Origin of the sequence: Streptococcus sp. 2022WUSS083, assembly GCF_044427155.1 — a bacterium.
GTDB lineage: Bacteria > Bacillota > Bacilli > Lactobacillales > Streptococcaceae > Streptococcus > Streptococcus hashimotonensis.
Map to the genome: position 1 here is coordinate 115,344 of NZ_JAOTGK010000004.1, position 202,715 is coordinate 318,058.

At 41.2% G+C, this 202,715-nt stretch carries 173 protein-coding genes, 1 tRNA gene and 4 pseudogenes (1 of these 178 only partly in view); 37 read left to right on the top strand and 141 right to left on the bottom strand.

Annotated elements, in window-relative coordinates; translation table 11 throughout:
- From ODU41_RS06415 to ligA, 6 genes are all read right to left on the bottom strand, one after another.
- Positions 1–97 carry the 5' end (the start) of a F0F1 ATP synthase subunit delta gene (locus ODU41_RS06415; RefSeq protein WP_002936016.1) on the bottom strand. 437 nt of this gene lie to the left of the window's left edge, so only the first 97 of its 534 coding nucleotides appear in the window; the start codon lies at positions 95–97; its stop codon lies off the left edge, out of view.
- A complete protein-coding gene (gene atpF / locus ODU41_RS06420; protein ID WP_002936017.1) occupies positions 98–604 on the bottom strand; it encodes a F0F1 ATP synthase subunit B in 507 nt (168 codons plus the stop codon).
- Between the two features lie 17 nt (positions 605–621).
- Positions 622–1,338 (bottom strand): F0F1 ATP synthase subunit A, encoded by a 717-nt coding sequence (atpB, locus tag ODU41_RS06425; RefSeq protein ID WP_002936020.1) that lies wholly within the window; start codon positions 1,336–1,338, stop codon positions 622–624.
- Between the two features lie 36 nt (positions 1,339–1,374).
- Positions 1,375–1,575: a F0F1 ATP synthase subunit C gene (locus ODU41_RS06430; RefSeq protein WP_002936021.1), complete on the bottom strand. Its 201-nt coding sequence runs from the start codon at positions 1,573–1,575 to the stop codon at positions 1,375–1,377.
- Between the two features lie 136 nt (positions 1,576–1,711).
- Positions 1,712–2,755, bottom strand: coding sequence for a diacylglycerol kinase family lipid kinase (locus tag ODU41_RS06435; protein WP_398578788.1), 1,044 nt, complete (start codon positions 2,753–2,755; stop codon positions 1,712–1,714).
- 10 nt (positions 2,756–2,765) lie between these two features.
- The gene (ligA, locus tag ODU41_RS06440) at positions 2,766–4,724 is read right to left on the bottom strand and encodes an NAD-dependent DNA ligase LigA (protein WP_398578789.1); all 1,959 of its coding nucleotides are present in this window, start codon (positions 4,722–4,724) and stop codon (positions 2,766–2,768) included.
- Positions 4,725–4,846: 122 nt separating this feature from the next.
- Here ligA and ODU41_RS06445 point away from each other — a divergent pair, with 122 nt between their 5' ends.
- The 5 genes from ODU41_RS06445 (at position 4,847) to ODU41_RS06465 (ending at position 9,122) form a co-directional block, all read left to right on the top strand.
- Positions 4,847–4,993 (top strand): SPJ_0845 family protein, encoded by a 147-nt coding sequence (locus tag ODU41_RS06445; protein ID WP_012027144.1) that lies wholly within the window; start codon positions 4,847–4,849, stop codon positions 4,991–4,993.
- A gap of 1 nt (position 4,994) precedes the next feature.
- Positions 4,995–5,900: a permease gene (locus ODU41_RS06450; protein WP_044769189.1), complete on the top strand. Its 906-nt coding sequence runs from the start codon at positions 4,995–4,997 to the stop codon at positions 5,898–5,900.
- Positions 5,897–6,712 carry a TIGR03943 family putative permease subunit gene (locus ODU41_RS06455; protein WP_398578790.1) on the top strand — a complete coding sequence of 272 codons (816 nt, stop codon included), beginning with the start codon at positions 5,897–5,899 and terminating at the stop codon, positions 6,710–6,712. Before ODU41_RS06450 ends, ODU41_RS06455 begins: the two co-directional genes overlap by 4 nt.
- A gap of 78 nt (positions 6,713–6,790) precedes the next feature.
- On the top strand, positions 6,791–8,278 hold the full coding sequence (zwf, locus tag ODU41_RS06460; RefSeq protein WP_398578791.1) for a glucose-6-phosphate dehydrogenase: 1,488 nt from the start codon (positions 6,791–6,793) through the stop codon (positions 8,276–8,278).
- Positions 8,279–8,447: 169 nt separating this feature from the next.
- Positions 8,448–9,122, top strand: coding sequence for a DNA alkylation repair protein (locus ODU41_RS06465; protein ID WP_398578792.1), 675 nt, complete (start codon positions 8,448–8,450; stop codon positions 9,120–9,122).
- Between the two features lie 45 nt (positions 9,123–9,167).
- On the opposite strand, the gene ftsY is transcribed toward ODU41_RS06465, so the two are convergent.
- The 5 genes from ftsY to rnc are packed head-to-tail and all read right to left on the bottom strand — an operon-like array spanning position 9,168 to position 16,274.
- On the bottom strand, positions 9,168–10,442 hold the full coding sequence (gene ftsY / locus ODU41_RS06470; RefSeq protein ID WP_398578793.1) for a signal recognition particle-docking protein FtsY: 1,275 nt from the start codon (positions 10,440–10,442) through the stop codon (positions 9,168–9,170).
- A 1-nt stretch (position 10,443) separates the two neighbouring features.
- Positions 10,444–11,256: a Cof-type HAD-IIB family hydrolase gene (locus tag ODU41_RS06475; protein ID WP_398578794.1), complete on the bottom strand. Its 813-nt coding sequence runs from the start codon at positions 11,254–11,256 to the stop codon at positions 10,444–10,446.
- Positions 11,246–12,055 carry a Cof-type HAD-IIB family hydrolase gene (locus ODU41_RS06480; protein WP_398578795.1) on the bottom strand — a complete coding sequence of 270 codons (810 nt, stop codon included), beginning with the start codon at positions 12,053–12,055 and terminating at the stop codon, positions 11,246–11,248. Before ODU41_RS06480 ends, ODU41_RS06475 begins: the two co-directional genes overlap by 11 nt.
- Positions 12,052–15,585 (bottom strand): chromosome segregation protein SMC, encoded by a 3,534-nt coding sequence (gene smc / locus ODU41_RS06485; protein WP_398578796.1) that lies wholly within the window; start codon positions 15,583–15,585, stop codon positions 12,052–12,054. Before smc ends, ODU41_RS06480 begins: the two co-directional genes overlap by 4 nt.
- Positions 15,586–15,587: 2 nt before the next feature.
- Positions 15,588–16,274, bottom strand: coding sequence for a ribonuclease III (gene rnc / locus ODU41_RS06490; protein WP_012028264.1), 687 nt, complete (start codon positions 16,272–16,274; stop codon positions 15,588–15,590).
- A gap of 188 nt (positions 16,275–16,462) precedes the next feature.
- Here rnc and ODU41_RS06495 point away from each other — a divergent pair, with 188 nt between their 5' ends.
- A complete protein-coding gene (locus ODU41_RS06495) occupies positions 16,463–17,452 on the top strand; it encodes an acyltransferase family protein (protein ID WP_398578797.1) in 990 nt (329 codons plus the stop codon).
- 245 nt (positions 17,453–17,697) lie between these two features.
- Here the strand turns inward: ODU41_RS06495 and ODU41_RS06500 are convergent, their stop codons facing one another.
- From ODU41_RS06500 to ODU41_RS06510, 3 genes are read right to left on the bottom strand one after another with little or no spacing between them, the layout of a single operon-like run.
- Positions 17,698–18,738 (bottom strand): helix-turn-helix transcriptional regulator, encoded by a 1,041-nt coding sequence (locus tag ODU41_RS06500; RefSeq protein WP_141596943.1) that lies wholly within the window; start codon positions 18,736–18,738, stop codon positions 17,698–17,700.
- An 11-nt stretch (positions 18,739–18,749) separates the two neighbouring features.
- Positions 18,750–20,018, bottom strand: coding sequence for an MFS transporter (locus ODU41_RS06505; protein ID WP_074391836.1), 1,269 nt, complete (start codon positions 20,016–20,018; stop codon positions 18,750–18,752).
- 35 nt (positions 20,019–20,053) lie between these two features.
- On the bottom strand, positions 20,054–21,322 hold the full coding sequence (locus ODU41_RS06510; RefSeq protein WP_398578798.1) for an MFS transporter: 1,269 nt from the start codon (positions 21,320–21,322) through the stop codon (positions 20,054–20,056).
- Positions 21,323–21,593: 271 nt separating this feature from the next.
- Between ODU41_RS06510 and ODU41_RS06515 the strand changes: the two genes are divergently transcribed.
- Positions 21,594–23,081 (top strand): DUF1846 domain-containing protein, encoded by a 1,488-nt coding sequence (locus ODU41_RS06515; protein ID WP_141596944.1) that lies wholly within the window; start codon positions 21,594–21,596, stop codon positions 23,079–23,081.
- Between the two features lie 202 nt (positions 23,082–23,283).
- Here ODU41_RS06515 and ODU41_RS06520 read toward each other — a convergent pair.
- The 6 genes and pseudogenes from ODU41_RS06520 to acnA all read right to left on the bottom strand — a co-directional run bounded on the left by ODU41_RS06520 (position 23,284) and on the right by acnA (position 32,043).
- A pseudogene (locus ODU41_RS06520) lies at positions 23,284–24,708 on the bottom strand (NADP-dependent glyceraldehyde-3-phosphate dehydrogenase).
- A 209-nt stretch (positions 24,709–24,917) separates the two neighbouring features.
- On the bottom strand, positions 24,918–26,651 hold the full coding sequence (ptsP, locus tag ODU41_RS06525; protein WP_014637790.1) for a phosphoenolpyruvate--protein phosphotransferase: 1,734 nt from the start codon (positions 26,649–26,651) through the stop codon (positions 24,918–24,920).
- Positions 26,652–26,655: 4 nt separating this feature from the next.
- Positions 26,656–26,919: a phosphocarrier protein HPr gene (locus tag ODU41_RS06530; protein ID WP_002936050.1), complete on the bottom strand. Its 264-nt coding sequence runs from the start codon at positions 26,917–26,919 to the stop codon at positions 26,656–26,658.
- 155 nt (positions 26,920–27,074) lie between these two features.
- A complete protein-coding gene (gene icd, locus ODU41_RS06535; protein WP_398578799.1) occupies positions 27,075–28,256 on the bottom strand; it encodes an NADP-dependent isocitrate dehydrogenase in 1,182 nt (393 codons plus the stop codon).
- Between the two features lie 2 nt (positions 28,257–28,258).
- Complete coding sequence (locus tag ODU41_RS06540) at positions 28,259–29,377, bottom strand: citrate synthase (RefSeq protein ID WP_004299076.1); 1,119 nt, start codon at positions 29,375–29,377, stop codon at positions 28,259–28,261.
- Positions 29,374–32,043 carry an aconitate hydratase AcnA gene (gene acnA, locus ODU41_RS06545; RefSeq protein WP_398578800.1) on the bottom strand — a complete coding sequence of 890 codons (2,670 nt, stop codon included), beginning with the start codon at positions 32,041–32,043 and terminating at the stop codon, positions 29,374–29,376. The genes ODU41_RS06540 and acnA overlap by 4 nt, the downstream gene beginning before the upstream one ends.
- A gap of 386 nt (positions 32,044–32,429) precedes the next feature.
- Here acnA and nrdH point away from each other — a divergent pair, with 386 nt between their 5' ends.
- The 3 genes from nrdH to nrdF all read left to right on the top strand — a co-directional run bounded on the left by nrdH (position 32,430) and on the right by nrdF (position 36,092).
- On the top strand, positions 32,430–32,648 hold the full coding sequence (gene nrdH, locus ODU41_RS06550; RefSeq protein ID WP_004299071.1) for a glutaredoxin-like protein NrdH: 219 nt from the start codon (positions 32,430–32,432) through the stop codon (positions 32,646–32,648).
- Positions 32,649–32,680: 32 nt separating this feature from the next.
- The gene (gene nrdE, locus ODU41_RS06555) at positions 32,681–34,840 is read left to right on the top strand and encodes a class 1b ribonucleoside-diphosphate reductase subunit alpha (protein WP_172069570.1); all 2,160 of its coding nucleotides are present in this window, start codon (positions 32,681–32,683) and stop codon (positions 34,838–34,840) included.
- Positions 34,841–35,132: 292 nt separating this feature from the next.
- Complete coding sequence (nrdF, locus tag ODU41_RS06560) at positions 35,133–36,092, top strand: class 1b ribonucleoside-diphosphate reductase subunit beta (protein WP_004299066.1); 960 nt, start codon at positions 35,133–35,135, stop codon at positions 36,090–36,092.
- Positions 36,093–36,127: 35 nt separating this feature from the next.
- On the opposite strand, the gene ODU41_RS06565 is transcribed toward nrdF, so the two are convergent.
- From ODU41_RS06565 to ODU41_RS06665, 21 genes are all read right to left on the bottom strand, one after another.
- The gene (locus ODU41_RS06565; protein WP_398578801.1) at positions 36,128–36,802 is read right to left on the bottom strand and encodes a lysostaphin resistance A-like protein; all 675 of its coding nucleotides are present in this window, start codon (positions 36,800–36,802) and stop codon (positions 36,128–36,130) included.
- A gap of 9 nt (positions 36,803–36,811) precedes the next feature.
- Positions 36,812–37,129: a hypothetical protein gene (locus tag ODU41_RS06570; RefSeq protein ID WP_024395885.1), complete on the bottom strand. Its 318-nt coding sequence runs from the start codon at positions 37,127–37,129 to the stop codon at positions 36,812–36,814.
- 9 nt (positions 37,130–37,138) lie between these two features.
- On the bottom strand, positions 37,139–37,828 hold the full coding sequence (locus tag ODU41_RS06575) for a lysostaphin resistance A-like protein (RefSeq protein ID WP_398578802.1): 690 nt from the start codon (positions 37,826–37,828) through the stop codon (positions 37,139–37,141).
- A 25-nt stretch (positions 37,829–37,853) separates the two neighbouring features.
- The gene (locus ODU41_RS06580; RefSeq protein ID WP_024386874.1) at positions 37,854–38,039 is read right to left on the bottom strand and encodes a hypothetical protein; all 186 of its coding nucleotides are present in this window, start codon (positions 38,037–38,039) and stop codon (positions 37,854–37,856) included.
- A 19-nt stretch (positions 38,040–38,058) separates the two neighbouring features.
- Positions 38,059–38,568, bottom strand: a complete 510-nt coding sequence (locus ODU41_RS06585; protein WP_105183944.1) for a DUF3278 domain-containing protein — start codon at positions 38,566–38,568, stop codon at positions 38,059–38,061.
- A gap of 30 nt (positions 38,569–38,598) precedes the next feature.
- Positions 38,599–39,357: a DUF3169 family protein gene (locus tag ODU41_RS06590; protein WP_024410970.1), complete on the bottom strand. Its 759-nt coding sequence runs from the start codon at positions 39,355–39,357 to the stop codon at positions 38,599–38,601.
- Positions 39,354–39,569, bottom strand: coding sequence for a helix-turn-helix transcriptional regulator (locus ODU41_RS06595; RefSeq protein WP_014637779.1), 216 nt, complete (start codon positions 39,567–39,569; stop codon positions 39,354–39,356). Before ODU41_RS06595 ends, ODU41_RS06590 begins: the two co-directional genes overlap by 4 nt.
- A 12-nt stretch (positions 39,570–39,581) precedes the next feature.
- Positions 39,582–40,148 (bottom strand): DUF3267 domain-containing protein, encoded by a 567-nt coding sequence (locus tag ODU41_RS06600; protein ID WP_105183945.1) that lies wholly within the window; start codon positions 40,146–40,148, stop codon positions 39,582–39,584.
- 152 nt (positions 40,149–40,300) lie between these two features.
- Positions 40,301–40,504 (bottom strand): hypothetical protein, encoded by a 204-nt coding sequence (locus ODU41_RS06605; protein WP_044763776.1) that lies wholly within the window; start codon positions 40,502–40,504, stop codon positions 40,301–40,303.
- Positions 40,488–40,712 (bottom strand): hypothetical protein, encoded by a 225-nt coding sequence (locus tag ODU41_RS06610; protein WP_044763774.1) that lies wholly within the window; start codon positions 40,710–40,712, stop codon positions 40,488–40,490. The genes ODU41_RS06605 and ODU41_RS06610 overlap by 17 nt, the downstream gene beginning before the upstream one ends.
- Positions 40,713–41,148: 436 nt before the next feature.
- Positions 41,149–43,767 (bottom strand): alanine--tRNA ligase, encoded by a 2,619-nt coding sequence (alaS, locus tag ODU41_RS06615; protein ID WP_398578803.1) that lies wholly within the window; start codon positions 43,765–43,767, stop codon positions 41,149–41,151.
- A 208-nt stretch (positions 43,768–43,975) separates the two neighbouring features.
- Positions 43,976–44,461, bottom strand: a complete 486-nt coding sequence (locus ODU41_RS06620; RefSeq protein ID WP_074391826.1) for an LURP-one-related/scramblase family protein — start codon at positions 44,459–44,461, stop codon at positions 43,976–43,978.
- Positions 44,462–44,669: 208 nt separating this feature from the next.
- A complete protein-coding gene (prsA, locus tag ODU41_RS06625; RefSeq protein ID WP_398578804.1) occupies positions 44,670–45,671 on the bottom strand; it encodes a peptidylprolyl isomerase PrsA in 1,002 nt (333 codons plus the stop codon).
- Between the two features lie 62 nt (positions 45,672–45,733).
- The gene (locus ODU41_RS06630; RefSeq protein ID WP_043034995.1) at positions 45,734–46,453 is read right to left on the bottom strand and encodes an O-methyltransferase; all 720 of its coding nucleotides are present in this window, start codon (positions 46,451–46,453) and stop codon (positions 45,734–45,736) included.
- 74 nt (positions 46,454–46,527) lie between these two features.
- Positions 46,528–47,076, bottom strand: a complete 549-nt coding sequence (locus ODU41_RS06635; protein ID WP_029176930.1) for a DUF6630 family protein — start codon at positions 47,074–47,076, stop codon at positions 46,528–46,530.
- A gap of 10 nt (positions 47,077–47,086) precedes the next feature.
- Positions 47,087–47,533: a membrane protein gene (locus ODU41_RS06640; protein WP_044761306.1), complete on the bottom strand. Its 447-nt coding sequence runs from the start codon at positions 47,531–47,533 to the stop codon at positions 47,087–47,089.
- Between the two features lies 1 nt (position 47,534).
- Entirely contained in the window at positions 47,535–49,337 is a 1,803-nt protein-coding gene (gene pepF / locus ODU41_RS06645; protein ID WP_044668708.1) for an oligoendopeptidase F, read from the bottom strand.
- 228 nt (positions 49,338–49,565) lie between these two features.
- Entirely contained in the window at positions 49,566–50,507 is a 942-nt protein-coding gene (locus tag ODU41_RS06650; protein ID WP_398578805.1) for a competence protein CoiA, read from the bottom strand.
- A gap of 61 nt (positions 50,508–50,568) precedes the next feature.
- On the bottom strand, positions 50,569–52,572 hold the full coding sequence (gene metG / locus ODU41_RS06655; RefSeq protein ID WP_398578806.1) for a methionine--tRNA ligase: 2,004 nt from the start codon (positions 52,570–52,572) through the stop codon (positions 50,569–50,571).
- Positions 52,573–52,812: 240 nt separating this feature from the next.
- Entirely contained in the window at positions 52,813–53,562 is a 750-nt protein-coding gene (locus ODU41_RS06660) for a hypothetical protein (RefSeq protein WP_044683186.1), read from the bottom strand.
- An 81-nt stretch (positions 53,563–53,643) separates the two neighbouring features.
- Positions 53,644–54,255, bottom strand: coding sequence for a DUF3885 domain-containing protein (locus ODU41_RS06665; RefSeq protein ID WP_105120436.1), 612 nt, complete (start codon positions 54,253–54,255; stop codon positions 53,644–53,646).
- Between the two features lie 122 nt (positions 54,256–54,377).
- Between ODU41_RS06665 and ODU41_RS06670 the strand changes: the two genes are divergently transcribed.
- Positions 54,378–55,253 (top strand): CPBP family intramembrane glutamic endopeptidase, encoded by an 876-nt coding sequence (locus ODU41_RS06670; protein WP_105159899.1) that lies wholly within the window; start codon positions 54,378–54,380, stop codon positions 55,251–55,253.
- A 17-nt stretch (positions 55,254–55,270) separates the two neighbouring features.
- On the opposite strand, the gene ODU41_RS06675 is transcribed toward ODU41_RS06670, so the two are convergent.
- From ODU41_RS06675 to ODU41_RS06690, 4 genes are all read right to left on the bottom strand, one after another.
- On the bottom strand, positions 55,271–56,107 hold the full coding sequence (locus tag ODU41_RS06675; RefSeq protein WP_141598796.1) for a DUF975 family protein: 837 nt from the start codon (positions 56,105–56,107) through the stop codon (positions 55,271–55,273).
- A 192-nt stretch (positions 56,108–56,299) separates the two neighbouring features.
- Positions 56,300–57,181 (bottom strand): DUF975 family protein, encoded by an 882-nt coding sequence (locus ODU41_RS06680; RefSeq protein WP_105141015.1) that lies wholly within the window; start codon positions 57,179–57,181, stop codon positions 56,300–56,302.
- Between the two features lie 122 nt (positions 57,182–57,303).
- Entirely contained in the window at positions 57,304–58,692 is a 1,389-nt protein-coding gene (locus ODU41_RS06685; RefSeq protein WP_105123798.1) for an amino acid permease, read from the bottom strand.
- A gap of 159 nt (positions 58,693–58,851) precedes the next feature.
- Complete coding sequence (locus ODU41_RS06690; protein WP_024388673.1) at positions 58,852–60,513, bottom strand: hypothetical protein; 1,662 nt, start codon at positions 60,511–60,513, stop codon at positions 58,852–58,854.
- 155 nt (positions 60,514–60,668) lie between these two features.
- Here ODU41_RS06690 and ODU41_RS06695 point away from each other — a divergent pair, with 155 nt between their 5' ends.
- Together ODU41_RS06695 and ODU41_RS06700 are read left to right on the top strand one after the other, a co-directional pair.
- Positions 60,669–61,496, top strand: a complete 828-nt coding sequence (locus tag ODU41_RS06695) for an exodeoxyribonuclease III (RefSeq protein ID WP_012775042.1) — start codon at positions 60,669–60,671, stop codon at positions 61,494–61,496.
- 291 nt (positions 61,497–61,787) lie between these two features.
- Positions 61,788–62,687 carry a cation transporter gene (locus ODU41_RS06700; RefSeq protein ID WP_044673772.1) on the top strand — a complete coding sequence of 300 codons (900 nt, stop codon included), beginning with the start codon at positions 61,788–61,790 and terminating at the stop codon, positions 62,685–62,687.
- Positions 62,688–62,703: 16 nt separating this feature from the next.
- On the opposite strand, the gene ODU41_RS06705 is transcribed toward ODU41_RS06700, so the two are convergent.
- From ODU41_RS06705 to tmk, 9 genes are all read right to left on the bottom strand, one after another.
- Complete coding sequence (locus ODU41_RS06705) at positions 62,704–63,057, bottom strand: arsenate reductase family protein (protein WP_002935368.1); 354 nt, start codon at positions 63,055–63,057, stop codon at positions 62,704–62,706.
- A complete protein-coding gene (locus ODU41_RS06710; protein ID WP_024381555.1) occupies positions 63,041–63,547 on the bottom strand; it encodes a methylated-DNA--[protein]-cysteine S-methyltransferase in 507 nt (168 codons plus the stop codon). The genes ODU41_RS06705 and ODU41_RS06710 overlap by 17 nt, the downstream gene beginning before the upstream one ends.
- Before the next feature lie 2 nt (positions 63,548–63,549).
- A complete protein-coding gene (locus ODU41_RS06715; protein ID WP_398578807.1) occupies positions 63,550–64,731 on the bottom strand; it encodes a phosphoglycerate dehydrogenase in 1,182 nt (393 codons plus the stop codon).
- A gap of 53 nt (positions 64,732–64,784) precedes the next feature.
- A complete protein-coding gene (locus ODU41_RS06720) occupies positions 64,785–65,342 on the bottom strand; it encodes a GNAT family N-acetyltransferase (RefSeq protein ID WP_044668689.1) in 558 nt (185 codons plus the stop codon).
- Positions 65,342–66,433, bottom strand: coding sequence for a 3-phosphoserine/phosphohydroxythreonine transaminase (serC, locus tag ODU41_RS06725; RefSeq protein ID WP_015646952.1), 1,092 nt, complete (start codon positions 66,431–66,433; stop codon positions 65,342–65,344). Before serC ends, ODU41_RS06720 begins: the two co-directional genes overlap by 1 nt.
- Before the next feature lie 469 nt (positions 66,434–66,902).
- Positions 66,903–67,766, bottom strand: coding sequence for a 16S rRNA (cytidine(1402)-2'-O)-methyltransferase (rsmI, locus tag ODU41_RS06730; protein WP_015646954.1), 864 nt, complete (start codon positions 67,764–67,766; stop codon positions 66,903–66,905).
- Position 67,767: 1 nt separating this feature from the next.
- Positions 67,768–68,085: a DNA replication initiation control protein YabA gene (gene yabA, locus ODU41_RS06735; RefSeq protein WP_002935361.1), complete on the bottom strand. Its 318-nt coding sequence runs from the start codon at positions 68,083–68,085 to the stop codon at positions 67,768–67,770.
- 19 nt (positions 68,086–68,104) lie between these two features.
- Positions 68,105–68,989 (bottom strand): DNA polymerase III subunit delta', encoded by an 885-nt coding sequence (locus ODU41_RS06740; RefSeq protein ID WP_024381557.1) that lies wholly within the window; start codon positions 68,987–68,989, stop codon positions 68,105–68,107.
- A complete protein-coding gene (gene tmk, locus ODU41_RS06745) occupies positions 68,986–69,624 on the bottom strand; it encodes a dTMP kinase (RefSeq protein ID WP_024379691.1) in 639 nt (212 codons plus the stop codon). The genes ODU41_RS06740 and tmk overlap by 4 nt, the downstream gene beginning before the upstream one ends.
- Before the next feature lie 174 nt (positions 69,625–69,798).
- On the opposite strand from tmk, the gene ODU41_RS06750 reads away from it, so the two are divergent.
- Positions 69,799–70,665, top strand: coding sequence for a YitT family protein (locus tag ODU41_RS06750; RefSeq protein ID WP_024401799.1), 867 nt, complete (start codon positions 69,799–69,801; stop codon positions 70,663–70,665).
- 37 nt (positions 70,666–70,702) lie between these two features.
- Here ODU41_RS06750 and ODU41_RS06755 read toward each other — a convergent pair whose 3' ends face one another.
- The 18 genes and pseudogenes from ODU41_RS06755 to ODU41_RS06840 form a co-directional block, all read right to left on the bottom strand.
- The gene (locus tag ODU41_RS06755) at positions 70,703–71,974 is read right to left on the bottom strand and encodes a toxic anion resistance protein (RefSeq protein ID WP_398578808.1); all 1,272 of its coding nucleotides are present in this window, start codon (positions 71,972–71,974) and stop codon (positions 70,703–70,705) included.
- Positions 71,975–71,979: 5 nt separating this feature from the next.
- On the bottom strand, positions 71,980–72,807 hold the full coding sequence (locus ODU41_RS06760) for a hypothetical protein (protein WP_398578809.1): 828 nt from the start codon (positions 72,805–72,807) through the stop codon (positions 71,980–71,982).
- A 93-nt stretch (positions 72,808–72,900) separates the two neighbouring features.
- Complete coding sequence (locus ODU41_RS06765) at positions 72,901–73,557, bottom strand: CBS domain-containing protein (protein ID WP_002935353.1); 657 nt, start codon at positions 73,555–73,557, stop codon at positions 72,901–72,903.
- Between the two features lie 83 nt (positions 73,558–73,640).
- Positions 73,641–74,396, bottom strand: a complete 756-nt coding sequence (locus ODU41_RS06770) for an epoxyqueuosine reductase QueH (protein ID WP_398578810.1) — start codon at positions 74,394–74,396, stop codon at positions 73,641–73,643.
- 361 nt (positions 74,397–74,757) lie between these two features.
- Positions 74,758–75,468, bottom strand: a complete 711-nt coding sequence (locus tag ODU41_RS06775; protein ID WP_002937288.1) for an ABC transporter ATP-binding protein — start codon at positions 75,466–75,468, stop codon at positions 74,758–74,760.
- Entirely contained in the window at positions 75,468–76,232 is a 765-nt protein-coding gene (locus ODU41_RS06780; protein WP_002937291.1) for an ABC transporter ATP-binding protein, read from the bottom strand. The genes ODU41_RS06775 and ODU41_RS06780 overlap by 1 nt, the downstream gene beginning before the upstream one ends.
- Positions 76,232–77,179, bottom strand: a complete 948-nt coding sequence (locus tag ODU41_RS06785) for a branched-chain amino acid ABC transporter permease (RefSeq protein ID WP_002937293.1) — start codon at positions 77,177–77,179, stop codon at positions 76,232–76,234. Before ODU41_RS06785 ends, ODU41_RS06780 begins: the two co-directional genes overlap by 1 nt.
- A 2-nt stretch (positions 77,180–77,181) precedes the next feature.
- The gene (locus ODU41_RS06790) at positions 77,182–78,069 is read right to left on the bottom strand and encodes a branched-chain amino acid ABC transporter permease (RefSeq protein ID WP_044671020.1); all 888 of its coding nucleotides are present in this window, start codon (positions 78,067–78,069) and stop codon (positions 77,182–77,184) included.
- Positions 78,070–78,269: 200 nt separating this feature from the next.
- Positions 78,270–79,439: an ABC transporter substrate-binding protein gene (locus ODU41_RS06795; RefSeq protein ID WP_044678640.1), complete on the bottom strand. Its 1,170-nt coding sequence runs from the start codon at positions 79,437–79,439 to the stop codon at positions 78,270–78,272.
- A 131-nt stretch (positions 79,440–79,570) separates the two neighbouring features.
- Positions 79,571–79,843 (bottom strand): YlbG family protein, encoded by a 273-nt coding sequence (locus ODU41_RS06800; protein ID WP_002937299.1) that lies wholly within the window; start codon positions 79,841–79,843, stop codon positions 79,571–79,573.
- 126 nt (positions 79,844–79,969) lie between these two features.
- Positions 79,970–80,569, bottom strand: a pseudogene (locus ODU41_RS06805) (ATP-dependent Clp protease proteolytic subunit); the annotation flags it as partial.
- Positions 80,570–80,676: 107 nt separating this feature from the next.
- On the bottom strand, positions 80,677–81,306 hold the full coding sequence (gene upp / locus ODU41_RS06810) for a uracil phosphoribosyltransferase (RefSeq protein WP_012027487.1): 630 nt from the start codon (positions 81,304–81,306) through the stop codon (positions 80,677–80,679).
- Between the two features lie 79 nt (positions 81,307–81,385).
- Positions 81,386–83,002, bottom strand: coding sequence for an alpha-glucosidase (locus ODU41_RS06815; protein WP_398578811.1), 1,617 nt, complete (start codon positions 83,000–83,002; stop codon positions 81,386–81,388).
- 72 nt (positions 83,003–83,074) lie between these two features.
- Positions 83,075–84,523 carry a sucrose phosphorylase gene (gtfA, locus tag ODU41_RS06820; RefSeq protein WP_044673887.1) on the bottom strand — a complete coding sequence of 483 codons (1,449 nt, stop codon included), beginning with the start codon at positions 84,521–84,523 and terminating at the stop codon, positions 83,075–83,077.
- Between the two features lie 69 nt (positions 84,524–84,592).
- Positions 84,593–85,423, bottom strand: a complete 831-nt coding sequence (locus tag ODU41_RS06825) for a carbohydrate ABC transporter permease (protein ID WP_002937312.1) — start codon at positions 85,421–85,423, stop codon at positions 84,593–84,595.
- Positions 85,424–85,433: 10 nt separating this feature from the next.
- The gene (locus ODU41_RS06830) at positions 85,434–86,306 is read right to left on the bottom strand and encodes a carbohydrate ABC transporter permease (RefSeq protein WP_013730463.1); all 873 of its coding nucleotides are present in this window, start codon (positions 86,304–86,306) and stop codon (positions 85,434–85,436) included.
- Positions 86,307–86,440: 134 nt separating this feature from the next.
- Positions 86,441–87,676 (bottom strand): extracellular solute-binding protein, encoded by a 1,236-nt coding sequence (locus ODU41_RS06835; RefSeq protein WP_398578812.1) that lies wholly within the window; start codon positions 87,674–87,676, stop codon positions 86,441–86,443.
- 12 nt (positions 87,677–87,688) lie between these two features.
- Positions 87,689–89,863, bottom strand: coding sequence for an alpha-galactosidase (locus ODU41_RS06840; RefSeq protein ID WP_398578813.1), 2,175 nt, complete (start codon positions 89,861–89,863; stop codon positions 87,689–87,691).
- Between the two features lie 104 nt (positions 89,864–89,967).
- On the opposite strand from ODU41_RS06840, the gene ODU41_RS06845 reads away from it, so the two are divergent.
- On the top strand, positions 89,968–90,807 hold the full coding sequence (locus tag ODU41_RS06845) for an AraC family transcriptional regulator (protein WP_015647146.1): 840 nt from the start codon (positions 89,968–89,970) through the stop codon (positions 90,805–90,807).
- Between the two features lie 31 nt (positions 90,808–90,838).
- Here the strand turns inward: ODU41_RS06845 and ODU41_RS06850 are convergent, their stop codons facing one another.
- Both ODU41_RS06850 and ODU41_RS06855 read right to left on the bottom strand, forming a co-directional pair.
- Positions 90,839–91,999: a MalY/PatB family protein gene (locus tag ODU41_RS06850; RefSeq protein WP_398578814.1), complete on the bottom strand. Its 1,161-nt coding sequence runs from the start codon at positions 91,997–91,999 to the stop codon at positions 90,839–90,841.
- A gap of 3 nt (positions 92,000–92,002) precedes the next feature.
- On the bottom strand, positions 92,003–93,094 hold the full coding sequence (locus ODU41_RS06855; protein ID WP_398578815.1) for a cystathionine gamma-synthase: 1,092 nt from the start codon (positions 93,092–93,094) through the stop codon (positions 92,003–92,005).
- A 200-nt stretch (positions 93,095–93,294) separates the two neighbouring features.
- Here ODU41_RS06855 and ODU41_RS06860 point away from each other — a divergent pair, with 200 nt between their 5' ends.
- From ODU41_RS06860 to ODU41_RS06880, 5 genes are all read left to right on the top strand, one after another.
- Positions 93,295–93,561, top strand: a complete 267-nt coding sequence (locus ODU41_RS06860; protein WP_024390238.1) for a hypothetical protein — start codon at positions 93,295–93,297, stop codon at positions 93,559–93,561.
- Positions 93,562–93,574: 13 nt separating this feature from the next.
- Entirely contained in the window at positions 93,575–93,829 is a 255-nt protein-coding gene (locus ODU41_RS06865; protein WP_105123629.1) for a hypothetical protein, read from the top strand.
- Positions 93,830–93,838: 9 nt separating this feature from the next.
- Entirely contained in the window at positions 93,839–94,090 is a 252-nt protein-coding gene (locus ODU41_RS06870) for a hypothetical protein (RefSeq protein WP_105123630.1), read from the top strand.
- A 454-nt stretch (positions 94,091–94,544) separates the two neighbouring features.
- Positions 94,545–95,294, top strand: coding sequence for a tRNA1(Val) (adenine(37)-N6)-methyltransferase (locus ODU41_RS06875; RefSeq protein WP_105123631.1), 750 nt, complete (start codon positions 94,545–94,547; stop codon positions 95,292–95,294).
- A complete protein-coding gene (locus ODU41_RS06880; RefSeq protein WP_024384890.1) occupies positions 95,284–95,556 on the top strand; it encodes a GIY-YIG nuclease family protein in 273 nt (90 codons plus the stop codon). The genes ODU41_RS06875 and ODU41_RS06880 overlap by 11 nt, the downstream gene beginning before the upstream one ends.
- A gap of 18 nt (positions 95,557–95,574) precedes the next feature.
- Here ODU41_RS06880 and ODU41_RS06885 read toward each other — a convergent pair whose 3' ends face one another.
- The 5 genes from ODU41_RS06885 to ODU41_RS06905 all read right to left on the bottom strand — a co-directional run bounded on the left by ODU41_RS06885 (position 95,575) and on the right by ODU41_RS06905 (position 99,913).
- Positions 95,575–96,186: an FMN-dependent NADH-azoreductase gene (locus ODU41_RS06885; protein ID WP_105123632.1), complete on the bottom strand. Its 612-nt coding sequence runs from the start codon at positions 96,184–96,186 to the stop codon at positions 95,575–95,577.
- 121 nt (positions 96,187–96,307) lie between these two features.
- Positions 96,308–96,715, bottom strand: a complete 408-nt coding sequence (locus tag ODU41_RS06890; RefSeq protein ID WP_105123633.1) for a GNAT family N-acetyltransferase — start codon at positions 96,713–96,715, stop codon at positions 96,308–96,310.
- A 130-nt stretch (positions 96,716–96,845) separates the two neighbouring features.
- Positions 96,846–98,426, bottom strand: coding sequence for a DEAD/DEAH box helicase (locus ODU41_RS06895; RefSeq protein ID WP_044675413.1), 1,581 nt, complete (start codon positions 98,424–98,426; stop codon positions 96,846–96,848).
- A gap of 432 nt (positions 98,427–98,858) precedes the next feature.
- The gene (locus ODU41_RS06900; protein ID WP_024408673.1) at positions 98,859–99,452 is read right to left on the bottom strand and encodes a YitT family protein; all 594 of its coding nucleotides are present in this window, start codon (positions 99,450–99,452) and stop codon (positions 98,859–98,861) included.
- Positions 99,453–99,529: 77 nt separating this feature from the next.
- Positions 99,530–99,913, bottom strand: coding sequence for a PH domain-containing protein (locus tag ODU41_RS06905; RefSeq protein WP_002936200.1), 384 nt, complete (start codon positions 99,911–99,913; stop codon positions 99,530–99,532).
- Positions 99,914–100,139: 226 nt separating this feature from the next.
- Between ODU41_RS06905 and ODU41_RS06910 the strand changes: the two genes are divergently transcribed.
- The gene (locus tag ODU41_RS06910) at positions 100,140–100,892 is read left to right on the top strand and encodes a hypothetical protein (RefSeq protein ID WP_044768922.1); all 753 of its coding nucleotides are present in this window, start codon (positions 100,140–100,142) and stop codon (positions 100,890–100,892) included.
- A gap of 110 nt (positions 100,893–101,002) precedes the next feature.
- Here ODU41_RS06910 and ODU41_RS06915 read toward each other — a convergent pair whose 3' ends face one another.
- Together ODU41_RS06915 and ODU41_RS06920 are read right to left on the bottom strand one after the other, a co-directional pair.
- Positions 101,003–102,598, bottom strand: a complete 1,596-nt coding sequence (locus ODU41_RS06915; RefSeq protein ID WP_398578816.1) for an ATP-binding cassette domain-containing protein — start codon at positions 102,596–102,598, stop codon at positions 101,003–101,005.
- Positions 102,599–103,056: 458 nt separating this feature from the next.
- Positions 103,057–104,601 carry a peptide chain release factor 3 gene (locus ODU41_RS06920; RefSeq protein ID WP_398578817.1) on the bottom strand — a complete coding sequence of 515 codons (1,545 nt, stop codon included), beginning with the start codon at positions 104,599–104,601 and terminating at the stop codon, positions 103,057–103,059.
- A gap of 237 nt (positions 104,602–104,838) precedes the next feature.
- Between ODU41_RS06920 and ODU41_RS06925 the strand changes: the two genes are divergently transcribed.
- Positions 104,839–107,175, top strand: a complete 2,337-nt coding sequence (locus tag ODU41_RS06925; RefSeq protein WP_398578818.1) for a cation-translocating P-type ATPase — start codon at positions 104,839–104,841, stop codon at positions 107,173–107,175.
- A 30-nt stretch (positions 107,176–107,205) separates the two neighbouring features.
- Here the strand turns inward: ODU41_RS06925 and ODU41_RS06930 are convergent, their stop codons facing one another.
- The 10 genes from ODU41_RS06930 to yycF form a co-directional block, all read right to left on the bottom strand.
- On the bottom strand, positions 107,206–107,904 hold the full coding sequence (locus tag ODU41_RS06930) for a TIGR02206 family membrane protein (protein ID WP_044670978.1): 699 nt from the start codon (positions 107,902–107,904) through the stop codon (positions 107,206–107,208).
- Between the two features lie 90 nt (positions 107,905–107,994).
- Complete coding sequence (gene murF / locus ODU41_RS06935; protein ID WP_044670908.1) at positions 107,995–109,356, bottom strand: UDP-N-acetylmuramoyl-tripeptide--D-alanyl-D-alanine ligase; 1,362 nt, start codon at positions 109,354–109,356, stop codon at positions 107,995–107,997.
- Positions 109,357–109,484: 128 nt separating this feature from the next.
- Positions 109,485–109,865, bottom strand: coding sequence for an OsmC family protein (locus tag ODU41_RS06940; RefSeq protein ID WP_398578819.1), 381 nt, complete (start codon positions 109,863–109,865; stop codon positions 109,485–109,487).
- A 103-nt stretch (positions 109,866–109,968) separates the two neighbouring features.
- Positions 109,969–111,015, bottom strand: coding sequence for a D-alanine--D-alanine ligase (locus ODU41_RS06945; protein ID WP_240207471.1), 1,047 nt, complete (start codon positions 111,013–111,015; stop codon positions 109,969–109,971).
- A 104-nt stretch (positions 111,016–111,119) separates the two neighbouring features.
- Positions 111,120–111,716 (bottom strand): recombination mediator RecR, encoded by a 597-nt coding sequence (gene recR, locus ODU41_RS06950; protein WP_024399909.1) that lies wholly within the window; start codon positions 111,714–111,716, stop codon positions 111,120–111,122.
- Between the two features lie 8 nt (positions 111,717–111,724).
- Positions 111,725–113,794, bottom strand: coding sequence for a penicillin-binding protein PBP2B (gene pbp2b, locus ODU41_RS06955; protein ID WP_014637681.1), 2,070 nt, complete (start codon positions 113,792–113,794; stop codon positions 111,725–111,727).
- A gap of 91 nt (positions 113,795–113,885) precedes the next feature.
- Positions 113,886–115,271, bottom strand: a complete 1,386-nt coding sequence (gene vga(F), locus ODU41_RS06960; RefSeq protein ID WP_014637680.1) for an ABC-F type ribosomal protection protein Vga(F) — start codon at positions 115,269–115,271, stop codon at positions 113,886–113,888.
- A 257-nt stretch (positions 115,272–115,528) separates the two neighbouring features.
- The gene (locus ODU41_RS06965) at positions 115,529–116,332 is read right to left on the bottom strand and encodes an MBL fold metallo-hydrolase (RefSeq protein WP_014637679.1); all 804 of its coding nucleotides are present in this window, start codon (positions 116,330–116,332) and stop codon (positions 115,529–115,531) included.
- Between the two features lie 6 nt (positions 116,333–116,338).
- Positions 116,339–117,688: a cell wall metabolism sensor histidine kinase VicK gene (gene vicK / locus ODU41_RS06970; RefSeq protein WP_002935841.1), complete on the bottom strand. Its 1,350-nt coding sequence runs from the start codon at positions 117,686–117,688 to the stop codon at positions 116,339–116,341.
- Entirely contained in the window at positions 117,681–118,385 is a 705-nt protein-coding gene (gene yycF / locus ODU41_RS06975) for a response regulator YycF (protein WP_002935840.1), read from the bottom strand. The genes vicK and yycF overlap by 8 nt, the downstream gene beginning before the upstream one ends.
- A 193-nt stretch (positions 118,386–118,578) precedes the next feature.
- Between yycF and ODU41_RS06980 the strand changes: the two genes are divergently transcribed.
- From ODU41_RS06980 to ODU41_RS06995, 4 genes are read left to right on the top strand one after another with little or no spacing between them, the layout of a single operon-like run.
- A complete protein-coding gene (locus ODU41_RS06980; protein WP_002935839.1) occupies positions 118,579–119,340 on the top strand; it encodes an amino acid ABC transporter ATP-binding protein in 762 nt (253 codons plus the stop codon).
- A 10-nt stretch (positions 119,341–119,350) separates the two neighbouring features.
- Positions 119,351–120,190, top strand: coding sequence for a transporter substrate-binding domain-containing protein (locus ODU41_RS06985; protein WP_014637678.1), 840 nt, complete (start codon positions 119,351–119,353; stop codon positions 120,188–120,190).
- Positions 120,191–120,204: 14 nt separating this feature from the next.
- Positions 120,205–120,903 carry an amino acid ABC transporter permease gene (locus ODU41_RS06990; RefSeq protein WP_014637677.1) on the top strand — a complete coding sequence of 233 codons (699 nt, stop codon included), beginning with the start codon at positions 120,205–120,207 and terminating at the stop codon, positions 120,901–120,903.
- A 14-nt stretch (positions 120,904–120,917) separates the two neighbouring features.
- On the top strand, positions 120,918–121,577 hold the full coding sequence (locus ODU41_RS06995; RefSeq protein WP_024384909.1) for an amino acid ABC transporter permease: 660 nt from the start codon (positions 120,918–120,920) through the stop codon (positions 121,575–121,577).
- Positions 121,578–121,651: 74 nt separating this feature from the next.
- On the opposite strand, the gene thrS is transcribed toward ODU41_RS06995, so the two are convergent.
- The 9 genes and pseudogenes from thrS to ccpA all read right to left on the bottom strand — a co-directional run bounded on the left by thrS (position 121,652) and on the right by ccpA (position 137,668).
- Positions 121,652–123,601: a threonine--tRNA ligase gene (gene thrS, locus ODU41_RS07000; protein WP_024399904.1), complete on the bottom strand. Its 1,950-nt coding sequence runs from the start codon at positions 123,599–123,601 to the stop codon at positions 121,652–121,654.
- Positions 123,602–123,751: 150 nt separating this feature from the next.
- Positions 123,752–124,123: pseudogene (locus ODU41_RS07005) on the bottom strand (MazG-like protein).
- A gap of 262 nt (positions 124,124–124,385) precedes the next feature.
- Complete coding sequence (locus tag ODU41_RS07010) at positions 124,386–124,760, bottom strand: hypothetical protein (RefSeq protein ID WP_013730246.1); 375 nt, start codon at positions 124,758–124,760, stop codon at positions 124,386–124,388.
- 14 nt (positions 124,761–124,774) lie between these two features.
- Complete coding sequence (locus tag ODU41_RS07015) at positions 124,775–126,088, bottom strand: glycosyltransferase family 4 protein (protein WP_002935817.1); 1,314 nt, start codon at positions 126,086–126,088, stop codon at positions 124,775–124,777.
- Positions 126,089–127,087, bottom strand: a complete 999-nt coding sequence (locus tag ODU41_RS07020; RefSeq protein WP_014637671.1) for a glycosyltransferase family 4 protein — start codon at positions 127,085–127,087, stop codon at positions 126,089–126,091.
- A 104-nt stretch (positions 127,088–127,191) separates the two neighbouring features.
- Positions 127,192–133,170, bottom strand: a complete 5,979-nt coding sequence (locus ODU41_RS07025) for a DUF445 family protein (RefSeq protein WP_398578839.1) — start codon at positions 133,168–133,170, stop codon at positions 127,192–127,194.
- A gap of 413 nt (positions 133,171–133,583) precedes the next feature.
- On the bottom strand, positions 133,584–134,945 hold the full coding sequence (locus ODU41_RS07030) for an ATP-binding protein (RefSeq protein WP_395380280.1): 1,362 nt from the start codon (positions 134,943–134,945) through the stop codon (positions 133,584–133,586).
- On the bottom strand, positions 134,946–135,596 hold the full coding sequence (locus tag ODU41_RS07035; protein WP_024384330.1) for a response regulator transcription factor: 651 nt from the start codon (positions 135,594–135,596) through the stop codon (positions 134,946–134,948). It abuts the gene before it with no gap.
- A gap of 1,067 nt (positions 135,597–136,663) precedes the next feature.
- Positions 136,664–137,668: a catabolite control protein A gene (ccpA, locus tag ODU41_RS07040; protein WP_004298830.1), complete on the bottom strand. Its 1,005-nt coding sequence runs from the start codon at positions 137,666–137,668 to the stop codon at positions 136,664–136,666.
- Positions 137,669–137,877: 209 nt separating this feature from the next.
- Here ccpA and ODU41_RS07045 point away from each other — a divergent pair, with 209 nt between their 5' ends.
- The gene (locus ODU41_RS07045) at positions 137,878–138,963 is read left to right on the top strand and encodes a Xaa-Pro peptidase family protein (protein WP_336375762.1); all 1,086 of its coding nucleotides are present in this window, start codon (positions 137,878–137,880) and stop codon (positions 138,961–138,963) included.
- A 171-nt stretch (positions 138,964–139,134) separates the two neighbouring features.
- On the opposite strand, the gene ODU41_RS07050 is transcribed toward ODU41_RS07045, so the two are convergent.
- The 4 genes and pseudogenes from ODU41_RS07050 to tgt form a co-directional block, all read right to left on the bottom strand.
- Entirely contained in the window at positions 139,135–139,335 is a 201-nt protein-coding gene (locus ODU41_RS07050; RefSeq protein ID WP_269472430.1) for an LPXTG cell wall anchor domain-containing protein, read from the bottom strand.
- Between the two features lie 2,184 nt (positions 139,336–141,519).
- A pseudogene (locus ODU41_RS07055) lies at positions 141,520–144,498 on the bottom strand (Ig-like domain-containing protein); the annotation flags it as partial.
- Between the two features lie 243 nt (positions 144,499–144,741).
- Positions 144,742–149,691 carry a MucBP domain-containing protein gene (locus ODU41_RS07060; RefSeq protein ID WP_395416220.1) on the bottom strand — a complete coding sequence of 1,650 codons (4,950 nt, stop codon included), beginning with the start codon at positions 149,689–149,691 and terminating at the stop codon, positions 144,742–144,744.
- 514 nt (positions 149,692–150,205) lie between these two features.
- Positions 150,206–151,348: a tRNA guanosine(34) transglycosylase Tgt gene (tgt, locus tag ODU41_RS07065; RefSeq protein ID WP_395380277.1), complete on the bottom strand. Its 1,143-nt coding sequence runs from the start codon at positions 151,346–151,348 to the stop codon at positions 150,206–150,208.
- A 319-nt stretch (positions 151,349–151,667) separates the two neighbouring features.
- Here tgt and ODU41_RS07070 point away from each other — a divergent pair, with 319 nt between their 5' ends.
- On the top strand, positions 151,668–152,510 hold the full coding sequence (locus ODU41_RS07070) for a DUF975 family protein (RefSeq protein WP_398578820.1): 843 nt from the start codon (positions 151,668–151,670) through the stop codon (positions 152,508–152,510).
- A 293-nt stretch (positions 152,511–152,803) separates the two neighbouring features.
- Here the strand turns inward: ODU41_RS07070 and ODU41_RS07075 are convergent, their stop codons facing one another.
- The 7 genes from ODU41_RS07075 to ODU41_RS07105 form a co-directional block, all read right to left on the bottom strand.
- Positions 152,804–153,244: a CoA-binding protein gene (locus ODU41_RS07075; RefSeq protein WP_029172547.1), complete on the bottom strand. Its 441-nt coding sequence runs from the start codon at positions 153,242–153,244 to the stop codon at positions 152,804–152,806.
- Between the two features lie 223 nt (positions 153,245–153,467).
- Positions 153,468–154,223: a glucose-6-phosphate isomerase gene (locus ODU41_RS07080; protein ID WP_398578821.1), complete on the bottom strand. Its 756-nt coding sequence runs from the start codon at positions 154,221–154,223 to the stop codon at positions 153,468–153,470.
- A gap of 12 nt (positions 154,224–154,235) precedes the next feature.
- Positions 154,236–156,872 (bottom strand): DNA polymerase I, encoded by a 2,637-nt coding sequence (gene polA / locus ODU41_RS07085; RefSeq protein ID WP_398578822.1) that lies wholly within the window; start codon positions 156,870–156,872, stop codon positions 154,236–154,238.
- A 75-nt stretch (positions 156,873–156,947) separates the two neighbouring features.
- Entirely contained in the window at positions 156,948–158,255 is a 1,308-nt protein-coding gene (locus ODU41_RS07090) for a hypothetical protein (RefSeq protein WP_398578823.1), read from the bottom strand.
- 322 nt (positions 158,256–158,577) lie between these two features.
- Positions 158,578–161,943 (bottom strand): FtsX-like permease family protein, encoded by a 3,366-nt coding sequence (locus ODU41_RS07095; RefSeq protein ID WP_398578824.1) that lies wholly within the window; start codon positions 161,941–161,943, stop codon positions 158,578–158,580.
- 11 nt (positions 161,944–161,954) lie between these two features.
- Positions 161,955–162,656: an ABC transporter ATP-binding protein gene (locus ODU41_RS07100; protein ID WP_015646609.1), complete on the bottom strand. Its 702-nt coding sequence runs from the start codon at positions 162,654–162,656 to the stop codon at positions 161,955–161,957.
- 88 nt (positions 162,657–162,744) lie between these two features.
- Positions 162,745–163,080, bottom strand: coding sequence for a helicase BlpT (locus ODU41_RS07105; protein ID WP_398578825.1), 336 nt, complete (start codon positions 163,078–163,080; stop codon positions 162,745–162,747).
- A 163-nt stretch (positions 163,081–163,243) separates the two neighbouring features.
- Here ODU41_RS07105 and ODU41_RS07110 point away from each other — a divergent pair, with 163 nt between their 5' ends.
- From ODU41_RS07110 to ODU41_RS07120, 3 genes are read left to right on the top strand one after another with little or no spacing between them, the layout of a single operon-like run.
- A complete protein-coding gene (locus tag ODU41_RS07110; RefSeq protein WP_398578826.1) occupies positions 163,244–164,461 on the top strand; it encodes a hypothetical protein in 1,218 nt (405 codons plus the stop codon).
- Positions 164,462–164,463: 2 nt separating this feature from the next.
- Complete coding sequence (locus tag ODU41_RS07115) at positions 164,464–165,324, top strand: ABC transporter ATP-binding protein (RefSeq protein ID WP_398578827.1); 861 nt, start codon at positions 164,464–164,466, stop codon at positions 165,322–165,324.
- 12 nt (positions 165,325–165,336) lie between these two features.
- Entirely contained in the window at positions 165,337–166,218 is an 882-nt protein-coding gene (locus tag ODU41_RS07120; RefSeq protein WP_398578828.1) for a hypothetical protein, read from the top strand.
- Between the two features lie 70 nt (positions 166,219–166,288).
- On the opposite strand, the gene tpx is transcribed toward ODU41_RS07120, so the two are convergent.
- From tpx to tehB, 4 genes are all read right to left on the bottom strand, one after another.
- On the bottom strand, positions 166,289–166,774 hold the full coding sequence (gene tpx / locus ODU41_RS07125) for a thiol peroxidase (RefSeq protein ID WP_398578829.1): 486 nt from the start codon (positions 166,772–166,774) through the stop codon (positions 166,289–166,291).
- Positions 166,775–166,957: 183 nt separating this feature from the next.
- The gene (locus ODU41_RS07130; RefSeq protein ID WP_398578830.1) at positions 166,958–169,408 is read right to left on the bottom strand and encodes a heavy metal translocating P-type ATPase; all 2,451 of its coding nucleotides are present in this window, start codon (positions 169,406–169,408) and stop codon (positions 166,958–166,960) included.
- Positions 169,409–169,528: 120 nt separating this feature from the next.
- Complete coding sequence (locus ODU41_RS07135; RefSeq protein ID WP_398578831.1) at positions 169,529–171,382, bottom strand: C69 family dipeptidase; 1,854 nt, start codon at positions 171,380–171,382, stop codon at positions 169,529–169,531.
- A gap of 192 nt (positions 171,383–171,574) precedes the next feature.
- Positions 171,575–172,435 carry an SAM-dependent methyltransferase TehB gene (gene tehB, locus ODU41_RS07140; RefSeq protein WP_044773431.1) on the bottom strand — a complete coding sequence of 287 codons (861 nt, stop codon included), beginning with the start codon at positions 172,433–172,435 and terminating at the stop codon, positions 171,575–171,577.
- 153 nt (positions 172,436–172,588) lie between these two features.
- Here tehB and ODU41_RS07145 point away from each other — a divergent pair, with 153 nt between their 5' ends.
- On the top strand, positions 172,589–173,632 hold the full coding sequence (locus ODU41_RS07145; protein WP_029186286.1) for a zinc-binding dehydrogenase: 1,044 nt from the start codon (positions 172,589–172,591) through the stop codon (positions 173,630–173,632).
- A gap of 272 nt (positions 173,633–173,904) precedes the next feature.
- Here the strand turns inward: ODU41_RS07145 and ODU41_RS07150 are convergent, their stop codons facing one another.
- The 13 genes from ODU41_RS07150 to ybeY all read right to left on the bottom strand — a co-directional run bounded on the left by ODU41_RS07150 (position 173,905) and on the right by ybeY (position 184,618).
- Complete coding sequence (locus ODU41_RS07150) at positions 173,905–174,123, bottom strand: hypothetical protein (protein WP_105133781.1); 219 nt, start codon at positions 174,121–174,123, stop codon at positions 173,905–173,907.
- A gap of 297 nt (positions 174,124–174,420) precedes the next feature.
- A complete protein-coding gene (locus ODU41_RS07155; RefSeq protein WP_398578832.1) occupies positions 174,421–175,278 on the bottom strand; it encodes an ABC transporter ATP-binding protein in 858 nt (285 codons plus the stop codon).
- A 1-nt stretch (position 175,279) separates the two neighbouring features.
- Entirely contained in the window at positions 175,280–175,963 is a 684-nt protein-coding gene (locus ODU41_RS07160) for a hypothetical protein (RefSeq protein ID WP_398578833.1), read from the bottom strand.
- 265 nt (positions 175,964–176,228) lie between these two features.
- A complete protein-coding gene (gene smpB / locus ODU41_RS07165; protein ID WP_277696668.1) occupies positions 176,229–176,696 on the bottom strand; it encodes an SsrA-binding protein SmpB in 468 nt (155 codons plus the stop codon).
- A gap of 2 nt (positions 176,697–176,698) precedes the next feature.
- Entirely contained in the window at positions 176,699–179,068 is a 2,370-nt protein-coding gene (gene rnr / locus ODU41_RS07170) for a ribonuclease R (RefSeq protein ID WP_398578834.1), read from the bottom strand.
- A 50-nt stretch (positions 179,069–179,118) separates the two neighbouring features.
- Complete coding sequence (gene secG / locus ODU41_RS07175; protein ID WP_002935768.1) at positions 179,119–179,352, bottom strand: preprotein translocase subunit SecG; 234 nt, start codon at positions 179,350–179,352, stop codon at positions 179,119–179,121.
- A gap of 46 nt (positions 179,353–179,398) precedes the next feature.
- On the bottom strand, positions 179,399–179,548 hold the full coding sequence (rpmG, locus tag ODU41_RS07180) for a 50S ribosomal protein L33 (protein WP_012775228.1): 150 nt from the start codon (positions 179,546–179,548) through the stop codon (positions 179,399–179,401).
- Positions 179,548–180,753: a multidrug efflux MFS transporter gene (locus ODU41_RS07185; protein ID WP_029172559.1), complete on the bottom strand. Its 1,206-nt coding sequence runs from the start codon at positions 180,751–180,753 to the stop codon at positions 179,548–179,550. The genes rpmG and ODU41_RS07185 overlap by 1 nt, the downstream gene beginning before the upstream one ends.
- Positions 180,740–181,342 (bottom strand): dephospho-CoA kinase, encoded by a 603-nt coding sequence (coaE, locus tag ODU41_RS07190; protein ID WP_398578835.1) that lies wholly within the window; start codon positions 181,340–181,342, stop codon positions 180,740–180,742. The genes ODU41_RS07185 and coaE overlap by 14 nt, the downstream gene beginning before the upstream one ends.
- The gene (gene mutM, locus ODU41_RS07195; protein ID WP_074391771.1) at positions 181,335–182,162 is read right to left on the bottom strand and encodes a DNA-formamidopyrimidine glycosylase; all 828 of its coding nucleotides are present in this window, start codon (positions 182,160–182,162) and stop codon (positions 181,335–181,337) included. The genes coaE and mutM overlap by 8 nt, the downstream gene beginning before the upstream one ends.
- A 395-nt stretch (positions 182,163–182,557) precedes the next feature.
- Positions 182,558–183,457, bottom strand: a complete 900-nt coding sequence (gene era / locus ODU41_RS07200) for a GTPase Era (RefSeq protein WP_024389976.1) — start codon at positions 183,455–183,457, stop codon at positions 182,558–182,560.
- 281 nt (positions 183,458–183,738) lie between these two features.
- The gene (locus tag ODU41_RS07205) at positions 183,739–184,140 is read right to left on the bottom strand and encodes a diacylglycerol kinase family protein (protein ID WP_012027339.1); all 402 of its coding nucleotides are present in this window, start codon (positions 184,138–184,140) and stop codon (positions 183,739–183,741) included.
- A complete protein-coding gene (gene ybeY / locus ODU41_RS07210; protein WP_002935749.1) occupies positions 184,121–184,618 on the bottom strand; it encodes an rRNA maturation RNase YbeY in 498 nt (165 codons plus the stop codon). Before ybeY ends, ODU41_RS07205 begins: the two co-directional genes overlap by 20 nt.
- A gap of 99 nt (positions 184,619–184,717) precedes the next feature.
- On the opposite strand from ybeY, the gene ODU41_RS07215 reads away from it, so the two are divergent.
- A complete protein-coding gene (locus ODU41_RS07215) occupies positions 184,718–185,530 on the top strand; it encodes a MurR/RpiR family transcriptional regulator (protein WP_248030580.1) in 813 nt (270 codons plus the stop codon).
- A 103-nt stretch (positions 185,531–185,633) separates the two neighbouring features.
- Here ODU41_RS07215 and ODU41_RS07220 read toward each other — a convergent pair whose 3' ends face one another.
- From ODU41_RS07220 to ODU41_RS07250, 7 genes are all read right to left on the bottom strand, one after another.
- Positions 185,634–187,142, bottom strand: coding sequence for a PTS transporter subunit EIIC (locus tag ODU41_RS07220; RefSeq protein ID WP_044673958.1), 1,509 nt, complete (start codon positions 187,140–187,142; stop codon positions 185,634–185,636).
- 27 nt (positions 187,143–187,169) lie between these two features.
- Positions 187,170–187,871 (bottom strand): N-acetylmannosamine-6-phosphate 2-epimerase, encoded by a 702-nt coding sequence (locus ODU41_RS07225; RefSeq protein ID WP_024406720.1) that lies wholly within the window; start codon positions 187,869–187,871, stop codon positions 187,170–187,172.
- Positions 187,872–188,164: 293 nt separating this feature from the next.
- The gene (locus tag ODU41_RS07230) at positions 188,165–188,722 is read right to left on the bottom strand and encodes a carboxymuconolactone decarboxylase family protein (protein WP_141668704.1); all 558 of its coding nucleotides are present in this window, start codon (positions 188,720–188,722) and stop codon (positions 188,165–188,167) included.
- Between the two features lie 165 nt (positions 188,723–188,887).
- A complete protein-coding gene (locus ODU41_RS07235; protein ID WP_024389981.1) occupies positions 188,888–189,583 on the bottom strand; it encodes an HAD family hydrolase in 696 nt (231 codons plus the stop codon).
- A 53-nt stretch (positions 189,584–189,636) separates the two neighbouring features.
- Positions 189,637–191,376 (bottom strand): ABC transporter ATP-binding protein, encoded by a 1,740-nt coding sequence (locus ODU41_RS07240; RefSeq protein WP_105136406.1) that lies wholly within the window; start codon positions 191,374–191,376, stop codon positions 189,637–189,639.
- The gene (locus ODU41_RS07245) at positions 191,376–193,103 is read right to left on the bottom strand and encodes an ABC transporter ATP-binding protein (RefSeq protein WP_029186307.1); all 1,728 of its coding nucleotides are present in this window, start codon (positions 193,101–193,103) and stop codon (positions 191,376–191,378) included. Before ODU41_RS07245 ends, ODU41_RS07240 begins: the two co-directional genes overlap by 1 nt.
- Positions 193,104–193,672: 569 nt before the next feature.
- Positions 193,673–193,745: transfer RNA gene (locus ODU41_RS07250), tRNA-Thr, on the bottom strand.
- A gap of 168 nt (positions 193,746–193,913) precedes the next feature.
- On the opposite strand from ODU41_RS07250, the gene ODU41_RS07255 reads away from it, so the two are divergent.
- The 3 genes from ODU41_RS07255 to ODU41_RS07265 are packed head-to-tail and all read left to right on the top strand — an operon-like array spanning position 193,914 to position 196,677.
- A complete protein-coding gene (locus tag ODU41_RS07255; protein ID WP_014637631.1) occupies positions 193,914–194,384 on the top strand; it encodes a ferrous iron transport protein A in 471 nt (156 codons plus the stop codon).
- Positions 194,381–196,525, top strand: a complete 2,145-nt coding sequence (gene feoB / locus ODU41_RS07260) for a ferrous iron transport protein B (RefSeq protein WP_074391766.1) — start codon at positions 194,381–194,383, stop codon at positions 196,523–196,525. The genes ODU41_RS07255 and feoB overlap by 4 nt, the downstream gene beginning before the upstream one ends.
- Positions 196,525–196,677 (top strand): FeoB-associated Cys-rich membrane protein, encoded by a 153-nt coding sequence (locus ODU41_RS07265; protein WP_395383216.1) that lies wholly within the window; start codon positions 196,525–196,527, stop codon positions 196,675–196,677. Before feoB ends, ODU41_RS07265 begins: the two co-directional genes overlap by 1 nt.
- Before the next feature lie 52 nt (positions 196,678–196,729).
- On the opposite strand, the gene ftsX is transcribed toward ODU41_RS07265, so the two are convergent.
- The 6 genes from ftsX to ODU41_RS07295 form a co-directional block, all read right to left on the bottom strand.
- The gene (gene ftsX, locus ODU41_RS07270; RefSeq protein ID WP_023369636.1) at positions 196,730–197,659 is read right to left on the bottom strand and encodes a permease-like cell division protein FtsX; all 930 of its coding nucleotides are present in this window, start codon (positions 197,657–197,659) and stop codon (positions 196,730–196,732) included.
- On the bottom strand, positions 197,652–198,344 hold the full coding sequence (ftsE, locus tag ODU41_RS07275) for a cell division ATP-binding protein FtsE (RefSeq protein WP_023369634.1): 693 nt from the start codon (positions 198,342–198,344) through the stop codon (positions 197,652–197,654). The genes ftsX and ftsE overlap by 8 nt, the downstream gene beginning before the upstream one ends.
- 142 nt (positions 198,345–198,486) lie before the next feature.
- A protein-coding gene (gene prfB, locus ODU41_RS07280; RefSeq protein ID WP_398578840.1) for a peptide chain release factor 2 occupies positions 198,487–199,582 on the bottom strand; the annotation gives its coding sequence in 2 pieces (ribosomal slippage) (positions 198,487–199,509 and positions 199,511–199,582; 1,095 coding nt in all).
- Positions 199,583–199,616: 34 nt separating this feature from the next.
- A complete protein-coding gene (queG, locus tag ODU41_RS07285) occupies positions 199,617–200,744 on the bottom strand; it encodes a tRNA epoxyqueuosine(34) reductase QueG (RefSeq protein ID WP_398578836.1) in 1,128 nt (375 codons plus the stop codon).
- Positions 200,745–200,784: 40 nt separating this feature from the next.
- Positions 200,785–201,273 (bottom strand): VanZ family protein, encoded by a 489-nt coding sequence (locus tag ODU41_RS07290; RefSeq protein ID WP_014637625.1) that lies wholly within the window; start codon positions 201,271–201,273, stop codon positions 200,785–200,787.
- Between the two features lie 168 nt (positions 201,274–201,441).
- Positions 201,442–201,858 carry a TM2 domain-containing protein gene (locus ODU41_RS07295; RefSeq protein ID WP_398578837.1) on the bottom strand — a complete coding sequence of 139 codons (417 nt, stop codon included), beginning with the start codon at positions 201,856–201,858 and terminating at the stop codon, positions 201,442–201,444.
- Positions 201,859–201,991: 133 nt separating this feature from the next.
- Here ODU41_RS07295 and ODU41_RS07300 point away from each other — a divergent pair, with 133 nt between their 5' ends.
- Positions 201,992–202,381, top strand: coding sequence for a hypothetical protein (locus ODU41_RS07300; RefSeq protein WP_238708521.1), 390 nt, complete (start codon positions 201,992–201,994; stop codon positions 202,379–202,381).
- Positions 202,382–202,715: the final 334 nt, after the last annotated feature.

Sequence of the window (202,715 nt, forward strand, 5' to 3'; positions counted from 1 at the left end):
TCTGGTCATACATATCCCAAATATCTGCATGATCACTGACTTTTTCAACAAATGATAGAGCATATTTTTGCACGATGGCATTTTCTCTAGCGTTCATCTACTTGTCTCCTAGTTTGTCCAAATAACGGTCAATCAAGTTACTATGAGCTTGTTGGTCCAAATCTTCCAAAATAATTTTGCTTGCAAGATCAACTGCCAATTCAGCAACTTGAACACGCAAGTTTTCTTGTGCTTCACGTTTTTCAGCTTCAATTTCCAATTGAGCTTTTTGCTTCAATCCTTGAATTTCAACATCTGCTTGCTCAAGAATACGTTTTTTCTCTAGTTTTGCGCGTTCAACCGCGTCTTGAATAATCTTTTGACTTTCAATACGTCCCTGTACCAACTCATCTTCACGTTGTTGAACAAGGTTTGCTGCTGCTGTTAATTTTTCTTCTGCAGCATCAATATCGTTCGCAATCTTATTGGCACGTTCTTCAAAAATACCTGTAATTTTATCCCATGCAAAAACACGAATAAGAATAATAAGTACTGCAAATGAGGCTGTTACCAAGATAAAGTTTCCAAGAATGGTACTAGATTGCATTGTAATAGTTGTTGCCATAGTTGTCTTTCCCTTTCCTATTCACTCTCACTACTGATTTTTTTATTTAAGTACATAGATACCAACATGATAAATACATATCCCTGCAAGCATGAAATGAATACAGAAAATGCTGTCCAAACAACGTTCAGAGCAAAGGCAATTGGATATGCAAGTGCACTTTGTTGAGATAATTGTAGAAGAAGAGAGACAAGCACTTCACCAGCATAAATGTTACCGTACAGACGAAGAGCAAGCGACACAAGGTTGGTCACTTCTTCCAAAATGTTCATTGGAGCCATAGCCCAGGGTGTCACAAAAGATTTGAGGTATGCCTTAAAACCGCGACGACGAATACCCTCAACATGACAAAATACTGTTGCAATTGTTGCCAAACCGAAATCGTAAGCCATATTGGCCGTTGGAGAAGTCCACAAATTATGTCCTTCCGCTGTTTCCAATTTGGTCATCAAACCTAGATTATTGGCAACCAAAAGAAAAGTAAAGACTGTAAAGAAGAACAAGGAATACCGCTTTGCTTCCGCATCGCCAAGATTCCCTTTTGTAAAATTGATGGTCAATTCGTAAACGTACTCCAAAACATTCTGTTTTCCTTTTGGCTTGAGCTCCATCCGACGACTAGCCCAAAAAACAAGTAAGAAAATAATGGAAATGGTAATGACAGAAACCAATACCATGGTCAGGTCAAAGGTTACGGGACCAAGGGTAAGGGTTGGACTTAAATGTTCTTCCAATGGAGGTTCCCCCCTTTTCTATTTCTCTATTTTCTACTATTTCAAGACAAATGTCATAGCCAAGGTTACGAAGAAAGTTCCCTCGATAAAGGCAACACCCAAAAATACACCAGCCATCAATTTACTTTGCATTTCTGGTTGACGTGCAGTCGAACTAAGGTATGAAGCCACCAACAGTCCCTCACCGATACTTACACCAAGACAGGCCAATCCAAGGGCCAATGCGCCTAAACTCATAACGAATTCTCCTTTTAAAATTTAATACCATGTAAGGATACTCCTAAAACATCTATTTGTCAAGAAAATACCGCCATTGTAAGCGTTTAATTCGTTTTTGTAAAATAAAAAGAAAAGAGTATTTCATCTTTTCTTCCTATTTAATAGCTTCATCAATATGGTCTGTTTCTTCAATGAATCGTTTGGCCATATCTTCTCGATTCATCTGATCAGTATCAAGAGTGATTGCATGGTCAGAAACCAGATCTGTATCTGCGAAAAACTCTATATGGTTTGATAGGTTGTACAGACGTACAGGGGCTTCCCCACCAAACTCTCCATCTAGATTGAGCAGTAGACGGTTATCTGGGTTCAGATTTTCGATGGATAGGCTCTTGGTTTTTATGTATTCAACTAAATCACTCTCAATGTGTTTGCCACCGTCTAAGACTTGACGAATCAGATGCAGAATTTCAAATAAATTCCCTGTTTTAACCATCAATAAGGTAAAATTACCATCATCTAACTTAGCATCTGGAACGATCTGTTCAAAACCTCCAATTGAATTGGTTAAGGCAACAAAAATCATTGAAACCGAGCCTTCAAATACTCCCTCGTCATGCTCTACATGAACAGGTGTAAATTGTACTTGTGGTAGGAGTTCTGCTCCTTTTACTACATAGGCCAAATAGCCAAACATGGTCTTAAGTTGACTGGGAACACTGTAGGTCAACTCCGTAAGTGTACCTGCCGCAGCAATATTGATAAAATAATGTTCTTGATGAAAACCATTTTTTTGATTTTTGGCTAAACCAATATCCATTAAAATGGTCTGCTGCTTACCGATAACCTTAGCTGCTTCTACAGGATTTCCCCTAGGCACTTTTAAGGCACGCGCATAGTCATTGGTGGTGCCAGTCGGTATGATGGCCATCTGCGGACGTTTTTCAAGCGGAGCAATTCCATTGACGACTTCGTTGATTGTTCCATCTCCACCAGCCGCGATAATCAAGTCAAAGCCTGCAAGCGCCGCACGTGTAGCTTCATTCTTTGCAGAGTCTTTCTCAGCAGTTGTTTGGAAAGCTGAAGTCTCATAACCGTAGCCTTCCAAAATTTCCAATACTTCGGCCACATTTTTCTTCATGATTTCTTGACCTGAGGTCGGATTATATATTAGTCTAGCACGTTTTCTTTCTACCATCGTTTTACCTTTACAAGCTCTCTAACCAAGCCTCATCTTTAATTTCGATACCTAGCTCCTGTGCTTTGGTCAATTTACTACCTGCATCTGTTCCGGCAACCACAAGATTAGTTTTTTTAGAAACAGATCCCGCTACATTTGCCCCTAAAGCTTCTAATTTGGCTTTGGCTTCGTTTCGTTTCATTCGCTCCAATTTACCAGTCAGTACAACTGTCATACCCGATAGCGCAGCATTTTCATCTACTACTTGTCCGAGATAGGTTAAGTTTACCTTAGCTTCCTTAAGTTCGGCTAAAAGTTGTTGCGCACCCTCACTAGCAAAAAAAGTTGTCAAAGACTTAGCAATAACCTGACCAAGACCTTCTAGCGAAGCAATTGCTTCTTGATCAGCAAATGCTAAAGTTTCTAAATCACCAAATTTTTCTACTAAAATCTTACTTGCCTTACTACCTACATGGCGAATACCTAGTCCAAATAGGAGGCGTTCTGCTGAGTTGCTCTTAGAAATTTGAATGGCTTGATAGAGCTTGTCAGCTGATTTTTCTTTGAAACCTTCCAAGGTCAATAGGTCATCAACAGTTAATTCATAAATATCAGCAACATCGTGTACCAAGCCTGCTCCAAAGAGTTTTTCAACGATTGAAGACCCTAGCCCTGCGATGTTCATAGCATCTCGACTTGCAAAATGTTCCAACTTACTCATCAGCTGGCTAGGACAAATAGGGTTGATACAGCGGAGGGCAACTTCGTCCTCATAGTGTTGTAGGTCGCTCTGACAAGACGGACAATGACTAGGAATGGGCATGATTTCTTGCTCTTTTCGATACTTGTCCACCACTTTCAGAACTGCTGGGATAATGTCCCCCGCCTTGTAGACAATGACCGTATCGCCAATACGAATATCTTTTTCGGCGATATAATCTACGTTGTGCAAGGTCGCTCGACTGACAGTCGTTCCTGCCAGTTGAACAGGACTAAGATTGGCAGTTGGTGTCACAACACCTGTTCGGCCAACAGTCCAATCAACCGACAAGATTTCTGCTTCTTTTTCCTCAGCTGGAAACTTGTAAGCTACTGCCCATCGAGGCGCTTTAACTGTAAATCCTAGTTCTTCTTGTATAGCTAAATCATTTACCTTGATGACAACACCATCTATCTCATAGGGTAAATCATCTCTACGCTCTGCTATTTTTTCAATAAAATCCCACGTGTCATCAATCGACTCCGCCAAGCAATATTCGTGGTTGGTCACAAATCCCAGAGCATCCAGTTTCTCCAGTACTTGTGACTGGCTAGTCACTTCAGATGGACTAGCCTCTTGGTAGAGGAAGGTAGCGAGACCACGCTGGGCCACCACTCCCATATCAAGCTGGCGGAGGGTCCCTGCTGCTGCATTACGTGGATTAGCAAATTCAGCTTCACCAGCCTCCTGACGCTGGTTGTTAACACGGTCAAAGGAAGCCTTTGGCATATAACACTCACCTCGGACAGTGATGTCCACAGCTTCGGGTAAGGTCAAAGGAATATCAGCCACTCGTTTGAGATTTTCTGTGATATTTTCACCGACACTACCGTCACCACGTGTAGCACCCACGACTAGATTACCCGCTTCATAGGTCAGGGAAATAGATAGACCATCAATCTTCAATTCACAGATATAAGTTGCTTGAGGAAATTCCTTGCGAACTCGCTGGTCAAAAGCTTCTAACTCTTCACGAGAAAAGGCATCTTGCAAACTAAAAAGAGGATAAACATGACTATATTTTTCAAATCCGTCTAGCACCTTTCCTCCGACCCGATGGGTAGGACTATCTGGTAAAATCAGTTCTGGATGAGCCGTTTCTAGCTCTACTAATTCACGATAAAGCGTATCATATTCTGCATCTGATACGCTAGGTTGGTCCAATTGATAATACTCTTTAGCGTATTGATTGAGCACGCTAACTAATTCTGATATTCTTGTTTTCATAAGAATATTATATCATGATTTGAGGGTGCGAACTATATTTGCGCTTCAATAAAAACAGATTCCTTTAGATAATTTTTAGTAAAAAATGTATAATGTTTATATAAAATTTTTGGAGGTGCCCTATGGCTGTAACCTATAAACGACAAGATGATTTAGAAAAGATGCTGGAAGAATTTGCTTCATTTGAAAAATTGGAAGAAATTGAGTATCCAGATCCAAAATCAAAAGAACATTCCGAGAAAAACAACTTGAATCAGGATAAAAAATAATATGTTTGGTCTTGATCAATTACCTACCTCCGTCCTACAGGCGGGGGCTATTTTCCTGTCTATCATGATTGAAGCCTTGCCCTTTGTCTTGATTGGAGCTATTATTTCAGGTTTTATCGATGTGTTTATAACACCAGATAAGGTTCGTAAATTCTTACCCAAAAACAAGTTTCTTGCCATTCTATTTGGAACCTTTATCGGCTTCATTTTTCCGTCTTGCGAATGTGGTATTGTCCCTATTGTCAATCGACTATTAGAGAAAAAAGTACCGAGTTACACTGCTGTTCCCTTTTTAGTAACGGCTCCTGTCATTAATCCCATCGTCCTTTTTGCAACCTTTACCGCTTTTGGCAATTCCCTACTTTTCGCCCTCTATAGAGCCCTAGGAGCCATCATTGTATCCCTAGTATTGGGAATCATTCTTGGTTTTTTCGTAAAAGGACCAATTCTTAAAGGAAGCAAGTTTGACCATCACCAGCATGATTATTCAGATAAAACCAGCTGGCAAAAAGTTGGCTTCGCACTTATTCATGCCATTGATGAATTTTTTGATACGGGACGTTACCTAGTCTTTGGTTGTCTCTTTGCCAGTCTCGTACAAGTCTATATTCCAACCGCTGTCCTGACTACCATCGGTCATAGTCCATTAACAGCTATTTTACTGATGATGTTGCTGGCCTTTCTTCTTTCCCTATGTTCCGAAGCCGATGCCTTTATTGGTGCATCCCTACTATCCAGCTTCGGATTCGCCCCAGTAATGGCTTTCTTAGTTATCGGACCCATGGTGGATGTTAAAAACTTGCTCATGATGAAACATTATTTCAAGGGAAAATTTATATCCGGTTTTATCATTACTATCACTCTCGTTATTTTGGGATATAGTCTGATACTTGGAGGTGTAGTATGATTCGTTTTTTAATTCTTGCTGGCTATTTTGAGATGACCATGTATCTTTATATCTCTGGAAAATTAGACCAATACATTAATCTGCACTATAGCTATCTAGCCTATCTATCCATGGTTTTATCTTTCATACTTGCCATCGTACAATTGTATGTCTGGGTAAAAGAAATTCGAGTACATAGCCATTTAAAAAGCAAAATTGCCAAACTATCAAGCGTTGGACTACTGCTCATTCCTCTTGCTATAGCCTGGCTCTTTCCTACGGTAAGCCTGGATTCAACAACTGTTGCTGCCAAGGGCTATCATTTCCCACTAGCAGCAGAAAACGATACTAATACACAAAACCAAGAAGGGACGACTGTTCAGTATCTCAAGCCTGATACTTCTATTTATTTTACAAAATCTGCCTATCAAAACCAGATGCGTGAAATTGCTGATAGATACTTGGCTGAAGAAACCATTGTCGTTACTAATGAAAACTATATGGAAGTGATGGAAGCAATCTACGACTATCCTACGGAATTTTCAGGAAAAACGATTGAAATGATTGGATTTGTCTACAATGACCCTGACAATAGCCAGCAATTTTTCCTTTTCCGCTTTGGTATTATTCACTGCATTGCTGATTCTGGGGTATATGGCTTACTCTCTACGGGGGCTACCACAGAATTTCCTAACAATACTTGGGTAAAAGCCAGAGGAACAATCAAGGTTTCCTACCATACATCGTTGAAACAAAATCTCCCAACACTTGAATTACAATCGATGGTTCAGATTGAACAGCCAGATTCCCCGTACGTCTACCGTATTTTCTAATAATCCTAACTCAAAAAGTGAATTTTCTGACAATTTATGGTATACTATTAATGATATTCAACAGATAGGAATGAAATTATGTCATCACATGTATTGTTTACAATTTTTGGTGCTAGTGGCGACCTTGCCAAACGCAAACTCTATCCATCCCTCTTTCGTCTTTATAAGGCAGGCCATATCCGAGAAAATTTTGCAGTAATTGGTACAGCTCGCAGACCTTGGACCAAGGAATTTTTTGAGCAGACTGTCATCGAATCACTAGGTGATTTGCCTGACACACCACGCCAAGCTCATGAGTTTGCAAGTCATTTCTACTACCAAAGCCATGATGTCAATGACACCGAGCATTATGTTGCTCTTCGTAAATTGCAGGACGACTTATGTGAAAAATACGATACCCAACACAACAAGGTCTTCTTCTTATCCATGGCTCCAGAATTTTTCGGAACCATTGCCAAACACCTCAAATCTGAACAAATCGTTGACGGCCAAGGTTTTGAACGCTTGATTATTGAAAAACCATTCGGAACCAGCCTTGCAACCGCAAGCAAACTCAATGATGAATTGGCAGCCGCCTTCAATGAAGACCAAATCTACCGCATCGACCATTACCTAGGCAAGGAAATGGTACAAAATATCTTTGCGGTTCGCTTTGCCAATATTATTTTTGAGCATATTTGGAACCGCGATTACATCGATAACGTCCAAATTACATTTGCTGAAGCGATTGGTGTTGAGGATCGTGGGGGCTACTACGATCATTCTGGCGCCTTAAAAGACATGGTGCAAAACCATGCCCTTCAAGTTCTTTCCCTTCTAGCAATGGATAAGCCTGCCAGCTTCAAGGAGGAAGATGTCCGCGCTGAAAAGATCAAGGTCTTCCAACACCTTCGTCAGCCTTCTGATGAGGACCTCAAACGCAACTTCATCCGTGGTCAATATGCAGCAGGTTCCATCGACGGAAAAGACTACGTTAGCTACTTGGATGAACCAAATATTGCCGAAGGTTCTCAGACAGAAACCTTTGCAGGAGGTGTCTTCTTCGTTGATACTGACCGTTTCCGTGATGTACCTTTCTTCTTCCGTACAGGTAAACGTCTGACAGAAAAGGGCACGCGCGTGACCATCACCTTCAAGCATGCGGAAGATATTTTTGGTCAGCCTTCTGAGGCCAATGTATTGACCATCTTCATCCAACCAACTGAAGGCTTTATGCTCTCTATCAACGGTAAGGAAGTTGGTTCCCATTTTGCTCTTACACCTGCCAAACTCAACTTCCGCCACAATGCAACTGCTCTTGGAAATTCACCCGAAGCCTACGAAAAACTATTTTTCGATGTCCTAAATGGTGATTCTACTAACTTTAGCCATTGGGAAGAAGTGAAAGCAAGCTGGAGCTTGATTGACCGCATTGTTGATTTGTGGGCAAGCAACCAAGTCCCACTCCACACCTATCCAGCTGGAACTATGGGACCTCAAGCAGCCTTTGATTTGCTAGAAAGCTACAGTTGCAAGTGGGTTTGGACGCCTGATGTATGGTATCGTGAACGTGGCTTATTGAAATAGTCATTTAGTTTATCTTTGATTACTTCGTTAACTCGCTTTGCCGTACTCCACGAAAGTGACTTGCTTCGCATGTCTTATTTCCAACCTACAGCTCGTTGCCTTGTACTAAAAGCAAACTAAACGACTACATATAAAAACTGGAGCAATCCAGTTTTTTTGGGAGATATTTATGACTGAAATAAACACCACTCTCACCCAACTTGAAGCAGCCAGCCATGCTGGCACCCTAAAGCGTTATGAAAAAATTGGCGAAACTAAGCCCTACTACGGCGTTCCAATGGGAGCTATTTCTGGTATCGCCAAGGCCTATAAAAATCGACTGGACTTGTTTGCCCCACTCTGGCAAACAGGTGTCCTTGAAGCACAATATTTAGCTATTCAAATTGCAAAAAATAAGCCTGACCAGCTTCCCCAAGCTGACCTAGAGAATTGCCTCAATGAACAAATTTCGGTCAATGTGCTCGATAAGCTGGCTTCCATCATTCTCAGCAAACGAAAAGACAGTAGGGATTGGGAAGAAACCTTGCTTGCTAAAGACGAGGCCATCTTTAACAGACTTGGCTGGTTCCTCCGCGCTAAATATTTTGCTGGAAAAACAGCAACAAACCAAGAAATTGAAGAAACTCTAGACCATATTCGCCAGCATTTGCAAACCGCTGACCCGCTTGTCCAATGGACCATGAACCAATGCTTGGTGGAGATTGCTGTTGCCTATCCTGACTATCTGGAACAGGGACTTGTAATCGGTCAGGAACTCGCTGTCTATTCCGATATGAAAGTACCAAAAGGCTGTACTTCAGCCTATGCACCTGACTGGATTGAGGCATTATTGCAGAAAAAATGAAAACAAAAAAGTAGCTAACTGTCACAGTTAACTACTTTTTTTATTCTATACCAATCCTTCCAAAAGCCCACGCATGAACTCTTCGGATTTGAATTCTCCGATGTCATCAATTTTCTCACCGAAACCAATCAGCTTAACTGGTATATCCAGTTCCTGACGGATGGCAAGGACAACACCACCTTTTGCTGTACCGTCTAGCTTGGTCAAGACAAGACCTGTCAATGGGGTAATTTTTGCAAATTCCTTGGCTTGACTAAGGGCGTTTTGACCTGTGGAAGCATCCAATGCTAAGAGGGTTTCATGCGGTGCATCAGGTAAGGTCCGTTTGATGATGCGACCGATTTTTTCCAGCTCTGCCATGAGGTTTTCTTTATTTTGCAAGCGACCTGCTGTATCAATCATGAGAATATCCACGCCTTCTGCCACGGCACGTTTTACCCCATCAAAAACCACGCTAGCTGGGTCTGACTTTTCAGGTCCTGTGACTACTGGCACATCGACACGGCGACCCCACTCGACCAGCTGGGCTACCGCACCCGCACGGAAGGTGTCCGCTGCGACCAACATGACCTTCTTGCCATCTTGCTTGTACTTGTAGGCTAACTTACCGATAGACGTCGTCTTCCCAACACCGTTGACACCGACAAAGAGCATGACTGTCAAATCATCTTGGAAATTGATTTGCTCGCTGAATTGACCGTCTTTTTCGTAAATATCCACCAATTTTTCGATGATAACCCGACGGAGTTCGTCTGTCTTCTTAGCCTTCTGTAGCTTGGCCTCATAGCGGAGCTCCTCTGTCAGCGTAGAAGCAACTTGCACACCTACGTCTGACAAAATCAGCATTTCTTCCAACTCTTCGAAAAATTCTTCATCAACCGAACGGAAATTGGCAAAGAATTCATTGAGCCTTGCTCCAAATCCTGTACGGGTTTTTTTCAAGGTCCGCTGGTACTTGTCTTGCTCACTTTCTTGCTCTACTGGAGCTACTTCCTCAACAGGCTCTGCTTTGACCTTGGTTTGAATGGCAGGGTCAAAGCCTTGTTCCTGCGCTTCCTTCACTCGAGCCGCAGCAGCTTCTTTGGCTGCATAATACTGGGCCATCATGTCCAAGGTCCGTTGTTTCTGAGCTTCTTGCTCGGCAGTCAGCTCTGGCTCTGCTACTTCAGACTGGAACTCTTCCATTTCTTGAGTAGCTGACTCAACTTCAGTAGTTACTGTATCTTCGCTAGAAGCCGACTGCTCCCTTTCCACTTCTTCAACAAGAGCGACTTGCTCCTCTTGTTTTTCTTGTCCAAATAATCGATCAAATAATCCCATACTAGTCCTCATTCAATACATAGTGCTCGATGACCCAAGCAATGCCATCTTCATCATTGGTTTTTGGCAGGACAAGGTTGGCCGCAGACTTGATTTCATCAGTCGCATTAGCCATGGCAACACCCAGACCAGCCCATTCAATCATCGAAAGATCATTTCCTTCATCGCCACAAGCCATAACTTCTGACTGCTCAATCCCCAGATATCCAATCAATTTGGCCAAACCATTTGCCTTATGAACACCTTTTGGACTCCATTCGAGCAGAATATCACGCGACTTGAAAATCTCGAAGCGCTCGTGAAGTTCCGCAGGAATTTTTGGAATTTGTCCATCCAAAAAGTCTGCTGCCACAGCTGAAACTGCCTTATTATAAACAAAATCTTCTGGCATTTCCTCATCGCTTGCCACAATTTTATTAAGCAATGGATTACAAGTTAGATAAAGTGATTCATGGGCTGATGGTAGAGAATAGACATCGCCACCATAGAGAACATCCAGAGGCAGTTCCAAGTCATTTGTCACACGACGGATGGTGCGCACATCTTCAATGGTGAAGCCAACCTTATCCAAAACCCGACCTGTATTTTCCTGGACTAGACCACCGTTAAATGTAATCGAATATTGATTCTCCCCTAGCAGATCTAGTTCTTCTAGAAAAGTACCGATAGCTTGTAAAGGACGCCCTGTTGTCAGAACTACATAAACTCCACGCTCACGCGCTGCCTGCAAGGCCTTTTTATTAGCTTCTGAAATCCGTTTGTCCGATGTCAGAAGTGTTCCATCTAAATCCAATGCAATCAACTTAATTGCCATTTACTTCCTCCTCTAAATAGGCTAATACTGCTCCATCATTGCAATGACCAATAATAGAATCTGCCCGAGCTTTCACGTCCTCTCTTGCATTTTCTGTCGCAAGAGCCAGACCTGCAAAGTCAAACATATCTAAATCATTTTGATTATCACCAAATGCCACTACATCCTGACGGGTAATTCCAAAATGAGCACAGAGATGGCTCAATCCAACTGATTTATTTGAACCATTTGGAATTATATCAATATTGTCAAAACCAGTTGTCATGGCCGTTACACCTTCAAATGTATCATTTAACCATCGTCTGGCATCGTCCATTTCCTCAGGAGAAAATTTGGCATTGATTTTTATAATCTCTTCTCGAACTTCTTTAAATGTGTCTACCAATCGAAAATGTGCGTAATAATTCGTCATCGTCTCTAAAAACTGAGGCTCAGCATTTTTTAATAAATAAAAGTTTTCGAGTCCAGACAGCACCATGGAACGACTGCTACCAAAGGGACCTGCATCAATACCCGCGATAATCGGCAGATATATTTCAGGACTAATTGGATCATCCATAAAGATAGTCTGCCCCTGATATTCAACGATTGAACCATTTTCAGCTACAAACCCGATTTCATCTACAAAATCTTCAAAAACAAGTTTCAGGCTTTGCATAGATCGCCCACTTGCTGCCACAAATAAATAACCTTTTTCCTTAAACTGATTCAGTATACGACGAAACCGTTCCTTATCAAAACTATGGTCTTCTCGTAAAAAGGTACCATCCATATCACTGGCGTAAATTTTGTTAATCATAATTTCTCCACATCTTTCAGCTTAACGGAAACAATCTTGGACACGCCAGATTCCTGCATGGTCACCCCATACATGGCATCCGCTGCCGCCATGGTCCCTTTACGGTGGGTCACGACGATAAACTGACTCTCCTTATCAAATCGGTTGAGGTAGTCACCAAAACGTTTGACATTGGCCTCATCCAAGGCTGCCTCCACCTCATCGAGAATTACAAAAGGAATGGTCTTAACACGGATAATGGAAAATAGCAGAGCGAGGGCCGAAAGGGCTTTTTCGCCACCTGACATAAGATTGAGAGATTGAATTTTCTTACCCGGAGGTTGAACTGAAATCTCCACACCCGCAGTCAATAGGTCACCTTCTGTCAAAATCAAATCCGCTGAACCACCGCCAAACATTTGTTTGAATGTCTGCTTAAAGCTTTCACGAATAGCTTCAAAAGTAACCTTGAAGCGCTCTTTGACTTCATCATTCATCTCGTGGATAGTATCTAGTAGTAAATCACGCGCCGACAAAATATCTGTCCGTTGCTCATTGAGGAAGGTAAGGCGATTATTAACCTCGTCATACTGCTCAATAGCATCCAAATTGACTGGACCCAAAGCACGAATAGCTCTTTCTAGGTCTTTGAGGCTTTGTTCAGCAACTGCAAGATTCTCAACTTCCTTGGCCTGAGACTGAGCAGCTTCAAAACTCAATTTGAAATGCTCGGTCAAATTACCAAGTAAAGTCCGTAATTTATCGCCCGCTTGCTCACAATCCGCCTCTAACTTAGCCTGCTTACGAATCAAATCATCATTCTTAGTCCGAGCTTGTTGCAATCTTTCTTCCAAGTCTTCAAACTGCCCATCAATATCTTCCAATTCAAACTTTAAGCGAATTAGAATCTGATTGGTCTGGTTTTGCTTATCAGATGCGGCCTGCAATTGTTCTTCAAGAATCTCAATACTAGTATCTTCAAGAGCCTCTAACTTCTGGTCAATCATATCCTCTAAAAGAGAAATTTCCTTATCTGCAACCACTTTTTCTTCTTGCAAGCGTCTCAGATCTGTCTGTTCAAAACGAAGTTGGCTAGTGAGTTCAGCCTGTTCCAAAGTTAGTTGACTCTTCTGAGTCTGTAGTTTCTGCAAGCTTTCTTGAATACTGTCGCGATTATCACGGACTTGATTGATTTGTTGATCCAAGGCTAGTTTTTTCTCATTCAAGGCTTGGACATTTACTTCTTCCTTAGCAGCAGCCTCTTCTAGCTCAGTCAAAATGGTCGGACTAACCTGACTCATTTGCAGGTCATACTGGGCTGATAGCTGAGCCAGTCTATTTTCTGCCTGTTCCTGATGAATCCTTGCGCTCTGCTGGTTCAATCTAGCTTCTTCCCCCTCCGCCTTAATCGTTTCCAAGGCTTCTCTGGTCTGGTCTAAGCTAGTTTTCTTAGCTGCAACCAAGCTTTCTTGCTCCTGCAACTGGCTAGACAGCTCTGCTATTTCTCCTAAAAGAGCATCCAGTTCTGGTTTGATAAAGGTCGTGCTGTTATTTCGATTACTACCACCAGCAAAGGCTCCACCAGGACGGATTTCCGCTCCATCCATGGTCACCATACGCACTTGAAACTTGGTTGCCCGCGCTGCCTGATTGGCATGGTCAATGGTATCAAAAATCGCGATAGTACCTAGCAAATTTTGGAAAATCGCATCTAAATTTGGCTGATAAGTCACCACATCACTTGCAAGCCCCAAGAATCCTTCTGAAGATTCTAGTAAAGAGACTTGCTGTCCAGAAAGCTGACGTGGCTTGATAGTTGTTAGAGGTAAGAAGGTTGCCCGTCCTTGCCGTTTTTCTTTCAAAAATGCGATAGCTCGTTTAGCAGTCGCTTCATCTTCAACGATGACGTTTTGACTAGCACCGCCAAGAGCAATTTCCAAAGCCGTTTGGTAACGAGTATCAAAGGTCAATTGTTCACTGACTGCTCCAATAATTCCTCCTAAGCTTGGTGCCGCCTGTAAGACAGCCTTAACTCCCGCGTAGAAATTGGAATGATTTTTTAAAATAGCTTCTAAACTAGACTGGCGAGCCTGCTTGCCTTTCAACTGATCCAGCAAATCAAACAAGCGACCTTGCTCAGCCTGATAAGCAGTCTGGGTTTGATCCAATTCTGTTTTTTTGGTCTGATAGCTCTCAAGTAACTGGCGTAAAACGTGATCAGCTTCTTCTAAACTTTTCCGACTCTTATCAAGTACTTCTTGAGCTGTTTGTTTTTCCGTCTGTAAGCGTGCCAAGTCTTCAGATTTACTCTCAGAAAGACTGATTTGATTGGCAATATCCTGCTGAATCTTGGTCAGACGGTTTGAAGCTTCTGCCTCTTCCTGCATCAGAGCAACATACTGTTCACGCAGATGATCTAAAACCTGATCAGGATCTTCTGAAAAGTAGGAAATTTCTTTGTCTACCGCAGCAATATCGTCTTTCAAGCTAGACAAGGAACTATCTAATTGCGCAAGCGTTTCTTTCTTTTGCTCAATCTGTTCTGCCAACTGCTCTCGTCTAGTCAACAAGTTTTCCAAGCGCGCCTGCGCTTCTTGACGACTTGATTCGTTTTGACTAGATTCCAGTTTATGGACCTCAATTTTTCGCTCCAAATCACTGATTAACTTGGTCAAATCCAACAGAACTGCCTGTTCACGCTCCAATTGTTCTGAAAGGCGGTGGCGCTTCTCTTTCAAGTTCTGATTTTCTTGCTCCAGCTCAGAACGCTGTTTGTAGTAGCTTGCTAATTCTGACTTGACTGTTTCAAGTTCGCTTTCCTTGCCAGTCAAAGTTTCCTTGCCCTTTGTCAACTGAGCCACCAAAACATCTAAGTATAATTCCTTACGTTGACCATCTAATTCTAGAAATTTCTTAGCAGTTTGTGCCTGTTTCTCTAATGGTTTGACCTGATTATCCAGTTCATAGATAATATCGTCCAAGCGGTCCAAGTTGCCCTGGGCCTGTGCCAACTTACTTTCTGTTTCTTTTTTACGCGTCTTGTATTTTAAGACCCCTGCCGCCTCTTCAAAAATAGCACGGCGTTCCTCAGGCTTGGAATTGAAAATTGCTTCAACCCGCCCTTGTGAAATGATAGAGAAAGAATCACGTCCCAAGCCCGTATCCATGAAAAGATCATGAATATCCCGTAGACGAACCTTTTGCCCATCAATCAAGTACTCACTATCACCAGATCGATAAATGTGGCGTTCTACCTTGATTTCTTTCTGTTTATTGGCGATAAAACCTGTGCTATTATCCAAGGTCACGACAACCGAGGCATAGTTAAGAGCCTTGCGGCTTTCTGTTCCCGAAAAGATGACGTCTGGCATCTTGCCTCCACGTAGGCTTTTAGCAGACGACTCTCCCAAGGCCCAACGTAGACTTTCTGTAATATTGGACTTGCCAGAACCATTCGGCCCTACAACAGCAGTCACTCCACGATCAAAGACTACCTTAGTCTTATCCGCAAAGGACTTAAAGCCCTGCATTTCAATTGATTTTAGATACATACCTATCCTCTAGCCTCCACAGCATTTTTGGCGGCGGCTTGTTCAGCTAATTTCTTAGAGCGACCACGACCACGACCAATCACACGCTGATCAGCAGATACCTCCACTTCAAAGGTCTTATCATGGGCAGGTCCAGACTCAGCTATTACTTGATACGAAATAGCAATCTCACCATTGACCTGCAAAATTTCCTGCAAAGCAGTCTTATAGTCGGTCACGCGCTCAAAATTCCCTTTTTCTAAACGAGGAATCATGACCTTATGGATAAATTCCTCCACGGTCTTTTCCCCCTTGTCCAATAGCAGAGCTCCTAAGAACGCCTCGAAAGCATCTCCTAAAATAGTATCGCGATTTCGCCCTCCAGACTTCTCTTCCCCCTTACCAAGACGAAGAAACCGATCAAAACCACAAGCACGTGAAAAACCAGCCAAAGACTCCTCACGTACAAAGGTCGAACGCAACTTGGACATCTCACCTTCGGGTCTATCAGGATATTTTTGATAGAGATATTTGGAAATCATCAACTGGAGAACAGCGTCTCCTAAAAATTCCAAGCGCTCATTATGTGAAATTTTTAGAAGGCGATGCTCATTGGCATAAGAAGTATGGGTAAAAGCCGTTTCTAATAAATTCAAATCCGAAAAATCAATCCCAAAATCAGCCAATAATTTTGCATGTAAATCTTTCATCTATATGCTCCTTTCTAACTTAAACGAAATAGATGGTTTACATTTACTCCGTCCTAACATTATACCATATTTTCCACTGGACTTCTCTTGTCAACTAAGTTTCAGCCAGCACCTCTCCACATCTTTTTGCAAACATTTACATATTCATCAGATTTCGATAAAATGGAAGAAAAAAGAAAAACGTTAGCATGCAAAATAAGACAAAACCACTCAATACATCACTACTCTCCCTCATCCAGTTCATCGGAGCCATTCTCGTTATCGCCCTCCATTGTCGAAGACTATTTGAAGCAGACCAGCTCCACTTCATCCAAAAATCAATCTTTAGCCGCATGGTCGTTCCCTACTTTATGGTCACAGCCAGCTTCTTCCTCCGACGCAACTACCCCAGCCTCTCCAAACAATACCTCATCCGTTACAGCAAACAATACTTGACCTGGTCCGCCCTCTACCTGCCCTTCTACCTCATCTACCTAACACTCCAAGAAATCCCCTTCCCCTACTATCCCCTCGCACTCCTGGTCGGACTGACCTACACCGGCACCAGCTATCAACTCTGGTACATGCCCGCTTTCTTTCTAGGTCTTATCCTCGTCCATCTTTACTTGGAGAAATGGGGCTGGCGCATCACAGCTTGTCTAGCCTGCCTTCTCTATCTTCTAGGCTCAGTCGAAACCTACTCCGCCTACCTGGCAGAATCGATTTTCCTGACCGCATTTGACAGCTACAAAACCTTCTTTTTCACCAGCCGCAACGGCCTCTTCTACGCACCGATTTTTGTCCTGACAGGCTTTTATCTAGCCGACAAACTCAATCACCCCATTTTCCAATACCGACAAAAAAACAAACTACTTGTCTGCTCAGCCCTTTTAGCTTTTGAAGCCACTGTCATCTATCTCAAACAGGGCTACGACAAGAACTTTCTATTTAGCCTGATTCCATTCACAGCCTATCTAGTCGCCTGGACCCTAACCACAGATCTATTCCGCCAGAAAAAATTCCAATTTCTAAAAGAATACGCCAGCTATTATTATTTTATCCATGTTATCCCAGTCGAAATCAGCTTTTTCTTCCTAGAAACTAGTTCCCTGACCAAAATACAGCAAGGTTGGTTAGTCTTCCTTGTCACCATCATCACTTGCCAACTGCTCAGCTGGTTAATCATTAATACTCAATGAAAATCAAAAACAGACTAGCTCCAACAGTCTGGGAATAGACTGTTGGAGGTCGGAAATTAGACGAACTTGGTTCGTGACCGTAAGATGCAGATAGAACACTGTTCCTTATTATATTTCAAGGGAACAGGCTGAAAAGATCCACTGGACCTTTTCACTCATCAAATCAAGTCAACAACGTCTGATTTTGATTTTCGAAGAGTATAAGCACAAAAGAACCTTGTAAGACTAAACTTACAAGGCTTTTTTTACAAATCAAAATCCTCTTTCAACTTGTCAATCACCTGTTGAAGAAGATCACGATTGACACTGTATTTGACGTCACTGTCCTTGGTATTAAAGAGGAGGAGGTCGCCGTTAATCAGTTTCTGGGTGTGAAAGGACACTGCTGCTCCTGTAATAGCTAGTCGTTCTGCGATATCCTTGCTCTTGGCATGGGGCTTGGTCAACTCCACCAAGACCTGATAACGCGTGCTATCACTGATGACTTTAAGAGCCGTTGTCAAATCATCCAGATCCAGCTCGTCATTTGAGAGCATAATCTGGTCAATTCGACAGGATGCCAGCAAAGCAACCTTCATATTGTCAAACTGTTCGTTTCCATAATAAGCAAACCAAAAGCACCATGGACTGAGCACGAAGAATGGGGCGTTTTCCACACCCAGAGTATCTAAGCTGGTCATGGCTAATTGCTTGGATTCTCGATAGAGTTTTTCAATATCAAATTCCTGAGCAAATTTTTCACGCTCCGCTCTTGCCTCTTCAAAGTAAGGCTGATAGATTGGAAGCATCTTGTCCAAGAGAGCGACAGACCGCTCAACAGTTTCCAAAGGATTGCGGATAGCCAGTGACCAATACCATTTATCAGCTGGTTTTTTGCCCGTATTCTCCAAGAGCTCCATGAGACTGAGTTCCTTCTCACGATGTCCGTCATTTTCAGACGCCAACATGGTCCGCATGGCATCTTCGACTTCATCTTGGGACAGCTTTAAAATCAGCTGACAGGCTTCCTCAACCGTCTTAGGATCCTGTCCTTGATCCAAGAGGTAGAAATACAAGGTGTGCAAGATTGTAAAGATATGGCCCCAAACAAAGACCTCATTGACTTCCTGACGATAATCCGCCAGCTTTTCCTCTATTTCATCTCGAATGTCCAAAGCATCTTTGAGAATGTCTCTTTCTTTCTGTGACAAATCCGCCTCAAACGGCTCTTCACGTTCTGTGATGATTAAAGGAATAAAGAACTTTTCGACAATCTCGCTTCTATAATCTCGGTAATCTAATTTCATACGCATACTTTCTAAACTTGAGCTACTTCATTTTTAGGTTTATGACCCACAAGAATAGTATAGCCTACTAGCCCCACAGAAAGCAAGAGGAAGATAAGGGAGATGCTTGTGACAGACAAAAGTGTCACCATCAGAGCTACCAAGGCTTGACCTGCAAGCATGCCAATATTAAATATAGTCCCCATTCCTGCATTGATTGTCGCCAATTTATCCTCTGGCAATTCATTCATTATCAGGGCATACAATTTTGGATTGATAATACCAGCCGTCATGGTATTGAGTAAGATAACTACCATTACAATATAGATATTATGAAAGTAAAATCCGACAAACAGCATGACCGACAAACCTGTACAAAATTTGAGCAGGTTGGATAAGCTGACATGTTTGAAGAAAGCCATGCCTAAACTAGAACCAAGGATGTAGCCGACAGAAAAGAGATTAAAGACCAAGGCAAGAGTTATTCCAGAATTGACGATCACGAAGTCTGGAAATTCCTTCATAGCCAGGATAACCAAGGGAGATACGGCACTAATAACCGTATTGATACCCGCAATGGTCAGAATAGAAGTCTTTAGTACAGGGATGTTTTGAATGGCTTGATAAGATTCTTTTAGGCTCTGACCGACTCCTTTGATAAGGCCTGCTTCTGTTTCAGTTTGTTCAACTTCTTGGATAGGATTTTCTTTCAACAACTTGGCAAAAGCTGGACGAAGACCTGACATAATCGCAAGACTGACCAAGAAGGTCCCTGCATTGAAAAAGGCGAGATTCTGGTAAGACATGAAGCCGATGAGAATAGCACCGCTAGATCGAAAGACAATCATCAAGATGCCGCCCACGGTATTCTTAAAAGCCATGGCTGTTTCACGGTCTTCTGCTGCAACAACCCGCAGGCTAAGTGGCATATAAAGACCGTTTTCATATTGGCCAGCCAAGTCAGACAGGAAATTCACCATACAAACGACTGCTACAATCCAGAGAGCTGGTGTAAATCCCATTAGGAAGCCAACAAGTGCATATAAACCGAAACGTACAACTAAGGTAGCTAGAATGGTATCCAATTTGTTTTTTGTCCGATCAGCCCAGATTCCCATAAAAAGTCCCGACAAGATTGGCAGAGTTTCAGAAACCGTAATCATAGCCAGAGCAAACTTGGTATCTGGTAGAAACAGGACATAGTTCATCAGAGCTAGATAGTAAAGCGTATCTCCAAAGTTGGAAATCACATCTGCTAGGTAACTGAACAAGAATATTTTATTACAGATAATTTTTTTCACAAGCGATTTTCCTTCTAGTAGTCAAATTTTTCTATCTATGCACTAGCTACAATCTTTTCAGGATTTTTTCCTGTAAAAATGCTATATCCCAACAATCCCACAGAAAGCAAGAGGAAGATAAGGGAAATACTGGTCGGAGACAAGAACATTACCATCAATGACACCAAGGCTTGACCTGCTACCATACCAATCTGACAGAAGGCATCAATCCCTCCACCAACTGTCGCCAATTTATCCTCTGGCAATTCATTCATAACCAGAGCACCCATTTTCGGATTGAAAATTCCCAAAGTCATTGCCGTTACGAAGAGAACAGCTAGCACCATATAGATATTGTGAAGAAAAATCCCTGAAAAAAGTAAGACTGGCATAAGAGTAGAGAACTTGAGCAGGTTGATTAGACTGACATTTTTAAAGGCTGCCATCCCCACGCTTGAACCCAAAATACTACCAACTGAGAAGAGAATGGAAATCAAAGCCACCGTTGTCCCCGCATTGACAATTACAAAATCTGAAAACTCCTTCATATTTAAAACCACCAAGGGAGAGAGAGCTGTAAAGATGGCATTCAAGCTAGCAATGGTGATGATTGACGCTTTAAGTACGGGAATATTCTGCACAGCTTGGTAGGATTCTTTGAGGCTCTGACCAATTCCTTTGACAATCCCAGCTTCAGTTTCTACTTGCTCGGCCTGCTGGATAGGATTTTCCTTCAGTAGCTTGGCAAGAGCTGGACGAAGGGTTGCCATGATGGCAAGACTGACCAAGAAGGTCCCTGCATTGAAGAAGGCGAGATTCTGGTAAGACATGAATCCGATGAGGATAGCACCGCTAGCTTGGAAGGCAATTTGCAAAAGACTTTTCACCGTCATCTTAAAAGCCATAGCTGTTTCACGGTCTTCAGCAGCCACAACCCGCAAGCTGACTGGCATATAGAGACCGTTTTCGTATTGACCAGCAAGGTCAGACAGGAAGTTGATGACGCAGACCACCGCCACAACCCAGAGGGCTGGTGCAAATCCCATCAAGAAGCCAACAAAGGCATAGAGACCGACACGTACGACCAAGGTAGCCAGAATGGTATCCAATTTATTTTTGGTCTTGTCTGCCCAAATCCCGATAAAGAGGCCTGCTAAAATCGGCAAGGTTTCAGATGCGGTAATCATAGCCAGGGCAAACTTGGTATCTGGTAAGAGTAAAACATAGTTCATCAAAGCCAGATAGTAAAGCGTATCTCCAAAGTTAGAAATCAAGTCCGCTACAAAGCTAGATAGAAATAATTTATTGTGAATCAACTTTTTCATAAACATCTCCTTAAACATCAATTAAATATTTATTTAATGTTATTTTACACTTTATTTTAATAAAGTCAATACTTAATTTTATAAAAATTAAATATTTTTTAAACGCTTGTTTAATTTTCCTTCTATCTGACTTTTTCTTGACAAGATTAGCACAGTTTGTTATAGTATTGTTCGGGCACCTCTTTTGAGAGGTCGGAGAAAAGGCTCCCTAGTTTTAGGGAGCTATTTTTGTTTTTCCCAGAGAAAATTACACATTTGGAGGACTTATTTGATGAAGAAAATCGCATTTGATTCAACTAAATACTTGAATTTGCAACGTGACCATATTTTAGAACGAATTGCTCAGTTTGAAGGCAAGCTCTATATGGAATTTGGCGGAAAAATGCTGGAAGATTTCCACGCAGCCCGTGTTTTACCTGGCTATGAACCAGATAACAAAATCAAACTCCTCCAAGAGTTAAAAGACCAAGTAGAAATCGTCATCGCCATCAATGCAAGCAACATCGAACATTCTAAGGCACGCGGCGACCTAGGCATTTCTTACGACCAAGAAGTCTTCCGCTTGATTGACACCTTCAATGATATTGATATTTATGTTGGTTCTGTGGTCATTACCCAATACCGCAACCAACCAGCCGCAGACGCCTTCCGCAAACAGTTGGAAAAACATGGCATCAAATCCTATCTCCACTACCCAATCAAGGGCTATCCTTCTGATATTGACCACATCATCTCACCAGAAGGTATGGGCAAAAATGACTACATTGAAACTAGTCGCAATCTCGTCGTTGTCACCGCACCTGGACCTGGTTCAGGTAAATTGGCGACTTGTATCTCCCAACTTTACCACGACCAACTGCATGGCGTAACATCAGGCTATGCCAAGTTTGAAACCTTCCCAGTGTGGAACTTACCGCTCCACCATCCCGTTAACTTGGCCTATGAAGCAGCAACTGCCGACCTGGACGACCTCAACATGATCGACCCCTTCCACCTGCAAACTTACAGCAAAACTGCGGTCAACTACAACCGTGACATCGAGGTCTTCCCTGTCCTCAACCGTACCTTTGAACGTATTTTGAACAAATCACCATACGCCTCACCGACAGACATGGGCGTTAACATGGTGGGCTATTCCATCGTGGACGAAGAGGCTGCAATCGAAGCATCCAAGCAAGAAATCATCCGCCGCTACTACCAGACCTTGGTTGATTTCAAAGCAGAGCGGGTGAGCGAGCAAGCAGTTAAAAAGATTGAACTCCTCATGAATGAAGTCGGTGTGACACCAGCAGATCGTAAGGTTGTTATCGCTGCGCGCGAAAAAGCAGAGCTGACAACTAGCCCTGCCCTTGCTATTCAGTTGCCAACTGGAGAGATTGTAACAGGTAAGACATCCGACCTCCTCAAGCCAACTGCAACCGTCCTTCTCAACGCCATCAAGCAAATTGCTAAAATCGATGATGAAATACTTCTCATCGAACCAAACTACATCCGTCCAATTCAAGAATTGAAGGCAGATTATCTGGATAAGACCAATACACGTTTGGACGCCAGCGAAATCCTTAACGCCCTTGCCATCACTGCACAAGATAGCCCTCTTGCTGCATGTGCCATGAAAGAATTAGGCCAATTAAATGGTAGCGAAGCCCACTCGACTGTTATCCTATCTGATGAAGACAAGAGTGTCCTTCGTAAATTAGGCATCAATCTTACCTTTGACCCTATATACCAACACAATAAGTTTTATCAAGCTAAATAACCCAATCCTGTTCTAATCTCATTTTGAGGTTAGAACTTTTTTCGTGAATGAATGGTTGCCTGTATGTAAGAAAAAGAGGCTGGGACAAAAGTCCTGGCCTCCTTAGTTTTTTTCAATAGTTAAACTTGACGCAGTGGTTGAGTGGGCTAACGACTCATCGAACCCTGCGGGTTACCGATTTTTGTCCCACTCCCTTATTATTTTATTGAACGTCAAATACCACTGACTTCACTTTCGTCATCGCTTCGATACTATAACGGATACCTTGAACACCTGCTCCTGAACCCTTGACACCCAAGAACGGGAAGTTATCTGGACCGCGTTGGGTCTTGGCATTGATATGAACCGTACCAACTTCTAATTTAGAAGCAAAATCAAAAGCAAATGGATAGTTGCTTGTAAAGATAGAAGATTGAAGACCATACTAAGATTGGTTACACAATTCCAACATTTCATCCAATGATGAAACACGAATAATTGGAAGAACTGGTCCAAATGGTTCTTCCCAAGCAATTTCCATATCTGGTGTAACATGGTCAAGAAGGGTTGGCCAAATCAAGTTTTTCTCACGTTTGTATGGTGTCAATTCAGTTGCACCTTTAGCCTGTGCATCTCTAACCAGACCTTCAATAAATTCCGCAGACTGTTCATCAATAACTGGCGTGATGTCCTTGTTCTCAAATGGATCACCGACAGTCAATTTCTCAACTTCTGCTTTCAACTTCGCAGCCAATTCATCAGCTACAGAATCCATAACAAGAACACGCTTAATAGCCGTACAACGTTGACCTGAATAGCTGTAGGCACCACTTACAATTTCTTTTGCAGTGTGGTCCAAATCCGCATCTTCCATAACAACTGCTGCATCCTTACCACCCAATTCAAGCATGATTGGACGAATACCTGCTAATTTACCAACTTTTTGTCCAATTGGCGTTGAACCCGTAAAGTTAATGAAGTTTACTTCTGGATGTTCAATGATGTAGTCACCAATTTCTGAACCGCGACCAGTAATGGTATTAAAGACACCCGCTGGGATACCAGCATCTGCAAAAGCTTCCGCCAACAATAGACCTGAAATTGAACCCTGTGTAGGTGGTTTAAACATAACTACGTTGCCACCAATTAAAGCAGGTGCAATTTTTGATGCCGATAAGTTAACAGGGTAGTTATACGGTGCAATCGCCAATACGATACCTACCGGTTCACGACGAACCAAAGAAACCTTTGACTTAGCAGTTGGCTCGTAGGTTCCACCCTCTAATGATGAACCCTAAACACGCAAACCTTCTTCAGCAGCAAAACGAATGAGGTGGGCAGAACGATCCACTTCTCCGATGGAAACCTTGATCCCTTTCGAAACTTCTTTAGCTAAAATTTCACCGATTGCATCTTTACGTTCTTCCAAAATATTTGCGGCCTTGTGCAAATATTGAGCACGTTCAAATGCAGACAAAGCTCGCCAAGCAGGTAATGCCTTTCTAGCAGCTTCCATCGCTTTATCAACTTCTTCTTTTGACATAGCTGGAACTGTACCGAGTTTTTCTTGATTAATCGGTGAGTGAATCGCGATTGATTTTTCTGATCCAACCCAAGAACCGTTAATATAATTATTATACGCCTTCATTTTTTCCTCCTTTGAGTATAATGTGATTATTGTAACATATTGAACCTGGTTTAGCAATAATTTTTTGAAAATTTCAAATTTTCTTTCAAATTAATTTCAATCTTCAAAGTATTTTAAGCCGTATATCTCAAAAAATATATAGTACTCAATGCTGGAGCATACAAAAAAAGTTTGAAGTAGTTTATCTACTCCAAACTTTAAATTTCTTATTAATCGAAATCAACATACTCTTTTTGAAGTTCAAGAACTTCTTCTGCCGTTGCACATTCTGTCAAGGCACGGTGAGCATATTCTTCCATCTTAGCTGTATCAAGTTTCTTCATAAGGCTACGTGTACGAAGTACAGATGTTGCACTCATAGAGAACTCATCCAAACCCATACCTACAAGAAGTGGAACAGCTTGTTGATCACCAGCCATCTCACCACACATACCAGCCCATTTACCTTCTGCGTGTGCAGCCTTGATAACATTGTTGATCAAGCGAAGGATTGATGGGTTATATGGTTGGTAGAGGTATGAAACTTGTTCATTCATACGGTCTGCAGCCATTGTGTACTGGATAAGGTCGTTTGTACCGATTGAGAAGAAGTCAACTTCTTTGGCAAATTGGTCTGCAAGCATTGCTGCTGCAGGGATTTCAATCATGATACCAACTTGGATATCATCCGCAACTGCTACACCTTCAGCCAACAAGTTTGCTTTTTCTTCATCAAGGATTGCTTTTGCTGCACGGAATTCAGTCAACAAGGCAACCATTGGGAACATGATACGAAGTTTACCATGTACTGATGAACGAAGAAGGGCACGCAACTGAGTACGGAACATTTGGTTACCAGTCTCAGAGATAGAGATACGAAGGGCACGGAAACCAAGGAATGGGTTCATTTCGTGTGGAAGATCGAAGTAAGGAAGTTCCTTATCACCACCAATATCCATTGTACGAACCACAACAGGCTTGCCGTTCATACCTTCAAGAACAGCCTTGTAAGCTTCGTATTGCTCGTCTTCTGTTGGGAAGTCTTGTGAGTCCATATACAAGAACTCTGTACGGTAAAGACCAACTGCTTCTGCACCGTTATCATTTACACCTTCAACGTCTTTTGGTGTACCGATATTTGCTGCCAATTCAAAGTGTTTGCCGTCAGCTGTAACTGTTTGAGCATCTTTCAAAAGAGCCCATTCAGCTTTTTGTTTAGCATAAGCTTCACCAGCTGCTTTAAATTCTGCAATCACTTCTTCAGAAGGGTTAATCACTACGTCACCTGTGATACCGTTAACAGCCAATACATCGCCGTCTTTAACGATTTCAGTAATGTTATTTGTCCCCAAAACAGCAGCAATTTCAAGTGTACGAGCCATGATAGCTGAGTGACTTGTACGACCACCAATGTTCGTTACGAAAGCTTTTACAAACTGTTTGTTTAATTGCGCTGTATCTGAAGGTGTCAAGTCATGTGCGATAACGATTGACTCTTCGTCGATAGTTGCTGGGTTTGGCAAGCGAACACCAAGCAAGTGTGCCAATACACGTTTGGCTACGTCACGAATATCTGCGGCACGCTCTTGCATGTATGGGTTATCTTCCATACCTTCAAAGATAGCGATAAACATATCCGTAACTTCTTTCAAACCAGTCTCAGCGTTTGTTTTCTTCGCACGAATTGTTTCCTTAATCTGACCAATCATTTCTGGGTCAGCAAGAACCATCAAGTGTGCATCAAATACGGCTGCGGCCTCTTCACCTAGGCTAGCTACTGCGTTCTCACGAATAACAGAAAGCTCGTTTTGAGATGCTTCTAGAGCAGCATCCAAACGAGCTTCCTCTGCATTTGTATCTTCAACTGTAACAGTTTCGAAGGACAAATCTGGCTGAACGAGTAGATATGCCTTAGCAACAGCAACACCATCTGATGCTGCGATTCCTTTAAGCATTTCTGTCATATTCTTATGCCAATCCTTCTTTTTCCATTGTTTCAGTGATAGCTGCGATTGCGTCGTCAGCATCAGCACCTTCAGCAGAGATTGTTACGTCAGCGCCTTGACCAACACCAAGACTCATAACACCCATGATAGATTTAAGGTTAACAGACTTTTCTTTGTAGTTCAAAGTGATGTCTGAAGCAAATTTACTAGCTGTTTGCACAAGCAAAGTTGCTGGACGTGCGTGGATACCTGTTTCTGCCACAATGTGGAAGTCTTTTGAAGCCATATTTGGATTCTCCTTTATTTTTACAAAATTGCGAGTTATTTGTGATAACCCTTACAAAGGACATTATACCACTTTTTGAAATCATTTTCAAGATTTTTTTACCTTTCTTTCATGTTTCCGTCATAAAAAGAGAGGTTCATTTTACTTTTTCTTCATTAAATAGAATCTATTAGAACTTCTGAAAATTGACTAGTAGATTGATGAGCAACGTCCAAAATTTTAGCAAAATCAAGCGTAACATTTTTATTTATAAAAGCGTCCTCCAAGGCCTGAATAATTAAAACAGCCGCTTCTTTCCAGCCAATATATTCCAACATCATACAAGCCGAAAGCAAGAGGGAACATGGATTAGCCAAGTCCTTTCCTGCAATATCAGGAGCAGTTCCATGTGTCGCTTCAAAGATAGCGTGACCTGTCTGATAATTAATGTTAGCACCCGGTGAGATGCCTATTCCTCCGACCTGAGCCGCAAGAGCATCTGATGCATAATCTCCATTTAGATTTGTAAGAGCAACCACCTGGAAGTTTTCCGGCGCCAATAAAATCTGCTGCAGAAAGTTATCCGCAATAATGTCATTTACTACCAAAGTCCCCTCTGCAAGTTCTGTAGCAAATTCTTCTTTCGCCAATTCATAACCCCACTTGCGGAAGCCGCCTTCTGTAAACTTTTGAATATTTCCCTTATGAACTAAGGTCACCATCTTCAATTGATGTTCTAGGGCATATTCTATTGCAGAGCGAATGAGGCGTTTACTCCCTTCTTCCGAAATCGGTTTGATACCAATACTTGAAGATTCTGGAAAACGGATATTTACCACTCCCATTTCTTCTTGCAGAAAGGAAATGACTTTGGCAACTTCATCTGAACCAGCCTCCCATTCAATACCTGCATAAATATCTTCTGTATTTTCACGAAAAATAGTAATATCCGTCTTTTCAGGCTCTTTCAGCGGACTTGGCACTCCCTTAAAATAGCGAATCGGACGCACACAGGCATACAAATCTAATTCTTGACGAAGTGCAACATTAAGAGAACGATGACCTTTCCCAATCGGTGTCCCTAAGGGACCTTTGATTGCAACTAAATGCTCACGAATTATTTCCAGTGTCTCATTCGGCAAAGAAGTTCCTGTTAATTCATAAGCCTTTTCTCCTGCAAAAACCTCCCTCCACTGAATAGAACGTTGACCTGCATAGGCTTTTTTCACTGCAGCATCAATAACTTTTTGACTGACTGGCCAAATATCCCTGCCAATACCATCTCCTTCAATATAGGGAATAACGGGACGATCTGGGACAATTAACCATCCCTCTCTCATCAGGATTTTTTCTGCCATATTTACCTCTTTCCAATCGGGATGTAAACCAAATTCCTACCACCTAAGTAGGAAGAGCGCGGACGAATCAATTTATTATTTTTCCGTTGTTCCTGGACATGTGCAATCCACCCCGCCATACGGCTCATTGCAAAAATCAATGTAAAAATATCACTATCAATACCTAGCACATGGTAAACTGTCGCCGAATAAAAATCTACGTTTGGAATTAAACCTTTTTTGTTTTTAATAAAGCTCTCTACTTCCTCTGACAATCTATAAAACGCTTCATCGTCTGTTCCGAATGTCAAATCACGCGCCATCTCCTTCAAATACTCTTGGCGAGGATCAACCGTTTTATAGACTCGATGGCCAAATCCCATAATTTTTTCCTTCGAATCCAGCTTCTTCTGCAAATATCTCTCGGTATCACCACTCTCGCGAATAGCCAGCAACATGTCAAACACTCGTTCATTTGCACCACCATGCAATGAGCCTTTCAGAGTCCCAATTGCCGTGGTAACACAAGAATATAAATCCGTTAACGTTGATGCCGTGACACGCGCAGCAAAAGTAGACGCATTCAATTCATGATCAGCATGAAGCACCAAAGCTTTGTTAAACGCTTTGATTTGTAAATCACTCGGCTCCTCACCATTCAGCATATAAAGAAAATTCGCCGCAAAACCCAGATCAGACCGCGGTTCAATTGGAACCAATCCACGTCTCAAACGAGCAAATGTTGCAATAATCGTCGGAACCTTGGCCATAATCTGAATAGATTGCTCATACAAAGCTTCCAACGAATTCTCTTCAGCGTGTACATTATATACTCCAAGGAGAGATACTGTCGAACGCAACACGCTCATAGGATGCAAATGTCGCCGTGATTGAATCAGAATACATTGCTCTACCGCATCTGAAATCGCATATTCTTTTCGTAGGCTTTTCTCAAAATAATTTAATTCAATCTGAGTTGGCAAATGCAGGTTCCACAGAAGATAGATGACTTCCTCAAAAGAAGCGTTATTCTCCATCAATTCAGCAATGTCATACCCTGCATAGGACAAGCGGTCATTTTCAATTGCACTGATTCGCGTATCACAGGCAATCGCATCTTTTAACCCATTCGTTTCTGTCATACCTTTCCTCCTAGTTTCTTTCTTACTACCATAGGTAAAATACCTCCGTGGCGATAATAACGAATATCCGCCTCTGCATCAAACCGCACCAGTGCTTGAAACTCCTTTTTAACATTGTCTGTTTGCGCATGGACTGTTACAATTTGACCAACACCGACATCTTCTGGCAAATCAATTGTATAGCTTTCATGTCCAGTCAAGCCAAGACTTTCTGCCGACTGACCTTCTAAAAATTGTAAAGGAAGAACACCCATCATCACTAAATTTGAACGGTGAATCCGCTCAAATGACTCAGCAAGAACAGCCTTCACACCAAGTAAACTTGAACCTTTGGCTGCCCAATCACGGCTTGACCCCATCCCATAGTCTTTACCAGCAATAACAATACTACCGACACCAGCGGCCTTATATTTCATGGCTGCATCATAGATAGGAAGAATCTCATCGCCAACTCTTGTCCAACCACCAATTTTTCCATCTGCCAGCTCATTCTTTATACGAATATTTGCAAAAGTCCCACGCATCATGACTTCGTGATTTCCACGACGACTTCCATAAGAATTAAAATCCTTATAAACAATGCCATTCTCTTCGAGATAACGAGCGGCTGAACTCAATCGTGCAATATTCCCTGCCGGGGAAATATGATCTGTCGTTACGGAATCGCCAAATTTAGCCAAAACAGATAAATTTTCCAGTGGTTTTATGGATAAATCTGCCTGCATGTTGTCAAAATAGGGCGGATTTTGAATATAGGTAGAAGATGAATTCCAATTGTAATTCTTCTCTGTCTTTGTTTCAATCGCATTCCATGCTTGACTATCTGTAAAAACTTGCTGGTATTCTTGTTTAAAGAGATCGCGCGTAACGTATTGGTCAATGTATGCGTCAACTTCTTCACGACTTGGCATAATATCCGCAAGATAGACTGGCTGATCATCCTTATCATATCCCAGTGGGTCTCTTGTCAAATCAACATTCATATTTCCCGCAATAGCATAGGCAACAACTAGTGGTGGACTCGCTAAGAAATTGGCTTTCACAAGTGGGTTGATCCGTCCTTCAAAGTTACGGTTCCCAGATAATACCGCAGAAACCAATAAATCTTCTTCCTTGATCGCCTCCGCTACTTCAGGACGCAGATCACCTGAGTTACCGATACAAGTTGTACAACCATAACCAACCAAATTGAACCCTAAGGCATCCAAATAGGTCTGTAAACCTGAATTTTTCAAATAGCCTGTTACAACTTTCGAACCTGGCGCCAAGGACGTTTTGACAGTCTTCGCAACAGTCAAACCTTTTTCGACTGCATTTTTTGCTAATAAACCAGCCGTCAATAAAACATAGGGGTTCGAAGTATTGGTACATGAGGTAATCGCTGCAATCGCAACATGTCCTGTTTGAATCAGTTCATCGCCGTCTGCATATTTAACCGTGGCTGTTTTATCTAATTCTTCTTTTTCCAAACCAAATCCACGAACACCAACTTCACGTGTTACACTTGCTTGAAACTCATTTTTAGCATTAGACAATTCAATCAAATCTTGTGGTCTTTTCGGACCAGAAATGGATGGGACTACTGTCGATAAATCCAATTCTAAAACCTTGCTATAAGACGGAAAACGTTCAGCATCATAGAATAAATAATTAGCCTTAGCATAGGCTTCTGTCAACTCCACGTGCTCCTCCGAACGGTTGGTCAATCTCATATAATGTAAAGTTTCTCCATCAATCGGGAAATAGCCACAAGTCGCACCGTATTCTGGAGCCATATTGGAAACAGTTGCTCGATCTGCTAAGGTAAGAGAAGATAAACCTGGTCCAAAAAATTCGACAAACTTCCCAACTACTTTTTCCTGACGTAGAAGTTGAGTGACCTTAAGCGCCAAATCCGTTGCAGTGGCAACCTTAGGCAATTGCCCAGCTAGGCGAACACCAATCACCTCAGGAACGGGAAAATAAGATGCCTCACCCAACATTGCAGCTTCCGCCTCAATACCACCTACACCCCAACCAAGTACACCAATACCGTTAATCATGGTCGTATGACTGTCTGTACCAAACATAGAATCTGGATAAAGCAAACCATCCTTGTTGATAATAACATCGCTTAGAAATTCAATGTTTACCTGATGGATAATTCCTGTCGCTGGAGGCACAGCGCGATAATTTTCAAAGGAATTCTCTGCCCATTTCAGAAATTCATAGCGTTCATTATTTCTTTCGAACTCTAAGGCAATATTTTTCTCCAGAGCATCTTCAGTCCCAAAAAAATCAACTTGAACAGAGTGGTCGATGACTAAATCCACTGGAATTTCTGGGTTAATCAATTCAGGGTTTCCACCTGCTGTCACCACCGCATCACGCATAGAGGCTAAATCTACCACAACAGGAACACCTGTAAAATCTTGCAAAATAACACGACTAGGTTTAAAAGGGATTTCCCCTTTAGGAGATGCAGCCTGATAATGAAGTAACTCCATTATGTGATTTTTTGCAACATCCACACCATCTTCTTTTCTTAAAAGACTCTCTAATAAAATACGAATAGTATAGGGAAGTGAATGAATATCCACTTTTTCTTCCATCGAAACCGAATCCAATGCATAATATGAATATTCTTCCCCTTTATGAAACAAGCGCTTTCTATGTGTTTTTTCCATATTTTATAACCTCTTTCGACATTATTGAATAGTATAGTACAAAAGCTAATATATATTCAACACATGTATAACTATAAATGTCATATTTTGTAACATCGCGTATTTCCTTCAAAATATTATGACATTTGTAAAAAAGATGATTTATACTTTACCGAGAGATTGTTAGGGTTATCAAACTAAATAGAAACAGCTATGTAAACGCTATTTTTCGACTTGGTAGCATTGGACGGATGTACAATATATGGTGTCTTATGAAAATATCATGCACTATATTTTGTGATTTTAAATAAACTTCCTTCTTGACTTTAACCTTAAAATCTTGTATCCTAGATTGGTAACAAAATTGGGATTTTTTATTAATCCCTCATGGACAAAGGAGAAATTGAATGGTAACGATCTATTCAAAAAATGATTGTGTACAGTGTAAAATGACCAAGAAATTCTTGGATCAACATAGTGTAGATTATAAAGAAATCAATCTAGATGAACAGCCAGAATTTATCGATCACGTAAAAGGTCTCGGTTTCTCAGCTGCACCTGTTATCGAAACTGAAAATGATGTTTTCTCAGGTTTTCAACCAGGAAAACTAAAAGCCTTGGTTTAACTCCCTACTGTTTATAGAAAGAGATTGCGACTATGAGTTTAAAAGAGCTAGGCGATGTGTCCTACTTCCGTTTAAATAATGAAATCAACCGTCCTGTCAATGGACAAATTCCTCTCCACAAGGACCAAGAGGCTGTCAAGGCTTTCTTCAAGGAAAACGTCCTTCCAAATACCAAGCAATTTGATAGTATTTTAGATAAGATTGCCTATTTATTAGAAGAGAACTATCTTGAAAAAGAGTTTTTGGACCAATACAGTCCAGAATTTATCATCAAAATTGATCAATTCTTGAAAGACCAAAATTTCCGCTTCAAGTCTTTCATGGCTGCCTACAAGTTTTACAACCAGTATGCCCTCAAAACAAATGATGGCGCCTACTACTTGGAAAGTATGGAAGATCGCGTTCTCTTCAACGCCTTGTATTTTGCTGAAGGCGACGAAGAATTAGCACTAAACCTGGCCAACGAAATGATTCATCTTCGTTACCAGCCTGCAACACCGTCTTTCCTCAACGCAGGCCGTGCCCGTCGTGGTGAGTTGGTGTCTTGTTTCCTCATCCAGGTCACTGACGATATGAACTCGATCGGACGTTCTATCAACTCTGCTCTGCAATTGTCCCGTATCGGTGGTGGTGTTGGTATTTCCCTTAGCAACTTGCGTGAGGCAGGTGCTCCAATCAAGGGCTATGAGGGGGCGGCTTCTGGGGTTGTTCCTGTTATGAAACTCTTCGAAGACAGCTTCTCCTATTCTAACCAGCTTGGGCAACGCCAAGGGGCTGGTGTCGTTTATCTTGATGTTTTCCACCCAGATATTATTTCCTTCCTTTCGACTAAGAAAGAAAATGCCGATGAGAAAGTTCGCGTGAAGACCTTATCACTCGGTATCACCGTTCCTGATAAATTCTACGAACTGGCACGTAAAAACGAAGATATGTACCTCTTCAGCCCATACTCAGTTGAGTTGGAATACGGTGTCCCTTATAGCTACCTTGATATTACAGAGAAATACGACGAGTTGGTGGCAAACCCACGCATTCGTAAGACAAAAATCAAGGCACGTGACTTGGAAACAGAAATTTCCAAACTTCAACAGGAATCTGGCTATCCATACGTTATCAACATCGATACAGCTAACCGTAGCAACCCTGTTGACGGCAAGATTATCATGTCTAACCTCTGTTCAGAAATTCTTCAAGTACAAACGCCAAGCGTCATCAATGATTCTCAGGAATACTTGACCATGGGGACAGATGTGTCATGTAACCTTGGTTCAACCAACATTGTCAACTTGATGAAATCGCCTGATTTTGGACGCTCTGTCCGTACTATGACTCGTGCTTTGACCTACGTGACTGACCATTCGCACATTTCTGCGGTACCGTCTATCGAAGCTGGAAATGAACGTGCTCATTCTATCGGGCTTGGTGCAATGGGACTTCACTCATACTTGGCACAGAACTTGATTGACTACGGTTCAAAAACTGCGGTAGAATTTACCAACATCTACTTCATGCTCCTCAACTACTGGACCTTGGTAGAATCAAATAACATTGCCCGCGAACGCAAGGCTACTTTCCATAACTTTGAAAAATCAAAATACGCAGACGGTAGCTATTTCGACAAGTATGTGACGGGTGACTACCAACCACAATCTAGCCGTGTTAAAGAACTTTTTGAAGGCATTTTCATTCCAAGTGGACAAGACTGGGCTGACCTCCGTGAGAAAGTCATGGCAGATGGTCTTTACCACCAAAACCGCCTAGCTGTTGCACCAAACGGTTCTATCAGCTACATCAACGACGTTTCTGCTTCTATCCACCCGATTACCCAACGGATTGAAGAACGCCAAGAGAAGAAAATCGGTAAAATCTACTATCCAGCAGCTGGCTTGGCAACAGAAACTATTCCATTCTACAAATCTGCCTACGATATGGATATGCGGAAGGTTATCGATGTCTATGCTGCCGCAACAGAACACGTCGACCAAGGTTTGTCACTCACTCTTTTCCTTCGCAGCGAGCTCCCAAAAGAACTCTATGAATGGAAAAAAGAGAACAAACAAACTACACGTGACCTCTCTATCCTTCGTAACTACGCCTTCAACAAGGGTGTCAAGTCTATATACTACGTCCGCACCTTCACGGACGACGGCGAAGAAGTCGGAGCAAACCAATGTGAAAGTTGTGTAATCTAAGATGTGAGGGCGTCAAAAGGACACAGCAAAAATAGGAAATACCGCAGAGATGTCTTGCATCTCAAAGGGATTTATCTTTTTTGCCAAGTCCTTAGCCCGAACTCGATTTCGACGTAGCAAGATTAGCTGTTGGCAAGCCAACTAGCTAATCTTGCTACCTTACGACACTGTCGTTCATGATGTGAAGCAACTAATAAGCGATCGATTAAAATCCCTTTTAGGGGATTTTTTTACAGGCTACTATCTATTTGTGATATAATATTTGAAGTATAAGAAAAAGAAAGAGAATATGATGGAAACCTACTACAAAGCCATAAACTGGAACGCCATTGAGGATGTTATCGACAAGTCTACTTGGGAAAAGTTGACCGAGCAATTCTGGCTCGATACACGTATTCCTTTATCAAACGACTTGGATGACTGGCGTAAACTTACTGCTGAAGAAAAAGACCTGGTTGGTAAGGTCTTCGGTGGATTGACCCTCTTGGATACACTTCAATCTGAAACAGGTGTCCAAGCTCTTCGCAATGATATTCGCACACCCCATGAAGAAGCTGTTTACAACAATATTCAATTCATGGAGTCAGTCCATGCTAAGTCTTACTCTTCTATCTTCTCAACCTTGAATACCAAGTCTGAGATTGAAGACATCTTTGAATGGACCAACAGCAACGAATATTTGCAACGCAAGGCAAAGATTATCAACGAAATCTACGAAACAGGTACACCTCTTGAGAAGAAAGTTGCCAGCGTATTCCTAGAAACCTTCCTCTTCTACTCTGGTTTCTTCACGCCACTCTACTACCTTGGTAACAACAAACTGGCCAACGTTGCGGAAATCATCAAGCTGATCATCCGTGACGAGTCTGTGCACGGTACCTACATCGGTTACAAGTTCCAACTTGGTTTCAATGAATTGTCCGAGGAAGAACAAGATAAACTCCGCGACTGGATGTACGACCTTCTCTACCAACTTTACGAAAATGAAGAAGGTTACACACGCTCCCTCTATGACGCAGTTGGCTGGACTGAGGAAGTCTTGACCTTCCTCCGTTACAATGCCAACAAGGCTCTCATGAACTTGGGTCAGGATCCACTCTTCCCTGACTCAGCAGATGATGTCAACCCAATCATCATGAACGGTATTTCAACCGGTACATCTAACCACGACTTCTTCTCACAAGTTGGTAACGGCTATCTTCTCGGTGAAGTTGAAGCCATGCAGGACGATGACTATCTTTACGGTTTATAATCAAAAAAAGCAGTTCAATCCGAGCTGCTTATTTTTTATACTAAAAATACAATCATCAAATAAGAAATACCGTTGTTGAGCATATGTAACGCAATCGGATAACGAATATCACGTTTAATCAGATAGAGCCATCCTAGATTGAGTCCCATAGTGAAATAAATCAAAAATTGGGGAAGAGTTGCTGGCATATGGACCAGACTAAATAAAGACCCCGTTACAAGTAGATAGATTCCAACAGCCTTCATATCTGCCATTTTAGGGAAGAAATAGGTCGCAAAAAATCCACGGAAAATCAATTCTTCTAAAATTGGAGCAAAAACCACTACTGAGCTAAATGCAATCAAGGGATAAGCTGATACGAATTCGATCACAAGCTTTTGATTTTCACTTTCTGGGACTGGTACAATAAATTGGAAGATAAAAAATGCAATATAGAGTAATATCGGCCATTGAATCTTATGGAACCATGAAGCTGTCACACGATAGTCAACAGAATGACGTGGATAGATATACTTCCATAACAGAATAATGAGCGCAATGGAGAGAACAAGACCAATTATTGCACAAATCCAAATTGTACTGTCAATCAACTGGGCAGGTATGTCAGGAATGGTTTGTAAGGTTGGTCCTACCATCAGAAAACCCGAAGCAATTTGATAGGCAACAAAGTATAGAAATAGTAATGCGATGTGTTTGATAAATTTCAACATATTCCCTCCCTAAAAGCTCAAGTCAATAATATTATCGACTCGTACTAACTTGGTTTCAATCTCCCCATTCGCTAATTCACGAGAAATTTTAACCCATTCCTCATCAACTGCCAAAATGGTGTATTCATAAGCAATAGAAAATTCCTCATCAAAGCGGATTTTAGCCTTACTTCCGACCAATTCTTTCAATAAAACGGACATCTGATTTTCTCCTTTTGTAGTTTTCTGCAACTTTTTTACCCTAGTTTGCAACTGCTTCACTTTTTTCCTATCTGATAGAGAATTGAAAAATAGAAATCCTACTAGAATCCATAAAAATAGTTCCATCCTATCCTCCTATATCAAGCCCAGACTTTGCATCAGTAGCATCAACAAAAATCCGAGAAGATTATTCAGACTGTGTAGGATAAGTGCATTGGTATATTTGCCAGAAATACGATAGGCGAGTCCCAGGACCAGGCCCATACCTCCGTAGACAACCCAAGATCCGATATTGGTCGGATTGTGAATAAGTCCAAACAGAAAACTCGATAGCAATAATCCCACAATCGAATCCTTACCAAAGACTTTCCCCATAAGAATCCCTCTGAAAACCAGTTCCTCCAAAACTGGAGCAAAGAAAACTGTAAAGAGAAACAAAACTAAGGTTGGCAAGCCTGAATTATTGATGATTTCCTGATTGGCAGTCGTTTGACCATATCCCTCTTCCAGCATAATCAATTGCCCACCAATTATTTTCAAACCAAACATAACGATAAAGGCGAGGGCTACAAAACCAACATTCGCCCCCATCCCCCACTTCTGCTCACCTTTCCACAGACCTAATTTACCAGTCAAGATAAGACCAAGCAATACAGCAAGCAATATGAGCGCTGCGGCAATCAGTAGGTTATTCCCATCAAAATTTGGTAGGGCAAACATGGCCAACTGGGTCAATACATTCAGTGCAACGACAACCAATCCCACTAAGAGAAACTTCCAATTTTTAACCACATTCCAATCTTTGACATTTCCAAGTCTATTCATAGCAATCTCCTTCACATACACTAAGTCAGTTTTCATTACTTTCTTTTTCAATCAATAGCAGAGCAGGCAAGCCCAAAACCATCGGCAAGAGAATATTCAGGGTTGACAAATCAATCTGCCCCGTAGCCAGCCACTCTCCGAAAATATAGCCAACTGCGTACAGACCAAGGCCGATTAATAGGACAAGATAAATTTTCTTAAAGAATTTCATGAGTTGACCTCCATTTAAACTAAATAAGTTTGATTTTCTTACGGTTAACAATATAGAAACTAAGGAATCCAACCAGTGTCAGAAAGACAATTGTCATGGGAGTGACAAATTGGAAATACTCCGCTGCAGATGTTCCACTTTCTTGTGGAATTTGTAAATGCCAGAGGCCGATACTGACTAGCAGACTGTAGACAGCAATCTGTATGGTTTGAAACAGAGTTCGTTTCATCATTTTCTTCCGAGCCAATTTCACATCAGCCTTTGCAACAAACAATTTATCCAGACCCAACTGTTTGATAATGGCGTCCTGTTTGAATTGAGAATAAACCAACGTCAAGAAGAGGCTGATTCCCATGACATCTTCTCCCAGCGCAAAGCTAACTAGGAAGCTCAGCAGTGTCACTGTCATAAAGAGCATATACATATTGTTGCCGAAATTGGTCAAGGTCGCATAAGACACCTCGTCTAACTCACCAACAATATCATAGAAATAACGAATTGCTCGAATGTGTAGATTTTCCTTTTTCATAGCTATCACCTAAAACTCTTTCAAAAATCCTTATTTAAAATAACGACGAACCATGCGAACCTGCATGACATTGATGTAAATGTGAAGAAAGGCAACAACTAGAAAGGCTGTAATTTGTCGCTCCTGCAATAGCATACTGAGTACAAATAGGAATAGATACAAACCTGGTAACACGATTTGATTCAAAGTGAAGACGATTTGGAAACACATTTCGTAGTTTGCTTGTTTCTCACCTTCGTCCATCGCCTCAGCAAAGTCCTTCATTTCTTTTACCGTAGCAAAAGCAGAAAGCTTATATTCACGAATTTTCTGAGTTAATTTCATGATAAAAATCTGAGAAATGAGAAGAATGACATAGAAAACTACATCAAAAATTGACCCGTACATGATCGCGCCGTCTTCTAAGAAGGTAACACCAAATCCTAGAACCAAATTTAACAGAGTCAATGATACGGCGACATTAAATGATATGGTCGCGTATTCTAGGTTACGATACATTGTCTTATATAGTTCATCAACACGTTCTTCATCCTCATCTGAAATGGAATGATAAAGTTTATACGATTGATTAGCCTTAAGCCCAAGATATACAGTTCCAGCGAAAATTACAAATGTAACGATACGCAAACAAATTAGAAAGTTATCTAAATTGAGATAAGAAGGTGGGTTGAATTTAAAGATTAATACTCCAAAGAAACCGATAAAACCACCCAAAATTGCTGAAATCAGCATATACGCTGAATATCTCATCCATCTTTGTTTCGTTGAAATTTGTTTCCCCTGTTTCATTCTCCTACCTCCACTAATTGAAAGACATTCTCCACATTTTCATTAAAAATTTGTGCTATGCGCATGGCAATGACCACCGAGGGCGTATATTCGCCCCGCTCAATCAAGCTAATGGTCTGCCGTGATACTTCTGCTAACTTTGCTAGCTCTGTCTGATTGAGACCATCTCTGGCTCGCAATTCCTTGAGCCGATTTTTTAAGACATATTCCATGAGTTTTCCTTTCTAGGCTTGGTAGATAATCAAGCCTGTTTCTGTGTCTTCGACAGCTATATTTTCCTTGGCAAACTTGACCAATAAGAGATAGGCATAGTAGAAATCGCCTACACAAGCCGCTGCATGCATAGTCGCCAATATCAGATAAAGAGATACATCCATCCCCCAAAAAACTGCTACCATGGTCAAGCCCAAACTAATCACAACAAAGGGAGCCAGGCTAATCACTAGCATTTGCATCCTATTGTAGAGTGAACCTGGACTGGTCGCATAGGCCATGCCCGATTTCCATTTAAAACCAAACTTGACAGGATTTTCAGGACAAAAAATCTTGAAAAATAATCCATGAATAGCTTCATGTACAACTATCAAAATAGGAAATAGAACTGTTGCTATCCATAACTCTGGTAAGGTAAGCGGCAAATTTTGATCTACATTAGCCAGCAAGGAAAACGCTAACTTACCAAATAGCAGAGCAAATGGGAAGACCAGAACAATCGCAAGAATATTCAATCTCCAGACAAATTTCTTATTTTCCATGATATTAACTTCAAATAATTTCATTTTCGCTTCCATGCTTCTTCTCCTTTATTTTCCTACAAGCTAGACTAAACTATATAGTCCTAGAGCAACTCCAATCAGTAAGCCAATAATACTTGCGCCTGCAATCACAATCGCTGCCATATCAGCTGAAATGTGTCGTTTCATAAGGTTTCTCCTATCTTTCCTTAGCTTTTTTCACTATTTTTCTTTTTGTTAAATTGTAGAGCTAACACTAGTGTCGCCAACAAAGGAGGAAAGAGATAACTCATTTCCGTCAAACTAAGATCAAATCCTAGCAAGGCTAAAATTTTAAACACCAAAATATTTATCAAGAAGAGTGCAAAAAACAGTAGGACTACTTTCATTCCATTTTTAACTATCTTGTTCATTTTTCTTCTCCTTTTCTCTGCTGAGAGTAACTTCTAAAAGAAGGAGAGAACTCGTCATCATCAAGAGTGGCATTGTATCTATCTCCTGACCAAATACAAATATTTGAACGAAACTATACATCAAGTATAGTGCAACTAGAATCTGCACTCCACGAACAACAGCTGTTCCTGAGATTAAAATTCCTTTTTTATTGTTATTGTTTTTCATAACTTTCCCCACTTACTTTCGACTAATTTTTCCTTTTACTCTTTTCTGATACCTAGTTTCCTCAAGCGCTCATCTGTCACTGCGATGGTGCAAATAGCAAGAACGACATGGGTTTTATCCAACTGCTACCACTTCATAATGTCAGCCAGCAGGACAAAAACAAGATAGATGATAGCGATAAGTTGTACAAAACGTTTGATGTCAATTTGATTTACCTTTTTCATAATTGTTTCCTGCTTTCTGTTTATTTACCTGATAAATTCGTTTTCATCTCTTTATCTTGATATCATTGTAACACTTCCTTTTCTTTTTGACAACTATCTTTGTCAAAAAAACAACAATTTTTGTCAAAAAGTTTATGAAGTTTGTCAAAATGACTAGAATAACGCGCAAAAAACTCTTCTATCCATTGGATAGAAGAGTTTTTCAGTATAGATTACAAGTTTTCTGCTACGCTGTTCAAGAGGGTTGGGATAGCAGAGGCATCGCTACCACCTGCCATAGCCATATCTGGCTTACCACCACCACGACCTGCTACGATTGGAGCAAGGACTTTGATGAGGTTACCTGCATGAACATCGCTTGATTTGCTAGCTACAAGGACATTGACCTTGTCACCGATTGCAGCAACCAGCACCAAGACATCTGAGTAATCTTTTTGTTTCCAGTTGTCAGCGAAGGTACGGAGGGCACCTGCATCTGATACTTGGACTTGGCTGGCAATGTAGCGAATGCCGTTAGCATCTTTGACATCTTTGAAGACATCACCAGCAGCGGCTGCCGCTGCTTTTTCTTTCAGAGCTGCATTTTCTTTTTGCAGATCACGAACTTGCCGAGCAAGACTTTCAACCTTGTTTGGTACTTCCTTGATCTGCGGTGACTTGATGGTTGCCGCTACTTCTTTGAGGGCATCTTCTTGGTCACGATAGGCAAGGAAGGCTTCACGGCCTGTTACCGCAATGATACGGCGAGTACCTGAACCGATACCTTCTTCTTTCAAAATCTTGAAGATACCGATTTCAGCGGTGTTGCCAACGTGGGTACCACCACAGAGTTCAACAGAATAATCACCAATTGTCACCACACGGACTTCTTTACCGTATTTTTCACCGAAGAGAGCCATGGCACCCATTTCCTTAGCTGTGTCAATATCAGTTTCAACTGTCACAACTGGAATAGCATTCCAAATTTGCTCATTGACTTCTTCTTCGATACGACGAAGTTCTTCCGCAGTAACTGCCTCAAAGTGCGTAAAGTCAAAGCGGAGGAAGTCTTGCTCATTCAAGGAACCAGCCTGCGTTGCATGCTCACCGATAATATTGTGAAGAGCTGCATGGAGCAAGTGAGTTGCTGTGTGGTTCTTCTCAACACCCTTACGTCGTTTTGTTTCGATTTCAAGTGTGTAGGTTTGACCAACTGAAATGCTTGCGGACAGTTCAACTGTGTGCAATGGTTGACCATTTGGTGCTTTCTGCACATCGATGACAGTCGCAACAATGTCTCCAGCAGCATTTTTCACAAAACCATGGTCTGCAACCTGACCACCCATTTCTGCATAGAATGGTGTTTGGTCAAAGACAAGGAGGGCTTGACCTTCTGAAACTGCTTCTGTACGCGCATTATCAGCCACAATGACAGATAAGCTTGCCTCAAGAGCTGTTTGACCATAAACAAAGGTAGACTCTTCTGTGATAGCAGCCAGGGTTTCATTTTGCATACCCATTGAACCACCTTTGACAACTGAAGCACGGGCACGGTCTTGTTGCTCTTTCATAGCCGCTTCAAATCCCGCAATGTCAAGGGTCATACCACGGTGCTCAGCCAATTCTTCTGTCAATTCTACTTGGAAACCATAGGTATCATAGAGTTTGAAAATATCACGACCATCAATCTCAGACTTGCCTTCTGCCGCCAATTTGTCCATCAATTGTTCAGCAAATTGTGAACCTGTATGGATAGTACGAGCAAATGACTCTTCTTCACTCTTAACAATCTTCTCGATGAAGGCACGTTTTTCAAGTACTTCTGGATAGTAGCTTTCCATGATATTACCAACTGTCTCCACCAGTTTGTACAAGAATGGCTCTGTAATACCCAAACGTTGACCATGCATAGAAGCACGACGAAGCAAACGACGAAGGACATAACCACGGCCTTCATTTCCAGGAAGGGCACCGTCACCGATAGCAAATGACAAAGCACGGATGTGGTCTGCGATAACCTTGAAGCTCATGTTGTCGCCATCTTGGTCATAGGTCTTACCAGAAATCTTTTCAACTTCACGAATGATTGGCAAGAAGAGGTCCGTTTCAAAGTTGGTCTTAGCCTCTTGGAAAATAGCTGCCAAACGCTCCAAACCTGCGCCCGTATCGATGTTTTTATTTGGCAATTCCTTGTATTCAGAGCGCGGAACCGCTGGATCAGCATTGAATTGTGACAGAACGATATTCCAAATCTCGATGTAACGGTCATTTTCAATATCTTCTTCCAAGAGACGGATACCAATGTTTTCAGGGTCAAAGTCAGTACCACGGTCAAAGAAAATCTCCGTATCTGGACCAGAAGGACCTGCACCGATTTCCCAGAAGTTATCTTCAAGCGGAATCAAGTGGCTTGGCTCAACACCAAGAGCAATCCATCGATTGTATGAATCCACATCATCTGGATAGTAAGTCATATAGAGCTTGTCTTTTGGAAAGGCAAACCATTCTGGGCTTGTCAAGAGCTCAAAGCCCCACTCAATCGCTTCATCACGGAAATAATCACCAATAGAGAAGTTACCAAGCATTTCAAACATGGTGTGGTGGCGGGCTGTCTTACCAACGTTTTCAATATCGTTGGTACGGATGGATTTTTGGGCGTTTGTAATCCGTGGGTTATCAGGGATGACTGAGCCATCGAAATATTTTTTAAGAGTTGCCACACCAGAGTTGATCCACAAAAGAGTTGGATCATTTACTGGGACAAGATTTGCTGAAGGCTCAACAGAGTGCCCCTTTGATTTCCAGAAATCCAACCACATTTGACGAATTTGAGCAGAAGATAAATTTTTCATAAACTAAGATACCAAGAGCGTTAAGAAAGCGAGAAGAAAATAGGAGACCAACGCTGTGCGCCAGCGCACTAGGCGGTCTATCTTTTTCTCGACGCTTTTAGCTCGGGTTCAATTCAGAAAATTATCTAAATTGAACCTTTCCTTTCATAAGTGATAGTTAGGCGGATTCAATTTAACGAAACAGTTAAACTGAATGATTATTTCACGATTAATTCGATGCATCTTCCATCATTTCGACGTAGTCAATTGCGACCACCAAGGAAATGACCAAATCTGCATAGGAGTCCTCCAATACAGTAACGGAGTAATGAGAAGTTAAATGAAAGAGTTCTTTGGAGATTTCGGCTACGAGCACACCATCTGGCCTTTTCAAGCGAAAATCCAAATCCCAGATATTTCCGTCTAGGATTAAACCTAGATTTTCCACAGTATAGCGATCCTTGAAAAAAGTAAATTCCTTTTGCAAGTAGAAAGATTGACCATCTGCCATATCAATGGTAAACTGGGGCAGGAAGGTCAAAAACTTCTTAGTAATCTGACAAACTTCCCCACCTCTGGAATTGGTCACAATAAATCGTTTTGGAATTTCGAGAAAAGATCCCTCCACTTGATAAGCAAGATCCCCAAAACTATCACAAATATCAAATTTTTCACCACCAAAAGTAAAGCGTTGTTTCACTTGAAATTGCTTCATGATAACCTCCAAAAAAAATAACAAGAAACCAAACGAAGGGCGAAAAACCGCGGTACCACCTTCATTCAATGACTTGTCATTCTCATTTCATAACCTATATTCAATTGTTCCATTAAGTAGCAAGATACTTGGCTTAGATGGCTCGCAACAACCGCCAATTTTCTGAACTAAGTAATCAAGTATCTATTCTTAATAAGTAAAGCGTCAATTATTGACCTGAAGAACTAGAAGATTCTGTTGTTGAAGAAGAGCTTTCAGTCGACGAAGAGCTACTTTCCGTTGATGAAGAACTGCTTTCTTCTGTTGTCACATATTGTGAAAGAAGATTTTGGAAGGCACTGTCTTTAACCTTAACGTTTGCTTTTTGGAGCGCTTCTTTCAGCACAGTAGCAACAAACGATGAATCACTTTGCTTTTGCGCCAAAATAATTTCTTTCAACTTATCCTTGTAGTCTTCCCATTTGGCAGATTTTTCTGACTTCGCTTCCAGTTTTACAACATAGTAGCTAGTAGTATAAGTTTTTAAGTCAACTGCAGAAACAATTGAAGTTCCTACTTGACTTGCATCCAAGGCAAAGACCGCTTTTTGAACTTCTGTAGGAACAGTTGTTGAAGTTGAATCGAATTTAACTTCGCCTCCATTGTCTTTTGTAGCAGTATCCGTAGAATTGTCTTTTGCCAATTGAGCAAAATCTGCACCTTCAGCTTGTGCTGCAGCTAAAACTTCTTTTGCTTTTGCTTCGTCTGTCAATTTAATGATACGTGCAGTCACTTCTGGTGTATAAGCGTCATAAGCCGCCTTGTAGTTCTCATCGGTCAATTCCTTCTCAGCAGCCTGTTTTACAGCATACTCAACTAATTTATTAGTACGGATTTGTTCTTTGTAAGTTTCTTGAGTCAAGCCAGCTGAAGAAAGAGCTGTTGCAAATGAATCACCATATTGCTCTGCCATTTTGTTATAAGCCTCGTCGACTTCTTTCGCAGTCACTTTGTCACCATACTGCTCTTCAAATACATTACTAATAATCATTGACAATAGAACTTGTTGAGCTTGAGAGTTTGTTTTTACCTTCTCATAAAACTCAGACACAGTAATCGTGTTGCCTTTCATCGTAATGATATCTTTATCAGCTGCATTGGAACAAGCAGCGAGTGTTACCGCAGCAAAGAGTGTTACTGCTCCCGCGAGAATTTTTTTAGTTTGCTTCATTTAAAGACTCTCTCCTTTTTTTCGTTAACCCTTTCATTATAACACAAAAGCTTAAAAACTTCTTAAATTTCTGTATGTTTTAAGTCAACATTTTCCCTATTTTTTCTCAACATAAGGAGACCGTCACTCATGGAAACAAGACTAGCAGTCACATCTGGATTATCCAAAGTCGCATCGAATAAACGTTGCAATCCTTTGTAAATAGTGCGCTGCCCTCTTCTGACATCCTTGATGTCCTTGGCAACATCTCCTCCTTGGAAGATGTCATCCAAAATGATTAAACCGCCTACTTTGACCTTTTTCAAGACTTCTGGTAAAAATACAATATATTTTGATTTAGCAGAATCCATGAAAACAAAATCATATGTGTTATCTGGTAAAGTCGGAAGAATATCCATGGCTTCCCCTTCCAGCAATTCAATCTGCTGGCGCTGATCATATTTGGCAAAGTTTTCCTTTGCAAAGCCAATCATTTCTTCATTTCGATCAATCGTTGTAATCTTCGAATGCGGGCTATTATCAGCCATCAGTAACGCAGAGAAGCCAATAGCAGTTCCAATTTCTAAAATACGTTTAGGTTGGAGTGTCTGCATTAGTAAGCGGAAATAGGCTACCGTTTCATGAGGGATGACTGGAATATTTTCTTGACGAGCAAACTCTTCCAGTTCTTTCAAAAAACCTGTATTTTGCGCCTGACGTGTTCGCATAAAATCCACAATTTCTTCCTTGACAACTGGACGGCGCATATTGTGATTTGCGTTTTTACTATATGATTCGACCATAGAATCCATTATATCATAAGCCGACAAGATTTTCTTCCTCAACACACTAAAAGGTAGGTTTCCCCACCTTTTCTTTACATATTTTTGGCGTAATCAATTCGATACCCTAAATTTCCAGCTAGTTCTTGAAGTCGAACAAAAGTCGCTTGCTTACTGAAAAAGAGATAGTAACTATCCGTGTCCATATCCACTGCCCCTAGACAAAAGTTTTCATCAAGATATTTGCTATCAACGACTCTTGCCCATTCTGAAATAGAGGCAGCTGGATTTAATCCATCTGAATCCAATTTGAGAGAAATCCCTGCATTGCGGACTTGATGAAGACGGTCAAAAAAGTAGATAAAATCTTCAAGATTATCCTTATAATCACGCACACAAATATAATTAAAATGCTCTAGTAATTTTATCAAGATTAACCAAAGATTTTCCTTTTCAGACTCCCCAACACGGTCCAAGAAATCATCGAATGAATCTGGTTCTAGGATGCGTTCGATAGAGTCTAGAATCTGATTCGGATCACTAGCAAAAACCACATCTCTAAGTTGGAGAAATAGCTCCCTGTCACCATTTGACATGAGGTCCGCCAGTTCAAAAATGTCCTGTAGCTGTTCTTCCGTTAACATAATACCTCCATTATGAATTTGAAAAATCCCATCTTATATGCGGTGCTACTTGCTCTAAAAAATGGTAAATATCATTAAAATCTGCACCATCAAGCTTATTCAAATTGACGACTGCAAGTAGTGCTCCCTTATTTCCTACGATTCGCAAACGTTTCGACTGATAGCCACGATAGACAGGAGAAACGATGTATCGAATCTCCGCAATCTCTTCTAACGAATGGCGCTGATAGTCTCCTCCTGCTCTGCTTTGATATTCTAAATACTCCTCATTCAAGACAAAGACAGCTCCCTGTTTGCGCAAGAAATAAGCATATAATGCTGACGGAATATTCAGCAATAAATAACACAATCCTGAAACCACTGCTGGTTCCGGCTTTGTCATTAAGCCAATTCCAATCAAGACCAAACCAATACTGACTGCAACTGGTACCACAATCGAACGTTTATAGGAAATCATATTAGAGGTGCACACCTTTCTCAACGAGAGCTTCTAATTCTTCCAAACGAGCTTCAAATACCTTGAAAGCATCGTTGAGGTAATCTTCCTTGGTCATGTCTACACCAGCTTTTGCAATGACATTGAGTGAGTAGTCTGAGCTACCAGCCTTCAAGTAGTTAAGATAGTTTTCTTTGTCTTCTGGACTACCATTGACAATTTTGTTTGCAAGAGCTGATGCTGCCGCAAAACCTGTCGCATATTGATAGACATAGAAATTGTAATAGAAGTGTGGAATGCGAGCCCACTCAAACTGGATTTCTGGATTTTCTTCTGCAGAAAGTCCGTAGTATTTCTCGTTTGTCTGACCGTACAATTCATTGAGGAAATCAGCCGTCAAGACTTGACCTTCCTGGTCTGCCTTATAGATAGCCTGTTCAAACTCGGCAAATTGGGTCTGGCGGAAGACTGTACCACGGAAACCATCTAGATAGTGATTGAGAATAGCAAAGCGTTCCTTGTCATCTTCTACTTCTGCCAAGAGTTTTTCTGTCAAAAGATTTTCATTGGTCGTTGAAGCAATTTCAGCCAAGAATAGGGAATAATGTCCATAGACATAGGGTTGAGTCTTACGAGTCAACATAGAATGGAGAGAATGCCCTGTTTCATGGATAAGAGTGTACATGTTATCCAAGTTATCCTGCCAGTTGAGAAGCATGAAGGCGTTGGTGTCGTAAGCACCTCCTGAGTATGCTCCTGAGCGTTTTCCTTCATTAACGTGGACATCAATCCAGCGGTTTTCGAAGGCTTCTTTTACAATAGCCGAATAATCCTCACCGAAAATTTCCAAGGTTTCTTGGCATTTCTTGAGTGCATCTTCATAAGAAATCTTGGTACTGAAATCTGACAATGGCGTGTACATATCATACATCTTCAAGTCATCAATACCCAAGAGTTTCTTACGCAAATTGATATAACGGTGCAAGAGCGGAAGGTGCTTGTTGACTGCCGCTACCAATGTATCGTAAACGGATTCTGGAATGAAATTAGCTGCAAGTGATGCGTGACGGGCTGAATCGTACTTCCGCAAACGAGCTTTCAGGTTATTGACCTTGACATTAGACTGCAAAGTCTTAGCATAGGTATGCTGGAACTGCTCGTAGGTACCGTACATAGCCTCATATGCTTCTTGGCGGACGTCACGGTTTTTAGACTCCATAAAGTGAATGTAGTTACCGTGTGAAAGGGGCACCAAGTGACCGTCCTCATCTGCGATTTCTGGGAAACGCAGGCTGGCATTGTCCAAGACTGAGAAGGTTTCAGCAGGTGATTCGAAAATCTCGCTGGTCGCTGCCAATACTTCTTCCACCTCTTGTGACAGGACATGGTCCTTAGCCGCTAAAAGTTTTTCAAATTGGTGGCTGTACTGAACAAGAGCTGGCTCCTCTGCCTTAAAGGCCTCCAACTGCTCTTCAGTAATGGCCATAAACTCAGGCTCATAGAAGGCAAAAGCCTGTGAAAAGACCGAATACAAGCCCATGGCTTTAGCTTGAAATTCCTGGTATTTGCCTTCACGAGTATCTTGGTCGTTCTTCATAGACGCATAGACATAGAGTTTTTCAATGCGACGCATAAGACCAAGTTGCGTTTCGCTGATTGTCAAAAGGCTCTTCGCTGAGTCGAGCAAGTGACCTGCAAATTCTTTTGTTTTTTCAGTTTCAGCTTGTAAATCTGCAAGTTCTGCTTCCCAGGCTTCATCTGTTGGGAAAATAGTGGTCAAGTCCCACTGGTATTTTTCTTCAATTTCGTAACGTTGTTTAGACATAATTAATCCTCCGTATCCTTTATTCTAACATAAAAAATCCCCTCTTTCCATAGGAAAGTGAGGGCTTATTGGTTACTATTCAACTGGAAAATAGTTTTTGGCATTCGCTATAGCAAGTCGCCACTAGGATAATAAAGTCTACAACCCTCACCAACAGTAGCATGACTAACATAAAATAACGAGCATATTTTCAAAAGCAATATATACACCTCCATCAGCTATCTCTATTTACATTGGTTTTCTATAAATTATAGGTGGATATAGAACCTGTTTCTGCTTGTCTTCAATACTGTCGTAATACTGGTCAAAATCCTGATAGACTGGACTTAAATCTTTTTGTATTTGGGCAAAGCCAATGGCAGAGCGGGGTAGACGGATGTGGGGATACCATTCTTCTGCCGTCTTTGTCAGCAAATTCTCCCCTCGGCTATAAGACTCTGCCTGCAGGGCTAACCAATTGGGGGATTTGTAATAAAGCTGTTGTGCAATGTAGCGAGGCAAATCCCTATCTAACGGGCAAGTAAGATGCGATAAAGCTTGCTTGGCAAAAGGCAGACGCAAGATTTCCAATAAATTTCCCTCGCCAAATGGAAAAACCTTTGTCAGACAGTGGACCTTACCTCGTAAGTCTTCGTGAATAAGGTAACGAAGACGCAATTCTTTTTTCTCATCATCCAATTCCCAGAGGTGAAAACCCATGTTCATACTAAAAGAGAGAAATTGCTTGTGTAATTTACTTAATCTTTCTTTTATCCATAGGCCTTTTCCCAACAGCCAGAGAACCTGAAGACCAGCTTCATGATAGGCTTGCGTCCTCAGCTGCAAACGAGAAATGGGCAGACTGGAACATTGGACTTCCAAAGCTAGACTATTATTAACAAATAAATCAGCGACCTGCCCTATACTAGGCAGGCATTTTTCAAGTTCAACTTGTTCGGCATTGATTAACCAACTGTACAGACAAGACTTAAGTGACAGATGCTGGGCTGACTCATTCTCGGAAAAGTATGTGCAATCCCGTAGGGTTACATGGGCAAAGTGCGAACGCAGAACTTTTCCGGATTTGTATCGGACCAGTCCTCCACAACCTGGACAAGAATAGCGACCTTGCGGCGCAGGATTTTCCAAGACATTAAAAACTTGTCCATCTTCATCAAGTGCAACTAACATAAAACCTCCTTTCTTTATTAGTTCGCAAAAAAAACACCCAGCTGTGCTGAGTGTTGTGGGTTTACCCAATCTGACTGCCGTTTGGCACAGATGGATCGACTGTTAAGAGTGTTAAATTGTCACCATGTTCGGCTGAGAGGATCATGCCCTGGCTGAGTAAGCCCATCATCTTACGTGGCTTGAGGTTGGCAACAATTTGGACTTTCTTGCCAACCAACTCTTGCTCATTTGGATAATACTTGGCGATACCAGACAGGATTTGGCGGTCTTGTCCATCACCAGCGTCCAGGCGGAATTTGAGCAGCTTGTCAGAACCCTCCACTTTGGCTACTTCCTTGACTTCGGCCACACGGATTTCTACCTTGTCGAAGTCCTCGAACTTGATCGCGGCTTTTTCGTTTTTGAGTTCCACGTCAGCTGGGTTCCATTCTTTTTCTTCCTCTTGGGAAATAGCAGAGCTACCACCCATTTGGGTTTGGATATAGGCGATTTCCTCTTCCATATCCAGACGTGGGAAGATAGGCGTGCCTTTTGCGACCACTGTCAAACCTGCTGGAAGACCTGCAAAGTCAAGATTTTCAAGGTCAAATGCTGTTCCCAAACCAAGCTGTTCCATAATGGCATTTGAAGTGGTCATCATGAATGGCTGAATGAGGTGAGCCACCACACGAAGACCTGCTGTCAAGTGAGCCATGACTGCTGCCAACTTGTCACGGTCCGCTTCGTCCTTAGCCAAGACCCAAGGTGCAGTTTCATCGATGTACTTGTTGGTACGGGAGATGATATTCCAAACAGCTTCCAAAGCGCGTGGATAGTCAACTGCTTCCATATACTTGTGGTAGCTTGCCAAGTTTTCAGCTACGACTGCCGCCAAGTCCGCATCAAAATCAGTCACGTTAGCAACAAAAGTTGGTACCTGACCACCGAAATACTTGTTAATCATAGCAACCGTACGGTTGAGCAAGTTTCCAAGGTCGTTGGCCAGTTCGTAGTTGATACGACCAACATAATCTTCTGGTGTGAAGGTTCCGTCAGAGCCAACTGGCAGACTACGCATGAGGTAGTAACGAAGTGGATCCAAGCCGAAACGCTCAACCAACATTTCTGGATAGACCACATTGCCCTTAGACTTGGACATCTTGCCATCTTTCATGACAAACCAGCCATGAGCAACCAAGCGGTCTGGCAACTTCATATCCAACATCATGAGCATGATTGGCCAGTAAATGGAGTGGAAACGAAGAATGTCCTTGCCAACCATGTGGTAAACTGTTCCATTCCAGAACTTGTCGTAATTAACTGTTTCTTCCTGACCATAACCCAAGGCAGTTGCGTAGTTGAGTAGGGCATCAATCCAGACATAGACAACGTGCTTTGGATTGGACGGTACGGGCACGCCCCATGTAAATGAAGTACGTGACACTGCCAAATCTTCCAAGCCTGGCTCGATGAAGTTTTTCATAATTTCATTGAGGCGGCCGTCTGGCTGGATAAAGTCTGGATGAGCATTGAAAAACTCGACCAACTTATCCTGATACTTGCTGAGGCGAAGGAAGTAGGATTCTTCTGAAACCCAGGCTACTTCGTGGCCGCTCGGAGCGATACCACCTGTTACTTTGCCGTTTTCATCTCGGAAGACCTCTTCTAATTGGCTCTCGGTGAAAAATTCCTCGTCCGATACAGAGTACCATCCAGAATACTCTCCCAAGTAAATGTCATCCTGCGCCAGCAATTTTTCAAAAACAGCCGCCACCACTTCCTCGTGGTAATCATCAGTCGTGCGGATAAATTTGTCGTAAGAGATGTCGAGCAAGTTCCAGAGCTCCTTGACACCAACCGCCATACCGTCAACGTAGGCTTGCGGAGTCAAACCAGCTTCTTTTGCCTTCTCTTCAATCTTCTGGCCGTGCTCATCAAGCCCTGTCAGATAAAAAACCTCGTGGCCCATCAGGCGTTTGTAACGAGCCAATACATCGCAGGAAATGGTCGTGTAGGCTGAACCGATGTGAAGTTTTCCAGACGGATAATAAATCGGTGTGGTAATGTAAAACGGTGTTTTTGTCATGTTTTTTTCCTTTCAAATTCAGAGCAAATGAAACCCTGTTATTGACAACATCCTATTTTATCATATTTTCAGCTAAATCACAAAGCGGTTCTAAATACAAGTCTTCCTTCATATGCTGTACATATGATACAAGCCGAGTGGAATGCTAATGTCTATCTTCTCTATAAAAGAATAGTTTCAGTCTTGTCAATTGACGAATAGTGAAAAACCGGAACCAGTTTGGAACTGTTCCCGGTGTTCTTATACGATATGGAGTTGTTCAAATACATTTCCCAAATCAGCTATCATTTCTTGATGAAAATCTAAATAATAGGTTTTCTGGTCAGAATCTGGTAATTTTTCAATATCAGCTAAGATTGCTTGATAACGATGGAGAATTTTCTTACCAGCTTCTTTATCTATCTCATTAATTTTACCAATACCTGCTGCTATTTCATCCAAACTGTCATATTTTGCAAGTACGCCCTCTGTCCACTCACGCTTGTCTTTGTTAAGTGTGACAATCTTTTTTGTCAGCCAGTCTTCATAACTTTCCTCTTCTGTCACTAGTGCCTGGCTCACAGTAGACTTAGGCACTTGGGCAATTCTGCTTGAACGAAGGTAATTCCGATAAAACCAGATTGCAAATAGGAGGGCTAGAATAATATTGACAGGGAAGAAAAAGCTGAGGGCGAAGAGTACGGTCAGCCACAAGATTAACTTTAAATTCCTAGCTTCTTTTTCAGCTTTGCTATTTCTCGCATCCCAATCATCCAATATAGACTGGGCTTGGGCAGTATAGGTTTCAACCACTTTTGCCAGTCGTAACTTTTTCTCTGGATCATTTTCCAGTTCCATTGCCAGATAGGCTTGGTTGGCACGAGCCTTGGCCGCCTCATAGGTCTGGACAGTCGCCACATATTCCGCATTGCTATTCATCTGATTCAACAAGCGATCCGTTTGCCCTTTGATAAAAGTCCGATCTCTTGATGTTAATTTACGGTAAGGCATTGATTTGCTCCCTAAAAATTAGTTATGTACTATAATATCCTAATTACTATAGAAGACGGTCATCAGATATACATTTTCTTCCTACCCCCTCACCCTTCTCTCCATCTCCTCCATATCATAGTCAAAAAGGAGGTCATGGCAGTCTGTAAAGAGCTCCAAACGTTTGTCATCATCTAAAACAGCAATATCAACTCCCCGATCATCGTAGCAATGATAGATGATATTGTCCTGACTAGATAGGAAGAGAACAGAACTTGATAGATAGTTGAAACCACCGTGATCAGCTCTCACAATCTCCCTCAACAAAGCGTTCAGGTCTTGGTTGGTAACTGGGAAAAGATAGCGCTCAAAGACTAGCACATCTCCCGTCCAGTCCTCCACTTCTATCAACTCAGGCTCAGGAACCTTGTCAAAGTTAAATTTCGATGAAAAATGCCAGAGGTAGGTGTCTATGTCCCTATCTTCCTGTCGAAGGAGCGAAAGGAGCACATAGTCGTATTCTGAACTAGCCTGCTCAAAAAGTTCTACTGCACGTGCATAGGCTCTTTCAAGATAGATTGCTCTTGGTAATTCTTCTGCTTCGTCTGCAGGCCCGATTTCAAATCTAAGAGCAAGAGGTGTGCCATAGAAGAATGGGCCCACTAGTCGATTATCTTTCAATTGGAAGGACTTTAGCCATTGATTCAATTCCATATACTATTCTCCTTATATAGCTTTGTACTATTCTACCATATACTAGGAAATTAGGTCTAGTCTTCTTTGGAAAAATATGGTAGAATAGTGAACTAGTAAAGTATCTGGCAAAAGGAGGTCCTATGAAAACCGAATTTATCAATGAGAAGGCTCAATCAGCTTTCAATCTCAACATCATCACCTCTCCTATTGTAGCTATTATTTTGTTGCTAGTAGGAGATTCACTTGGAGCAGTTATTTTCACTCCAATAAGCTTTTTACTCCCATTTAACGAGACCCTTTCTGTAAGTTTTGAACTGTTCGCTTTCGCTTTTATCAGCCTGATGGTCATTTTATGGGCACGGTATATTGAAAAAAGCCCGTGGGCAGGACTTGGTTTTACTAAAAAAGGAGCGGGAAAAGATTTTCTACTAGGTTGGGGAATCGGAGCTGCAATGCTGACCACTTGTACACTCATCATGTGGGGATTAGGCGCAATTGAATTTACAAGCATCCAGTTCTCTACAAAATTAGTCGGAGAATTTATCATCCTTATCCTTGCCTGGTCTATCCAGGGTACGACAGAAGAAATTCTAACAAGAGGATGGATGTTCTCATCACTTTCAGCTAAACACAATATTCCTATTGGTATCATTGTTTCTTCCCTCTTCTTCACGTTTCTCCATCTCGGAAACAATGCTATTTCACTCATTCCAATTTTGGATTTAACCCTATTTGCCATTCTTGCCTGCCTCATTATGCTCAAAACAGGCAACATTTGGGTGATTGGTGGCTTACACGCTGCGTGGAACTGTTTCCAAGGAAATGTTTTTGCTTTCCCAGTCAGCGGCACCGATGCTGGTCAGGCCTTTGTTCAAATCGGTATCACTGGTCCTGAGTGGCTATCTGGTGGAAAGTTTGGTGTAGAAGGCTCCGTCATCAGCTTGCTTGTCCAAGGAATAATGATTTCCTGGTTGGTTTACGACCTCTATTTCAAGCCCAAAACAAGCTCCCTATAATCATAAAAGACTGTTAGCTACTCTACAGCTGACAGTCTTTGTTTTTTCAATTTTTCGTAGAAAATAGTCCTAGATAAATGATAGTAAGGAGTCACAAAAAAAGATAACAAATGAAGGGTCAATAATTCCCCAATAAACCAACCTAAAAAGGATAAATCTAACCAAATACGTTGCCAATAGTTTCCTTTCATCAAGAAACGACTTTCCCTAAATACAGCCAGAGGACCAGTATAACTAGCATTATCCAAATGGTCATACAAGACAAAAACAACCTGTGAGTAGGTATAGTAGACAAAAAGATAAATAATCATTCCTAGCAGGAAAATCGGAGCCCCTATCTTCATTAATTGACTAGGCTGATGAACTGCCAGCTCTGCCATTGCCCCAGGAGATAAGACCATCAAACTACTCATTGTGAAACCTTTAATAAATAAAGTAGCCCCTAGATTAGCTGGAAGTCCAGCCATAAAAAGAAGCAAATAATAATAAAGAAAAGTGGTACAGATAGGCTTCTTCCATTCTGTCTTTAGAAATGAAAAACTATCTTTTAAAGAAAACTCCTGTCTATCCCCTCTTAACAATTCCAATAAATGAAAACAGGACAGACCAATGAATAGCTGTAACAGCAGAGCGAAGCCGAACTCACCTAAATAGGTCAACCCGATTGAAGACACCAATCTCCCCTCCACAAAAGCACTGTTTTGACGGAGCTCTAGAAATGTCAGTAGGCGAAAAATTGTTACTGGTATAGCATAAACAATAGATAGCAAAATGGAGGGCAAAAATAGTAGTGTTGTACCTCTTGTCCGCTCGCGAGTCATCATCGCTCTTGATACTATATCATTCGTCCTCATCACAATTCCCCTCCAATTTTCTCTCCTTATTTATAAAGTCACGTCGCGAATATTCTATCTACATCGGACTACTTTACCATCCTACTATTAGTATAAAACTTTATCCATTAATTTTCCAGAACATCTCTTAAAAACAGGAAAATCCCTCCAAAATACGAAGGGATTCCTAATAATTTGTTATCACCATACTCCCTAGGCTACTGTGGAAGAGATAGCTGATTTATAAGTTGAAAATACCAATGGATTCTTGGACTTCAAATCTTCATAAAATATAGTCTGACAAGTCCAATAGTAGGGATATACGTAAAGTCCCAAAAACCCAAACGTCAAAAGAACCCCAATAAACCAGCCAACAAAAGATAAATCCAAGAGGAAACGGCGCCATTTATTCCCCTTCATCAACTGCCAGCTCTGACTGAAGAGTTTAAATGGTGAAGAATAGGTATTGTTTTCCAAATAATCATAGAGAAGAAAAGAGACCTGACTGAACCCATATCCTACAAATAAACTACAAATAATCCCTACACATACCAGTATAAATCCTGTTTGAAAATAAGACGAACTGAAAAAAGCTGAAAAATCAGGCTGATAATCAATAGGAGCACCAAAGATGACAATGGTACTATAGAAAGCTAGGTTTATCAATATCATTCCAATAACAGCAGGGAAACTTGCTAAATACAAGACCAGCATTTTCAATAATGTCGTACTAAAAACTGGTAAAAAATTCTTCCCATCTAGCAAAGTGAAACACTCCGTAAAGCTAACCTTGCTTCTTTGCTTTCTCACCAGTCTTATTAGTTGAAAACAAGCTGTCACAATTAAACATTGTGCAATAAAATCAAATATGATTGACGGACCAACAGAAATAAAATGATGAGTCCAAGTAACACCATCTTTCACAATAGTTGTGCCCCAGGAGAAAGTACTAGTTTGCCCCCAGATTTGTTTCAAGCCAAATTCTGCCACTCCTGACAGAAAAGAAATCAAAACAGGTGCCAAAAACAAGGTTATCATCCCATCTGTTTGTTCACGAATCACTGTTGCCTTAGCTCGAATATCGCTATTAGACATTGCGTTTATCCTTTCATATATCTGTACCGTTATATATATTATACTATTTTATTTTTAAGTTTTCCATTATTTCTATAAAAAAATTGTACAAAAAATCCCTTCAAATAAAGAAGGGAAATCTATTATTTGGCTTCCGAATGACGATAGCCATACCAGAAGTAAATCAAAATTCCAATAACCAAGGATACTCCGAATGCCAACCAAGTATCTAAACTATACTGGAACATAAATGAAAGACAAATGATAATCGAGAGGATAGGTAACAAGGGAACAAGAGGTGTTTTAAATTGTCCATCTTTTGGCAAACCTTCGACTTGACGCAGACGAATAATACCCAACGCCAGCATGATCAAATAAGCTAAGGTACAGATATTGAGGAAGGAAGCAATACTTGCTAGTGGGAAAATACCTGCACAAATGGCTGCAAAAATCCCCACAAGAATGGTCGCATTTTTAGGAACCTTGCTTGTTTGTGTCAATCGGCTCAATGATTTCGGTAGCAAACCATCACGACTGATGGAATAGACCATTCTCGACAAGGCGTAGGTCATCGAAATACATACTGTAATCAATGTTAGGATTGCTACAATAGAAATATAACTCGCTGCCCAATCCAATCCAACTTCTCGAAGTGCAAAGGCTACCGCATCTGCCACATTCAACTTAGTATAGTGAACCATACCAGTCAATACTAATGTCACTACAATATAAAGAATTGTTACAATGGATAGAGACAACACGATTCCCTTTGGTACATTCTTCTCAGGCTTTTTCACCTCATCAATTGCTAATGAAATAGACTCAAATCCCAGGAAGGCAAAGAACATGAGAGACGCTCCTGCCATAATTCCTGCCTGTCCACCATAAATGGCACCAAAACCAAAAGGAGAGAAGTTCGACCAGTTTTCTGGTTTGATAAAGAATAACCCTACTAAAATAAATAAAGCCAACGCTGAAAATTTCAAAACTACCAAGGCTGAATTGAAACGAAGAGCTGCCTTAGAATTAAGCAAGACCACTCCTACCACAAAAATCAAGACGAGAACTGGTAAGAGGTCTACATAGGTACCTGCAGCGGGGTTAAAAGTTCCATTCAGAGCTGTCGGCATAGCGATACCAAAATTAGCCAGGAGTCCTTTCAAATAAGCTCCCCAACCAGATGCAACACTCGATACCGCAGTCAAGAATTCCATGATTGTCAGCCAGCCAGCAATCCAGGCAGGAAATTCACCAAAAACCGAGTAGAGATAACCATAGGCACCACCGTTAGTCGGTATACGCGAGGCAAATTCTGCGTAAAACAAGGCTGTTAGTCCGACTGAAATTGCCGCAATAACAATTGAGATGATCAGAGCTGGCCCTGCATACTGGGCCGCTGCCAAACCAGTTACCGTAAAGATACCTGTTCCAACCATCGAACCGATACCTAAAAATATCAAATCAACTAAGCCTAAATGCCGACGCATTTGACTATGGCGACCGACTGCTTGTTTTTTTCTAAATAAACTCACAAAATACTCCTTCAGAATAAGAATATGGATACTCGACAGAACTATCTACGGATTCCTGCCAAAGAACCACAACGCCCCATTATACCATAAGTTGAAATATTTCGCATGGGTGACGACAAGCAAAAGAGCAAGGCTTTTCTACCTCACTCTTTCTTATGATTATTCTGGATTAACCTTAAAGTTTTTAAGATAATTTTTCTTATCTAACTGACCGCTAAAGTGATCTCCTACTTTGATAAATGGTAATCGATCTGTACTATCTTCCGTTGCTTTGACTTTGTAAATCTTGCCCTCAGACTCAATATAGTAGATTGTCGCACCGCCAATTATTTGACTCGCTAAAGCTTCTACTTTTCCACTGATAACCTCAGTCTGTTCACCAACTTCTCCATTTTCAGTCACCGTCAATCCTGAAAGGCTAGAAGCATCCGTTCCTGTGACTTGAGAAATTAAGAGCGCAATATCGTTGTTAACAGTAACCTGTTGATAATCTTCGGCATCAACAAGAGCGTATGATTTAACCAAGCCGGCATCATCTTTCAAGGATACTAAATAGTAGGCTGTATCTGCCAACTTAACTAGGCTTGGAGCAGTGGCTTTATAGCCTTTTTCCTGCACTTCACCTTCTGCGGACTCTTGCGCTGCTGTTTCAGTCGCCGAAGCCAATTTGTAGTTGGTAATTTCACGAGTTCGCATATTGACAAGAATAAATCCAAGGTTGGATGAATCAGCAGTTGCGGAGGTGATACCTGTGTAGAGATAAATATCTGAGCCGATAGAAATATAATTATAGCTGTCTGTTGTATTTTTCACACCAGTTTGACTGAAAATGGTATTCCAGAAACCATTTTGATAAGTATAGTGGTCATCTACACGGCTGATAACATTGTTTGCCGAATAAACACGGTCTACCCACTCTGGAATATCTTCCAGACTATACTTTTTACTTTCCCCTGTTACTGCATCCAATACAATAGCACCAATCGGATCATTTGATGAAAGTCCAAATTTTGGCTCATAAATCGTTGCAATATAATATGGATTTCCTTGGTCATCCACTTCGAAGGATGGTTTCCCAAAAATAGTTGTCGGGTATTGCAGGCGAAGATGACGTAAGGTATCATTCAGCAAAAATTCGGAATCTGAATAGTGCATGGCTTTGCTCAACTTGGCAAGCTCTGCCTTTCCTGTTGTCTGATTAACCTTCACGTAGTAACCAATCCCATCTTGATGGTTGCTCAGCCATTTCCAAAAATTCTTATACTCCAAAGGCGATACACGGAACGGTTGCTGACCGATAGTAATCTGGCGATAATCATCCGAAATGCCAAACTGGGAGACCTTGTCAATGGTCCCTAGATAAGTATCACCGATTTTTTCGGCTGAGGCGCGATCTAGGAGGGCCAATTTGGATATGTCTGTTTCAGGAAAATCTGCTTTAAAATCCGCATCCTTGACGCTTATGACAGCAGCGTAATCCTTAGCACGAAATACACGTGAGTTGATAAGCCCCAGCCCCAACAAACCCAGGACAAGCAATACCCAAATTCGTCCCAACCATTTTAAGTAAGCTGGCAGTTGCGAGGTTTTAATCTGATAGGTATCTACTTGTCTCTGGCGACCGGAAATCTTGGTCACCTTTTGAAAAGCACCTTTGGAGCTGAACATGGAAAGTATGAGCCAAACCAATCCGACAGATTGAAGGAAAAATATCCAGAAGTCCACACTCAAAATATTTAAAGCAGGCAACTGGTACCAGTAGTAGATTAGCATTTCCAAAACTAGGGCTAACCAGGCAAAAACAAATAATTTTCTTTTCATAATAACCTCCTTGACACAGATTTATTAGTTCTATTGTATCACAATTTTAATGTTATAATACAAGAATTATAAAATTTTTTTCAAGTTTCCATATTCGCCTGCAACTTTTATTTTTGGTATAATGTAAAACAGTAACAGACTAGAAAAGGAAAATTATGAAACTCATTTCTTGGAACATTGATTCTCTTAACGCTGCATTGACTGCAGAGTCTCCTCGCGCCCTATTATCACGTGCAGTCATCGATACACTTGTGACAGAAGACGCTGATATTATCGCCATTCAGGAAACAAAATTGTCAGATAAGGGACCGACTAAAAAGCATCTAGAAATTTTGGAAAGCTACTTCCCTGGATATGCCAATACCTGGCGTTCATCTGTAGAACCAGCTCGCAAAGGCTATGCTGGTACGCTCTTCCTCTACAAAAACCATCTAACTCCAACCATTACCTTCCCTGAGATTGGTGCTCCAACAACCATGGATTCTGAAGGGCGTATCATCACGCTAGAATTTGATGACTTCTATGTCACACAAGTTTATACGCCAAATGCTGGTGATGGCTTAAAACGGCTTGCTGACCGTCAAATCTGGGATGTACAGTATGCTGACTACTTAGCAAAACTTGATAGCCACAAACCTGTTCTTGCAACAGGTGACTACAACGTTGCTCACAAGGAAATTGACCTTGCTAATCCCGCAAGTAACCGTCAATCTCCAGGATTTACAGATGAAGAACGTCAAGGTTTTACAAATCTTCTAGCAAAAGGTTTTACAGATACCTTCCGCCACTTGCACGGTGATGTTCTCAACGCCTATACTTGGTGGGCACAACGTAGCCGCACCAGTAAAATCAATAACACAGGCTGGAGAATTGATTACTGGCTTGTCAGCGACCGCATCGCCGACAAAGTAAGTAAGTCAGATATGATTGACTCCGGTGCTCGTCAGGACCATACACCAATTGTGATGGAGATTTCATTCTAACAGTGGATATTAATACTCAATGAAAATCAAAATCAGACTAGGCGACGCAGATGCAGATAGAACTGAAGTTCATCAAATCAAGTCAACAACGTCTGATTTTGATTTTCGAAGAGTATAACGTGATATCAATTATCAGATAACAGATATTAAAGGCTTAAAACCCGTAGGTCTATTGCAAGGGTTTTGAGTCTTTATTTCTTATCACTCTACCTTGTTTTAATCCGCTCAATTTGAAAACGGTGTCATTTTGTGGTAAAATAAATATATAGATATACATTAAAAGGAGGGATTATGGACCACAAAATTATCGAACGCAAATCTCTAACTGTTTCCTCTGTTGTGAACGGTTTATCTGGACTAGCAGGTATTGCCGTTTATATCATGACTGACCTAAACGCCCTCCTCCTAGACGGAGTCTTTTCTCTAATAGCATTTATTTCGTCCTTAGTTGCAGTTTATATATCGAAAAATAGCCATCGGAAAACCGAGACTTTTCCACAAGGACTGTATTTTCTAGAACCTTTCTACGCTATCATGAAATCTCTCGCAACTCTACTACTCCTTGTATTTGCTGTACTTGAAACTAGCGCGACAGCCTTTGCTTACTTTGTTCATGGAATCGGTCATCAAATGACTACTGGTCCCGTTCTCCCTTATACCATAACCATGTTTTTTGTCTGTATGGGGCTTTACCTATACAACCGCCATATGAGTGCCAAAGTCAATCATCTGTCTACTATCATATTAGCAGAAGCAAAAGGCAACCTTGTAGACGGACTCATTTCAGGTGCTATTGGAATTGCAACTCTTCTGCTCTATCTTGTTCCTATCAACTCTTGGTTCGACTTCCTGCATTATACTGGCGACTTCTTTTTGACACTAGCACTAGCAATCATTTCATTTAAGGAACCTTGGAACTTATTAGTGGCATCTTTCAAGGAACTTGCCAACGGAACGATCCATTTCCCTGAGATACATGATTCTATCTATCAGCTATTGGAGCCTTACTTAAAGGAAGATAGCAATGATGTCGAAATCCATATTTTCAAACAAGGCATGAAGATTCGCGTTAAAATCAATCTCCACAATGTCCATCACGAAATTATCCAAAAACTCTTAGAAGATAAGCCTCAGATGCTCTATCTTTTGAAAAAACATCATGAATATATTTCAATAGAATATGCGCTATAATAAACAAAATCTCGGCTTATAAACCGAGATTTTCGTATTTTGTTCGATAGCCAATCTGTAAGATTTTACCATCCTGAATTAGTAGGGGACGCTTAATCAGCATACCATCATTAGCTAGAAGATTAAGTGCCTGCTCCAAGCTAAGACTATCAAACTTATCTTTCAAGCCTAATTCACGATAGCTATTCCCAGAAGTATTAAAATACTTTTTCAATTCTAGTCCTGTCGCCTCCATCCAAGCTTTTAGCTCTTCAGCACTAGGCGGTGTTGACTTAATGTCAATAGCTTCAAATTCCAATCCCAAACTCTTCAGCTCCGCCTTTGCTGCTCGGCAAGTCGAACATTTTGGATACTCATAAAATAAAATCATCTTTCACCTCAAATTCTGGATTCTCATGTCGCAAGAGCCAGATTTTCTTATCCAGTCCACCTGCATAACCTGTCAACTGTCCTTTCTGATTGAGAACTCGGTGACAAGGAACAATAATAGAATAAGGATTACGCCCAACTGCACCTCCTACTGCCTGACCAGAACGAAGGCCTAGTTGCTGAGCCAGTTGTCCATAGGTAGTTGTCTGACCAATCGGAATCGTCTTCAATAATTGCCAGACATGCTCTTGGAAATTTGTTCCCACAGCTTCTAATGGAAGGTTTGAAAAGTCCACCTGATCCCCTGAAAAATACTGGTCAAGCAATCGAGCTGTCTGGTCTAAAATGGGATGGGAGGCTAAAATAGCTTTCTCATTCAAGCCTCGTTCAAAATATTTTTGTCCCTCAAACCAGGCCCCTCTCAATCCCTTATCACTAGCAATTAATGACATGGGGCCAAGTGGACTGTGATAGATTTGTTTATACAGCATGATTAGTTTTTATTCTGAATGACACGCACTTTGACAATTGCATCCGTTGCTTCAAATTTAGCAACCAACTGCTCAATTTTCACTTTATCCGCTTCATCCAAATCAAGTAAAGTATAGGCATAGTCACCTTTAGACTTATTGATGATATTATCGATATTGATTCCCAACTCAGATACAGCCGTTGTGATCGTTGCTACCATATTAGGAATATTCTTATTAATCAAGGTAATACGATACGGTGCATCTAGGAATTGTTTCACATTTGGGAAATTGACTGAGTTGATGATTTCACCCGTCTCCATAAAACGACGAATGGTCTGACCTGCAGCAATGGCACAGTTGAGCTCTGCTTCCTCTGTTGACCCACCAACGTGCGGGAAGACGATAATGTTGTCCTTGTTGAGTACTTCTTCTGTCCCAAAATCCGTGATATAGTTCTTGATAACTCCTGCCTCAATTGCTTCAAACAAATCAGCATTATTAACCAATTCACCTCGTGCAAAGTTTATCAAGGTTGTTCCTTTTCTCATTTGACCAAAACTATCCGCATTGAAGAGTCCTCGTGTCTTATCTGTCAAAGGAACATGAACAGTAATATAATCCGCATTGGTAAAGATTTCTTTCAAGTCATCCACACGTTTGACATGGCTTGAAATGGTCCATGCAGTTTCTACTGATACATAAGGGTCGTAACCGAGAACATTCATTCCCAAACGGCGGGCATCGTTGGCAATACGCGCACCGATAGCACCAAGTCCGATAACACCAAGAGTCTTACATGAAATTTCTGTCCCAGCAAACTGCTTCTTACCTGCTTCAACCTGCTTAGGTACATCATCTCCTGACAATGTATTTGCCCATGCAGTCGCTCCGATATAGTCACGTGCTGACAAGAGGATGGAAGCAATGACTGCCTCTTTTACGGCATTGGCATTGGCACCTGGAGTGTTAAAGACAACAATACCTTTCTCTGTTGCCTCTTCGATTGGAATATTGTTAGTCCCTGCACCAGCACGGGCAATAGCTTTTAGATTTTCAGGAAAATCAAATCCATGCAAATTTTCAGATCGAATAATAAAGGCATCTGGATTTGCTGCATGATCTCCGTCAATCTGGAATTTATTGCCTAATTCCTTAAGACCAATTTGATTGATATTGTTAAAAGTACGTACGCTAAATACCATTTATTTTTACCTAAAAAGGCGGAATAGCTGCCGCCTTTTCTTTCTTTATTTCATTAATTATTTCCGAGTAACCAACGGTCGTCTTCACTGATTTCCTGGTAAAGACTCCGCTCGCTCTTGTACTTGATTTTTTGATAGACTAGACGTTCTCCATCTATTGGGACTTTACCACAATAGACATAGCCTAATTTTTTTAGAATGTGCTGCATTGTCTTATTCTGCTCATGGGTATCACAGCGGAAATCCGGTCCTTTTTGACCTTCAATTAAACCTTGCAAAAAAGTTTGTATGATTCCTTGACCACGAAATTCGTCAGCTGCTGCAATTCTATGAAATGTTGTATATACCGGATGATTGTGCTGCCATTTTCCTTCATATATGGCCTCATATTCTGCTTCTTGACCACGATGAACGGCGGCATAAGCTGCCACCTTACCGTCAACTATACCAACGTAACCTCTGCCAGAAAGAATGTCATCAAAGATATTCTCTTTATTAGGATACTCTCCCTGCCATTGATTGATACCAGAGGTTGCTAGAAATGCACGAGCATCTTCAAGAATATTGACAATAGCCTCCATCTCATTTGGATGTGCTAATCTAATTTCCATTAAGCATTCTCCGCTGCAAATTTTTTCATGAATTCAATCAATTCAACCACACCTTGTCGTGGGAAAGCATTATAGAGCGACGCCCGCATCCCACCTACTGAACGGTGACCTTTGATGTTTTTAAAACCAGCTGCTGTTGCTTCTTTGACAAATTTAGCATCTAATTCTTCACTTGGTGAGACAAAAGGAATGTTCGCTACTGAACGCTCTTCTTTTTTACGAACAGGGTTTGTATAGAAATTAGACTGGTCGATATAGTCATAAAGCAAACCAGATTTTTCACGGTTGATTTTCTCCATCTCATCGACACCACCAATTTCTTTTACCCATTCAAAGACGAGTTTAGAAATATAGATAGAATAAGCTGGTGGCGTATTATAAAGAGAGTCATTTTCTGCTTGAATACGGTAGTCCAACATGCTTGAAAGCATTGGTTGATCATTGAGGAAGTCCTCACGAACAATCACCACCGTCACACCAGCAGGACCAATATTTTTCTGAGCGCCAGCATAAATCATGGCAAAATCTTCAACATTATAGCGAGCCGCTAAGATGTTTGAAGACATATCGGCAATGACTGGCACGCCATTGGTATCAGGAATATCATAAACTGCTGTTCCCTCAATAGTGTTATTTGTTGTCAAATGCACGTAAGCAGCAGTTGGATCAATATCATTTTTATCGAAGGTTGGCAATTCTGCATAGGTAATATCTTCCGTTGATCCAAGCAAAATTGGTTCAAAGGCAATTGTTTTAGACAGCTTCACAGCCTCAGTATAGGCTTTTTTACCCCATGAGCCACCTACAAGATAGTAGGCTTTCTTGCCTTGAGCGAAGTTGAGGGGAATCATTGTGAACTCCAAAGAAGCTCCACCTTGCAAGAAAATAACCTTGTAATTATCTGGAATGGCCATCAATTCACGAAGCGTTGCCTCAGCACCTTTAATAATATCATCGAAGTCCTTGGAGCGATGCGACATCTCCAAAACGCTCATTCCCGAACCATTGTAGTCCAAGAATTCAGCTTGGGCGCGTTCAAGTACTGGTTTTGGCAATACTGCAGGACCTGCAGAGAAGTTGTAGATTGTCATAAAATCCCTCCATTAAGTTAGTCTGTTCATTATATCACAAATATTCAGACAATTCCATAAAATATGATTATTTTGTAAAAATATTCGGATTTCTTATATTTATTCTACTTTCTAAAGAACCTCTTACTTTTAGCCATAAACGAGCCACTTACCTCACAGGGATTTATCAGTTTTCAATGAGAATTTTATGACCAGATTTGACTGTTTGGGGAGTGTCGTCAATTGCTATCTGCATATTAATACTCAATGAAAATCAAAAGTAGCTTAGCTGGGATATAGTTGAAGGCTGGAAGTATAGAGAACTGTGTTCGCGTCATTAAGCCGAAGATAGAACTCTGTTACTTTCTCATTTCAAGGTAACAGGCTGAAAAAATCCACTGGAGCTTTTCACTCATCAAGGCTCTTGACAACGGATAATTTTGATTTTCGAAGAATATAAGCTTGCATAAACATACAAAAAAACTAGGTCTTAACCTAGTCCATGATATATATCGTATACTTCTTGTTTTTTGAGTTGGTAGCGTTTGGCCACTTCTTTGATAGCCTGATTAGGTTTTATACCACTTGCAATTTCCCTTTCTACCTCAGCCTTCAAGTCCACTTCATCAGCAGAAGGATAGACTTCCTCACCAGCACCCTCGACAATAATCAAGCATTCTCCCTTAAGTGGATTTTCTTCCAAATACTCTAGTAATTCGGAAATGCTTCCTCTCTGGTATTCTTCGTATAACTTGGTCAATTCTCGAACAACCGTTACCTGACGATCACCATAAACTGCCAACATATTTTCTAAGGTATCTGCCACACGATATGGAGATTCATAGAAAATTTGCGTCTCAGGATAGGTCTTTTTTTCTTGGAAAAATTCTTTTTGCTGCCCCGATTTTCTCGGTAAAAATCCATAAAAAATATGTGGCTGGGGTGCCAAACCAGATGCAATCAAGGCTGTAATTCCCGCCGATGCTCCTGGAAGTGCTACAACAGGAATATCCTCCGCAATCGCTGCCCCTACCAGGTCATGACCAGGATCCGAAATGGAAGGCAGGCCTGCATCAGAAACTTGCGCAATAGACTGACCAGATTTGAGCCAATCAATCAAAACTGGAATTTTTTCATGGGCATTGTGTTCATGAAAGGATATTTGCTTGGTTTCTACTTCAAAATGTTTGAGTAGGAGGCCTGTATTTCTCGTATCTTCCGCTGCAATTATATCCACTTCTTTCAAAATCTGAACAGCTCGAAATGTCATATCCTGTAAGTTTCCAATAGGCGTTGGCACCAGATATAAAGTCCCAAAACTCGTCTGTCCCTTAAATGATTTTTGTACTTTCATCCTAATCTCGATTCAATAATTCTACACAGAACATACAAGGTTCATCATTATCCCTACGTTGACCATAAGAGAAGGTACAAATATGGAAACCATCTTCGTAAATATTCTCCAAATTCTCCTTACCAAAGTTGGAAGATTTATGGCCTGTCTTATCTTCTTTTTCCAAACGTTCGCGCAACTTGGAATTTTCCAAGCGGAGGGTCGTATTTTCATCAATAACTCCCTGTAAATGCTTTTTGATAGCATCCACTTCTGCCAACGTGGTTAGAAGATTCTGCGAAAAATCATCTAGGGCATCAAAAATTTCTTTTTTATCCATTATCTCCCTTTCTTTTATTTTACAGAGTTATATACTCTAGACTATTTTGTAGACTTACGTTTGCCTGCCACATCTTCTTAGCCTTAAGAACAGCATCCATTTTTTCGCGTACGTTTGCCGATTCCATCATTTTCTCAGATAATATCAGACTCAGAAGGTCAAACAAACGTCCCTGCTCAGCTTTTTCCACAGCTAAAGACACTAGGATTCCAACTTGCAAATAAGCACGTGTAGGCTCCACCAAGAGCAAGTCTGTAAATTTCTTTGTCTGTCCCATCAAATCTAAAAAGTTTTTATTTTCTGCTAACTTTTTCGCTTCTTCTTGACTTGAAACCAGTTGAGCTAAGAGATTCGCTTGTGTTTTTAACAAGCCCTCCTCTTCTAACATTCGCTCCATGGCCGGAATATTTTTAGGAAAACCTATAATCTGTGTCCGACTCTTGATAGTAGGAAGGACAGCTTCTTCCTGATTGGTCAATAAGAAGATGTGAATGGCTGACTGAGGTTCTTCAATCACTTTTAGCAAAGAGTTGGCTGCGTTAGCATGCATTTTCTCAGCATCACGAATAATGAAAACCTGCTTATTGGATTCAAATCCAGATTGTGAAAAATTCTTAACTAATTCACGTATCGTATCTGTTTTGATAACATTTCCCTGCGGTGCAATAACAGTAAGATCTGAAAACTCATTTGCTTCAATTAGGCGACAAGACCGACACTTCTGACAAGGAAGGACGCCTTCTTTCTCCTGACAAAATAACGATTGACTGAGAAAAATTGCCATATCAAAACTAGCAAAGTCACCTGAAAATAGATAGGCATGCGCCAAACGTCTCTGCTCTAAAATTGTCACAAAACGTTGAAATACACTGGGTTGTAAGTTTCTAAGTTCTTCAATCTTCATGTTCTTTCTGCAAACCGTTTCTTAATGACCGCCAGAGCATCTGCAACAACAGCCTCTAGTGGCTGACTGGCATCAATCTTTACAAACCGCTCTGGTTCCTGCTCTAAAATACTAAGATAGCCTTGACGCACCCGTCTATGCATATCTGCTTTTTCCATATCCAAGCGATCCACATCACGGTCAGCATTGCGGGCAATTCGAGCCAGCCCCTCTTCTGTATCAATATCAAAATAGAGGGTTAAATCTGGCTTTAAACCATCTGTTGCAAACTGGTTGAGCCAATGAATATCATCTATATCCAAGCCCCGTCCAAATCCTTGATAGGCAATAGAGGAATCGATAAAACGATCAATCAAGAGCAATTTCCCCTGTGCCAAGGGTGGAAGAATCTTCTCTTTCAAATGCTGACGTCGTGCTGCAATGAACAATAACAGCTCCGTCTTATCATCCATCGCTGTATTTGCAGGATTCAGAATAATATTGCGAATTTCTTCTGCAATCGCCACCCCACCTGGCTCTCTAGTTGTGACTACTTCTGGCCCCAATTCCTGCAAGGCTGGTAATAACTGTTGCAATACCGTCGTTTTCCCTGCCCCATCTGGACCTTCAAATGTAATAAAAAAACCGTTTCTCATCTTTCCCTCGCTCTTAGTACCAGTATGCACAGTTCAGCACTTCACTTGTGAAGACTGGTTCTTAGATATTCATTCCATTTTACCAAAAATTAGTCAAAAAATCACTTGAAAATTGACTTGTTTTTAAGGAGAAAATCTTTTAAAATTGATATATACACATATTCGGAGATGCTTATGGTTCGTTTGAAAAATATTTTACTTATTTTGCTTGGTGCAGGGCTATTTGCCTTTGGGCTAAATTATTTAATCATGCCCAATCGTCTATTCGAGGGTGGCGCAACTGGATTGACGCTGATTATTTACTACCTTTTTCATATTCAACCTTGGATAATGAACATTGTGATTAATATTCCATTGTTCATCCTCGGGTGGAAAATACTCGGAAGGAAGACTCTCTATCTCAGTATCTTAGGAACCTTTAGCGTTACCTTTTGGTTGGCCATTTTTGAAAAAATCCATTTTTCAATCAATCTACAACAAGATTTGCTACTCGTTAGTATCCTTGGTGGGATTCTTATGGGACTAGGATTAGGAACCATCTTCCGTGCTGGCGGAACGACTGGGGGAAGCGATATTATTGCTCGTATAGGTCATAAATTCCTACCTTACTCCATTGGACAAATCATTCTTGCAGTTGACATCCTCATCCTAACTCTGATTGTTATTGTTTTTAAAGACCTCCGAACAGTTCTATATACTTTAATGATGGTTGCTATTGCTTCCAAGGTTATTGATTTTGTCACGGAGGGCGGATATGGTAGCAAGGGGGTTATGATTGTTTCTCAAAAATCTGACCAATTGGCTCAGGCTATTGATTGTGAAATCGAGCGTGGTGTCACCTTTATCAAAGCACAAGGTTTCTACAGCAAAGCCGATGTCAACATGATTTACTCGGTCATATATAAGAGCCAACTCCAAGAGATGAAGGAGCTTATTCACCGCATTGACCCCCACGCATTTATCACCATTACAGACGCACATGAAGTACTCGGTGAGGGATTTACTTTAGATCGAGATAAAAAACCAATAGAACGCCATTAAACAAAACCTGCAGTTTCGCTGAACTGCAGGTTTTATATTATTGATTGGTTTCAAGTGGTTGCTCTGCCTCAGACTGTGCTACTTTGCCTTGCTCCAGCAAAGCAGCAATGATTTTTTGATCGCGTAGCTTAACAGAATCGTTGATAGTCTCTGCTGACCGTACAATAGCTGCCTCCAACTCCCGACGTTTCTGACGCCCTTCATCTATAGCTGCAATAATGCCCTTATTTTGGGCAACCAAACTTTCTGCCAATTTGGTAACAGATGCTACTGAAAGGGTCGGATTCTGAGCTGTGCGTTCCATCATCGGGATGGCTTCTTTTGATGTATCCGCAAGCATTTGAAGGGCAGCATTATTAGCATTGACAATCGCATCTGCCGTCTGGCTAGACTTGATAGATTGTTGTAAGATGCCCAACTGTGCAATGGACAATTTCATTGTTGGAATAGTATTGCGACGTAACATCCCAAGGCGCTGTTTCATATCCGAAGAAACCTTGACCAGATTACGCATCTGCGGTGTCGTTGTCCACGCGACATACAAGCGACTCATATACTCAGAATATTGTTGTTCGAGGATATTAGCAACCTCTGTTACACGTGCTAACTTCTCAGAAGCTACTTGATAATCGACTGTAGTCGGTACTAAAGTTGCGAGGTTTTCTTGTGCCAATTTCGCACGCTCTGCCGCTTCCTGACCAGTCGCTTCAATAAAGGCGATGACCCCCACCAAATTCTCGATAGACTTGGTATTATTTTCAATCAAAAGCTCTGCAGAAACAATATTGCGCGCCAACACCTCTTCTTGCTTGACCACACTGGCTGCCATGCTATCCATTTTCTTTTCAATGGTCTGCGAATCAAAATAAAATTCCTGCAAATCATTTTTGGTCTGCTTGAACAGGCGTTGGAAGAAACCTGGTTTCTTTTCTAATTCAGCAGTTGTGGAAATGTCCTTATACTTAGCCACAAAACCATTCAATTCACGGTTGGTATTGGCCAAAAGCTCATCCACCTGTGGAATTTCAATCTTCTTCTGTTCTGACAAAATGTGATTGACCGTGGCATTGACTTCTTCTACCGCTTCCTTACCAAAATCCAAGAGGGCATTTTGATTAGCTAAGAAATTATCCACCAATTGGGGAGCCTTGGCACGAATACCTGTTTGTTGTTCCGGTGTCAACTGTGCCAAAAAAGACACTTTTGAATTATCTCCAGTCGGAGTCGCTTGAATAAGCTCTGTTGTCTTATCTTTGGTTGATAAACTATTATTAGCAATCTGATCAATATCGAAATTAAATCCTGACATCTTCTCTATTCCTCTTCTCTTTTCATCATACGCAGACTGACTTCAAAATCTTTCATATCCGCTTCGTTAAATTGTTTGATGGTATCATCCAAATCCTTATCAAACATTTCCATGGCTGATTTTGCCTGCACCAATCGTTCTTCTGCGTTAAAATAATCTTTCGGTGATTTTTTGATTTTCAAATACCCCTGTAAAATATCATTAAACCGATTCATATTGGCCTCATGGATAGCTGTCAATTCTTCCCGCTTATCTGTCGCCTTTTCCAGCTTTTCAAAAATAACAAGATTGTCTCTTTGAATATTACAATAGGTTTCTAGAATTTCAGGAGCTAAATCCGCTATCATGCCTTGTTCATCCATCGCAGCATTAGCACCAGTAGAAACCTGTGTGTCAGTATTTTCTTCTGTTTTAGCTTCTGGCAGTTTTAAATGATATTTTAGTTGCAAGGTATCTACAACTTCTTTACTTTCATATCCATTCAGATATTTTCCAACTTTTTGATAGAGCTGATCTAATTCAAATAATTGTCCTAACAGTCTGCTTCGCAACTGTAACACAACCTTATCCTCACCCTTTTCCACCAAGAGCTCTTGATGCTTTTCATAGCCCGAACGAATAGATAGCGCTAATACCTGCAAGCGTTTTATAGAATCTCTATTCAAAAAACGCTGGATAGCCTCTCTCTTGTAAAAATAGCCAATTAAAAGTCCAATGGGCAATAAGATATACCAGAAACTCATGACAAAACCGATTGCCAATAAAACAAGGAGGGCCACAAGTCCTGAATTATTTTTACCATATTTCTTATACTTTTTATATTTGTGCCCCATAGAGCCTCCTCATACGTGATATACTTTATTATATCACATTCCCCTAAAATACTAGAATGATAGCTAAAGAAAAAAACCGAGAAATCTCGGTTTTTAAATATTTTTAGCAACAGTCGGAACCAAGCTATCCACTTGGATACCTGCACCCTCGAAAAGAGTTCGAACTTCTTCAACATCAACTTTTCCGTCAATCTGTACTTCGATGACAACTTTTCCAGACTTGGTAGCAAGTTGTACAGTAGATACAATATTATAATCCTTATCTGCCACCAATCGAATAATTTTTTCTAACTCCCCTGCCTTATTTTCAACAAGGAACCGAGCGCGTACCCCTTCCTCTCCATAACCTGAGACATGAAGAAAAGCTGCAAAAATATCACGATCAGTAATGACCCCATACAGTTGACCGTTATCAACAACTGGAAGAATCCCCACTTTGTTTTTATACATGAGATAAGCAGCATCTTCAAGACTAGCGTAACCTGAGACTGTAATAACATTCTTAATCATCACATCCTTGACCTTAGTCTTATTCAAAAGGTAGTTCATCTCGTAAATAGATAGGCTAGTTGCTTTCGATGGACTAGCTTCTGCGATCGTTCCCTCAGTGACCAAACCAACCAACTTATCATTTTCAATAACAGGTAGACGGTGCAAATCCTGTTCACGCATAATATCTGCAGCGTGTGCAATGGTTGTATCTGGTGAAATATAAACAACTTTACGGGTCATAAAATCTTTAACAGACATAGGACTTCCTCCTTTGGTAAATCATACTTTATTATACCACAAATCCGAAAACGATTTCAATATTTAATGAAAAGAAATGAAAATCAATTCTTATATAGTACCTTGAAAGGAATGTGGGAATAATCTCTGTGCGTTTTTAAAAATTCCAAGGCTTCTTTTTTTACCTGTACGAGATTGACACCTTGGGCATTGGCTCCATAGACACATCCACAATAGCACTGGCGATAAATGTCATACTCTTCACACATTTGAACTGAACGCTGATAGCCTCCATTTTTCTTAAAGTCACTCGGAAGATACTGGGTATCGAATAATTTCTGCACCTCAATCCCAACAGCATTAATGGTCTGCGAATTCTTATGTGGACTGATTGTCAAAGCCGAACCAAAATAGTCAAAACCAAGCTCAACTGCCTTCTCCGCAGTCTTATCCAACCGATAATCATAGCAAACCTTACACCGATCTCCCCCCTCTGGCTCATTGGCGAGATGCTGAGTTTTCTTGAAAAATTCCTGAGGGCTATAGTCAGCTTCTAGGTAGCCTACCGACTGTCCAGTTTTCTGATTAAATTCTTTGACAAATTGGGCCGTCACGGCTGCCCGCCGCTGGTACTCCGCCTTTGGATGAATATTGGAATTCGCAAAATAGATGGTTACATCTGCATATTGAGTCAAGTACTCCAATGTATAGGTCGAACATGGTGCACAACAGACATGCATGAGAATTTTCGGTCGAAGCCCCGCTTCCTGCCACGTGCTTGCCATTTTTTGAAACACTTTATCATAGTTAACCTTTTGATTCGGTGATAGAGTCGATAAAATCTCTTCAACTTTAATCATACAAACCTCCAAATATACATTCATTATACTATATTTGAAGACCACTGCATAGATAGTAACAACATGAGAGAAGGCTCCCCATTTCCAACCTAAAAAGGTACCCCAGACCTTGATATAAAGAAAACCGCTTACCAGCGGTTCTCATTTCCAACCTAAAACAACCCGTCAGGTTGGGGACAAACCAGCAACATGCATTGCTGGTTTTCCTATCTCCCGATTAAAACAGCCTATCCGAATATAAAAAAACTGCCTGCCGGCAGTTCTCATTTCCAACCTAAAAAGGTCCCAAAAAATGAACAAAATGAAAGACCGTCTGCCGACGGTCCCTATTTCCAACCTAAAATGAGGCGTCAGCCTCATTTTAGCCACCCAGATATGCTTTTTTGACTTCTTCTGAGGCGAGGAGTTCTTTTCCTGTTCCTGAGAGGACAACTTTTCCTGTTTCTAGAACATAGCCACGATCTGCAATAGCGAGAGCTTTGTTGGCATTTTGCTCAATCAAGAGGACAGTTGTTCCTTGTTTTTGAATATCTTGGATAATATCAAAAATTTCTTGGATAAAGATCGGAGCCAAGCCCATTGATGGCTCATCAAGGAGCAAGAGCTTTGGTTGGCTCATTAGGGCACGTCCCATTGCCAACATCTGTTGCTCACCACCTGAAAGGGTAGCTGCATCCTGGTTTTTACGTTCTTCCAAACGTGGAAAACGAGCAAAGATTTTTTTCAAGTTTGCTTGGTTTTCTTCACGATTGTTACGAAGGAAGGCACCCATTTCCAAGTTTTCCATAACAGTCAAGCCTGCAAAAACATGACGACCTTCTGGGACTTGTGATAAACCGTCCGCTACGATTTTACGAGCAGGAACTTTTTGAATCTCATTTCCAAGGAAAGAAATCGTTCCAGCTGATGGACGAACAAGTCCTGAAATAGTACGAAGGATAGAGGTTTTACCAGCACCATTAGCGCCGATAAGTGTTACAACTTCACCTTCATTAACCTCAAAGCTAACATCTTTAACAGCTTCGATAACACCGTAGTTAACGGAAAGATTTTTTACTTCTAACATTGCCATTAAGCTTCACCTCCAAGGTAGGCTTCAATTACACGCTTATTATTACGAATTTCTTCTGGTGTACCATGGGCAATCAAACGACCGTACTCCAATACGTATATCCGCTCCGTTACTTCCATAACCAAGCTCATATCGTGTTCGATCAAGATGATAGTAATGCCAAATTCTTCTTTGATTTTACGGATGAGTTGGGTCAATTCTGCCGTTTCTTGTGGGTTCATACCAGCCGCTGGCTCATCCAAGAAAAGAATTTTGGGTTCAGTCGCAAGGGCACGAACGATTTCCAAACGTCGTTGTTGACCGTAAGGAAGGTTTTTAGCTAATGTATCTGCATCTCCATCCAAATCGAAGATTTTCAAAAGTTCAATCGCTTTTGTTTTCAACGCTTCTTCATTCTTATAGAATGCTGGAAGACGGAAGAAACTTGCAAATACTTCTGATTTTCCATGGTTACCAAGACCAATCAAAACATTTTCCAAAACGGTCATATTTTTGAACAAACGAATGTTCTGGAAAGTACGACCAAGACCAAGCGAAGCAATTTTTGATGGTGCTTTACCGTTCAAAATAGTCCCTGCAAGAGAAATTGTCCCCTCGCTTGGCTCATAAACACCTGTTAAGAGGTTGAAAAGAGTCGTTTTACCAGCACCATTTGGACCGATAAGACCAACCAATTCCCCTTCATGAAGTTCCATAGTCACGTCACCAACGGCAGTCAGGCCACCGAAGTTCTTGGTTAAATCTTTTACTTCAAGTAATGCCATTACTTAACCTCCTTCTTCTTTAGTAGAGCCGCTACACTGAATTCCTTAGTTCCCAAAAGACCTCCAGGACGGAAAATCATCAAGAGAATAAGAGCTAATGAATAGATAATCATTGAAATATCAGAGTAACTCTTGAGGAATACGTTCAAAATACCAAGTACAATGGCTGCTACAAAGGTACCTGTGATAGAGCCCAAACCACCCAATACAATGATAATCAAAACGTTAACGGAGGTCATAAAGGCAAAGTCTTTCGGAACAATTGTCCCAACGTATCCTGCATGGAGACCACCTGCAATGGCTGCCGTCATGGCACCAAATACAAAGGCTGAAACTTTAACAAATGTTGGATTGACACCTACAGATTCTGCCGCAATTTCATCCTCACGAACAGAAATTGTAGCACGTCCCATCGGACTGCGTAAAAAGTTAACTGTCACCAAGGTTGTGATGATTACAAAAATATAAACTAAAGGCCAGCTTGTAAAGAGTGGAATAGACATAATACCTGCTGCACCATTCGTCACACTACCACCATTGATAATTAAAATACGAATAATCTCTGCAACACCGAGAGTCGCAATTGCAAGGTAGTCACCTTTCAAACGAAGGGTTGGAATACCGACTAAAAGAGCTACTGCACCTGAGATTAACATCCCAACAATCAAGGCGATAGCAAATCCACCATAAGTTGGCATCATTTTCCCAAGAATACCTACTGCGTAGGCACCAATAGCCATAAATCCAGCATGTCCAAGTGAAAATTGACCCGAGAAACCAACAATCAAGTTTAAACCAACTGCCAAGATAATTTGAATACCGATTTGCTGAACAATCTGGATGTAGTAAAAATTCAGAATCCCTGCTGATACAAGACCTTGAATAAGTCCAAAACCAGCCAATAAGATAGCCAACCAAATCGCATTAACTTTTAAATTTTGCTTCATGGTTACACCTTCTCTTTCACATTTTTACCAAGAATACCACTTGGACGCACCAAGAGGATGATGATCAAAACAGTATATACGATCGCATCGCGGAAAGTATCGAATTCAATCACATAGGTGAATGTTTCGATGATACCGATAACGAAGCCACCAAGCGCAGCACCTGGAATAATACCGATACCGCCCAATACTGCCGCTACAAAGGCTTTCAAACCTGGGGTCATCCCCATCAAAGGCTCAATCTGGTTGTAGTAGAGACCTAGGAGAACACCCGCAGCACCCGCAAGAGCTGACCCAAGAGCAAAAGTAAAGCTGATTGTACGGTTTACATTGATCCCCATAAGCTGAGCTGCATCGCTATCTACAGAAACCGCACGCATGGCTTTCCCCATTTTTGTACGTTTGACAATTAATTGAAGAGCGACCATCAACGCAAGCGATACACCAAGAATAATCAACTGGATATTGGTAACAGAAACTGGACCAAGGTTAAAAGTCACAGCTTCGATTGCTTGTGGAAAGGCTTTTACGTCTGCTGTAAAGAATTTAATCATAGTGTATTCCAAGAAGAAGGATACACCGATAGCCGTAATCAAAGCTGCTATACGCGTTGAATTACGCAAAGGACGATAGGCTAAAAACTCTATAACGACACCGAGAATAGCCGTCCCTACCATCGCTAAAATGAGAGCAACAAAGAAACGCATTCCACCATCTGCAATAAAAGTTAAATTATTTAATAGGAAGTACCCCATAAAAGCACCCATCATATACAAATCACCATGGGCGAAGTTAATGAGTTTGATAATTCCGTACACCATGGTATAACCAAGGGCCAAAAGGGCATAAACAGAACCAAGAATCAAACCATTGACAAGTTGTTGAAGCATAGGTTCACCAATCTTTCTAAATATTTTTCGAGCTCAATAGCATTGTTACATTATACAAAATTTTCTGAAAATAAGCAAGTTAGATAGAGAGTTTAATCATTAAAATTACAGAAATTTTAACCAAATTTTATATCAGCATGTCTACTATTCTATACATTCTGGCAAGTGAAAAAGAGGGAATTCCCTCTTTTCATAAACTATTAGTCAATAGAGATAGTATCTACAGATGATTCTTCTCCGTTTGTTAAACCAACAACATAAACTGATTTAACGACATTGTGCTCTTTGTCAACAGACATTGTACCAGTCACACCTTCAAAGTCTTTCAGAGCTGCAAGGTTATCTTTCACAGCTGCTGAATCAGCTGCACCTTTTGCTGCTTCTGCTGCCATGTAAACTGAGTCGTAAGCTAGAGCTGAGAACATTGATGGCTCTTCATTGTATTCTTTCACATAGGCATCATAGAATGCTTTTGCTTTTTCACTTGCTGATGTTACAAATGCAGAAAGGTAGTAAACATTTGATGCTGCTGATGCAGTTGCCAATTCAGTAAATTGTGGTGAGTCAAAACCATCTGAACCAAGAATTGGCTTGTCAATACCCAAACCGCGTGCTTGCTTCACAATTGTACCTGTTTCATTGTAGTAACCAGGCATGATGATAGCATCAAATTCCTTATCTTTCAATTTTGTCAAAGCAGCTTGGAAATCTTTATCGCCAGAAGCAAATGTGATTTCTGAAACGATTTCTCCTGTGTATGCTTTCTTGAACGCCTCTGCTACACCCTTACCATAATCAGAAGAGTTGTCAAAGTAAAGAACAACTTTCTTAGCTGACAAGTTCTCAGTAGCATATTTAGCCATAATTTGACCTTGATACCCATCTGTAAAGGTTGTACGGAAGAAGTATTCTTGGACTTCACCTTTATCGTTCACAACTAGGTTTGTTTGAGTTCCTGAAGGAGTAATCATAGGAACACCAGCAGATGTCAATGCTGGAATAGAGGCTGCTGAAGCTCCTGATGTAGCTGGGCCAATCACAACGTTTGCCCCTTCACTTGCCAAGCTTGTTGCAACAGTAGCTGCCTCTGCTGTTTCAGACTTGTTGTCTTTTGTGATCACTTCGATTTTTTTGCCGTCAATACCACCCGCAGCATTGATTTCTTTCACGGCAAGGTTGGCACCTTTTTCCTCTGTTTGACCATAAGATGAAACAGCACCTGACAACTCCAAGTTGTAGCCGATTTTAAATGTATCACCTACAGAAGAACCTGCGGCTGAAGTATTGGTTGTCGAAACATTACCACATGCAGCGAGTAGAGCTGCAGAGGCAAATGTAGCAAGCGCTACTGCAAATTTTCTTGTTTTCATGAAAACTCCTTAAATCTTTCTTAAATTTTACGATGTATCTAATATACTGAATTATCTGAAAATTGTCAACAAAAAAAGAAAAAATTTTTAAAATAAAAAATTAGCAGGAGATACATACCTGCTAATTCCGACTATCCTACGACTGATGGTTCTTCATCTCTCCATAGATTACCTACAAAGTTTTGGTCTAATTCCTTAATGTATGAAGGAACCACTTTTTTTACAAAACGTTCCTTTTTCAATTTTAATATGGTAGCTTCTACTAGTTCTTGATCCATATACACCAAAACATATCGCAAGCGTTTGGAATGGTAAACAATATCTCCATATTGGCTGAGTTTACGTGCATCACGATTGTAGTGTAAATAGACAGTTAAGCAAGTGCGATTTTTCTTCTCAAACATGTCTTCTCCTCTAAAAATTCTCTTTCTATATTATACCGTTTTCAATGATAAATGAAAAGCTCCAACTACCTGTAAAAGAGTTGGAGCTAATAGGAATAGTCAGTACTATTACATATTTGTCACTGCTTATTTGACTTTTGTATTGTCCATAATCTGGTCAATAAATCCGTAAGCCAAGGTTTCTTCAGCTGACATCCAGTAATCACGTTCTGCATCCTTGTGGATTTGTTTCACTGTTTTTCCTGAATTGTCAGCCAAGATTTTTTCTAATTTGTTACGGGTTTTAAGCAAGTGTTCCGCTGCAATGGCCATATCCGTTTGCTGTGTACCGCCACCTGTTCCACCCATTGGCTGGTGAATCATGTACTCTGCATTTGGCAACATGAAACGTTTGCCCTTGGCACCGCTTGATGCAATGATGGTTCCCATGCTCGCAGCTGTTCCCATAACGATGGTTTGAACATCAGCTTTAATGAAATTCATCGTGTCTACAATGGCAAGACCTGCTGACACCGATCCTCCTGGCGTATTAACATAGAGGTAAATATCCTTTGTAGGGTCTTGGGCATCAAGGAAAAGCAATTGTGCAATGATAGAGTTTGCCATGTTGTCCTCAACTGGTCCTGTCAACATGATAATGCGGTCTTTCAAAAGGCGTGAGTAAATATCATAAGAACGCTCACCACGGCTAGTTTGTTCAATAACTACTGGAATCATAAAATTACTCCTTTTCGAGGTTTTCTGTACCCATTATATATGAATAGTCAAAATTGGTCAAATAAAAAACACGATTTCAGGAAATGAAAAAGAAACCAGCAGAGCTGATTTCTTAATTATTTTGTACCGAACAAGCGGTCACCTGCATCTCCCAAACCTGGTACGATGTAGCCTTTTTCATTGAGTTTTTCATCCAAAGCTGCTGTGTAAATATCAATGTCTGGATGTGCATCTTGAAGAGCTTTTACACCTTCTGGAGCTGAAACAAGAGCAACAAATTTGATATTTGAAGCACCACGTTTTTTCAATGAATCAACTGCAAGAATAGCTGATCCACCTGTAGCAAGCATTGGGTCAACTACAAAAATATGACGTTGATCAATGTCTTCTGGTAATTTCACAAGATACTCAACGGGTTGAAGGGTTTCTTCATCGCGGTACATACCGATGTGACCAACTTTAGCTGCTGGTACCAAGCTTAGCAAACCATCAACCATACCAACACCTGCACGAAGAATTGGTACGATAGCTAATTTTTTACCTGCAATTTGTTTCTGAACTGTTTTAGTGATTGGCGTTTCAATCTCCACATCTTCAAGTGGCAAGTCACGCAAAACTTCGTAACCCATCAGCATCGCGATTTCATTAACCAACTCACGAAAATCCTTTGTTGAAGTAGATGTACGACGAAGGATAGACAACTTATGCTGAATGAGTGGGTGTGAAATGACTTGGAATTTCCCCATGATGATAAAACCTCTCTTTTTTGTTTTTTCTATTTTACCAAAAAAATTGAAAAAATGCTTGAGAATATGGCAAATTTATTTATTTTTTGAAAACGATAGCTTCAAAAGGTCTCAACATCCCTTTATTAATCGCCTCTTCGTTTTCATAATTGTTCATGAAAATAGAATATTCTTCCACGGCTATAGTATAAGCCTGCTCCTGGCTTGAAAAGTTTACTAATATGATGAATTCATCCTGTTCATCATATTTACGGTAGGCCATTACCGAGCTATTTCCTGTCTCCATCACTTCATATTTTCCTTCAGACATACAAGGATACTCTTTCCGAAGAGCAATTAATTTCTGATAGGTATAGAAAAGCGATTGTTTGTCTGCAAGTGCTTTCTCAACGTTGATGTCTTTAACAGTATCTCCCAAAGCCAGCCAGGCTTGACCTGTACTGAATCCTGCTCCTTCTGCTCCTGTCCATTGCATTGGACGGCGAGCATTATCTCGACCTTTGGCATTTACAGAAGTAATCAATTCCTCCTTGGTGAAGCCATTTTCAATCCGTTCCGCATACATGCGACGTGTTTCAATATCATCCGCTTGGCTAATATCAGTAATTGGTGTGTTAATCATACCAATTTCCTCACCTTGGTAGATATAAGGTGTCCCTGACATAAAATGAAGATAAATAGCTAACATTTTACCACTTAGTTCACGAAATGCAGGTCTATCATCACCGAAGCGAGAAATGGCACGAGGTAAATCGTGGTTATTCCAGAAAAGCGAGTTCCAGCCTTTACCAACTAGTTCAGTCTGCCATTTGGAGAGAACCTTATGCAAACGAGCTGGATCAAGCGGTGCCAAATCCCACTTTTCTTTTCCTTCCTGCTGATCAAGTCCGACATGTTCAAATTGGAAAATCATCGAAAATTCTTTTCGATCAGGATGTGAATATAACTGAGCATTTTCTGGATTGGCACTCCAGGTTTCCCCGACAGTCACTAAGTCGTATGCACCAAAGGTTTTCTCATTTAATTCTTGAATAAGAGGATGAAGAGTCGGTCCATCGGCTGTAATTAATTTTTCTGGTTCTTTTCCAATCAAATCAATCACATCTAGCCTGAAACCGCCAACACCTTTTTCAATCCAAAAATTGATCATGTCCCAGATTTCTTGTTTCAGAGCAGGATTTTTCCAGTTCAAGTCCGGTTGCTTAACAGAGAATTGGTGGAGATAGTATTTGTTCAGATGTGGAACGTATTCCCAAGCAGAACCTGAGAAGGTCGAGCGTAATTCATTCGGCTCATCGGCCCAAACATAATAATCATAATAGGGATTATCTGGTCCTTTGAGAGCTTCTTGAAACCAGAAATGTTCATCCGAGGTATGATTGAGCACCAAATCCATGATAATTTTGATATTGCGCTTATGGCCTTCTGCAATCAGCTCTTCCATATCTTCCATGGTCCCAAATTCGGGAGCAATTCCCTGGTAGTCACTGATGTCGTAACCATTGTCATCCATGGGGGACTGATAAACAGGACTGAGCCAAATAGCATCAATTCCTAGCTCGTGAAGATAATCTAATCGGCTGATAATTCCTCGAATATCTCCAATTCCATCTCCATTTGAATCTTGAAAACTACGAGGGTAAATTTGGTAAATGACGGACTTCTTCCACCAATCCGTCTTTTGTATTTCTGACATTTGATTGATCCTTTCTGCACAATCTTATTTAGTCAAGAAAAAGAGGTATCCCCCTCTTTCTATATAATCATATTATAACTCAATTGTGGTAATTTTTCCCTCTTCAATTTCAACAATTTCAAAGGATTTTTCTTTTAGGTTTGCTGTTAGGCGGGCAGATACCCCTGCATCTTGATTATTCCAGAAAATTTCCATACTTGTTTCATCCAACATCTTAACGGAGAACTCCCCGTCGAAAGCTGGACTTGTATTGCGGAATTTAAGGAGTTTGAACAAGGATTGTACAACTGGCCGTTGCACTTCCTGCTCAATTTCTTCCAAATCATAGTAATGGCGATTGATATTGCGGCCTTCCTTGCTTGATTCCAAAAGCTCAATATCATTTTCGCCTGCTAGTAAACCAACGTAGTAAATCTGTGGAATACCTGGTGCAAAACATTGAAGAACACGCGCCAACAGATAAGCTTGATCGTTATTGCCAAGGGCAGAATAATAAGTACAGTTAATCTGATAAATATCCAAATTATTATAGGCTTCTGTACTATAAATTTTCTTCACATTGGCACCTTGTGCATACAAGGCCTCACGCGTTTCCTCTGTCTCCTCATCCGTCAGCAAGTCCTTAACGTCCACAACACCAATTCCATCATGTGTATCAAGAGTTGTAAATTGCTTGCGAGGGCAAATCTCCATCCAGTGAGCCAGGCGATTGACATGACCAGAATACAAAGCGTGGAGAACCAGCATTGGCAAGGCAAAATCATAAACATAATAATCTTGCTCGGCAATTTTCTGCTGAATGGTGTAGTGTTCATGAATTTCTGGTAAGATTTCCACATCTTTTGGCGCCAATAACTGACGTGGAAAATGGAGCATTTCCCAAATATCAGGCTCCACAAAGAAACAATTGGTTCCGATTTTTTTATTGGCATAAGCAAAGGCGTCCAAACGAATAATCGAAGCACCATGCTCTGCCAACTGTTCCAAATTTTCTTGGATGAAACGGCGGGTTGTCTCCGTTGTCACATCTAAATCAATCTGCTGTTCATCAAAGGTACACCACACCTTCTCTTCACTACCATCAGCAAATGTTGCAATTCGATATGGAGCACGAGGTTTACGCTTATAGATCAAATCAACATCTTCTTGCGTTGGCTCACCATTTGGCCAAAAGTTTTTATAGCGAATAAACAAATCCGCATAAGCTGATTCATCTTTCTTTTCAAGAAAATCAAGGAAATACGGTGACTTGGCTGAAATATGATTGATCATAAAATCGAACATGAGGTAGTAGTCTTTGCTTAGTGCTTCAATATCTGACCAATCTCCAAATGCAGGGTCCACCTTTGTATAATCCATTGGCGCAAACCCACGGTCACCTGATGATGGGAAAAACGGCAGAATATGGATACCTCCCACAACATCTTTTAATGGACCTTCGAGGACTTTTTTCAAATCTTTAAGATTCTTGCCTAAACTATCCGAATAAGTAATCAACATAGCTTGATTTTTAATTTTCATAGATTTTCTCCTTTGTAAGCCTTTTCTTTTTTCATTGTTAGAAAAGGTTGAACAAGTCAACCTTTAGATTTATTTGACTGAACCACTCGTCATACCTGAAATAATATGTTTTTGGAAGATGAGGTAAACAAGTAAGATTGGAATAATTCCTACAACGTAAGAAGCAAATGATGGGCCATAGTCACTAAAATACATGCCTTGATAGTTGTATTGGAAAAGAGGTAAAGTCCACATGCTTTGATCACGGTTCAATACTAGTAAAGGCAAGAGGAAATCGTTCCAGACCCAGAGGGCATTGATAATCAAAACGGTTGCATGCATAGGTTTCATGAGTGGGAAAATGATTTTCCAGTACATAGTAAATTTATCACAGCCATCAATAGCTGCCGCCTCATCCATTTCTTCAGGAACAATGGTCTTAATATAACCGACATAGAGGAAGAGGGCCTGAGGGACTGCATAGGTCAAATATAGAATAATCAAACCAACAATATTGTTCAAACCAAGGCTTGACATTAATTTGGTCATTGGGAGCATAATCACTTGGAAAGGTACAAAAATCCCAATAATCAAGAAAAAGTAGATAAAGTTAAACACTGTCTGGCGTTTCATTTGACGGGCTACGGCGAAAGCTGCCATTGGAATAACAAGTAGAATCAAGCCAACAGCTACAATCGTAATCAAGGCAGAATTGCCAAAATATTGTACAATCCCGTCATTAAACAAGCGTTCGTAGTTATTTAAGGTGAAATTTTCAGGAAGACCAAAGAAGTTGCTCGTGATTTCCTTTGTTGGTTTGAACGAACTTATAATCGTCACGAGTAGCGGAATAAACATGAAGAGAATACCGCTGAAGAGCACGAGATAAACCCACCAATTTTTCTGTTTTTGAGTATTCATGACAGTCCTCCTAAATTTCAAATTTCTTCGAAATTCTCATCTGAATCAATGAGATGACAATAATGAAGATGAAGAGTACTACAGCCAAAGCATTAGCATAAGAGAATTTATTGTCTACAAAGGCATAGTTGTAAACGAGTAAACCCAAGGATTCTGTTTTGCCATCTGGGCCACCACTTGTCAATGCAAAGATAAGGTCGAATGCTGTCAAACCTGATTTCATAGCCAAGATGAAAACCATACTGATAGATGGTAATAAGAATGGAAGTTCAATGTTGAAGAATTGTTGAGAACGAGTAGCTCCATCAATCGCTGCTGCTTCTTTCACATCTTCTGGAATACTTTGTAAACCAGACAAGAAGATGATGACTGGCATCGCCAGCCCTTGCCAGAGAGCAACAAAGAGTACGGCTGGAATAACAGTATTTTCTTGTACCAATAAGTTTTCCATCAACCAATCGATATGAAGGATTTCTCCAATCTGTGTAAAACCATAGTTGAACAATTGGACAAAAATCAATCCTAAAGTGACTGTGGATAGCACTGCTGGGAAGAAATACCAAGTTCTAAAGAAACCAACAGCTTTAATCTTACGATTGAGGAGACTAGCCAACCAAATCCCTATAACAATTTCTCCGATGACCAAACCAATGGTGAAGATAATGGTAAAAGTCATGGAAGTGTAAAAATCAGGATTTTTTAAAATATCTAAGTAATTCTGAATACCGATTAGTTTGAAATCAGATGTCAATCCATTCCAATCCGTCAAGCTATAATAGATACCTGTAAATAGAGGATAGAAGAAAAAGATTAACTGTAAGCCAATTGGTATGGCAACAAATAGATAGGGCCAATATTTAGCAATAAATCCTTTTTGATTCATCATGGTACTCCTTTTTGATAAAGTTATAGTTGCTTAGTCTCAGTTCAAGGAATCCCATAGGGTTACTAAAACTGACACTAGGCAACTATAAGGAGGCTAGGCTACAACTAGCCCCTGCTTATAGTTTTCCTGGATTATTTTTTCATTGGATCAAAGAATGCGTTCAGTTTTTTCACTAATTCTGCTGAGTTAGGATTTTTAACCATTTCAACAGTGATGTTCCAGAACTCCTCTTCTGATTCCCATTCAGATTGCAACCAAACTACGTGTTTGTCAGTGAAGGCATATTGCGTCACTCCAGCAGTTTCTTCAAACTTACCTTCTGTTTCAACGCCTTCTACAGAAGTTGGCGAACCATCTACATCATAGTATTTCTGGATAACTTCTGGACGAGAGAGGTATTCTAGGAATTTTTTAGACTCTTCTGGGTGCTCTGTATCTGCTGAAATAGATAGAGCAAGGTCAGCTGCACCGATGGTATAGTCGCCACCTTCTTTATCGCCAGGGAATGTAAACATACCATATTCAAATTCTGGTTCTTGTTGGTTTACAGCTGTAGCAGCCCATGTACCTTGTGGAAGCATGAGAGCATCACCTGCTGCAAAGGCTGCCACCGCATCTGCATAGAGCGCGCCTGTTGCCCCTTTTTGTCCATTGTCTTTCAACAATTGCAAGCGTTCTAACACTGCTTTTGTTGTAGCATCATCTTGAATCGCTCCCTTTGCACTACGAATCAGAATATCTTCTGCACCATCAAATCCACCCGCAACAGTTACCCAAGCTAACTGATGGTAGCCGTTCAATGACCAAGCATCGTTCAATGAAAGAGCAAACGGTGCTGCACTGCCATCAGACTTGATTTTGTCTACCAAAGCCACAAATTCTGCATAGGTAGTTGGAACTTCGAGCCCCAATTCTTTGAACTTATCCTTATTATAGTAAATACCATAAGCATTTGCTGTCAAAGGAAGGGTATAATTTTTTTCGTTAACAAGATATGGTGTTACAGCACCATCTTTCAAATGATTTAATCCTGCATCATCACCAATTTCTAGGAAACGACCATCCGCTGCGTATGCTTTGAAGTCCGCATTTTGTGGATAAATGTTAATCACATCTGGCGCTTCATTGTTGGCCATACGGGTTTTCAGAACAGTTCCTGCATCTGGTACATTTGAAAATTTAACATCAATCGTAGGATTTTCCTTTTCGAAATCATTAATAATTTCCTGAAGGGTAGCTTGCATTTCTGGTTTTTGTGAGAAATATTCTATTTCTACCTTATCGCTACTACTTGCATTCCCACAAGCAACCAAAAAGCTGGCAAAAGCACAAACCGATGCACATTTTAAAAATGTTTTCATTTTCATTATAAAATCCTCCTAGATTTTGTTAAAAATATATTGTACACTAAAATAATCTTTTTGAACATGTGGCATTGTAAGACCAATGTTCATCAGTTCATCCCCATAGAATGTTTCTCCCAATTGAGGGCATTCATACAAGGCATCTGGGTCTAGCCCCTTCAACCGAACATGAAGCAAAGGCGCTTCTGGCTTGGCAAGAATTTTTACAAATGTAAAGACCGTTTGATTCTTATCTTGACTAACATAATTGGCAGCCCAGGTATTGCTCGTCTTTTTCAGACGGTATAGCTGACCGAATTGTATAGTTTCACGAATGGAGTGATAGGTTTCGATTTGCTGACTGATTTCATCCAATTCCTTTTCCGAAAGTTTCGTTAAATCCAGCTCGTAACCAAATGCTCCTCCCATCATAGCCACATTGCCTCGTGTAGCAAGAGGTGTGATCCGACCAACCTGATGGTTTGGAACTGCAGAAACGTGTGCACCAATTGAGGAAGGGGGATAAATCAAACTAGTACCTTCTTGAATAGATAAGCGCTCAATCGCATCTGTATCATCACTTGCCCAAGCTTGTGGCATGTAATACATGATTCCCAAATCATTACGACCTCCACCGCCTGCACAGGATTCGAAAAGAATATCTGGGAACCGCTTGGTAAGGTGGTCTAATACGCGGTAAAGACCTAGCATGTAACGATGGTGGAACTCAAAGCGCTGGTCATTTGCTAAACCTTCAGGGATATTGGTGATATTACGGTTCATATCCCATTTTACATAAGAAATATTGGCTGATTCTAATATGGAAGAGACGCTATCAATGATGTAGTCACAGACTTCCTGCTTGGTCAAATCCAAAACTAATTGTTCTCGGCTGTAGATTGGTAAGCGTCCTTCTGTGCGAATTGCCCAATCAGGATGCTCACGATAAAGATCGCTATCAATAGAAATCATCTCTGGTTCAAACCACAGTCCAAATTTCATGCCAAGCTCATTTATTCGCTCTGCTAAACCATTCAAACCATTTGGCAACTTATCCAAATTGACTTTCCAATCGCCCAATGAACTTTCATCATTGTTTCGTTTACCAAACCAACCATCATCCAGAACAAACAATTCAATACCAGCTCGACTTGCAACCTGAGCTAACTGTAAAATCTTTTCTTCTGTAAATTCAAAATAGGTCGCTTCCCAGTTGTTGATTAAAATGGGTCTTGGTTTGTTTACAAACGATGATCGAATGAGGTGTTTTGTGATAAAGTGATGACTATTTTGTGTCATGCCAGTAAATCCTTTATCAGTATATGATAAGAGAACTTCTGGAGTTTGAAACCGGTCATCCTTATCCAATTGCCATGAGAAATAGTGACTTTCCAATCCTAGTCCCAAACGACTGGTTTCCATGGCTGTCGTTTCGACAAATGCTGTAAAGTTGCCGCTATAGACAAGGTGGGCTGCATAAACATCGCCCTTGTCCTCACTTGCATCGGGTGAAACTAGTGCTAAAAAGGGTGTTCTTGAGTGACTTGAAGCACCTCGAATGCTACCAATCGAATACTGACCTTTTGTCAATGGGGTCTGTGTCCACTCTTTTTCATAAGCATAACGTCCTGCCAAGCTGTGAACAATGAAATCTTGATGTGGAAAATCAAGCGTTGCAGACAAGACCTTCTCTAGTTTGCATGGATATTTGCCAGTTTGAATTGTAGCTGACCGTGCGAGATAGGAAGCTTCTTCAAAAACAGAATACTGAAGTGTTACGGTAATATCTGTCAACTGATCATAAAGATCAATTTCAAGACTCTCTACCTCTTCTTGATTTCCAAAACTTGCTGGTAATCCCCTCAGTTCTTTTTTCCCCTTGTATAATCGATACTCTTTGTATTTTAGGTCAAGAGTGACTCCAAATTCATTCCGAACATCTAATGCTGAGGTTCTAAAATCTCCCAGACCATTGCTGGAATATTCGAGTGGGAGGACATCCAATGAGTATGTCCTATCCCCAGTAATTGGACTCGGAGAAAACGATCGATCTAAATATGTTATTTTGTTTCCATCGCTAAATTTTTCGATTTTTTTCCCAAAATAACGATGAACCAGATCGCCTGTTTCCAACACTTGGATGATATAAGAGAATTCTCTTGTTTTCAGGTGAAAAATCTGTTTTTCATTATAAATCTCAATCACATTCATCTCTCCTATCTCTTCTTTATGGTCTTATTGTACAAAATGAAAACGCTTTATTTAATGGTCTTTTGTATTTAAAACATGTTATAATGTTTCCTAGGAGGATTGAAATGAATATTCTAAATATCTATAATGAATTGGATAGTCATAATTTTGACCTAAATGTAGACCATTACGGTGCCGAACAATGTGACAAGGGCTATTCCTTCGGTCCTACTATCCGTGATAATTTTGTCCTGCATTTTATTACAAAAGGAAGAGGAAAAATTCTTGTTGACGGAAAAACAAGCTACCTTGCTGCAGGCGATTTGTTTATTCTTCCAAAGGATGTTTCCATTTTTTACCAAGCTGATGAAAATGAACCTTGGACTTATATTTGGGTTGGTTTTAGTGGTTCACGAGCAAAAGACCTACTTAATCAAAGTCAACTGCTAGAAAACTACTACCTCCACTCCAATCTAGAGTCACCAATTCTAGGCTACATGCATCAGATTAACCATGTTCAGATGCATCCCATCCCCTCTATCACAGAATTGGTCTTAATTGGCTACCTCAACCAACTCTTAGCAGCACTCATAGAGGAATTTCCCAGTGAAACATTAATTAAGCCTGAAACACAAACCAAGCACTATGTTCAGCAAGCCATCAAGATGATCCATAACCACTATGCCCATCCAATTAAAGTTTCTGAAATAGCAGATTTTCTAGCTTTAAGCCGAAGCTATCTCTATAAAATTTTTAAGCAGGAAACTGGCTATTCTATCAAAGATTATATTTTACAAGTAAAAATGAATCGTTCTTGCCAACTATTAGAAGATGCTTCTCGGAGTATCACTGAAATCGCCTATTCTGTCGGATACCAAGACCCTCTCACCTTCAGCGCGGCCTTCAAAAATTATTTCCATATGAGCCCGACAGAATTTAGAAAAACACAAAAAAATAAGGATTAGGTGATTTTACTCACACCTAGTCCTTATTTCTTTATCCAAAAACCTTACCAAGTCGCTGACAGGCTTCTTCAATCATGTTGAATGGTGCTGCTACATTCAGACGTGCATGATACTTACCTTCCTTACCAAAGGTCAAACCATCATTCAAAATCAACTTCGCTTTACAATGAAGAATATCAAAGAGCTCCGCATGCTCTAATTCATAGGCAGAAAAATCAAGCCAGATAAGGTAGGTTCCCTGGGGCTTCATGACCTTGATCCTTGTATGGGTTGCCAAATACTCCTCAACAAAGTCTATATTTCTCTCCAAAATAACCTTCAACTCCTTCAACCACTCATCTCCATAAGTGAAAGCAGCTTCTGTGGTTAACAAGCCAATCGTTGGAATCTCGTGCTGATTATTTATCAATTGACGCTTAGCGAAAGTCTTGCGAATGCTTGGATTTTCAATGATTGCAAAGCTATTTTTTGTACCAGCGATATTGAAGGTCTTGGTCGCAGATGATAAGATGATTGAAAACTCTTTAAAACTTTCATCCACTGTGTTAAAGGAATAATGCTTGTAACCATACAAGGTCAAATCTTGATGTATTTCATCTGAGACAAGGATAACACCATGTTTCTGACAAAGACGTCCAATAGCCAACACTTCCTCTCTTGTCCAAACTCTACCACCTGGGTTGTGGGGATTACAGAAAATATAGAGTTTCACTTGATTCTCTACAATGTCCTTTTCAAGCTGGTCAAAATCAATTCTAAAAACGCCATCCACATCTACAAGTGAATTGGTAACAAGCTGACGATTGTTTAATTTGACAGTCCGCGCAAAGGGGGGATAGACAGGTGTATTAATTAGGATTGCATCCCCTTCTTCTGTCAAAGATTGAATAGCAACAGATAAGGCAGGAACAACTCCTTCAATGAGTAGGATGGACTCTCTTTCAATCTTATAGCCATGCTGTCTATCTTCCCAGTCAATAATAGACTGATAGAGGCTGTCACTAGCATAAGGATAACCAAAAACATGATGATCTGCGTAGTCACGGATTACTTGGCGAATTTCTGGTAGAGGCTCAAAGTCCATATCTGCTATCCACAAGGGTAAGAGTTCTTTATCCGTCTCTACTTTTCTCCATTTTTCCGCATGCTGGGATAGACGATTCGGACTATCTATAAAATTATACTGTGTCATATCTTATCCCTCCAAGGCTGTCTTTAAATCTGCAATCAAGTCTTCCGCATCCTCAATACCAATTGACAAACGAAGAAGATCATCTGTCAAACCGTAAGAATGACGGGTTTCAGCTGGAATGTCTGCGTGGGTCTGAGTGGCTGGATAGGTAATCAGACTCTCTACTCCACCCAGACTTTCAGCAAAGGTAAAGACTTTCAGGGTGTTGAGAATATGGGGAATCCGACTTTCATCTACCACCTTAACCGAAATCATCCCACCTTTTCCTGGGTAGTAAACTTGCTTGACTGCTGGACTCTTCTCCAAATAGGCAACAATTTTCTGAGCATTTTGTGTCACCCGCTCCATTCGAAGCGAGAGGGTTTTGAGTCCACGCATGAGTAAGTAAGAATCCAGTGGAGATAGGGTTGGACCCGATGTATTTTGGTCATAAAAGAGCTTATCATATAGGGCTTGATCATTGGTCATCAAAGCGCCAGCTAGTACATCATTATGCCCTGACAGATACTTGGTCGCTGAGTGTAAGACAACGTCCGCTCCTAGAACAAGTGGATTTTGGTAGATAGGGCTGTAAAAAGTGTTATCGACAATCACCTTAGCACCTTTGGCATGGGCGATAGCCGAAACCTTAGCGATGTCAAACTCCACCATGAGTGGGTTAGTCGGTGTCTCCAGATAAACATAGTCTGTCTCTTCGGTGATGGCTGCAATCAGCTCCTCCTCGGTGTTTGCATAGGTAAATTGAAATCTACCGATACTCTCTTGCTCATTGAACCAGCGGAAGGAACCACCGTACAAATCACGCGCCGCTACCACTTGACTCCCTACAGGAAAACCATTAAAAAGTAAGACCAGAGCAGCCATTCCCGAGCTCGTTGCTAGGGCATAGTCGGCCTTTTCAATAGCTGCCAAAGTCGTCTCTAGACTGGCACGTGTCGGATTTTTTGTTCTCGTGTAGTCATAACCTGTCGATTGACCAAACTCAGGGTGTTGATAGGTCGTCGAAAGGTGGATAGGGGAAATCAAGGCACCTGTTCTCTCATCGCTATTGATGCCCGTATGCGCTAAAATCGTATCAATCTTATAATCTGTCATAACATCTACTCCAATCTAACTTACAATATAGTCTAGCATGAAATAGGAGATTTGGTGTGAAAAATATCCAAAAATACTTATAGAAAAATAGCAAGCTTTGTTATAGTTTATATTTATAACTAGACAAGGCTGGACTTACCTATAAATACTTTTAAACCTATAATTTATTTGATATAATAAAAGAAAGAGAGGTGATTATCATGAAATTCCAGTTTAACAAGCATTTCTATCGGTATAGTGCCTTCTATTCTATGATTTTTTGGACTTGTTTTTTTCTGTCAGACATTTTGCTAGACCCTTCCCAAACTCCTGCATGGTATAGCCTACTAGCCTGTCTGATTATTTTTATCAATGCCATTCGGGTATTCTTCTTCAAAGAAGAAAAGGAGCTCACTCGCATAGGTTATATCTTCTATATCGGATTGATTGTGGTGATTATCTATCTGAAATTCATTTTGGGTAAATAGAATGGAGTCTACTATGTCTAGGAAATTCAATAAAGTATTCTATCGGACCTGGGAATTTTACTTGTCTCTTGCCTGTATCCTACAAGTGATTTATGCTGCTGTAAATGGACCGTTTTGGTTTATCCATTTTCTCAAGCTTGGACTCGGGCTTTATGCTGGTTACCTAGCTTTCTTTAAGTCACGTAGCTGGATTAAAAAAACATGGCAAATTTATCTGACGATTGGATTGATTGCTAGTTGGATAATCGTTTCCTTCTTTGTACTGTGAGGATTTTCAATGTTTAAGGAATTTAATAAAGAATATTATCGGAGTTTGAATTTTTATCTGATGATCATGTTGTTTCTAGGAAGTATCGGGGAATGGCTAAATAAGGGACCTAGCCTCTGGCTTGGGCTCTTGCTTTTTGCTTTCGTCGGTACAGCCCGTAGTGCCTTTTGGTCTAAAGAATGGATGTTGAGGGCAAATTGGCAAATCTATCTCTGCATCGCCTTCTTGCTTGTTGGAGCTTGGGTAGAATTTTTTGTTTAAGAGTTGGGAGTGGGAAAGAACTCGACTAAGTCAAAAAGAGTTCGTCAACAAGTCCTTATTTCCAGTTGTTGAGCTGAAACAGTCTATTCCCAGACTGTTTCACTCCCACCCCCGCATAGCTCCAACAGTCAGAGTAGTGACTGTTGGAGGTTGGAGATAGAGCGAACAAGGTTCGTTACAAAAAGGTTCAGTGAACCTTTTGAGGTTGGAAATAGAGCGAACTTTGTTCGCAACAGTCGTAATGGTCAGATTTGGAGTGTAAAACACGAATTGCTGAGATTTGCTTCGCAAATCCTATCTCCAACCTTTAACAGTCCACTGGACTGTTAAACCCAATCAACCACTGCGCTGAGATGTTGACACGAACACTGAGAAGTGGGCCAGGGCTTTTTGCCCAGCCTTTTTTCATTCAAAATATACAGTGATTTTCATTCAAAGATGGTATAATATACCTATGCAAAAAATTGATTTACTAGACGGAGAGCGGATCGACCAGCTCTTCTCGACAGATGTTCAGATTATTCAAAACCAAGAGGTTTTTAGCTACTCGATTGACAGCGTCCTCCTTTCGCGGTTTCCAAAAATGCCTGCTCAGAAGGGGATGATTGTTGACCTTTGTAGTGGAAATGGGGCGGTGGGTCTCTTCGCCTCAACACGCACCAAGGCCCAAATTATTCAGGTTGAGTTGCAGGAACGCTTGGCGGATATGAACCGCCGCTCCATTGCCCTCAATGGTTTGGAGGAACAACTTTCGGTTGTCAATGACGACTTGGCAAATCTACCCCAATATGACCTACGGTCCAAGGTTGATTTGATGCTCTGCAATCCTCCCTACTTCAAGGTGGATAAAGAGTCAAACCTCAATGAAAGCGAGCATTATCTCCTAGCCAGACATGAGATTGCAACCAACCTAGATAGTATTTGTCAGGTGGCTCAACAGGTACTCAAGTCCAATGGTCGCTTGGCCATGGTCCACAGACCCGACCGATTTTTAGATATTTTGGACAGGCTGAAAAACTACAAGCTAGCTCCCAAACGCATCCAGTTTGTCTATCCCAAGGCCAGCAAGGAGGCCAATATGTTGCTGATTGAGGCTATCAAGGACGGCTCGGTGGACGGTCTGCACATCCTGCCACCTCTGGTTGTCCATGAGGAAAACGGCGACTATACTCCTGCCATTCGTGAGATTTATTATGGAAAATAAGGCCTACTTTTATGTCTTGGAATGTGCCGACGGGAGTCTTTATACTGGTTATACGACTGATGTGGAGAAACGGCTTGCTACCCATAATCGTGGAAAAGGGGCCAAGTACACCCGCGGACGCTTGCCTGTCAGCTTGCTCTATCAAGAAGCCTTTGCTAGTAAGCAGGAAGCCATGTCTGCCGAGGCACTCTTTAAGAAACGCAGTCGGCAGAACAAGTTAGACTATATCGCAGAAATGCAAAAAAAGCCATGCTCCAAATGAAGCGTGGCTATTTTTTTATTAGAAATGTAGTAAAATTGTATCAATTTTCCCCATAGCTTCTTCAAATATCGCTTGAGCCTGGCTTGGATCAGCTGATTGTCCTTCGATAAAGACCTGATGGATGTCTTCAAAGCCAAGAAATTCAAAGATAGACTTGATATACTGGGCAGCTGGATCTTGACCTGCATAAACACCACCATTGGACTGGATGTGCAACAATTTTTTGCCCTTGACCAGACCGATAGAGCCCTCAGGTCCATACTTGAATGTCAGTCCTGCAACGTTAATGGTATTAATCCATGACACTAATTGACTTGGCACATTGAGATTCCAAAGGGGATTGACCACGACAATCTTATCTGCTGCAAGAAATTGTTGGGTCAAGGCATTGTAGCGGTCCAACTGCTCTGCTTGTTCAGGGCTGATAGCTTCGCCTTTTTTAGCTGCTCCCATAGCCTCTAACAAAGGCTTATCCAAAGCTGGAATCTGGTCTTCAAATACATCAACTATTTCTATCTTATCTTCTGGGTACAAACTGGCGTACCGAGTTTGAAACTCTTCCAAAGCCCGCAAGGCGTAGGACTTTTGTGCGTTGAGGGGGTGAGCCTTTACAATTAATACAGTTGCCATTGTTCATCTCCTTTGTTACTAATTATTGATAAATATATTCTACTCTTTTTGATTTGAAATTCAAATCATTTGCTCGAAGCAAAAGGCTGGTCTCCCAGCCTCTCCATTTCTAAATTGTTCCTTATTTTAAATAGGTGTAAGCGACACAGTCCAGGCTATCAACGGCTGTAAAGCCAATTGCCTCATAGAAAGACCGTGTTTTCTCAGTATTGTCCGTCAAGAGATGAAGCTGATAAATACCCGGAAAGTGGGTAACGGCCTGCTCCAAAAGATGACGCCCAATCCCTTGTCGCTGATAGGTTGGTAGGACCAAGATGTCCTGAATAAAAACGATTGAATACCCGTCACCAACTGCTCGCAAGAGACCCACTAGACGGTCACCGTCAACGGCAGCAAGAACGAGCAGACTATGTTCAAAAGCCTTCTGTAACATGGTAGGCCGGTCAGTATAATTTGTCCAACCAACTGAATCATAGATTTCAAGGACTGCTTGAAAGTCGAGTTGAGGATTTTGTTTGTAAGTAATCATGATCTTCTCCTTTGTATTATTTTTTAGAATACAAAGGCTCTATCCATTGTCAAAACGCCCATGGTCACCCCTCCTGTTTTACTACATTTAGTATAACAAAAACTGCTCCAATTATGAAGCAGTTTTGAGCTTATCTCTCACCCTTATTGCGGATAACAAAGCCTGTTTTCTTTTCACTTGATGTGCGTTGGTGTGGTTTTTTGTTGTCCTGACGGCGGTTGTCGCGTTTAAACTTGTCATCGCGACGGTTGCGGTCGTTACGATCACCACGGCGTCCTCCGCGGTCTCGGTTGCGGTCTCCATCACGACGACCACCGCGATCACGGTCGCGACCACCACGTCCACCCTTGCCCTTGGCTTGACCAGGTGCAAACTTGAATGGCAATGGTTTTTCACGTGCGATTTCCACTTCTGGCAAGCTATCTGGATCTTGTACGGTCAGACTGAGTACGTAGAGTGCAAGCTCTTCTGGTGTAAATTCAGCTGCCAATTTGACTGCGTCTTTTTTAAATTTATCAAAGTTTCCACGAATGGTATCGTCTGCAAAGTCACGTTCAATCTTCTTCAAAGCAACTTTTTTCTTGGCTTCAAAGGCCTCTTCAGCTGTCGCTGGCTTGAGCCCTTTCATGCGTTTCTTGGTCAAATCTTCGATGATGGCTAAGTAACCCATCTCATTTGGCGACACAAAGGTAATAGACTGACCAGACTGGCCAGCACGACCTGTACGACCGATACGGTGAACATAACTTTCTGGATCCTGTGGAATATCGTAGTTATAGACATGCGTTACACCTGAAATATCCAAACCACGGGCCGCAACGTCCGTCGCAACAAGGACATCAATCTGGTCGTTTTTAAAATCACGGATGACACGGAGGCGCTTGTTCTGGTCCAAATCTCCGTGGATACCCTCTGCACGGAAGCCACGCAGTTTCAAACCACGAGTCAATTCATCAACACGGCGCTTAGTACGACCGAAGACGATAGACAATTCTGGCTGGTCAACGTCCATGAGGCGTGTCATGGTGTCAAATTTTTCATGTTCTTTGACACGGATATAGTATTGGTCCACGTTGACGTTGGTCAATTCCTTGGCCGCAATCTTAACGTGTTCAGGCTCTTTCATGAACTTGACACCAATACGCTTGATTGGCTCTGGCATAGTCGCAGAAAATAGTAGAGTCTGACGACTTTCTGGCACACGTTCGATGATTGCTTCAATATCGTCCAAGAAGCCCATATTGAGCATCTCATCAGCCTCATCAAGAATAAGGGTTTCAACGCCGTCAAGCTTGAGAGCTTTACGTTTGATCAAGTCCAAGAGACGACCAGGTGTACCAACAACAATGTGGGCACCAGAGCGAAGGGCCTTGATTTGTTTTTCAATGCTAGAACCACCGTAAACCGAGCGAACTTTTACACCCTTTTCACGACCAAATTTGAAAAGCTCTTCCTGACTCTGCACCGCCAACTCACGCGTTGGAGCAATAATCAAGGCTTGAATTGCTTGATTGTTTGTATTAATCTTGTTGAGAGTTGGCAAACCAAAGGCTGCAGTTTTCCCTGTCCCCGTCTGCGCTTGACCAATCACATCTTTTCCTTCCAGAGCAAGCGGAATGGTCTGCTCCTGGATTGGTGACGGCGTTTCAAAACCAGCCTTCTCAACGGCAAGCAAAATATCTTCTGATAATTGTAAATCTGTAAATTTCAATGTATTCTCTTTTCTAAAAGGCAGTGCGAAGCTACCTTATCTAACTTTTTTGTAACAAGATATCAGGGTCGAACCACTGATATTGGATTTGCAACTTACCAAGTATAACACAATCTAACAATAATAGTTAATATTTACCTTTAAAAAGTCAATAATACGTTTTCATGAGGAGTCCATCATTTTATAGACATTTGAATTAGCTTTGATACATCGACACTTTCGGTTTGCCCTACTCTAGTACCAGCTCCTTGTCTGAAAGTTATACTCTTCGAAAATCAAAATCATACGTTGTTGACTTGATTTGATGAACTTCAGTTCTATCTACATCTGCGTCGCCTAGTCTGTTTTTAATTTTCATTGAGTATTAATTCATTCGACTATAAGAAAAGAGAAAACTAGTTATACATGCACAACTGGGTTTCTCTTGTATTTTTATTTATGATTATTCTTTTTCAATGCTTGCAAGAACCAGTCCAAACTTTTACTGATAATGACAACCATTACCAATGTCCAAAATGTTTTTACAAGCCCAATTTTAAAAGCCAAAGGAGTTACCACAAATACATCAAAAATGAGAATAACGGTGGAAATCTTCCATTTGAAATATTTATTACACAACAATGCAATAATATCACTTCCTGCCGTGGACCCGTTTCCATAAATGACTAGAGCCATTGATAAACCTGTCACCAATCCCGCCAAAAGAGCAGAGGGAATCAGGGGCAACCATTTTATTTGCAGAAAAGTCGTATAATGCATGGTTAAGGACATAGTAGCAACCGCTAAGAAAGTATAGAAAACCGTTAACTTACTCAAAAAGCGATAGGCTAATACAATCAAAATCCCATTCAAAACAAAACTGGACAGACTTGTTTCAATCCCTATCGTATAAAACAAAAGCAGGGTAACACCAGTAATCCCACCTTCGCCAAATTCATGTGGAATGATGAGCATATTCAAAACAAGGGCATATAGGATTGCCCCAAAACATATCAATAAGCAGTCTCTCCATTTTATCTGCATCATATTCTCTCCTCACAAACAGTCCACCTTAGTATATCAAAAAAAGCAGAAAGCGGATAGCCACTTTCTGTACTTTTTTCCTATTTTCCTAAGACTGCTGAAGCCAGTGCTTTTTGAATAGCAATGACACTCTTATCGCTCTTAAACTGAAGAATTTCAGCAGGTTCAACAGCCGATGAAATCCATATTTTCAGCTCAGCATCTAAGTCAAAATGACCAGAGGTTTCTACCGTAAAGCGTGAAATCGAGCGGTAAGGAATCGATTTATAAGATACCTTTTTCCCAGTCATTCCTTGCTTATCGACCAAAATCAATCGATATTCTGTAAAAACAATCAAATCACGAACCAGACTAAATGCCATCTCAACCTGTTCATTATCCAATAGAACATGCTCCAATTCCTGTTCAATCTTATCATTATCCATTTGCGAGGCATTACCTAGTAAACCTGAAAATAGTCCCATAATATGACTCCTTTGGTATTTTTCTATAGTATAACACAAAATAATGAAAATAGGCTACTTTGTCCTTGTCAATCATACGTCACAACACTTCCGCTCTCCTTCTTTATCTACTTCTGTAAGGCGAGGAGGCTCGACACTTCTTCCCTCACTCTCTACACTAATATAGCCATTGACAGAGCAAACAAACTATAGTATATTGAAAAAGGGGGAACAGAAGGAGAATATTATGGAAAACACAGCTACTCAAACTTTCGAAGAACTCGTTGCGGAACAGAAAAAGAAGCGTAATCGCGTCCTTAGAATTATTATCACACTCTTTACCGCTATTATCGTATTTTTTGCCTGTCTTGCATTATTCAAATATAATAGTGGCAACATTAGCGGTACGTGGCGCAATTCCCAAGCTGAACAAGATATTGTCGAAACCAGTATCAAGGAATTGCAAAATCAACTTCCAGGTATCGATAAAACGTGGATTGATGCAACTTATACGATGACCGTCGTAGATAAGAAAGCTGTCTTCACCGCTACAACAAGTTTTGATATTCCTAAAATCGCAAAATTAACCTTGGATCAAGCTTACAAGGTAATGTTAGAGGAAGCACAAAAAGAAGCAAGTTCTCTAGGAATTTCCGTAGAAGAATACTTAACAACCGCTCTCGGAGCAGACTATGAAAAGCAATTGAAATCATTTCTACCTACACAAGCTGAGGCGGAAAAAGAATTTCATAAGTACCAAGACGAGTATGCTAAAGAACTAGGTGCCACATACAATCAAGAAACTGGTACTATCTCAGCTACCTTTTTCGAGGGAGAAGTCGATCAGCTCTTCCATACCGTGACCATTACAAAAATTAATGACGCAGCTATCAACCAGCTAACTACATATGATATTGCTGTAAAAGATATTATTTCCTATTCTCGCAAGGGAAATACCTCCATTATTAACGGAAATGAAGAATTTACTCTAGAAAAATAACAAAACAAGGACGAGTTGTACAAAGCTCGTCCTTTTATGATTTTCATATCAAGATGTAGCCTATATACTCAGAAGCTTGTAATGCTTGATTGCTTTAAGGACTTTAAACATCATAACTCAACCTTCTCATCAAAAACGGATAAGAATGATTCACTTTGTGAATGAGTAACCACTATCAACAATTTCTCTTTAATATTAGAAAGAGTCTCTGCAATAAAAGCCTCATTCTCACTATCTAATCCCGTTGTTGGTTCATCAAATAGTAGGACCTCTGCATCTCTATAAAGGGCCCGCGCCAAATCAAATCTCCGCTCTTCACCACCCGATAGTTGTTTAGAGGAGGATAAAGGCGTATCGAATCCAGCCTCCTGTCTCTCAAACCAGTCCAGCAACCCTACTTGTTCTAAACATTTCAGGGCTTTAGCCTCATCCAAAGTTTCAAACAGTGTCAAGTTATCTCCTATAGTTGTTGCAAAAATAGCTGTTTTTTGTGGTAGATAATACATCTTATCAAAATAGGAAGCCTGAGCCACTTCTGAAAGATTAATCTGATTTATGAAAATCGCCCCCTCATCTGGTGATTGAACACCTAGCAAGAGTCTCAGCAATGTCGTCTTCCCACTACCACTTTTACCAACGATAGCATATTTTTTATCAGCAAGAAATTGATAAGAAAAGTTGTCAAATATAGGGTGTTGTTGATTATGGGAACTAACCCCATCTAAAGTTAAAGTCCTTATAGGTTCTGTCAACTCTTGTTGGACTTTGTCTTCATGTGATTGTCCTTTCAGAATAGTCGTCAATTCTTCCACGACCGTTCGACTAGCAAGATACTCTGTAATCAGTCCTGACATGGTTTGAATGGGACCAGCAACCGTTCCCATTAGTGTGGTCATAGCAATCAAGTCTGAAATTTTCAGCATCCCTTGGAAAACAAAGATACCTCCAATAATCCATGAACCAGAATAGACAATACTACTCAAACCGTAAGATACTGCATAGGTTTGAGATTGCTTTTTGGAAAATAGGATGGCTCTTTTAGCGTATTCTTGACTAGAAGTCTCTAGGTCCTTTTCAAAGACTGGCGTAATATTACTAATACGTATGAAAGAAAATGCTTGTACAAACTCACTAAATCGTTTTAAATAGACATTTTTCTCTTCTTGACTTTCTTTAGTCGTATGAGCCAAAATTTTATTATTTATCAACGGTGCTAAGAAAGGGATAAAACAAAGCACCAACATGATAATAGTCATTGTTCCTTGCAAGTAAAGTGCTCCAATTAAGGAGAAAGTAAATACAAGGACACTCGTTACCATTGATAAACCTGGTATTAAAAAGCCATTTTCTAATACATCTAAATGATTCACTAAAACACTTACCCTATCTGAGCTTGCTTTTTCTTCAAATTGAGCAATATCCTCTACTGCATAGGTTGCAACCAACTCATTTCTTGTCAATTCCATGATACGATTGACCAATTTAAACTTGAGATAGCGTGGTAAATAATCAAAATAAATATCACAAATGAAGAATCCAACTGCTATAAGAGAACTTATCAAAAATACCTGCTGATTTCCAGACAAAGCCGACTCAGAAACCCGAGCATAGACGAAACCTGTCGCTGCTAAAATCAGAGCATAAACAACTGAAACCAAGCTATAGATAAAAAATTCTGAACGACACTTTTTTAGGTAATGGAACATTGCTACCGGCACCTCCGATTGATTCGAGTATTTGCTTTTAATACAATTATATTAAAATATTGTTTTTTTTGCAAAAAATCCCCCATAGAAGCGAGGTAAAAGAAAAGGATCGGATTAACCGAGCCTTATTCCTCTATTATTTCGAGTAGATAGTGATTTTCAAAGCTGATTACTGACTTTACGCAAAGAAACTCAAGAATAAAACTAGGCAAGGAGCTGAAGATTGAACTAGAGGTTCATCGAAGCAACTTAACGAAGTTTTAGCTTGATTTTCAAAGCTGAACAGCTGTAAGCTGATACCATCAGCTCCCATCTCCCACCCTTCACCTCGCTTGACATCTCTAGGCTCAGGCTGAAACAGTTCCCCGAACTGTTTCACTCCACCCAGACTTTATTCAACGGTAAACTGACTGCCGTCAGTTCCCATCTCCCGATAGCAAACATCTCCCAGATGTTTGCTACATCTTCTCTTCCAACTCCACATTCGGATATTTGTCCGCAAACCAGCGGAGTGCGAAGTCGTTTTCAAAAAGGAAAACTGGTTGGTCAAAGCGGTCTTTAGCTAGAATGTTACGACTTGATGACATGCGTTCATCTAGGTCTTCTGGCTTGATCCAGCGGACTGTCTTTTTACCCATCGGAGTCATGACTACTTCGGCATTGTACTCGCCTTCCATGCGGTGTTTGAAGACCTCAAACTGGAGCTGACCAACGGCACCCAGCATATACTCGCCAGTCTGGTAGTTCTTATAGAGCTGGATAGCCCCTTCCTGTACCAGTTGCTCGATTCCCTTGTGGAAGGATTTTTGTTTCATGACGTTTTTAGCAGAAACTTTCATAAAAATTTCAGGGGTAAAGGTCGGTAGCGGTTCGAATTCAAACTTGTTCTTGCCTACGGTCAAGGTATCTCCTACCTGATAGGTCCCTGTATCGTAAACCCCGATAATGTCACCCGCCACTGCATTTTCCACATTCTCACGAGATTCTGCCATGAACTGCGTCACGTTGGACAACTTGGCTCCCTTGCCTGTACGAGGCAGGTTAACTGCCATACCGCGTTCAAATTCGCCCGAAACCACACGGACAAAGGCAATGCGGTCGCGGTGACGAGGGTCCATGTTAGCTTGGATTTTGAAGACAAAACCTGAAAAGTCCTTGTTGAGCGGGTCAATGACATCCCCTGTCGTTGTCTTATGACCATGTGGCTCTGGAGCAAACTCCAAGAATGTATCCAGGAAGGTCTGCACACCAAAGTTTGTCAGGGCTGAGCCGAAGAAAACAGGTGTCAAATCGCCGTCCAAAATCGCCTGTTCTGAAAATTCATTCCCAGCTTCCGCCAAAAGTTCAATATCATCTAGAACTTGTGCATAAAAGGGGTTAGAACCAAAGAGCTTGTCACCCTCGTCCAAGCTTGCAAAACGCTCATCACCTCGGTAGAGTTCCAAGCGTTTGTTATGAAGGTCATAGAGACCCTCGAAAGATTTCCCCATACCAATCGGCCAGTTCATCGGATAGCTAGCGATGCCCAAGACTTCTTCCAACTCCTGCAACAAATCCAATGGCTCACGGCCATCACGGTCCAACTTGTTGATAAAAGTGAAAACAGGAATGTTGCGGTGCTTCACAACCTCAAAGAGCTTTTTGGTCTGGGCCTCGATACCTTTGGCAGAGTCCACCACCATGACAGCCGCATCCACCGCCATCAAGGTACGATAGGTATCCTCAGAGAAGTCCTCGTGCCCTGGTGTATCCAAGATATTGACACGCTTGCCTGCGTAGTCAAACTGCATAACAGAGGAGGTAACAGAGATACCACGTTGTTTCTCAATATCCATCCAGTCAGACTTGGCAAAATTACCAGTCTTTTTCCCCTTGACCGTACCTGCTTCACGAATCTCACCCCCAAAGTAGAGCAACTGCTCGGTAATGGTGGTCTTACCCGCGTCCGGGTGAGAGATAATCGCAAAGGTGCGGCGTTTCTTGATTTCTTCTTGTAGTGACATAATGTTTCCTTTTCATTTTTTTGTATTTTGATTCATAGCAGAGCTGAGCTCTTATCTTATTCGATTTACATTGGATTCATCCTTATTCTTTACTAGACAACTCCCTTATTATATCGGAAATAAGGGAATTTTTCAAACTATTGAAGAATAGGTCTACAGACCTATACTGTTGTATTATAAATATGTTACAATAAGTATGAGATGCATTCTATATACTAGAAAAAGAAAGATAAAATAATGAACAAAAAAATAAAAGGTTTATCAACCAAGGAAGTACAAGAACGTATTCAAAACCAGCAAACCAATCATTTTAAGACAAAGACCAGCGCCAGTAATTGGGAAATCTTCAGACGAAATGTGTTTACATCTTTTAACGCACTCAATTTTGCCATTTTCTTAGCCTTACTAGCTGTTCAGGCATGGTCCAACCTTTTCTTCTTCGGAGTCATTGTCCTCAACGCTGTTTCAGGAATGCTGACAGAATGGCGGGCACGACGAATGATTGACAAACTCAACCTGATGAACAAGGATTTTATCCGAGTTGTTCGTGACAGTGAGACACACTCTCTTGCACCAGAAGATATTGTTTTAGATGATGTTCTCTTGCTGTCTGCTGGCGAACAAGTTCCTAGTGATGCTATTGTTTTAGAAGGTATAGCCGAGGCAAACGAGGCCATGTTAACCGGTGAAAGCGACTTGATTGTGAAAAATACTGGGGCTGAATTATTGTCTGGTAGCTATCTAGTTAGCGGACAGATTTATGCAAAAGTCATCCATGTTGGCGCAGAAAACTATGCCAATAAGCTCATGCTTGAGGCGAAAACTCACAAACCTATCGTCTCTCGTATTCTTTACAATATGGATAAAATTGCTAAATTTACAGGAAAAATTATTATTCCATTCGGACTTGCTCTTTTTCTAGAAGCCTTTTTCATCAAACTTCTTCCCTTAAAAGACTCAGTTATTACCAGCTCTACTGCCCTACTAGGTATGTTACCAAAGGGAATCGCTCTGCTGACCATCACTTCTCTCTTAACTGCCGTTATCAAACTGGGAATGAAAAATGTCCTCGTACAAGAAATGTATTCCGTCGAAACACTGGCCCGAGTTGATGTTCTTTGTTTGGATAAGACCGGAACGATTACTCAGGGAAAAATGACCGTCGAAAACCTGCTCCCCTTAACCAACCATTATTCACTTGACACTATCCAACAGATACTCGCTACCTATATCCAGACAAGTGAGGATACTAATTCAACAGCTCAGGCCATTCGAAAAGAATATGGTGATTTAGAGCACCACTATAAAGCTAGTCACATCATTCCATTTTCTAGTGATAGAAAATGGGGAGCAATGACAATAGAAAACATTGGTCGCATTTTTCTAGGGGCACCAGAAATGTTACTAACACAAAATCCTCCTTCTGTTTCTGAGGCACAGGCTCGTGGTTCCCGTGTCCTGATTCTTGCGCTTAGTCAACAGTCCCTTCCTTCTTCTCAAAATCAGCTACCTGAGAATATTGAACCTCTAGCCCTATTAGAAATTGCCGACCCAATTCGAGAAGATGCCGCAGAAACACTAGCCTATCTTCGCTCGCAAGAAGTGACACTAAAAATAATCTCTGGTGACAATCCTGTGACTGTCTCACACATTGCTAAGGAAGCTGGATTTGCTGACTACGATAGCTATATCGATTGTTCCAAAGTTGACGACGAAGAACTAATTGCCAGAGCTGAAACAACCGCCATTTTCGGTCGCGTATCCCCACATCAGAAAAAATTGCTCATCCAAACCCTCAAAGCACAGGGACATACTACTGCAATGACCGGTGATGGGGTCAATGATATTCTCGCACTACGCGAAGCTGATTGTTCCATTGTTATGGCAGAAGGCGATCCCGCTACTAGACAAATCGCTAATCTAGTCCTCCTAGATTCTGAATTTCGAGATATTCCTGAGATTCTCTTTGAGGGACGACGCGTTGTTAATAACATCTCCCACATTGCTCCCATCTTTCTTATCAAAACAATCTACTCTTTCTTACTTGGCCTTATCTGTATCGCTAGTATCACCCTTGGTAAAGCAGAATATTTGTTAGTTTTCCCATTTATTCAGATACAAATGACTCTCATTGGTCAATTTGTTGAAGGTTTTCCTCCTTTTATCCTAACTTTTGAACGAAATATCCGCCCCGTAGAAAAACATTTTCTCAGAAAATCTCTTCTCTTAGCCCTACCAAATGCTCTCATGGTTGTTCTCAGTGTCCTTATTTTCCATTTAATGCAAGTCTTTGGATACTTAAACTTGCATGACATGCAAACCCTCTCTTATTATGTTCTTGGTTCAACAGGTCTACTGGCTGTCATTCGTGCCTGTTTGCCACTGTCAAAAGCTCGACTGGCTCTTATTATTTATTCCGTTTTCGGTTTCTTCATCAGCTCCCATTTCCTGCATGGTCTGATTGAAATCCACCCCCTAAACAGTCACACATTGCCAATCTATTCTGGATTAATGCTTATTTTTATCCCTGTCTTTTTCTGGATTAGCTACAAACAAGGCGCATTTAAAAACTAAAAATAAGACTTGAAAAACTAATTTCAAGTCTTATTTTTTCAATATATGCGAATTCATTTGTTTGCTTTCTTTTTTCAAATAGGTAATTAACATAGCTTGTATACTCAAAATAGAGAAACAGAGTAGGCAGGTTACCAAGAAGAAATTCAAAGGAAGATTATTAGTATTCACTAAAGGTGCCTGTCTTAAAAATCCATAATTTCCACCAGTTAAAAGAGCTACTCCTAGAATCAGCATATTCATAATAAGCGTATATTTCACTACCTCTTTTCCCTTCAACATCTCCCCTTCTAAATCAGATAACAGGTACAACATACAATTAACCGTCAAGGCGTAGTGACCAATAACAAAAGTAAAGAAGGTAAGGTGTGGAAAAGCAAACGGGTCAAATACTGGATGAATAAAGGCCGCAAGCGATCCAAAAAGACCCAGATAGGCAAAATAACGTTTCAAAGGTCCGGGCTTCGCCCAAAGAATAAAGAGCATAGCCAAGCGACAATGATAAAAAGGAAGACTCTCAGAAAGAGGAAAATCAGCTACGATATACCAAGTATAAAGGGAGACAATCTGTATAAATTGAAGCCACCAAAAAACAATATGAAACCATCTTTTTTGATAACAACGAAAACAAAGATGGAGCATGAAAAACCAAATAATCATGAGAAACAGATGTTCCAATACGTTCAGGTTCGGTGCTTCAGAAATCTGATTGCTAAAAAAATCACTCATCTTATTAAAATCCTCTCTTTCCTCAAAAGTTAGTATATCAACTTTTCGATGTTTTGACAAGACTTGCTAAAAAAGAGAGGTCTCTCCTCTCTACTTTTCTATTGCTTCCACTACTTTCCCAAGATTCATGGAATTAGAGCCTTTAAAGAGGATTTGGTCCTCTTTTCCTAGACTTTCCCTAACCTGTTTAACCAGATCTTCAAATTGATCCTGCTCTGCATTTTTCCTAAAGAAATAGACTTTTCCAATCGGGAACATCTGACTAGCCAACTGGGCCAGACCTTCAATATCCTGACCGTAGAAAATGACGGTGTCTAGCACATCAGGCGACAGGCTCAAAATCATCTGATTGTGGAGATCGATGGACTGGCTGCCCAGTTCTTTCATGTCTGCTAAAACGGCGATTTTCTTGCCGCCTTCATTGGCTGGAATGCTAGAGAAGGTTTCCAAAATCAAGCGCATGGCCGTTGGGTTGGCATTGTAGACATCACTGAGAATATCGGCTCCGTTTGCTGCTTTTTTCCACTCGGTACGATTGCGGGTCAAGTTCAGACCAGCTAGGGCTGACTTGATTGCCTCATCTGGCACACCCAAAGTCTTACCTACGTAGCTTGCTACCATGGCATTGGTGGCATTGTACTTGCCCGTTACTGGGAGGAAAATGTCGCCGTCCATAAAGTTGACGGTGAAGGTCAGGCTATCTTTTGACTCGACCAGACTAGTCACCTGCAAATCTCCCTGCTCACCGAAGCGAATGAGGTCTACATGGCTCGGCAAGAGCTTATCCGCAATCGGATCTGCTGGGACCAAGAGTTTACTACCTAGCTCCATTCCATCTGCAATCTGTAATTTTCCTTTGGCAATCTCTTCTCGTGAGCCGAAAAATTCCAAATGGGCTTCGCCAAATAGAGTAATAACCGACAGACTTGGTTTGGCAATTTCAGATAGGAGATGAATGTCACCCAAGTGGTCTTGGCCCATTTCCAAGACCAGTTTTTCTGTATCCTCAGGCATATGGAGGACGGTGTAAGGCAGACCAATTTCGTTGTTATAGTTGCCCTGAGTCTTGTAAGTCTTGTAAGTCGTCGTCAGAACATCGTGAATCATGTCCTTGGTGGTCGTTTTACCGTTTGATCCTGTCACAGCAATGACTTCTACCCCTGTTTTCTCTAGGTAGTAGGCCGCTAATTGTTGAAGCGCAGCCAAGCAATCATCTACTAGAATGTGAGGAACATCAAGACTGGCTTCAGACAGGGTTACTGCGCAGCCATTTTCAAAAGCAACAGGAATAAAGTCATGACCGTCACGCGCTCCCTTGAGGGGAACAAAAAGATCCCCTTCTGTAATCAGGCGACTGTCAAACTCGACCTTGTTGAGTGCTGTATCGGGATAAAGACTAATATTATTTTTTGCGCCCAAGACCTGAGCGACTTCGTGTAGGGTTAATTTCATTGTTTTCTCCAATAAACTAAAAAAGAGCTTTCGCTCTTTCTATTATACCACTTTTTATCGAACTTGAGTGAGGACACCATCTTTCATCTCATAAACCTTGTCGCATTTCTTCAATTACTAAAAACATCTTACTCCACACTTTCTAAGACATAAAAACTTGTCTCAAACTGCAAGTCTTCCCTCAAAAGAGCTTTGACTTTACATTTCTTTTCCACATAGGCAAGAATCTCTTTCTGCTTTTGCGCTGAAACCGACTCTCCAATTCCAATCAACACTTCAAAACGCTGATTGTCCAAGCGACTCTCCACCTGAACAGGCATGGTTTTATTGCCTACTTGGCTGGCATAATAGCCCTGCACACACATGGTGATACAGGCAGCTAAGCCAATGTTCACAAGGCTTACGGGAGTTTCTCCCTTCTCCGTCACACCAAAAGTATGAACTGGTTCTCCATAACCTTGAGAAACTGCCTGAAACAGACCTTCCCCTTTTACTGTCGTTTGATACATAAACACCTCCACATACTTGAAACCATTCTATTCTTTTTTGCAAACCTTTGCAAGAATGTTAACTAGAAAAAGATTGGAAATTTTCCAATCCTTTTCATTCTCATTAAATCAAATGACTTTCACGTTTTTCAAACATTTCCTTGGCCAAACGAACAAGCTCTTCAATCAAATCTGGATAAACCAAGCCCATATTATCCCAAAGGAGTGGATACATAGACCACTGGGTAAATCCTGGCATGGTATTGAGCTCATTCAGGAAGATGTCGCCGTCTTCTGTCAGGAAGAAATCACAGCGAGAAAGTCCACAGCCACCGATAGCACGGAAGGCCTTGGCAGCATTATCACGCATGATATCCATGATAGACTCATCAATCTTAGCTGGGATTTCCATGGTGATTTTGTTGTCGATGTATTTGGCATCGTAGTCATAAAAAGCAACATCTTTGACTACTTCGCCAGGAAGGGTGGTTTTCACGTCAGCATTTCCCAAAAGACCGACCTCAATCTCACGCGCATTAACTCCCTGCTCAACGAGGACACGGCTATCATACTTGAAGGCCAGATCAAGCGCCTTACGCAAGCCAGCTAAATCCTCAGCTTTTGAGATACCGACACTTGACCCCATATTAGCTGGTTTTACAAAGACTGGATAAGTCACTTTTCCTTCAATCTCTGCGATCTTATCGTCGATATTTTCACCCTCGATAACTGCCACATAAGGTACTTGGGAGATTCCTGCTGATTCAAGTACGCGCTTGGTAGTGATTTTGTCCATAGCAACGCTTGAAGACAAGATATTAGTGCCAACATAAGGCATACGAAGCACTTCCAAGAAGCCTTGAATAGATCCGTCTTCTCCCATTGGGCCATGAAGAACAGGGAAAACAACTGCCTTTTCTTCATAAATATCGCTCGGACGGATTTTTTGCTCTTCAACAATCGTCGCGTTTGTCATGAGTTTTTCATCAGCAGCTGGAGTTTGAGAAAACTCTTGCGTCTTAATAAAGTCCCCTGTCTGGCTAATGAAATAGGTTTTGACAAAAAATTTATCATAATTGATAGCACGCATGACGCTTTCGGCAGACAGAACAGATACCTCACGCTCTGCAGAACGCCCACCATATAGTAAAATCAAGGTTTCTTTTGACATATATTTTCCTTCCTGTATCAACGCTATTACTCTTAGTATAGCATAATTTATCAAATCATATCTATCCTATCTTAAAATTAGGAACGTATCTAACTACAGAACTGCTATAGCTCTGTACGATTTTCAATAGCCCTCAACAGGGTCACTTCATCTGCATATTCAATATCACTGCCTACCGCTAAGCCACGAGCTAGTCGGGTTACTTTTATTCCCGCAGGTTTGAGGACACGTGAGATATACATAGATGTAGCCTCTCCATCTGCTGTTGCATTGGTCGCCACAATAACTTCTGTAACCTCATTGTCCATCAGGCGAGTGAGGAGGGTTTTCAAATTAATACCATCTGGTCCGATACCATTCATGGGAGAAATCAAGCCATGCAAGACATGATAAAGACCGTGGTATTCTTGAATATTTTCCAAGGCTGTCACATCTCGACTGTCTTCTACAATTAAAATAGTCGACTGGTCACGACTGCTATCTTGACAAATACCGCAAGGGTCCTGGTCTGTCAGATTGCCACAAACCGAACAATAGGTCAAATCCCTCTTGGCAGCCAAGAGATTTTTTGCAAATTCATTGACCACATCATCTTCCATACCAATGGTATAGAAGGCCAGCCGCGTAGCTGTCTTAATACCGATTCCTGGTAATTTGGAGTAACTGTCAATCAACTTGGCAATGGGTGTAGGATATAGCATAATTCTCCTTAGTTCATTGGGTAAAGTGAATTGTATAAATTAATGATTTCTGTTGTAATTGCTTTTGTTGTAGAATTTTCGTTAGTCAAGTTTGGAAGTACGACTGCAACTGCGATTTGTGGATTATCACTAGGTGCATAGGCAACAACGTTGGTATTTACTGCAGTTACTACTTCACCTGAAGGAGTTGTAGTATAAGTTTCGGCAGTACCAGTCTTGGCACTGATGGTCACGGCCGCACCACGACCGATAGCACTACCTGTATTAAATCGTCCTCCACCATTTACAAGTTGATAAAATCCTTGACGAAGGAGAGCCATTTCATCAGCTGAAATATTGACTTGATTCATCTCTTTACCAGAAACTGTTTCAATCAAATCTCCCAATCCACCTTGGGGATTATTTCCATAGATACCTTCTACAAGATGAGGAGAAATCCTTTTTCCATTATTTGCTACTGTCGCTACATATTGAGCCATCTGCATCGGTGTATAGTTATCAAACTGTCCAAATGCATTCATAATAAAGTTTGCGGTGGAATATTCTTCTGGTAAGAAACCTGTTGATTCAAGTGGTAAGTCAATTCCTGTTGACGCACCTAAACCATACTCTGCAAAAGTCGAACGAAGCTTAGTCATGGCATTTGTCAATGTATCGCCATCATTCAAATACATGTTAGCTGAGTAGGTCTGACCAAGTAGTCCCAAAGCAATCTTAACCATGTAGACGTTAGAAGAATATTCCAGAGCCTCTGTCGCATCAATATTAAAACTACCATAGGCCCACCAAGATGTAATTGGTGCTGAACCTGCAAAATAAATCGGTTCATCTAATAATACCTGATTTCCTGAGATAATGCCATTCTCCCAACCAGATGAAATAGTTGCACCCTTGACAATAGAACCTGGTGTAAAGACGCTTGTGATGGTGCCAAGAGCATCTTCGGTAATGGTACTTGAGCCTTTTTCGTGACTATATCCTGACATAGCAAGCACTGCACCTGTAGAAGGATTTAATGCAACTGCATAAACACCTTCTGAATAAAGTGCACTTCCTGTTGACAACTCACTCTCAAAATATTTTTTTAGAATCGCATTGACACCATCTTGAAAGGCCAAATCAATGGTTAGTTTAATATTGTTTCCTTGCTGACCCTCTTGGATGGTCTTAATACTCTCCACATTACCATTTCGGTCCAGATTGATTTCCTTTTTCTCACGTTGTCCTTGTAGGACTTCTTCATACTGCTTTTCGAGGTAGGCAGTTCCCACTCGGTCATTTGGCGAATAGCCTTTAGACAAATAATACTCTGCATCTTCGGCTGGCAAACCTGCCTGTTCACTTGTTACCGTTCCAATAACCGAACTCAAGGAGGTCGGTAGGATATTCCGCTGCCAGTTATTGGTCGTAGAAATACCTGGAAGTTGACTTTCATTGGCTACGATATGAGCAACCTGTTCAGCAGTTAGAGTATCTGTTACCAAATTAACAGTAGAGAAGTAAGTAGCTCCATTCATCTGCTTAAATAGCTCAATCGCCTTGCTATCTTGCTCAGAATATTGCAATGCTTCAGCAGGGATACTATCAACCGCATTAGAATAAATTGTCGATTCACTCAGGTAGTTGCCATCAGAATCGTATTTTTTATCTTCTGGCAAGGCCTCGACTACCTGACGATAAACTTCTTCATCTGCCAAATAATAATCAGCCTTGTCACGTTGAGTAATTGTTACGTCCGACACATTGACCCACTGCAAGAGTTTGTTAGCTACTTCTTTCATTTCCTGTGCAGACATCTTGTTGGAACGTGTGAAGGAGACAACCTGCTGAATCTCGTTTTCAACCAAAGGTTTTCCTTGCGCATCGTAAATCTGCCCACGGATAGAGCCATTGCTAATGATTTTCTGACTGGCAGTAGACAGCTTATTACTATAAAAATCATGATTGATAATCTGCATATCTGCCAGACGCAATATCAAAACTAGGAAAAGGAAAATCACGATAGAAAATAAAATATTTAAACGAAGGGAAATAAAATTCCCATCGTGTTCCAAAGGCTTGTTCTTTCTTTTTTTCACTTCAAAGACCTCATTCTAGAAATATCCTTCTTATTATACCACAGGCAAAAAATATTTTTTAGACAGAGCCTCCTTTTCAGAAAATATTTTCTTATGATTTCTTCACGAGACAAGCTTGCACTATCTCCCATTGACTGTGAACAGATGTTTCCACAAACTGTTGATCATGGGAAACCAAGAGGACACTTCCTTCATATTCCTTCAAGAATGTTTCCAAAGCTTCAATAGCTGCCATATCTAGAAAATTTGTCGGTTCATCTAATATCAAAAGATTTGCATCCGCCAACAATACCTTAGCTAAGGAGAGACGAACACGCTCACCACCAGACAGATTTGCTACCTTCTGCTGAGCCTTATCGTAAGAAAGTCCTAACATACCTAATAAATTGAGAATCGTCATCTTATCTTGAAGAGAGGTACAACTAACATTTTCAAAAGCAGTCTTTTCTTCATCAAGGTTTATCAAATCCTGTGCAAAATAAGCAATTTTTAACTTAGGATTATAATAGCCTGCCAATTCTTTCCTTAATAATTTTCGGACAAAACTGGTCTTTCCAGAACCATTCGCCCCCACTAAGGCTAACTTCTCTCCAAACGTCATCCCTATCTGAGGGAAATCAAATAGATACACTTCATCCACAAAAACTTGACCTGCTTGCAAAAGAAATAGTCTGTGTAAATCAGTATCTAAGGCCCCTTTTGATTCCATTTTAATATGAGCCTCCCTTCTGGGCTGACTAACCTTTTCCAACCTCTCAATCCTTTTCTCTAACTGTTTAGCAGACTTAGCCATTGACTTGGATTGACTATCATAGGAACCCATCATAGCACTGACTTTCCACTCAGACGATGAAACACCTTTCTTTCTCTTCCCCATCTTCTGAGCCTTGACCTGACGCTCTTTTTGGGCTTTTTTTAGTTGAGCGACTTTTTTCTGATAGGCTTCATAGGCCTCCTGCTGCCCTTCTCGCCTAGCCCGGCGACTTTCTACAAACGCCTCATAATTCCCTGTATAGACCTGAATACTTCCTTCTTCTAAATGCCAAATGTGACTGGCTATTTGATTGAGAAAATGCCGATCATGACTAACAACTAGTAGACTACCTCGATAGCGTTTGATTTGTTTGATTAGCTTTTCCTGGTGTTCTTGGTCTAGATTAGCTGTCGGCTCATCCAGGATTAACAACTGCGGTCTTTGGGCAAAAGCCTCTTGAATAGACTTCCAAACCTGTTCCCCACCTGAAAGCGAGCTCCTTTCCTGTAACTGGGGTACATAGGCCCAGTCTGCTTTTACCTCAATTTGACCGACAAAATCCCTATCCAGTCCTAGTAAGATTTTCAAAAAAGTAGACTTGCCAACACCATTATTTCCAACCAAACCAACCTTTTGACCAGCTTGAAGGCTCAACTGCTGGATTGTAAACAAACTACGTCCCGCAAATTCCTTCTCTAATTGAATACATTTTATCATTTCCATATAGACCTCTTTTCTTCACAAAAAGGGCTTCTATTCTTCAAAAAATGACACAAGAAAAAAGCCATGCAAAACATGACCTTTCCCTATGGAAAAAGTCACATGAATAGTAAGCCCTTATGAGCAGTCTTATCCCTTGTATTCTCGGTTAATATAACCTCACTACAATTTTTAAGAATGACTAATAAGTAGCTTAATTATTCATGTAACTTCACCTCACGTATTTTATATATTTATTCTAAACAAGTTCAATGAATTTGTCAAATCTTGGTCAAGGGAGTCGCTGTATCTGGCGATGTGTCATAGACTTGGAAATCCACTCCAACTCCTAAATCAGCCTGAGTCAATTGATTAACCATGGTCATGTGAGCCAATTCCTTGATATTGTTTTCCTTTGACAAATGCCCTAGGTAAATCTTTTTTGTCCGATTTCCCAACGAGCGAATCATGGCGTCAGCACCGTCTTCGTTACAAAGGTGGCCCTTATCTGACAAAATCCGTTGCTTCAAATTCCATGAATATGAACCTGAGCGCAAAATTTCAATATCATGGTTCGATTCAATCAAATAAGCATCGGCATTTTCTACAATTCCAACCATGCGGTCACTGACATAGCCTGTATCCGTCAACATAACAAAGGATTTGTCATCCTTCATAAAACGGTAAAATTGCGGACAGGCCGCATCATGACTGACACCAAATGACTCAATATCTAGGTCGCCAAAAGTCTTCATAGCACCCAATTCGAAGATATGTTTTTGAGCCACATCAATCTTGCCCAATTTGCTCTCCATAGCCTGCCAGGTCAATTCATTGGCATAAATATCCATCCCATACTTACGTGCTAAAACACCGATACCATGGATGTGATCGCTATGTTCATGCGTTACCAGGATAGCATCAATATCCTCAGGCTTTCGATCAATTTCCGCCAAAAGACTGGTAATCTTTTTCCCTGATAAGCCAGCATCCACTAAGATTTTCTTTTTATCTGTTTCTAGGAAAAAACAATTCCCGCTGGACCCCGAAGCTAAAATACTATAATTAAAACCTTTTCCGATCATATTCTCCTATTCTTCCTCATCTGAATCATCCCACTCATCTAGTGCGATGTCCTTGCTGTACGGCAAGACAATTGTAAACGTTGAGCCATGACCATATTCGCTTTTAGCCCAGATAAAGCCCTTATGTTGTTTCACGATTTCTTTTGCAATAGCTAAACCAAGACCTGTACCGCCTTGAGCACGAGATCGTGCCTTGTCCACGCGATAAAATCGGTCAAAAATTCTAGGTAAATCTGCTTTCGGAATCCCCAGACCTTCGTCTGAGACGGATACAATCAACTGACTATCTGTGGTCTTCATGCTGAAGGTAATTGTCCCGCCATCTGGCGAATATTTAATGGCATTATTTAAGATATTATCCAAAACCTGAGTCATCTTATCTGTATCAATCTCAACCCAAATAGGACTGATTTGATAGTCACGAACAATCGTATAGACCTTATCAGAATCAGCATTTTTCATTTGGTCAAAACGGTTAAGAATAAAGGTCACAAAAGCAGTAAAGTTTATCAGTTCAACATCTATCTGACCAACTTGATTATCAATACGCGATAAGCTTAGGAGATCTGTAATCATCCGCATCATGCGGTTGGTCTCATCTAAGGATACCTTAACAAAACTCGGTGCAACAGACTCCGTCAGCGCTCCCTCATCCAGAGCCTCTAGATAGGATTTGACGGAAGTCAATGGCGTACGCAATTCATGACTCACATTTGACACAAACAGCCTACGTTCCCGTTCTTCCTTGGCCTGCTCAGTCATATCATGCAAGACGACAACCAAGCCAGAAATCAGACCACTCTCACTACGAATCGTGGCAAAATTAGCACGTAAAGTCAAAAATTCTTCGTTTTCATTGGTGTGATCAATCACAATCTCAGGTGTCTGAGCCAACAAATCTCTCAATGTATAACGGTCTGATAAATCTAAAACCTCGAGCAGGTGATACTGCTCCTGCTTTTGGCTAGAAAGCCCCAACTGTTTCTGGGCCATATCGTTAATCATGATGATCCGTCCGATACGGTCTGTAGCAATAACACCGTCACTCATATAGGACAGGATGGAAGTCAGACGCGTCTTTTCTTGTTCTAAATTATCATGAGTTAAGCGGATGACCTCGGACAGATCATTAAGAGAATTCGCCATATCTGTGATTTCAGGACTTCCCCTCATGTCTAACACATCTGCATAATTCCCCTCAATTAAGGCATTGACTTTTTGATTGAGTTGTTTAATTTGCTTATTATCCCGATAGTTTTCAATCAAAAGGACCGTCAGAGCAATTAGAAAGCCAATCAAAATGACAACAAACCAAAATTCTGCCGTGGTCATTAAATAACGTAATTGATTAATCATTTCCTTTTATAAAATATCCCACTCCGCGACGAGTAAGAATGTATTCTGGTCTGCTTGGTGCATCTTCAATTTTCTCACGCAGACGACGAATCGTTACATCCACCGTGCGGACATCACCAAAGTAATCATAACCCCAAACTGTTTCCAATAGATGTTCTCGAGTCATAACCTGACCTAAGTGTTTGGCCAGATGGTGGAGCAATTCAAACTCACGATGGGTCAGCTCTAGCTCTTTGCCATGCTTCTTAGCGACAAACGCATCAGGCAGAATGACCAAATCGCCAATCACCAACTCTGGAGTTCCTGTTGACTCAATATTTGTCTGCGTCTCTGCCAATTCACTACGGCGAAGAAGAGCCTTAACACGCGCCTGCAATTCGCGATTAGAGAAGGGTTTGGTCACATAATCATCCGCCCCGATTTCAAGCCCGATAACCTTATCAAATTCGCTATCTTTAGCAGATAACATCAAGATTGGAACATTGCTGGTCTTACGAATCGTTCGAGCAACCTCTAGTCCGTCCAATTCTGGCAGCATCAAGTCCAAAATGACAATGTCAGGAAACTCAGCCTCAAACACTTCCAAGGCTTCACGTCCATCGAAAGCTGTCACAACTTCATATCCCTCACGAGTCATATTAAACTTAATAATATCTGAGATTGGTTTTTCATCATCTACAATTAATATTTTTTTCATTAGTATCTTACCTTTGCTTTATTTCTTCTATTATATCAGACTTACCTAAAAAATTCATATTTCAAAACCATCTGACACGGCTATGTCATATTTTATAACATACATCACATTAAATTGTCAGAATTTACTTGACATTGTATATAGGCAATGCTAAGATGGGAATACCTAAAAAACACTATGCAAGGAGAATTTTATGGCTTTAGTAGAATTTAAAGATGTCAACAAATACTATGGCGACTACCACGCCCTACGAAATATCAACTTGGAATTCGAACCTGGACAGGTTGTCGTTCTCCTTGGACCTTCCGGATCCGGAAAATCTACTCTCATTCGCACGATTAACGGTTTAGAGGCAATTGATGAAGGAACGCTCATCGTCAACGGACATGATATTTCCTCTACTTCTATCAAAGAGCTCGTATCACTTCGCAAAGAAGTTGGCATGGTTTTCCAGCATTTCAACCTTTACCCACACAAAACCGTGTTAGAAAATGTCACTTTGGCACCGATTAAGGTTTTGGGAATCGATAAAGCTACGGCTGAAAAAACCGCTCAAAAATACCTCGAGTTTGTTAACCTCTGGGATCGGAAAGATTCCTACCCTGCTATGCTATCCGGAGGCCAAAAACAACGTGTCGCCATCGCTCGCGGCTTAGCTATGAAACCTGAGCTTCTACTCTTCGATGAACCAACATCTGCCTTGGACCCAGAAACTATCGGAGATGTACTTGCAGTTATGCAAAAATTGGCACGTGACGGGATGAACATGATTGTCGTAACACACGAAATGGGCTTTGCCCGTGAAGTAGCTGATCGCATCATCTTCATGGCTGAGGGAGAAGTTTTAGTTGATACAACAGATGTGAATGGCTTCTTTGACAACCCGACAGAGCCTCGTGCCCAACAATTCCTCAGCAAGATTATCAACCACGAATCTGACAAAGTAAAACTCTAGGAGGAAGTCTATGGATAAGAAAAAAATCAACATTTTCTTTGCAATTAGATTATTGGTCTTCGGACTTATTCTTCTCGTTTTCGCAAAACAACCAGTAGCTCAAACAGAAACACCCGCATCCATTACCAATAGTGATCAAGTTCAAGCTATCATCGATAGAGGCGTGCTCCGCGTCGGAGTGAAACAGGACGTCCCAAACTTTGGCTACAAGAACCCTGATACTGGTGAATTTGAGGGAATGGAGATTGACATTGCTCGAAAAATTGCAGACGAATTAGGTGTAGATATCGAATTTACTCCCGTTACGGCACAAACCCGAGGACCACTCTTAGATAACGGTCAAGTGGATATGGTCATCGCAACCTTCACCATCACTGAGGAACGTAAACTCCTCTACAATTTCACAACTCCTTACTACACAGATGCCGTTGGCTTCTTGGTCAATAAGGATAGTGGAATTAAGACATTTACCGACCTGGATGGAAAGACAATCGGTGTAGCTCAGGGTTCCATTACACGTACCCTCATCTCTGAACTAGCAGACAAATATGGTATCTCTGTCAATTTTGCAGAGCTTGGTTCTTATCCAGAACTCTCTGTCTCGCTACGTGCTCACCGTACAGACGCATTTTCAGTAGACCAATCTATCCTTTCTGGGTATATCAGTTCGAAATCTGAACTCATGGACTTTAGCTTCTCAGCTTCTGACTATGGAATTGTTACTAAATTATCTAACAAAGACCTTAACGACTACTTAAATAGTCTCGTAGAAAAATGGACTGCCGATGGTAGCCTACAAAGCATCTATGATGCCAATGGCCTCAAACCAGTCACAGAAACTGACGAATAGAAAGGTGAAACAATATGACAGTTTTAACAACTAGTCCTTACGCTTGGGAGAATTGGGTCAGTTATTTCAAGGATTTTCCAACCTTTTTCCAAGGTTTTCTCTTTACCTTAGCCATTTCTGTCGGTGCCTTTATCATGGCCATGTTTTTAGGAATTGTCTTTGGTAGTCTCTCTTCAAGTAAAAATAAAGTTTTAAAAATCATCGCACGTATCTATGTTGAATACTATCAGAACACGCCGCTTTTGGTTCAGTTCATGATTGTTTATTATGGACTTCCACTGATTTCAAATTATGTTCTCATGCCATCCATCTACTGGACAGCTGTTATCTGCGTCGGACTCTATCACGGTGCTTATATCGCAGAGGTCATCCGTGCAGGGATTGAGGCTGTGCCTACTGGGCAGACTGAAGCCGCACTTTCACAAGGATTTACTCAGTCTGAAACCATGCGAATCATCATTTTACCACAGGCCATTCCGACCATTCTTCCACCTTTGACCAACCAAGTAGTAAACTTAATTAAGAATACGGCTACTGTTGCCATCATCTCTGGAGCTGATATTATGTTTATGACAAAATCTTGGTCTGCCATGAATGCCAACTACATCCCAGCCTTTGCTGGTGCTGCTTTCCTTTACTTCATCATGTGCTTCCCTGTTGCAAGCTGGGGCCGCCGCATTGAAGAAAAGAATAAGTCAGCTTTTTCACACTAAAAGGAGGTTGAACGATGAATTATGTTTTAGAATTACTCAAACCTTCAACCTTCCAACTCTTGTGGAACGGCTTGAAACTCACTCTCTATATTTCCAGTATTTCCGTGGTCTTGTCTGTCCTGTTTGGTATGATTTTGGCCATTATGCGAAATGGAAAAAATCCACTCTTCAAGTGGATTGCGACAATCTATATCGAGTTTGTGCGAAATGTACCAAACCTACTTTGGATTTTCACCGTCTTCTTAGTCTTCCAAATGAAGTCCACGCCAGCTGGTATTACAGCTTTTACTATTTTTACCACGGCAGCCATGGCCGAGATTATCCGTGGTGGTCTAAACGCCATCGGACCGGGCCAGACCGAAGCTGGCTTGTCACAGGGTTTTACCCCAGTGCAAATCATGGTCTATATTATCATGCCACAGGCCATCCGGAAGATGTTGCCAGCTATTATCTCGCAGATTGTAACGGTCATCAAGGACACTAGTTTCCTCTACTCCGTTATCGCCCTGCAAGAACTCTTCGGTTCGAGTCAAATCCTCATGGGACGCTACTTTGAGGCAGAACAAGTTTTTGCACTCTATCTCATGGTAGCCTTGATTTACTTTAGCATCAACTTTGCCATTTCAAGCCTGTCACGTTATGTAGCTAAGTCTTGGGCGAGCAGTATAGAATAAAATTTCTCCCAGCCAGTCGGTTGGGAGTTTTTGCTGTCAAAAAAGAAGCCCTTTCGGACTTCTCCTTATAATTATTATTCAGTTTCAGCTGGACGTGACTTGCGGGCAATATCTGCTAGGATATGGTCCACAAATTCTGATACAGACTGAGTTTGCGTTGCCTTACTTCCGTAGCGACGAACGTTGACAGCATTGTCTTCCGTTTCCTTGTCACCAACGATGAGTTGGTATGGAATCTTGCTGGTCTGGCTCTGACGGATCTTGTATTGCATCTTCTCGTTCCGCTCATCTACGTGTACGCGAACGCCACGGTCTTGCAATTCTTTAGCAACCTTCCAAGCGTAATCCAAATGAGCTTCCACAGAGATTGGAATCATAGTCACTTGGGTTGGAGCCAACCAAGTTGGGAAGGCACCCTTGTAGGTTTCAATCAAAATGGCTGTGAAGCGTTCCATTGTTGAGATAACACCACGGTGAATCATAACTGGGCGGTGTTCTTCACCATCAGCACCAATATAGGTCAAACCAAAACGTTCTGGCAAGAGGAAGTCTAACTGAATGGTTGACAGGGTTTCTTCGTTACCAAGGGCAGTCTTCACTTGGATATCCAATTTCGGACCGTAGAAGGCAGCTTCACCCTCTGCTTCAAAGTAGTCCACACCCATTTCATCCATGGCACCCTTCAACATACGCTGAGCATTTTCCCACATCTCATCGTTATCGTAGTACTTCTCTTTGTCCTCTGGGTCACGATAAGACAGACGGAAACGGTAGTCGTTTAGGTTGAAATCTGCGTACACATCGATAATCAACTGGAGAGCTTTTTTGAACTCTTCTTGGATTTGTTCAGGTGTCACAAAGATATGACCGTCGTTAAGAGTCATCTCACGCACCCGTTGCAAACCAGTCAATGCACCTGATTTTTCATAGCGGTGCATCATACCAAGCTCGGCGATACGCACTGGCAATTCGCGGTAAGAACGCACATGATTTTTATAAACTTGAATATGGTGCGGACAGTTCATCGGACGAAGTACGAACTCTTCACCGTCGCCCATATCCATAGTTGGGAACATATCTTCTGAATAATGCTCCCAGTGACCTGAAGTCTTGTAGAGCTCAACAGAAGCCAACGGCGGTGTATAAACGTGCTGGTAACCAGAAGCCAATTCCTTGTCTGTGATGTAACGCTCCAAGGTACGACGGATAGTCGCCCCATTTGGCAACCAGAATGGCAAACCTTGACCAACTTCTTGGCTGATCATGAAGAGATCCAATTCCTTACCAAGTTTACGGTGGTCACGCTCTTTAGCCTCTTCACGCATTTGAAGGTAGGCCTTGAGGTCTTTCTTGTCAAACCAAGCTGTACCATAAACACGTTGCATCATTGGATTTTCACTCTTACCACGCCAGTAAGCACCAGCCACATTGAGCAATTCAAAAATCTGGATACGACCTGTTGACGGAACGTGTGGGCCACGGCAGAGGTCAACGTATTCGCCCTGAGTATAGATGGTCAAACCACCTTCATCATCAGAGTGCTCGTGAATCAATTCCAACTTGTAAGGATCGTTTTTGAAAATCTCAAGAGCTTCTTCCTTGGTCACCTCACGACGTTCTGAAGGGAAGTTTTCCTTGACAATCTTCATCATTTCTTCCTGAATGCGTGGCAGGTCTTCATTTGAAATCTGACCAGCAGCATTGTCCGTGTCATAGTAGAAACCATCCTGAATAGCTGGACCAACCCCCAACTTGATGTCTGGGAAAAGACGACGAGCCGCTTGGGCAAACAAGTGAGCTGCTGAGTGACGCAAGATGTCCAAGGCATCCTCGTGGTCAGGCGTTACGATTTCAAGCGTACCGTCCTCTTCAATAGCACGAGTGGTGTCAATCAATTTACCATTGAACTTACCTGCAAGAGCCTTTTTCGCCAAAGACTTGCTGATGCTCTCTGCAATTTCAAAAGTAGTCACACCAGCTTGGTACTCACGAACAGCACCATCTGGGAAAGTAATTTTAAGCATAATATAAGATATAAAGGGCGTTAAGCGGACACAGACAAAATAGGAAACAGAACGACGACGCAAGCGTCTAGTTCTTGTTTATCTTTTTGGCCCAGTCCGTAGCCCGTATTCAGTTCAACCAAATACGGAGACCCTAGTCCTTTCTATTTTTTATTTTTTAATCCCCAATAACTCTTCTTTTTGAGCTAAAAAGGTTTCCATTTCTTTTTGAATATCAATATCCAGGCGGTCAGCCAGTTCAATCAACCACCAGATATTTTCAGCCATTTTATGCTCCAAGGTATAAGGTGTTTCATCATAGTAACGCCCCTGCTTGGTCATAATCAGACGGTTCATGTTGCCAATATCATTGGTCAACAAGTCTTTATTTTAAGTTGTTGAGCTGAAACAGTCTATCCCCAGACTGTTTCACTCCTCAATGGACCACTCTTTGTCGTGGTGCTTGACTTCCAACTCTCTGTAAGCCTTGCGAATGGCTAGGCAACGGTCAATCGTTTCTTGTGGAATGCTGGTCAACTTCATCTCCTTGTTTTGTCAAAAAAGAAAATACGACGCCCTCACAAAAGGACGTCGCAACGTGGTTCCACCTTCATTCGCAGTCACGCAAAAAAGCCCGACTACCTTAGATTGGCGATAAGGGAACCACCCTTTTATGTTTGCATAAAATCATACCGAGTAGTGTCAATCCTATCCTCTATGTGCTTGCACCCACCGCACACTCTCTCAAAGATTTCCTAGAATTGATAAGTCTCTAAAAGCTATTATAACAGGATTTCCTGATTTTTCAAGGATTTTTCCTCATTTTCTTTCTTAGAGAAAATAGCAGAGCTCCTACCCCATTTCCAATCAGAGCACATAAGGTGTAGACAATCTGATAGAGAATAATCCATTCCTTAAAGAAAAAGATGGTTACAGGATAAAGCAGTAAAACCAAGGCAAGAAGGCTAGGAGAAAAACCGTGAAAAAATCCATAAAGAAGACCTGTTAGGAATAGTACAATGGGAGTATAGAGCAATATATTCCCGACCACCAGTTCCTTAGAAAGCATGGTGTCACTAATCAGATGAAAGGCAATCAGATAAATACCTGCATACATGGACAGAATAATAAGAGTTGCCAAAACCAGATTCTTCCAACTCTCTTTCCGAAGCTTTTCCATTTGAAACCTCCAAATTAATCAAAGAAATTCCGGATTGATTTTACTTGTTCGACTGATTTTTTCAATATTTTTGCTGTTGTGTCTGTTGATTTAACTACTACTTTTTGCGGTAGGTAAATAGCCTCTTTTATCAATGCTTCTGCTACGCTATCTTGATTCGTATGTTCTTTTCTAAAATCATACGAAATCTTCAAATCTAGATAATATTCAAAAACCTTGCGCCCAAAATTCGTAGAAGAAATCTCATAGAGCTTCTTATCAAGCACATACGGATTCATTGGTGGCGTAGCAACAATCGCCTCAACGACGGCATCTGCCAACTCCTGTTCTCGAACGAAGAGTGTCCCAAACATCTTATCTGTTACAACATTTTTTAAGTAGGGATTGCTATGCGCCAAAATAGGAGTTCCAGAAGCTAAGCTTTCTAAGAAAGTTAGTCCCTGTGTTTCACTGGTCGAAGCAGAAATAAAGAAATCCGCAGCTTTATAATAAAGTGCTGTATCACTTGGTGCAATCATTCCCGTCAACTGGACGTGTTCATCTAGATTAAGCTCCGCTATCATTTCCTGAAGATCATCTGTATAAGGTCCACCTCCGACAATGACCAACTTCACCTTTGGATTTTCCAGCAAAATTTTTGGCATTGCCTGAACGATTGCTTGGATATTCTTCTCGTGAGAAATCCTAGATAGACTTAGCAACATCGTTTCATCACTAGCAATTCCTAGCTGTTCCCGCAACTCATCTGTTTCATCCTTGCCAATTTCTGGTCTATCAAACTTTGCCAAGTCAATTCCTGTCGGAATTACTCGTTTAGAAATCGGAACGTTGTAACTCATTAACAGATCTTCAACAATCTCACTAGGACAAATTACCCCATCCAAATCTTTTAAAAATGCCCGTACTAAATATTTAACCATCCCGGGACGAATAATCCTACCCTTGGCAATATAGTGTACGTAGTCTTCATACTGGGTGTGATAAGTATGTACCACCGGAATATCAAGTTCCTTGGCAATCATTTTCCCCAAAATCCCCAAAGAAAACTCTGTATGAGTATGAATAATATCTAGTTTATAGCGACTTGCAATTTTTAAGGCATCTGTAAAACCTGCGTAGGCCACTCGACGATCTTTAAAGGCAAAAAAAGGTACGCTAGGAATTCGGATAATGTCCCAATCTTCGTAGCGATTCACATCCTCATCTGTCGTCGTAAAAATAAATACCGTATGTCCCAATTTCTCCAACTCTGTCTTAAGAGTCCGAATCGAAGTCGCGACTCCTGAAACCTGTGGAAAATAGGTATCTGTAAACAATCCAATCCGCATTTACATCTCCAATACTTGTCGATAGGCATCCACCAATTGGTGGGAAACATTGTCAATCGAGCGACTAACCGCAACCTGGTAGCCCGCCTCACGTTTATCAACCTGCTTGTCTAAGATTTTCTGAATAGAATCGACAAAATCATCCACTGTATGTCCCAATTCGGCAACGTTTTCGTCAATCCAACCATCGTAAACTGGAATATCTCTTAGAACAACATGCTGATGACTAGCAAGAGCTTCCAGAACAACAATCCCTTCTGTTTCCTCATACGATGGGAAGAAAAAGGCATCCGCTCCGCTCATTGCACCTTGAAAAACAGCACCTTTAAAATAACCTGGAAACTCGACATTCGCTGGATGATCTCCCTCAACAATTTTTCTAATATATGACGGAATCAGCCATTTATTGATTGAACCGAGCCAAATGAAGCGGACATGCGGCATCTTTTCGGCTACCTTGACAAAGTCTTCAATTCCTTTACGTCGGAAGTAAAGTCCTGCACAGACAACAACTGGCTGACCTTCTTCAATTTTAAAATGCTCTCGAAAGATTGCTTCCTTACGTTCATCCTTCTTATATTTATCTAAATCAATACCATTCGAAACGGCTATAATTGGCGTTGTCACACCGTAAGACTGGATGAGTTTTTTTGAATACTCTGAAGGAGTGATAACAAAGTCTGCCTTTTGGTACATGCTTGCTAGATATTTCCCTACAAAAGGAGCTAGGGTATTCGAACCGATAAAGGAATTTTGAAAATCTTCCTTCGTGGAATGTCCATGCATGATTACCTTTTTTCCACTCCGTTTGGCTGCATGTAGCAATAACCAGGAGCGTGGACCGTAGGTATTGATATGAATGACATCATAATCTCCCAGCAGGTCTGTTGTATAAGGAATACCTGCCATATCTAGCGCTTCCATCTGGTGTTGAAGTGCCCGGCCAATTCCTGATTTCTCTAAAACAGTTTTACCTTCTAAATACAATAGTACTTTCATAATACCATTATAGCCCTTTTTTACATTTTTTCATATTTTAAACTGTATTCTATCAAAAAAAATTAGCCAGTCGAAACTAGCTAATTTTTCTTCTTTTCAGAGAATTACTCCTCTTCCTCCTCCTTATTCTGTCTGCGTCGCTTATACAAACCGCCAAGAAGGAGGCTTGTTCCAAGGATTCCTGCCCAAGCTGATGATTGTTCACCAGTATTCGGTAATGCACCTTGTCTACGCGGATCTTGAGAGTGGCGAGGAGGGGTTGATTCCGACTCGGAGATGGACTCAGATACAGATTCTGAAATCGATTCGCTAACTGACTCAGAGATAGACTCGCTAACCGACTCTGAAATTGACTCAGAGACTGATTCTGAAATTGATTCGCTAACTGACTCGGAGAGGGATTCTGAAATTGACTCAGATGTAGATTCTGAAATCGACTCACTTACTGACTCTGAAAGAGATTCAGATACGGATTCGGAAATCGATTCGCTGACTGACTCTGAGATGGACTCAGAAACTGATTCGGAAATTGACTCGCTGACTGATTCGGAGATAGACTCAGAGACTGATTCCGAAATAGATTCGCTGACTGACTCGGAGATAGACTCAGATGTAGATTCTGAAATCGACTCGCTTACCGATTCAGAGATAGACTCAGATGTAGATTCTGAAATCGACTCGCTTACTGACTCGGAGATGGACTCAGAGACTGATTCTGAAATTGACTCACTCACTGATTCTGAGATAGATTCAGATGTAGATTCCGAAATAGATTCGCTGACTGACTCTGAGATAGACTCAGATGTGGATTCTGAAATAGATTCGCTAACTGATTCTGAAATTGACTCAGATGTAGATTCCGAAATAGATTCGCTCACTGACTCGGAGATAGACTCAGATGTGGATTCTGAAATCGACTCGCTAACTGACTCTGAAATTGACTCAGATGTAGATTCTGAAATAGATTCGCTTACTGACTCGGAGATGGACTCGGAAACTGATTCTGAAATTGATTCGCTCACTGACTCGGAAATGGATTCTGAAATTGACTCGCTGACCGATTCTGAGACGGATTCTGAAATCGACTCGCTGACCGATTCTGAGACGGATTCTGAAATCGACTCGCTGACTGACTCGGAAATTGACTCAGAGACGGATTCGGAAATCGATTCGCTGACTGACTCTGAGATAGATTCTGATGTAGATTCCGAAATAGATTCGCTAACTGACTCTGAGATAGACTCACTAACTGATTCTGAAAGGGACTCAGAGGTAGATTCGGAAATCGACTCGCTGACCGACTCAGAGATAGATTCTGATACGGATTCGGAAATCGATTCGCTGACTGACTCTGAGATGGACTCAGAAACTGATTCGGAAATTGACTCGCTGACTGATTCGGAGATAGACTCAGAGACTGATTCCGAAATAGATTCGCTTACTGATTCTGAGATAGATTCTGAGACTGATTCGGAAATTGACTCGCTGACTGATTCGGAGATAGACTCAGAGACTGATTCCGAAATAGATTCGCTTACTGACTCGGAGATAGACTCAGAGGTAGATTCTGAAATCGACTCGCTGACCGATTCAGAGATAGACTCAGAGGTAGATTCAGAAATAGATTCGCTGACCGACTCGGAGAGGGATTCAGATGTGGATTCAGAAATCGACTCGCTGACCGATTCGGAAATGGATTCTGAGACGGATTCTGAAATTGATTCGCTAACTGACTCGGAGAGGGATTCTGAGACGGACTCAGAAATCGACTCGCTGACTGACTCGGAAATTGACTCAGAGACGGATTCGGAAATGGATTCACTTACTGACTCGGAGATAGATTCTGAGACGGATTCGGAAATCGATTCGCTCACTGACTCTGAGATAGATTCTGAGACTGATTCGGAAATGGATTCACTCACTGACTCTGAAATTGACTCAGAGGTAGATTCAGAGACTGATTCGGAAATAGATTCACTTACTGACTCTGAGATAGATTCAGAGACTGATTCGGAAATTGACTCGCTAACCGACTCTGAAATTGACTCAGATGTAGATTCAGAAATAGATTCGCTGACTGACTCGGAGATGGACTCAGATACAGATTCTGAAATTGATTCGCTCACTGACTCTGAAAGAGATTCAGATGTGGATTCCGAAATAGATTCGCTAACTGACTCGGAGATAGACTCAGATGTAGATTCTGAAATTGACTCACTTACTGACTCGGAGATAGACTCAGAAACTGATTCTGAAATTGACTCAGATGTAGATTCTGAAATAGATTCGCTTACTGACTCGGAGATGGACTCGGAAACTGATTCTGAAATTGATTCGCTCACTGACTCGGAAATGGATTCTGAAATTGACTCGCTGACCGATTCTGAGACGGATTCTGAAATCGACTCGCTGACTGATTCTGAAATTGATTCAGATGTAGATTCAGAAATAGATTCGCTCACTGACTCTGAGATAGACTCGCTGACTGATTCTGAAAGAGACTCAGATGTAGATTCTGAAATCGACTCACTTACTGACTCGGAAATTGATTCTGATACGGATTCGGAAATTGATTCGCTAACTGACTCGGAGATAGACTCAGATACGGATTCTGAAATTGACTCGCTGACCGACTCTGAAATTGACTCAGATACAGATTCGGAAATGGATTCTGATACTGACTCTGAGATGGATTCTGATACGGATTCTGAAATCGACTCGCTTACCGATTCAGAGATAGATTCTGAGACGGATTCGGAAATGGATTCAGATGTAGATTCCGAAATAGATTCGCTAACTGACTCGGAGATGGATTCTGATACAGATTCTGAAAGAGACTCGCTGACTGACTCGGAGATGGACTCAGATACAGACTCGGAGATGGACTCAGATACAGATTCGGAAATTGACTCGCTGACTGACTCGGAGATGGACTCAGAAACTGATTCTGAAATCGACTCGCTGACTGACTCGGAGATAGATTCAGAGACGGATTCTGAAATCGATTCAGATGTAGATTCCGAAATAGATTCGCTAACTGACTCGGAGATAGATTCTGATACAGATTCTGAAAGAGACTCACTTACTGACTCGGAGATGGACTCAGAAACTGATTCTGAAATCGACTCGCTTACCGATTCTGAAAGGGACTCAGATGTAGATTCAGAAATTGACTCGCTGACTGATTCTGAGATGGATTCAGATGTGGATTCTGAAATCGATTCGCTAACTGATTCTGAAATGGACTCAGATACGGATTCTGAAATTGATTCACTTACTGACTCTGAGATGGATTCAGATACAGATTCTGAAATCGATTCGCTAACTGACTCGGAGATAGATTCTGATGTAGATTCCAAAATGGATTCGCTAACTGACTCTGAGATAGACTCGCTAACTGATTCTGAAATTGACTCAGATGTAGATTCAGAAATAGACTCGCTGACTGACTCTGAGATGGATTCAGAGACGGATTCGGAAATTGATTCAGATGTAGATTCAGAAATCGATTCGCTAACTGACTCGGAGATAGATTCAGATGTAGATTCAGAAATCGATTCGCTGACTGACTCTGAAATTGACTCAGATGTAGATTCTGAAATGGATTCACTCACTGACTCTGAAATAGATTCAGATGTGGATTCTGAAATTGATTCGCTGACTGACTCGGAGATAGACTCAGATGTAGATTCAGAGATTGACTCGCTGACCGACTCTGAGATGGACTCAGATACAGATTCTGAAATTGATTCGCTGACTGATTCTGAGATGGATTCAGATGTAGATTCCGAAATGGATTCGCTGACTGATTCGGAAATAGACTCACTTACTGACTCGGAGATAGACTCAGATACGGATTCTGAAATCGACTCGCTGACCGATTCAGAGATAGATTCAGATACGGATTCTGAAATGGATTCGCTGACTGACTCGGAAATGGATTCAGATGTGGATTCTGAAATCGACTCGCTGACTGACTCGGAGATAGATTCTGATACAGATTCTGAAATCGACTCGCTGACTGACTCGGAAATAGACTCAGATACGGATTCTGAAATTGACTCACTTACTGACTCGGAAATGGATTCGCTTACCGACTCGGAGATAGACTCACTGACTGATTCCGAAACAGACTCGCTTACCGATTCTACAACTGACTCTGAGATCGACTCACTGACTGATTCAGAAACAGATTCAACAACTGATTCGGAAATCGATTCTGAAATAGAGCTTGAAACAGACTCACTACTGGACTCCGATATAGACTGTCGGACCGACTCACTGCTAGATTCACTAGTTGATTTAGCGATAGATTCTGATTCTGAGTTGGAAATTGACTCTGACATTGACTCAAAGGTAGACTCACTAATCGAGGTAGATATTGATTCAGAAGTGGATAGCGAAATGGAAGTCGAATTGTATTCTCCCCTGGCAATTGCAGCATTAGCAAACATGTAATTTGTGTTAGTCCACTGACTTCCAGTATTCATCGCACTATTTGCATAAGTTGTTTCAGTTGAAATATTCTTTGTTGAATTGACATCGACTCGGCTGCTAACGACAATTATCAACGGTGAATTTGTATATCCACCAATATTCAACCGTAAGGATTGACCATTTGTGCCAAAACTGGAGGTTATCCTATTTGAAGCATCTGCATAGTTTGAAAAATCCCCCTCCATACTATCAATAAACTGTCCTTGTGGCACACTATAGGCACGGATAGTAGTTGTTGCCGCTGAAAAACTGGATGCTCCTTTGGAAACAATCTGCAAAATTTCATTGTAGTTATTATTATTCCTTCCGTTCTCGTTTAGATAGATAACATGGTCATAAGTCCCGTTTGTTAGATTAATATTGGTCAAATACGCCCGGAGAGAATAGGCACCATCTGATCGAGAAACTGGATCTGAATAGCGAATATAAGAAGACTGCGTCGCTTGATGTTGATTATTCAAAGTAATCGTAAACTGCTGACTTCCTTCACTCTGTACAACTTTCTGGTCCACAAATACCGAAAGATTAATATTTCCAGTAACAGATTGTAAATCATCAACATTAGAATTTAGAGTATAGGTAATTGTACGAGCATCATGATTCCAAACCCCTGTCGCAATAACTTTTCCATCTACCACAATATTTGGAATTTTTACGTCGGCCGGTACCCCGCTACCTGACAGATTCAAATTTTGAGATAACGTTACTGTGAATTGATCTCCAGCTTTAGCTAAATCATTGACAGAAAATTGAATCGTGGCACGAAGTTGTCCCCCCGATAAGCCCATTGGTTCAACCGTTGAAGGAATTGATAATGAAACAGTTCCTGATGTAATGACTTCTTGATTGGTCAACCTTCTAAAACCACTACCGACACTTGCCGAATAAGTCCGAAACTCTTCAGCCAAACGTGTCAAATTGATTGCATCCTGACCATACTCCAAGGCTGCTTTATCTAATTCCTCTTGTGTCCGACTCTTATCTTGTAATAGTTGTTCAGCTAGTTTTAACTTTTCTTCTAAGCGAGTTCGTGCCTCCAGGTAATCTTTATAAGCCTGAGAATCTGCCTGTTCACCGGGGTCAACCAATTCCGTAAGCGCCGCTTTCATCGAAGCTATTATAGCCTCTAATCGACTATTATCCCTTGCAAGAGGAACAGTTTCCTCCTCCGATATTGATTCTTCAACAGTCTCCTCCACTACCTCTTCTATAACAGGTTCTGTACTTTCTGAAACACTATGCTCACCATCAATAGATGCGGGCTCAGCATTCTCCGATACAACCGTATTCATTGTGACTTCATCAGTCATTGCCAGTGCTGTTTCTTCTGTGTACTCTGAAGCATATACGACATCCTCAGTCACAGCTTGCTCTATCGCTACACCGCTCAATAACGCTCCTATAGATACGATTCCCTTAACCATTGATGGACTTGAAATTCTTACATCATCCAAATCTCTTGTCAATTTTCTTTTGCGAACAAGACGTGTTACTCTGCGTAGCCACTTCTTTTTTACCTTATGAAGGCGCACCTTTGTCTCGCTGATTAGTTCAACAGTTCGCCCACCATCTTCACCTGTTCCCATAGAAATACCTCCTTTTATTATATTGTTTTTTGGACTATTATTAGTTTAACATTGTGATTTTATTTTAGAAAGGAAATATATGCAAAAATATCTGTTTTTACTCTGTTTTTTTTGTACTGAAAATCTATACATGTTTATTGTAGTCATAAAACAATGAGCAAAATGTATCATCTAATAAGAGAAAATCTCTTACAAATTAGTTCATTTACCTGAGCACATCTTTAATTGTTATAAATCCATTGAAAATCAAATAAGCTCCCTCTATTCGTATCGATACCAACACATAATAACAAGTAAATAAAGGAATTACTTCCACCAACATCCCCATCACCCCCTATTAATTGAGCATAAAAAAGAGAGAGAATACAAGTACTCTCTCTACTATTTATTTAATACAACATGGTCGATAAATTCTATAAGTCAAAGTCGATTCGAAAACGCATAGTACTATCACCCACTACTGTGAAACTATAATTAAAACCGTGTTTGTCCAAAACTTGCTTCACTAAATACAAGCCAATCCCAGTCCCCCCATCTTGCTTAGCACGACTATAATCCGGTCTATAGAAAGGAAGGAATAATTTCTCTATCTCTTCTTCAGGTAAAATATGAGCCACTTCATTATCTACAATAAACGTCCCTTGTTTACAAATCAGATTAATCTCTCCTCCTGAACGACTATATCGGAACGCATTATCAATAATATTCTTTAAAGCCTTCATCAGCAAGACGCGATCACCTTTTATAGCTGTCGGAGAAAATATAGTTGAGAATTGATACTGATTAACAATCGCTAGGGCATTATAACTTGCCATTGATTCCTGAAGTACTTCATCTAGTTGGAAAATCTCTTCCTGATTTCGAGTAGAAATTTCCATGTTAGTTGCATCTAAGATGGAATGTACTAACTCGGATTGATTTTGTAAAATTGTACGACATTTTTTCAAATAAAGGTCATGGTTTTTAAATTCTCCTACATTATAAATCATTCCCTCTACGAGTCCCATCATACTAGCAATTGGAGTCTTTAATTCATGAGAAGTCATCCGAAGAAATTCTGATTTTTCTCGTTCTCTATTCTGTGCCTGTTTCGTCTCCATTCTCAACTCTTCAATACTCATTAACAGTTTAGAGTAGAGACGATTCACATCCTGAGCCAAAACAGAAATTTCATCTTGGCCAATAACTTGACATTCAATCCCGCTTTCCAAACTTTGCATCTTGCGTGCAGTCTCTGAAATCAAAGCAATTCGTCGAGTAGACAATTTACTATAAATGGCTCCCACAATCAGTGCCAGAATAACAATTAAGATCATCACGAAAGGATAGAGGGTCAAGAGTGATTGACTGACTTGTGAAAGACCAGTAAAGCCATATTCCGCCATCAATATATAGGGCGAATTTTCTTTGGAAACAAGCGTTGTCGACCATGACCCCACTTCATCATAGGAGCTAAGATTTTTATAATTGGGATGTCTCCCCTGATCATCAGTTATCAATTCTTCTCTTGGCCAGAGTCGTTCACCATTACTATCAAAAAGACTATACAATAGATCTGGACGATTCAAATCATACTTTTCAATATTGGTCAGAATATCTTCGTTCGATTGACCATCCAAATTAACCATAACAGTATTAAAATTATCTCGTAATTCTTGACGTCTCTGCTGATTATAATAAATCGGCATAGCAAAATAAAGTAGGGCAACGAGAATGAGGGATGTAACTGAAATTAGGGAGGTAACGATAATAAATTGTCTACGGGCAAGTTTCATCTAACCCTCTTCAATTTGGTAACCACGACCAACTACCGTTTTTAAGTGTAAGCTAGGCAACTTTTTACGAATATTTTTAATATGATTATCTAACACACGACTATCCAATTCTGTATACCCCCAAATTCCCATCATTAGATTATCTCGACTCACAATATTACCTTTTCTTTTTGCCAAGTAGAGGAAGACCTCATACTCTTTCTTCGTTAACTGTACTTCCTGCTCCCCTACATGAACATAGCCAGCCTGTTGATCAATAAGTATATCCCCTATTCGTATAGTCTCATCCACATGTTTTACTTTTAAAATATTTTCAATTCTCTTCATTAAAACAAGAGGTGAAAACGGCTTTGTCACAAAATCACTTATATCCTGATTAAAGCTAATTAATTGAGTATACTCATCACTTAAAGCAGTCAAAACCAATACTGGAACAGATGAAATTTTCCGAACTGCTGTCAATAACTCCAATCCTGTCATCGTCGGCACCATAATATCCAAAATAAGCAGATCAAATTCCATTTTCTGGATTTCTTCTAATGCCTGTCCACCATCAAATAGAGGTAAAACATCGTGACCACTATCTCTTAAAAATTCACAGACTACCTGATTAATAACTAAATCATCTTCTAATACTAAAATTTTTGCCATGTGCTCTCCTTCCATTTTTATAAAACAATCTAGCAATTCTAACAATTAGGTAGCCTGCAATGGCAAAACTCCTAATTCTTAGCGAAAATGATTACATGCCCGCAAACGTTCGTTCGCAAGCCTACTCGCTATCTATTTTTATCGGAAACAAAATAAAGCCTCTGCAAGAACTCAAAACTGTACAGAGGTAAATAATGTAAAAATTCCACCTCATATCACTAAGCTTACGAAACAAAAGTTCGTGTCGTCCAACTTTTTGTTCATACAGCTTGTTTTCGTTAAAAATAGATTAACGAACATGTCAAGGTGACTAGTGGAATCAATAAAATATCTTGCTCAAAAATTAAAACATTGTAAGAAAACTAATGAAAGAACAAGTCTTCTACTTTCAAATATGTTCCAATCATTGAGCTGTCATTCAAACAATCTAACTGTCCCCCCGAACAGCCTCTATAAAATATCACAATTGCTTGGTAAAAACGAAGGTCTCATCAGATGAATTCGCTACAAAAGTAAGTAATCTTGATCTCTGTGATTCCAAATGCAAAATATATTCATTTTAGCAAAGATATTATATATATAATCCCAAAAAAATTCAACTAATCTGTTCAAAAATATTTTTATCAATCAAACATAGTCTATTTCCCGTGTAATATCAACAGAGTTTATGTTGAAATATGTTGATATTTTTTCAAAAAACAGAAAAAAAATACATTAAACACGGTTTTTTGGTAGATTTTTTTGATATTATTATAAAGCAAGTGTGATCGGAATAATTTGAATATCAACCTAGCCATTCACTTTTTAGTATATGCTAGATTTGATTGGTCTTATATATTTATAGTTGCATTTAGCAAACTATTTTCCCCCAAAAATATACGACCATTTTTTCAAAAATATGTTGTAAATCCTCCCCCAGGTAATATACAACTCGTTTAATCACTTGCTTGGTAAAAAGAGAGAGCAATCACGTTAACTGTGACTGCTCTTTTATTTTTATATAGATTAGAGTATTCCTTAGTTTATAAAAATAGCACTCACAGTAGATGAAGTGCTATTTTCATTTATCACTTAGTTGATTTCCGTACTTTGATTCCGTGGTTAAGAACTACCTCACGGTTTTCCAACTCTTCCTTGTGCATGATTTTGGTGAGCATGCGCATAGCAATTGCACCAATATCGTATAGCGGCTGATTGATAGAGGTCAGGTTTGGACGGGTAAACTTGGTCACTAGGGAATCATCACTTGTAATGATTTCAAAGTCTTCTGGAACCTTGATGCCCATATCACTGACACCATTCAATAGACCAGCAGCAATCTCATCTTCTGCAACATAAGCTGCAGTTGCTCCGGCATTCAAAATACGTTCTGCTAGAGCGTAGCCTTCCTCGTATTTATACTTGGATTCAAAAACCAATCCTTCGTTAAACTCGATTCCGTTGTCCTTCAAGCCTTGTTTGTAGCCTGCAAAACGAACTTTACCATTGATGTCATCTACAAGCGGCCCTGATACAAAGGCAATTTTCTTGTTGTTCTTAGCTAATAGATTGACTGCATCAACACTAGCGGCAGCGTAGTCAATATTGACACTAGGTAATTGGTGCTCCAAGTCCACGGTACCAGCTAAAACAATCGGTGTACGTGAGCGTGAAAACTCTGCACGAATCTTGTCTGTCAAATGATAGCCCATGAAAATGATTCCGTCCACCTGTTTTGAGAACAGGGTATTTACCACATTGATTTCTTTCTCATCATTTTCATCACTGTTTGCTAGGACGATATTGTATTTGTACATATCGGCAATATCATCGATACCTTTGGCCAAGGTTGCAAAATAAGCATTAGCAATGTTTGGAATCACAACCCCCACAGTGGTAGTCTTCTTGCTGGCCAATCCACGTGCAACAGCATTTGGACGATAATCCAAACGGTCGATGACTTCTAATACTTTTTTACGAGTATTTTCCTTTACGTTTTTATTCCCGTTCACCACGCGCGATACTGTCGCCATGGATACACCTGCTTCGCGGGCAACGTCATAAATCGTTACCGTATCGTCAGTGTTTAACATACGTTATGTACTCCCTTTCAATAGTTCTAGTTCTATGAAAATTACGCTTTCACTCAAGTATAGTGTATCACTTTTTGAAACCACTTTCAAGAGAAAAACACCATTTTTTTGATAATACTTGCAATTTTTTTCATTTTTTGGAACAATAGTCTATATAATAAACGAAACTTTCACTTTTTTTACCACTACATGCTAGAAAGGTCTCCACTATGTCAAAATTACATCATGTTAAATCCTACTTAGAAGCCAACAAAATGGACTTGGCCATCTTCTCTGATCCAGTTAGCATCTATTATCTGACTGGCTATCATAGCGATCCTCATGAGCGCCACATGATGCTCTTTGTTATGCCTGACCACGACTCACTACTCTTTCTCCCTGCCTTGGATGTAGAACGTGCAGTTGCGACTGTTGACTTTCCTGTAGCCGGCTATATGGACTCAGAAAATCCATGGCAGATTATCAAGAGCAAATTGCCACAAAAATCTTTCTCAGCAATCGGTGCAGAATTTGATAATTTGAATTTAACCCGCTACCATGGTCTTCAGTCTATCTTTAGCCAACCATTTTCAGACATTACACCTCTGATTAATACTATGAAATTGATCAAATCTCGTGATGAAATTGAAAAAATGCTGGTTGCTGGAGAGTTTGCGGATAAGGCTATGCAGGTTGGGTTTAACAATATCTCACTCAACGTAACCGAAACGGATATTATTGCTCAGATTGAATTTGAAATGAAAAAGCAGGGTATCTCAAAAATGAGTTTTGAGACCATGGTCTTAACAGGCAACAATGCCGCAAATCCACATGGTATTCCCTCAACAAACAAAATCGAGAACAACGCTCTGCTATTGTTCGACCTAGGCGTGGAAGCTTTGGGCTATACGTCTGATATGACACGGACTGTCGCTGTCGGTAAACCTGATCAGTTTAAAAAAGATATTTACAACTTGACTCTGGAGGCTCACATGGCGGCTGTCAATATGATTAAGCCTGGTGTGACTGCTGGCGAGATTGACTATGCCGCTCGCTCTGTGATTGAAAAAGCAGGTTATGGCGAGTACTTCAACCACCGACTCGGTCACGGTTTGGGAATGAGTGTCCATGAATTCCCATCGATTATGGAAGGCAATGATTTGGTCATCGAAGAAGGTATGTGTTTCTCTGTCGAGCCTGGTATTTACATCCCTGGAAAAGTTGGTGTTCGTATCGAGGATTGTGGTTACGTTACCAAAAATGGCTTTGAAGTCTTTACAAAAACACCAAAAGAACTTTTGTATTTTGAAGGGTAACCCCCTTCTTTTTTATGCTGTATACTCTTGAATAGCATCTCCACACCTCCAATTAATTATTTAAAATCACATCGTGCTATCCGTTAAAAAACTTTCCAATCTCTTATATACAAAAGTAGCTAGTACAAATTGTACTAGCTACTTTTATATTTTATCGTAAACTCAGACGAACTATTTCTTCTCCTCTTTTTTACGTTTCTTGTACAAACCACCAAGAAGAAGACCCGCTCCAAGCATGCCTGCCCAAGCTGATGACTGTTCACCTGTATTTGGCAACACGCCTTGTCTACGCGGAGTTTGAGACTGACGAGACGGAGTTGATTCTGACTCTGAAATTGATTCAGATACTGATTCGGAAATTGATTCACTCACTGACTCAGAGATAGACTCGCTAACTGATTCTGAAATTGACTCAGATACGGATTCTGAAATCGATTCGCTTACCGATTCAGAAATCGACTCGATGACTGACTCGGAGAGGGACTCAGAAACTGATTCTGAAATTGATTCAGATGTAGATTCCGAAATAGATTCGCTCACTGACTCGGAAATTGACTCAGATGTAGATTCAGAAATAGATTCGCTGACCGACTCTGAGATAGACTCAGATACTGATTCTGAAATAGATTCAGAGACTGATTCGGAAATTGATTCGCTGACTGACTCGGAAAGGGATTCTGAAAGCGATTCGCTCACTGACTCTGAGAGGGATTCTGAGACTGATTCGGAAATTGATTCACTTACCGACTCTGAGATAGATTCAGATACAGATTCAGAAATCGACTCGCTGACTGACTCGGAGAGAGATTCTGAAGTTGATTCAGAAATTGACTCACTTACTGACTCTGAGATTGACTCAGATACGGATTCTGAAATCGACTCACTTACTGACTCGGAAATTGACTCAGATGTAGATTCTGAAATCGATTCACTTACTGACTCGGAGATAGATTCTGAGACTGATTCGGAAATTGATTCACTTACTGACTCGGAAATTGACTCAGAGACGGATTCTGAAATGGACTCGCTGACTGACTCGGAAAGGGACTCAGATACAGATTCTGAAATTGATTCGCTGACTGACTCTGAAAGAGATTCAGATGTGGATTCAGAAATCGACTCGCTGACTGACTCGGAAAGGGACTCAGATACAGATTCTGAAATTGATTCGCTGACTGACTCTGAAAGAGATTCAGATGTGGATTCAGAAATCGACTCGCTGACTGACTCGGAGATGGATTCTGATACCGATTCTGAAATAGACTCGCTTACCGATTCAGAGATAGATTCTGAGACGGATTCTGAAATCGATTCGCTGACCGACTCGGAAATGGATTCTGAGACGGATTCGGAAATCGATTCGCTCACTGACTCGGAAAGGGACTCAGATACGGATTCTGAAATAGACTCGCTTACCGACTCGGAGATGGACTCAGATACAGATTCTGAAATAGACTCGCTGACCGATTCAGAGATAGACTCGCTAACTGATTCTGAAAGGGATTCAGATACCGATTCTGAAAGGGACTCACTGACTGACTCAGAGATTGACTCAGATGTAGATTCCGAAATAGATTCAGATACGGATTCCGAAATGGATTCACTTACTGACTCGGAAATTGACTCTGAGACGGATTCGGAAATTGATTCAGATGTAGATTCCGAAATAGATTCGCTAACTGACTCGGAAAGGGACTCAGATGTAGATTCAGAAATAGATTCGCTCACTGACTCGGAGATGGATTCAGAAACTGATTCAGAAAGGGACTCAGAAACTGACTCTGAGATAGACTCGCTGACTGATTCTGAAATTGACTCGCTAACTGACTCGGAGATGGATTCTGATACGGATTCTGAAATTGACTCGCTGACTGACTCGGAGATAGATTCAGATACAGATTCTGAAATTGACTCGCTGACCGATTCAGAGATAGATTCTGAGACAGATTCGGAAATGGATTCGCTCACTGACTCGGAAATGGACTCAGATGTAGATTCCGAAATGGATTCGCTTACCGATTCTGAGACAGACTCAGATGTAGACTCTGAAATTGATTCGCTAACTGACTCGGAAAGGGACTCAGAAACTGATTCTGAAATCGATTCGCTAACTGACTCGGAAATGGATTCACTTACTGATTCTGAAAGGGACTCAGATGTAGATTCTGAAATCGACTCGCTTACCGATTCAGAGATAGATTCAGATGTAGATTCCGAAATGGATTCTGATACCGATTCTGAAAGGGACTCACTTACTGACTCGGAGATAGACTCAGATACGGATTCGGAAATCGATTCGCTGACTGACTCTGAGATGGACTCAGAGACTGATTCGGAAATCGACTCGCTAACTGATTCTGAAAGGGACTCAGATGTAGATTCAGAGATAGATTCAGATACGGATTCGGAAATCGATTCACTTACTGATTCTGAGATAGATTCTGAGACGGATTCGGAAATAGACTCACTTACTGACTCTGAGATAGATTCAGAGATTGATTCAGAGATTGATTCGGAAATCGATTCGCTGACTGACTCAGAAATAGACTCAGATACGGATTCTGAAATTGATTCGCTAACTGACTCGGAGATAGACTCAGAGACTGATTCGGAAAGGGACTCACTCACTGATTCTGAAAGGGACTCACTCACTGATTCTGAAAGGGACTCAGAGACTGATTCAGAAATGGATTCGCTAACTGACTCTGAGATGGACTCAGAGACTGATTCGGAAAGGGACTCACTCACTGATTCTGAGATGGATTCAGATGTAGATTCTGAAATAGATTCGCTGACTGACTCTGAGATGGACTCAGAGACTGATTCGGAAATCGACTCGCTAACTGATTCTGAGATGGATTCACTTACTGATTCTGAGATAGACTCAGATGTAGATTCTGAAATCGATTCACTTACTGACTCTGAGATAGATTCAGAGATGGATTCGGAAATCGATTCGCTGACTGACTCAGAAATAGACTCAGATACGGATTCTGAAATTGACTCACTTACTGACTCGGAAATTGACTCAGATGTAGATTCAGAAATCGACTCGCTGACCGATTCTGAGATAGATTCTGAGACGGATTCAGAAATAGATTCACTAACTGATTCTGAAAGGGACTCAGATGTAGATTCAGAAATCGACTCGCTGACTGACTCGGAGATAGACTCGCTTACCGATTCGGAGATAGATTCTGAGACTGATTCTGAGACTGATTCTGAGATGGATTCTGATACTGATTCAGAAATTGACTCGCTTACCGATTCTGAGATAGATTCACTTACTGACTCGGAGATGGATTCAGATACGGATTCGGAAATCGATTCGCTCACTGACTCCGAGATGGACTCAGAGACTGATTCTGAAATCGACTCGCTAACTGATTCTGAGATGGACTCAGAGATTGACTCTGAAACCGATTCTGATACTGATTCAACAACCGATTCTCGGACTGATTCAGAAATTGACTCGCTTACCGATTCTCGAACTGACTCTGACAATGAGTTTGAAATCGAATTTGAAATAGACTCTGAACTTGAAACTGACTCTGAGTTAGACAGGGACTCAGACTTACTTGCTGACTCTGAATTAGACAGGGACTCGGACTTACTTGCCGATTCTGAGTTTGACAAGGACTCGGACTTACTTGCTGATTCTGAATTGGACAAAGACTCAGACTTGCTTGCTGACTCTGAATTAGACAAGGACTCAGATTTACTTGCTGACTCTGAATTAGACAAGGACTCAGATTTACTTGCTGACTCTGAGTTAGACAGGGACTCAGACTTACTTGCTGACTCTGAATTAGACAAGGACTCAGATTTACTTGTCGACTCTGATGTTGAAATTCTACTCTCACCCTCAGCAATAGCATAGTTCGCAAAGATTGAGTTCTCTGTTGTCCAGATAGCACCTGTCGTATTCGAACTATTAGCGTAAATTGAAGTAACATGAATTTTATCTGTTGCATCAATATCTACAGATGATTTTATAAGAACAAGGAGAGGTGATGCCGTATGGCCATTCATTTGGACTTTGATCGATGAACCGTTCGCTGCATAGGTTACAGTTGTCTTATTCGTCACATCTGTATACTTACTAAAATCGCCTTCCATACTGTCGATAAAGCCACCCACAGGAACGCTATAAACAATAACTTGTGAGTTCTCAGGAGTATAGGTAACTGATGAAGTATCCGTTCGTACAGTCAAGCTATCATTGTAGCGTAGATTCGTGTTCATCCCATTTTCGTTCAAATAAACGACTTGTTCATAGGTTCCAGCTTTTCGATCAATATTTGTGAAAAAGCTCCTAATAGAATACATGCCACCATTTGAAGCAGGATTAGAGTAGACTACATTCTGTGATTTTGATACTGTCTCACCATCTACCGTAACATTAAAAGTTTGTACTCCCTCATTCTGCACAGTTCGTTGATCAACAAATACCGAGAGTTCAATTTGTCCAGAAATATTATTATTATTAGTCACATATTCTGTCATTGTATAGGTAATTGTACGGCTTGCGTAATCCCAAGTTCCTGTTGCGACTATATTTCCATTGACAACAATATTTGGAATAACTGCATCATTAACAACACCATTTCCTGTTGTATTCAAGGTATCAGAAAGGACAATTTTAAATGTATCGCCCGCTTTAGCTGCATCATCAAGTGTAAATTTAATGACTGAGTACATATCTCCGCCATTGGCTCCCATTGGCTCGATTGCCGCGTCAGGAACATTCAATTCAATATCAACATTTGAGAGAACTGAAGTGGAAGCCAATACACGGAAACCAGACCCCTCAACTACTTTCATAGTTGTAAGCTGGGTAATACGACCTGTCAAACTAATAGCTGATTGAGCTGAGGAAGTCGCAAGGCTCGTTACTTGTTCCTGGGTCAATGTTTCATCTATAAGCGCTGCTTCTGCCTTTGTTAAAGCTGCTTCTGCAGTTTCCAAAGCTTTCAAGTACTTAGCATATTTATCTGTAGTTGTATCAACATTTTCTGGAACCGACTTAGCCAGTGCATCTTTCAACGACGCAATTGCTTGTTCTAGTAGGCTTTTATCGACTTTTTCCTCAGTAGCCACACTATTATCACTTTGAGCAACTTCTGAAGTGGCTGTCTCTACTGAGGTGGTTACTGAATCAGTAGACGCAGTAGTTGTTTCACTTGTCGCAGTTCCCACAGTCGGAGTCGTTTCCATAATAACCGTATCCGCCGTTCCAAGCGTTGTATCTGTTGCAACTTCTGATGCCATTGTGGTTTCCTCTGCTCGGACCGTTTCATCCAAAGCTAGACCACCACCTAGAACCGTTCCTGCAGCAATTACTCCTCGTAGGATTTTAGCAGAATCCGAGATTCCCGAATTTACAGCATACTCATCTATCTCTCTTGCAGATCGCTTAAATTTGATAAAGCCAATTTGAGTCATAACAGTACGTACCCAGTGCTTTCCAGCCTTATGCATTTTTACACGGGTTTTACGGCTCGTCTCACTCATATATTTTTGTGTTTTCTTCATTCTTTCCTCGTTCCATTGTTAGACTCTCATCCAGTTTAACTGCTTAACGATCCTGTCGCTTCCCCCAACAATTGTAACTCATAAGATATGAAAGTCTACAAAAATTATTTTCCCCCACATTCACTTCAATGAATGTTTATGTATAAAAATAAAATAGCTTCAACACTAGAGAAAACTCTAATGTTGAAGCATAATAACTAATTCAGAATTTATTCATTCCAATCAGATTAATGCTTAATCTGTTTATTTTTCTTTGCGACGACGTGACGCCACTGCAACTGTACCCAACAAAGCTAAACCTACCAATGCAAGTGCAGATGTGCTTTCACCTGTTTCTGGCAAGATTGCACTTGTCTTAGGTGTTACTTTTGTTGTCTCAGTCACCGGTGTAGTTGACGGAGTTGTTGGTTGGTTAGGTGTTGTTGGAGTAGTAGGTGTTGTAGGTGTTGTTGGCTCCTCATTTTCTTGCTTATAAACGTAAGTTACATGAGTTTCACCTTCAACTACTTTACCTTTTGCATTATTTGGAATACGAGATTCTACAAGAATGTAGCGTTTTCCATTGAATACAATCACTTTTGGACGATTGTCTGAAGTATCGTAGTCTCCGCCCACTGTACCGTTCTCAGTATCAACTACTGGTGTCTTGATAACATTACCATTTTCATCAACATAATGAACAATTACTTTACCTTGTTTTTCAACTACTGGTGGAACAACTGGTGTTTCGACTTTCTCTTTGTACTCGTATGTGATAGTTTGTTCACCTTCTACAACTGTACCGTTGCTTGGGGCATCACCTTCATTTGTACGTGTACGAACAAGCTCGTAAGTCTTACCATCTTTTGTGATAGTAGCTGGTGGAGTGTCACCATAGACTTCATCTACTGGTGTATCGGTTGGTTTAACTGTCTTATCGTCTGCGATTTCAGTTTCTGTTCCTTCGATAACGTAACGAGCTACTACTGAACCTGTCTTAACAACTGGTGTTTCAACTTTAGTATAGATGTAAACTACAGTCTTCTCACCTTCTTCAACTTCACCTGTTGGTGTTGCGCCTGTTTCATCAACTTTAACAAATGTGTAGCCTTCGAAATTACCAACTGTTGTTTCATAGGTTGAACCTACTTCACCATCACGAACGACATCAGTTGTATCTGCAAGAACCTCACCTTTATCAGTGATGTGACGAACAAGGACGCTACCTGTTTTCTTCTCAACTGGATCTGGTGTATCAACAACTTCTTTGTACTCGTATGTGATAGTTTGTTCACCTTCTACAACTGTACCGTTGCTTGGGGCATCGCCTTCATTTGTACGAGTGCGTACAAGTGTATAAGTCTTACCACCAAATGAAATTGTAGTTGGAGGTGTGTCGCCGTATGGCTCATCGACTGGGGTATCGGTTGGTTTAACTGTCTTATCGTCTGCGATTTCAGTCTCTGTTCCTTCGATAACGTAACGAGCTACGACTGAACCTGTCTTAACGACTGGTGTTTCTTCTTTTTCTTTGTACTCGTATGTAATAGTTTGTTCGCCTTCTACAACTGTACCGTTGCTTGGGGCGTCACCTTCATTTGTACGTGTACGAACAAGTTCGTAGGTCTTACCATCTTTTTCGATTGTAGTTGGAGGTGTGTCACCATAAACTTCATCGACTGGGGTATCGGTTGGTTTAACTGTCTTATCGTCTGCGATTTCAGTTTCTGTGCCTTCGATAACGTAACGAGCTACGACTGAACCTGTCTTAACAACTGGGGTTTCTTCTTTTTCTTTGTACTCGTATGTAATAGTTTGTTCGCCTTCTTTAACAACACCGTTTTCTGGGGCGTCACCTTCGTTTGTACGTGTACGAACAAGCTCGTAAGTCTTACCATCTTTTGTGATTGTTGCTGGTGGGGTGTCGCCGTAAGGCTCATCGACTGGTGTATCAGTTGGTTTGACTGACTTATCGTCTGCGATTTCAGTTTCTGTACCCTCGATAACGTAACGAGCTACGACTGAACCTGTCTTAACGACTGGTGTTTCAACTTTTTCTTTGTACTCGTATGTGATGGTTTGTTCGCCTTCTTTAACAACACCGTTTTCTGGGGCGTCACCTTCGTTTGTACGTGTACGAACAAGTTCGTAAGCCTTACCATCTTTTGTGATTGTTGCTGGTGGGGTGTCACCATAGACTTCATCGACCGGTGTATCGGTTGGTTTAACTGTCTTATCGTCTGCGATTTCAGTCTCTGTACCTTCGATAACGTAACGAGCTACGACTGAACCTGTCTTAACAACTGGCGTTTCAACTTTTTCTTTGTACTCGTATGTGATGGTTTGTTCGCCTTCTTTAACAACACCGTTTTCTGGGGCGTCACCTTCGTTTGTACGTGTACGAACAAGTTCGTAGGTCTTACCATCTTTTTCGATTGTTGCTGGTGGGGTGTCACCATATGGCTCATCGACTGGTGTGTCAGTTGGTTTAACTGTCTTATCGTCTGCGATTTCAGTCTCTGTACCCTCGATAACGTAACGAGCTACGACTGAACCTGTCTTAACGACTGGTGTTTCTTCTTTTTCTTTGTACTCGTATGTAATAGTTTGTTCACCTTCTTTAACAACACCGTTTTCTGGGGCATCACCTTCATTTGTACGTGTACGAACAAGTTCGTAAGTCTTACCATCTTTTGTGATTGTTGCTGGTGGGGTGTCACCATAGACTTCATCGACCGGTGTATCGGTTGGTTTAACTGTCTTATCGTCTGCGATTTCAGTTTCTGTACCCTCAATAACGTAACGAGCTACGACTGAACCTGTCTTAACGACTGGTGTTTCAACTTTTTCGTATACGTAAGTAACTGTCTTAGTACCTTCTTCAACAGTTCCTTCTACCGCATCTGAACTTACCAAGTGACCGTCTTCTGTTGTTTCACCAACTGTGTGTGTGCCTGCAGCGACACGTTTGTAAGTCACGCCATCTTTTTCGATTGTTTCTGGATACTCATCCACTGATTCTTTAGTGTTGTAAGTTGAACCAACTTCGCCGTCAGTTGTATCTTTAACAGTTGCCTTCAACTCAAGACCCTCTGTATCAACGTAAGTGATAACAACGTTACCTGTCTTAGGTGCTTCAACTTTTTCTTTGTAGACGTAAGTGATTTTTGTTACACCTTCAACAACTTCACCTGTTACTGGGGCAACACCAAATGTTGTCGTTGTTGCAGTAAGGTTATTGTCTTCACCGACCGTACCAACTGTATAAGTACCTGCAGGAACAAGTTCATACGTTTTACCATCTTTTTCGATAACTGCTGGTTTTTCAGTTGTGCCTGTGATTTGTTCTGCATTATATGCCGTACCTACAGCAGTACCTTCTGGTGAATCAACGTATTGTTTCTGAAGAACATTACCTTCTGTGTCAACGTAATCAACTACAACTGATCCAGTTTTCACTTCTTGGTATACGTAAGTAACTTTCTTCGTACCTTCAGCAACTTCACCTGAAACTGCATCTGTTCCCAAATCTTTAGTTGTTACTGTCAAGTTTCCATCTGTTCCAACAGTACCTACATTGTAGTCACCAGCAGGGACTAATTTGTAAGTCTTACCATCTTTAGTAATCACAGATGGACGCTCTGAAGTGTCTGTTGAAGCTTTTGTACCTGTATCGTTTGCTGTATTGTAAGCAGTACCGATCGATTCGTTAGCAGTATCAACAAACTGAGTACCGATCTTGTTCCCGTCTGTATCAACGTAATCAACGATAACTGAACCTTTCACTTCTTCATATACGTAAGTGATTGATTTAGTACCTTCAGCAACTGTACCAGAAACTGCATCTGTACCGAAGTTAAAGTTTGTACCATTTGCTGCCAAGCTACCGTCAGCTTTTACCGTACCAACTGTTGCAGTTGTATCTTTAGCAACCAACTTGTATGTCTTACCATCTTTGGTAATCACTGCTGGACGCTCTGTTGTTTTATCTGATGCGACTGTACCAGAGTCAGCCGTTGTATCGTAGGCTGTACCTACCGCTTGGTTTGTAGTGTCTTTGAACTCTGTACCGATTACGTTACCTTCAGTATCGACATAGTTAACAACTACTGAACCGTACTTAGTATTACTCAAACGAACTGAGAAACGAAGAAGGTCTGCGTTTGTCGTTGAATTACCTACATCTTCAACTTTTTCTGACCAGAATTTATTCAAACCGTTGACACCATCTCCATAGCTAGTGCTGTTGAAGAATACTGGGTCAGTTTTATAAGTTTCCGTTGGATACTCTGTAAATGGAGTTGATTGATGGAAAAGTTTGAAGGTTACTTGTTTAAATGTACCTACCAATCGGATTGAACCAGTACCAGCCGGTACCAAGTTAGGAAGACGGTAATCCCATAGATACATATCATCGTTTCCAACGACTGCTTTATCATAGGTGTTCTTTTCAGTTACATTAATAGTTGTATCTGTAACTGTCAAGTTTGTTCCTGTTAGTTTTTCAAACTTAACATCAGGTGTGACAAGTTTAAAGTTTGTACTATTAAATGATCCTCTAGCAAGGAATACTTCACCTGTTTTGACATCATCGACAATTGCCTTACCACTACCACCAATACCTGAAAGGTCGATGATTGGGTTAGTTACTTCTTCGCTAAAAGTCAATGTCAACTCAGCATTCTCAACTTCACCACTATAGTTCAGTTTTTCAGAAAGATCCGCAGCTGGAGTTGAAGGTGATGGCTGAAGGTAAATCCCCATCGCTGGAATAGATGCAGGTTCAGGAGTTCCTGCCAACATATCTGGTGTAGCGCTGTAAGCTGCTTGGCTCTCACCAGGCACTAGGTAGCTGACACCAACTTCATTACCATTTGTCGGTGTGATAGTTGCAGTTACAGTTACAGTTGAACCATCTTGTTCAGTAATAGTTGATTCAGCAGTTGTATGTGGTGTGTAGGCCCACGCTGTCATTTGTGGGTTCACATTTGGATTGTCTGATGGAATCGTATCTGTAAATGTCCATTCTCCATTTGCAGAATAAGTTTCCTCCGCTGCATAAACAACTACTTGCGGTGCAACGAAAGATTCCACCGCTGCGCCTGCCATAAATAACGTCGCACCTACAGTAACAGAAGCAAGTCCACGCTTAAATTTGCGCAACGAGAAATACTCCTGCTTCTTGATCATCTTTTTTGATTGATCTTTAAACATATGTCTAAATTCTCCCCTAAATTTTTTGACATCCACCTCATATAATAAAGCGAAAATCTATAAGCTAATTATATATCCTATCATATATTTCGTCAATCAAAATGGCTTAGGATTATTTTGTTTTTTTTGTGTACTTTTTATTAAGAATTAACATTTAATATATTATTTCTTGAACATTTTCTTATAAAAATATCTTTTTGTTCGTTTTTTTGTCTTTTGTATCTATTTTTTCATAGCAGGAGATTTCTACAAACAACTACTATATTTTTGAATATTTATTCTTTTTTTCTTAAACCTCTTCATTATAAACAGATGTAATCGGTTGCTATATTATTTTTTTTAATATTTTAGTGAATAATACTTCCTATTATCTTGAAATATATTCATTTATTTTAACCATACAATTTTTCAATGTTTTTTATAATCCGAACATCATTATTTACACAAAAAACAGATAGAAATCATCTATTGAATAAAACAAACTCCCTACAAATAATAGGGAGTTCTAATAGCATTAAAAATTTCGTCCGTTTTTACCGTAACCGTATTTTTCCATAAAGTCTTGACGGAATTCCAAAAGGTTGTCATCCATGATTGCTTGACGGACATTCTTCATCAAATTAATCAAGAAGTAGAGATTGTGATAACTTGTCAAACGAATACCAAATGTCTCGTCAGCCTTAAGTAAATGGCGGAGATACGCACGTGTATAGTTTTTACATGTGTAGCAATCGCACTCTGGATCTAACGGTGTAAAGTCCTCAGCGAACTGAGCATTTTTCACTACAAGACGTCCACGACTGGTCATACAGGTTCCATTACGCGCAATACGTGTTGGTAATACACAGTCAAACATATCAACCCCACGAATTACGCCATCAATCAAGCTATCTGGTGCTCCAACACCCATGAGGTAGCGTGGTTTATTCTCTGGTAAAAGAGGGGTCGTGAAGTCCAGTACAGCATTCATTTCAGCGTGTGTTTCACCAACAGCCAATCCTCCAATAGAGTAACCTGGAAAATCCATGCTAACCAAATCATGGGCTGATTGGCGACGGAGATCTTCAAAACCAGCACCTTGTACAATACCAAATAAGCCTTGGTCATGCGGACGGCGGTGAGCCTTGAGACCACGTTCTGCCCAACGACTTGTTCTTTCGATGGATTTTTTTACATAGTCATAAGGCTGGTAGAACTGCGGACACTCATCAAAGCTCATCATAATATCAGAGCCAAGATTGTTCTGAATAGAGATAGCTTTTTCAGGTGACAGGAACATCTTACTACCATTGAGATGGTTTTTGAAGGTCACACCTTCTTCTGAGATATTGCGACTATCCGCCAAAGAATAAACCTGGAAACCACCAGAGTCAGTCAGAATCGGTTGATCCCAATTCATAAACTTGTGCAAACCACCTGCACGCGCCACCAATTCGTCACCTGGACGAAGCCACAAATGATAGGTATTGGATAGAATAATTCCTGAACCCATCGCCTCCAATTCTTCAGGCGATATGGTTTTTACCGTTGCCTGAGTTCCAACTGGCATAAACATGGGGGTTGGAAAGGTCCCGTGTGGGGTAATGATTTCGCCCAAACGTGCACCTGTGTGCTTTTCTTTCTTAATCAAGCGATACTTGATTGGAACATCTGTCATGTTTTATTTACCTCCCGCTAGGAAAAACAGTCCTAGGATATTAGTTCTGTATTCACAGTTCAGCTCTTTCATATCATACATAAAAGCACTTTACTGTGAATACAGTTTCTTAATCTTGCATGGTCTAATCCATCAGAATGTCTTAAATGTTCTCGCTTATTTCAGCGATATTTACCTTGTCTTCTACTTAATTTAATAGTAAATAGATAGGCACATCACAACAAACTGACAAATTACCACAGCACCTTCCAGTCTATCAAAAAAAGCCTAGCTTGTCATCTAGAATTATGTTACAATGTTGGGTAAGGAGGTTATGTAGATGTTTACAATTTCTAATATACGTGAGCGGGCTCGCCAAACACTAAACGAGACACCTGGTATCTATCAAGTGGCCGTCATCCCCGTCACTATTTCTGTTATCGTTCAGTTAATTTCTTTCTCTCGCAATAGCCTTGCTGGAGTGTCGGCTGAGGAACTTGCTAGTCCTAGCTACTTTATTTCTACCTCCTTGTTTCCAATATTTTACGGATTGCTATTAGGACTATTGCACTTATCCATTATATGCACTATATTTCATCTTATCAAAGGGGTAAAAACTTCCACATCATTCAAAGATTCCTTGAGCATTTTCAATCATAAAGATTTCTGGAAAATCTTTCGGACCTACATTTTAAAAAGTTTCTTGCTCTTCCTTTGGGGACTCCTGTTTTACCTTGGCATCGGTCTACTTATCGGTGCTGGAACGATGATTACAATTATAGCTGCATCCAGTCAAACCTTGGATCCTAATGCGCTTCCTATGGAAATCCTTGCCATACTGGGGCTAATGGCTATGGGAGGTATCCTACTTATGCTTTTAGGGTTGGCTCTTTATATTCCACAAATCTATACCTACTCACAGGTAGAATATATCTTGTTTGAACAATTGGAACGCGAAGAATATACAAGTGCCTTTTCAATCATTCGGTCTAGTCGAAAGTTGATGAAAGGTTACAAGTTTAAACGCTTTACACTTGATTTATCCTTCATTGGCTGGTTCCTTCTTGTCATTATTACATTTGGCCTGGCTGGTTTATATGTATGGCCGTATCACTATGCTGCACAAATGCACTTCCATGAAGAAATTTTAGATGATCAGGCTAAGAAAATGAGTTACGTATAAAAGTAAGAGCGATATATGCTCTTATTTTTATACACGCTTTTTATGTTGATATTTAAGAAAAAAATATAGTAATAATTGGTACAAACATTTGGATTGTGTTATACTATGACTGAGGAGCGACAAAGGACTATTTTAGCCTGCTTGGTATTGGAGCAGATTTCTTCCTTTCTATTTTTACGCCATGTGTAGTAATTTGTTCCAATTCTAAGCGTTCCTCACTTAGAGTCATCCAGCAGTTCAATGGTTCATTGAGCTGCTTTTTCGATGAAAAAAGTCGGATAAATATACCCGACTTATTCGTATTGTTCTTTCATTTCAAGATATTCAATCTTGATACATTTATTCATGACAATATCGTTACGACCTGCCTGACGCAACAGTTTTTCTGCTTCTTGACTTTCTAAACCAAGTTGAGCCCAGAAAACTTTGGCGTTTGACTGGATAAATTCCTGTGCTACCTCTGGTAAAAATTCACTTCTACGGAAAATATCTACAATATCAATAGGTTGGTCAATCTCTGCTAGACTACTATAGACCAATTCTCCTAAAATAGTCCCACCAGCAGCCTTGGGATTAACTGGAATAATTTTATAGCCCGCTTCCTGCATGAGCTTGGAAACGCGGTAGGCTGCTGTCTCTTCTCGACTAGACAAACCGACCACCGCAATGGTCTTAGCATTTTTCAAATAGTCAAAGATAATGTCCTGACTAGGATTTTGGAAGGAATAAGACATAGAGACCTCCTTTAATGTATATTAAATGTTAGAATCAATAAAAGTTTAATGAATAAAGGTTGCTATAACACAAACTTGTCAGTTTTATCGTCATTTAGTTTTTCTTTTATTACTTCGTTAACTCGCTTTGCCGTACTCCAGTACAGCCTGCAGCTCGTTGCCTACTACTAAAAGTAAACTAAAAGACTATAACTCGTTACTGATTATAGCTTGTCTACCTTGATTATTTTTTAGCAATTTGGTACACGACATCCTTAACTTGCCCGATAACCTTTTTAAGATTGGTCCGATCTTTATCGGTTCCTGGATCTAAGGAATAATAGATTGAACCCACAACCACGGAGTCATCATAAGCAGCTGTTGATTCCATCCGATAAAAAGTCAGACGAGCTAATTTTTGATCTGTTAATAACTGTCGCCCAACCTGCCATTCCTGACCATTGATTGTGACAACCGTCTTTTCACTGAAAGAATGATTTGTTTCAAGCATCCGTGCTTCTAATTCCTCCGGCGTCATATTGCGACCGTCTTCCAATGGAGACTGATTAAAAGCATTGATATTATAGAGTTGGACCATGTAATTGCTGGAACCTTCTTTAACATCATAGACTGCAGCGACGGTCTCATCCTGAGTATTTTCTGCATTAATTGTCCAAGTAGATGGCACATCATAATAACGGAAATATTCCTTGATATTCCCATTTTCATCTTTTTCAGCAACACCATTATTGGCCGCATAAATCTTGTGGCCTTTTTGTGTTTCGTCAGCAGGTGGTGTACTATTAACAGCTACAAGCTCTGCATTTGCTAAAACATTGAACTGTTCGTTCGTAGTATCCTGCTTTTCTTGCAAAATCGGTAAAGTGGTTGAAAACTCTTCCCCTGAGGAAGCTGGTGTTTTCTCTGCCTTCTGCGCTGTTTTTCCACAACCTACGAGCAGAAGACTACATAGACCAATACAAAGAACTATCTTTTTCATGCTCTTCCTTTCTTACTTAGCTTCATACCATGTCGGTCCCTCATTTTCATCCGCAATCAATGGTACAGACAGGCTAATCGCCGCTTCCATGGTCTCTTTTACCATGGCTTTTACCGTTTCTAGCTCTGCCACTGGGACTTCCAAAACAATCTCATCGTGTACTTGCAATAACATACGTGTCGCAAGACCTGCTTCTGTCAAAGCCTTGTCAAGATTAATCATGGCTACTTTGAGAATATCTGCGGCCGAACCTTGAATTGGTGAGTTGATAGCTGTTCGTTCCGCAAAATTACGGACATTGAAATTGCGAGAGTTTATATCTGGTAATTCACGACGGCGTTTGTAAATCGTCTCTACATAACCCTTATCACGTGCCTCACGAACAATGGTTTCCATGTAATTCTTAATTCCTGGGAAGCGTTCAAAATAGGTATCGATATAGGCTTTAGCTTCCTTACGTGTAATCCCCAAGTTATTGGATAGACCGAAATCTGAAATACCATAGACGACACCGAAGTTTACAGCCTTGGCATTCCGACGGTCATTTGGTGTCACATCCTCAGCTTTTTCGATACCGAAGACCCGCATAGCTGTCGAAGTGTGAATATCTGCACCTTGCTGGAAGGCCTCAATCAAATGCTTGTCCTGAGAAATATGAGCCAAGACGCGCAATTCAATCTGTGAATAGTCCGATGCTAAAAGGACACTATTTTCAAGCGATGGCACAAATGCCTTACGAATCAAGCGCCCTTGTTCTAGACGAACAGGAATATTTTGCAAGTTAGGGTCCGTCGAAGATAGACGACCTGTTTGTGTCAAATCCTGTACATAGCGGGTATGGATCTTACCATCTTCTAAAATGGCATCCTGCAAGCCGACTACATAAGTTGATTGAAGCTTGGTAATCTGACGGTATTCCAAGATTTTTGAAACAACTGGTGCAATTGGCGCTAATCGTTCTAAGACATCTACTGCTGTTGAATAGCCTGTCTTGGTTTTCTTGGTATATTCCAACGGTAGTCCCATATCTTCAAAGAGAATGGTCCCAAGCTGCTTAGGCGAATTGATATTAAATTCCTGACCAGCTAGTTCATAGATTTCCTTGGTCAACTGGTCAATCAAAACTTCGTTTTCAGATTGCATAGCTTTGAGAGTCTCAGCTTCCACTTTAATACCAGCAATTTCCATCTTAGCTAAAACATTTGCCAGTGGCAACTCCATGTCAAACAAAAGATCTAATTGCTGATTTTCTTCTAATTTGGTCAACATCGGCTCTTCTGTCTCAATCAAAACCTGAACCTTACGTGCCAAGTGTGGGAAAAAGACCTCGCGTTCAGGCAAGTCTAACTTAGCACCCTTGCCATAAACTGCCTCATCTGGAACAAGACTGGTCTGACCATAGAGGTTGGCAATGGTTGTTAGGGAATTGTCCTCAACGGTGGAAAGCAAGTATTTGGCTAGACGGCTATCGAAAGTAGCTGGAGGTAGCGTAATCTCTTTTCGGTCGAGAAGAACTTTTCCACGCTTAAAATCATAGGTTTTTATGGTTTGGTTTTCTAAAAAGTCACGCAAGACTGGACTATCAAGTAGCTCAGGCCCTCCGACATAGATTTTCTCCTTATCCCCCCAAGCTAAACCAACCAAATCCTCTCGGTGATAATTTTCACCCAAGATTTCAAAATAGAAAAACTGGTCTTGTTTGAGCATAGCGGGGCTGATTTCCGTTACGATTTGGAAATCGAGTACCGCTTCCTCTTGCGAGCTGGTCGTACCTAACTGAGCCCTTAATTGCTTGAAGCCCATATCATCGTAGAATTGTCCTAGCTCTTTTAGCTTTGGACCTTGATAAACAATGTCATCCAGACCAATTTCGATTGGTGCCTGAGTATCAATCGTAGCAAGTGTACGAGATAGGAAGGCCTTCTCCTTATCAGCAATCAGGTTTTCTTTCATCTTAGAAGCCTTCATGCTGTCAATGTTTTCGTAGATACCATCCAAAGAACCAAATTCTGTCAGGAGTTTTAGGCCTGTTTTTTCACCGATTTTGGTCACGCCAGGAATGTTATCGGACTTATCTCCCATTAGAGCCTTGAGGTCAATAAACTGAGTAGGGGTAATGCCCATTTTTTCCATGAGGTAGGCTGGGGTAAATTCTTCGAATTCGGCTACGCCTTTCTTAGAAATCTCGACAACGGTGTTTTCGTCTGTCAGCTGGATCAAGTCCTTATCACCGCTAACAATGGTCACATCGAAAGGAATCTCTGTCCGCTCTGCCATTTTGTCCAAGGTACCGATAATATCGTCTGCCTCGTACTGATCCAGTTCGTAATGCTTGACTCCCATGGCATCCAACATCTGACGGATAAAAGGAAACTGCTCACGGAATTCGTCTGGAGTCTTGGCACGACCTGCCTTATAGTCTGCATACATCTCCGTACGGAAAGTGGTCTTTCCAGCATCAAAAGCTACAAGAATGTGGGTCGGCTCAATCCGCTTCATCATGTGGTCCAGCATGAGATTGAAGCCATAGATAGCATTGGTGTGAAGACCTGTCGGACTCTTAAAACGATCAATTTGATTATAAAGTGCAAAGAAAGCACGGAAGGCTACCGAAGAGCCATCGATTAATAATAATTTATTTTTTTTCATGTCTCTATTATAGCATGGATGGGGGAGTTTTGTGGGACTTAGAGGGCTGGAATAACAGAAAATCCCAGTCAGTGACTAGGATTTCTCTTTTCGATAATAAATGTTCTTTGCGACTACTAAACTATGAGGTTTTTCGTATTCTTGATCCAGGTAAGATTGGTAGGTTCCGGGTGCGATAAATCCACGCATACCAAGTATATCGGTTCCAGCTTGTCCAATCACAGAATCAGCCAGAAGAACGCAATTAGTAGATAGGACGAAATAGGTTTTAAATTTAGACTTTCTAAATTTGAATAATTCCGCATGTATTGCCTCTTTCATTCGGTAGGCATACATTTCGATAGGCTGGCCGTCTGACCGTCTAGAGACCTTTTCTGCACTTGGTTGCCATGGAAGCAGTAAACCTTCTATTTCAGCTAGTCGAGTTTCTACCGCTTTTTCCTGCTCAGAACTCAATGCCAATTGATAGCCCAACATAGTCATTCCTTCTTGATTACAAAAATCAATATAGGCCTGACGCTCAGCTTTAAACAAAACTCCGTCACCAATCGCACCACCCAAACGCTCTGACAGGACATCATATGAACCAAAACCGTAGACCTGCCCTTTGTAACTCAAATCAACATGTCCAACTGCTCCGAACCCTTCTTCTCCAACGTGTACAAAGACTTCTAATGCTGGAAGCTCCGCAATTTCTTTGTGGCGGTTATAGATAGATTGAGCCGTTTGTCCCTTATTATCCGCCAAGTAATCATTGACTTTTTGCAGAGTCATACGAGGAATCAAAGCTGCTAAAAATAAAGGTAGGGGCAAACGGACATGGCGCTTAAGATTTTGTTGCTCAATCGCCTCCTCAAACAAGAAGCCATCACGCAGATTAGTTAGTCCGTACAAGACTAGATACCCTCCGATGACAATTGTTTGAACAACTAGCTGTGTACCTGACACAAATAGGGAAGCTGAACCTAGTAAGGATAACCAAATTCCATCTGTTAAATAGCGAATCCGTGGCTGTACCCCATCTTTTCGATATAGGTAAAAAGTAATGAAATTGATAAGAGCTGTAAAAAGTTGATAAATCCCAACAAAAATAGCCGCGAAATAGAGGGGAATTTGAACAGCTAAATCGAGACTGGCTAGGATCCCGAAAAGAACAGCCTTCCCAACTAGCGCAATGACACTTTCACTCGATTTCTTCTTTCTGAAAAATTTCATGCTCAATTCATATAAAGCCAAAAAGAATAGACCTGCGTGAACAAATCGAAGAATCAGTCCTGGAAATTGCCAACCAGCAATTAAAAATCCAATACCGATGAAGACTAAGATTAGACCTTCTCCAACTAATTTTCGACCTGTTAATCCTAAATCACTTATTTTTTTCATGAGATGATTATAGCACACTTCTAGGCTTGTGTTTACAGAAAAGGGAGTGGGAAAGAATTCGACCAAGATAAAAAGAGTTCGTCTTCCCACCCCCGCACAGTTGATTAGGTCAGATTTGGAGTGTGAAACACGAACAAATCTGCCAATCAACCACTGCGCTGAGATGTTGACACGAACTCTGAGTAGTGGTCCTGGGCTTTTTGCCCAGCCTCTTTTGAATCGCAAGACTGTCATTCTCTTTTTAAAATTCCTTCCAAACCAAGACTGTGCCTCGCTCTCCCATTTCAAGGCTCGGGTTAAAACAGTCTATTCCCAGACTGTTTTAATCAACTGACTTCAAGGCCTCCAGCATATCCACCTTTCTCAGATGGTGATTGACATACCAACCAAGAACAGCCAAAATTCCACTAATGGCTAAGATAGGAATGAGATAGACTTCTAGTCCGACAGATAGATTGAAGCGGATACTGTCCGAACCAATCATGGCAAGAAGGAGCTTGTGGAGATAAATACCGCCAACCAGTCCAACCAACATACCAATCAGCGAAAGGGCAATGGTTTCGCGATAGATGTACATGGTCACCTCTCTATTGTGGAAGCCCAGTACCTTGATGGTGGATAATTCACGAATCCGTTCGGACATATTGATAATTGTAAGGTTGTAAAGAATAACCAAGCCAAGCAAGATGGATAGGATGACTAGAATGGTCATGATGGTCTGAAGCGAGCCTGCAATCGTGGTAAGCATGTCTATAAGAGAAGTATTTTGAACCAAACTTCTGACTGCTGGCATCGCTAGGAGTTGACTTGCAAGAGTCTGAATATGCCCCAACTGACTGTCTTTCAACTGAACCAGATAGGCATTGGCAGTCTTCTGCTTGCCGGTCACTTGTTCGTAATAGCTATCTGTCATATAGATAAAATGCCCTGCGTACATATCAGCCACAGCCTCTACCCTGACTGAAACTTCCTTATCTTCCAAGGTCAGTGATAACTTATCACCAACTGAAACTCCGTAGATTTGCGCCAATTTTTCTGTGAGGACAATCCCCCTGTCACTCAGTTTAATAGGCTGACCTGTCGAACTTTCCAGACTGACTTGATTTCCAAAATCCCGACGGTCTGAAATGTAGAGACTAATCGATAGATTCTTTCTCTGACCGTTTTCTTCCACCGTTTGATTGAGCTGTTCAAAAGCCACTGGCAAGGATTGGCGAACCTGATCTGACTGAAGAAAATGTGTTAACTTATCCAACTCTTCCTCAGTAGCTCTGCTATTTTCCACCACCAACATATCATAATGGATCAGCTCCCCAAACTGTCGTTGGACAACTCCTGAAATAGAGGAACGGATACCCAGTCCTCCAAAAAGAAGGGCGACGGTCCCTGCTACTCCAAAGATGGTCATAAGCATACGAAGCTTGTAGCGGAAGATATTCCGGGCTGTCACCTTATGGGTAAAGCTTAGACGAGACCAGATAGCCGGCCATTTTTCGAGCCAAATGCTGGAGCCTGTAACCGGTGGCTTAGGTAAAAGTAGCTGAGCAGGTTTTTCTGTCAGTTCCCGACGAGCCACCAAGTAAGCTGGCAGGACCGAGGAAGCCAGAGACAGGAGCAAGGCTAAACCTGTCCAAAGGGGATAAAAATGAAGTTTAGCTGGTCCTATCACGGTTGTCTGCGTAATAATGTTGGAAATAAGTGGAGACAAGAGGAGATTGCCTGCTATTATGCCGACTATTGTTCCTGCCAGACCTGCCGCCAAACCATAGAGAATGAACTTAGCCATAATCTGTCTATTCGTATAGCCAAGGGCCTTGAAGAGACCTGACTGGGTTCTCTCTTCGTCGACAAAACGGGCCATGGTGGTAAAGGTCACTAGAGCTGCAACAAGGTAGAGAACAACTGGAAAGACATTGCCCACTGCCGCAATAGACCTAGTCGCATTGCTATAGGTAGTATAGCCATCCCCCCCTGGTAGGCTTGTTCGAGTATAGACCTGATAAGGCGCTTTTTCCAGCTTACTTAAGTCCGATTTAGCCTGAGCAATCTCGGTTTGAGCTTGGCTAATTTCTTGATCGGCCGAAGCTTTCTTTTCAGAAAATTGGGATTGAGCTTGACTTAACTCTTTATCAGCCTCCTCCAAACGGAGTTCTTCCTGACGGAGCAGTTGATTTGAAGACTCTAACTGACTCAGTCCCCATTCATAGTCTTCTACTCCTTTATTGTAGGCTGCAATGCCTTGTTCATACTGACTCAAACCTGCTTGATAACGGGCCAAACCTGCCTGATATTCTTGATTCCAAGTTTGGTACTGGGCTAGATTGCTATTGTATTCATTTTGTTTGGTTTGATAGTAATCATAACCTTGTAAATAGGCTTGGTTGGCCTGCTCATATGCAGATTCCATTTGGTCCAATCGGCTTTTCTCAACATCCAAACCTTCCTGTCTAGCCAACAAGTCAGGATAGTCTGAGAGGGTTTGACCTTCTTGCAAGTGATTGGCAATTTCAAGGTCTAACTCTTGCTGAGCTTGAAACCAACTAGCTCGCCCTGTGGAAATTTGAGATGCGGTCTGACTCAGTTGGGCATTTTGGGAATCCAATTCTTGTTTGGCCTTTTCTAACTGCTGGGCTGACGTTTCTAATTCCATCTGATAGCCGTCTAGAAACGAAGCAGTCTGATCTAGTTGAGCCTTACGCCCGTCCAATTCCTTTTTACTTTCTTCCAATTCAAACTTATTTTTTAATAGTTGGGCTTGGGTAGCTCGTAATTCAGCTTCCGTTTGGACAACCTTAGCCCTACCACGCGCAAACTCTCTACGACCTGTCGCTAATTGCTCCTCCCCTGTTTCCAGTTCTGACTCTGCCTGTTCAAGCTGGGATTGAGCCTGAGCAATCTCCTCTTCCCCTTTTGAAATATCTGTCTGTCCATCTGACTGAATAGTTGCCAATCGTTGTTCATCATTGTTAGCCAATAACTTTTCTAAGTCTTCTTGGTGCTGGTCCAACCTGTCTTGATAGGCCTGACTGTAATATGGTAAATCAACCAAATCATCATAGCGAATACGGGCAATAGTGTAAACTTCTGATTTGAAGGTATCCTGACTAACAAGGCCATAGCCACCTAACTGTCCATCACCACTTGCAGCCATGCCCATGGTTTCATTGTCCCAAATTTCTGCTGATGCGACAAAGCCCACAAGAGTAAAACTTGTCTGTGTCAAGATTTTTCCATCCTTATCAGACTCCGTCACTTGAACAGTATCGTCCAATTTGTAACGATTTTTGAAAGAAGCTGATAGGGCTATTTGCCCCTTTTGGCTGGGTATTTCCCCTTCTACTAGCTTATAGGTCGATAGGGTCTTGGGAGCTGAAAACAGCCGAATTGCAGTCTGTCCTTCATTAGTAACCACATCTTTAAAGTAGCCCGCTTCAAGAGTAGCACCTTCTATCGTTTCTAATTCGTCAAGGTCAGCTTGACTAAGTCCCAGACCTGAAATGACTGCCAAATCCATCGTTCGATGACTGACGATATAGGCTTGGGCCGTCTTTTCCATATTGGGAGCTGTTACTTTCAGACCTGTCAAAGCTAGAGCTCCTAGCATCATCAGGCTAAATATGGACAAAAAACGCCCCTTGGAAGAAAGCAGAGATTGTCTCATATCCTTCCAGTAGATTTTCTTTTTCATAGTTTCACCCACTAATATTCTAGGCTTGCAATATCCTGTGGTTCTGCGTGTAACTCAACGGAGTGCACACGGGCGTCCCGCATCCGAATGACCCTGTCTGCAATAGGGGCTAGGGAACTATTATGGGTCACGATAATCACCGTCGCCCCCTGCTTGCGGGACATATCTTGTAGGATTTGCAAGACCTGCTTACCTGTTTGGTAGTCCAGAGCGCCAGTTGGTTCATCGCAAAGCAAAATTTTAGGCTTTTTGGCAACAGCACGGGCAATGGCCACCCGTTGCTGCTCACCACCTGAGAGCTGAGCAGGGAAATTATTGATTCGGTGACCGAGTCCGACCTGTTCCAAGACTTCCTCGGCATCCAAGGCATCCTTGACGATTTCTGCTGCCAGTTCCACATTTTCCTTGGCGGTCAGATTGGCAACCAAGTTATAAAATTGAAAGACAAAACCTACATCATCTCTACGATAATTGGTCAGTTCATGACTTGAAAGCTTGGCGATATCCACACCGTCAATCCAAACCTCCCCCTCATCGTTGCTATCCATGCCACCTAAGATATTGAGCAGAGTGGATTTGCCCGCACCAGATGAACCCAGAATGATGACCAACTCTCCCTGCTCAATCTCAAAGGACACGCTGTCATTGGCCACAATGGTCGCATCCCCCATTTGGTAGTATTTCGACGAATTCTTTACTTGGATGTAGGACATGGTACACCTCGCTTCTTCTCTTCCTAACAACTGTATTCTTACTACTTATTATAGCACAAAAGAGGGTTTTCACCCTCTCCTTCATCTTTTACACTTGGGCAATAGCAGAGCCGCCATAGAGTTTGAGTTCTTCTCTGATCGTTTGGTAATAATATCGGTCAAATGCCCGCCAAGCCTGCCTGCTGGTTTCACTCAATCGTAGGTCGCCTAGTCCAACCAAAAAACTGGTCGAACGGTAGAATTTCTCAATCGCAATCAGTTCTGTATTGGTGACCGACTTGGCCTCCGTCAAAATGCGAGTCGTCTCTGTCAAATTATGTTGCAATCGCTGTTCATCAGCTGTCCCTACTTTATCTGTTTGAAAGGCCTGATTCAAGTCTTGAATGAGGGCCAAAACGTCTTGAATAATCTGTGTCTTTTCCATAAAAGACCCTCCTTTGAATTATTGAATTTAGTATATCAAATTAGACAAAAATATTCCAGTCTTTTGTAGAATCCCTTTATTTATATTTATGTTTATATTATAATTATAGAAAATGACACATTTATACATCTATCCGTTCGCCATTTCTCCCCTGGAGGTATCTATGTTTCAAATTGAAGGAAAGCTATTTTTCCGTATCAAGAAAAACTTGGTCGCTATCTTGGTCATGCTGATGACGATTCTAGCTAGTTCCCTTCTAGCAGGCTACCAAAATCGCCAGGCCAAATTAAAGGTCATCCAACACTATGAACAGTCTATCCAAAATTTTGAAAATATCATACAAGATTTAGAAACACAGTATCTGAATCAAACTCTCAGCGAAGAAGATTATCAGGCTGAACAAACATTTTTTACAGACTATATTGCCAACTACCAGAAGGAGATTGAGGCGGTCAAGAAGGAGGACTGGACTTATTTTTATGAGAAAAATATCCAGAACTACCAGAGGGACGGACACTACATCAGCTTTGCCTATCAAAGCTATGAATTTACCCCTCAAACCATCGAAAATACCTTCTTGATTTCCAAGTATCTGCTAGAAAAAGGGATACCCTCAGCCTTTCCAACTGAGCTTTACCTAACGGCCTTTGAGAATCCCCAAACACCAACAGACAGAGAAATCGTCAAGAGCCTGGGCCAACAAGCCTTAAAAGGAACCAGTCATGAAATCTGGCAGGGTCAAAAACAGCTGGGCCTTGTCATCACCCTTCCTCTCTTTCTCTTAACTTTCACCAATTTTTTCATTAAGGACCAGCAGGGAACCAGCCGGCAGATTCGACTTTTGCAAACTCTAGGTCTGAGTAGGATTCGGATTACGCGAAACAAGTATCTAGCCTTTCTGGTACTATATACTGCTCTTTTTCTCACCTTCTATCTTAGCCAGTTTCTCATCGCTTTTTTGCTAAATGGAAATAGTAGCTGGACCTATCCCGTCACCACCTATATCAGTAAGGGAATTGATTTCAGCCTGATCCAAACAGCTATCAAACCTATTTACCAAGTCATCTTGCTGGCCTGTGGCATGCACTATCTCTACCTTCTATTTTTGCTTGGAGTAGCACAGACCTTGGCTAGAGTCTTAAAAAATGGGCTGGCTGGACTGGTTGTCACACTAGGACTTGTCATCTCTGCCAACTTCTATCCCCATATCTTCAATCCATTTAGCCTATGGAACGCAGGCAATCTGGCGGACGGAAGTGCTATCATCTACCATCAATTTACAGGATACAGCATTCCAAAAGTCTTTACGGTCCTTCTCATCAGTAACCTGCTCATCTATTGCCTACAATTCTATCTCCTGACAAGAAAAAGTGAGGTCTAACCATGCGATTATCCATACACAATTTGTGCAAATCCTACGGGAAAAAGAAAATATTAGACCAGCTAAACCTAGAACTGGTAGAGCCTGGGATCTGGGCCTTGATTGGGCCAAACGGTTCTGGAAAGACTACCCTCCTAGACTGCATAGCCAACCTGCAAACCTTTGATTCGGGAGAGATTTCAATAAATGGCAAAAAGCACGATAATCCAAATGTCTACCAAACCTTTGCCTACCTGCAGGACAACCGTGTCCTCTACCCTGAATTGACTGGGCTGGAGCATTTGCGATTGGTCCAAACTATCCAAGGTTTACCCAAAGAGCGGATTGAGGAAGTCATCCAAGAAATCGGTATCCGTGATTATGTGAATATCCCTGTCAAAAATTATTCCCTGGGAATGAAACAACATCTCCTGCTGGCTATCGGTATTATGAACAAGCCTCAGGTCATGCTTTTGGATGAACCCTTAAACGGCTTGGACCCGACCAGCTACATCCAGACCAGAAAACTGCTCCAGAAACTAGCCAAAAATGGTTCAACCATTATCGTATCTTCCCACCAATTAAACGAGGTGGACCAGCTAACCGACCAGCTGCTATTTCTCAAACAGGGAAAAATCATCGAGCGAAAACTGGAACAGGTTGGGCGACAGTACACCATTCAAACCAGCGACAACCAGACAGTTTATCAGAAACTTGGGCAAGTGAAGGGACTGACTTTGGCCAATGATAGCATTCAGCTAGACACCAGTGTTCACAGTCTGCATTTCTATCTAGACCAGCTCATGTCTTGTCAGTTAGAAATTTTGGATATTAGCATTCAGGAGCACCAGTCCGAAGAAATCTATAAAGAACTATTTGAATAGAAAGGCTTGACCATGAATCTACTGTCCCTTTTCATTCTACGACTGAAACGCAATGCTATTTTTCTAGCCCTCATGACTGCTGTGGCTCTTATCCCACTTGCTCTGTCCTATCGGAATGTTCTAGAGGCCGAAAACCTACGATTTGAGGATCGAACCCGTATCATACAAGTCAAAAAAGAAGCTGAAATTGTCTTGTATGCTGACGATAAGGAAGCCCAAGCCTTAGACCAGGAAAGCATGGATTATTATAAAAAACTCTTGGAACTGGCGACCACCTACTTAGAAAAGGAACATATCCAAGGCAAAAGTCAGGAGGTCTTGGAAACTGAGTTAGAACTCTACCAGACCTTGCAAAACTGGGAGGCAAAGGGAAATAGAATCAATCATTTTACGAGCAGCGAACTGGCAGAACGTATCACAGTCTATAAAAAAGTTCTAGAGCAAACTCTTACCTTTCACTATCCTACTGCTCCCAAGGATTTTTATCTGACCTTGTTACAATTTCTTCCAGTTAGTAACTATATGATTCCTCTCATCATCTGCTGTCTCTTAGTCTGGCTTCTGATAACTGACCTTTCCAAACATCGTGGTCTCCTCTTTATCAACGGACTCTCCCCTGGTCAATATGCCACTAGCCTGACCTTACTTGCTCTTCTCCTCCAAGTTGCTATCTATGCCCTCATCCTATTCATGCTACTTCTATTGGTACATCAGTTCCAATTTACCTTCCAAGAAAAATATCCCATTCTGATTGGTGTAAATCCTCAGTCTACCATAACAGTAGGGAAGCAGTTGCAGAAACTCTTGCTGGAAATGGCTGGTGTGACAGTTTTCTATCTGGCTGTTATCCGATTAGCAACTGCTAAACTCCTACAGAGATATAAGCGAAAATAAGCCACACCGAGCAAGGTGGCTTTTTGCTATCAAAAAACGATGCCTGCTCAGACACCGTTATATATTTTTTTTATTTAACAGCCTCTAAAGCCGCTTCATAATCTGGATGTTCGTTGACATTGTCTAGGTATTGCACGTAGGTGATTTCATTGTCGGCATTAAGGACAAAGACCGCTCGCGCCAGCAAATTCCACTCTCGCATGAGCACACCGTAGGATTTACCAAAGGCATGGTCGTAGTAATCAGACAGGGTGATGGCATCTTCCAAACCTGCAGCCCCGCACCAGCGTTTTTGGGCAAAGGGGAGGTCTGCTGAAACAGTCACAACAACTGTATTATCACGGTCAGCCAGTTCCTGATTGAAACGACGGGTCTGCGTATCGCAAATCCCTGTGTCAATAGAAGGCACCACACTGATGACCTTAGTCTGCTTGCCAAAGTCTTTCAAGCTTTTCAAGCTCAAGTCATTTGCCATGAGGACAAAATCAGGAGCCACATCTCCCACCTGCAATCGTGGACCTACCAAGGTCACCGGTTTTCCAATAAAGGTTGTCATAAACATCTCCCTTGCATTTATTACTCAATGAAAATCAAAAGTAGTCTAGGAAACGAAGCCGAAGATAGAACTGGAGTTCATCAAGGCGAGTTGACAACGGATAATTTTGATTTTCGAAGAGTAGAATATATTTATTGTAAGCGTTTATAAACAAAAATACCAGTTTTTTGACTGGTATTTTCACTATAGTTTGTAGGTTTTTAATCGCAGAGCGTTCAAGACGACTGACACTGAGCTGAGGGCCATGGCTGCACCTGCAAACATAGGATTGAGCAGAGGTCCACCAAATACATGTAACAGCCCCATGGCGATTGGAATACCAATTACATTATAGGCAAAGGCCCAGAAGAGATTTTGTTTGATGGTCCGCATGGTTGCCTGGCTGAGTTTAACAGCCTTGACCACATCCAAAATGTCACTATGCATGAGAACAATGTCGGCAGACTCAATGGCAATATCAGTCCCAGAACCAATGGCCAGACCCACATGGGCTTGTGCTAGAGCTGGGGCATCGTTGATGCCATCCCCCACCATGGCAACTGTCTTGCCCTGTTCTTGTAAGAACTTGACTTGTTTGGCCTTGTCATCTGGCATGACCTGACTGACCACCTGATCAATACCGACTTCCTTGGCAATGGCCTGGGCAGTTTTTTCATTATCTCCTGTCAGCATGACAACTTCTAGTCCCATGGTTTGCAGAGCCTGAACAGCCTGACGGCTGGTCTCTTTTACTTTATCAGCAATGGCAATGACTGCTAGTAATTCTTGCTGGCTGGCTAGGAAAACAGGCGTCTTAGCTTGATGGGCAAATGTTTCCGCAACTGCACGTCCTTTGGAAACATCAATTCCCTGTTCCCACATCAACCGTTCATTTCCCAGATAGATGGTCTGCTCTGCTATTGCCACCGAAAGACCACGACCAGAAAGTGCCTGAAAATCTGTGGCGGGCAAGAGATCAATCTTTTCTGTCTGAGCTGCTTGCAGGAGAGCCTGAGCCAAGGGATGCTCGGAAAATTGCTCGCTACTTGCTGCCAGTTGGAGGACCTGCTCACGATTTTTAGTAGACAAAAGGTGGATGTCTGTCACTTGTGGCTTGCCCTCAGTAATGGTCCCAGTCTTGTCGAAGACAATGGTGTTCACACCTTGTAGGGTTTCAATAGCTTGACCAGACTTGAACAGTAGACCATTTTCCGCCCCTTTTCCAGTCCCAACCATGATAGCCGTAGGGGTTGCTAAGCCCAGAGCACAAGGGCAGGCGATGACCAAGACGGCGATGATGATGCTTAATGAAAAAATCCATGATTCTTGACCCAAGAAGTACCAGGCCAGACCGGACAAGAGAGCCAAGCCCATGACGACTGGTACAAATATGGCAGATACTTGGTCAGCCAATTTGGCAATTGGAGCCTTAGAACCCTGTGCTTCTTCTACCAAGCGAATAATCTGGGCCAGAGTCGTATCACGACCAACCTTGGTAGCCTGCATGGTAATGGCGCCTTGCTGGTTAAGGGTACCGCCAAAAACATTATCGCCAAGAGCTTTCTTCACTGGTAGGCTCTCACCCGTCAGCATAGACTCATCCACACGTGTCTGGCCTTCGAGAACCTGACCATCAACAGGAATCTGCTGACCTGGACGAACAATGACCTGGTCACCGACCACCACTTCTTCAATCGGCACTTGTATTTCCTGGCCATTTCGCAAGACCTGGGCCGTCTTGGGAGCCAGATCCATCAATTTCTTAATGGCCTCAGAAGTCTGACCTTTGGCTCTAGCTTCAAAATATTTTCCTAGGGTAATCAAGGTCAATATAACGGCAGCTGATTCAAAATACAGTTCTGGATGGTGACCGTGCATGGCCACTTCTTTCCCCATCAAAAGAAACGCAATCATCAAAAGACCTTGAACCAAGGCTGCCCCTGTCCCAACAGCAATCAAGGAATCCATATTGGGATGGCCTTGCAAGAGAGTTTTAAAGCCTTTTTGGAAAAAACTGCGTCCGATATAGAGGACAGGGATGAGCAAGATGACTTGACTGATCGCATAGACTAGCGGTTGGTGGAGCAGAGCTGGTAATGGAAGCCCTCCCCAAGGCAACATCGGCCCCATAGCAATATAGAGCAGTGGAAGAGTAAATGCTGCTGACCAGACAAATCGATGCCACAGCTTTTCTTCCTTGCTCGGTCCCTTGTCCGCAGCCTCTTCTACTTCTTCTGGTCGAATCAGCTGATAACCTGCTTGCTCAACTGCCCTTTCAAGACTAGCTGGATTTTGCCTATCACGGCTATAACGGATAGTCGCCTTTTCTGTTGCTAGATTGACAGTGACCTCTTCTACACCCTCTAGTTTGCCCAGAGCTTTTTCAACCGTCATGGCACAGGAAGCACAGGTCATGCCTGAAATATCATAAGACTCGGTCACCAAATTATCGACTAACTGATAACCCGCCTTTTCAACTGCCTGACGAATATCCTCTAGTCCCAAAAGCTTTTCATCATAGCTAACACTCAATTTTTCAGTCGCTAGGTTGACACTAGCTTCTTCCATTCCTGCTAATTTACCAACCGCTTTCTCAACCGTCATAGCACAGGAAGCGCAGGTCATACCTTGAATGGGATAGCTTGCTTGTTTCATAGGTTACTCCTTTTCCGACTACATCTGTAAACAAATTATACAACATACGACTACATTTGTAAACAAAGTTGTTTCAAAAAAGTAGATTGAAATCAGTCCAACCTACTTTTACATATTCATTTATTCTTTACTGGATTTTTTCCGATGAAGAAAAATTGCTGTTAAAATTCCTGCAACACCTAGCGCCACCAACAAGAGGCTGACTTGCTCACCTGTACTAGGAAGACTTGATTTACCTTTTTTATTGGTAGGTGTTACTTTCTTATCAGAAGACACTACTGTTCCAGTATCCGTAGCTCCTCCTGTGTCAGAAGCACTTGTAGACTGACTTGTACTGCTTGAAGCACTGGTTGGAGTACTGGTTGAGTTTTCGGTACTACTTGATGATGGTTCGGTACTAGTGGATGGTTCAGTACTACTTGATGAGTCGGTGCTGCTGGATGACGGAGTTGTTGTTGCTTCAATTTTTGCCATCATTTCAGCTTCAACAGCTTTTAGTTGGGCAAAAATCTCTGCTGAACGAGCCAAGGTTTCCTCGGTTACAGTTGGAGCCAGGGCTACAGCTGCATCTTCTGAAAGTCCAGCATATTGAGCATCAAGAGCGGCCTGTGCAGCAATCCATTCACTTTCAAGAGCAATCCATTTTTCTTGAATCGATGTACCAAATAACTCTGGGTGTGAGATGGCCATCTTATCAATATTTTGTACCGTCCAGTACCATGAATTCGTGTCATAAGAAGCTGAGCGATTTTTAAAGGCTTCATAAGTATCAGTCACAATACCATAAAATGGAACATACGGTGTATTCCTTGTCTGAGCCAAGCCCAACCAGACTGTGCCACCGAAAGCTGATGGTAAGCTGCTATTGATCTGATAAACATGGGCATCGATGACGTTTTCATTACCAAGAGCGTATTTATAAGTTGCATCTGCCGCTTGGTCATTCGCACCATTATCCCCTTGTTTTACCTTGCCTGCTTCATCGTCTGGACGAAATTCTGGAAGATGTTCAAAACGGTTACGTTGTAAGGCAAAGGTATCTTGTAAACTAAAGCGACGACTTGGATCTGTTGGCTGACGTAGCAAATCATACACAGCATCTTCATAGGTTACAGGCGATGCTGGATCCATCAATTTAATACCTGCATACACACGGGAACGGTCTGCTTCAGCATAAGTTGCAGGACCGTATGATTTAGCGATATGGAACTGCCCATCGACTATCACATAATTATCCGCTTGTTTGGCTACTTCTTCAACCTTTGCAGAAGCAATCACATTTTCTGTATCGGTAAAATCAACATGACCTAGATAGTAAGTATTTGCAAAAATTGCATACTTATCTTCAGGGAACTTGATGGCTACGTATTGGTGTCCTGACAAGATTTCCATATACCAAACTTCATTTTTGTCAGCAATAATAACAATATTCCCTTCTGCTGAGCCTTTTTCATCGATTGTCTTTGCAATCAGCTCAACACCTTCACGCGCACTAGTGACCCTAGGAAGAACATAATCAATCAAAATTGGTTCTCCCAGCCCTCCAGCTTCAACTAGAGGATCAACTGCCAAGACTTTAGCATTTGGAATAGCTGTTACAGTAGCAGTCATGGATACGCCTTTTTCATTAAAACCGTGCGCCCCATAATTACCATTTGAACCATCCCCACGCGCCGCATCAGGCGTAGAGGTGTACTTGAACTCATTTGCCAAGTGTGGTGCTGTAAAACCAAATGTTTCATCCACCAACATATCTCCCTCAGCATAGGTTGCTGCTGGAACCACAATATAATTTTTATTGTGCGCTCCATTATCTGGTGGATAGGGATAATCTTCCGTTCTACCATAAAGGATAGAACCATCCGTTGTCAACCCTTTCCCAATGATAAAGCCTGAACAGGCTTGAACAAGTTGAGCAGGGAATAGGCAAACCAACATTAGAAATGTGGCTATACGAACAAAAGTCTTTTTCATAGACTTCTCCTTTCCTGATACTCTGTGAAAATCAGAAGTAGGCTCCTTCCAAAGATAGGAATCCAGAGACTATTTTACACAAGTCTCCGACCCAAACAGAAGGTGATTTTCGTTGAGTATAATATGATTTACCCATTTGCACCTACATTGTAACGCAAAAACACTTGCCTTGCAAGTGCTTTCAGATATATTTTACACATTTTTTCTAGCTAACATGGTCGCAAACCGCATCTTAAGGAAATTGCCATTTTCATCCCGCTTATGGAGTTGACCAAAATCTTCATTGTACTTGACCAGTTCCCAGTCACGGTAGTATTCCTTCAACTCACCTGCTCCAAAAGTAAAGGAGAAATTCATAGGACAGGGTGCATCTTCCGTATCCATAGCCGCCACAATCAAGTTATAGCCACCAGGTCGTGTTTGCTCCTGCATATTGCGGATAATGGCTGGCACCCGATCCCGCTCCAAGAACATAAAGACCACTGTTGAGATAATCCAGTCGTAGTCCTGCTCCAGACTGGCTGAATTGATGTCATAGGTCCCAGCCTGCAAGTCCAAGTCCTCCACTTCCTTGACCTGCAAGAGTGTCCGAATACTTGGCACATCCTTATCAACCGCCGTCACCTCAAATCCCTGCTGGGCCAAATAAAGACTGTTCCTGCCATGACCACAGCCCAAGTCCAAGACCTTACAAGGCTCAATTCTCTTCAAAGCCTCTAAGACTTCCGAATGCGTCCGAGTATAGTCATACTTTTTGGCAAAATAATCTTCTGGTTGACAGAAAAATTCCAAAAAAAACTCCGTATCCTCTGTCAACAGGGTCACCCGATGCCAAGCCTGCGGCTCCACAAAAGGAACATCATCTGTCGGACCATAGACATATTCGCCCAAAATCTCATTATCATCCGAAATCGGCTCAAATTTGAGCTGGCCTCTCAAGACCTTGATTTTGGCCCAAGTACCCACCTTGGTATTGTGCTTGGTCAAAAAATGCTGAGGAACCGTATCCTGATTCCAAATAGGCATGCGTTTGTAAGGAACTAAAACCGTCATTATCTCTCCTTTTCTTTCCAATACACTTAGTCTATCACAAAGGAAATATGAATTCAAACCCATTTTTTCCTTGACTTGGAGTTGACTCCAAGGTGTATAATATTCCATATCAATCAGAAAGGATATTTACTGACAAGTAAATGTGTGATGAATATGAAAGCAGCTATTTATGAAAAAGCCGGTAAGATGACCGTTGCAGAAATCGAAAAACCAAGCCTTCAAGCAAAGGATGATGTCATTATCAAGGTCGTTCGGGCCTGTGTCTGTGGGTCAGACCTTTGGGGCTACGGAGAAGACATTCACCATGACCATGGTGACACCAACTCTGGTCATGAAGCTATCGGTATCGTTGAAGAGGTAGGCGAAGACATTACAACACTTGTTCCTGGTGACTTTGTGATTGTTCCATTTACACATGGTTGCGGACACTGTGATGCCTGTCGTGCTGGCTTTGACGGTACTTGTGACAACCATCCAGGCTACACCAACTGGGGCAACAACTACCAGTCTCAATACATTCGTTTCCACTACGGCAACTGGGCCTTGGTCAAAATTCCTGGTCAGCCAAGTGACTACTCGGAAGGCATGATTAAATCCCTTTTGACACTAGCAGATGTTATGCCAACTGGCTACCACGCTGCGCGTGTTGCAGATGTCAAACCTGGTGACAAGGTTGTTGTCATCGGTGATGGTGCAGTGGGTCAATGTGCCGTTATCGCTGCAAAAATGCGCGGAGCTTCTCAGATTATCATGATGAGCCGTCACGCAGATCGTCAGCAAATGGCTTTGGAATCAGGGGCTACTGCCATCGTAGCAGAACGGGGCGAGGAAGGCATTGCTAAAGTCCGTGAAATTCTTGGCGGTGGCGCTGATGCTGCCCTCGAATGTGTCGGAACAGAAGCTTCTATTGACCAAGCCCTCGGTGTTCTTCACAATGGTGGTCGCATCGGTTTTGTCGGTGTACCTCATTACAATAACCACGCCCTTGGCTCAACCTTTGCTCAAAATATCATTATCGGTGGTGGCTCTGCTTCTGTCACAACTTATGATAAGGAAATTTTGCTCGATGCTGTTCTTAAAGGCGACATCAACCCAGGTCGAGTTTTCACCCAAACTTACAGCCTGGACAATATCGACCAAGCCTACAAGGATATGGCCAACCGCAAAACTATTAAAGCCATGGTGACGGTGGATTAATATTCTTCGAAAATCAAATAATAAACCCCAGATAGTTTCGAAATTGTCTGGGGCTTATCATTTGTATCACATTATTTCCAAGTTCTTAATTCTGTCCATCCGATCGCATTACTAATAGTATAAGTCTTTCTAGCGTTGACATACTTATTCGTACCTAGATATCTCACCTTAAGATCGTACTCATTCAAATTATAATTAGCTTTTACAATAATATGTCCATAAGTATATGGAGGTACGTTATGAGAAACCCCTAAATTAACAGAAATTCCATATTATTTTTTAAAACTTTTGCAAAATAATATAGCTCCTATTAAAAAACTTAAGGTTTCTACAGGTCTCCAGAATAATTGATATATATAAAGTGTGAGTGTATTCCAAAAATCACCACTAGTATCAATCCAAGTTGTTTTTATCATAAAATTTAAGTATCCAAAGCACATTAAAACTATGCCACTTAAAAATAATGTATCCGGACTTCTTTTATTTTTCATAAAAACCACCATCCTTATTTTTCATATAAAATAAACAGTCTAGTCATCAGCATTATAGTTTCCTATGTTATTTTACCTCCTAGCTTGATCCTATATTATTTATATATCAGCAATATTATTATAACATTTATGGATTAAAAAACAAAGTTATTATCGGTTTATTTCTAAAAATCGTTTCCAAATTTCAAATTGAAATTTTGGAATATCCTAGTTGACATATTTATCAATAAATTTATATATAAAAACCAACAAAAAAGACCAGGATTTCTCCCAGTCTTAGCGACTATTGATAGCCTTTCATTGCCCATATATAATATCTCTCAATGACCTTCTATAGAGGTAAAACTCGTCAATGTACTCTGATACTTCTTGTAATGTTTGAAAAACAGAATAAATCGTGTCGCCTTTTGAAAGTTTAATCAAAAGAGTTTCTGAATCAATTTGCTCTGGAAAATACTCTGTCAACTTCGATTGTAAAAGATCAATGTTTCTAACCCTAAGGATATACTCTATCCAAGAATCTTTCTCTGTCAAACACGTTCTAGAAGTAATGTCTATAACAGTTCCTTCTCTTGTAATCTTACCATCTTCCAATACATAAATATAATCTGAAACTCTCTCTAATTCTTCTAAATTGTGCGATGTTAATAAGATTGCCGCACCATTCTTTTTCAATGTCAGAATAATCTCTAACATCTTTTGAGCAGATGGACCATCTACTCCTGATGTTGGCTCATCAAAAATATAGTTTTGGAAATTTCCGATAGTAGCTTGTATGAAGCTAATCTTCTTTCTCATTCCAAATGAATAGCCTTGAATCTTCTTTTGTAAATCATCTTTGATTCCTAGTATTTCAGCATATTTTACAGCTTCTTCCCTAGGAACGTTTTTCAAGTCTGATATAAAGTTTAAAAATTCAAGACCTGTAACATCCTCAAACATAGCGTTTGCATCTGGCATCACTGAGACATTTCCAGACTGAACTGTTCCTCCATCTGAAAAATAATAACCCATTATGATTGCTATTAAAGTGGATTTCCCCGCTCCATTACTACCAATGATAGATGTTATTTTCCCATCTGATGCAGTCATAGTAATACTATCCAAAACCATGTTTTCCTTAAACGCTTTGGAAACATCCGTCACTTCAATCATGCTATATCTCCTTCTTCTCAAAAACTGAAACACCAATACATAAAAAAGCAACCGACAAAATCATTAAAAATAGAACTTCCCATGTTTTTTCAATATAGTGATAAGGAGTAATCCATAATAACATATCCAAAAAATTATTATTGACAATGTTAGAAAAAAGAAAAATAGCAGGGTAAATAATACTAATAATGATATTTAATAGCATAGCTGTTCGATCATTTTTACTAATCGTGGAAATAAATGTGATAATCGAAAGCATATAAAAATAAAAAATACTAATATTACAAAACTGTTGGGAAGAAAAAACGGCATCTTCTCGGAACACAAGCACAACTATCGTTGCAATCAAAATTTGTAAGAGGAAAAAGACAAACGACATTAAAAACTTTGAAAAATAAAGTACCCGTCGAGATTTATAAGGTAAAATAAATCTAAAATCCCTCGATGAAATCCCTTGAGAAATAATATTAGAAAACAGTGATGCTCCAAATAGAAAGCCAACAAAAGCAAAAACGGCATACATAACTTTCAAAATTGCGAAACCATCCGAATTATCAAAAATTTTTCCAACACTATCCCCATATCGAATAAAAAGATAAGTAATAAAAAAATAAACCGCCGAGACAATTAATGTTTTAAAGGATTTTAAGTCTCGCTTCATATAAAATAAAAATAGTGAGGTCAAATTTATTCTCCTTTCATAGAACATAGTCCATTTTACCAAAAAAACGAATTTTGTTCACACCTATTTCTACAAATACTAACACCAAACAATTAATTACGAACAATATGTATCGTTTTATAAAACAATAATTCATTTTTTACACCTATGATACTATAATAAAAACGAACACAGTAGTTCTTTTCTAAGACATGAACTATTGTATTCGTTTTTATAAATCTTATTCATTCAGTAGATTGGACAATAAATGTCCATTCTTACACCAAACTTATCTAGCATTAATCGCCTTCATGGTCCGTTTAATATCACGGTCTTGCTCACGGCGTTTAATTGACTCTCGCTTGTCGTAGTCGTGCTTCCCTTTGGCAAGCCCAATCAGGACCTTGGCAAAGCCGTCCTTGATATAGACCTTGAGGGGCACCAGGGTCATCCCCGTTCCCTTGACCTCATTGCCCAAGGACTCAATCTGCTTCTTCCGCAAGAGGAGCTTGCGGGTCCGCGTCGGCTCCTGATTCCAGATATTGCCCTCATCATAGGGAGCGATATGGACATTGACCAACCAAGCCTCGCCCTGCTTGATTTGGGCAAAGCCGTCCTTGAGGTTGATCCGCCCCGCACGAATAGACTTAATCTCCGTCCCCGTCAGAACTATCCCTGCCTCCACTGTATCGACAATGGTATAGTCGTGGCGGGCTTTTTTATTCTGTGCAATCACATTGCCCTCACCCTTGGCCATACCTATCTCCTTTTCTTCTTGTTCTTTTTAGCCACTTCTTTGTAAAATGGTTTCTTTTTCTTGTCTTTTTTGCCACTTTTTGACTTGTGGTCTTTCCCAGACTTGTGACGTCCGCTATCGCGACCAGCAGCTTCTTGTTTGTAGTGCTTGCCCCGTCCTCGCCCTGACCGATCATCACGGTCACGGTTGGAGTGACTAGCCGTTCTCCGCTTGGCTTTCAAAGCCTTTTCGACAATATCCAGCTCGGACGGCACGTGGGCAAAATCGATTTCCCCTGTCATCTTGTCCGCCCGCGTTAGCTTGATACGGATTGGCTGACCGACACGGAAGACCCGACCAGATTTCTCACCCTGCAAGGTCAGAGTCCGCTCGTGGAACTGGTAGTACTCGTTGAGGTTGGTGACATGGATCAGGCCTTCAACCGTATTTGGCAACTCGACAAAGAGACCAAACTTGACCACGCTAGACACGACTCCGTCAAACTCTTGCCCAACAAATTCTTGCATGAACTCTGCCTTCTTCATGGCTTCGACTTCCCGCTCTGCCTCAATGGCACGGCGTTCTAAACTGGACGAAGACTTGGCAAGCTCAGGAATGACCTGCTCAAAATGCTCTGCTTTTTCCGCAGGATTGTGACCATATTCCCGCACCATACGGTGCACCAGCAGGTCGGGATAGCGGCGGATAGGACTGGTGAAGTGGGTGTAAAACTCCGCACCCAGTCCGTAGTGGCCGTGGTTGTGCTCCGAGTAGCGTGCCTGCTGCATGGAACGAAGCAGCATCATGTTGAGGACATCCGCATAGGGTTCATCCTTGACCCGCTCCATGAGGTCCTGAAGGGCATCCTGGCTGATAGAGCTGGCCGTTCCATAGACCGTCAAGCCAAAGCTAGTCGCATAGTCGATGAACTTCTGCAACTTGTCCGACTTAGGCTCCTCGTGAATCCGATAGATGAAAGGCAGGTCCAACTTGGCAAAATGCTCGGCAACGCACTCGTTGGCAGCCAGCATGAAGGACTCAATCATCCGCTCGGCAATGCCCCGCTGACGCAGTTGAATATCGACTGGCAGACCATCCTTGTTGACGATGATTTTAGCTTCAGCTGTATCGAAGTTGAGAGCCCCACGCTTGTACCGCATGGTTTCCAGGGTTTCATGGAGTTTGACCATGAGGTCCACACTCGGCACGATTGCCTTGTATTTTTCCAACTTTTCCTGATTGCCTGCAATCATATCATTGACATCGGAATAGGTCATGCGGAAGGTGGTTTTGATGACCGTCTGACCAATCCAGTGCTTGACCACCTTGCCCTTGCGGTCAATTTCCATAATAGCCGACTGGGTCAGGCGATCTACATTTGGATTAAGGGAACAGATGCCATTTGACAAACGTTCTGGTAGCATTGGCACCACACGGTTGGTCACATAGACAGAGGTCCCACGCTTGACAGCTTCCTGGTCCAAGGCAGAACCTTCGGTCACATAGTAGCTGACATCAGCGATATGGACACCCAGCTCCAGATTGCCATTCTTGAGCTGCTTGATATGGACCGCATCATCCAAGTCCTTGGCATCCGCACCGTCAATGGTGAAGATGATTTCATCTCGCAGGTCCAAGCGTCCTTCAAAGTCCTGTTCTGACGGACTTTCTGCCACTCGATTGGCCTCCGCCAAGACTTCATCAGGGAATTCCGACACGATGTCCATGGATTCCAAAACTTCCAGGACATCGATCCCCACATCGTCCTTGTGGCCCACCACGTCCCGAATGGTCGCAACAAAGTGGTCCCGCTTCTTATTTGGATAGGCTTCAATGTCTACTTTGAGAATTTCCGTTCCGGTCAATACCAGAGGTGACTTCTTGATGTAAATCTTCTGAGCGATTTTCTGATTTTTAGACTTGATGTAGCCTGCATATTCTGGCTTGTCTTCGTCAAAAACAATCAAGCCCACCGCAGTTTTCAGGCTATGTTCTAAAATATCAATGACTTCCGCTTCCGCAGCCGTTCCCTTGAGCCTGTCCGCCACTTTCTTGATCGCCACTTCCACTCGGTCGCCCTCGATGGCAAAATTAACATCGTCACGACTGACAAAGAGATCATCTTCCTCCTCGTCAATGGTCACAAAACCAAAACCTGACTTGTGGGCACGGAAAATGCCCTGCAAGGTCACCTTGTTCTTGGAGATTTTTGGAGCAGGAAGAGTAATCCGCCCAGCATTGTCAAAGACAAGTTGACGGCTACCTTCCATGCTAGAAACCAGCTTGACCAAGTCTGTAAAACCTTTTGCAGAACTGGCTCCAAACTGGTCTGCCAGCTGGTCCATGGTCACAGGACCAACTTCTTTAATATAGTTAATAATTTCGTTTTTCATCTTACCTTTACTAAAAAAATAGACCAAGAACAAGTCCCAGTCTGATTTATCTACTTACTTGAAATGATAACAAGTGCCAGCGCATCCAGCATCCAAAGAAAAACAAGAATAGCTGTAATGCGTTGCATCACCGCTTCAAAACCACGGGCCTTTGTACGTTCAAATAAGGCTCCACTAGAAGAGTCAAAGACGTTGCTAGACTGGTTTTTAGCCGGTTGAATAAAAATCACTACAATCAAAATAACAGATAAAATCAACAGAATTGCTAATAATGCTTGATACATATTTTTTTCACTTTCTACAATAACTTATGACATTATACCATAAAACCTACTTAGTTTCAAGGTGGAGGGTTACTTTTCTCTCTTTTGGGCAGTATTTAAGGACTTCAATCTTATCTGGATGAGTCTTGGCGTTTTTGCTAGTCAAGTAGTTCTTACTACCACATTCTGAACATTGTAAATTGATTTTAACTCTCACTAAACATCCCTTACTTTCAAATAGTTTCTAAAATTGGTCAAAGACCAGATAAGGTTAAAGAGGACAAGTCCGCTCGACAGATAGAAAACCCAGTCATAACCCATGTGAGCAGCCACCGCAGACCCCATCATGGGACCAACAACAGAACCTAGATTATTAAAGAGTTGATTGTAGGAAAATATCCTTGAAATCCCTTCTTTTGGAGTCAACTTGGTCAAAAGAGAATTTACCGAAGGCAACAATGCTCCTGTCCCAAAACCATACATGAATCGCAACAAACCAAGCTGGAAAGGATTTTCTGCAAAAACACAGAAAACATTAATCAACAGACTGTAAGTCAAAGCAATCAATAGAAGTCGATGATTGCCAATACGATCACCAATTTTCCCTAAATAACCTGAAGTCACTAGCGATGCCATACCAGGCAAGGAAATGATAAAACCAGCAACAAATAACAGATTATCTGTCTGTCCCAAATGCCGCACGTAGAGGGTCAATATAGGAACAACAGCCTGAGCAGCTGCAATAATAATCATAGAAGTCACAAAAAGCCCAACCAGCATCTGCCGATCTTTCACCTGCTCAAATACCTCTTTAACCGCCATCTCTTCGCCTTTTTTGATTGGAACAAAATCCTCTCGAATATAGAAAACAGTCAGTAACACAACGATAGCATAAAGAAGTCCCACCAGCAAAAATACCGTATGTACGCCAAACATCTCTGCTAAGATACCACCCAGGGTCGGACCAATCAAATTACCCGCTACCGCACCTGTTGATAAGGTCCCCAGAGCATATCCCGTCTTATCCTTTGGAACCTGACTGGCAATCAAGGCAGTCGCATTGGGAATGTATCCTGTAAATACCCCATTCAGGACACGTAAGGCAAGCAACCAAAAAACATTTGGTACAAAGGCCATACCACCCATAGTAAAAATCATCGCAAAAGCAGCCCGCACCATCATGGGCTTGCGACCGTAACGGTCTGCCAAACTCCCCCAAATAGGTGCCATCAAGGCTGCCGCAAGGGCATTAACAGATACCGCAAGTCCCGCATAATATTCTACCTGTCCAGGGCCTACCCCCAACTCTTCCACAAAAACCGAGATAAAAGGCATAACCAAGGTAAAACTCGTCCCTGTTAGGAAATTTCCCAACCAAGCCACCTTCAAATTCTGCTTCCAATAACTACTACCGTCGTCCATCCTTTAATTCCTCCAAAAGTTGCGCAACCTGTGTTGAGGTCGCCTCAACCGCTCCGCTATTGTCAATCACCACCTGGGCTTGCGACCGTTTTTCCTCTAAAGAAAACTGAGCAGCCAGACGATTTTCTGCATCTTGAACAGCTAAGCCATTGCGTTTCATGAGCCGTTCCAACTGCTGCGCTCTATCGACATAAACTAGCCAGACTTCATTTACTTCCCCGCTATAATCAGCCTCGTAAAGCAAAGGAATATCCATGAAAATTACATCTTCAGTCTGCTTGAGAGCATCCCTTCTGTCTAACAGCTCCTGCCTGATAATCTTGTCCTGCAAGACAGATAAACGAGCCCGCAGATTGCTATCCGCAAAAACAGCCTGCCCCAGCTTAGCCCTATCTAGACTGCCATCAGCTGACAGGATAGCTTCCCCAAACTCGGCAAGTAAGACCTGATAGAGCTTTCCGCCTTTAGCCTGCAACTCATGCACGACCGCATCCGCATCGATGACTGGATAGCCCTGTTCTCGCAAAAAAGCTGTAACCGTTGATTTTCCAGAGGCGATACCGCCTGTTAAACCAATAACTTTAGCCATGTTTCACCTGACACTGAGGACAGAAATGCGTCCCTCGACCGCCCAGCTGGATTTTGACAATCTCCGTCTGGCAACGGGGACAAGCCTGTCCTGTCTTTCCATAAACTTGTAAATAATCCTGCATAGTCCCGTCCATTCCCAAGGCATTTTTGTAGGTCCGAATGGTTGAACCACCTTTTTCAGTTCCTAGTTGAAGAACTTCTATGGTGGCTTGACGGAGGTCTGCCACCTGCTCAGCCGATAGCTGATTACTTGCTTGAGCAGGATGAACTTGTGCCTTGAACAAGACCTCATCAACATAAATATTGCCCAAACCAGCCACCAAAGACTGGTCCAAAAGATGCGACTTAATGGGCTTTTTCGACTTGGCCAACTTAGCAGCAAAGGCTTCCAAGTCAAAATCTTCCTCCGTCGGCTCAGGACCGATTTTTCGACTGAGAAAGTAGGCATCCACATCTGCCTTGCCCAGCAGTTCCATTGTGCCAAACTTGCGGACATCCTGATAAACCAAGGTCGAGCCATCTGAAAAAGTAAAAAAGGCATGGAAATGTTTGTTGGCAGGCACCTGGTCAGGAAAGAAATTGTACTTACCTTCCATCCGCAAGTGGGAAATGAGGACATGGTCTGTCAGGTAAATCAAGAGATACTTGCCACGACGATCCACATCTAAAATCTCCTGACCAATCAAGTCCTGACAGAAGGCATCCACACCAGTCTTAATCATAGGAGCATAGGTCACCTTGACCCTTTCGATAACCTTTCCCTTGACCAACCGATTCAACCCACGACGAACCGTCTCAACCTCAGGCAATTCGGGCATACTAAGATACTAAGCCGTTAAGCGACTCAAAGAAAAATAGAAACCTGACCGACGGTGCTTCGACACCTAGGTCATGGTTATCTTTTTTCAAAGAGTCGTAGGCGTGTTCAATTACAACACCTAACCAGCTTTCCTTTCTTGTTTACTAAAAAGATTTCTCCATAACGCAGTAAAAGCCTTTCGGCTTTTCTGCTAACTATTTCTAAGTGATTGACTTAGACAACCTATCCCCAGGCTGCCTCGCTCTCTAATTTCTAGGCTCGGTTCTTCACATGGTCACTTTCGCACTCCTATGTGACCTGCTGAAACAGTCTATTCCCAGACTGTTTCACTCCCCCGAACCTACCTCGCTCTCCAATTTCTTGGCTCGGGTTAATAAGGTTCCCCAAACCTTATTAATACTCTTTCTCATTATAGCCAAAGTCGGCGAGGTCGAGTTTTTTGTCTCGCCAGTTTTTCTTGACTTTGACCCAGGTTTCGAGGAAGACTTTGTCGCCCAACATCAATTCAATATCACGACGGGCCATGGAGCCAATTTTCTTGAGCATGGCTCCTTGCTTGCCGATGATGATGCCTTTCTGGCTATCACGCTCAACCATAATCGTCGCTCGGATATGGACCTTGTCGGTAAATTCATCACGTTTCATGGACTCGATGACAACGGCCACAGAGTGCGGAATTTCCTCACGAGTCAGGTGTAGAACCTTCTCCCGAATCATCTCAGATACCAAGAAACGTTCTGGGTGGTCAGTGATTTGGTCCGCTGGGAAATACTGGAAACCTTCATCCAGATTTTCCTTGAGAATTTCCATGAGACGATTAACATTGTTCCCTTGGGTAGCAGAAATTGGCACAATTTCCTTGAAGTCCATCTGTTGACGGAAATCATCAATCTGTTCCAAAAGCTGGTCTGGATGAACCTTGTCAATCTTGTTAACCACTAAAATGACTGGAACCTTGGCCTGTTTAAGACGTTCCATAATCATGTCGTCACCCTTGCCTCGCTTTTCATCGGCTGGCACCATAAAGAGGACCGTGTCCACTTCACGAAGGGTGCTATAGGCAGATTCCACCATAAAGTCACCCAAGGCCGTCTTAGGCTTGTGGATTCCTGGTGTGTCAATGAAGACAATCTGCTCTTCTTCTGTTGTATAAATCCCCATAATCTTGTTACGGGTTGTTTGAGCCTTGTCGCTCATGATGGCAATTTTTTGCCCCATTACATAGTTGAGAAAGGTTGATTTCCCAACGTTTGGACGACCTAAAATCGCCACAAAACCTGAGTTAAATGTCATGTATTCTCCTTATATTGTCATTTAGTTTTTCTTTTATTACTTCGACGAATGAGGAAACTTTGTTTCCTTATTTCCAACTTCAAACACTCCACTGGAGTATTTGAACTCACCTTGCCTGATTGAAACAGTCTGGGGGATACGAATAGTCCGGTGGACTATTCGTACCTGAGCCTGAAAACAAAAAAGCGAAGTACATCAGCTGGTCACCTAGAAACAAGAAAGCATTGAGTTATGCCTGCGACTCGTTGCCTAGTACTAAAAGTAAACTAAAAGACTAAATTCTAAAAAATAAAGTCCCAAATTTTCGGCACAAAGATAATCAATCCTGTCAACAAGGCAAATCCTGACACAAACAAGACTGCCCCTGCTGCCATATCTTTTGCATTCTTTGCCAACATAGAAAAATGATAGTCTGACGCCAAATCCACCACATTCTCAATAGCCGAATTCACAATTTCAAAAGCGATAACCAGACTAATGCTAAGCAAGAGGAAGAGCCATTCTGTCACAGATACTTGGAAAATAAGTCCTGCAAGCACAACAAGGACAGCTGAAGCAAGGTGCTTCTTCATATTGCGTTCTTCCTTGAAAGCCGTCAGTAAACCTGTTACTGCAAATTCTAGACTTGCAATCAATTCTCGGTTTTTCCAGCGATTTTTTGAATTATTCTCTTGTAAGTCCATAAGCTGTCAAAATTTCTTCTTGTAAACCAAACATTTCTGCCTCTTCTTCTGGCGTATAATGATCATAGCCATTGATATGCAGAAAACCGTGTACAGCTAAAAAGCCCATTTCGCGCTCGTAGCTATGACCATAATCTTCAGCTTGCTCACGCGCCTTATCGATAGAAATATACAATTCACCAATATAAGCATCGAAATCTTCCATCATTTCAGCCAATTCAGGATTGTCCAGTAAGTCTTCCTCATCAAAAACAATCTCCGACTCTGGCTTATATTCTAGGCTGACAACGTCTGTAGGACGGTCAATTCCTCGGTACTCCAAGTTAACCTCATGGACACGCTTATTGTCCACAAAGGTCACAGCCATTTCCTTATTCTGCTTGCCAATTTTTTCGGCAGCAAACTGGAGCAATTCCGTAATCTGCTCCTGCATTTGAGCAGAAACCTGCCCTGTTTCATCAATCATTTCAATATACATAATCTTACATTCCTTTTACGTTTCCATTATATCATAAAACCTATCAATGAGGGGGTTTTAGTGGTATAATGTCCTCAGAAGCTATCAGAGGAATGGAAAATGTTACAAACACCGAAACACATCTCTGCCATCATTGAGTCTCATCTGGATCAGATGACTAGACTTGAAAAGCAGATTGCTAGTTATTTTACTCAGTTAGATCCATCTAGCGCCAATCTTAGCCAAGAAAACACTATACAGCAACTCCACATTTCTCCATCTGCTCTTACCCGTTTTGCCAAAAAATGTGGATTTTCCGGTTATCGAGAATTTGTCTTTGCCTTTCAGAATAACCAACAATACTTGGATAAACATTTTGAAAAATTACAGCGGAGCTTAACAAAAAAAGTCTTGGTAGACTATGAGGAAATCCTAACTGCTACCAATAAACTCGTTGATGAAGAAAAATTGGAAGAAATTGCCAAACTGATTGACAGTAGCAAGCGTGTCTATTTTTACGGAATCGGCAGTTCTGGTTTGGTTGCAATGGAAATCAAATCCCGCTTTATGCGACTGGGTGTAGTTTGCGATGCAATTACTGATAAAAACAATCTTATTTGGACAACTACTATTTTAGACCCTAGTTGCCTGGTCATCGGTCTTTCTCTGTCTGGTCAGACAGAAGAGGTCATGGAGCATCTCCACCTGGCTGCTCAAAAGGGGATTCCTACCGCCCTGTTAACAACCAATAGTTTTCTCCATCCGACTTTTGACCAAATCATTCCAGTCGCCTCTGTCCGCCACCTCAATTACGGCAATCGTATCTCACCACAAATTCCCCTGCTCATCATGCTAGATATTATCTACGCCTATTTTTTGGCTATTGACCAGGAGAAAAAAGAGAATATTTTCAAGCAGACTATTAGAGAATAATTCATCCATCTTTCTATTTCACAACACTCTTAATAAGACAAAAAGCATTCAAAAATACCCGATAGGTACAGTTTGAATGCTTTTAATTCGCTTAAATCTAACTCTATTCTTCAAGACCAAGAATTTGATTGATTTCTTGGCTATACAGAATAGCCTTACCTCCGAAAATAGCCTGTATTCCTCCTTTTACATCCAAAACAGCCGTTGCACCTATAGACTGAATAACTCCCTTATCCACAAGACCACTATTTCTGAGCGATACTCTTAATCGAGTCGCACAGGCAGTCACATTCTCAATATTATCTGGTCCACCAAGAGCATCGATGATAGCAATTGCATTATCACGAAGACTAGAACCGTTTGATAAAACTTTTTCAGAATGCGATGCTTGATCACTGCTTTCCATACCAGGAACTAGCACGTGAAATTTGGTTACTAAAAATTTGAAAACTAGATAATAAACTGCTGCCCAAAGCAAGCCAACAGGAATCACGTAAATCCAATTGGTTTTGTCATTTCCTTGGAAAACACCAAAAATCAAGTAATCAATAAGCCCACCAGAAAATGAGTTCCCAATACGAATTTGCAGGAGATCCGCAACTAAGAATGATAGTCCATCTAAAAATGCATGAACAACATATAGCCATGGAGCAACAAACAAGAAAGAAAACTCGATTGGTTCAGTAATTCCTGTCAATAGGGAAGTTAATGCACTACTTGAATAAAAACTGCCAACCTTCTTACGATTTTCCTTAGGAATTGCGTGATACATAGCCAAACAAGATGCTGGTAGACCAAAAATCATCGTTGCAAATCGACCAGCAAAAAATCGAGTTCCATAAGTAAATAAGCCTGTGTGATTCGCATCTGCTAATTGAGCAAAGAAAATATTTTGCGCACCTTGGATTGTCTCACCTGCTACCACTTCACTTCCACCTAATGAAGTATACCAAAACATTGGATAGATGGTATGGTGCAAGCCAAACGCACCTGTCAAACGTAATCCAAAACCATATAAGAAGGTTCCAAAACTTCCCATCTCTGCGATTGCCTTACCAAAATCAACTAACAAATTCTGAATCGGTGGCCAAATTATATAAAAAATGGAACCAATCGCAATTGCTGCAAATGATGAAATAATTGGAATAAAGCGAGAGCCTCCGAAGAAACCAAGAAAGGCTGGTAATTCAATTTTTCGGTATTTATTGTGTAAAGTTGCAACAGTAATACCAATCGCTAAAGCGCCCAAAACTCCAGTATCAATGCTTGCTCCCTTATCTGCAAAAAGAGTTAAAAAGCCACTAATAGTAGCCGTATAAACCAAGTATGCAACCCCAGCAGATAGGCCAGCAGTCCCCTTATCAGCATCTGCCAAACCTACAGCAACACCAATTGCAAAAATCAGCGCTAAATTCGCAAATACCGCACTACCTGCCGTACTCATGATAGTGAATACAGCTTGCAACCACGCTTGATCCAATACAGGAAATTGTGCTACAGCATTACTATTTGATAAGGCGCCTCCAATTCCCAGTAAGAGACCAGCCACAGGCAAAATTGAGATTGGCAGCATAAAGGCCTGCCCTAGCTGAGAAAACTTCTTAAAATTCATACTCCATTCCTTTCTATAACCTATTTATTATTTATGTAAAGCACTAATAAACCGCTCTGCGATTTCCTTTGGACGTGTAATTGCACCGCCTACAACAATTCCTGCCACACCTAAATCATGAATAATTTTTACTTGGTCAGGATAGTGTATTTTTCCTTCCGCTATCACATCGATACCTGCTCGGCACAAGCGGTCAACCAATTCAATATCCGGTCCCTCCTCCTGCCTACTATAGGATGTATACCCCGAAAGTGTTGTCCCAACAAAATCGATGCCTGCTTCATAAGCAGTTAATCCTTCCTCAAAGGTTGAAATATCTGCCATAAAAAGTTGTTCGGGGTATTTTTCCTTGATTTGCTTAATGAAATCAACAACATCGAGTCCGTCATAACGCTCACGCTTGGTACAATCAAGAGCAATGACCTCAATATCTAGAGCTGCTAACTCGTCTACTTCTCGCATCGTAGCCGTAATAAAGGGCTCTTGTGGAGGATAGTCTCGCTTGATAATTCCGATAATTGGCAAAGTAGTTACTTCTTTTATCTCCTTAATATCTCGTACACTATTGGCCCGAATACCGACAGCACCTGCTTCTTGGGCAGCCTTGACTAGTAAAGGCATAATACCGCCTTCTTCCCTATACAGAGGTTCGCCTGGCAAAGCCTGACAGGAAATGATAATTCCATCTTTTATCTGTTCTTTTAGAGCTTCTTTACTGATTTTGCCCATTAATTTCTCCTTTCTATTTCTGCATCCTGGATAGCGCTTACAATATTATTATATAGCACATTAACTTTTTTTCAATCCCAGTTCCTCATTTAAAATCTAATTTCTATTTTGAAAGAAAATAGTCTTCTTTTGAAACTAGTTTCAACATTTTATACCTCTTCTAAAACTAGTTTTAGAAAACAAAGGCCATCTCAAATGTATATTAGGAAAATCATACTTGGTTAATTCAAAAAAACTAGTTAGGATAACGTAAACGTCCTAACTAGTTTTCGATACATATTCTTCTGGAACTCCTATAGAGCATAGGCCTGTAATTCTGGATTGATAGGAGTATTGATGAGATTGTTGGCATAATTACAAAGAGTTGCAAGACTGACTCCTAACACCACATCCAAGGCGTTTTCAGCCGTGTAGCCCTCTTGGAAAAATTCCTCTAGCAAGGGCTGTCCAACCTTACCTTTTTCATGAATAACAGCCAGAGTAAATCGAGCGAGAACATCTAATTTTGCATCCGTTTCGATGGGAGTTCCCTGGCGTAGAGCTTGTAGAATAGCATCTGGCATCTTAACCTGCTTGATAGAAATAGCCGTATGACCTGCCACGCAAAATCCACAGCCATTGGTAAGGGCAGCTGTAATTTGTACCACTTCACGCTCGGTCGGATTCAGACTACTACGGCGATTGATACCACTGACAGTTTGGTAGGTTTCTAGGGCTGTAGGAGAATTGGCTAAAAGACCGATGAGATTAGGAATATAACCGCCATTATTTTTCTTGACAGTCGCAAGGTTTTCTCGTAATTCTGGACTAACAGTCTCTAGAGTATGGATAGGAAAGAAAGCTTGTGTCATAGGTAACTCCATTTTAAAAAATTTCATAGAGTAGGAATAAAAATCTGCTTGGATTCACACCTATACTTCTATGCTTACATTTTATACTATCATAAAGACAGGTATCCTGCTAATATATTTTACCTATCGCACCTATAAAAAATTGATAATCCCTTGCAGAAACCACTAGAAAGACTGGATAACTTCGACCAGTTCATCCCAATCTATCACCACTTTATCTGCCTGATAGGGAGCTATTGGCTCTACTCTCTTTCTATGATTAAACCAAATTGCCTTCCAATTCGCAGCTTTCGCTCCTACCACATCATTTTCAAACGAATCTCCTAGATAACAAATATCTTCGCCTGACATCCCCAAACGTTCTTCCATTAGTTGAAAAATAGCAGGATTTGGCTTTGTGATACCAACTTGTCCAGAAATAAGGACATGTTCTAGCTCAAACCAATTAACTAACCCCATCGTGCGTATCTTTCTCAACTGATGTCTATAAGGTCCATTCGTAATAATCCCCATTGCAATTCCTTGCGCCTGGCACCACGAAAATATTTCTGGAAACACTGGACTGAGCTCTATCTGCCCTTGAAAATAATCATAATCTATTTGAATAGCTAAGGCTGTTGCATCAGACACCTGATACTCAAAATCTGCCAAAGCATGTTTCATCCGATAAATATGACTGTCTTTCAGACTCATCTTTCCAGTTGCTGTCGCTTCAAATACTTCATCCGCATATCTGCGAAAGGAAAGGTAGAGTGGTTCAATTTGCTCCCTTGCTACTTCAATATGTCTTTCCAAAGCACGTTCAAACGGTTGAATCTGATCATAAAGCGTATCATCTACATCAAAAATTAAGGCTTTCATGAGTCAATTATAGCAAAAAATTCCAGCCAAAGCTTGGAATTTTTAACTGCTTATTACACCTTTGCTTGAATCTCATGCATTTGAGCATATACTCCACCACGTACAACCAATTCTTCATGCTTCCCATGTTCAATAATTCGACCTTGATCTAAGACAAGAATCTGGTCTGCATTTTGAATGGTAGAAAGTCGGTGAGCAATAATAAAGGTTGTCCGACCTTCTTTCACCACTTCCATAGCATGTTGGATAATTTCTTCCGTCTCCGTATCAATATGAGAAGTTGCTTCATCCAATATCAGAATTTTAGGATCAGAGTAGAGTGTCCGCGCAAAGGCAATCAACTGACGCTCCCCACTTGAAAAGGCCGCCCCCTTCTCAACAACTGGTTCATCAATCCCTTTCTCTAAGCGAGATAGCATAGGCCCTGCACCAACTTTTTCTAGCGCCTGCATGATTCTTGTTCTATCTGCTTCCTCTTCATTCATGGAAACATTGCTGGCAATCGTCCCTGTAAAGAGATAGGGATCTTGCAAAACAATCCCCATGTGACTGCGCAGACTTTCACGAGAATAATCACGGATGTTTTTCCCATCAATCAGTACACGTCCCTCCTGTGGATCATAGAAACGATAGAGGAGGTTCATAATAGAAGACTTACCAGACCCAGTATGCCCAACCAGAGCAACTGTTTCTCCTTTTTCTGCCCGAATGGTAATATCTTTCAAAACTGGTCTGTTTTCTTCATAGCTAAAGTTCACGTGTTCAAACACGACTTGCCCTTGTTCAACTTCCAAAATACGATCACAGTCGTCCTCCACCTCTTCTTCTAGAAGGGCCATTAGACGCTTACCTGTTTCAAAAGAGCGAAGCATATTTGGGAACTGTTGAACCAGCGCTCCCAAAGCAATGAAGACTCCTTCGATATAGTTGACATAAACAAAGAGTTTCCCAGCTGTAACTCCATCCTGTCCCGCAAGAAACTGATAGCCGACTACCGTTAAAATCGCAGCAATGACCAAATTTTGCAGAAAACCACTCAGATTCCACGTTGCAAGAGACTGGGCCCAGATAATCTTATTATCTGCCCGACGCATCTTATCAGCAGTCACTTCAAATTCTCTCATGATGCGCTCTTCTTGTCCAAAAAGTTGAATCAAACTTGCACCATTCATGGTCTCATTCACCTGCGTATTGACGTCACTCCTTGCATCATAAAAATCCTTCATTGGCTTGTCTGTCATTTTCTTGTAAGCAAATTGAATACCGATATAGAGTGGTATTAAGAGTAACATCAGCCAACCGAGACTCCTATTCATGTAAAATAGGACACCGTATGTAAAGAGCAAACGAACAATATTGTTAAAGGCATTAACTAAGGTCCCATAAAATTGTGTCCGCAGGGTTTCTGTATCATTGACAATTCTAGTTGCAATTTTTCCAGCGGGCTTATCATCAAAATAAGAAATAGGCAACCGTTGCATAACATCGTAGGCTTGATTACGTAGATTTTCAGCAATACGATTGGCGCAATGCATGAGTAAACGCATAGATAGGTAGAAGCCAATAGCTCCCAGAATAATCATTCCCATGTATTGAGCTGACTGGTTTAAGAAAACAGCTTCATCAAAGGGCAATCCCTTGCTTAAATCCGTAATCGGTCCATCAATCGCCTGCTGAATCAGCAAAGGAGCCAATCGCACCATGGTCGAAGCCAACAGATAGAAGCCGACAGCTACTATAAATAGCCACTTGACACGACCGATTTGTTTTAATAAAAAACCTAAAATAGTCATTACTCTCCTCCTTCCTGGCTTTGTTGTCGTTGGTATTGTTCATAGTACCAACCTCTTTGGGCAAGCAAATCAGCTGGACGCCCCTCCTCAACGATACGCCCCTCATCCAAGACTAGTACCCAGTCTGCATGGTTGACAGCAGATAGACGATGGGTCACGATGACATTGGTTTTGCCTGCACGTTCTTTTTGAATATTTTGGATAATCTGGCGTTCTGTCCGAGCATCCACTGCCGACAAAGAATCATCTAGAATTAGCAAATCTGGCTCTCGCAGGAAAGCACGGGCAATGGAAATCCGTTGTTTCTGACCGCCAGAAATAGATACACCACGCTCACCAATCATGGTATCAAGACCATCACTCATCCGTTTTAAATCTTGACTAAAAGCTGCTGTGGCAATGGCTTGTTCAATCTCCTCAGAGCTACTAGCTACTTTCCCAAGGGCAATATTTTCTCCAACAGACCTTGAAAACAAAATGTGTTCTTGTGGAACATAGCCAATTTTTTCCTCTATACTAGAACGTTTAAAGTCTAAAACAGATTGATGATTGATGAAAAAATTTCCCTGACCAATCGGATACTGGCGTAAGAATTGGCGAACCAAGGTCGTTTTTCCCGAACCAGTCTTCCCAACGATACCTACAGTTTGCCCTGCTTTCAGTGTCCAATTGATGTCCTGTAGGCTGGCTCTTTCTGCCTGTGGATAACTAAAGCTATAATTTTTGAAGGAAATACTAGACAGCTCTGCAATTTCCTTAGAACCATCAGCCTCCAAATCATCACCCGTCTCAATCAGCTCTTGCAGTTTTTCAAAAGATGTCTTACCAGTCTGATAAACAAGGATGAAATCTGCTAGTGTCCAAAACGGCTCTAAAAGCGAACCGACATACAATTGAAGGGCAATTACTTGTCCCAAGGTCAGTTGCCCTGCTTTCACGGCTTGTGCCCCCATGAGAAGCACGAAAATAGTAGATAATCCCAAACAGACTGTGGCTAATGGATTATACAATGATTGCAAGGAAGTGATGCGATCCCCACCCTGAGCCAATTGCTTGGTACGAGCTTGAAATTGAGCCTTTTGAGTTGCTTTTTTACTATAAGCCCGAGTCACTCGAATGCCTTCGATGACCTCCAAAACTTCATTATTGAGCTGGGCTACAGCTTCCCTATTGGCATCAATCGCCTTATCTTGTTTTCTCCCGATAAAAAATATACATAGTGTCATGAATAGCATCGGTAGTAAAGCTACTAGCGAAATTTTCCAATCAATGAAGAACATCGTGGGAATGATAAAAGCCAACATACCGCCTGCATAGACGACAATCATAAGACCGTAACCCACCATCTCCATCAGGCCATCCACATCCGTTGAAAAACGAGTCATGACATCTCCTGAGCGGAATTTTTCATAAAATGGAGTCCGCATGGTTACTAATTTTTTAAAGGCACGTTGCTGCATGTCAAACTTGAAGTTGACAGAGGCCTGAAATAATTTCAGATGCCAAATGAAGGCTGTTGCATAGTTCAGTACTGTTACCAATAACAATAAGGTCATCTCCTGAACCAATATGGCCTGAGTCAATTCATTCTTGGTCAGTATATCGACCATCCGCTGTATGATTTGCGTTGGTAGCAAAAGTGTGGCGTCATAAATAATCAAGGTCACAGCAACCAATAGATAGAGCCACTTATGACGCTTGATGTAGTCAAAAATTAATCGAAACATATATCTCCTTTACAAATCTATAACCTATCATTTGCCACTTTATTCAATAAGCAACAATTGATAGACGTTATACTCAATGAAAATCAAAAGTAGCCTAGAAAACGATGTCGAAGATAGAACTGGAGTTCATCAAGGCAAGTTGACAACGGATAATTTTGATTTTCGAAGAGTATTACCTTTCTAAGCGCGCAAAAAAGCCCAGGGAAGCATTTCACTCCACCTAGGCTTGCGTAAGTCCACAAAAATAGACCAGCTCTTGAACATAGTCGACAATTTTTATCACACCATGGCCACAGTGCTTGATTGTCTCAATGTTTCAAAATATAGCCCACGAAAAACTTCATAAGTTTATCAATGAGCCCTGTTTTCCTGCTTAGAAAGGAGTGTATGATAAAAAATAGCTTGCTGCATGACAAGTTGCTTGTTCATTTGTTTTACTCCTTTCATATTTCTAAGCCCTATTCTACCACAATAAACATTCATGTCAAGGGATTTTTTGACAATTGGGGCGAATTTAGGACAAAAATAAGAAAAAACCTTGTCAAACAAGGTCTTTCGATAGTATTCGATGCTAGTTGCCGGGATTGAACCGGCGACCTCATCCTTACCATGGATGCGCTCTACCGACTGAGCTAAACCAGCAGTACTTGACTAGTATATCATATCTCTAAAAAAAGTCAATGGATTTTTTGGAAATATGGAAAAAAATAAAGAGAAAACAAGTCCGAAAATAAGTCATTCCTAAAAATTATCTGACACTTTTAAGGAATTATGCTATACTATTGTTATAAAAATCACAAAGGAAACGATATGAAACTGCAAAACCTTCAAGTTGGACAATCTTATTTAGTCAAAGATTGTCTAACGCAAGATGATATTCGTAAACACTTAGCGCACTTGGGTTTAAAAGTCGGAGAAGAGATTCGCATCATTTCAAAAACCAAGACCAATGCTATTTTCCAAGTCAAGGCAAGCCGTCTAGCCCTAGATAGAGAAATTATTGAATCTCTGGTTTTAATAGAAAAGTCAGCTACGGAAATAATCAATCTATCTGAGGCACCTATTGGTAGCTCAGCTAAGGTCATGGACATCTATGCAACAGGTGCACTCCGTCGTCGCCTCATGGATATGGGACTTACAAAGAACACGCAGCTATTTCTCAAAAAAGTCGCTCCCTTGGGCGATCCAATCGAAATTACCTTGAGAGGATACGAGCTGACACTACGCAAATCCGAAGCGCAAATGATTGGTGTTCAAATCACAAGCGAGGTGAAGAAATGACAAAACACATCGCCCTTGCAGGAAATCCAAATAGCGGAAAAACAACTCTTTTCAACCTCCTAACAGGGACCAACCAACGTGTTGGTAACTGGCCTGGAGTCACCGTTGAAAGAAAATCTGGAACAATCAAAAAGCGAAAGCATTTACTAATTCAAGATTTACCAGGTATCTACTCGCTGTCTCCCTACACACCAGAAGAACGGGTTGCCAGAGATTATTTGATAGCGGACCAACCAGCTGCTATCCTCAACGTCCTTGATGCAACAAACTTGGAGCGAAATCTCTATCTGACCTTGCAGTTATTAGAAATGGGCCTTCCTACTGTTATCGCCCTCAATATGACAGACGCCCTGAAAAGTCAAGGTCGCTCAATAAACAGCGACCAACTCTCCTATCAACTGGGAGTTCCTGTACAGCCTATCAGTGCACTAAAAAAGCTAGGTATATCCCAGCTCCTCCATGAAGTAGAAAAAATTACCAATCAGCAAGCCGAGCCAATCTATCCTCAGTATGATAAGCAATTTGAAGCCGGTCTCGCCCAAGTTATTGACCTATTATCGGATTCCATCCCAAATCATCAAAAACGCTTCTACGCCATTAAGCTACTCGAACAAGATCAAGTCATTCTAGATCAATTGCAACTCAATGCACAAGACATGCTTGATTTGACCGAAATCATTGCCATTTTGGAAAAAATTTACGCAGACGATATGGAAGCCATTATCGTCAATCAACGCTACCAATTTATCGAGAAAATCACAGAACTGGTCACAAAAGACAGCGATAAGACTTTTAACCTGTCTGATAACATCGACCGACTTGTTACCAATCGTTTTCTTGCCCTCCCTATCTTTGCGGCAGTCATGTGGCTGACCTACTTCCTGTCTATTCAAACGGTTGGTACAATGGGGACGGACTGGGTAAATGATGTCCTATTCGGAGAGCTTGTTCCAGGCCTTATTCAGGAAAATCTAGATCGATTTGAAATCGCTGGCTGGCTACAATCACTGGTCCTTGATGGCATTATTGCAGGATGCGGAGCCATTCTCGGTTTTGTACCACAAATTTTCGTCCTCTTCGTCTGCTTGGGAATCTTGGAAGACATTGGCTATATGAGCCGAGTCGCCTTTGTCATGGATAGGATTTTTAGACGTTTTGGTCTATCAGGTAAATCCTTTATTCCCATGTTGATTTCCACAGGCTGTGGCGTTCCTGGAGTCATGGCAAGTCGGACTATTGAAAATGAACAGGACCGAAAAATCACCATTATGACAGCAACCTTCATGCCCTGTTCTGCCAAACTTCCTATCATTTCTCTGGTAGCCGGTGCTTTCTTTCCTGACAATCCTTGGATTGCTCCAAGCGCCTATTTTGTCGGTATGGCCGCCATCGTCCTATCCGGAATGGCACTAAAAAAGACCAAGCAGCTCGGTGGAGTCGCAAGCCCCTTTATCATGGAATTACCATCTTATCACTTACCGAAACTCAGTACGGTTCTCCGGTATGCATTCGATAAGGCGCTTAGTTTTATCAAACGAGCTGGTACCATTATATTTGTGACCAACATCATTATTTGGTTCAGTAGTTCCTATAATTGGTCTTTACAAATGGTAGAAACAGATGAGAGTATCTTAGCCTCCATTGGACGCAGTTTTTCTCTCCTCTTTGCCCCACTTGGTTTTGGAAATTGGCGAGCAACTGTTGCAGCCATTACAGGTCTCTTAGCCAAGGAAACCGTCATTGCCACCTTTGGTATCCTCTATAAATTAGGAGAAACAACCGAAGAAAATCCCGAACTCTGGGGGCTTTTACAACAAGACTATACAGCATTATCAGCCTATTCCTTCCTAGTCTTCAATCTCCTCTGTGCCCCTTGTTTTGCGGCTATTGGTGCCATTCACCGTGAAATGGGAGAAGCCAAATGGACATGGATTGCTATCGGTTTCCAAACAGGTTTAGCCTATGCAAGTAGTTTGGTTATCTATCAGATTGGTCTTGTACTTATCTACGGACAATTACCAACCGTCTGGACATTTATCGCTATCTTTCTAATTATCACAGCCATCTACAGCCTAGTGAAAAAACCAGCCAATACTCTTCCAATCGTCACGCTAAAAACATTAGAAAAAGGAGAATATTAATGCCTACTCTTATCCTCTTTCTCATCATCATCATCTTATTTTCTCTTGCTATTCGCAGTCTCATCAAAGGAAAAGGATCCTGCGGAGATTGTTCCTGCGACTGTACTATTAAGCAAGAGATGAACAAATCTTCTCACCATAGACATCCATAACAAAAAGGTCTGCCTCATTATTGTGCAGACCTTTTTACATGTAGCTTGTCTATTAAATTTTTAAGTAGCGGTTCATGGAAATGACTGATCCCAAGGAACCAATAATAATACCAATTACAAAAAGTGCGCCAATCATTCCTGGAACAAAGACATTCATACTAATCAGAGACAAATCTTGACTAGCAAGACTAGCATTTACTGAAGTATAGATCATCTTATAAAGAGAATAGACTAAAACAGAAGGTAAAATAGCTCCGAGGAACCCTACCCAGGCACCTTCCCAGAGGAATGGTCCACGAATATAACTGTTTTTAGCACCAACCAGACGCATAATCTGAATTTCACGGCTACGAGAAATAATGGTAATTCGAATAGTATTGGAAATCAAGAAGACCGCCGTAAAGAGCAACAAACCAGTCGCTGCCAATCCCCAAGTCCGAACTAAATCAGCCAACTTGAAAATGCGCTCTGTCTCTACTTCACCATCTCGAACCTCTGTAACACCATCAATTTTTGCAATTTCTGCAGCCACAGATTTAACATAATTTGGATCTGTCGTATCAATGATATAAGCATCGTAAAGTGGATTGGCATCTCCTTGGAATAAGTTCCAAGTGTCTCCCAAGGTAGCTGTTAATTTCTGCAACTGTTCATCCTTACTTGAATAAGTAACAGATTGTACATTTTCTATAGCTGTAATCTGATTATACACCTTTTGATAATCTGGATTAGCTACCGTCTCTCCTGCTTCGTTCACAATCGTCTCAGCTTGATCAGTTGAGTTCGCTCTCAAGTATACATTGATGCGTACATTCTGTTCCAAATCCGAAGCAAGCTTTGCTGTGTTTAAAATAACTGAAGCAAATAGACCAACCAAAGTAAGAGTAATCGCTACAGATGAGATAGCTGCAATTGTCATCCAACCATTTCGCTTCAAACTCTTCAATGATTCAATAAAATGTCTAAAAAATCGTCTAATCATCGTATCCATACTCTCCTTGTTCTTCATCCCGTACTACTCGACCGTCTTCGATCGCGATTACCCGATGGCGGAGGGTATTAACAATCTGGCTGTTATGAGTTGCCATAAGAACCGTTGTCCCCTGCAAATTGATTCGCTCCAATAGATTCATGATTTCCCAAGAGTTTTCAGGGTCCAAGTTACCAGTTGGTTCATCAGCAATCAATACTTTAGGATTATTTACAATGGCACGGGCAATAGCAATCCGCTGTTGCTCACCACCTGAAAGTTCATTTGGGAAAGAACGAATCTTGTGCTTCAAACCAACCAAATCTAAAACTTCCATTACACGTTTCTTGATATTCCGTGGTTTCTCACCGATAACTTCCATCGCATAAGCAATATTTTCAAAGACAGTCTTTTTAGGTAAGAGTTTGTAGTCTTGGAAAACCACTCCTACACTACGACGTAGAAGAGGAACATCTCTCTTTTTAATTTTTGCAAGGTCAAACTTACCAACCTTTAGACTCCCCTTATCGAGCTTTTCCTCCCGATACAAGAGTTTGATAAAGGTTGACTTACCTGCACCAGAAGGACCTACAATGTAGGCAAATTCTCCCGCTTCAACATTGACTGATACTCCGCGAAGGGCAGTCGTTCCGTTTCCATATTTCTTGGAAACGTCTTTCATTTCTATTATTCCCATAGGATTTCCTGTCTTAGACAGTCCTTTCTTTAGATTTGAGAACGTTTTTTTCAAAATACAGTCCGTATTCTCTCAAAAAACTTCCTTGATGAGCGAAAAACTCTCTCTTATATACAAGCACCTCACTTGTAAATACAGGATCTTAGCTAATTCGCCATTTTAAATAAGCATCTATAAAGCCGTCCAAGTCTCCGTCCATAACCTTATCGACTTGAGCCACCTCATAACCAGTACGGTGGTCTTTTACCATTGTATAAGGTGTAAAGACATAAGAACGAATCTGACTTCCCCAAGTGATCTCTTTCTTGTCTCCCTTGAGTGAGTCAACTTCTGCCGCTTTCTTCTCCTGCTCCAATTGATACAATTTAGCCTGCAAGAGTTTCATTGCACGGTCTCGGTTTCCATACTGAGTACGGTCAACTGTGGACTGAGTCACAATCCCTGTCGGAATGTGCGTCAAGCGAACACCAGTTGAGACCTTGTTGACGTTCTGTCCACCAGCACCTCCTGACCGGAAGGTATCCATCTTCACTTCATCATCTCTGATTTCAATTTCAATGGTATCGTCCAACTCAGGCATTACCTCTACAGATGTAAAGGAAGTATGACGACGCTTAGCTGAGTCAAAAGGTGAGATGCGCACCAAACGATGAACACCCATTTCTGACTTAAGCAAGCCATAGGCGTTTGGTCCAGTAAAGCTTAGAGTTACGGACTTAATACCTGCCTCATCACCAGCTTGATAATCCAAGGTTTCCACTGTAAAACCTTTGGCATTTCCATAACGCTGATACATCCGCAGGAGCATTTCTCCCCAGTCTTGTGCCTCGGTACCACCCGAACCTGGATGGATTTCCAAGATAGCGTTATTGTGATCATAGGGTTCCGACAAGAGCAAGGTCATCTCGTAGGCAGTCATGACTTTGTCCAATTCTGCCAACTTCTCAACCAGTTCATCCCGAACAGACTCATCTTCTGCCAGAAAATCTAGCAAAATTTCGGATTCATCATATAAATCCAACATCTGATGGAAATTTCCATAAGTATTTTTTAATTCATTCAACTCCTGAGACGTCTTCTGGGCTGCCAAATTATCATTCCAGAAATCTGGCTCCGTCATCTTGTTCTCAAGAATGGCAATCTCTTCTTCCAGACCTTCTAAGTCAAAGAGACCCCCTAAAGGAAGTTAATTTTTTGCCAAGTTCTTCAATCTTTTGGCGAATTTCTGCTGTATCCATATACACCTCATTTTTATTCATAATCTTTATTATATCACATTTGCAAGTCCTTGACCATGTTGAGAAAGGCTGTTTGCTCTGCTATGACATCATCATTGTCTGATGAAATACCTGCGATAAAGTCTACCATTTCATCATTGGGCTGTTTGACCAATTGCCCCAAGGCCCAGATAGCCGTTGCCATGTGGACCGGATTTTGTTTTTTATCGATGATTTCTAGGAGTTTGGGAATAGCAGAGCGATCATTACTATTAGCCAAGGCTATGATGGCATTGCGCTGGAGAATATTTTTCCCTCGCCAAGAACCAGCAATCATACCAAATTTTTCCTTGAATTGCCCATTTGACAAGTCCAAGAAGGGAATCAGCTCAGGCTCGGCCAAATCAGGGTCGATCTCCACCACAGGTGGACTGGAAATTCCCTTGTTGTAAGGACAACAAATCTGGCAAATATCACAACCATAAATGACCGTCTTGATTTTCTTACGAAACTCCAAGTCCATCATACCCTTATCTTGTGTCTGAAAGGACAGACAACGGCGGGCGTTCATGGTCGTGTCACCTAACAAACAAGACGTCGGACAGGCTGCAACACAGCGATTGCAATCACCACAATCGTAATCTACTGGTTGATCTGGTTCGATGTCCAGGTTGGTCACTAATTCTCCTAGAAACATATAGGAACCAAATTCCTTAGAAATGACTAGCCCATTCTTACCGATAAAGCCTATTCCAGCTCTTCTGGCAACAGCAGTATCCACCAAAGCTCCTGTATCTACCATAGCCTTGTATTCCAAACCATCCGTCAGTCTCTCAATTCCCCGTGCCAAACGCTCCATCTTATCTTGCAAGATATAGTGGTAATCAAGCCCCCATGAACTAGGGGTAATCTTCCCACGTTTGTATTGGGTCTTCTGCGGTTTAACAGGCAAATGTCGAGGATAAGCTACCGCGATAGAAATGATGGTTTTGGCAGATTCTAACGACAGTTTGGGACGGATACGTTCTTCGATATTCTTGTGTTCAAATCCTGACGAACGCCCTTCTTCCTGACTAGCACGAAGTGATTTCTCCAAATAAGCAAAATCATCAGCCGTTGTAAAACCAATCTTCGAGATTCCGATTTCCTGAGATAATTTAATAATCTCTTCCTTAATATTCATTATATTCATTTTAGCAAACTTTGGATATATTTAGCAAGACCTACATAGCTAAATAAGTTATTAATATAACAAAAAACGTTAGAACAAAACAAAAAATATTCATACGAACATAGGCCTTCTCCCGCCAAATACTGGTCAAGACATACATGATATTAATACCGATTGCTCCCCCTAAGCCGTTAGCCAGTAAATCAGTTATATCTGCAACCCCAAGTAAAAGAAGATATTGCAGAACCTCAAAGCAGAGACTCACTAACATAATCAAACATAGATTAGTCACCCACGATGCCTTGCGAAATAGCATTTCCATATAAATACCAAAGGGAATAAAACTTACAATATTAAATAGAATTTCTGGAAAATCCAGCACTCCATCATAGACCGCTGTTCCTGCAAACGGAATTAAGTTTATACTAGCATAACCATAGCGTCCATATACGATGCTCAAGTCCATCTTAAAGACAATCATCCAAGTAAGTAAAAGGAGATAGGCAAAAAATAAAAACATACTCATTTTCTTTGTCTGCATACAAATTCTCCTCTCAACTAGCATATTTTATCATTATATCATAAATGCTGTTCTATAAAATGTCACTTCTGTGACAAAGCTCGTTTCATATTACAAGTACTTTACAGCCTACTAAAAACAGAAAAGGAAGACACTACCAAGCCTCCCCTTATTCCCAAAAATATCTTATTAAAATGTCTGATTGCTATGCTGAAAAGCCTTATATTGATGGATTTGTAGCATCAAACGCTCAAAGTTCGCTTCCTTACATGCTCGCATGATTAAGAAGCAATCAATAAACTTCCACAAATAAAGTCCAAAAAATAACAAGAACCCAATCAAGATAAATAGCGTAACAAAAGATACTGCAAAAGCAATCAGCTTGGCAAATCCCAATTCTTTATTCCTGACATAAAAACGGTCGACACCAAACTCCCCGAAGAAAATAGCCAAAATAAGAGCGACAAGAGGTTGACGCATCTCAACCATCATAACAACGTTTAAAGCCTCATCGTCTAAATCTTCTAGTTCTTTTTGCAGAATGAATAACTTATCAGATGGCAAATAACTGCTTTTACTTAAAATATAATTCTGAAGATAATTCATATAAACTCCTACCTCTTCAAAATTATAGCAGTTTCTTATTCTTCAAGCAAGCCTGTAGGGGAAAACAGTGTCAGAAATCGTTTACATTTTTTTCTTTTTTGCTATAATGAAACTAGATTACAAGGAGGTTCATATGAGAGTTATTATTCATTATCCAAAACCTATCAAACAACTATCCTCCCAAAAACTTCCGCTCCTGGTAGATGGAAAAATTGCTGGGACAGTTACTCAAGGTAAAATTCTAAGCTTACCAATTACACAACCATCTGTTACACTAAGCATTCGAGGGGATAAAAAATCGAGCATTCAAGTTAAAGAAGGCGATAGGGTCCAAATAGTAGAAAACAGTAAATACTTCATTCTCTACTATTTCAGCTTGGCTATCGTACCAATCGCCTTACTGTTTAACTTACCAACTCTTGTCAAAACCATCCTCCTCATACTAGCACTAGCCATTACTTTCTTGGGACAAGCAATCTTCCCAAAATACATTATCAGTACAGAAAAAAGCTCAGACCACTAAATCTGAGCTTTTTCAAATGATATAGTCTTCAGTTTGCTTTTAGTACAAGGCAACGAGGCGCAGGAGGCTGGGCAAAAAGCCCAGAACCACTACTCAGAGTTCGTGTCAACATCTCAGCGCAGTGGTTGATTGGCAGATTTGTTCGTGTTTTGCACTCCAAATCTGGCCTAATCAACTGTGCGGGGGTGGGAAGACGAACTCTTTTTATCTTGGTTGAGTTCTTATACGAAAACTCAAAAGAATGCAAAAACTCCCTCCCTATGATATAATCAAAGCGAAAAATTTTTTATGTTAGGCTACTAGCTCGTCCCTAGTAGTCTTTTTCTGTGCTAAA

Excerpts from the sequence above, each read along its gene's own strand:
- atpF (WP_002936017.1), bottom strand. The coding sequence starts at position 604 with ATGGCAACAACTATTACAATGCAATCTAGTACCATTCTTGGAAACTTT.
- ODU41_RS06430 (WP_002936021.1), bottom strand. The coding sequence starts at position 1,575 with ATGAGTTTAGGCGCATTGGCCCTTGGATTGGCCTGTCTTGGTGTAAGT.
- ODU41_RS06435 (WP_398578788.1), bottom strand. The coding sequence starts at position 2,755 with ATGGTAGAAAGAAAACGTGCTAGACTAATATATAATCCGACCTCAGGT.
- ligA (WP_398578789.1), bottom strand. The coding sequence starts at position 4,724 with ATGAAAACAAGAATATCAGAATTAGTTAGCGTGCTCAATCAATACGCT.
- ODU41_RS06445 (WP_012027144.1), top strand. The coding sequence starts at position 4,847 with ATGGCTGTAACCTATAAACGACAAGATGATTTAGAAAAGATGCTGGAA.
- ODU41_RS06450 (WP_044769189.1), top strand. The coding sequence starts at position 4,995 with ATGTTTGGTCTTGATCAATTACCTACCTCCGTCCTACAGGCGGGGGCT.
- ODU41_RS06455 (WP_398578790.1), top strand. The coding sequence starts at position 5,897 with ATGATTCGTTTTTTAATTCTTGCTGGCTATTTTGAGATGACCATGTAT.
- zwf (WP_398578791.1), top strand. The coding sequence starts at position 6,791 with ATGTCATCACATGTATTGTTTACAATTTTTGGTGCTAGTGGCGACCTT.
- ODU41_RS06465 (WP_398578792.1), top strand. The coding sequence starts at position 8,448 with ATGACTGAAATAAACACCACTCTCACCCAACTTGAAGCAGCCAGCCAT.
- ftsY (WP_398578793.1), bottom strand. The coding sequence starts at position 10,442 with ATGGGATTATTTGATCGATTATTTGGACAAGAAAAACAAGAGGAGCAA.
- ODU41_RS06475 (WP_398578794.1), bottom strand. The coding sequence starts at position 11,256 with ATGGCAATTAAGTTGATTGCATTGGATTTAGATGGAACACTTCTGACA.
- ODU41_RS06480 (WP_398578795.1), bottom strand. The coding sequence starts at position 12,055 with ATGATTAACAAAATTTACGCCAGTGATATGGATGGTACCTTTTTACGA.
- smc (WP_398578796.1), bottom strand. The coding sequence starts at position 15,585 with ATGTATCTAAAATCAATTGAAATGCAGGGCTTTAAGTCCTTTGCGGAT.
- rnc (WP_012028264.1), bottom strand. The coding sequence starts at position 16,274 with ATGAAAGATTTACATGCAAAATTATTGGCTGATTTTGGGATTGATTTT.
- ODU41_RS06495 (WP_398578797.1), top strand. The coding sequence starts at position 16,463 with ATGCAAAATAAGACAAAACCACTCAATACATCACTACTCTCCCTCATC.
- ODU41_RS06500 (WP_141596943.1), bottom strand. The coding sequence starts at position 18,738 with ATGAAATTAGATTACCGAGATTATAGAAGCGAGATTGTCGAAAAGTTC.
- ODU41_RS06510 (WP_398578798.1), bottom strand. The coding sequence starts at position 21,322 with ATGAAAAAGTTGATTCACAATAAATTATTTCTATCTAGCTTTGTAGCG.
- ODU41_RS06515 (WP_141596944.1), top strand. The coding sequence starts at position 21,594 with ATGAAGAAAATCGCATTTGATTCAACTAAATACTTGAATTTGCAACGT.
- ptsP (WP_014637790.1), bottom strand. The coding sequence starts at position 26,651 with ATGACAGAAATGCTTAAAGGAATCGCAGCATCAGATGGTGTTGCTGTT.
- ODU41_RS06530 (WP_002936050.1), bottom strand. The coding sequence starts at position 26,919 with ATGGCTTCAAAAGACTTCCACATTGTGGCAGAAACAGGTATCCACGCA.
- icd (WP_398578799.1), bottom strand. The coding sequence starts at position 28,256 with ATGGCAGAAAAAATCCTGATGAGAGAGGGATGGTTAATTGTCCCAGAT.
- ODU41_RS06540 (WP_004299076.1), bottom strand. The coding sequence starts at position 29,377 with ATGACAGAAACGAATGGGTTAAAAGATGCGATTGCCTGTGATACGCGA.
- acnA (WP_398578800.1), bottom strand. The coding sequence starts at position 32,043 with ATGGAAAAAACACATAGAAAGCGCTTGTTTCATAAAGGGGAAGAATAT.
- nrdH (WP_004299071.1), top strand. The coding sequence starts at position 32,430 with ATGGTAACGATCTATTCAAAAAATGATTGTGTACAGTGTAAAATGACC.
- nrdE (WP_172069570.1), top strand. The coding sequence starts at position 32,681 with ATGAGTTTAAAAGAGCTAGGCGATGTGTCCTACTTCCGTTTAAATAAT.
- nrdF (WP_004299066.1), top strand. The coding sequence starts at position 35,133 with ATGGAAACCTACTACAAAGCCATAAACTGGAACGCCATTGAGGATGTT.
- ODU41_RS06565 (WP_398578801.1), bottom strand. The coding sequence starts at position 36,802 with ATGTTGAAATTTATCAAACACATCGCATTACTATTTCTATACTTTGTT.
- ODU41_RS06570 (WP_024395885.1), bottom strand. The coding sequence starts at position 37,129 with ATGGAACTATTTTTATGGATTCTAGTAGGATTTCTATTTTTCAATTCT.
- ODU41_RS06575 (WP_398578802.1), bottom strand. The coding sequence starts at position 37,828 with ATGAATAGACTTGGAAATGTCAAAGATTGGAATGTGGTTAAAAATTGG.
- ODU41_RS06580 (WP_024386874.1), bottom strand. The coding sequence starts at position 38,039 with ATGAAATTCTTTAAGAAAATTTATCTTGTCCTATTAATCGGCCTTGGT.
- ODU41_RS06585 (WP_105183944.1), bottom strand. The coding sequence starts at position 38,568 with ATGAAAAAGGAAAATCTACACATTCGAGCAATTCGTTATTTCTATGAT.
- ODU41_RS06590 (WP_024410970.1), bottom strand. The coding sequence starts at position 39,357 with ATGAAACAGGGGAAACAAATTTCAACGAAACAAAGATGGATGAGATAT.
- ODU41_RS06595 (WP_014637779.1), bottom strand. The coding sequence starts at position 39,569 with ATGGAATATGTCTTAAAAAATCGGCTCAAGGAATTGCGAGCCAGAGAT.
- ODU41_RS06600 (WP_105183945.1), bottom strand. The coding sequence starts at position 40,148 with ATGGAAGCGAAAATGAAATTATTTGAAGTTAATATCATGGAAAATAAG.
- ODU41_RS06605 (WP_044763776.1), bottom strand. The coding sequence starts at position 40,504 with ATGAACAAGATAGTTAAAAATGGAATGAAAGTAGTCCTACTGTTTTTT.
- ODU41_RS06610 (WP_044763774.1), bottom strand. The coding sequence starts at position 40,712 with ATGAAAAACAATAACAATAAAAAAGGAATTTTAATCTCAGGAACAGCT.
- alaS (WP_398578803.1), bottom strand. The coding sequence starts at position 43,767 with ATGAAAAATTTATCTTCTGCTCAAATTCGTCAAATGTGGTTGGATTTC.
- ODU41_RS06620 (WP_074391826.1), bottom strand. The coding sequence starts at position 44,461 with ATGAAGCAATTTCAAGTGAAACAACGCTTTACTTTTGGTGGTGAAAAA.
- prsA (WP_398578804.1), bottom strand. The coding sequence starts at position 45,671 with ATGAAGCAAACTAAAAAAATTCTCGCGGGAGCAGTAACACTCTTTGCT.
- ODU41_RS06630 (WP_043034995.1), bottom strand. The coding sequence starts at position 46,453 with ATGGTCGAATCATATAGTAAAAACGCAAATCACAATATGCGCCGTCCA.
- ODU41_RS06635 (WP_029176930.1), bottom strand. The coding sequence starts at position 47,076 with ATGTTAACGGAAGAACAGCTACAGGACATTTTTGAACTGGCGGACCTC.
- ODU41_RS06640 (WP_044761306.1), bottom strand. The coding sequence starts at position 47,533 with ATGATTTCCTATAAACGTTCGATTGTGGTACCAGTTGCAGTCAGTATT.
- pepF (WP_044668708.1), bottom strand. The coding sequence starts at position 49,337 with ATGTCTAAACAACGTTACGAAATTGAAGAAAAATACCAGTGGGACTTG.
- ODU41_RS06650 (WP_398578805.1), bottom strand. The coding sequence starts at position 50,507 with ATGTTAGTTGCACTTGATGAAGATGGACAAGTTTTTAATGTCTTGGAA.
- metG (WP_398578806.1), bottom strand. The coding sequence starts at position 52,572 with ATGACAAAAACACCGTTTTACATTACCACACCGATTTATTATCCGTCT.
- ODU41_RS06660 (WP_044683186.1), bottom strand. The coding sequence starts at position 53,562 with ATGCCTTACCGTAAATTAACATCAAGAGATCGGACTTTTATCAAAGGG.
- ODU41_RS06665 (WP_105120436.1), bottom strand. The coding sequence starts at position 54,255 with ATGGAATTGAATCAATGGCTAAAGTCCTTCCAATTGAAAGATAATCGA.
- ODU41_RS06670 (WP_105159899.1), top strand. The coding sequence starts at position 54,378 with ATGAAAACCGAATTTATCAATGAGAAGGCTCAATCAGCTTTCAATCTC.
- ODU41_RS06675 (WP_141598796.1), bottom strand. The coding sequence starts at position 56,107 with ATGAGGACGAATGATATAGTATCAAGAGCGATGATGACTCGCGAGCGG.
- ODU41_RS06680 (WP_105141015.1), bottom strand. The coding sequence starts at position 57,181 with ATGTCTAATAGCGATATTCGAGCTAAGGCAACAGTGATTCGTGAACAA.
- ODU41_RS06690 (WP_024388673.1), bottom strand. The coding sequence starts at position 60,513 with ATGAAAAGAAAATTATTTGTTTTTGCCTGGTTAGCCCTAGTTTTGGAA.
- ODU41_RS06695 (WP_012775042.1), top strand. The coding sequence starts at position 60,669 with ATGAAACTCATTTCTTGGAACATTGATTCTCTTAACGCTGCATTGACT.
- ODU41_RS06700 (WP_044673772.1), top strand. The coding sequence starts at position 61,788 with ATGGACCACAAAATTATCGAACGCAAATCTCTAACTGTTTCCTCTGTT.
- ODU41_RS06705 (WP_002935368.1), bottom strand. The coding sequence starts at position 63,057 with ATGATTTTATTTTATGAGTATCCAAAATGTTCGACTTGCCGAGCAGCA.
- ODU41_RS06710 (WP_024381555.1), bottom strand. The coding sequence starts at position 63,547 with ATGCTGTATAAACAAATCTATCACAGTCCACTTGGCCCCATGTCATTA.
- ODU41_RS06715 (WP_398578807.1), bottom strand. The coding sequence starts at position 64,731 with ATGGTATTTAGCGTACGTACTTTTAACAATATCAATCAAATTGGTCTT.
- ODU41_RS06720 (WP_044668689.1), bottom strand. The coding sequence starts at position 65,342 with ATGGAAATTAGATTAGCACATCCAAATGAGATGGAGGCTATTGTCAAT.
- serC (WP_015646952.1), bottom strand. The coding sequence starts at position 66,433 with ATGACAATCTACAACTTCTCTGCAGGTCCTGCAGTATTGCCAAAACCA.
- rsmI (WP_015646954.1), bottom strand. The coding sequence starts at position 67,766 with ATGAAAGTACAAAAATCATTTAAGGGACAGACGAGTTTTGGGACTTTA.
- yabA (WP_002935361.1), bottom strand. The coding sequence starts at position 68,085 with ATGGATAAAAAAGAAATTTTTGATGCCCTAGATGATTTTTCGCAGAAT.
- ODU41_RS06740 (WP_024381557.1), bottom strand. The coding sequence starts at position 68,989 with ATGAAGATTGAAGAACTTAGAAACTTACAACCCAGTGTATTTCAACGT.
- tmk (WP_024379691.1), bottom strand. The coding sequence starts at position 69,624 with ATGAGAAACGGTTTTTTTATTACATTTGAAGGTCCAGATGGGGCAGGG.
- ODU41_RS06750 (WP_024401799.1), top strand. The coding sequence starts at position 69,799 with ATGGTTCGTTTGAAAAATATTTTACTTATTTTGCTTGGTGCAGGGCTA.
- ODU41_RS06755 (WP_398578808.1), bottom strand. The coding sequence starts at position 71,974 with ATGTCAGGATTTAATTTCGATATTGATCAGATTGCTAATAATAGTTTA.
- ODU41_RS06760 (WP_398578809.1), bottom strand. The coding sequence starts at position 72,807 with ATGGGGCACAAATATAAAAAGTATAAGAAATATGGTAAAAATAATTCA.
- ODU41_RS06765 (WP_002935353.1), bottom strand. The coding sequence starts at position 73,557 with ATGTCTGTTAAAGATTTTATGACCCGTAAAGTTGTTTATATTTCACCA.
- ODU41_RS06770 (WP_398578810.1), bottom strand. The coding sequence starts at position 74,396 with ATGATTAAAGTTGAAGAGATTTTATCGACTCTATCACCGAATCAAAAG.
- ODU41_RS06775 (WP_002937288.1), bottom strand. The coding sequence starts at position 75,468 with ATGGCAATGTTAGAAGTAAAAAATCTTTCCGTTAACTACGGTGTTATC.
- ODU41_RS06780 (WP_002937291.1), bottom strand. The coding sequence starts at position 76,232 with ATGGCATTACTTGAAGTAAAAGATTTAACCAAGAACTTCGGTGGCCTG.
- ODU41_RS06785 (WP_002937293.1), bottom strand. The coding sequence starts at position 77,179 with ATGAAGCAAAATTTAAAAGTTAATGCGATTTGGTTGGCTATCTTATTG.
- ODU41_RS06790 (WP_044671020.1), bottom strand. The coding sequence starts at position 78,069 with ATGCTTCAACAACTTGTCAATGGTTTGATTCTTGGTTCTGTTTATGCC.
- ODU41_RS06795 (WP_044678640.1), bottom strand. The coding sequence starts at position 79,439 with ATGAAAACAAGAAAATTTGCAGTAGCGCTTGCTACATTTGCCTCTGCA.
- ODU41_RS06800 (WP_002937299.1), bottom strand. The coding sequence starts at position 79,843 with ATGTTTGAGAAGAAAAATCGCACTTGCTTAACTGTCTATTTACACTAC.
- upp (WP_012027487.1), bottom strand. The coding sequence starts at position 81,306 with ATGGGGAAATTCCAAGTCATTTCACACCCACTCATTCAGCATAAGTTG.
- ODU41_RS06815 (WP_398578811.1), bottom strand. The coding sequence starts at position 83,002 with ATGTCAGAAATACAAAAGACGGATTGGTGGAAGAAGTCCGTCATTTAC.
- gtfA (WP_044673887.1), bottom strand. The coding sequence starts at position 84,523 with ATGAAAATTAAAAATCAAGCTATGTTGATTACTTATTCGGATAGTTTA.
- ODU41_RS06825 (WP_002937312.1), bottom strand. The coding sequence starts at position 85,423 with ATGAATACTCAAAAACAGAAAAATTGGTGGGTTTATCTCGTGCTCTTC.
- ODU41_RS06830 (WP_013730463.1), bottom strand. The coding sequence starts at position 86,306 with ATGAATCAAAAAGGATTTATTGCTAAATATTGGCCCTATCTATTTGTT.
- ODU41_RS06835 (WP_398578812.1), bottom strand. The coding sequence starts at position 87,676 with ATGAAAATGAAAACATTTTTAAAATGTGCATCGGTTTGTGCTTTTGCC.
- ODU41_RS06840 (WP_398578813.1), bottom strand. The coding sequence starts at position 89,863 with ATGAATGTGATTGAGATTTATAATGAAAAACAGATTTTTCACCTGAAA.
- ODU41_RS06845 (WP_015647146.1), top strand. The coding sequence starts at position 89,968 with ATGAATATTCTAAATATCTATAATGAATTGGATAGTCATAATTTTGAC.
- ODU41_RS06850 (WP_398578814.1), bottom strand. The coding sequence starts at position 91,999 with ATGACACAGTATAATTTTATAGATAGTCCGAATCGTCTATCCCAGCAT.
- ODU41_RS06855 (WP_398578815.1), bottom strand. The coding sequence starts at position 93,094 with ATGACAGATTATAAGATTGATACGATTTTAGCGCATACGGGCATCAAT.
- ODU41_RS06860 (WP_024390238.1), top strand. The coding sequence starts at position 93,295 with ATGAAATTCCAGTTTAACAAGCATTTCTATCGGTATAGTGCCTTCTAT.
- ODU41_RS06865 (WP_105123629.1), top strand. The coding sequence starts at position 93,575 with ATGTCTAGGAAATTCAATAAAGTATTCTATCGGACCTGGGAATTTTAC.
- ODU41_RS06870 (WP_105123630.1), top strand. The coding sequence starts at position 93,839 with ATGTTTAAGGAATTTAATAAAGAATATTATCGGAGTTTGAATTTTTAT.
- ODU41_RS06875 (WP_105123631.1), top strand. The coding sequence starts at position 94,545 with ATGCAAAAAATTGATTTACTAGACGGAGAGCGGATCGACCAGCTCTTC.
- ODU41_RS06880 (WP_024384890.1), top strand. The coding sequence starts at position 95,284 with ATGGAAAATAAGGCCTACTTTTATGTCTTGGAATGTGCCGACGGGAGT.
- ODU41_RS06885 (WP_105123632.1), bottom strand. The coding sequence starts at position 96,186 with ATGGCAACTGTATTAATTGTAAAGGCTCACCCCCTCAACGCACAAAAG.
- ODU41_RS06890 (WP_105123633.1), bottom strand. The coding sequence starts at position 96,715 with ATGATTACTTACAAACAAAATCCTCAACTCGACTTTCAAGCAGTCCTT.
- ODU41_RS06900 (WP_024408673.1), bottom strand. The coding sequence starts at position 99,452 with ATGATGCAGATAAAATGGAGAGACTGCTTATTGATATGTTTTGGGGCA.
- ODU41_RS06905 (WP_002936200.1), bottom strand. The coding sequence starts at position 99,913 with ATGGGACTATTTTCAGGTTTACTAGGTAATGCCTCGCAAATGGATAAT.
- ODU41_RS06910 (WP_044768922.1), top strand. The coding sequence starts at position 100,140 with ATGGAAAACACAGCTACTCAAACTTTCGAAGAACTCGTTGCGGAACAG.
- ODU41_RS06915 (WP_398578816.1), bottom strand. The coding sequence starts at position 102,598 with ATGTTCCATTACCTAAAAAAGTGTCGTTCAGAATTTTTTATCTATAGC.
- ODU41_RS06920 (WP_398578817.1), bottom strand. The coding sequence starts at position 104,601 with ATGTCACTACAAGAAGAAATCAAGAAACGCCGCACCTTTGCGATTATC.
- ODU41_RS06925 (WP_398578818.1), top strand. The coding sequence starts at position 104,839 with ATGAACAAAAAAATAAAAGGTTTATCAACCAAGGAAGTACAAGAACGT.
- ODU41_RS06930 (WP_044670978.1), bottom strand. The coding sequence starts at position 107,904 with ATGAGTGATTTTTTTAGCAATCAGATTTCTGAAGCACCGAACCTGAAC.
- murF (WP_044670908.1), bottom strand. The coding sequence starts at position 109,356 with ATGAAATTAACCCTACACGAAGTCGCTCAGGTCTTGGGCGCAAAAAAT.
- ODU41_RS06940 (WP_398578819.1), bottom strand. The coding sequence starts at position 109,865 with ATGTATCAAACGACAGTAAAAGGGGAAGGTCTGTTTCAGGCAGTTTCT.
- ODU41_RS06945 (WP_240207471.1), bottom strand. The coding sequence starts at position 111,015 with ATGTCAAAAGAAACCTTGATTTTACTATATGGTGGGCGTTCTGCAGAG.
- recR (WP_024399909.1), bottom strand. The coding sequence starts at position 111,716 with ATGCTATATCCTACACCCATTGCCAAGTTGATTGACAGTTACTCCAAA.
- ODU41_RS06965 (WP_014637679.1), bottom strand. The coding sequence starts at position 116,332 with ATGATCGGAAAAGGTTTTAATTATAGTATTTTAGCTTCGGGGTCCAGC.
- vicK (WP_002935841.1), bottom strand. The coding sequence starts at position 117,688 with ATGATTAATCAATTACGTTATTTAATGACCACGGCAGAATTTTGGTTT.
- yycF (WP_002935840.1), bottom strand. The coding sequence starts at position 118,385 with ATGAAAAAAATATTAATTGTAGATGATGAAAAACCAATCTCAGATATT.
- ODU41_RS06980 (WP_002935839.1), top strand. The coding sequence starts at position 118,579 with ATGGCTTTAGTAGAATTTAAAGATGTCAACAAATACTATGGCGACTAC.
- ODU41_RS06985 (WP_014637678.1), top strand. The coding sequence starts at position 119,351 with ATGGATAAGAAAAAAATCAACATTTTCTTTGCAATTAGATTATTGGTC.
- ODU41_RS06990 (WP_014637677.1), top strand. The coding sequence starts at position 120,205 with ATGACAGTTTTAACAACTAGTCCTTACGCTTGGGAGAATTGGGTCAGT.
- ODU41_RS06995 (WP_024384909.1), top strand. The coding sequence starts at position 120,918 with ATGAATTATGTTTTAGAATTACTCAAACCTTCAACCTTCCAACTCTTG.
- thrS (WP_024399904.1), bottom strand. The coding sequence starts at position 123,601 with ATGCTTAAAATTACTTTCCCAGATGGTGCTGTTCGTGAGTACCAAGCT.
- ODU41_RS07010 (WP_013730246.1), bottom strand. The coding sequence starts at position 124,760 with ATGGAAAAGCTTCGGAAAGAGAGTTGGAAGAATCTGGTTTTGGCAACT.
- ODU41_RS07015 (WP_002935817.1), bottom strand. The coding sequence starts at position 126,088 with ATGCGGATTGGATTGTTTACAGATACCTATTTTCCACAGGTTTCAGGA.
- ODU41_RS07020 (WP_014637671.1), bottom strand. The coding sequence starts at position 127,087 with ATGAAAGTACTATTGTATTTAGAAGGTAAAACTGTTTTAGAGAAATCA.
- ODU41_RS07025 (WP_398578839.1), bottom strand. The coding sequence starts at position 133,170 with ATGGGAACAGGTGAAGATGGTGGGCGAACTGTTGAACTAATCAGCGAG.
- ODU41_RS07030 (WP_395380280.1), bottom strand. The coding sequence starts at position 134,945 with ATGAAACTTGCCCGTAGACAATTTATTATCGTTACCTCCCTAATTTCA.
- ODU41_RS07035 (WP_024384330.1), bottom strand. The coding sequence starts at position 135,596 with ATGGCAAAAATTTTAGTATTAGAAGATGATTTAGTTATTAATCAGGTA.
- ccpA (WP_004298830.1), bottom strand. The coding sequence starts at position 137,668 with ATGTTAAACACTGACGATACGGTAACGATTTATGACGTTGCCCGCGAA.
- ODU41_RS07045 (WP_336375762.1), top strand. The coding sequence starts at position 137,878 with ATGTCAAAATTACATCATGTTAAATCCTACTTAGAAGCCAACAAAATG.
- ODU41_RS07060 (WP_395416220.1), bottom strand. The coding sequence starts at position 149,691 with ATGTTTAAAGATCAATCAAAAAAGATGATCAAGAAGCAGGAGTATTTC.
- tgt (WP_395380277.1), bottom strand. The coding sequence starts at position 151,348 with ATGACAGATGTTCCAATCAAGTATCGCTTGATTAAGAAAGAAAAGCAC.
- ODU41_RS07070 (WP_398578820.1), top strand. The coding sequence starts at position 151,668 with ATGTTTACAATTTCTAATATACGTGAGCGGGCTCGCCAAACACTAAAC.
- ODU41_RS07075 (WP_029172547.1), bottom strand. The coding sequence starts at position 153,244 with ATGTCTTATTCCTTCCAAAATCCTAGTCAGGACATTATCTTTGACTAT.
- ODU41_RS07080 (WP_398578821.1), bottom strand. The coding sequence starts at position 154,223 with ATGAAAAAGATAGTTCTTTGTATTGGTCTATGTAGTCTTCTGCTCGTA.
- polA (WP_398578822.1), bottom strand. The coding sequence starts at position 156,872 with ATGAAAAAAAATAAATTATTATTAATCGATGGCTCTTCGGTAGCCTTC.
- ODU41_RS07090 (WP_398578823.1), bottom strand. The coding sequence starts at position 158,255 with ATGAAAAAAATAAGTGATTTAGGATTAACAGGTCGAAAATTAGTTGGA.
- ODU41_RS07095 (WP_398578824.1), bottom strand. The coding sequence starts at position 161,943 with ATGAAAAAGAAAATCTACTGGAAGGATATGAGACAATCTCTGCTTTCT.
- ODU41_RS07100 (WP_015646609.1), bottom strand. The coding sequence starts at position 162,656 with ATGTCCTACATCCAAGTAAAGAATTCGTCGAAATACTACCAAATGGGG.
- ODU41_RS07105 (WP_398578825.1), bottom strand. The coding sequence starts at position 163,080 with ATGGAAAAGACACAGATTATTCAAGACGTTTTGGCCCTCATTCAAGAC.
- ODU41_RS07110 (WP_398578826.1), top strand. The coding sequence starts at position 163,244 with ATGTTTCAAATTGAAGGAAAGCTATTTTTCCGTATCAAGAAAAACTTG.
- ODU41_RS07115 (WP_398578827.1), top strand. The coding sequence starts at position 164,464 with ATGCGATTATCCATACACAATTTGTGCAAATCCTACGGGAAAAAGAAA.
- ODU41_RS07120 (WP_398578828.1), top strand. The coding sequence starts at position 165,337 with ATGAATCTACTGTCCCTTTTCATTCTACGACTGAAACGCAATGCTATT.
- tpx (WP_398578829.1), bottom strand. The coding sequence starts at position 166,774 with ATGACAACCTTTATTGGAAAACCGGTGACCTTGGTAGGTCCACGATTG.
- ODU41_RS07130 (WP_398578830.1), bottom strand. The coding sequence starts at position 169,408 with ATGAAACAAGCAAGCTATCCCATTCAAGGTATGACCTGCGCTTCCTGT.
- ODU41_RS07135 (WP_398578831.1), bottom strand. The coding sequence starts at position 171,382 with ATGAAAAAGACTTTTGTTCGTATAGCCACATTTCTAATGTTGGTTTGC.
- tehB (WP_044773431.1), bottom strand. The coding sequence starts at position 172,435 with ATGACGGTTTTAGTTCCTTACAAACGCATGCCTATTTGGAATCAGGAT.
- ODU41_RS07145 (WP_029186286.1), top strand. The coding sequence starts at position 172,589 with ATGAAAGCAGCTATTTATGAAAAAGCCGGTAAGATGACCGTTGCAGAA.
- ODU41_RS07150 (WP_105133781.1), bottom strand. The coding sequence starts at position 174,123 with ATGAAAAATAAAAGAAGTCCGGATACATTATTTTTAAGTGGCATAGTT.
- ODU41_RS07155 (WP_398578832.1), bottom strand. The coding sequence starts at position 175,278 with ATGATTGAAGTGACGGATGTTTCCAAAGCGTTTAAGGAAAACATGGTT.
- smpB (WP_277696668.1), bottom strand. The coding sequence starts at position 176,696 with ATGGCCAAGGGTGAGGGCAATGTGATTGCACAGAATAAAAAAGCCCGC.
- rnr (WP_398578834.1), bottom strand. The coding sequence starts at position 179,068 with ATGAAAAACGAAATTATTAACTATATTAAAGAAGTTGGTCCTGTGACC.
- secG (WP_002935768.1), bottom strand. The coding sequence starts at position 179,352 with ATGTATCAAGCATTATTAGCAATTCTGTTGATTTTATCTGTTATTTTG.
- ODU41_RS07185 (WP_029172559.1), bottom strand. The coding sequence starts at position 180,753 with ATGGACGACGGTAGTAGTTATTGGAAGCAGAATTTGAAGGTGGCTTGG.
- coaE (WP_398578835.1), bottom strand. The coding sequence starts at position 181,342 with ATGGCTAAAGTTATTGGTTTAACAGGCGGTATCGCCTCTGGAAAATCA.
- mutM (WP_074391771.1), bottom strand. The coding sequence starts at position 182,162 with ATGCCCGAATTGCCTGAGGTTGAGACGGTTCGTCGTGGGTTGAATCGG.
- era (WP_024389976.1), bottom strand. The coding sequence starts at position 183,457 with ATGACATTTAACTCAGGTTTTGTGGCGATTTTAGGTCGTCCAAACGTT.
- ODU41_RS07205 (WP_012027339.1), bottom strand. The coding sequence starts at position 184,140 with ATGGACTTACAAGAGAATAATTCAAAAAATCGCTGGAAAAACCGAGAA.
- ybeY (WP_002935749.1), bottom strand. The coding sequence starts at position 184,618 with ATGTATATTGAAATGATTGATGAAACAGGGCAGGTTTCTGCTCAAATG.
- ODU41_RS07215 (WP_248030580.1), top strand. The coding sequence starts at position 184,718 with ATGTTACAAACACCGAAACACATCTCTGCCATCATTGAGTCTCATCTG.
- ODU41_RS07220 (WP_044673958.1), bottom strand. The coding sequence starts at position 187,142 with ATGAATTTTAAGAAGTTTTCTCAGCTAGGGCAGGCCTTTATGCTGCCA.
- ODU41_RS07225 (WP_024406720.1), bottom strand. The coding sequence starts at position 187,871 with ATGGGCAAAATCAGTAAAGAAGCTCTAAAAGAACAGATAAAAGATGGA.
- ODU41_RS07230 (WP_141668704.1), bottom strand. The coding sequence starts at position 188,722 with ATGACACAAGCTTTCTTTCCTATCCATACTCTAGAGACTGTTAGTCCA.
- ODU41_RS07235 (WP_024389981.1), bottom strand. The coding sequence starts at position 189,583 with ATGAAAGCCTTAATTTTTGATGTAGATGATACGCTTTATGATCAGATT.
- ODU41_RS07240 (WP_105136406.1), bottom strand. The coding sequence starts at position 191,376 with ATGACTATTTTAGGTTTTTTATTAAAACAAATCGGTCGTGTCAAGTGG.
- ODU41_RS07245 (WP_029186307.1), bottom strand. The coding sequence starts at position 193,103 with ATGTTTCGATTAATTTTTGACTACATCAAGCGTCATAAGTGGCTCTAT.
- ODU41_RS07255 (WP_014637631.1), top strand. The coding sequence starts at position 193,914 with ATGAAACTGCAAAACCTTCAAGTTGGACAATCTTATTTAGTCAAAGAT.
- feoB (WP_074391766.1), top strand. The coding sequence starts at position 194,381 with ATGACAAAACACATCGCCCTTGCAGGAAATCCAAATAGCGGAAAAACA.
- ODU41_RS07265 (WP_395383216.1), top strand. The coding sequence starts at position 196,525 with ATGCCTACTCTTATCCTCTTTCTCATCATCATCATCTTATTTTCTCTT.
- ftsX (WP_023369636.1), bottom strand. The coding sequence starts at position 197,659 with ATGATTAGACGATTTTTTAGACATTTTATTGAATCATTGAAGAGTTTG.
- ftsE (WP_023369634.1), bottom strand. The coding sequence starts at position 198,344 with ATGGGAATAATAGAAATGAAAGACGTTTCCAAGAAATATGGAAACGGA.
- queG (WP_398578836.1), bottom strand. The coding sequence starts at position 200,744 with ATGAATATTAAGGAAGAGATTATTAAATTATCTCAGGAAATCGGAATC.
- ODU41_RS07290 (WP_014637625.1), bottom strand. The coding sequence starts at position 201,273 with ATGCAGACAAAGAAAATGAGTATGTTTTTATTTTTTGCCTATCTCCTT.
- ODU41_RS07295 (WP_398578837.1), bottom strand. The coding sequence starts at position 201,858 with ATGAATTATCTTCAGAATTATATTTTAAGTAAAAGCAGTTATTTGCCA.
- ODU41_RS07300 (WP_238708521.1), top strand. The coding sequence starts at position 201,992 with ATGAGAGTTATTATTCATTATCCAAAACCTATCAAACAACTATCCTCC.